This is a genomic window from Bombella favorum, from assembly GCF_014048475.1.
In the GTDB taxonomy this organism is placed as follows: Bacteria; Pseudomonadota; Alphaproteobacteria; order Acetobacterales; family Acetobacteraceae; genus Bombella; species Bombella favorum.
The window spans coordinates 921,386-1,152,071 of sequence record NZ_NWUS01000001.1; the positions used below are offsets into that span (position 1 = coordinate 921,386).

Sequence of the window (230,686 nt, forward strand, 5' to 3'; positions counted from 1 at the left end):
GCAGCATCCCGTTCTCTACCTGTTTTTGACGCCATAGCCACGGCATCCCGGCAGGCACGGACAGTGTATGAACTAAACGGGGAGCTGCTGCTGCATGGGCTAGGGCGGCGTTTTACCTTCACCAATGGCTGTCTGACAGATTATGACCCTGTTCCAGCAGGGGACACTACACTGGGCAACCGAAGTGTGAACATCACATGGGAAAATGTCCTCCCAGCGGGCCTATAAGGCGAACATACCATGAAGAGCATCGAATGGACCCCTCATGAAGGCCCGGATGCGGGCAAATGTTTTATCATTACCCGCATGTCAGCCTTCACAGCGGACCGCTGGGCACGGCATGTTGTCCGTGCCCTCGCCCGTGCTGGAGCCAACACACCACGGGAAGCCTTACAGAGCGGCATCGCTGGTCTCTCCGGCCAGAGCATGGCCCTGTTCGGCCATATGAGCGATGAAGACTGCGACCGAGCTTTCTCCGGCCTGCTGGACTGCGTGACAATTCGCCGGGACCCTAACAACCGGGCCATTGATCCTGCGCCGCTCATCGAGGCAGATATTACAGACCCCAACACATTACCCGCCCTGCGGACGGAGGCCTTTCGGCTGAATGTGGATTTTTTCAAGGCCGCAATTTACCAGATCTATCCTCTCATCGCCCTGCTGAGGGAGACACAGCCAGACGAGCCTCCCCCGCCTGCTGTGTGAACCTCTCCAGCCCGATGGCTTTTGTCATCAATGCAGGGTTAGCCACACTGCATGAGCTAAAGACCCTCTATGACAGTGAAGACATGTGGCTTCTCTGGGAAGTTGCGGCCGTGGAGCGCATAAATGGCCATTCTTGATACAATTATTGCCCAGTCATCACGGCTGGGCCTCCCAGCACAGCCCCGCCGGGAACAGGATGCTGCATCCTTCCGACAGGAGCTCATGGGGGCTTTAGCCCTTTTCACGGGAGGGCGCTCTCTAGCTCATTCGGGCCAGAGAGACACGAGCAAAGTAGGTCTCCATTTTACAGGCATGCCTCTACCCGCCCTCACAACAGCACCAGAACCTCCTCCCTTCTGGGAAGACCCCGAACATGCAGGGCAAAAGCAGGCCCTTCAAAAGCCTATTCCCCCGATAGAATCAGCCCCTGTGACACAGCCAGCGCAGGACTGGTCTACCCTGCTGGCACGCAAAGATCACCTCACCCGCCAAGCCTTGAAAGAAGTAGAACCGACTCTGCGTAATGCCGAACAGGCTCTAACACGTTTCTTTCATCTCCAGGCGAGAGAAGACGATAAAACTCCTCCTGGAGCAGACCCCACCACTCTCCTTCAAGGTTTTTCTGCCACGATGACAGCCCGCAGCATTTTGGGTCTTCATGCTCCGGGCAGGTCCTCTTCACCCCATGCCGATATCGACGGGCAGACATCCACACCGGGTCAGCCAATCATGCCCCATCTGTCTACCCTGCTGCCTCAATCCATTGATGTCACATCGGGAGAACGCAATACCGCCTCTGCACAACAGGAAAATCCGCTGAAACGCCTGTCACTAGTTCTAACCCATGCTGAGCAGACCTTATCCCATATACAGCTTGACCCTAGCCCGACTTCTTCCTCCTTCATCCCGAATAAATCAGCCCTTAGCCAGCCCATCGCCCAGCTTGTCAGGCATGTTGAGGCTACCCCTCGGTCACGCCATATCACGACCCATAATACGACCACCCATAGCCCAAACGTTCACATCACAGTGCAGGCAGGCCATAGCAGGCCGCAGGATATTGCCCGTGCAGTAGAGGCGAGCACTATCCATGCCCTTACCCGCCAGACACTCACCCAGACTGGATGAATTTTCCCACAGGAGTCGCCCATGTCCACCCTGACATCTCTTCGGGCTTCAGCTTCCGCCTTTGGTGGCGCAGCATTGGAAAACTGGGCCGTACAACGAGCTGCCCGCCAATGGGGCATATTCCGTCGCCCAACAGTAGAGCAATCCATCAGCACCACAGCATCGGGTTTCAGTCGCTCCTCTGACGGGCCATTCAGTAGTTTATTTGGCCAAGCTCCCAAACGAGTTCTCTCCGCTGCTCATGTTGAGTCCCTGCGGATGGATGAACAATCCGACATCTGCACCGCCCCGCAAGAAAACGGTACCTTTACGAGCTACAATAAGGTGTTTTCCCCCTACAAAGCTGTGATCCGTATGGTCTGTGATGGGTCAGAAACAGGCTCGCTAGGGGAAAACATGCTTCCGGGTTTCATCCGCAATGTTATCGGTCTGGGGCCGGACACAGTGCGCAAGGACTTTCTGGAAACACTCTCACGATTGGTGAAAGACACAAATCTTTACTTTGTTGCTACACCGGAAGGAATATACCCCAATGCCAATATCACCGGGTACAATTTTACCCGCACGGCCGGAAATGGTGTAGATGTCATCACCGCCAATATTACCATTCAGGAAGTCCGACAAAGCAGCATGTCCCGTTGGGCTGGAAGCCGGTACCCCCAAGGCGCACAAACCCGCAATACGGGCCCTGTCTCACTCCAGCCGAAGGGGGAACCATGATCTATACCGTCCCGCTCCGACCTACAGCAGCCCAGAGTTTGACCTGTCCAATCGCCGGACTGCAATGCCAGATATGGCTCCGACAACTTGCCACAGGGCTGTATCTGGACCTAACAGCCGATACCATACCCCTCCTGCGTGGCAGTATCTGCCAGAACGCAACCGATCTCATCCGTAATCCTGCGAGCCCATTACCCGGCCGCCTGTATTTCATCGATACACAGGGCCATGATGACCCTGTTTTTTCCGGTTTGGGTTCCCGTTTTCTGCTTCATTACGAAGATGATACATCATGACAGCCACCACGACACCGGGCTTTGCCCGTAAACAAATTAGCATTACCTTCTTCGTCCCCGGACCAGATGGCTCTTTCGAGAGTTTCACGGTGGGTCAGGGGCACGCCATACAGGCCATCATAAAACATGCAGGCTTCGCCACGGGCTCCGAAGCAGAGATCAACATTAAGGGGCTTTCCCACCACGACAGGGACCGTCTCTCCATCATTCCCGATCATCCTACATGGGACAATCTAAACACGACAACGGCAGGGAAAACCGTCATCACTATTCAGGCTGGTGACGAAGGTACCCCTCTGGCCGGCCTGTTCACTGGCACGATCGACAGGGCCTATACGGATTATGACGATCTGGACACTCCCTTTCATATCCACGCCATGACAAGCACCATTCCTGCTTCCATCCTGCCACAAGCGAAAGGCTATGATGGCCCTCGAGATGTCGCTACGCTACTGGCAGACATATGCCAAGATGCTGGGTTTCAGCTTCTAGACCATGGCGGGTGGGAACGCCATGCAAGCCTGACAAATCATTACAGATGGGGAACATCTCTAAACCAGATACAAACCATCCTGACAGCTACGAAGGGAATCTTCAGTTTTTCACCTTTTAGCCCTATAAAAGGTGAAAATCAGATCATGCCAATGGCTAGTTATCAAGAAGCCATCCCCTATAAAGGCCTTCTGGAAATATGGGGGCCGACATTCACTGGCCTTCCACAGGGTGGGCAAGAACAAACCGTGCCCATCATATCCTCTAAAACAGGTATGATCGGTTATCCCCGCTACAGCAGTTCTGGCATTTCCTTAACAACACTCTTACGGCCGGACATTACCTTCTGGCACCCTCTGGTACTGGATAGCACCTACCTGCCTATCTCCCCCACAACAACCAGCATGGCCGGCACTCCACCATGGAACGGTTTGTGGCTGGCGACATTTGTCTGGCACGACATAAGCACAGAGACCCCACATGGCCCCTGGCATACACATATGGACTGCATCCGCACCACCTTAGGCAGGCGGTAATAGTGTGCCCTCCCACAACCACGCCTAAATACGCCTCACAGGGAAGCTTTTATGCCCACTACAGCCAAGCCCTATCTCCTGCGCTCCAACACAGGGAAAAACAGCCTGAAAGGCGCATTGGATTCACTCATTGCCAGCCACATCAACCAGCTTGGCCCTTCCATGCTCGTTCAGGTAGAAGCCGTAACTGCCAGTGCGGCGTCCCTTACAGGCAAAGTCACCGTGCGCCCCATGGTGCAGCAACAAGATGCGCTCTCCCGTCCCCTACCGCATGACATCATCCATAATGTGCCCTATCTACGCATACAGGGTGGAAGCTCGGCTCTCATCATCGACCCCAAACCGGGGGATATCGGTTTCATCATTATATCAGGGCGGGACCATACACATGCTGTTACAACCCGTAAGCCCGCTCCGCCTGCCTCATTCCGGCAATTTTCTATGCAGGATTGCGTCTATGTGGGCGGGTTCCTCAATAACGGGCCCGACCAGTTCATTCAGGCTACGGACCACGGCTGGCGGATCGTGACACCAGGTACTGTCACCATAGAAGCCAGCCACATTGAAGCTAACTGCGACATTACTACGTCTGGCGATGTCCGCGCAGGTGGCATTTCATTAAAACAGCATGTCCATGGCGGCGTTCAGACTGGAGCGGGGGCTAGCGCACCCCCGCAATAAGACATCATTTCGGGAACGGCATATGCCCATGTGCGGCAGTCTGCTCCAGCTCATGCACGAACTCGCCGCCACGGTCATAATCAATATGACCAGCACCCCCTGCCCATGACATGCTCACGGAATCACTGGCTGACAGAGCATCAAACAAGGCACGGCCTTCCGTCTCGGAAATGTAACCGCCCCACTGTGAGCCACGATTGATAGTGCCGGTATAATGGAAGCCCTTCACCTCATACCCGTTGGAGAAATGCATGGTCAGCCCCGGCTGAGAGACTTCGTGCCCCTTAAGAACGAACATGATGAATACATCTCCACCCCGGCGTGGCGAAATGGAAAAGAGGATGTCTTTCTCTGCTAAAAGAGCTGTCAGCGTATTGTCCAATTCCAACGTCTGCCATTTGCCGGTCTGCCCCAGACGCTGGCCACCATTAGGAGAAACACCAACTGCCGCCACGCCATTGGTCGTCACTGTTCCATCCTGTGACACTTCCAACGGGGCTTGTGCCCATGCCGATTTCAGACCGACACCCAGCAGCATCAAGCTCAGGCCTGTCATGCATAATGTTTTCCGCATCATCACTTTCCTTTCCCTCATCCTGCCAGAACAGGAGGACAGGGTAACGAGCCACCCCTACCGGGTAAAGCCGCCAGCCAGATCTTACCGTTCACAGATTCCAGAATTCTCAACATAGACAACCAACCGCTGGTCACTCTGTAACAGAGCGGCTGAACTACCCTTCGCATCCGCTGTTAACTGGCGAATATACTGGGCACAAGGGGAATGGGGGCGATGAGCAACAGCCCACAGACCATCCCTTACCGTCTCGGCAGAAAGCCCGATACGACGCAGGTTCTCTTCATCCGTCAATTGTTCCTGATGGTTTGGTGCCTGATGGCTCTCCACTCTGGCACTATGCAAGGCCTGGGACAAAGTTCCTTTGACTTCCGGCATATGGCTTAGTTCATCTGCATTGGCCACTCCGACCCATACAGCAGCGGCTACAACTACAAAAAGAACATGTTTCATAAAGCAAGGTTCCCGCATTATGCCTCAAAGAATGGAGACGGTAGCGCATACTATCCCCCTCTCCAATCTGGCTCCAGCATGTAGGGCTGGCAGTCTGACAATTTTGTGGCTGAGTGTTGCCCTCAGGGCATTTTCATCCCCTCCGGGTGGTCAGTAATCGTATCATCACTAGCCAAATCCGGCTTGTAACAATATTTTGGCACGTTACCCGGCCCATCATCAAAATATCTCAACAAATGAATCACCGCATCATAGCAATTGCCCCGCCTTTTATTGATCAACACATCATAGGCGTTATCGGCAATCCGCTTGTTAGAATAGGCCTTATGCAAGAATTCATTAGCTTTGGGGGGATCAATGGTGAAGGACCCATCCTCATTCCTCAGATAGATAGCCTCGGCCCGTGCCACACCGGACAAAGCCAATGCAAAAACAGCAAACAGCACCAGATGTCTCATGCCCCTATTCCTATTCATTCCTGAAAAATGACGGCTCCCACCTCATCAGGAATGGGCCCCGAATCTAACAGCTAAACCTTGTACCATCAGGTTCTGTAATGAAAACCACACTCCACAGGCCTGCGGAAGAGCCTATCTCTCCTCCATCCTCGTTCCGTCAATTTTCTATGGAAGACTGTGTCTATGCAGATTGGTTTCTCAATAACGGGTCGGACCAGTTCATTCAGGCAACGGACTGCAGAGAATATATCGCTAAAACAGCCCACGCATTGTGGAGTTCAGATAAATGACGGGGAGACTGACCTGCCTTCTCAGTCGAGGTTCTTACGCTCGCAAGTGCCAGAGTGTTCGATAGAGATTACGAGTTTGTCGTCATAATCAGGGCGATCAAGTCCATTCTCATAATCAGCCGTAAGCTGGGCGACATAATGAGCACATGCGCTATATGGGCGATTCTGTGATGCCCATACCGCTTTGCGGGCGACATCGGGTGACATACCCATTCTGCGGAGTTGAATCTCAGTTTTTGCGCCCATTTGACTTCTTGTCGCCTCGATATCGCTTTCACTGGGCTGATAGCCGTAGCTGTAGTGCCCACTTTTTTTAGCATGTGCGATCGCCTCCGCCAAAGCCGGGTCATGCTTCGCTTGTTCTTCAAGCGCATCTGCCCAAGCCACGCCGGACAGCCCAATAAAGGCGGCTGTGAGAAGGAGGAAGTGTTTCATGGTCATCTCCCGTAATGTCTGCGTCCATCTAAGCCATCAGAGCAACTGAGGGGAAGCCCCATGACAGAAAACACCAACGCACCTTACTGGGACCGGTCCAGCCCCGACCTCGACATCGCCACGATCATGGACAGGAGGGTGCAGGACCATATCCGCAAGATCGGCCCCTCCATGCTGGTGCAGGTGAAGGCCGTGAAGGCTGGGGCCGCCTCCATCACTGGCATGGTGGATGTGCAGCCGATGGTCCACCAGCAGGACAAACAGGGCAAGCCCCACCCCCGCCAGATGATTCACAACGTGCCCTATCTCCGCATCCAAGGTGGCACGTCCGCTCTCATAATCGACCCGAAACCGGGGGACATCGGTTTCATCATCATATCCGGACGGGATCATACCCATGCCATCACCACACGGCAGCCCTCTCCCCCCGCTTCGTTCCGGCAGTTCGCCATGCAGGACTGTGTCTATGTGGGCGGATTCCTGAACAACGGACCGGACCAGTTCATTCAGGCAACGGATCAGGGCTGGAGGATCGTGACGCCGGGGACAGTGTCCATCGAAGCGGCGAAGGTCACAGCAAACTGCGACATCGAGACCAGCGGTGATGTGAAGGCGGGTGGCGTCTCGCTGAAACAGCACGTGCATGGCTGGGCGAGGTGCTCTACGGCACCGGGCCGTCATTGCATTTGCCCCTAACACTGGCTTATTCCATGGCGAGTTTCAAGTCCGACAGCCAGAGAAGAAACATACCCGTACTGTCGAGATGGTCGCTGCTCATGGCGTCAGTCGTAATCAGCTCATCAGGGACTCTCTGAGAAGAATAACAACCTAACCTTTCTTACTCTTCTCTCTGATAAAAGCCAGCGAGCCTGCCCCTCACGCTCTAATAGCATCTTCTTGCAAGATCTATTGAACTACTGTCAATATGCGCTATATGGGCGTACAGCATACCCCCTACCACAGTGTGAGCAGGGTATTTTTACATACCGCTCACCAAGGAGGAGATGAACTTATGGTCAGCGTCCAAACAGTTGCCAATCGGTTTCTCGAATTGGCGAGCGATCATGACATGCAATTAACCCCTATGAAATTACTTAAACTTGTCTACTTAGCCCATGGATGGATGCTAGGTACACATCGTGTTCCCCTTATAAGGAATCGCATTGAAGCATGGATGTACGGGCCCGTCGTGCCCGAACTTTACGAACAAATCAGGCATTACAAACGCAATCCTGTTACTACAACACTGCAAGCACCTACAGAAACTCTTTCACCCCAAATGAGAGAAGTTATTAATAGAGTTTTCGACACATACAAAGGAATGAGTGGCCCTGAGTTAAGTACCTTAACTCACCTACCCAATACTCCTTGGGAACAAATTTATAACTCCCAGGGTGCATGGGCACCTATTCCCGACTGGATGATTGAAAGGTACTATGTAGATAAAATAGAAAAATCAAAAAAAAATAAATGCTAGTTTTATTTTTCTAAGGTTTTATTGTGACAATTAAATGCAACAATAAGAGTCTTCCTGAGGATATAGATATATCTGACATCAGGGAGCATATGATTAATTATGATGCACGTATAGCAAACGACCGCTCTCAAAAAATTATTTCAGATGGACTTGAGGACGGCTTATCAGAAGATGAGCTAAAGAGAAAGAGTAGAGAAGATGACATAAAACATAATATATTAAAAAAAAGACTATTGAGGAAGATACAGAATTCAACTGTAAATGTAACCGTTTATACGGGAGCTTTTTCTGCGTTTCTTATATCTTCAACATGGGTACTGAATCTTATTTTACCTGAAAAATGGAAGTGGCTATCTCACGACAATCAGCAAGAATTAACCTCCATAGTCGCTATTATATTATCATATACAGCCGGTATATTTGCGAAAGCTGGTATAAAAAGAGATAGATAATATAAAAATCTTCCTTCCCTCCACACCCCTCCCCTCACCGGGAGGGTTTTTTTATGCCCGGAGTTCTCATGAAAACCCTATCCCTCACCTCTGACTGGGACCTGACACTGGACAGCACGGGCAATCTGGTCGTGCTGACGGACAAGGCGGCCATCCTGCAAGACGTATGCTCTGCCGCCCGTACATGGCTAGGCGAGGTGCTCTACGACACCGGGCAGGGCATCCCTTACGACACGGACATTCTCCGCTCGGACGTGGACCTCTCCTTCTATTCTTCGGAGATCGAGGATGCCGCCATGTCTGTTCCCGGCGTGGCGGCGGCAACCTGTCACCTTGCCAATCCCACCAAAGACCGCCAGCTCACCGGCGTCATTCTCGTAACCTTCAGCGATGGGAGCACGGACTATGCCCAGTTCTGACGCCACGACCAACGTCCCGGCCCCCTCCCTCACCGATGCGGGCTTCACCGCCCCCTCCGAGCAAGACATCCTTGCCGGGGTTCTGACCGACATGAACGCCGCTCTAGGTGGCGGGGCCAACACGTCCCTCTCCACTCCACAAGGGCAGATAGCCCTATCAGAAACCGCCATTCTGGGCGACTTTCTGGGGGAAATGATCGCCATCTTTAATGGTGTGGACCCGGCGTCATCCTCTGGCCGGATGCAGGAGGCCATCGGGCGCATCTACTTTATGGAACGCCGCCCCGCCACGGCAACGACTGTCACAGTGCAAGCCAGCGTGAACGCCCCCGGCCAGACCATCACGGCGGGCACAGTCGTGGCACAGGGAACAGATGGGAACCTTTATGCAGCCCCACAGGCCATCACGCTGCCACAGGCCAGCACGGCCAGCCTCGACCTAACATGCCAGACAGCCGGGGCCATCACCTGCCCTGCCAACAGCCTGACGCTCTATCAGGCGGGGCTGGGACTAGCATCCCTCACCAATGCGGCCCCCGGTGCCACAGGGACCGATGCCGAAACCCGTGCGGATTTTGAGGCCCGGCGTCAAGCCAGCGTGGCGGCCAACAGCATTGGGCAGAACGCTTCCCTCATGGGCGCACTTCTGGAACTTCCCGGCGTGACGGATGCCTTTGTGACGGACAATCCATCACAGGCAGACACCATCCAACAGGGTGTGACCATCCCGGCTGGGTCTCAATACATCCTTGTTGAGGGCGGCAAGCCGGCGGATATTGGGCGGGCAATCCTCAACAAAAAACCCCCCGGCATCCCCACCATCGGGACACAGATTGTCACAGTGCAGGACACCAACCCTGTTTATGTGGGCAACCAGCCGTCCTACTCCTTCCACTATGACCGCCCTACCCCGGTAGCTGTTTATGTAGTCATGGAGATTGCGGCCTCGGATGCCGTGCCTTCCAATGCGGCGCAGCTTATTCAGCAAGCCATCGTGGCGTATCTGACGACCGGGGAAAACCGCATCCGGCTGGGCAAGACCCTCTATGCCTCTCGTCTTTCGGCTGTGGTGGATGGGCTAGGCGATTGGGCAGAGGTGCTGACCCTGACCATCGGCACTGATCGGAACGCTGGACAGAACCGCATCACCCTGCCCATCAACCAGCTTCCCACCGTGACGGCTGATACAATCAGCGTGCAGGTGGTGGCATGATCGACATTCGGGAAACCATCCTTGCCCAATATGCCAACAGCCCTGCCCTCACCGGCATTATCGAACGCTTCAATGCGGCGGCGGACCCAAGGCGGCTTATTGAGGTCTTCCTTCATGACGTCTGGAACCCCCTTACCGCCACCGGATGGGGGCTGGATGTGTGGGGGCGCATCGTGGGGGTTGGCCGTGTCATCAAGGCAGAACTGCCCCAATTCATTGGCTTTGATGAAGCCGATGACGGGTCTGGATCAGCACGGCCCTTTAATGACGGGGTGTTCTATGCTGGCAAAAGCATCACCGAGAATTATGCCCTAACGGATGATGCTTTCCGTCAGCTTATCTTTGCCAAGGCAGCGGCGAACATCTCTTCCGGGTCCATCACCGACATAAACCGCATCCTCATGATCTTATTCGGCGGGGATGGGAAGGTCATTTATGTGGATGAAGGCACGGCGGCGGGGGATTATTTCGGCTTTTCAGAAGCACGTGCCGGAGCGGATAGCCCGCAGAGTTTTAACCACGGCATCTTTTTCGCAGCCTCATCCCTAGGCAGTGCGGGCGGGACAATGACCATCTGCCACAGCTGGGACCTTACCCCTCTGGATGTCACGCTTATTCAGCAAAGCGGTGCCCTGCCCCGCCCCGCCGGGGTCCATATTCTCTATCAGCGAGTATATCTATCGTGAAACAGTCTGACGTTAACCATCTGTTTGCCGTGCCGTGGGCAGCGCAGGCGGATAGCTCTACCATCGCCTCTATCCCAACAACAGCCACCGCCATCGGGCGGGCAAGCATGGCACTAGGCTTTCCCAAAAGCACCATGACGCCCATTGCGGCGGGTGGCGTGCCTCCCTATGGCGAGGATATGAACGGCATCTTGTCGATGCTATCCGTGGCCGCCAGAGCATCGGAAGCGGGGCTTCTTCGTCCGTTTTCCGCTGGCTTTGCCAACGCCATAGGCGGCTATCCGGCGGGGGCTACTGTGGCTCATCCGAGCGTCCCGGGGCGGTTCCTTGTCTGCACAATGGACAATAACAGCAACGACCCTAGCCAGAACATGGGAGGATGGACTGACCCCCTAGCGTCTTTCCAGCCAGCTGGTAATTACGCTTCCCCGTCTGATCTTGGGAAATATCTGCCTCTGACGGGGGGTATGACCACGGGCGACATTACCCTCTCCGGCAATACGTGGGGAAACAACCTCTACGGGCGCACCTTACACAGCAAGGCCGATAACAGCCAGATTGATGCTGCCCTCCAACTTGTTGGGACACGGGATAACCCCGTACTCTCGCTCCGTACCGTGAACGAGAGTGGCGGCTGGCAGCAATGGTCGTTCAATAGTGCAACGGGCAACGTTGTGTCCCCCGGTGGTGGTGTTCTGCCAGAGGTGTTGGGGATGAACGGCCGGGTGGTAATACAGAACTTTATTGCCACTGTGTCCGCTGAACAGGGCACTATCAATTTCCCCAATGCCTTCAAGCCGGGGACATCCCCTTTTGTGATCTGTGTTGCGACGACCGAGCCGGGAACAAACTTTCGTGGAATGACTGCAGTACGGCAGGACGCTAATAGAAATCTGCAAATCACAAATATAGGGTTCGATTATTTCATCTATAATGGAACTAATACGTCACGTTCGGTACCTGTTCTAGCCATAGGGATTATGTAATGACTGACGAAAATAACACTGTTGAAATGGCTGCTACATCTGCAAAATCCCCAGACCAGATTGCCTATCCTGACCGTTATTATGCGCAATACGACCCGAAGGGGGCGCAGCCTGCCCCGGTAATCGCATGGTGGGATATGTGGGGGCGTTCCTCGCTAGACGGACTGCCCTCCCTGTCGGACTTGCTGCCCATGACGGCGGATCAGTGGAATCAGCACATCTCCCAGCCTCAGGCATCCCAGGCGGTGCAGAATGGGAAAATCGTGCCATATACTCCACCTAAAACCCTTGCTGGCCAGCAGGGGATTTTGGTGTCCCTAACCGCACAGAAGAAGGCCCTTGGGGTATATTTCCAGCCGACATACGCTTCTGCCCCCGTGCTGTTCCCCTCTGATGATACGGCCTATGCCAATGCCCTCCAACAGGCCCAAGTGGCGCAGTTGGGAGCGTGGACCGATGGCACGGCGTGGACACTAGCAGATGGTTCCTCTGTCCCCATGACGAGCGATGACGTGACAGCATTGTTCAAGAAATTGGCGAAGTACCGGGGGGCCTGCCAGACTCATGCCGCCGCTTTAAACGCCACGCTACAGCACGATCTGAACGCCGACCTAACGGCGGGCTGGCCGGATAACCACTGAAAGAACGCCTCATGAACCCCTATTTTGCAGGTGGCTTCTTGCTCACAATGATGAGCTTTTGGGTCGGGTTGATCTGGTATGGCAACCGGGCGGGGCGTAATAGCGCCAATGTGGATACAAGCCAGCGTGACACAGCCAATGCCAATGCTGCCACACAGGCCACGCAGGCCATGCTGAATGCCCGCACCAATGGCATCCGTACCGATACTCAGCTGGATGATACGCTGGATAAAGGAAACTTCTGATGCCCAGATGCGATAAGAATACATCCGTTCTGATAGCAGGGGCACTGGCCACCGCCATTATGTGCGCCTTGCTCGGAGGTTGCACAACCCAGCCGACACTCAAACCCCTATGCCCGCCCCTTGTGGCCTATGGGCATGAGCAACAGACGGCCCTTGCACAGGAGTTGCGCACCCATCCAGACCTTAAAGAAGTGCCGCTCTTCCTCACTGATTACGCCAATGAGCGTAACGAATTGCGGGCTGCGTGCAGATCATAAGCGCTGCCTCTCGCAACAATCATGATGACCGCCCTCTGAGGCGGTTTTTTTATGCCCAGAGGATATAATGACTGACAAGTTTCTCGGGCCGCCGCCTCCATTTGTAACACTAAATGAACGTGTTGCAGCATTGGAGGCAGTGCAGGCCCGCCATGATGACGACATCGCCAAACTCAGTACTAAAATCGACAACCTGGCTTCTGAGTTCAGAACTGGCTTTACCGCCCTAAGCAATCAGATCAGAGAGTCCAGTTCTTCCAGGTCCAAAATCGTCACTGCTGCCATATCGGGTGGGGCGGCCATAGGGGGCGGTGTCGCTGTTGGCTTGTACCAAATAATCCACTCCCTCTATCCTCACTTTTTCGGAGGCTGACCATGCCCGTCCTACCTCGTGGCATCCGTAACAACAATCCGGGCAATCTCAATTTCGCTCATCAGGCCGGGGCCGTTCTGGAGCCCGGACCCAATGCCCGCTTTGCCCGCTTCCCCACCGCCGAGGCGGGACTTGAGGCCCTACGTGACCAGCTCACCCGATACATCGCACGGGACAAGCTCAGTACCGTAAATGCCATTATTGCGAAATGGGCCCCTCCCAACGAAAACAACACATCTGCCTACGCACAGTTTGTCGCTCGTAAAATTGGTGTGGAGGCCTCTGCCGATCTAGGACCTGTTACTCCACCCCTAATAGGGAAAATGATGATGGCCATCATTGAATATGAGAATGGCCAGACCCCTTATGGGGACCTAGTCGCACAGGTGGCCGCTGAAGTGCCGCAGACGCCACAGAAGACGCCAATAAAAACGGCCTGATCCCCGCCTATGAGCGGTTTTTCACCTTTGGAGATATTATTAATGGACCTCACCTCTTTCCTCACATCCATCCCTACCGGCCTGCAGACCTATGCGGCATCCATCATCATTATTTGTAATCTGGTGACGGTATTTATCCGCCCGCCTGTCGCCGGTTCTCGTTGGGTGCTGCCCTACCGCATCATCTCTGCTTTGGCCCTCAACATCGGCTGGGCCAGAAATCATCTCCAGCCGGGACAGCCGGAAAAGGAAACATCCCATACATCTTCTTAAGAAGAAAATGGCCGCTCTCTTACCGCGGGCGGCCCCTCCTCCCAGACCTTCTTATTTTATACAACATCCTGCTATAACCTGACTAAACTACCACATCAGGTCACCCTGCCATGCCGCCTCTTCTAGCCTCCTGCCTTCTTTGCGGCCTCGCAGCCCTTGCCGAAATTGCGGGCTGTTTTTCTGCGTGGGCTTGGTTACGGCTAGGCAGAACACCACTTTGGCTATTACCGGGCAGCCTGTGCCTTGGTCTGTTTGCCATCCTACTGACCTTTAGCCCTGCTGATCATGCTGGACGGGCTTATGCCCTTTATGGGGGAATCTATATTGCCATAAGCTTGTTATGGGGCTGGCTCATAGAGAAGACAGTACCGGATATGTGGGACATAACCGGAGCCACCTTATGCCTCAGTGGGGCGATGCTCATCCTTCTGGCACCCCATGGCCGCAGCTAAACCACACAGCCCCGTTAGGACCGATAGCTAAAACGTGGCAACGTCCAATTATACCGGATGGAAAGCAGCCGGAAGCTGATGCCAAAAACCATAGAAACAATCAGCTCTATGGTACTGTTATCCACGATATGGGAACAGCACAGAAAAACGCCCCCTGTACTGACAGAAACTGTCCCATACAACTCGGACCGGAACAGCAAGGGGATATCATTACAAAGTATATCCCGCAGCACCCCGCCCATACATCCTGTTATCATGCCGGAAATAATGACACAGACCACAGACAAATGTTCTGTCATGGCAACCTGACAGCCCATCACTGTAAAAACGACCAGACCGATCGCATCCAGAAACAGGAACAACTTACGCAGCCTGTGCATATGCTGCGCCACCATGATAGTGGCCAGCGCAGCAAAACCGGTAATCAACGGATAGCTGGGGTGCTTCACCCAGGAAAGGGGATAATGGTTAAGCAACACATCACGGATGGACCCACCCCCTAAAGCCGTAATCCACCCCAGCAGAAACACCCCGACGAGGTCCATCTCCAGCTTCCCTGCCAAAAGGGCGGCTGTCATGGCCTCAGCAATGATAGCAATAATATACAGCGTGGTATAAAGATCGAAGGTCATGCTGGGGTACCTGCCATGCGCCACTCTGCCAGAGAATAATGTATTCCTGTGGTTAGCGAACAACCAGCCGCTTATAATTGGCGAACAGGACATGCGCATCATCCTCCCCAAAAGGAGTGCCCTTCTTTAGGCAAAGAATGAAGCGATTCATAAACCGCATGGAAGCCAAAGTATCATTAGCTGCATCACCGTTGAACTTCACCATCAAACGGTTGAAATCACTATCAACCGCATAATAGCGTTCAGATGAAAAGCACTCACAGAGGGCATGGAACTCCTTCTCCATGGAGCTAACCATCTGCCTATAAAACTGATGAGAGGCTTCAATCTCAGCATAAAACGCTTCATGCCGGGGCTCTACTCGTGGATGAGCGGTGGGGAATGGGGTCAAGTCCTGTGAGAAGAGCTCATGCTTGGAAAGCCGCCCGATCTTCTTCCCCAGCTGGCGCACTTCCGCCTCATAGCCGAGCAGACTGTAAACTGAATCAACCATAAAAATAGCTTCCCTTCTGAGCCATCACATCCTCCCATCGACCAACGGATATGACACGGCAGACTATATAATATTGCAGAATGAGTAACATGTCTGCCTATCTGACAGAATGACTTTCCTACATCAGTTAGGGCGGTTCAACGACCAGCAACGGGATGTCACGACATTCTGGTCCGTTTCCGGGTCTGGCATCGTCAAAGCACAAAGAACTGTGCTGCCAACCGCAGCGTTCTTCCCTTCACGAGAGAGAACCAGCACCTCTTCTCCCCCTGCCTGATGGGCCGTGATGACATGGTAATGCTGGTTCAGCAGGGTTTCCAAAGAATCCACTAGCGGTACCATCCGGGTCGGCACAGCCAGAGGGCTATAGGGTGCCTTAATCCCTGAAGCAGGCAAAGCTAAATCAACCGCTCCGGCCCCAATAGGAGCCATCAGGCAGACAAACCAAGCCAAACCACATGTCCCGAACCAGCGCATACCCTGCTTCCCTTTGCCCTCAGAAAAGTTTCGCCGCAATGGCGTTAATCTGTAGCGTCCCCGTAAAATAACGGTTAGCCGGCAGGGCCCCTGCGGCCTGACCATTATGCAGCTTCAGAACACCCCGTACCCTTGTAAAGATGGATGCCGTATGGTCGTGGGACATCCGGCTCAGGCTAGCAGAGATCACGTAGCTTAGCGTCCCATTGTCGTACCCACCACCATTACCGTGGGATAGACGTACCCTCATCCGATACTGGCTGAGCTTGTACCCACCTTGCCCGATGGAAACTGTCTTCTGCTCCTGCTTCTGTCGGATATTCGGGCCGAGCTGAGTTTTCAGCACATCTGTCGCCGAGCTGTTACCTGCCACAAGTGCTGTCGGGGACAACTGCGCCTGCACCTCATATACACGATCCAGCTCTTCCGCCTGAGCAGCACCGACCATTGCACTCATAGCGAGAGCCATCATCCCACCATACAGGCCGACTTTTCTACATTGTGCGGTCATCAGTCTCATCTGCCATGCTCCCTCATGAACATCCGTCATTTTGTTTCCTACCCGAAACAGGAATCCACATTTGCACATCATACCATCCATGCAAATCAGGATTTTGAGAGAATATTAGGAATCACTCCGGGCTAAGGCGGTCATCCAAAAGAATCTGCATGAAAGTCAGATCCAACCAACGCCCGAACTTGCAGCCGACCTGTCTGCACTGCCCAGCAACCGAAAACCCCAACCGTTCGTGAAGGCGAATGGACCCAATATTGCCCGATTCAATCCCGGCAACCATGGCATGATACCCCCGCTGCCGGGCTTCCTCCAGCAATGTGACCATCAAGGCCCGCCCAATCCCGGCACGCTGTCTATCCTTATGAACATAGACAGAATGTTCCACCGTATGACGATAGCCATCCCAGGCACGCCACGGCCCAAAAGTGGCGTAACCAACTACCTGATGCGCCTCATCAACAGCCACCAACACAGGCAGATCGGCCTCTTCATGAGTTTTCAGCCATGCAGCCCGGTCAGCAACATCCACAACCCGCTCATTCCATATTGCCGTTGTCGTGCTAACAGCATGGTTGTATATCCCGGTGATAGCAACGAGGTCCCTCTCTTCTGCCGACCGAATTTTCATAATCACACTCTCTGTTTCCCTTGCACTGGCAACCAATGCAGCGCACTCCATATTTTTCACAGAGACCAAGAAAAAACCATTCCTTTATTACGGAAAATTAATTACTGATCATTGAAAATCAGTCTCCCATTACCCCGCCTTGGAGAACAAAACCATGTCGTCCTCCTACCACTTTCTTTTTCAGCTCACTGTCACGGCTTCCCTACTCATCGGCTTTGCAGCGGCGGGGCCGCTTAGTGGTTTGCGTAAACGCCGTCCATTCCGGCGGCAATAAGCCGAGCCTAACAGCACCCTAAGGTAGGGCGGCTCATTAGGGGCCCCCTATATTCTGTATAAATTATACATGTTTGACGCTTCTTTAATGCTTCCCGTAAAGTCGAGCCTGTAACTGGGGTAGTTCCGGTCGCCATGTGTCTTTTCTCGTAGAGAGAATCGGCAGGCTGGATACAGGCAAAGCAGGAGGGAGCATGAGACCGGAGGTCGTAACAGAGCCCGTCTTCTTCTGGGGTGGATTGCTGGCCGGGGCCATTTGGGCCGTGCTTCTATGGGTGCAGTTGCCCGGCCAGACCCCTCGCCCTGAAAGATTAAGCCGTTCAGCCGCCATAGTCGGCCTCATCTTGTCCGGCGGGATAGCGTGGATACTGTGGGCCCGTGTCTTCGGTGCCATCCCTGCTTTCTTCTGCCTTGGGGGATGGAGCATGGCTATGCTGTGTATTGTGCCTATTCTCTGGGCCATTCTTGTATCCAATCAGTCCCGCACCTCCTAATGCAGCGCCGCCCGGACAGAACAAGCCGTCCCTCTTCTCCTCCACGTCCGCACTCTCCCGCTACACTCTGGCTACGGCTGTTTATCGGCAGCGCAGCAGCAGCTCTCTTCATCATAGCGTCGTGTTGGGCTGACAGAGAATTCGCCTGTTTTCAGGCTTATGGTGTTACGGGCTTTTTTCTGCTGATAACGGGTGCCTGTCTGGCAGGGATTGTAGGGCTAACCCTGTCTATCGGTTTTGGAGACAGCCAAAAGCTCCAACATCTAGCCATCCGCTACCGCTCCCTACATGGGTGGATCGGCATTTTGACAGGTAGTATGCTGTCCATGAGTTTTCTGGCAGGCACGCTGACCTTGTTTGCTGCACCACTGCAGCAATGGAGCCAACCCTCCCTTCCAGCACATAGTACCATTCCACTAACGGACATACCCACCGTACTTGATGAACTACTCGGGCCAACATCCGGTAACACGTCTTTGCCTTCCTCTGGCCTCCATTACAGGTTGACACTTAAAACTCCAGACACCGCCAGCCTTAGCTTTCCTATGGGGCCAGACCTGCCACTCGGCCTACCAACACCCCACATTCTCGTTAGTCAATCCGGCACCCAAGGAGCTTCCCTTTATCGGCTCACCCCCTCTCCCGTTCCTGCTTTCATAGGGGGGCTTCATCGCCGTCTGGGGCTCCCTCTACCAGAAAATCAGGCCATGCCTTTTGTCGGCGTCGTCTGCCTCCTCTACGGGCTGGCTTTGTTCTCTGGCGTGATTCTGCTTCTACCGGGCATGTGGCGAACCCTCATGACCGTTCGCCTACAAGGGCATGCCCGCCGTCTCTGGCTGGACCTGCATAGTCTGCTTGGCCTCTGCTCCCTGCCTTTTCATCTCATCATCGCCCTGACAACGGCCCTATTTGCCTTCTCCCCGCTGCTCCATTCTTTTTCTACAGCAGCAAGGTCTGATGCCACACTTCAAAGAACTGCTGGAACAACGCCCATATCGTCTTTTCTACCACCGGACAGGGCCCTGACATACCTTCATGCGATGGCTCCAGAGTTTCATCCCCTCATGCTGGATTATGTCCTCTCTCCCCACGCTACAGACAGTCATGCGGAGCGTCTTGCTCTCCATGCCCCACTCTACAGCGCCAATGGCGAACAGAGCCTTCCTCCCACAGAACAACCCTACCTGCTGGCGGAAGGAACAGACCCCCACAACCCGCTCATCGGCCGAGATCGGGGAGCTGTCCTACTGGACCCTAAAACGGGCGAGCTGATCGATAGTCAGAACCTTCCCAGCCAGCAAACACCTACCCGCCGTATCCTGACATGGTGCCTTGCTCTCCATTTTGGCAGTTTTGGGGGTGAATTCGTCCGCTGGCTCTATGTCGCCCTAGGCCTATGTGGCGTTGGTTTTTTCCATACGGCCAATCAGCTCTGGCTCAATACCCATCGCCGCAAAATCCCGGGGGAAACAACCCCCATGGAGACACCGGCCACCTTTTGGTTGGGCCGTTTAAGCGAAGGAACCCTGCTAGGCTGTCTGCTGGGGCTGTGCAGTATCATAGCTATCAGCCCCCTTCTGACGGACCTGACTCCCATCGCCTATCTCCCTAGCCTTACACCACCCAACATGGAGCGTACCTACCAGCTGATCAGCCTGTCATATTACGGAATTATAGCCCTGACACTTACCAGCTATTGCCTGCTACCCAAGCAAATCTGCCGAGGAACCGTACTGGCTCTGGCTGCCCTGTGCCTTTCCGGGGCGGTCACTATCGTGGTCTGGCGTCATACAGCGTTGCAATCCCCCCTTTCCACAGAACTGACCATCGCTTTCAGCGTCGCCAGCTTAATCCTCTGGATGGGAGCCTTGCACACGTTCCAGCTCTGGAGACGTAATAGCCCCGTCGGCAGATAAAGCCTACCAGCGGGGCCATCCTATCTAATATCTCTTACTTGTCTGACAATTTAGCCCCAGTTGATGGCCCCTCTTCCTCTTCAGACGGCACTCCCGCCCATCCCCGGATCATCGTTTCCGTCAGATAAAGAAGGGTCGGACCAATAAAGACGCCAGCAAACCCAAGTGTTGCCAACCCACCAAAGGCCCCCACCATAATGACGATAACAGAAATCCGCACATAACGGCGAATAATGAGCGGCTGAAGAAAATTATCACCTGCTACCGCCACAAGAGCAAATAACAGCATAATGATGGCGTGCATCAACGGTGCTGTGAAATACAGCCATGCGGTACTAAGCAGCAGCACCCAAGCACCACCAAATTGCAGAACGCAGGAAATAAACATTACAGCCGCTACGACACTCCCCATCGGCATACCGGCGGCCATCAGCCCAACCCAACCGAACAGGGATTCGAGAATAGCCGTAAGCGTGACACCAAGCGCAACACCCCGTGTCGTGATCTCAGCCTGTTTAAGAAGGGCGCGTCCACTCCTTCCCCCCAGCTGGCTGCTTACCTTCTCCAAAAGAACAATGATGCTCTCTGCGCGGCTCAGAAGCAGCACCATAACAACCAATGTCAGGGCAAACTCCAGCAAAAGAGACCCAAAACTACCTGCTGATGCCAGAAGTACATGCAGTATCTTCTCAGGCGGTGGAATGACATGCCGCAGCAAACCCGGCAGGCTATTTTCTCGCAGATGATCCCAAAACGGAATGATATCTCCCCCCACGTAAGGGATGCGCCCCACCCATGCCGGGGCTGCTGGGAGCTGTAGGGAAGGCAAGATTGTGATGAAGTGTGAAACAGCATCCACATGCCGAGCGAAAATGATGATCACCAACACGGCAGGGAGGAAAAAGATGATTATAGCTGCCAGAATGGTAAAAAATACGGCGGCAGACCGACTACCAAAGCACGCAGCCTGCAAGCGCAGAACCAACGGCCAGAGTGTAACGGAAATGGTCGCACCCCAGAGAATGGGGGGCAAAAAAGGATGAATGATCCACACCGCCGCCAAAAGTAGCAACCCGGCCATCAGAGCCGTAAGGACCGGCCTTACCGGACTGACGGCGGCTCCGGCTGCAGCCTCAGCCGACGTAAAGAGGTTCCTGAAACGTGTTATCATGACCTGTCCTGAACAAGAGTGAACCTACTTATACCTCTCTCCCTGCGAGAGAACCGAAATTCACATAAAAAGCCTTCGAAGGCCACCGCAGGGCTCCCCATAAGTCGCCAGCCTCTCAACATACAAAAAGATAGGGACCATCCAACGATCGGATAGGATAGTTACGATCTTTTCACCCATACCTCGTGACCTGAACATCCAAAGGCTGCTAAAAGACTACACGAGAATGCCAGCATGATACCCCATCCGGCATTACCAATTCACCCCATGAAAGGATTTACCTGCATGTCTCAGAAAGAAAACATCGTCGCCCGCAACATGACCCGTGAAGACCTGATCTTCGCTCTGGTGCAGGATGTGGTCCGCATCGAAGGCCCGAACGCTAAGATCGACCGTGCTTACCTTCTCAAGCTCGTGACGGAAATTGCCCGTTCTGTCGACGGCAAATAAGATCAATCCGCACAGCGGTATAACAAAGGCCAGAGTGATTAATCACTCTGGCCTTTGTCGTATCTAGCAAGAGCTAAGACGCATTGTCAGGGGACGCTGTCAGCGTTACCTGCGGCACCATCAGGCTGATCCCTTCCTGACTGAACCTGTTCAGTACCTCAGAGACAACCACCGTACGTGTGGTATCGCTATTGGTGCCACGGGCTATACAGATCGCCAGCGTCGCCGCCACCGTATCCCCTATGCTGTCACCCAGCCAAACCTGCGGAGCTGGATCACGCAGAACATCCGGCTGATCAGCTGCAACAAGCATGAAGAGTGCCTTCACTTTCTCCACATTCACATTAGTTGGGACTGCGAAGACAAGCTTCATCTTCAGCGGGTTAGTACCTGCGCTGTAATTCTGCACATTTGCCGTGATGAACTGGGAGTTCGGCACAATCAGCGTCGTTCCGTCACTTAACCGGATATCCGTTGCACGGACATTCACACGCTGAATTACGCCAGTATTGCCACTAATGGTGATCTTATCACCCGCCTGTGCTGGCCGCTCGGCCAACAGAATAAGACCGGAAATAAAGTCCTTAACGATAGACTGCAGACCAAAGCCGACACCAACCGACAGCGCACTGACGACCCATGTCAGATTCTGGACAGAAATGCCGATCATAGCCAGCAGTTTCAATCCAGCAGCAATCCACAACATGTAGGTCAAAATACTGATGATGGATGTCTGCGCCCCATTATCCAGCGATGTGACCGGAAACAGGCGTGTCTGCAACCATTGCTGCAAGAAACGTATGGCGTAATACACGCCGACAAGCAGCAGGGCCGCACCCACTATCGTACGAGGTGAGAACGGTACGCCAAAGAAAATGCCACCGCCAAAGATCTGCTGTAGCTGCCGCCATGTGCCAATAAAGGAAACGCCGTTCCTACCCTGCAACAGGGCAACGAACACCATAACAAGGCTCAGCCCAACCAAAGCAGTTGTGATGACCTCCAACTGTGCAAGACGACGCGCACTCAGCTCCAGTTCGGTCCACAGCCTTCCGAGGCGACTCTGAGGCGAAAAGAGAAACTGGGAAAAATCCCTCCATGCCTGCATGAGCAACATGACAGCACCAAAGGCATAGAGCAGTGTCAGCACCCAGTCATTCATCAGAAAAGCGAACGAAATATACCCGCTTAGGACAGCAACAATCGTCACGCCCAGCAGCAGGGCAGAAACCCCATGCAAAGGTATATGCTGGATCAGCACGGCACCAATGTCCTGCCCCGTACCACTGCTACCCCCAACATCGCTAAGAGCAGCCCCATTCTGCTGCTCACGCTTGCTGGAACGGCACGTCAGATACAGCAAAACCGCCGTGGACAGAGCAAAGGCTCCTTCCAGCACCGCATCATTACCTGGGCTGACATCACGGCTGACCTCCGCCGTCCGCAAAGCACCATAAAAAAGAATGCCACCGCCAAGGAGAAGACTGCACGGCAGGCACGTCTTCCCCAAAAGCCAACGCTTGAGCGAAACACCAGCACCAATGATAAAGCCACACACAGGCAGAGCTTGTGTTAGGTACTGCCCTTGCGCAACGGGCACACCATCATTGCCAAAAGCCACAAGCTGCCAGCCCTGCCATAGCAGTTCTGCCAACAAGCCACACAGCACGCCAGCCAATACACTGCCTAAAGCCTGCTGGGTACGGATTACCCTCCCCCAACTTGCCTGTTCCTTAGCTGATGTAAGAACACGAACCGCTAGCTGCCGTAGCCCGAAGCCAAACAGCATGACCAAACAGCCAATGCCTAGAACACCAAACAGAACATTCAGTTCGGTCCGGCCTATATCGCGAAAGGTCGCATAACCATCAGATAGAGCACTCCGCCAGAAACCGACACTCAGTGGGGAATCGACGTGCCGAACCAAAGCACCCTGCTGCACTCTGCGACGCAAATCATCCAGCTGACCTTCAAGCTGGCGAGTCTGAAGGTCACAGACACGCATACGCACCTGTAAAGCGGCAATCCCCATAGATGTCTTACGGGCAATGACACGCTGCCGGGTTATGGACGCATCTTCTCCTTCTTCTGCCTTGTCACCCAGGACCTTCAGCAAGGAACTGATAGAGCTGTCATAAGCCTGAATCTGTGTCATCCCGCTGTTCACATGCTGGCGGACCGTCAGCACCTGCTGTGCGTAAGAATCCAGCACCCGACCAACCGGCAATCCCTTGAGGCCACCCAGCGCAGCACCGACATTCCGCAATGTGGTCTGATCCTGGTCCAGCTGCGTCCGCAGCGTGGTCGCTACCCCAGCCCAACCGAAATCACCTTCTGGCTGCCCCAGAACAAGAGGTGCTGTTGCATTACCTGCCGATGCCCCGCCAGAATCAGCTTTATCAACTTTTGGGGCGGGGTCAGAGGCCGCAAAGCCCTGCACAGGGGCTGCCAGCATGGCAGCCAGCCCTATGCCAGCCCCCACACCAGCCATGATCCGACGAACAGAATAACGCTTCATAAAACCTGCTTGTTTCCAATAACTGGATATGTGTCTGCTGAGTTACGCAAGCACGAGAATATGGTGGAGTTATGTTACCTTTCAAGGTCGGTCTGGCTGCTTCCGCCCTATCTCAATCCCCATCCGTATCGCAGCGGCGACATTTTCCGATGTTCGGCGAATATTTTCACGAGCCTGCGCCAGAACATCCGCCAACGCTTCGGGGCGAGGCACGGTATCAAAAAAGGCCCCTATGCCAACCCGATGCATCCTGTCCACTCCCTCCCCTGTAGAGCCAACAATGGCGATAACCGGCCGACCATGAGCTCTAGCAACCTGCGCAACACCCATAGGAGCTTTACCATGTGCGCTCTGCTCATCCATCCGGCCCTCCCCGGTAATGACAAGGTCCACATCCCTAAAACAAGCATCCAGCCGGAGCTGATCGGACACAATCTCCACACCGGGCCGCAACCGGGCACCCGTAAAGGCTAGAAGGCCCGCACCCAGTCCCCCAGCTGCACCAGCTCCGGGCACCGTCGCCACATCCTTTCCGCACTGCTTCGACAAGATACGAGCATAATGTGCCAATGCTTCATCCAGACAAGTCACATCCGCTGGAGTGGCTCCTTTCTGGGGACCAAAAACATAGGACGCACCCTGCGGCCCCGTCAGAGGGCTAGTTACATCACAAGCACCCTCCAACGTAACGTTCGCCAGCCGCCTATCCATGCCAGAAAGGTCCACATCGGCCAGGCGGGCCAAAGCGGCCCCGCCAGGTGGTAGCTCTTGACCGTTCTGATCCAAAAACCGTGCCCCTAGGGCTTGAGCAAAACCAGCACCTCCATCATTCGTTGCACTGCCACCCAGCCCCAGAATGATATGCGTGCATCCTCTGTCCAGAGCGGCACGGACCAGCTCCCCAACCCCATAGGTCGTTGTTCGTAGCGGGTCGTATTCCTCTGGCTTCAGCAATGGGAGGCCCGCTGCAGCGGCCATCTCTATAATGGCCGTCTGCCCATTCCCGCTGATCCCCCAAAACGCTGGCACTGGTGCCCCCAAAGGCCCCGTAACGGAACAACGCACAAGCTCGCCATCTGTACCTTGTACGAGAGCCTCCACAGTTCCTTCACCGCCATCAGCCATAGGTAGGCAGAGATAATCAGCTTCGGGGAAAACACGGGAGAAGCCTGCTTTTATCTCTTCAGCCACATCCAGCGGGGGCAGACTCCCCTTGAAGGAATCACAGACAATTGCAATTTTCATGCTGTCCTCCTTCCCGCAGGATGCGCTGCGAGTGGAGAAACGTCTAGTCTTCCTCGCCGTAAAACTCCTCTCCCAGCACAATAGCTGGACGGCCTTTGGAGCGACGAAAATTATTCGTATCCCGCAAGGAATAGGCACAGCCACAATATTCCTGCTTGTAAAACCGCTCCCGCTTGCTGATCTCAATCATACGGGCAGAGCCGCCGCCTTTGCGCCAGTTGAAGTCCCAGTAAGCTAGTCCTTCATAAGGGGCCACGGCCCGGGCCCCGCAATCATTGATCTGGGCCATATTCTTCCAACGAGAAATACCCAGAGAGCTAGTCATAACCGGGAAGCCATGCTCATGCGCATATAAGGCGGTACGCTCAAAGCGCATATCGAAGCACATTGTGCAGCGTATGCCACGTTCCGGCTCCCATTCCATACCCTTCGCCCGGGCGAACCAATCATCCTTATCGTAATCGGCATCCACAAAAGGAATATTATTTGCCTCAGCAAAGCGGACGTTCTCCTCCTTGCGTAGGAGATATTCCCGTTCTGGATGAATATTCGGATTATAGAAAAAGATGGTGTAGTCGATGCCGGATTCCGTCATCGCCTCCATCACCTCACCCGAGCAAGGAGCACAGCAGGAATGTAGCAGAACCTTCTTCTGCCCCCCCGGTGGCTCAAGAAACACTCTACCGGAAGGTGTCAACGGTGTTGACCTGCGGCGTTTCTTACGGGCCGCATAGCCCCGCTCCCTGCCGGAAGCCTCCACTGCTACGGGGCCCTGCACCTCATCACAGGCCGAATCATGAAGGGCTCCCTGCTGGTCTGTCCGCTCATGGCTCATTCGTGGTTTCCTCTGTCCGATCATCAGCGCAGAACCGGCCTCCGGCCGGAATACTTGCCCGCCATACAGGGCAGATGCGGGCCTGTCGAGAAAAACCCCTTTCCTCCTCCCCTAAACTGGTCGGAAACGCCGGACACCGGTCTTACAAAGCAGCTTGAGTTCCCAGCATAGTAAGCCCGAATAAAATCAACCTCTCACCAGACACCTCAGCCAACACCAGCCACAGGCAGCGGCAATGAGGGAGCCCACGAGAATACCAATCTTACTGGACACCAGCAGAATAGAAGCAGGAAAAGCCAGTGACGCCATGAAGAGACTAACTGTAAAGCCCAACCCACAAAGCAAACAGAGGCCAAATAGCATCCGCCATGATGTTCCTTCTGGAAGAAGGGCCAGACGACACCGTATGACTAGCCACGTCATGCCAAATATGCCGCCTGTTTTGCCAATCACCAATCCGGCAGCAACAGCACAAACCAAACGAAGGTTAAGAGCCGCAGCAGGAACATCAACCAACGGTATGCCCACCGTGACAAAACCAAACAGCGGCAGAATCAGCCATGTAACCCATGATGAAATGCCACGCTCCACAAGTTCCAAAGGGGAAAGAGCTGCGGGATCACCCTTCTGGCGGACTGTCGGCAGGCAGAGACCCACCACAACACCTGCCAACGTAGGGTGCAGCCCTGCTCCCATCATACAGCCCCACAACAAACACCCGCCGACACCATAAAGCCACAGGCACCCCACACCTCTCCACCCTGCAAATGCCATCACGCCCATAAGCACGATACTGCCTAGAAAAGGTATGACATGCAGAGCACCGCCATAGAACAGAGCAATGATGAGGATTCCCAACACATCATCAAAAATGGCCAGAGCCATCAGCCAGACTCGCCCACCCTCTGACACACGCCGCCCCAATGCCAGAATGATCGGCACTGTGAAGGCCGCATCCGTAGCAACAGGAATAGCCCATCCAGCTGAAAGCGCAGGATCAGGTGCGGCAATCAGCGTATAGAGGCAGGCAGGAACAGCCACACCTCCCAGCGCCGAAAGACAGGGAAGAAGAGCCTGCCGGAAACTTGCAAGGTGCCCTGTACTCAACTCCTTTTTCAATTCGAGCGTGATGCCGAGAAAAAACAACGTCATCGGGCCAATGGTAACGAGCTCAGCAAAGCTAGGTAGGCTGATCTCCAGCATACCGGTTACCGGAACCAACCGCCCCAAGGGATGGGCCAACAGCATATAAAAAGAACGCCATGGCGAATTAGCCAACGCCAACCCGAGCATCGCCATGAATAGAAGAAAACAGGGGCCAGCCGTTTCGGAGGGAAAAGACCAACGCCTATGCTTTATCGCCACCCTTACCCTGCTCCCCGACTATCCACATCATACCCCTGCAAGAGGCCTCCCGCAGGTGGAAAGACCGTCAATAGCGGGAAAACAGGGCTCCATCAAACCGATAAACCAGCTTAAAATAATAGGCATTAGTTTCCGAAATATAACGCCCATCCACTGAATGTGCATAGCGGGTCGTAATATCCAGTTTGGGATTAATTTTCCACATCAACCCCACGCCCAACGTAACCTCACGGCTACTACTATCCGCCACGTAACGGCCCAGCGTATTATCACGCCATCCGGCATTATTCTGCCAGTCCATAGAGAAAAAGGGCTCCCACATGCGGCTTGCCTTCCAACTAAACCGCAAATTGCTATGGAAAGCCGTCCCCGGATGATAGGAGTGTTCCCCCCGGACATGCTTGGTAGACGCTACTACAGCCCCGAGATCACCATCAAAGCTGAAATGCTTCCACTCATAATCAAACATGAAACTTGAAAGATTGGACCAATATTGAGGATTCAGATCCCGCCGGGTAGCACTTGGTGTCTGCATAAAGGTCTGAATACCGAAAGTACTATGTTGATTGGGCTTAAACCACACAGCAGGCCCCGTGATGGTTGGCCCTAGCCCCCCATAATTTGTCCCATTCGCTAGACGATAGCTTTCCGTCTGAATGACCTCATAAGCAAAACCGACATGAGGAATGGAGTCAAACGTCCAGAAATGGACATACTTGCTTAAGCCGGACCATGTGTGGCTCCCACCTTCCGGCCTCCGGGAGCCTTTCCCATTGTAGGAACTGCCAGCCGCATTACCGTCCCCATACTGCACGAACACATTAAAGGGTTTGAAATCCACTGGCAGGTCATATTCATGCGGACCAATAACAGCGAATGTAATATCAGAAGCCGCTACTAATGAGGAAGATAAAAGCCAGAACAGGGCCGCACCTACCGCCCCCAGCAACAACACACCCGGTGATCGCACTCTCCTCAGGCACAGCATGTGAAGCCTTCCCCACAGAGCCAGACGTAATACAGAACCTAGCCGCCACTAGAAGGCTGCATCACGCTCTCCACCATCCAACACGGATGGCCAGTTAAAGACGGCTTCTCTCTGTATAGAAGGAGAGGTTCTATTTTAACAAGTCAGATCAATATCAAATATAATAGTACCCTATCAGTACAAATTTCAGTGCCTCTCGTCAGGCTTTACCTCACGCAACATAGGGGAGGAATTATGCCCCCATCCTCTCACACCGCTTTGCCCAGACGCAATAAACCACACCCGTGACCAACAAGCTGACAACCCAAGAAATATCTACACCATGTAGGGAAGCAACAAGCGGCCCCGTATAAGGGCCTGTCTTCATAAAAGGCAGCTCCACCAAAACACCCGTGAGATAGATCAGCACAACCGGTGCATTAAAACGCCCATACTGCCCACCATCAGCCCTGAAAAACGCCATTACGTCATACTCACCATGCCGCAGCAGGTAATAATCACACAGATTGATCGCCGTCCACGGCACCAGCACAGCCATGAGAATATCCAGAAAGGACGTATAAGCCTTCAAGAAATCTCCCACCATGCCGAGGCTCATCACAAGGGCAGCCCCCAAAAGCAACACCGTCATAACAAGCCGCCCCCCCAGCCCAGACCGCCATGAAGGGCAGAAGGTCTGTACCAATGTCAGGCTACACAGGGCCCCACAATAAACACTCATGGCATTGGCCAGTGGAATAGCCAGTGCCAGTACCAGCAGGACAATATCCCCCATACGCCCACCCGTCAGGGAAAGCGCACCAGCCAGCGGCAGAGACGGATAGCTCAGTGCCAGCAGGCTACCCAGTACCATCGGCAGCACAGCCCCGATAACTGTTCCCCCATAGGTCGCCCAGAAAGCCTGACGGCCAGAGCCTGCCTCATCCGGCAGATACCGCGAAGAATCAGAGACATAAGGGGCATAGGCAATCTGCCAGAGAGCCGAAACGGAAAATGCCCCAAAAAAACCGGCCACAGTGCCGTGCATGTCCGCCAACAATGTGCGGGAGAACCCACCCAATCCACAACCAATGGCATAGATAACCGCCACAATGGAGACCCAGCTGGCCACACGGGAGCATACATGAATGGCCCTATACCCCATCATACAGGGCAGCAGTGTCAGCACAGCAATGAGCCAAACCCCCCTATTGCCGTGGAATACAGGAAGTACATGGGCTAGAGCCTCGCCCCCCACAACGCAGTTAGAGGCTGCGAAACCTATATACATGAGTACGACGAGAAGGATGATCGGTACCGACCCATAAATACCGAACTGCCCCCGGCTCTGCACCATTTGGGGAACGCCGAGACGTGGCCCCTGTGCGGCATGGAGGGCCATGAAAATCGCCCCCACTACATTGCCTAGCACCAGTGCCAAAATAGACCAGATAAGGGACAGACCAAACACGGCAGGCCCCAAAGCACCGGTGACAACTGTCAGCAATGTCATATTGGCACTGAACCAGACCGAAAACAGGTCCGTTACACGCCCGTGGCGATGCGCCTGCGGAACGGGATGGATAGTATGGGTTTCCATATGGGTACTCATGGCCCCGCTTTTCCCACACTCCCCAAGGCGTGAAAAGAGATTACTTTACGTTAATCATACCAACCCCGCCGGACCAATCCAAAAAATACCCGTGGCCAGAAGATAGACTTTGAAGTTTCATCAAAAATTCTTTAACAGATTCTGCAATATCATCTCCTTGTGGGAAAATACCGCACTACCAGGGTTCTTTTTGAAGAAATGGGGAATAAAATGTCTGCTCTTTCCTCCCACCCCATTCAGAATGAAAATCCCATAATCCTGAAATTATTTTTCCATTATTTCTCTGCTACCTTAAAAAAACTGGCAAAAAACTGGCGTGTTATACTCCCTATAGGCCTTTTCTTCTTTTCCTCCCCTCTCGCACATGGGCAGGTACTTGACGAAATTATCGGGAACGAGCCGCTGCTCCGGGTCGATACCCCCCTGCCCGCCCATGGTGGCTATACAACCTCCGTCCCACCTTTTGGCAGGCCGGAAGCCCTCTTCCCCCACGGCTTCGGCATGACAGACTGGTTGCGCAAACGGGGTATTGCCTTCCTGCTTGATAATACAAACGAATTTGCCGGTGCCATCACGCCCCCCAAAAAGAACTATCCCAACTCCCAGCATTTCGCTCCATACAAGCAAGGGGCCAGCAATGCCGGACAATATGCCGCTTCGCTTAACATCGACTGGGAGCAACTCATCGGGTTCCGTGGATTCTCCACGCACAGTATTATTGTTGGCCGCTACGGGACGACAGCAAACCGCATGTTCGGTGACTGGCTAAACCATGCTTCGGAAGATTATGGCGGTGGTGGGAACGTGGTTATCCATCTAGTCATGGCCTACGGGGAAGAAACCCTGTTCGGTGGCCGCCTCTCCATCGCTGCGGGCCGTATGGCGGAAATGTCAGATTTCCAAAATAGCCCCCTCTTCTGCAACTTCCAGAATGGTAGCATCTGCGGCCGCCCCAAGGCGGCAACGGACAGTAGCTTCGTCAGCGGTTATCCAGCTGCTGTCTGGGCTGGGCGTATCCGTGTCCGCCCGTCACGCTCACTTTATGTGCAGAGTGGACTCTATGCGGGCGAAAACGGCATCTACAAAAACGAACAGCACCGCACTGGCTTCAAGTTCAATGGTGGGAATATCAACGGATTCCGCCTCCCCTTAGAAATAGGATGGGAGCCGCTCTTTGGTAACAACCATCCCGGGCACTATAAAATCGGTGGCGTGATGATGACCGCTCCCAGCCCCGACAATTATTTCGATGAAGACGGTCAGCCCTATGCCCTAAGCAAAGGCAAACCTCGCATACGGCATGATGGCTATGGTGCCTGGTTCATGGCTGACCAGCATATATTGAATCATTATCACAGCAAAAAGCGTGGAATTACGCTGCTGGGGGGCTTCCTCTATAACGATAAGCGCATCGCCCTGCGGGAGTGGGAAGCCTACGGTGCCCTCATAGACCGTGGTATCTTCCGGTCCCGCCCCTTTGATACATTTGGCCTTTCCTTCACCTATGAGAAAATTGCCCCCGGCGTACAAGCAACCGAAGCCACAATGTTGGATACCCAGCAATTCAGCCGCCTCCCGAACCACGCGACTGGCGTACAGCGCCATGCTGCCGTGCTAGAGGTCAACTACGCCATCCATGTCTACCGAGGAGTTATCTTTCAGCCCCTACTAGAATATTTTTTCCGCCCCAATGGACAGGGTAATCTGCGTGATGCCGCCCTGCTTGGCTTTAAGAGTCATATTGAGATTTTCTAGGGCTTTTCACCGCACGTATAACGGTTGCACGTAAAGTGTTTTTAGGGTGTTATCACTATGTATCGGGATGAGCAGTCACTCAAAGAAGGGTCAGCTGCAGCTGCCTGTGTAAGCAGGCCATCCTCCATCATATGACTTAAGGATATTCCCATGCGCTTCACGACACTGCACAAGGGCCTTGCCCTCTCCATTTTTGGCTTGGGTACACTGGCTGCACCAGCTTTCGCTGATGACGCAGCGCCGACTGCCCACGACAAGGCATCTGCCACAACCAGCAAACATATAAAAAGCGAACGCAAAAAAGAACATCGCGCGTTTCATCACCTGTCCGAACATGGCCAGCAGGCCATGACGAGCATCCTGCAGGCTCAGCACATCCTCGCTGCTGGACAGAGCGAACAGGCCCTGCCGGCTCTTAATGCCGCTCTGGCCCATCTTCAGGCTGCATCCAAGGCTCGTGAGCAGTTCACCGCTGCCGAAGCTGATCTGCACCCCGCCCCTCAGCATCCTGTCTCCAGCGCCCATACCCCCCAGAGCGGCCCGACAGACTGGATCCCGGTTGGTGGTGAAGTTATTGCTACAGACACGCTGGAACCCAGCAAAAAAAGTGCCGTGGCAACAGCCAATGCCCAGCTAAAAGCAGGCCAGACCCAGCAGGCCGCCCAGACCCTACAGGTTGTCGGGCAGGACATCGACTTCATCGTCGCTCTGGCCCCTCTGGCCCAGCTTCAGGGTTTTGTGAACCGTGCCCTGATTTTTGCAGAAGGTCATCATCCTGATGCTGCTACTGTGGCTCTAAATGATGCGCTGAATACACTCGTCTTCGTTTCCGAGAATGTCGTGACCGAAGCAACAGCTGCCGCTCAGAAGCAGAAATAAGACGGCTTCTCCTCTTCCTCAGAAGGCGAGACCCTCATAAAGAAAACCGGCATGTCACCGTGCCGGTTTTCTTATATCTACCTGCCAGAGCCATCATAAACATGATCGGTCAACGCTCGGCGGACTCCATATCTTCCAAAAGCTGTGTGGATAATCACTCACATGACAGACTAAAGATGGCAATTTTCTGCGGCTCCACACCTGTGGAAAACTCTGTGAGTAATGATAACTTCCTATTGACAGCGATTCCTATGAGAGAGACCGGGGAGTCGCAAGGGGGCAGAAAGAAAACTGTTCACAGCCTCTCATCAAGGAGGCCTCGCATCATCCATTCCCTCCCCCCAACGCCCTTTATTACGGCGTAGCCTGTCGTGCGGCTTGGCTGACCTGCTCTTCATCAGGCAGCACCTCAGACCAACCGCCGCCCAGCGCATTGTAAAGGCGGGCCATATCTGTCGCAAAGGCACTGTCGCTCGCTGCCAAATCCAGCTGGGACTCCTGCAATTTTTCCTGCGCTTCCAGAACAGACAGATAAGTTGCCAACCCGGCCCGGTACTGGCTGGTTGCCAATGTCAGAGCCCGCTTCTCATCATCCACAGTCTTTGCCAGCCCCTCATGATGAATCTGCTCGTCATGATAGGCCTGCAAAGCGTTATCCACTTCATTCCATGCCTGAAGAACCGTCTGCCGGTATTCCACAGCCGCCGCACGCTGCTCGGCCTTCTTCAGCCGCAACTGCCCGTAAAGCCGCCCGCCTTGGAAAATAGGCAGAGAGATACTAGGGCCGACATTCCACGCACGGGCATTCCAGAAGCCAAGGTCACGGAAAGACAGGGTTTGAAAACCGAAATCTGCCGTCACTGTCACCTTAGGATAAAAATCCGCCGTGGCCTCACCGACTTCCGCCACAGTTTCCCTCAAATGCTCTTCTGCCTCCCTAATATCCGGGCGGCGATGGGCCAGCTCGGAAGGTAAGCCAGCGGGCACAAAAGGAGGCACAACCGGCACATCTGCTGTCCGGCCAAGTTCCTCATTCAGGCTCTGCGGCGGCATACCCAGAAGCAGAGCAATGGCATTCTGTTCCCGTGCTACCGTTTCATCAAGATTAGCCTGCTGCGCCTCGATGCCATGCAGGCGTGCCTTCATGCTGTCTACATCCAGCTCCGTCACCAACCCGCTCTTATAACGGCTCTGCGCTAATGATAGCAGATTCTGCACTGTAGCATGACTATCTGCCAGAATACGCTGACGCTTCTGGTCACCACGCAACTGGAGATAATCACGGGCCATATCAGCCTGACGAGCAATGAGGATGCTACGCCGCTCTTCCTCACTCATTTTCATCAGATATTTTGCTGCACGATACTGATAGGCCACACGCCCCCAAAGATCGATCTCATAAGTCGCATCAATCTTATCCTGCCATTGATTCAACAGCGGAACCTGCGCCTCCTGGGACCCCTGAAGGAAATTGGCCTCCTGTGCGGGCAGATCAGGAAAGCCCTTACCCACACGCTTAAAGATTTCCTGAAGCTGCTTGGAACTATGCTGCGACCTTACATAAGTTCCATAGGCTGACAGATTGGGAAAACGCTCCGCTCCCGCAATGATCATCTGAGCACGGCTCTGCGCCAGATTTTGCGTAGCCAGCAGGAAGGACAGGTTCTGTGTGGCGACACGATCTTCCAGAGAGGTCAGTTCAGCGTCATGGAATGTCTTCCACCACGCATCGGCCATAGGTAGCTCTGTCACGACAGAGGCGGGCGAAGCCTTTTCGTTTGTCTTGTCCTCTGGTGCCGCATTGGCACCATGCGGGCCATGGCCGCTCCCCTTCACAGCCTCTTTGGAATCCTGATTACTGCCATTATGCAGGTCATAATGTGGTGGAGCCCAATCCTTAGGGGGGTGATACTTCGGGCCGACCATGAGGCACCCACCCAACCCCAGCAAAGCCACCCCACACAGAAGCTGCCGGCTAAAACGGCGTGAAGACAGGGCCACCGCCCCCTTACGGACGGAGTGGAACAAATGAGCGTCTTTCACAGTGCAGCTCCTGAAGAATAATCAACATAAAACGGGCTAGAAACGATTTGCCCATATGGACCATACCGCTCGGGCGGCCTATCATGCTCCCCCATACGCAGGAGCAACCCTTCCACAGGACGATGACCCAGACCGAACAACCGGCCCAGCACCCTTCCCGTAACGGCAAAGGGACATCCAGCAAATGTGAGCAGATCCTCCAAAGTGCGGGACAGCTTTTCCTCCAACAGGGCTATGAACGGACATCCATGTCGCAGATCGCCCAGTTGGCGGGTGTCTCTAAGGGGTCGCTCTATAACCATTTCGAGAACAAGGCCGACCTGTTCACGGCTTTTTTTGAAGAACGCAGCCGCACACGCCTTAACACGCTGAAGTCCGTCTCTCAGGCACCGCAACCAGACCTGCGCACGGCCCTCAAGCAGGCAGCTGCAACTATCATCTCTCTGATGATCGACCCGGAAGCCATAGGCCTCTACCGCATCGTTGTGGCGGAGGCCAACGAATTCCCCAATCTGGCGGACACGCTCTGGCATTATGGCGTCTCCCGGACACTGACCGGTCTCTCCGAATGGTTTGCGGATAAACATGCCGCAGGCCAGCTCATCATCACAGATATCGACCTCGCTGCTGAACAGTTTCTTACGATGTGCCAAACCCGCATCATTCACCGGAGCCGCCTTTCCCTGCCTGTGGACACCAGTCAGGCCAGCATAGACGGCGTAGCCAGCATGGTAGCGGACAGCTTCCTCCGCATGTACGCTCCCTGAAAGAACCACCAGGCGGTCAGTCTTAACACTCAATGGCCGCCTCCTCCCCCATGACCGCCGCCCTTCATCGGGGACATGAGAAAACAGAATGGCACGACACAGAGGGCCATGATCCCCAAAACATTGAAGAGCTGGTTATAGGCCAGCATGGCTACCTGCCGCAGGAACTCCTGATACATATGGGCAATGGCAAAGGCATGGGCACGCAACGGGGCCAGGCCATGCGCTTCCGCCAGCTGCTGGACACGAAAAAGATAATCCCGAAACTCCGGCCGTGAGGCAATGGCATGAGCAGACACGTCCGTCTGCTGCACCTGCCGCATTTCCGTCAGGGCTGCCGTGGACAGTGAAATAGCCTGAGACCCAAAATAGTTCCGCACCATGCTGAACAGGGCGGATGCATCACCATTCAGCTCTCTCGGCAGGGTCGCATAGGCGATCGTGGAAATAGGCACGAACAGAAAAGCCAGAGGGGCCGTCTGTCTCATACGACAGAGCACCAGATACCAGAAATCCACACCAGAATAGAGCGTTGCCGCAAAAAAGCAGGACATCGCCATGAAGAAGAAACCCAACCCGATGAGATAGCGAACCTGCACATATTTCATCAGCATTCCCACAAAGGGAATCAGGACCATCACGGCCATACCTCCCGGCGCAAGAAGCTGCCCGGCAACCGTGGCCGTGTAGCCCTGCACCTGCTGGGCAAACTGCGGAACAATCACGGCAGAAGCGTAAAGCAGCACCCCCACAGCACCGATCATAAAGGTACCAATGGCAAAGTTGCGGTCTTTCAGCACACTCAATCGCAGAAGAGGATTTTTAGCCTTGAGCAGCCAGATAACAGCCCCCAACGTGCAGAGGCCACCTATAACCGCCATGGTCACAATGAAAGGTGAACCGAACCAATCATCATCCTCGCCACGATCAGCCATGATTTCAAGACAGCCAAGACCCAATGAAATCAAGCTGACACCAATGACATCGACCCGTTCTCGCACGACTTTCACCCACGGCGGGTCTTCCACAAGGGCGATCACAGCCATGACGGTCAGAATACCGAACGGTACATTGACGTAGAAAATCCACCGCCATGAATAGGTATCTGTCAGCCATCCACCCACCAGCGGCCCCAAAACCGGCCCCACCACGATGGCCAGAGCTGTCAGCCCAAAGGCAGCTCCACGCTTCTCTGGGGGGAAAATATCAAGAATGATCGCCTGCTGTACTGGTTGCAGTCCACCACCAAAAAACCCCTGCATTAGGCGAAAAACCACCAACATCGGCAGAGACGTGGACAGCCCACAGAGGAAGGAGGACAACGTAAACATCGCCACGCAGATGAGGAAATACCGCTTCCGCCCAAACCTCTTGGATAGCCAGCTAGAGATTGTCAGCACGATCCCATTGGCCACAAGGTACGATGTCAGCGCCCATGTAGCATCATCATAGGAACTACCGAGCGCCCCAGCGATATGCGGCAGAGCCACATTAACAATGGTGGTATCCAGCACCTCCATGAAGGCAGCCAGCGTCACCACGACGGCCACAAGCCATGGATTATGACGTGGCCGCCAATGCTGGTGGCTTTCTACTGATGAATCAGCCATATCCGGCCTCACTCACCCACATGGACGGTTGGCTCGACAGACATACCCAGTGAGAGGGGCAGCTTGTCATCAAGCCCGCTGTCGATCAGGATTTTGACAGGAATACGCTGCACGGTTTTCACAAAGTTCCCTGTGGCATTTTCCGGCGGGAAGGCACTAAAGGACTCACCAGACCCTCTCTGTATGGTATCCACATGGCCTTTCAGATGGAGCTGAGGATAAGCATCTACCTCAATCTCGGCCTTCTGGCCGGGGCGCATGTCAGAGAGCTGTGTTTCCTTATAATTAGCAACAATCCAGACATCCTTCGCCACGATAGAGAACATCTCCTGCCCTACCTGCACGAAATTACCCTGCTCCACCGTACGCTGTGAGACCCAGCCATCCCGCGGGGCCCGAATATCCATCCAATCCACATTCTGGCGGGCGAGTTCCAACTCTGCCTGTGCTGATTTCAACGTGGCTTGAGCCTGTGTGTAATGAGCATAGGCATTGCCAATATTCGCCTTTACCGGCTCAGCCTGTGTTAACTGGCCCTGCGCCTGCATGACAGAAGCCGTGGCTTCATCCAAGGCAGCACGGGCATAGTCAATATTCTGCTGGGTCGTAGCAGCACGCTCTACACGATGCTGCCGGACATAATCCGTCTGAGCCCGGAAAAGACGAGCCTTCGCCTCTTGAAGGGCTCCCTGAGCGGCCATTAACTGGCCGGGATAATTCTTCTGCGCCACAGCATAGGACAGATCGTAGGAGACCATATCTGCCTCAGCCTGCGCTACGGCAGCTTCGGCCCGATGCAATTGCGCCAGATAATCCCGGCCATCAATTTGCACCAAAAGATCACCCTTATGGACGAACTGGTTATCGTCTACCAGCAAACGAGACACATACCCGCTGACATGTGCTGCGATGGAAATCTTACGGCCTGTCACATAGGCGTCATCCGTTTCAACCTTGTTCCGGTTGAAAAAGAAATACAACCCGATACCCAGCACAACCATGACCAGAATAAGGATCAGAATAAGTTTCCTGGCGCCACGATCCTTGAAGGGCTTTTCTGTCTGGTCCGAGGCTGCCTGCTGCTCCTTGCCACCCTGTGCGGCTGAATGAGTATCAGACTGTGTATCGGACTGTGCCATGGTCACCTCTAGAATATGAAATTATCCGTCCTACACCCTGTCAGCGTGGCTATGACCTGCATGGCTGTGACTGGACCAACGATGATCTGAAAAGAAAAAATGACCGACCGGTCATTCTTTATACAAAAAGGAACTATCCCATTCATATGGAACAATCAAGCACTTGTTCCAGAATGGCCATTTTTATGAAGAATTCATAACCGTTACGGCTCCTACCACATAGCAGAAGCCCGCAACGACAAAACTGGAAGGAAGCCTCCCTCAGCCTTCTATAGAGGCTCTACGCCGACTCGCTGCCTGAAACGTGTTATACAGCAAACAGGCAATGGTCATCGGCCCGACACCTCCCGGCACCGGTGTGATATGCCCAGCGATCTTGCTGGCCTCTTCAAACACCACATCCCCGACCAGACGGCTCTTACCTTCCGGGGTCTGCACACGGGTGATGCCAACATCAATGACAGTCGCACCGGGCTTAATCCAGCTGCCCTTCACCAGCTCCGCCTTGCCAGTAGCCACAACGATGATATCAGCCTCCCGGGCCAATGCCTCGATATTACGGGTATAAATATGCGCTATGGTTACAGTGCAATTAGCCTTAAGCAGAAGCTGCGCCATCGGCTTGCCCACCAGATTAGAGGCCCCGATAACAATAGCCTTCATCCCTGTCATATCCGCATGGACGGACTGTAACAGCTTGAGACACCCCAACGGCGTACAGGGAACGATGCCATTCTCCATCCCCAAGGCCAAACGACCGGTGTTGACCTCACCCAGCCCGTCCACGTCCTTATCCGGATGGATAGCGTTAGTCACAGTAGCAGCATCAATCTGCGGCGGTAGCGGCAACTGAACAAGAATGCCATCTACCTTAGGGTTAGCGTTCAGCTCGCTAATCAGGGCCAGAAGCTCTTCCTGCGAGGTGCTTTCTGGCATCATATGCATGAAGGACTTCATCCCCGCCCGATGGGTCTGAATCGCCTTGTTTTTAACATACACTTCCGAGGCAGGATCATTACCGACAAGCACTACAGCCAGACCGGGCAGCTCGTGCCCCTTCTCGACCAGCTGCTCCACCTGACCACGGATTTCATCTGTCATTCTGGCCGCCATGGCCTTACCATCAATCAGTTCTGCCTTACCGCCTGCATGTACGGTGGATGATGCTGTCATGAACGTACTCTCCGCCAAAACCGGTGTTTCCCGCCTCTCTATGCCCATTGGACAAGACATGACAAGACCTGATCTTTACGCTAGAGACTAGGAACCAGAAATGGGCAGCCCCTCCAGCAAGGATGAAGGAACTCACCTCGTGCGTGATAATCTACGCAAGAATTTTGCCAGCGATAATGTAACCCCTGCCTGCCCGGCTGTCATGCAGGCCATCGCTGATGCCAATACAGGCAATGTTCCTTCCTATGGTCATGATGACCTCTCCCTAACGCTGAACCAGCGTTTCGGTGAGGTGTTCGAGGCAGAGGTGGCTGTCTTCCCCGTTGCGACAGGTACAGCAACCAACTCCCTCGCCCTCTCTGCCATGGTTCCCCCCTACGGGAGCGTGCTGTGCGACCAGAGTGCCCACATTAATAATGAAGAAGGTGGCGCCCCTGAATTCTTTACTCAAGGGGCAAAACTCATTGGCATCCCTTCGCCAGAAGGGCGGATGGACCCGGCAGGTCTAGCACCAACACTTCAGCAAAACCGCTCTAAGGGAGTTCTAGCTCCTCCATTCACTGCACTCTCCATCACGCAGGCCACTGAATGGGGCACGACCTATCCCTGCACCACCATTGCTGCCCTGTCTGAAGTTGCCCATGAGTATGGCTTGACCGTCCATATGGACGGCTCCCGTCTGGGTAATGCCATTGCTCATCTGAATTGCAGCCCCGCCGATACCACATGGAAAGCCGGCATAGATGTGCTGAGCTTCGGCGGTACAAAAGCCGGTGCTATGGCAGCAGAGGCCATTGTCTTCTTCCTCAATGACCGGACACGCCCCATGGTGGATAGCATGGCACGCCGTATCAAGCGGGGTGGGCATCTATGGTCCAAACAGCGTTTTATGGCAGCGCAGCTTCTTGCCCTGCTGAAAGATGATCTCTGGCTGGAAAACTGCCGTCACGCTAATGCGATGTGCCAGCGTCTGCGCCATGGTCTGTACAAACACCCTGCCGTTAATCTACCGTTCGCCACAGAAAGCAACGAGATTTTCGCTGTCCTACCGGAAGCACAGGTGGAACAACTCCACGCCGAAGGCTACCAGTTTTACACCTATCCCACCCCACAAGGTGTACCGGGCAAGCTGGTCCGCTTCGTCACCAGCTTCTACACCCGGCCCGAAGATGCTGATGCCCTGCTGGCGAGCCTCATTAGCTGACAGGCTGCCTCTTCATAAAACAACAGTAAACTGGAGCCCAAACACGGCAGCATCATGATAGGCTGTCGTGGCGCTGGGCCGCTGGATATACTGAAAATCCGGCTGAAGTGCCATCGCTCGGGCAACATGGGCACTATAAAACAGCTCATAAACATTTTCATGAGACTGCACACCATCCACAGCCCCCCACCGGTTAGGCAGGAAAGGACGGCCTAACAGCACTGATGCCTCTTGCTGATGCGTGGCTGATGAGCTGATCCCCAGGTGTTGCCACATCACCCCTACCGTATCGAGTGGCCGGTTCCAGAGACGCCCGGTCTCCAGCAGGCCCAACCATTCATGTTCATGAACGGATACAGTTTTGCCATCAGTATACATGGCACCACCCAACAGGATGAGCCCGTTACTTTCCCCCGGCCCATGCCGCAATAGCATCTGGTCCGCCATGAACCACGCACTATTCATACCCGCCCGATAACGTTGCGGGCGGCCTGTCAGGAGAAATGGCTGCCCGTAGGCATCACGGTACAGATCGGGATAGCGGGAGTTATCATAAGAATAACCGAGCTTGTAGTGGCCTGTCAGATGATGTCGGCCAAACTCTGGCAGCCAGCCTAGTTCTACCGGCGTAGAAAACTTGCCCAATCCATCCTGCGCCCATGACCAACCAGAAATACCGCCATTGTAGCCATGCGGGCTAACAGCAAACAGCCCACCCATGACATAAAACCCCCTAATGGGCATGACATGCACAACCATACCCAAATTACCGGAGGGCCAGTCCCTATTACCATTGGTATACTTGTTCGGCCCCGGGTTGCCGCAAATAGCAACGTTCATGAAGTCACAGAACAAAGGCGATGCCGCAAAAAATGACCCAACCGGCATCCACCCCACATTCAGATTTACCCGCTCCTTCCAAAAGGACCGTTCGCCATACATCGCCACAAGATGCGCCACCACATTGCCACGGGCCCCGTAAATCTCCTGCGAGGCTGCCAGCGTATCCCCGAATTCAGTCGATACGCTCCGCCCGTGCCCGTTGACGATGATGGTATGTGTCTTGAAATTTCGAAGCCCGGCAAGTTTCTGCCAATCAATGTCCAGCTCCAACCCAACCTGGCCCGCATTGCTATTGGCCCGTTTCTTACCACCTGTCAGGTTCCCGGCCAGTTCTTCATTAAGCGACACAAGCAGGCTGATGCCATGGTCGACCAGCCACGGCTGGATGCCGCCCCAGTCCCCAAAGAAATGCTGATCCTTTACGGAAGGAGGATTGTACCGTTTCCGTGTAAGGACCTCATCGGAGATAGCATCACTATGCACGGCATTAATGACATCTGGCAGAACGGTCGCTGTTTTCTTCCTATCATTCTGCCGTGCCACAATAGCCGCAGCAACGGCTGCCGCCTTGCGTTTTTCCTCTAACCGTTGGGCTTCACGCTGTTTGTAACGCTGCCAATCCGTGACAAACTGACGCCCATAAACCAGCTTATGACGGCGACCACTCCAACCCGGCTGGTGTCGCCGATGGTACACAACATGCAGCGGCACCTTTATGTCTGGTTTTGCACCCTGTGCGGCAGAAACCTCCGCCCCCTTCGCCTGCCCGCCTGACAGGCCAACAAGAAGGCAGACCAACACACCACACATAGTTGGAACGGACCAGAATATGTACGACCACTGGCCGAAGGACAGGCTGTCATTCTTCCCCAAAGCCGTCATCTCCCGGACTGACGGCAGCACCTGCTGCCATACCTCTCAATGTGATGGATAGTCCCTCACTACCGGGAATGGAGCGGACCGTAAACGGACCACACAGAAAATCCTGCTCCTCTGTTACAGAAAAGCAGGATTCTCATAGCCGATTAAACCTAAAACAAAGCGAGACGCTTACTGGCCGTCTTCGCCATCATCGTCACCATCGCTCGCTCCATCCGGGGAGACAGCCACAAAAAGCTGCTGGCCATCTCGCAGAATACGCAGCAACGGCGGCTGATGCTGCTTGAGCACCTTTTGCACCAGCATGACCACAGCGTGAGGATTGGCCGTCATCTGGTTGCCAACGGCAACAATAATATCCCCTGGTCGAATGCCGGCATGTTCTGCCGGGCTGCCCTGTGCCACATCGGCCACAATGCAACCCTGCACGCTGTCATCCAGCCCCATCTCCTGCCGTATCCGTGGTGTCAGCACACCCAGAGCCAGCCCAAGCTTGCCAGAAGGTGCATCAGCCGTGCTGCCATCTGTGCTGTTTCCTTCCTGCCCACTACGAGCCTGATTACCGACTGTAATGGCCAGTGGCATGGTCTTTCCATCCCGCAGCACCGTAAAGGTGCCTTTAGAACCCGGCGCCATGGACACAACCTTAACAGCAAGATCGTGAGCACTGCGGACATCATGACCATCCACGGACAGCACCACGTCCCCACTCTTCAGACCGGCCTTATCCGCCGGACCACCCTTGATGAGATTAGCAATCAACGCACCATGGGCCGGTGAACCGGGATGATTACTACTCACAAGGCCAAGAGCACGGGCCATAGTCGGGGTGATGTCCTGCGTCTCCACCCCAATGAAACCACGCACCACATGGCCAGTCGCCCGCAACTGGTCCACCACCGACCGCACCGTGGCAGAAGGAATGGCAAAGCCAATCCCGATGGAACCACCGCCATTAGGCGACATAATCATGGAATTAACGCCAATCACCTTGCCATCCAGCGTGATCAGCGGGCCACCAGAATTACCGTGGTTGATCGGCGCATCCACCTGTATGAAGTCGTTATAAGCACCGGAATGGAGGTCACGCCCCAGAGCGGAAATGATGCCCGCTGTTACCGTCCCGCCAAGGCCATAAGGGTTACCAACTGCTACGACCCACTGCCCCGGCTGGACATCATCAGAATTGCCCAGCTCGACATAAGGCAGGTGATCAGCCTTCACACGCAGCAGTGCAATATCCGTCTTGGCGTCGTGCCCGATGACCTTCGCAGGTATAGTCGTACCGTCATCCAGCTTCACGCTGACTTTGGTTGCCCCATTGATGACGTGGTTATTGGTAACAATGTACCCATCAGCCGAAATGATGAACCCCGACCCTCTGGCCTCCACCGTACGGTTGGAGGGCATCCCCGGCATCATCTGAAATGGGAATGGGAAAGGAAAGGAAAAGCCCTGCGGGCCACCATTACCATCAGACGGCCCATCCCCTCCGTCATCGGCTCCCTCACGGATATGCGCCGTGATGGATACCACCGCCGGTTTGACCTGTTTTACAATCTGCACGAAATCGGGAACTTGCCCACCCGACATCTGCGGGCGGATAGGAGCATTCTGAGCCACAGCGGGCACGGTGGCACCGGCCATACCCAACACAGGTACCATAGCCAGACATGCCAGAGAGAGACGGGAAGGCGGCTTCATCGCAAACATTTCCTGACACTAGATGTTAAACTCTTCTCAACCGGAGCTGCCCTACTAGATAGGGACAGGACTGCCCGCTCTGCAAGCATCCGCAGGCCAGTGTCACCTAAAAGAAATGTAAGGCATACCCGCATCATCCACTGCCCCCCGACAGCCATTTCCTCGCAGACTCTTGCTGACAAAGCGGCAGAATTTTAAAATAGGCACCATGCAAACTACATCCCCCACCAGCAGACAGGACGATTTCTGGCCGGATTTTCTCCGAGGTGTGAAAACATCCCTGCCATTGCTCATAGCCTTCGTCCCGTTCGGCCTATTACTGGGCAGTCAGGCGGTGCAGAAAGGCTTTTCCATTGTGGAAGTCCCACTGCTAACAGGTCTCAACTTTGCAGGTGGGTCAGAATTCGCCGCTGTTGGCTTGTGGTCCATTCCTCCGGCTATCCTGCTGTTGGCAGGGGTGACCTTCCTCATCAACAGCCGCCATATCCTCATGGGTGCCGCTCTGGCGCCACACCTGCGGCATCTACGCCGCTGGCAAATCTTTCTTCTACTCTTCTGCATGTGTGATGAAGTCTGGGCGCTGACCCTGACAGACCTGCACACCAAACCGGGCCGCCGCTTTAGCATAGGGTTCTATGCCGGTATTACAGTCTGCTTATATCTCTGCTGGGTTATCTTCACCTTCATAGGGGGATATTCAGGCAATATACTGGGGGACCTCACACGTTATGGTGTGGATATGGCCTTTCCAGCCGTGTTCATCATGCTGCTCAAAGGAATGTGGAAAGGTGCCCGCAATGCTCTGCCATGGTGTATCAGCCTTGGGGTGGCCGTGCTGGTCTATCACCTCTTGCCCGGTGCCTGGTACGTCCCGGCAGGAACACTGGCCGGAATCCTCACATCCTTGCTGGTAGTGAGGAGCATATGACACTCCATATCCCAGCCCTGCTGGCCATTCTTACCATGGCGCTGGTGACGTATCTAACACGCATCAGCGGCTATCTGCTTCTCGCTGGACGCAACCTGTCCCCCCGTATGAAGGCCATCATGGACATCGTGCCCGGATGTGTGCTGGTGGCCGTTATCGCTCCAAATTTTGCAACGGGTCATCCGGCCGATCTGCTGGGTTTAGCAGCGACCCTTCTAGCTGCCACACGTTTCTCTCTCCTACCCACCATGTTGTGTGGGGTCATCACAACCGGGATTCTCCGGGCTGTGCTGGGCTAGTCACGCCCGCGCCGTAGCCTACGAAAAAAATACCGCAACTGCGCCGCAGCCTCACGCTCCCGCACACCGCTAATGATCTCCTCAGGCCGGTGCAAACAGTTAGAACGTGCGAAAAGACGGGGCCCGTGATCCACTGCTCCCCCTTTAGGGTCATAAGCCCCATAAATCACACGCTGGAGGCGGAAATGCGTAACGGCTGCCGCACACATCGGGCAGGGCTCCAACGTTACAACCAGCGTACAATCTTCCAGCCGAACCGTCCCACGCCGATGCGCCGCCTGCCGCATAGCCAGTAGCTCAGCATGGGCACTGGCATCGTGATGCTCTTCTACATGATTGCGGGCCATAGACAGAACACGCCCCTGCCCATCCAGCACGACCGCCCCGACAGGCACTTCCCCCACACGGGCCGCCTCATCCGCCAGTAACAAAGCCTGTTGCATGGCCTGCTGCGTTGTCATGACGGTGGGAAAAGACATGCACCTGCACCCCTAAAACTGGAAATGGACCACAAATCCTTCCTCGACTGCTTTATAGAGCCGTAAATGGATTGCCAAGGAAAGGCAGGACGCTGTATGTCCGCAGATTATGAAAGATGTTGCATCCTCCTCTCCCGATACACAGCGTGGTGAACGTATTGCCAAGGCTCTAGCCCGCCGTGGGGTTGCCAGTCGCCGTGATATCGAACGGATGATCGCAGAAGGCCGCATCACCCTCGGGGGCAGCCCGGTCACCCACCCGGCCACCTTCATACAGCCGGGTGATATTGTCTGCGTAGATGGCAAGCCCGTAGACCCACCTCAGCGCACTCGCCTCTGGCGCTATCACAAACCAGCTGGCCTGGTCACAACCCATCACGACCCGGAAGAACGCCGCACAGTTTTCGACTCCCTGCCCGCCGCCATGCCTCGGGTCGTCAGTGTTGGTAGGTTGGATTTAAACTCCGAAGGGCTGCTGCTGCTGACTAATGATGGCAGTCTAGCCCGTGAACTGGAACTACCCTCCCGCCAGTGGATCCGCCGCTATCGTGTCCGTGTCTTTGGCCTTGTGGATGAAAAACGGCTGAAAGCCCTTGCAAAGGGCTGCGTTCTGGACGGCGTCCAATATGGCCCCATCGAGGCGACGCTGGATTCCTCCAAAGGTGACAACTCATGGCTGACGGTCAGCTTACGGGAAGGCAAGAACCGAGAAATCCGTAAGGTCATGATGGGTATGAACCTGCATGTCAGCCGTCTCATCCGCCTATCCTACGGGCCCTTCAGCCTCGGCACTCTCAAGCCTCATGAGCTGGAAGAAGTATCTTACAAAACCCTGATGGAGCAAATTCCGGGCCTGAAATCCGGCAAAACAAACAAGGCACAGTCGTAACACTATGAGGATCATTGCCGGTACAGCCCGTAACCGCCGCCTACAGGTTCCTGCCGGGATGACCACCCGCCCAACAGCGCAGCGTGCCCGCCAAACCCTGTTCGACATGCTCATGCATGCACCGTGGTTTGGCCGGGATCAGCTGGAAAATGCCGTGGTGCTGGATGCCTTCGCCGGTACGGGTGCTCTAGGGCTGGAAGCTCTCTCCCGTGGGGCAGGATTTGCCACTTTTATGGAGGGAAGCCGCCCTGGCATTGCTGCTCTTCAGACCAATCTACGCAGCTGTGGTATGGCAGACCGTGCCCGCCTACGCCATTGTGACGTGACGCACCCCCCCAAAGCGCCGCAGCCCCATACGCTCATTTTCCTTGATCCCCCCTACCATAAAGGTTTGGTGCAAAAGGGGCTGCGTGCCCTATGGCGGACCGGCTGGGTGGCTGATGGCGCCCTAATTGTTGCAGAAACGGAAACCACGCCTCTGCAAAATGACGCCAAAGAACCAGAAGAACCTTTCCAACCTTTCCATGCCCACCTCCTGCCCAGTCTCTCGGCAGAACCGCCAGAACTACTGGCACAGCGCAGTTTCGGTGCTGCCACACTTCATATTTGGCGGCATGATGTCAGCATCAAAGGGCACCGTCCCACTCTCTGATATACGGCAGGCGGGTGGTTCTGCTTTCCAGAATCAAACCGAACAGGCTATATTGCGGGTCGATCCCGCCTTCCTGACCAGCCAGAGGACCTGCCCCTGTGCTTTCCCGCTTTCGCCTTCCTGCCAAGCTGCGCTCTATCCTGCCTGCCACACGGCGTAGCCCTTCTGGTACTGTCGACCCGTTCCTCGGGCACGACATGGCAGAGGATGATGTGGATATTCCCACATGGCATGATTCCCCTATCTCCCGCATTCTCTCTGCTAGAATGATGGAAATACTGGCGATCATCCTCCTCATTATGGCACTGGCGATTGCCGCCTCTCTCTTCAGTTTCAACCCGCATGACCCGTCCTTCAACACCGCAACGGGAACCGAGCCAACCAACCTGCTCGGACGCTTCGGGGCCACCATTGCCGATGGACTGATGCAGTTACTCGGTCTAGCAGGGATCATACCCGTTCTTGTTCTACTGGCTTGGACATGGCAGCTCCTGCGCCATCATCACTTGAGCCTGCCTCTCCTGCGCCTCGTAGCGGCGGCATTGTTCTGCCCCGCAGCGGCCATGACGATTGGCCTCCTACAGCTAACAGTGCCCGGGCTGAGTGTGGCCTGGCCCACCAGTAGCGGGCTAGGGGGGGAAAGCGGTGTTTTCTTTGCCCAGAAACTTCTGAATCTCGTCTCGGGCGAAACAGGCAGCATGGGGGGTATTGTCTCCATTGCGCTCAGCCTCATTTTTCTGGCTGTGCTGTGCCCTATGTCCATGGGGCTACAGGGGCAGGAGTGGCGTTCCGTAGGTCGTGGCCTCAGTGCCCTGATCCGCCTACCTCTGCGGGCCCTGCTCCGCTCCCGTGGGGCACCACCTGAAATGGAACGTCAGGTCGCCTATCCTTCCAGTGCTGGCGGGCCGATCCGCCATGGACGCCCCGCCATGGGAAGTGGACCGCTTCCATCCGGTTTCATCATGCGCAACCTCAGCCGTCAGGCTGATCAACCCGCATCACCAGCTACCGGAAACACGCCTTGGTCCCCCATGCAGCAGGGAGCTGCCCCTTGGCAAAAACCCTCCTCCGCCCAACCTCAGCCGCCCACCCGACCTGATCCAGCTCCCCTTCAGGAAGAGGCATCCCATGTCACCCCTCCCGAAGAAGAGGCCGACAACCCCTATGCCCGTATGCTGGCCCATATCCGCCATGACCCTGGACGGACCAGTACAGCCCAACGTCGCCATGCTGAAGAGAATTATGAAGAACTCTCCAGCGTTCCTCTGTCCGTACAACCTCAGGAAGTTTCAGGCCCAGCACAACAGCCCGGCTTCCTGAAACGTTTCATGGCGGCTACCAGCTCCAGCTCAGCCCCCATGCCGGATGCCTCCGGCACTATAAGCGAAGCAGTACCCGGTAGCGTTCCTCCGGTTACCCCAGCCGCTGCGGCCACTCCAGTCACAACAGAACATTCCACTGGCATGGGCGGGATTGCGCCCCCCCATGAGGCCACCACACATACAGGCGGGGTTCCCATGCCGCCACGGCCTGTCCCACCACCCGGTATCGCCCAAGGGCCACTGCCCGGCATGGCAGCTCCATCCACATGGCTGCCACCCTCCATCAGCCTGCTCAACCCCCTGCCAGACCAAAGCGAAACTGGCCCTTCCGAAGAAGCTCTTCAGGCCAATGCCCAGATGCTGGAAAAGGTGTTGGATGATTACGGCGTACAAGGCACCATCACCGATTATCGGGCCGGGCCTGTCGTCACCCTTTATGAGCTGGAACCCGCCCCCGGTGTGCGTTCCTCCCGCGTGATCGGCCTAGCCGACGATATTGCCCGTACTCTCGCTGTGCTGAGCGTCCGCATCGCCACAGTACCGGGCCGTAATGTCATCGGTATTGAAGTCCCCAACAAAACTCGTGAAACCGTCTATTTCCCCGAACTTCTTCTCTCTCCAGCATGGAAGGAAAACCGTAGTAAGCTGCCTCTGGCACTGGGTAAGGATATTGCCGGGGAACCCATCATGGCAGACCTTGCCCGGATGCCGCATCTGCTCGTAGCGGGAACAACCGGTTCGGGTAAATCGGTTGGGATCAATGCCATGATCCTATCCCTGCTCTACCGGCTCAGCCCAGAAGATTGCCGGCTCATCATGATTGATCCGAAGATTCTGGAACTTTCTATCTATGATGGCATTCCACACCTGATGACCCCAGTGGTGACCGAGCCACCTAAGGCCGTCAGTGCCCTGAAATGGGCCGTGCAGGAGATGGACCGCCGCTACCGCCTGATGGCCGATCATGGTGTGCGTAATATCAGCAGCTATAATGACCGGATACGCCACCTCAAGACATCTGGTGAAACCCCGACCCGCCGCATCCAGACCGGCTATGACCCAGAAACAGGACGCCCCGTTTTTGACGAGCACCGCCTGCCGCTGGAACATCTACCCTATATCGTCATCGTCATTGACGAAATGGCCGACCTGATGATGGTTGCCGGTAAGGAAATTGAGGCTTCTGTGCTCCGCCTGGCCCAGAAGGCCCGTGCCGCTGGTGTGCATGTCATCATGGCCACGCAGCGTCCTTCCGTTGATGTCATTACCGGAACCATCAAGGCGAACTTCCCGACCCGCATCTCCTTTCAGGTCACCAACAAATATGACAGCCGTACCATTCTGGGTGAACAAGGTGCAGAGCAACTCCTTGGCCGAGGTGATATGCTCTTCATGCAGGGTGGTGCCCGCATCACTCGTGTGCATGGCCCCTTCATCAGTGATGAAGAAGTCGAAGCCGTGGTGAATGACCTACGTTCCAAGGGGGCCCCTGTTTATAATACCGAAGTTCTCGCTGATGAGCCGGAAGAAGACACATCCTCCAGCAGCAAGGGCAGTGGCAAAGGTGCAGATGAGGATCAGGACAGCGCCCTTTACGAACAAGCGACAGAGCTTGTCATCCGGGCTCAGAGGGCTTCAACCAGCTTTGTGCAGCGTCATCTTCGCATAGGCTATAACCGAGCTGCCAACATCATCGACCAGATGGAGCGGGAAGGCATCATCAGTGCCGCTAACCATGTAGGGAAACGTGACGTTCTTGCGACAAAAGCCTCCCTGGGGCTGGACCGGAACGATCATGATGATGACGAGGACTAACCTATGGCAGCTCCTCCCCTCTTCCTCCCAGGGAAGGAACTTCCCATCCTATGGGAAGACCGGCATTTTGTCGTCATCAACAAACCTGCCGGACTCGCTGCCCATCCCGGCCCCAGAACGCAAGATAGTGTCGAAGCCCGCCTCGTGCCTCAGAAACGAGGTGGGCCTTGGTTGGTCCATCGGCTAGATGCCGACACGGCTGGCTGTTTGCTCATAGCCCGCCGCAAATCTGCCCTTGTGGCCGCACAACACGCCTTTGCCGAGCATAAAACCGTCAAACGATACTGGGCTCTGGTTGATGGTCGCCCCACCGAGGAGAAAGGGACACTCACAACCCTGCTACGGCGTGTTTCCTCCGCCCAGCAGGGATGGAAAATGGTCTCCGAAGCAATACCGCAAACGGCTTCGACCAAAAAGGCAGCATCCCCGCAGGAAACACAGAACAAGCCAGCCCAAACCTCATGGCGTATTCTGGCAAGCAATGGAGCATCCAGCCTATTGGAACTAACCCTCCATACAGGGCGAACCCATCAGGCCCGTGTCCATTGCGCCATGCTAGGAACACCCATCTACGGCGACCAGCTCTATGGCAATCCCCGCAGAGTAGGCAAACTCCGCCTGCTAGCCCGCTCTTTGGAAGTGCCGGTCAAACTGGCTCCAATGGGGGGCGGTAAAGCGGCGGAGCGCAATTTAGAACCATATTGCATACAAGCCATAGCGGGAGATGTGGAACTGGAACAGTTCCTCCAATCTCACGCTATCACGACGAGCTCGTAACGCCCCTTATGCGGGACGGAACAATTCTGCCTCCAGCAGGTCAGGATTATCTTTATACCGCTCGGGGTCTGTCTGTTCTGTGATGGCGAAATAGGCCCCTCTTTTTATGAAGTCCATATAATTGCGCCCTGCCATCAGATAATACTGAACGCACAAGATCAGATTTTGGTTCTTCCTAAGAATAGAAAGCGCCTTCTCTTTCTCCTGGAAGGGAATATTTGTTTCTGGAACAAACGCATGGAATGTTTCTGGTTTCAGGAGCATATAATCATAGCCCTTCTCACCATTATTCTTGAACTCATCTGAGGCGAGAAAACTGACTGTTTCACCATAGGTAAGACCTGCCCCAATGAGTAGCTCCATGACATCGTTCCGGAAGGATGAATCCTCTTCCATAAACATGGCCTGAAGAGCATTAGACATAATATGCACCATGAATGGCGCATACATCGTTATATCGACGTTATATTTTGAGCAGATGTAGTACCAGCTATCTTTCCGAGGATAAAAATCGGAAAATGTAATGCCGAAGCCTATCATTATGTTCTTAATGAACCCATTAGCCTCTGGCAGACGTTCACTGATGCTTTCTCCACTCCGTTCCGCAGCAATCAGCTCCGTCAGAATGGTATTTTGCATCCCTATCAGGTCAAATCCGTTGGAATAATAAGGGTCCCATATACCGTAAGCGTCCCCTATCACAGCCCAGCGGCTCTGATCCACCCAGTGCTCACACTCACTTGCGAACCGCCTCAATACTTTAAAGTCAAGAATCGGGAAGTTCTTTTCTTCAAGATAACTGATCAGGACATTAACATTCTTCCGCAACCAGGAAGTTGTCTTTTCCCACGTCGCAAAATCTTGGAAATCATACATGTCTTCATCAAAGACAATACCGACGCTCGTCTTATCCTCCGAAAGACGCAGAATCCATATCCAGTACCCTACCCCTTCCAGATGAATGGAACTCCACGAGCGTCTATCTGATGTAAACGGATTGTCCTCAGTCCGTGGCAGGAACTCGTCTACGTTAACGCCACCGCCCACCCGGAACCAGACTGAGGAATGATTAATGTCCAGCCTGTGCGTAATCCCAAATTTACGAGCCAGCAGTTTTTTCATACCGGCGGCATCAACAAGCCATGCCGCCCGCAATGATACAGGGCTATTATCGGCACGGTTCAGAACATGGATCTTCTTTTCATCCCCATCTTCTTCAAAGTCGATGTATTTATGGTTGAGATAAAAATCCACTTCATCTTTTACGAGGCCGTATAGGTCATTCTCCAATTTCCCACGCTCAAAATGAAACGAAGTCGTTGGGAAGGGGCTGTTTATTCCCATCTCCTGATAGGAGGTGTCGTTAATCTTGAAAAAACGCATCCCCATTTTGCGGGGATAACGCTCTTTCATAAACTCTTTAAGGCCGAGCATCTGATCGACATAGATAGCGGCTAATTCGTTAAACGATTCACCCACCTTGTTTGAGATGTCATCACCGGGAAATGAAGAATCATGCACAATGGCAATGTGGAGATCTTTTTTCTTTTTCTTTAACTGATAGGCTAGTGTCAGTCCGGCAAAACCAGCACCAATAATGACGACATCATATGTCATAATGCACCCTATACATGGCTCACGATGTGGCTATCAGCTTCTACAAGCTGGCAAAAAGATATAGCGAGCCATTTCAGTAGAATGGAGATTACCCGACACCACTCGGGAAAAGGCATCTTCCCATACCGAAATCACCCTTGCGGCCACTATCACAGCAAAAAGCCACGACAGGCAAGCGGTTTTAGAAACAAAAACTAAACCTTTGCCTCACCTCTCATTAATAAAAGAAAGGTGGCTACACAGGGTCCATCAGCATCCGTGTGACGGCCTTTTTGAACGGGGCAAGACGATTAGCCAGCATCAACCCAGCCCGACGAGCGAGCGGAAACGGGCCATCATCACGAGTATAAGCCACAGCAATCGCATTGGTCGCTGTAAAGAGCGGGAAGGTTGCCCGGCGATGCCGCCGCTCGAACCGCTGGAGGGACACCGCATCCCCCGGGTCACCCGGCCCTGCGCTCAGCTCCTGCACCAGTGTCTCCTGCCCACGGATGCCGAAATTAAAGCCGTGCGCCGTTATCGGGTGCATCCCCACTGCTGCATCACCGATCAGGGCCACACGGGGTGCGTGGAAACGATGAGCATAAACGGCTTTAAGAGGATAAGTGATACGATCGCTCATGACACGAAGCAGGCCAAGCCGCTCATCCGTGCGACGGGTGATCTCGGCATTGAAGTCATCATCCTCTGCCACACGCAGGCGCGCAATATCATCTGGCGGGAGGGTAAGCACTAAGGAGGAAATATCCCCTATCCCTCCATCAGAAGCTACCGGCAGAAGGGCAATGGTCTGGCGTTCATCAAACCATTGCAGAGCGGTGTTATCATGCGGGGTGAGGTGCCTCATCCGGCAGACGAGAATACTCATGCCAAAATCATGCACGATGGACCCAATTCCGGCCATCTCCCGTATCCGAGAAAAACGGCCATCCGCCCCGACAAGCAGCCGAGCCCGCATTGTCCGTCCGTCCGAGAGCTGCACCTGCACATCATTCCGGCTGGCCTGATACCCCGTTACGCCCGTCTGGCAGAACAGGGTAATGCCCTCCGTCCGGCTCACAACCCGGTAAAGAGCCCGCCGGATGAGATGATTGGCAACTAGATACCCCAGGGGCTCACCTTCTGGCGCATCATCGGAAGGTCCTTCTCCTGCGCCGCCCGGCGCATGAAAGATCAGAGGCGGGCCGCCAAGACGGCCACTCTCCACTCGGGCTACATCCAGAGGGCACACGGCTTCAGCCGGGATTTCATCCCATACGCCATGCTGTTTCAACCAATGTACCGTGTGATGGGTCAAGGCGATTTCCCGCCCATCAAAAGCGGGAGCCTCCAGCACGCTGCGGGGAGCTTTCTCCACCACACTCACCGGCCAGCCCTCCCGGGCAAAAGACAGAGCCGCCGCCAAGCCAGCAGGGCCACCCCCGGCAATCACAATATCACTGCATACAAAATCCGCCTGCTGCGGCCCTGCCTGATGAACGTCACCGTGCTGTGGCTGTTTCATGATGCGGCCCTGCCTTCCTCAACTCATACGCTCATCGCTTTAACGCAACCGGCACACCCCGGCAACCAACCACCCCGGATGGAAGACTACCGCTCCTTCCGCCTGTCATCAGCCCCAAAGGCAATAGGGCTCTGGCCATCCCAAAACGCCATGTAATCCCCAATATCCGGCCGGGTGTGGCAGCGGTCAGACTTCTCCGGCGTACCCACAAGCAAGAACCCCGCAAGCCGATGCGGTGCCTCCAACCCCAGTTGGCTGAGCAACGACCGGTCCTCACAAAAAGCACCGCTGATCCAAACGCCGCCGAACCCCTCCATATGCAGGGCATTAAGAACATTCATAGTACCCGCCGCCACGGCCATTTCCTGCTCCATGACAGGCACCTTATGGTCCGGCCGGAGATGCATACCCAGCGCAATGATCATTGGCGTCTCTGAGAAACGCTTACGCCGTTTCTCTCGTTTTTTCTCCGGAGCCTCCGGCTCCTGTCGTGCCACAGCCGCTACGACGTGCTCGGCAAAAGCCGGGCGAGCCTCCCCCGTGATCACCACATACCGCCACGGGCAGAGATGCCCATGATCGGGCGCACGCAAGCCAGCAGAAAGGATACGGGCCAGCACATCCCCGTGCGGAGCTGGAGCAACAAGATCCCCCGTTGAGGACCGGTCCAGCAGCATATTAAGCGGTGAAACGGATGAAACCTGCGCCATGTTGACGCCCCTCCTGAAAATCTTGTCATGGTCAATTAACTAGACAGTCTCACCCACACGGTCACAATAAGCAAGTTTGGAAAGCAGCGCATATTAGTATAGCAGAAAGACATGACCACTCAGACATCACGCACCGCTACACTGAATCGCCAAACAGGCGAAACCGACATCACCCTTTCCCTCGCCATTGATGGGCACGGAAAAAGCAACATTCAGACAGGCATTGGTTTCTTCGACCACATGCTGGATGCTCTGGCCCGACATGGTGGGCTGGACTTGGATATCCAGGTCAAAGGCGACCTGCATATCGATGACCATCATACTATCGAGGATGTGGGAATCACACTGGGCGAAGCCCTCCACCGGGCCATTGGCGACAAACGGGGAATCGAACGTTTCGGTTCCGCTCTGGTCCCGCTGGATGAAGCCCTCTGCGAAGCAGTCGTAGATATTTCAGGCCGTCCTTTCCTTGCATGGAATATTTCTTTCCCCCGTGAGATGATCGGCAACATGGCTACGGAGATGGTAGAAGAATTCTTCCGCGCTCTCTGCATGTCCGCCCGCATCACCGTGCATATGAACTGTCGCGCCGGGACCAACGCCCATCATATTGCTGAAAGTGCCTTCAAATCTTTCGCTCGTGCTCTGCGTATGGCTCTTTCCCGCGACCCACGTAGTGCAGGACGGATTCCTTCCACCAAAGGGGTGCTGTAAGCACCCTCACGATTTTTTCTTGATTTGTCTTCCCCTCCTGCCTGAAACAGGATCGGGCAGCTTGCGGTATGGAGAGAGTTTATGCGTGTTGTCGTAATCGACTACAATGGCGGCAACCTGGCCTCTGCCGCACAAGCAACCCAACGGGCGGCAACCCTGAAGGGGCTAGATGCCGATGTCATCATCTCCCGTAATGAGGCTGACATCCTCTCGGCTGACCGGCTAATTCTTCCCGGGCAGGGAGCTTTTGCCGACTGCGCCAAAGGGCTGGATGAAGGCGACCTCCGCCCTCTTCTAGAAAAAGCCACAACGGAGGGCACGCCCTTTCTTGGCATCTGCGTGGGCATGCAACTCATGGCACAATACGGGCTGGAACATGGCCGCACGGAAGGGCTAGGCTGGATTGGCGGCCATATTGCCCCTATGGATGAAAGTTCCCGACAAGGCCTTCGGCTACCCCATATGGGCTGGAACACGCTGTCCTTCACCCCCGGGGCCCACCCGCTGACAGAGGGGCTGGAGCCGGGCAACCACGGTTATTTTGTCCATTCCTACGCTCTGGTTGATGCCCCTACGGATGAAACCATCGCTACGGCGGATTATGGCATGACGGTTCCCGCCATCGTGGCGAAGGGCAACCGATGCGGCACACAGTTTCACGTGGAAAAAAGCCAGGATGTGGGGCTAATCATCCTTGGCAACTTCCTGACATGGCAGCCCTGACGGATACAGACCCGGCCATGATCCATCGCCCTAGAAGCTACCGTGCTGAACGGCTGGGCCAGACCATCAGTGCGGACGATCTGGAAAGCCTGCTGGAAAGTACCGTAGCGGCCATTCTGGCAGAAGGCGTATTCGACTGGCACACACCGCCTGAAAGCAACGTCCTACGGCGTTTCTTGCAAGGTCTGTTACTCGTGCCGGAACGTGATGTCTTCATCGTCCGAGCACCAGATGACAGCATCTGCGGGGCAGCCGTTCTCGCCCATGCCACCACCCGGTCCGAGACATACAGCACCAGTGCCACCATAACGGCCTTCTTCATCGTTCCTTACGAGCGAGGAAAAGGGCTGGGCAATCTGCTCATGGAGGCTATTATCAGCCGGGCACAGGCTATTGGCGCCAAGGTGCTGGACTGCCGTGTGCGTGAAACATTACCTGACGCAGCAGCTCTTCTTACCTCACTTGGCTTCACCCACTGGGGTACTCACCCCTATTTTGCACGAATCGGAGACCGGACAGTGCGCGGATTATTCTTCTCAAAACTCCTTGTCCCTGAAGAAAAAGCCATGCAGTGGCAGCCTGCCGATACTCCTCTCTCCACCCCTCATCATACCTCCGAGCGAAATACCCTCGCCCAGAAGCCGCTGACCCTTTATCCAGCCATCGATCTCAAGGGCGGGGCTTGCGTACGGCTACGACAGGGGGAAATGAGTGAAGCCACTCATTATTCCGACAATCCGCCTGCTCAAGCCAAACTGTTTGAGGAAGCAGGATGTCGTCACCTCCACATCGTTGATTTGGACGGAGCCTTTGCAGGCCAGTCCGCCAATGTGAAGGCTGTAGAAGGCATCATCGCCAACACCTCCCTCCCCATCCAGCTTGGGGGTGGCCTGCGGGACATGAAGACTATCGAACGCTGGTTGGAAGCTGGCGTAAGCCGCGTCATTCTCGGCTCGGCCGCTGTAAAAGACCCCGGCCTTGTCCGGCAGGCTGCCCATGCATGGCCAGGCCGTGTGATCGCTGGAATTGACGCCCGGCAGGGCCGGGTCGCCACTGAAGGCTGGGCTGAAGTCTCCGAACTAACCGCAACCGATCTCGCCCGCCGGATGGAAGATGCCGGTGTAGCAGGCATCATCTTTACCGAGATCACCCGTGACGGGATGCTGGAAGGGCTGGATATTGACCAAACAGTCACACTAGCCCGCCATGTGTCCATTCCCGTCATTGCGAGCGGTGGTGTGGGCACGCTGGAGCATCTCCGTGCCCTGCGTCAGGCAGCAGATAGCACCCCCGGCATCACCGGCGTGATCGTGGGCCGTGCCCTGTATGATGGCCGCATCAACCTGCCTGAAGCCCTGAATATTCTGGAGGGGTCATGCTAAAACTGCGTGTCATCCCCTGCCTTGATGTATGTAACGGACGAGTTGTCAAAGGGGTCAATTTTGTTTCCCTGCGAGATGCAGGCGACCCAGTGGAGCAAGCCCGCCTCTATGACACTGCTGGAGCGGACGAGCTGACTTTTCTGGACATCACGGCAAGCTCGGATAACCGAGAAACTATCTTTGATGTTATAGAAAGAACCGCTGCCGAGGTCCGCCTACCTCTCACCGTGGGTGGTGGGGTGCGAAGCTGCGCAGACATCCGCAAACTCCTGCTGAGCGGTGCCGATAAATGCGCCATCAACTCCGCTGCCATCCGCACGCCAGAACTCATCAATGAGGCGGCAGAACGGTTCGGCAGCCAATGCATTGTAGTGGCTATAGATGCCCGCTCCAATGGTCGTGGCGGATGGGAAGTTTACGCCAAAGGTGGGCGGGAACCGACGGGACTGGACGCTGTTGCATGGGCTGAGCAAATGGCCGCCCGAGGTGCTGGGGAAATCCTGCTCACCAGCATGGACCGTGACGGCACCCGCTCTGGTTTCGACCTTGATCTGCTAAAAACCGTCTGTAACCGTGTCTCCGTGCCTGTCATTGCGTCTGGCGGGGTGGGAGAGCTGTCGCACTTCGTAGAAGGCACACAGGCGGGGGCCAGTGGGCTTCTGGCAGCCAGTGTGTTCCATTTTGGCCAGTTCAAAATTGGCGAGGTCAAACAGGCCCTGCATGAGGCTCAACTACCCGTCAGGCTGGGCCTCTAAAAAACAGCATAAACTAAAGACAGGAAAGATAATGCCTCAGAATAACGCCTCCTCACCTACAACCCGCAAGGATGTTCTGGAACGGCTCTATCATACGGTCATGGCCCGTAAGGGTGCGTCTCCCTCTGTCAGCCACTCGGCCCGCCTCATGGCCAGAGGGCGGAGCAAAATTGCACAGAAATTCGGCGAGGAAGCCGTAGAATGTGTCATTGAGGCCATAAAGGGGGATCGTAACGGCCTCATCAGCGAAAGTGCGGATGTTCTCTACCATCTGATTGTCATGTGGGTTGATGCGGGCATTGATCCAGCAGATGTTTGGGAAGAGCTGGAACGCCGTGAAGGCACCAGCGGCATTGAGGAAAAGGCATCCCGCCCGAAACCGTCTTTCTAAAAATGGTTCATAGGTGGGTTGTTACCCTCCGCCCTTGACTTCCCCCTACCCCACTCCCCAATCATTAGAGGAACGAGGAGGAACCCATCTTATGCCGACACCTACCCCCGCCTACGATCCCAACAATGTTTTCGCCAAGATCCTGCGGGGAGAAATCCCTGCCGAACGTGTCTGCGATAGCAAACATTCCTTTGCTTTCTACGACATTTCTCCTCTGGCCCCCATCCATGTTCTGGTGATCCCCCGCGGGGCCTATACGGACCTGCACGATTTCCTCTCTCGTGCCAGCGATGAGGAGATTCTGGATTTTTGGAAGCTCGTGGATAAAATTTCTGCCGAGCAATCACTCATCCCCAGCGGCTTCCGTCTCGTCAGCAATCTTGGCCCCGATGGAGGGCAGGAGGTTCCACACTTCCATGTCCATCTGCTGGGTGGCCGCCCACTCGGGCCTGTTCTGCCCTCCAGCCGGTAAAAACCAGCCCAACTGAAAAAAGCCTCCTTTCATGGAGGCTTTTTTTACAAAAGACCCGCTTTTCCTCTTGCGCTGCTGCAACATTCCCTCTAGGAAAGCCTCACGCCTTTAGTCCCGTTCGTCTAGAGGCCTAGGACACCGCCCTCTCACGGCGGCAACACGGGTTCGAATCCCGTACGGGACGCCAGACACTTCATGAAAAATCTGAGCTATCTGGCCTAACGGGCATCTACCGCACATCATCTTACCGTGCTGTCCTTCCCCTTAGTGGGCAGACACAAAGTGCGCCTGCCCACCCGATTTCAGAGTGCGATCTTACTGCATCTCGCCCAGAGCTTCGCCATAGCGGGGGCATCATAGCGAGGTGCGGCGACCTCCAGATAGGTACCCTGCCCCGGCCATAGGCTTGGTTACCCCTCCAAGAAGGCCAATACGTCACGAGACGACAAGACACTGCCCAGCTTGGGGAAGAATGTTTCCGTCAAAAAGGCATGTGCTGTTTCATCACCATCGGCGCAAGCATCGTGAATGACTGTAAGGTCATAATCGAGATCGAACGCCTGATTTAATGTCGTCAAAACAACATGTGACGTAGCAACACCGGCTAGAAAAATCTTCTCGACGCCTTGTGCCCGTAGGATCATGTCGAGGTCGGTCCCACCAAAAGCACCAACACGCCGTTTCTGCACAACGGGTTCTTCCGGTTTCGGTGCCATTCTATCGGCAAAGGCAATCCCACGGCTACCAGGGTCTGCCATGCCACTATCCCGTATCCATGAGAACATCTTGTTACGCCCGTTGATTTCCGGATAACCCGGCCGGAAGCACACCGCTACATGGATGATGAAACATCCAGCCTTCCGAGCTGCTGCAAGAACAGTTTCAGCCTGCTTTACGACCTGTTCAGCCCTTTCAGGCGGCAGAAAATTTTCCAGAATATAATTCTGAAAATCCATGAAGATGAAAACCGTTCCAGCTTTTCCACGATTGATAGCAGCCACAGGCCCCTCCCATCAGGGTTAAATATTCCAATAGGTGAGAAACATACATCAAACCGGACACTCAGAAGCAACTGAAGATTGCTACGGAAAAATAGAACATTTTTCACCTTCTATTTAAAATAAGTCATAATAAAAATATATTTTATACAGTAAAAATTGTAAAAATAAGTATAAAAAACTACAGAATTGTTAATTTTATCAATCAATCAATTTAGAGATAACTTATTTATTTTTTATAAAATTTAGATGATTTCATAAATATATAAAATAAATACCACCACGCAAAAAGTTGATCGGATTTACCTGAACTACATCTTGATTACTTTTGATCTTTTTATTAATGAACGGTAAATTAGCGTCTTCAGGCACGATGTCCCCTCTTATTTCCCTGTCGGCTTCATCATTCGCTCCGGGCGACCGGCAAGCAACGTATGTGAAAGGTGCACCCACAATGACACAACACAACTCCTCATATAAAAAACCAGCATCTTTCACACAGGCAGGTTCTGATTCAATTCTGGCTTATAGAAGCAGAACCGCTTCGCCCCTCAAGCTATCAGCCCGGATTGCGCTGCTTCTGGCGGGCGTCTCGTCCTTTTCTATCATCAGCACACCTGCACGCTCGGAGAGCACATCCTCGTCCCAGCAGGGCAGCCTTGTGCGAACATTCTCTCCTGCTGCTGGCGTAACAAGCGACCCAATTACAGACCCCATTACAAACGGCAAGAATAATACCCCCCTTTCCGTAGAGCAGGCGGGCCAAGGGACGACACTTCTTTCCGCCATCAATAGCTATACAGGGGCAACACTCATCAAACAGGGCACTTTGGCCCTCTCTGGTGATGGCAGCATCGCCAGCTCCAGCGGTATTTCCATAGAACAAAATGCTAATTTCGACATAAGCAAAGCCAATTCTGGTGTCACTGTTCAGGATATTTCTGGCGCAGGTAATACCGCCCTCGGGACCAATGGCCTTACCCTGTCTTCAGCCCAATCTGGCACCCCTTATTCTGGTGTCATGTCTGGTACGGGGGGACTGACCATCGCTGATGGAGTAAAAACCCTTAGCGGCCAGAATAACTATACAGGCGATACAACCGTTGCTCAAAAGGCCGGTCTAGACCTCACCGGCTCCATCGCTGGTAATGTCACCAATAATGGCACACTCAATGCCTCTAACGCCACGCTCAGCAATGCTCTGAACAACAATGGTCAGGCCACGTTCACAAGCAGCAAGGCTGGTAATGTCACCAACGCTGAGGGGGCAACCTTCAATGCCACGGGTGGCTCTCAGGCCTCCGCTGCAAACAGCGGCACCATGACCCTCACCGGTGGAAACACAACAAACGGTGATGTCACAAATACAAACAAGGGAGCCCTGACACTTGATGGCAGCACCATCGCCGGGGTTCTGAACAATGGTGGGCTGTCCACCCTTCAGAATGGCTCCTCCATTGTTGGCGTAGTGACCAATGGCGGCACACTCAATGCCTCTAACGCCACGCTCAGCAACGCTCTGAACAACAGTGGTCAGGCAACACTCACAAGCAGCAAGACCGGTGATGTCACCAACGCTGAAGGAGCAACCTTCAACGCCGCGGGTGGCTCTCAGGCCTCCGCTGCAAACAGCGGCACCATGACCCTCACCGGTGGAAACACAACAAACGGTCAGATCATCAATAAGGATCAGGGAACCCTGAAGCTTGATGGCAGCACTATCTCCGGGGTTCTGAACAATAGTGGGCTGTCCACCCTTCAGAATGGTTCCTCCGTTGTTGGCGTAGTGACCAATAGCGGCACACTCAATGCCTCTAACACCACACTCAGCAATGCCCTGAACAATACGGGCTCGACCACTCTCACAAACAGCAAGACTGGTGGTGATGTCACCAACACAAAAAGAGGAACCCTGACGCTTGATGGCAGCACCATCGCCGGGGCTCTGAATAATCGTGGGCTATCCACCCTTCAAAATGGTTCCTCCGTCACTGGCGTAGTGGCCAATAGCGGCACACTCAATGCCTCTAACACCACGCTCAACAATGCCTTGAACAATACGGGCTCGGCCACTCTCACAAACAGCAAGACTGGTGATGTCACCAATATAAACCAGGGAACCCTGAAGCTTGATGGCAGCACCATCAACGGTACCCTTACCCACAACGGCGCAGGTCTAACCGTTACCAGCAACAGTGCCAATGCTAACTCCCTCGCCGGGAGCAGTAACGGTACGCTGAATGGCACACTGTCTCTCAACAATGCCCAAGACACCTACAGTGGTATCCTCTCGGGCAATGGTGGCCTGACCGTCAATGGTGGAACGGAAACCCTAACAGGGGCACAGACTTACACCGGCAACACGGCAATCAATAACGGCGCCACTCTTGCACTGGCTGGAAACGGTAATCTCGAAAAAAGCACCATTCTGCTGAACGTTGGGAACGTAACAGGCCAATCAACGCTTGATATTTCCAAAGCTACCCATGAGGTCTCTATTGCCAACATGGGGTGGGGTAATAATAACGCCACTGTCAATCTCGGTGGGAACACACTCAACATCGCCAGTGCCATTGGTTCAAATGGGGCGATCTTTCAGGGCGATGGTGGGACTCTTATCATTTCGGGCACTTCCCAAGCCCTGAATGGTACCATCCGACAGACCCCTGTCGACAGCGAGACAAATTCTGACGGTACGACTAGCGGCGGTACGACCACGAGCAAAGACACCACTAAAGGCGTCAATCTTGTAGCTAACGCCACAGATGTTACCCTAAATAGCGGTAAGAGCTTCAGCTATACAGGTAGCACAACTGTCAACAGTGGTAGCAACCTGCATGTCAACGGTAATAACTACGGCACAAGCAGCGTTGTTGTGCACGATGACGGCAAGCTGGACGGTACGGGTAATATTGGTTCTACCAGCAGCACAACAACTATTGAACAAAACGGAACCATCACCCCTGGCACGTCCGACCTCCACCGTGGAACGCTGGGCATAGGCGGTAACCTCATCGTCAATGGGACGTCCGACTTCAGCGGGGTTCAGGACAATGGCTCTGGCAAGCTCTCCAATGGCACCGTTTTTGTCGGGAGCGAGACCAACGGCAATCTTACACTGGGCGGAACAGTCAAGGCTGTAGACCTCTCCTTCCAGCAGGGGTCCGGCGTCCAGACGCTCTACCGTTATACACAGCAGCTGACGTTAGACAATCCTACCCTCAAAATGTACCAGACCACAGGTGCTGAGGACCCCAATAATAAAAGCGTCCTCCAGGCGGGTAACCATCAGGTCAATCTGGTTGCGGCCAATACTGGGGACAATCTAACCTTCTGGAACGGCAGCACAACAACCGCCAATGGCCAGGTCAATGGCGGTGATGGTACATGGACGCAGGGACAGACGAACTGGACCACATCCAATGGCGACAAGAGTGCAGCATGGCAGAAAAATGCCTATGCCATTTTCGGTCAGGCTTCCGACAGTGCAATCCAGCAGAACCCAGAGCACGCCTTTAAGGTAACGGTCGCTGGCAACGTCGATGTTGGTGGCATGCAGTTCAGCCAGACGACCCGCCCGTCCTCCTATTCCGTTATCCCCCAGGATGAAAACAGCTCCATCACGCTGCATGGCAACCGCTATACAGACAGAGATCATCCGGACCAGCTTAACCATTACTTCTCTGTTACGGACAACACTGGGCAGTCTGGCACGCCGAGTGATGCCGACATAAAACAGTACGAACAGAATAACGGTATCCTAGTCAACAAATCCGGGCTTGTTTCTATAGTCCGTGTGGGGGATGGCACAGGCTATGGTGACACCAATCTGGCTGTCATCAATACATCTATCAAAGATGATCCGAGCAACCCGACAACCCTCGTAAAGACGGATACAGGCACCCTCATCCTGAACGGTACCAACAGCTATACTGGTGGTACAGTCATTACCAATGGTACGCTCGGTATTACCTCTGACGCTAGTCTGGGGGACCAGAAGGGTGCTCTGAATATCAACGGAGGCACGCTGCGGATCGAGCAAGATCAGGTTAGCACCAACGCAAACCGCAACACTATTCTGGGCTTTAACGGTGCCACCATTGATCTCAATGGATACGAATACAGCAATAATGGGTCAATTGTTGGGCCCAAAGGTGCCGATCTAAAGATTGTAAGCCCGATCCTGGATCACTCCACCTACGATCAGACAACTAAAACTCCCGCCAACCCTACAATCACGCAACTCTTTAATACAGCTCAACAGAACGCCGGTATTTCCTTGGGTGGGGACAAGCCTGTCCTCAACCTCAATGGCAACAATACCTACCTCGGCAATACGGACATTGAGGGCAACCATACGAGCGGGGGAAGCAATATTGTTGTCAATGCCAACAGCACAACACCCTTTGGCTACTCTAACAGCACAACAAAAGGCGGGGACCTGAACATAACGGGCGGTGCCACCGTCAATATGAATGGTGGGCAGGATCAGTCTGCCTCCATGGGCAACCGTAATGTCACCGTCGGCGAGAGTTCTTCCACCTACCCGCAGGACCACAGCGTCCTAAACTTCAATAATAAAAGTGTTGCCGACACGGCCCACATCACAAACAATGGTAACGCTAGCGTTGTCTTCAAAGATTCCAGCTCGGCCTCACAATCCACTATCCAAAATGCCGGGGGCGTCGTCTTTGCAGGTCATGCAACCGCCGATGCTGCTACCATCCAGAATAACAGCGATAGCGCCAATGTTGACATCTCCGGAACAGCAAACGGGGTCTCCATCGGCTCCCTGTCTGGCAATGGTAGTATCTCTCTGGGCAAGCAGACACTAACAATCGGGGCTCTCAACAAGAACGATACCCTCTCTGCCACCATACAGGATGGCGGGGCCGGAGGCTCCCTCATTAAAGCAGGAAGTGGCACCCAAACGCTGACAGGCGCCAACAACTATACCGGCTCGACCACCGTGCAGAACGGCACGCTTGCTCTGGCCGGTAATGGCACCATTGCCCCGTCTTCCTTCGTGGATATCAAGCAAGGGGCCAATCTGGACCTTAGCCAGTCTTCTAATAACCAGAATCTATCCGATATCCGGGGTGGCGGTAATGTCGCTCTCGGTAGTCACTCCCTTTCTCTGACGAAGGCTAATGCAGACTATAGTTATGATGGTATCATCTCCGGGACGGGTGGCTTAACGATCCAGAGCGGAACAAAAACACTTACGAATAAGCAGGCTTATACGGGTGACACAACCGTTGCTCAGGCTGGCGGCCTGAACCTTGCGGGCTCCCTCGCTGGGGCACTTGCCAACAGTGGTAAGGCTACCCTTCAGAATGGCTCTTCCGTTGCTGGTGATGTCACCAATAGTGGCACGCTCAATGCCACGAACGCCACGCTCGGCAGCGCTCTGAACAACAGTGGTAAGGCCACCCTTCAGGATGGCTCCTCCGTTGCTGGTGATGTCACCAATAGCGGCACCGGTAATCTGACAGCTACCAATGCCAAGCTGAATAATGTCACAACAGATGGGACATTGCTGCTCGACAAGGGAACAACTGTTGCCAACAAGCTCGCTGCTAATGGTGGGACATTCACCATTGGGGAAGGTGGTGCCTCTGTCGGCTCCCTCGCTGGAAACGGCACAAGCCAAGGTATCCTCAACGACACCCTCACCCTCACCAAGGCCAAGGACAGCTATGCTGGGTCCCTCTCCGGCAATGGTGGCCTGACAGTCGCTGGTGGGATCGCAACTCTCAGCGGCACCAACACTTATAAAGGTGACACACATGTAACCAGTGCCGAAGGCGCTGGACTAAACCTCACAGGCTCCATCGCTGGCAAGCTAATCAATGATCAGTATGCTCAGATCACAGGTCCAAATGCACGGGTCGAGCAGGAAACCGTCAATAACAAGACGCTGGACGTCTCCAACGGCGCTACACTGGCCGCCCTCTCTAACAACGGTTCCGCTACTTTCACAGGCAGCAAGGCCGGTGATGTCACCAACGCTGCAGGAGCAACCTTCAACGCCACGGGTGGCTCTCAGGCCTCCGCTACAAATAGCGGCACCATGACCCTCACAGGTGGAAATACAACAAACGGTGACGTCACCAATAACGATAAGGGAACCCTGACGCTTGATGGCAGCACCATCGCCAACGCTCTGAACAATAGCGGTAAGGCCACCCTCACAAACAGCAAGGCCGGTGATGTCACCAATAAGGATCAGGGAACCCTGACACTTGATGGTAGCACCATCAACGGTACCCTCACCCATGACGGCGCAGGCCTGACCGTGACCAGCAACAATGCCACCGCCGGCTCCCTCGCCGGAAGCAGTAATGGCACGCTGGATGGTACGCTGCACCTCAACAATGCCACCGGCACCTACAATGGCAGCCTCTCCGGTCATGGCGGCCTCGCCATCGATAAGGGCACAGAGACCCTTACAGGCAAGCAGGCTTATACGGGTGACACAACCGTTGCTCAGGCTGGCGGCCTGAACCTTGCGGGCTCCCTCGCTGGGGCACTTGCCAACAGTGGTAAGGCTACCCTTCAGAATGGCTCTTCCGTTGCTGGTGATGTCACCAATAGTGGCACGCTCAATGCCACGAACGCCACGCTCGGCAGCGCTCTGAACAACAGTGGTAAGGCCACCCTTCAGGATGGCTCCTCCGTTGCTGGTGATGTCACCAATAGCGGCACCGGTAATCTGACAGCTACCAATGCCAAGCTGAATAATGTCACAACAGATGGGACATTGCTGCTCGACAAGGGAACAACTGTTGCCAACAAGCTCGCTGCTAATGGTGGGACATTCACCATTGGGGAAGGTGGTGCCTCTGTCGGCTCCCTCGCTGGAAACGGCACAAGCCAAGGTATCCTCAACGACACCCTCACCCTCACCAAGGCCAAGGACAGCTATGCTGGGTCCCTCTCCGGCAATGGTGGCCTGACAGTCGCTGGTGGGATCGCAACTCTCAGCGGCACCAACACTTATAAAGGTGACACACATGTAACCAGTGCCGAAGGCGCTGGACTAAACCTCACAGGCTCCATCGCTGGCAAGCTAATCAATGATCAGTATGCTCAGATCACAGGTCCAAATGCACGGGTCGAGCAGGAAACCGTCAATAACAAGACGCTGGACGTCTCCAACGGCGCTACACTGGCCGCCCTCTCTAACAACGGTTCCGCTACTTTCACAGGCAGCAAGGCCGGTGATGTCACCAACGCTGCAGGAGCAACCTTCAACGCCACGGGTGGCTCTCAGGCCTCCGCTACAAATAGCGGCACCATGACTCTCACAGGTGGAAACACAACAAACGGTGATGTCACCAATAGCGGCACACTCCAGGCCACGAACGCTACGCTCAACAGCGCTCTGAACAACAGTGGGAAGGCCACCCTCACAAACAGCAAGGCCGGTGACGTCACCAATAAGGATCAGGGAACCCTGACACTTGATGGTAGCACCATCAACGGTACCCTCACCCATGACGGCGCAGGCCTGACCGTGACCAGCAACAATGCCACCGCCGGCTCCCTCGCCGGAAGCAGTAATGGCACGCTGGATGGTACGCTGCACCTCAACAATGCCACCGGCACCTACAATGGCAGCCTCTCCGGCAATGGCGGTCTCGCTATCGATAAGGGCACAGAGACCCTTACAGGCAAGCAGGCTTATACGGGTGACACAACCGTTGCTCAGGCTGGCGGCCTGAACCTTGCGGGCTCCCTCGCTGGGGCACTTGCCAACAGTGGTAAGGCCACCCTTCAGGATGGCTCTTCCGTTGCTGGTGATGTCACCAATAGTGGCACCGGTAATCTTACAGCTACCAACGCCAAGCTGAACAATGTCACAACAGATGGGACATTGCTGCTCGACAAGGGAACAACTGTTGCCAACAAGCTCGCTGCTAATGGTGGGACATTCACCATTGGGGAAGGTGGTGCCTCTGTCGGCTCCCTCGCTGGGAACGGCACAAGCCAAGGTATCCTCAACGACACCCTCACCCTCACCAAGGCCAAGGACAGCTATGCTGGGTCCCTCTCCGGCAATGGCGGCCTGACAGTCGCTGGTGGAACAGAAATACTGACAGGCAACAGCACCTATTCTGGTCCTACGATGCTCCAGAATCAGGCGACGTTGGAAGTAGACGGCAATAACGGTCTTGCAAGTGGTCTGGTTACCGTCGGGAACGGTGCAACCCTGCGTGGTATAGGCACCGTCGGGTCCACGCAGGTTGCCTCTGAGGGTGTGATTGCACCGGGTACTATCGGTTCTAATACGCCGTCGACCCTGCATATCAATGGTGATCTAACCATGGCGCAGGGCTCTATTCTGCGTATTCGTGGTACGAGCGACACAACAGGTCAGACCATCGACACAGCCAAGGGCACTGGGTACCAGGAGGCCGCTTCCGACCGTCTGGCCGTTACTGGGAAGGCAAACCTGCAAGGTGGGACGCTGGACCTCCAGCTGAAAAATGCAGGGCTTGGCCTGACATATAACCAGGCTTATCGAATCCTGACAGCTACAGGCGGGATCAGTGGTCAGTTTGACTCCAAACTTTCCAGCAATCTGGCACCGCAATATGCATATCTGGACCCGACCTTCGCCTACAGTGCTGATGCCGTTGACATCGTTATGCGCCGCAAGCCTAACTCCTTCAGCATAGTCGGTGAAACACGCAACCAGATCACCGCAGGCCGTGGGCTGGATCGCCTTGACCAGACCTCAGCACTAAGCCAGGCCATGACAGGTCTGACCAAGACGCAGGCACGTCAGGCACTGGATAATCTTTCTGGCGAGCTGCATGCTTCTATTCGCACAGCCCTGATTCAGGACAGCTTCTACATCCACAATGCGGCGATGAACCGTCTAGCAAACAGCGACTGCGACTATGGCCGCAACGGTCAGAGCCTTTATGACCTGAAGACACATCAAAAGAATGGTGCTTGCTATTCCGACCATGCCGTTCTTTGGGGGCAGGCTTATGGGGGGCTTGGCCATAATGGTGGAGATGGCAATGCTGCCCTCATGCACCACAACACGGCCGGGTTCATCATGGGGGCTGATGCTCCGATCAACCACAGCAACTGGCGTGTCGGCGGGCTACTCTCTTACGGGCATTCTCAGTTCAACGTCCAGCGAGGGCATTCTTCCTCCGGCAACAGCAACAACATCTCCGTTGGGGCCTATGCCGGAACACATTGGGGCCGCCTGAACCTGCGCCTAGGTGCTGCCTATAGCTGGAATGTCATTAACACTCGGCGTCAGATCTCCGTTGGGGATTATGGCGGGCGTGTCAACAGTGGCTATCTAGGTGGAACAGCACAGACCTTCGCCGAGCTGGGCTACAAAATGCGTGGTGAGCATGGCGTGTTCGAGCCGTTCATGAACGTGTCCTATGTGAACATGCAGACCAACAGCTATCGTGAGCATGGCAATGAAGCCGCTCTGCGCAGCCGTGGGACAGATGCTGGTGTTACCTTCTCTACCTTTGGCTTCCGTGCTGCTACGAGGCTGAACATTGGTCGGACGATCTTCACACCGCACCTCACGGCAGCTTATCGCCGCGGGTTTGGCCGTCTGGGTTCGCGCCAGCATGAGTCCTTTGCCATGACTGGGGGAAGCAGCAGCATGGATGTCGCCGGTGTGCTGCTCTCCGACAATGCCGCTATTATCGACACTGGCGTGACAGCCAGCCTGAACGACCATGTCGATCTGGACCTGTCCTATATCGGCCAGTATGGCAACCAGTCCACCGAGAGCGGTGCGACAGGCTCCTTCAAGATGAAGTTCTGATCCTAACGCACATCTCTACTTACAAACAAAGAAGGGCGGGTCATTATGGCCCGCCCTTCTTCAATTTAGGGCATTCCCCACTAGCCTGCGGCACTGGGACAATACCCCCTCACCATTTCCTATCACCTGTCTGACAGGACGTTAGACAAGACGACCTAGAAGGTCGGCAAAGTCCCGAATACCTGCGCTGATATGTCCAGCAGCGTCGTGCGTTAGCGCTTCCAAAAAGCTTGCGCCATTCTGCAGGAAGCTATCAAGACCCGGTCTGACACGACGCGGAAGAGGTGTTCCGTGCTCTGCCATGTCAGCCTGTGCGCCAGCAAGACTCTGGCTCATTGACGAATCGCCGTTGCCCGTCAAGGACGTTCCGGATGAAGCCTGACCAATCAGCTTCCGCTCGGAACTCAACAACCCGTTCAACAGAACACCGCCCAGCGTTATGGCAGCCCCCAACAGCAGGCACCCACCAGATACTTCATTCAACTCATGTTCATTAAGAGTTCTCATGACGAGTCTCCAAAACTTTCATCATAGGAAGTTGGAGAATTAACACCGATTCTCCAAGAATATGGAGCAACATATTCTCTATTGGAGTCAATATTATTTTTATTACATTATAATTGTTAACTATATATCAATTTAAAAATAACAATTAATTATTATATTTACTTTGATAGACTCTCAAAGTCATTGCGTTAACTCCCCTATTTCGTTGAGTTTTTCTCTTCCCTTCATCCCCGAAAGACATTTCGGAGCATCTGGATATAAAAAGTAAATAAATAAAATCTATTCTAAAAAATCAAAAGGAATGAATTAATCTTCAATAAGTAAAAATGACCTACCCTCTCTTCGTATCAGGAAAAAATCTAAAAATAGAGCCGAAGATAGTAGTTCATGATCGTCCCATCTGGCCAAGCCGTTAATTATATTCCACAGACCCATGAAGCTCTTATCAAAGCTGCGCTTTTCATGCCTGATAACCTTCCTTCATTGTCTGAAGGTCGTCTTTTCACATTTCAGGGGGGGACGCTGGTTATTGCCCCAGCATCATGGTCGGGGCTTGTTAGTTCTTCTGTCATAGCCGCCCCACACTCCCTCATCATAGACCCTGGAACGGGCGGTCAGCTCGTCATTGATTATGCAGGGTTAGACAGCACAACACTCCAGACCAACCTGTCTCTGGAGCTGCAACTCGTCAGCCCACCCCCGCCCAGTTTTAAGCTCCAGTTTATCTTTTCCACCACACAGGCTTTAACACAGACAATAACTCGACAACGTTACGATGTCCCAACAAACCAAACCATCATCCAACTGAATGAAAATTACAGCCTCTACAACACAGCCCATACGGACATCTTCATTCCCGGCAATCCCTACCAAATACCGCAGGACGGGCAATGGTACCCACTCAACGCTCCAGCAACTGGACAATCCACACAACAGAATGGCTCAACTGTTGTCTGTTATCTCGCTGGGACCCTAATTGATACGCCTCAGGGCCCACAAGCCATTGAAAAGCTACGCCCCGGTGATGCCATTCATGTTTTCCAGAACGGACAGAAATCTGTCGAATATCTTCGCTGGACCGGGCAAAAAACCGTCGTTCCCACTTCATCTGATGATTGGCCAATACGCATACGACGCCATGCATTCGCAGAGAACTGCCCCTTCTGCGATCTCTACGTTACAGAAGAACATTGCCTACTTCTAAAAGGTGCCTTCGTTCCTGCCCGTATGCTCGTCAATGGTCGGACAATCCTGCGGGAAAAGCGGGACCGTTACGATATTTACCATATCGAAACATATGAGCATCGTATCATCAGTGCCAATGGTGCCCTCTCTGAAACCTATTTAGATACCGGGAACCGCCCCAGCTTCACCACGCCCGAAGAGACATTGTCTATTACCTCCCGAGCAGCCCTTCATTCCCGCATAAAGAGCTGGCAGCATGATGCCGCCGCCCCCCTGAAGGTAGAACGAGATTTCGTAGAACCTCTCCATGCCGCACTGGCAGCCCGAGCTACCAAACTGGGCTTCCCGGAAGATGCGGCTCCTCATACCCTGACAAATGACCCAGCCTTGACCTTACTGGACCCACGAGGAACAGAACTATCTCTCTATCAACGCACTAATGGACATTACCTATTCCGGCTGAAAGATGATCCGCCTTTCCTCATCATCAAATCCCGGACAGCACGTCTGGACAGGGCTATCGGCCCCTTCGTGGATGATAGACGGATGCTAGGAGTTCTCGTTGGCGAGGTAATGTTGGTCCAACCCGATGGGACGGACCTACCTCTGACATCCCATCTAACAGCCCCGGAAGGCACCGGCTGGGATGTCATGGAGACTGCACACTGCCGCTGGACCAATGGCAAAGCCCGCCTGCCACTTCCCGATGTCGAGAAACAGGAGGGCTGCCTTCTGAAAATCGAAATACTTAGTGCTGGCCCGTATATCCTGTCCTGACGCAACAGCCAGAACGACGTAAGGGGATGGCCATACAGACCATCCCCCATCACAGAGAGCCCGCCCTTGGTCGGACAGAAACCCCACATACACACCCTATTTTAGGGATGGTACGGCTTAGATCAGACGTGTAACGAAGTTCACAGCCTGCTGGATGCCTTCACCAATCAGGGAAATGATGCTGGTAAGCGGGTGCTGCAGGAAGTTAGTGAAAGCCTGAACAGGCCCAAGCAGCTGCCCCAGGCCACCGAAGCCACCAAGGTTGACGCTAGGGGTATTGGCAGCAGCCGGATAACCAGCCGGTGCATAGTTGGCGGACGGGATCGTGTTGGTGTTAGCAGCCGGAGCCAGTGCGCTCTGAGCATTGTTACCAAAACCACCAAACAGACCACCAAGCAGGTTGCCTAGCAGACCTGCACCACCGGAAACACTGTCCAGCTCACGGCTATTAAGAGCTCTCATCTCAAGTCTCCACACAATTTTCTATTAAGAGATCGGAAGTCTTCACACACCTTCCGAGAGCGATAAACTCACATAGTTTGACTACAGTCAACAATAAAATGATATATTATTTTGCATTAACTTTGTAATAATATTAGATATACCATTACAATACATTGTGTTATTTCGTATTTATGTTAATAATTTAATCACAAATAGGAAATTCTACATATTTTCTTTTTCATGCATGAATATACCAACAAATCGATGCCAAGTTCCATAATATGGTCATCCTCTATCATGCGATTAATGCCACCAATAACATGATGACCTTCATTAAACATTCCACATACACAACTAACATCATGACTACCGTCAGACAGTTCCCCAGGGGGAGCTAACTCCCTTAAAACATTACCTGATCCATCTTTTTTCTCTGCACACATAGCTTGACCATCCCACCAAAAGTCCTCTAGAAGACGCCCACGCCTTTAGTCCCGTTCGTCTAGAGGCCTAGGACACCGCCCTTTCACGGCGGCAACACGGGTTCGAATCCCGTACGGGACGCCAGCATCTGATGTTTCAGAGCAGATAAATCCCCGCTGTTTCATCCAACGCTCTGCCAGAATAGGCCACTGTTCTGTTGGCCCACCTTTGCGTCCCAGACCAAAACGCAGCATATGTAGAGCTTGTCTGGCATCCGCCAGCGGCGATGATAATAGCTGCCCCATTCGGGCGAACAGGCCGCATGATATGCAGACCCGGCGCATAAATGCCGCCCCCCTGCCTATAGCCGCTCACCATGCAGAAACATGAAATATTCATGACATCTCCGTAAAATACGAAGAAACACCCCCGCAAAAGCAGCCAAAACACCCCTTTTCTGCTTCCTCTAGCACTATTATGTGGTGCTGTTTCCGCTCCTGATAAATTGCAGTAGAGTGAGCCGCCTGAAAGGGGACAGAAACGTGATGCACCAGAAGCAGCATATTGTGCAGCGTTATGAAGATGAGCTACTCCATTTACGATCCCTGATGGAACAGATGGGCGGGTTGGTGGAACACCAACTTTCTCTCGTGCTGGCAGCCATTACCGAAAATGATGGACAGGCTGCCCTTCTGGCCGCACAGCAAGATAGTGACGTAGATGCGCTAGAACACAAAGTGGAGACACTGGCCATTCGCCTTCTGGCCCTGCGTGGCCCCATGGCTGCAGACCTGCGGGAGATCGTTGCCTGTATTCCCATGGCTGGCGCATTGGAGCGCATGGGCGACTATGCCAGCTCCATTGCCCGCCGTCTCAGCCAAATGGAACAGCCCATCCCCCGGCCCGCTCGCCTTGCCCTAAGTGAAATGGGCCGACTGGTACTGGAACATCTCCGCCGCATCATGGATGCCCTAGAACATAAGGATGCCGACGCCGCCCATGCCATTTGGGCTGCCGACCAGCTAGTGGACCAATATTGCGAGGCCATGACGGCTGATTCACTGGAGCAGATGACCCGTCACCCTCATACCATCCGCCTCCATATTGCCCTGCTCTTCATCATTAGAAATCTGGAACGGATCGGCGATCACACAACCAATATAGCCGAGCGTGTGGTCTTCATGGTCACGGGGTCCATGCTGCCCCCATCCCGCCCGCATGGCCATGACAGCCAACACAGCCCTCCCAGACAGGAACCGCCTCGCTCATGACAGCCCCAATATCTCACAAAGGCTCTATTCTCGTTGTAGAAGATGAACCCGCCCTGCGGGTCCTACTGGAACATAGCCTGCGTCAACGTGGCTATCAGGTCAGTACTGCCGTGGATGGCGAACAGGCCTTATCCTTTCTTGAAGAGACGCGGCCCGACCTTGCCCTGCTAGACTGGATGATGCCCGGTCTCTCCGGGCTAGAACTATGCCGCATCATCCGGCAAAAACCGGGCCTGAAGGACCTTCCCGTCCTTTTCCTCACCGCCCGAACGGACGAGCAGGATGTCATAGCTGGGCTGGATAATGGTGCTGACGACTATCTGACCAAACCATGCAGTGCCGATAAACTAGATGCCCGCCTGCGTGCACTGCTGCGCCGTACACGCCCCGTGCAAGACATCATAACCTTCGGCCCCCTCACTCTGGAGCCAGAAAACCATCAGGTTACCCGGTCCGGGCGTGCTATCGCTCTAGGACCAACCGAATACCGCCTGCTAGAACTTTTCATCCGCAACCCCCGCAAGGTCTTCTCCCGAGAAGACCTGCTAAAACGGCTATGGGGGCCTAATGTCCATGTGGAGCTCCGCACCGTGGATGTGCATATCCGCCGTCTCCGCAAAGCTCTGAATGAAGGGGACGAGAAAGACCTCATACGAACAGTGCGAGCGGCCGGCTATGCCTTGGATGACAGCGTAATCAACCGAACCGCCAGCTAAATCTCTCGTGGCTGCATCCTCCCTTCTTCTACCGGACCTCATTGCGGTGGTCTGTACCTGTCTGGCCCTGGCAGGCTGGGGAATGGTCTGGCATCTGTCCCGCCGTGTCCATCTCTCGGAGCATGAGCCCCATCACCGCAGCCCGGACCGCAAACCCACTCCGAATAGCAGCACCATGCTCGCCGATGCGGCCCCATTGCTGGTAGAGGCCATCCCCGGCATGGCTCTCATCCTCGGCTCCATGGGCCAGATTCTCGCCTGCAACGAGGATGCCCGGACCCATTATGGGAAGAGTCTCGGGGCACTGCTTCGTCACCCTAATGCACGGGACACGCTGAAAACGGCCCTCCATGCGCCTTCAGCGACCGATATGGCTCTCCCTGCGGCCTGCTCGACCACCGTCCGTCTAGATGTCCCCGTAAAATGTTCCGTCCATCTTGCCATGCGCCGGGTAGGAGGAGCATCAGAACGGGATAGTCTTGTTCTTGTCCTGTTGCATGATCGTAGCATCATGCAAGCCGTAGACCGTATGCGGGCCGATTTCGTGGCCCATGCCAGCCACGAACTTCGCACGCCTTTAGCCTCCCTAAGTGGCTTCATCGACCTAATGCGGGAGGAAGGCGACACGACAGACCCATCCTCCCGTACCCTGTATCTGGACATCATGAACCAGCAAGCCACACGGATGCAGCGTCTGATCGATCGGCTGCTCTATCTCTCCCAGCTGGAACTAAAGGGGCACCATCGCCCTCATGAAAGACTGGATGTAGATGACCTGTTCGCCCTTGTTCTTGGTGAAGTCACACCACGATTCCACGACTCCAACCGCACACTGACTGTCGATCATGAAGAAAACCTCGCCCTGCTGGCAGACAGGGATGAAATGGTGCAACTTCTCCTAAATCTCATCGAAAATGCCATCCGATACGGCACAAAGCCAGACCATCCCCTGCATGTCCGCCTTCATGCCAGACAGGCCACCCCTGCCGAAGGGCCATCTCCCGCTACGCCTGGAGTCCTGATTATGGTTGAGGATAATGGCCCCGGCATTGCCGCCCATCACATCCCCCGACTAACAGAACGCTTCTACCGCATCACGGACCAGCCAGAGGGTAGCACCGGGGGCGAGCAGGGCACAGGGCTAGGACTAGCCATAGTCCGCCAGATTTTAGAAAGACATGGTGGGCAGATACGCTTTACCAGCACACCGGGACAAGGCACAGCCTGCCTTGTCTGGCTCCCAACAGCCCCCGCTCCACAGGGCCACCGTTAAAAACGGCACGAAAATTCAGCAGCACATGGGGGGCGCTGCCAGTCGTAAATCGTAGCTTTTCCGTACAAAGGACAGACCGGGCAGCATCCTGCATAACAGGGCTTTCACTTTGTTTCATAATCAGAATAATTTATTTTTTAAGGCTTATAACAGGGTCAGTTTTAGCCCATAAAAGAGGAAGAGATTCATTCAACAAGGGCCTTATATTTTCCATGCTCAGCCTGTTTGATCTGTTCAAGATAGGGATTGGCCCTTCCTCCTCCCATACTGTTGGCCCCATGCGGGCTGCTCAGCGTTTTGCCGATGTACTGGCAGACCTACCCGATGGCCCGCTGGAGAAAGACCCCGCACGCATTGTTGTTACTCTCTACGGGTCACTAGCCCTAACAGCCGAAGGCCATGGCACCATAAAAGCCGTCCTCCTCGGGCTAGCGGGAGAAACACCTGAGCATGTCGACCCGGAAACTGCTAAAAAACTGGTTCATCATATTGAAAGCACCCATCTGCTGAACCTCAACGGGACGAGTTTCTCCTTCGACTATCAAAACGACATCTGTCTGGACACAGGCACCATTCCCCCCATTCATCCCAACACCATGCAGTTCGAAGCCTTCGCCCGGGATGGAACCCTCATTACACGCCAGCGTTTCTGTTCCGTTGGCGGGGGGTTTATCACACCGGAAGACCAGGCACGGACAATGTCCTACTCCCTGCCCGAAGTACCCTTCCCCTTCCGCAGTGGTGCCGCATTGCTGGCCCATACCAGACAGCAAAATACCAGCATTGCCAGCATCATGATGGCCAACGAAACCGCTACCCGCCCTCTCTGGGATGTTGAGCGGGGCATGGACCGCATCACCGAGACGATGCTGTCCTGCATCGAAGCCGGGTTACGCAATACGGATACACTCCCCGGCCCGCTAAAAGTGCAGAGACGAGCCGCAAAACTCTATGCACGCCTTCAGGCTAAAACCAATACGGCCCCTTCCCCTCATGGTGTGATGAACTGGATCAGCCTCTTCGCCATTGCCGTGAATGAGGAAAATGCAGCCGGTGGGCGAGTCGTAACCGCCCCTACAAACGGAGCAGCGGGCGTCATTCCAGCTGTCATGCGTTATTATCGAGACTTCTGCCCCGAATATTCAAAAGACGGCCTACGGACCTTCCTGCTAACCGCCGCCGCCATCGGGGGGCTCTTCAAACTCAATGCCTCCATCTCTGGGGCAGAAGTGGGATGCCAGGGAGAGGTTGGTGTGGCGTCCTCCATGGCCGCAGCAGGGCTGACAGCCGCACTGGGCGGCACACCAGAACAATGCGAACATGCCGCAGAGATCGCCATGGAGCACCACCTAGGCATGACCTGCGACCCGGTGGCTGGCCTTGTGCAGATCCCTTGCATCGAGCGGAATGCCTTTGGGGCTGTTAAAGCCATCAATGCCTCTTCGCTGGCGATGAGCGATGATAGCGGGGCGCATTATGTCTCGCTGGATCACGTCATCAAGACAATGGCCGAAACAGGCCGAGACATGAATCATCGTTATAAAGAAACGGCACTAGGGGGATTGGCCGTCAACGTACCGGCTTGCTGATGGCTTACTCCAGCCATCAAGATCGCTTGCCTGAAACTGCCGCAGCCCATACGATATTGTGAATCCTTTTTCCCCCTGTGCTGCGGTACGTTCACCCCATGACACGCCATCCTTTGCCTGTTTTTCTGCTCGCTGCCTCTATGCTGGCTGCCGTCTCCACCGCCCGGGCGGAGCCGGGGGATCCCCTCCCGACCAGTGCCCGCCCCGCCGCACCGGCCCTTCTCATCCCCACCCTGCCTTGCCAGAAACTGGCCAGCACCCCCCTCACCTATGCCTCCACCGGCAGTGATGATTCGCTGCATGTCCATGTGCAATGCGCTATGGAGAAGGGGCCGGACGATCTCTGGCGGGCTAAGTCCTGCACATACGCCTCCAAATGGAACGGGTTTTACATGCCCCGTCACCATAAGGCGCACCCCTACCGGGAAGCTGTAGCGGCCTATATGAACCATGCCTGCTTTGCGGACAGCCAGCTAACGCCCTACTTCTCGGACGAGCAGACTGATCAACCTGATGCTGTCTCTAGTGAAGATGCGTGGTCTTCCCGTCTGATCGCCCCGTGGCGTGGAACACAGCCTGCACGTGGAATCAGCCGAGCACAGGATGAAACAGTTGGTACCGTTTTCCTCCACAACAAGGCCGTCACGTTGAAGCTGAGCTTTACCCATGTCCCACCCGTAACAGCGGCAGAAAACAATTTGGACAAAGCCGCCCATTCTCCCAACCGCTTCCAGCCTGCCATCAGCCTAATCAATCTGGATGATGTATCCGCCTCAAAATAACGAGGCGGGGGTCAGTCCACCACTCGGAAGGTGAGATTATAGCGGCACTCCAATCCTGTTCCGGTCTGGGCGGAGCGAACGGGTAGGACACCATGAAAATGACTCCGGCTTGGGCCACCCCACACCACGACATCACCATGATGTAACAGCACCTTGCGGCAGGTATCCTGCCGCTGTGCCCCGCCCCACTGGAAAAAAGCTGAAAGCCCCAGCGAGACCGACACGACCGGGGCCTCCATAATACGTTCATCACGATCCTGATGAAGCCCCATCCCAGCACCGGGTGCATAACGGTTAATCAGCCCGCATTGTGGAACGAACCCCTCATAACCAGCCGCCCGCGCCGCCCGGCCAGCCAGTGCCAGAAATAGGGACGGCAAAGCGGGCCATGGCCTGCCTGTCAGCGGGTCAGTCCGCACATAGCGATACCCTTGCCCGTCACTCACCCAACCATAATCACCACATGCTGTCATGGCAGCAGCCATCCGGCCACCACCGGCCACTCTGTAATGACGAAAAGGGGCCTGCTGCGTAATAATCTCGACAGCATGAAGCAACGCCTGCGCTTCTGCTCGCGCAAAACCACCTAGCAATACCGCACCCGAGGACAGGCTAAGCCGCTCTCTGGTCTCCGGAAACAGATCATCCATCAAGAACGATTACCGCCTTTACTGCCGCTGGAAAAAGCGTATCTGCCTCGTAGTGATCTTCAGGTCCTTCAACGCCTTGGAAAATACAGCGAAATGTGGTGCGGCCTCATGCGCCTGAAAAGCGGCACGGCCCGCATAGACCTCATGCAGAACGACAAGTCCCGGCTCATCCTCACTGCACTGTATGGTAAATTCCAGACAGCCCGGCTCATCAGCCTTCGAATGAACGGCATCATATCGGCAGACCTCAAGGAACGCCTCCAGCGTGTCCTTCTGAGCCTCAAACTCGGCCAAAACAACCAGTGGTTTGGACATGGGACTCCTCCCTGCATGACAAACGATGACGGCTTATCCGCCTCCCCAACAGGATGGACCCACAACCGCGTTCAACGCAACTGCTCTGCCATGCAATAACAGCAAGGCACCGCCCCCCTTGCCAGAGAGAAACGAGCAAGGTCTGATGTTGGGCGAGCTTTTTTACCCCCTATGAGGCAACAGGGATTCCCCATGACTGACCAGCAGAATACCGCCGCCACCCGTTTTCTCGACAGTACGGGCATTTCTTACAAAACCTGCCAGTATGATTACGCTCCACAGAAAGGCCATATCGGCGAACAGGCGGCCAGTGCCATCGGGGCAAAGCCTTCAGCCGTTTTCAAGACACTCGCCGTGAAAATCGACCGTAAACAGCCTGCCTTTGCGGTTATTCCCGTAGATAAACGGGTCAATTTCAAAGCACTCGCCATCGCTCTTGGCGGCCGGAATGCCAAAATGATGCAGCCAGATGAAGCCCATGACCGCACAGGGTTCGTCTCTGGCGGGACAACACCTTTTGGCTCTCGCCAAACTCTCCCTACAGTCATCGACCGCAGCGCCCAGAAGCACAAGACCATATGGATTAATGCCGGGGCCCGGGGTTTTCTAGCCTGTCTGACACCACAGGACGTACAGGCAGTAACGCAGGGCCTCTTTGCCAATATTGCCGAGTAACCGGATAAAGAACGACCTAGCCCCAGCGAAGATGACCGTTTCGTAACACTGATTTCACTAACATTTGCAGAGCCACCTCCTGTATTCTGCCTTTGCGATGCCCCCATATGGAAGGGGCCAGTCGGGCAACAGCCTGACAGAACTGGAACAAGGAAAACCAAGATGATCCATGTCCCCAGAATACTGAAGCAAGTGGCCACAGGCCTCGCCCTAGCCACGCTAACCTGCGGGCTAACAGCCACCCAAGCAGAAGCACATCATCACCACAGTTTCGGCCACAGCTTTGCCAGAGGGCTGGGTTTTGGTGTTGGGTCTGGTGTTGGTTACAATACGATCGACCGCGTATTTAACGGGTTCGGCGGTAGTTACGGCGGCTATGGTGGCGGCTACAACATGCCTTATATGGCACCCAGCTACACCCCGCCGCCGCCCAGTACAAATGTCATCGTCGTCCAGCCGCCAGCAGCCCCGCCGCCTATGCCCGGCTATCCTTACCCCGTGCCCGGCTATACCCATTATCAGCCCGGTCAGGGGTATGTTTCCCAAACAGTCACCTATGTTCAGGGATATGGCTACGTCCCCTCACCTCCCCAACCAATGACCCCATAAACTAGATGGCGAAGACGGTTTTAACCTTTTATTCGGAAACCGATATTACTTGAACAACCAGTAAAAACAGGTTGATCTAGGTGGGATAATATCTTTATGGAGGCAGAGCTTCTACAATAACACGGTAAGAAAGAGTTAATAGCCAGGGATGGTCTTCTGCCGCCTCTTCATTGACCGCCCTGTGGCGACAACATTGTTGGCGCTCGCCATCTTTCTGTCCGGGCTGATTGCTCTGCCGTTCCTCCCCATATCCACCATGCCGGATATGACGGCCACCTCCATCATGGTCATCGCCAATCAGCCGGGGGCGGACCCGCAACAAATGGCAACCTCTGTCTCTACCCCTCTAGAGCGGCGGCTGGCAGCCATTGCGGACATCCAGACACTGGAATCCGTCACCAATAGCGGGCAGACCTCTATCTTTCTGGACTTCTCTTCTTCCCGGGATATCAATGGTGCCTTACGGGACGTTCAGGCAGCCTTACATGCTGCCCGGAGCGACCTACCAACCAGCACGCTGGCCGCCGATCCACAGGCCTTCAAGCTGGATGGCGACAAGCCGATCTATCTGCTCCATCTAACATCAGACCAACTTCCTAGAGCGCAGCTTTATGACCTTGCCACCATCAGGGTCCGCCCTGTTCTCGCCCAGATAGCCGGTGTGGGACGGGTCGAGCTGTTCGGTGCCTCCAACCCCGCTGTCCGAGTCGAGCTGAACCCTTACCCGCTCTACCGCTGGGGCCTAAACCCCGAAGATATCCGCTCTGCTCTGGCCTCGGCTAATGCCTTCACACCCAAAGGGTTTATTAACTCGGGCAATCAGCGCATCCAGCTACAGACCAATGATCAGGCTATTGATGCGGCTCATTATAAGGACCTCATTGTCGCCTATCGTAATGGGCAAAACCCCATCTACCTAAAAGACATCTCCACCGTGCGAGATGATGTGCAAGATGTCTACCAAAACAGCACATTAAACGGGAAAACGGCCATTACTATTGCTGTCATTCCACAGCCACATGCCAATGCGGTGGAAATCGTGAATGACATCGTAAAGCGTATTCCCCGGCTCCAGCAGGCCCTCCCCGCCAGTGCGGAACTCCGTACAGGGCTGGACTTGTCCCTGACCATTCGGGCCTCCCTGATAGATGCTAAACAGACTCTAGTCATTTCCATCTTTCTGGTCGTGCTGGTCATTGCCCTATTCTTCCGCCATCCAGCCAGCACACTCATCCCGGCCATTACAATCCCCATCGCCCTTGCCGGGACGCTGACAGTTATGGCGTGGTTCAGTTTCTCGCTGGATATCCTCTCTCTCATGGCCCTGACCATTGCGGTTGGCTTTGTCATTGATGATGCCATCGTCGTGCTGGAAAACATCGCCCGGCATATGGAAAATGGCATGGACCGCTATCAGGCCAGTATTCACGGCACCTCGGAGATTGCCTTCACTATCGTCTCCATCAGCCTATCCCTCATCGCCGTTTTTATACCCCTGCTCAGCATTCCCGGCACGCTTGGTTCCGCCCTGCATGAATTCGCCCTGACGATGGCCGCAACCATCACCATCTCCATGGTTCTATCCCTCACCCTGACACCCATGCTCTGCGCCCACTTCCTTACGATAGAACCAGCAGGCAGCACCCCAAGAGCCCCACACAGGCCCTGCTATTCTCTTTTGGAAGACCCTGTCGCATGGGCTCTCTACGGAGGGAGGCGAACCATCCAGGCTGTGGAAGCAGGCCTTGCCCGCCTTACCTCACTCTACGACCATTCAATGCATTGGAGCCTGCGCCACCCTCGGCTTATCGGGCTAACCCTACCAGGCAGCTTCCTGCTTATGGTCGGCATAATCGCCATCATGCCCAAAACTGCCATTCCCCGCATGGACCTTGCCATTCTTCAGGGCAGTATTAATGGCGAGCCAAGCCTCTCCTTCAAAGCCCTGACCCGCAGGATGCATCAGGTAGAATCCATCATCCAAAAGGACCCAGCCGTCCAGACAGTCGTGACCTTCAACCGCACCAGCTATACAGGCCGCATCTTCGTCACCCTCAAGGATAAAAGCCTGCGTGACAGCATCCCCGTTGTACTGGCACGGCTGCGAAAAGCCATTCCCCAACAGGCGGGAGCGGAGGCCTTTTTTTGGGCACTGAACAATGGTCGGCAAGGTGGGGGGGACAGTAATACCACCGGCAATTACCGTTATGTCCTCCAGAGCGACAGCAACGGCCCCCTTTATGCCACCATCCCCCCCCTAGTGGCACAGCTGCGGGCTAGCGGAAAATTCCGCAACCTCTCCACCGATGCGGAGGATTTGAGCTTTTTTGCCAATATTCTCATCCATCGCGACCTCGAGGCTCGCTACAGCATCACACCCCAACTTGTGCAAAATGCTCTCTTTGACGCCTATGGGCAGAGCATTGTCTCCACCATCCACCTCCCTCTAACCAATCACCGGGTCGTCATGGTGGTCGCTGAGCCATTCCGTGAATATCCCAACATGTTACATCATCTCTGGCTTTCTACCTCTGCTGGAACGGCAGCAGGAGGTATTGCCTCCAACCTCATCCGTGTTCGGTCCAAGGGGACACTCAGCACGCAAGCATCCCTTGCACGGGATTCCGTCACCAACTCACTCGCCAACAAACTATCGGGCAATAGCTCAAACGGTGCCGCCGTGTCCTCGGCACGAGAAACGATGATCCCGCTGGATAATGTCGCCAGCATTGTCAAAACACCTATGCCCCTGAGCATTACCCACCATAACGGCTATTACGCTACAACACTCTCCTTCGATCTGGCGGAAGGCACCAGCTATGACGATGCCATTACGCTGATACACAGGGCCTTGGTCAATCTGCACGCATCAGACCAAATTCATGGGGAATTCACAGGGACAACCGGCGAGACAACCGACCTGATGCTCAACGCACTGCTCGCCTTTCTGGCGGCTGTTGCCATTATGTACATCACTCTCGGCATCCTCTATGAAAGCCTCCTCCACCCGCTCACCATTCTTTCCACACTGCCATCCGCTGGTGTCGGTGGCGTGCTGGGCCTCTGGATTTCTGGAGAGCAATTCAGCCTTGTGGCCATCATCGGCGTCATCCTGCTGACAGGGCTGGTCAAGAAAAATGCCATTCTGGTGATCGACTTCGCCCTATACATCCGTCAGCATCACCCGGACATGACAGCAGAAGAAACCATCCGCCATGCCTCCGTCACACGCTTCCGCCCTATCCTAATGACAACACTGGCCGCAGCCCTCGGCGGCATCCCACTGCTGATGAGCCAAGGCTATGGCTGCGAATTGCGCCACCCGCTCGGCGTGGCCATTCTGGGCGGGATGGCTGTCAGCCAGCTCCTTACTTTCTACACCACACCAACAGTCTATCTCCTGCTGGAAGGGCTGAAACACCGCAGCCTAACACTAATAGGCAGAATGCGGGCTGCTCTATAAGCCGCCTCTTATAAGCTCAACAGGGGAAAACGGTCAGACAGGCTATGATGGGGCCGATTGCACCGCCCTGCTGCTCTTCCTATAAATGGAGGCCCTGAGGAGGAGGCCCGCCCATGACCCAGAAACACGATGCCAACCCGGCCCATTCATCCCTTGATGATGGAGATTCCCTGCTGCCCCGTCCGACCCGCCGTACGGTTCTGACAGCCGGTTCTCTTGCTCTGGGTGGTGCTGGTGCCTGCACATTGGCTGTGCCATTTCTGGACAGTCTCCGCCGCACACAAGCAAGCTCTGCTGCCAGCACGCACGAACAGACCGTCATGGATGTTTCCGTGCAAGACCTAGAGCCCGGCGCACATAAGGTCGTTGTCTGGCAGGGGATGCCTGTAGCCATCCAACACCGCACGCCGGAAATGATTCGTGCGCTGGAGGACCCCGCCCTCCTTGCCCAGCTACTGGACCCGCAATCCCGCATACGGCAGCAACCCCGTGAGGCCGAAAATACCCACCGGTCCCTCCGGCCAGACTATGGCGTGTATGTTACCATCTGCACCCATCTGGGCTGCGTGCCAGACTACCAGAACATCGCCAGCCTGCCCGCTTCTGGCGGGTTCTTTTGCCCCTGCCACGGGTCGCAATTTGATGGAGCGGGCCGTGTCCTTCGCAACATGCCTGCCCCCTACAACCTGCCGGTCCCTCCGCTCCATTTCGTGGATGACCATACGATCCGACTGGGTGAGAGCCCACTCTCACCCCATTATAGCATGAACAGCATCCAGCAGCTCTAAGGGACAGTCCGCACCATGAAAGACAGCACACCCCCGACCGGCCACTGGCTCGACTCTCGCCTGCCCTTCCTGCGGCCTTTCTGCCAGCATATGGCCCGCTTCCCCATGCCACCGGTCAATCTGCTTTGGACGATTGGTGCCTGCCTAATGGTCGCCTTCGGGCTGATGTTCGTTAGCGGGCTGTTCCTGTCCCTACATTATCAGCCTGATCTCTCTCTGGCCTTTGACAGTGTAGAAGCCATAGAACGGCGGGTTCCCTCCGGCTGGCTCATCCGCAGCATCCATACAGGCGGTGTCAGCCTGTTGTTTGCTGCGCTCTATATCCATGTCGGACGGGGCCTCTGGTACGGATCTTACAAAGCCCCACGAGAAATAGTCTGGCTCTCCGGCTTGTTCCTGATGCTTCTATTCATGACAACCGCCTTTGCAGGCTATGTGCTGCCATGGGGGCAAATGTCCTATTGGGGGGCTACCGTCATCACCCATGCCGTGGAGGCCATACCGGGCATCGGGCACGGGCTGCTCGTCTATCTGCTGGGAGAAGATACTCTGGGCGGGGTGGCTCTGCACCGCTTCTTCATCCTGCATTTCACGCTTGGCTTCATCATCGCTGCGATAGTCGGTCTCCATATACTCTGCCTACATGGTACAGGCTCCAGCAATCCTACGCTGGACAGTCCCCATCCGGATCGCACGACCCGCCCCTTTGCCCCGTTTTATGTGACGAAGGATTGTTTAGCTGTCTGCGTATTCCTAGCTATTTTTACCGTGCTAATTTTCTTCCTGCCGGGGCTGCTCAGCAAGCTGGATAACATCATCCCAGCCAACCCTCTCAAAACACCAGCGGACATAACACCAGAATGGTATCTAGCCCCGTGGTTTGCCATGCTGCGGGCTATTCCCTCCCGCCTCGGGGGGCTGATTGCGGCGGCCTCCAGCCTTCTGGTCCTCTTCCTCCTACCGTGGTTGGACCGGTCCCCCCGCCATAATGCAACCTACCGTCCGCTCGTCCGGCTCGGTATGGGGTTCTTCTTTATCGCCTTCATCACCCTCATTCTGGCAGGGATGCACGGGGCCACACCTCTCTGGGTCTGGCTCAGCCGAGGGGCCATGTTGGTGTGGTTTCTCACTTTTCTGGTACTGCTCCCTCTGGTTGCCTACAGGGAACGACAGGCCGCCGGTAACGCCCCCACACAGGGAGAGACACCATGATGCGCTCGTGCTTCCACCCAACGGGCATGGTCTTTCTAGCCGCCCTATCCCTAACCAGCATCTCCACCACGGCCAGAGCGAACAGCCCTGCCCCAGTGCAGGCACCCGCTACACAGGCGGCGGCTCCCACAGCGGACCCTCTGCCTACCATGCGCCCAGAAGAACGAGGGTTGATGATCTTCCAGCAGGTATGCAGCTCCTGCCACAGCATGGAACGAGCCCATTATGGAGACATGATTGGCCTTCAACCCTCCGTTACGGCTCTACAGCACTGGGCACAGCAGCGTCATGCAGGGCTGGAAAGCCCTATCGCCTCTCCCTATCCCAGCGTCGCCGTGGGCAAGGCCAATAATGGCGGAGACTATCCGCCAGACCTCTCCCACATTGCCCGGACCATCCGGGGTGGGCCGAATTATATCCGCCAGATGCTGGCAGGCTACCGCCCTACCCCACCCGGCGTAACACTCGCCCCGAACACCTATTACAATCCCATAGCCTTAACACATCACCACAAATTCAAGATGCGCCCACCGTTGCATGAAGGAATGATCACCTTTCCCGATGGGACACAGGCCACCATTCCCCAGATGGCCAGCGATGTAACGGCCTTCCTCCAATGGGCAGATGATTCCCATCGCCGTACCCGCCAGTTCATCGGCACGGCAGTGCTGCTCTATCTTACCCTGCTTGGCGGGGTGCTTCTCGCCCTATGGCGGCTTCTAAAACGGACTGCCTGAAACAGAAGAAACCCCGCCGGGAACTCCTCAGGCGGGGTTTCTTTAAATTTCAAGGGAAATAGTTTTCTTATATCAACCTATAGGCGCCTCCCCAGCCCGAATGCGAAAAAACGCCTAACCCAGCCTGCGCCGGACGACCAAGGACGGGTGAAAAAAACATACTCAAAACCAGAATGACCACATTTTTTACACCGTATCACTTTGGGCATAAGCACATCTGACGGCTGATGTGACACATAAACAGCCCCACAGGATGTGCAGACCTGCTTCATGTACCTGTCAGGCGTATAAACCACCATACGAGCGTCTCCCTCCACAACAGACCATGCCCTCATGAAGAAAACATGGTCTGTCCTGCTTCACTGAATGACCTAGTACCAGCCTGGTATGTCAGTTCCGGTCATAGGCCATCAGAAAGCACATTCAGGGAGCTGGATTAGCATTCAGCTGATGGATGGCGTTGATCTTCTCTTCCAGCTCTGGCGTGATCTCCACTTGAATAGAGGTCAGTGCCGTCTCAAGCTGTTCCATCGTTGTGGCCCCAATGATGTTGGATGTCACGAAGGGGCGGGATGTAACAAAGGCTATGGCCATCTGGGCAAAATCAAGCCCGAATTCCTTCGCCAGAGCCTGATAGGCCCGGATGGCATCATCCACACCCGGCTTTTCATACCGCTGACCACGGTTGAAGAGAGTCGTGCGGGCTCCTGGTGGGCGGGCACCATCCAGATATTTGCCGGTCAGATAGCCCTGCGCCAGAGGCGAATAAGCCAGCAGGCCGACATCTTCCCGCAACCCCATCTCGGCCAGACCAATCTCATAGGTCCGGTTCAACAGATTGTAGGCGTTCTGAATAGAGGCAATGCGAGGCTGCTTTTCCTCCCGTGAGACACGCAGGAACTCGGACACACCCCAAGCGGTCTCGTTGGACAAGCCAACGTGACGGACCTTTCCTTCCTTTACCAGCTCACCTAAAGCCCCCAGTGTTTCGGCAATCGGCACTTCATCAGCATCGGAGAGCGTGCGGAAGGTCGTACCACCCTCACCAAAGATGTTGATCTCACGATCCGGCCAGTGAAGCTGGTAAAGGTCCAAATAGTCGGTATTCAGCCTCTTCAGGGATTCATCAATGGCATAGCGTATCTGCTGCGGGGTCAGGCGGGGCTTTTCCCCACCGGGCCGGAACCAGTCATTTTGACTACGCCCGACCACCTTGCTGGCCAGAATGACCTTATCCCGGTTACCACGAGCCTTCAGCCAGCTTCCCACGATCCGCTCGGTCGAGCCCTGCGTTTCTGCCCGTGGAGGAATGGAATAAAGCTCTGCCGTGTCGATGAAATTTACGCCATGTTCGAGGGCCTTATCAAGCTGGGCGTGGCCCTCAGCTTCCGTATTCTGCTGGCCGAATGTCATAGTCCCAAGGCATAGTTCACTTACCTTAAGGCCAGTCCGCCCCAGTGTTCTGTACTGCATGGCCGTTTCTCCCTATCTGTGATCAAAGCATATCGAGATCAGGCATCCTGACATGCCCGTAATGTAAGGCGATGCGACCGGGAACAGGCATACTTCCCTTTTGCCCCGGCTTGCCGCTATCCTGCCCTCATAGAAATGCACAATGTAGCATATCAGGAAAACAGGCAGGGCCAATGCGTATTCTACTGGTTGAGGATGATCCGACTGTCCGCTCCTTTGTTCTCAAAGGGCTAAAGGAGGCAGGCCACAATGTGGATCAAGCTGATAATGGCAAAGATGGACTCTATCTCGCCATCGGGGAGAAATACGACATCATCATCCTCGACAGGATGCTCCCCGGCGGTATTGATGGGCTGAATATCCTTGAGACCATACGAGGCCAGAAAAACAACACCCCTGTGCTGCTGCTTTCTGCCCTTTCCGACGTGGATGACAGAGTGGACGGGCTGCGGGCTGGCGGGGATGATTATGTAACGAAACCCTTTGCTTTTTCCGAACTACTGGCCCGTGTGGAAGCATTGGGCCGCCGAGGGCACAATGAGTCCGCCCCCGAAACATCCCTAACCGTGGGGGACCTAACGCTAGACCTTCTCTCCCGCGAGGTTCGCCGCAATGGGCAGAAGATCGACCTCCAGCCCCGTGAATTCCGCCTGCTGGAATTCCTCGTCCGCCATGCCGGGCAGGTCGTCACCCGGACAATGCTGCTAGAAAAGGTCTGGGACTATCACTTCGACCCACAGACGAACGTTATCGACGTCCATGTCTCCCGTTTGCGCCAGAAGGTGGACAAGCCGTTCGAGACGGCCATCATCCACACAGTCCGCAATGCAGGCTACATCCTCCGCCCCGCTCAGGACTGACAAGACCGGACACTATGGCAAAGGACAGAACACCCCCCCGCCACCGCCGATGGTTCTACCGCTTTGCTATCCGCAATGGGACCGGAAAGCGGCGTTGGCCTATCCGCTCGGCAGGGATCAACTTCGCGCTGGGCTATGGTGTCCTGTTCCTCATTTCGGCAACGCTGTTCCTATCTTTCATCTGGTGGAGCAGCACAAGCCTGCTAAATGACCATGTCCGGGCTTTCATAGAGACCGATGCGCAAGAGCTTCGACACCGCTGGAACCACGGGGGGGCCGAAGCTCTTGGGGATGCCATCACCGACAGGCTGGAACAGAACATTGATGACGATGCCCTCTATCTGCTCATGGACCGCCACGGCAGACGACTAGCCGGAAATCTGCCGGGTTGGCCTGTCGCCATCAAGAAGATGAATCATTTCTATGAACTGACCATCCGTCGCTACACCTTCACCACACCAGCCCAGTTTAAGGCCTATGCTCTGCCTCATGGGTTCAGATTGATTGTCGGACACGACATACGGGGCCGTACCCTCCTCAGCACCGTCATCACCCGTACGGTCATCTGGTGTGCAGTTATGATCTCCCTGCTGGCTGTAGGGGGTGCGCTGGTGGTACGGGACCTCTTCCGCCGCATGGTCGGTTCCATCGCCCGCACAGCTTCCGCCGTTGCCAATGGCGACCTCAACCACCGCATCACTCTGACAGGCAGCGAAACAGATCTTGTCGCCGAGACAGTCAACACCATGCTGGACAGGATAAACCGGCTAATGGAGGGTGTCCGGCAAGTCTCCAACGCCATTGCGCATGACCTGCGAACCCCCATAACGCGAGCCCGCAACCAGCTGGAAGAAGCCCTCTTCTCCGCCTCATCACCCGATGAGCTGCGTGTGGCGGTCGATAAAGCCATTGGAGACCTGGACCACATAACCGGCATTTTTGAGGCCCTCCTCCGCATCGCCCAGATCGAGGCCGGCGCCCGACGCTCGGCCTTTACAATCGTCGATCTCAACCAGCTTCTCGCCAATATGGCCGAGCTGTACGAAGCTTCCGCTGAAGATGCCGGATTGAAGCTAAAGCTAAATATCACGACACTACCTGCCTTGTTCGGCGATGAGCGCATGCTCCAACAAGCACTGGCCAATCTGCTAGACAATGCCATCAAATTTTCCCCACCTGACAGCACACTAACCCTCAGTGCTCATCCTGTTATGGCTGCGGCAACCTCCAGCAATACCAACGAGCGACAGCGTCCCCTAGGGCTCGAGATCAGCGTGCAAGATCAGGGCCCCGGTATGAATGATGCGGACATACTCCGTGCCCATGAACGTTTCTTCCGTGCCGAGAGCGCCCGCAATACACCCGGCTCCGGCCTTGGGCTTTCTCTGGTACAAGCTGTCACCAGCCTGCATCATGGCCGTCTGATCCTCACTCAGGCCAACCCGGGCCTGAAGGTCACCCTCTTCCTCCCCCTGACACCAGAGGCCGAGCAGACTGGCAGAAGCACCACGCCGACGCAAAATACATCATGAACCCCCACAACCCGCCATATCTGTTACTGAATATTCATGCCCTGCCCATCTTTAGGGCATATAAGCTGTGATAGTCCTATGTTCATGCGTACCGTCTTCTTCCTTACCGTCATTCTCTTGCTGGTCCAGATGCCGCTCCGACCGGGACACGCCTGGGGGTCGCTGCTACATGATGAAGAAGCCCCCCCCCCAGCGCAGGATCTCGTCATTACCAGCGATAGTCAGGCATATTGCGCTCAACTAAACGAGCATCTGGCAGCAAAGATGCGTCTGCCCCACGATGTCCCCGTTGGCGCAATGGATGATGCACGGCATCTTCAGGAAGAAGGGCAAGAACTCTGCCAGCAAAACCACATACGGGCAGGTATAGGCCGCCTGCGGCGCGCACTTGTTATACTAAAAAATCAAGAAAGGCCCCACCCATGAGCCTCCATCGTGCCCTGTCATGCTCTGGTCTGAAAGCCTTAACTGCCGGATGCCTACTCGGTAGCGTCGCCCTCTCTACCCCCCATGCGCTCGCTACACCGGATGGTGGGCCAGTTGTTACAACCCCCGCAGAACCACCCCCTCACCCTCGCCCACATGGTACGCTACTGTCCTTCTCCGTCTCCGACGAGGCACAGGCCAAAGCCGATACGCTCTCCATCCATTTTGCTGCCAGAGCAGAAGGCAGCTCCCCCATCATCGCCCAGCAGCATCTCAACCAGCTTGTCAGCAATGCCATGTCCATTCTGAAAGACCAGCCGGATATAAAGAGCACGGCAGAAAGCTACGCTGTCGGACAAGACTATGCCCCCCATGACAAGCGAAGCTGGGTTGCCCGTCAGGCCCTAGTGCTAAGCAGCCAGAACCGTGATAGCCTGCTTGCTCTGGCTGAAAAACTCCAGAAACTGGGGCTCAGCATTGAAGATATGCAATGGAGCCTCAACCCCGAGGTTCGTGCAAAGTTAGAGCAGCAAGCCCGCCTTGGTGCCCTGAAAAAACTCCGCCAGCAGGCTGAGGAAGATGCAGCAGCTCTCGGGCAGACCCTGCTTGGTCTGGAGCGTGTACATATCGGCAGCCAAGGCATGGATGACCTCGCACCGCCCCCCCACATGGGCCCTATGCTCATGATGGCCGAGGCCCGCAGTGCCGCAACACCACCGCCTGAAAGCACAGCAGAGATGCAGACTGTCCGTGTAACGGTCAGTGCGCAGGCTCGTTTAGCACAGGCACAAGACCCCGCTTCACCTTGAAGCCTTAAAAGGCCGCTGTAGGCCGCTTACCCAGCGCAACCGGGAGGGTAATAACCTTACCCTCCCGCCTTATGGTAAAATTGAAGATGGTCCCGGGATGAGCAGCAGCTACGCTACGCAGCACCGTGCGGGCATCATGAACCGGGACATTCCCAATTGCCAGAATGGCGTCTTTTTTCCGCAAGCCACCCTGCCAAGCCGCCCCGTGCGGGTCCACATCCTCTACCCACATAGGGAAGCTGGCATCATTGAGCGTTACACCCAGCCAGCCATGTTCCACATGGCCGGTCTTGCGGATGGATTCCACAACCGGGGCTACAATCTCCGAAGGGATACCAAAACCAATCCCCACTGACCCATCGCTAGGGGATGCAATCGCCGCATTCATCGCTACGACCTGCCCTTGAAGATTGAACGCAGGCCCACCGGAATTACCCGGATTGATAGGCGCATCAAGCTGCATAAAATCATCCAGCGCACCACTGCCTAAATCACGCCCGACAGCCGACACGATCCCCGCCGTTACTGACGAACCAAACCCGAACGGATTACCGGCTACCAATATCCAGTCCCCGATTTCCACCTGCCGACTATCCCCCCACGACACACAGGGCAGCGGCGTTGGGCTGTCCACCTTGATGACAGCAATATCCGTCATAGGGTCATCACCCAGACTATGAGCTGATAAAGACCGACCATCGGAGAGGGACACCATGATGCGCGTAGCCTGCCCGATAACGTGCCGGTTCGTCACAATAATACCGGAGGCATCCACCACGAAGCCAGAACCAGCACCCGTCAGCTCATCATCTGCGGGATGCAACACACGATGCGCCTTAGCTGCCCCATGATGCCGGGAGTGCCGCTTTTTTCTGGGAGTGGCAGGTGCCGGATGTCGCTGCTCATGGCTAGTGGACTGGGATGCCGCATCAGAATCATCATCCTCATCATCGGCAGAGGATGAAGCATGAGAGATGGAGATATTCACCACCGCCGGGATAACCTGATGCACCAGCGGAGCAAAACTAGGCAGATTCAGGGCTTCCCGTACAGCCGGAGCCTCATGTGCAGGTCCCGCTGGAAGAGGCGTCCCTACCGATGTTGCAGCAGGTGGCAACACCAAAGGAGAGGAGACCGGCACAGGTGGATGATGAACCGCCTTATACAGGCTGGTATTTTTTATCGGCTCAGGAACCTTTTCCCCACCGGGAACCCACCATAGGCATACGCCTGCAGCCGCCATACTCCCAACGGCGGCCGGCAGCAGGACGGACCAGATCAAGTGCCTCATAACAGGCTGCATGAAGAACGACGCCCCCCTCACTGCGGCAAGCCCGCCGCAATGTGTTTTTACGTCCTCCCTCCCTACCACACTCCATCTCTTTTGAAAGCACCTTCCCCACCCTCGGGCCGCACACTTGCAAAAAACTATTCATCATGGCAGTTTACCGTTCCGTAACTTTCAAGGCAGTTCTGTGGCGTCTTCCATCGATTGAAATGGGCTCATAGCTGTCGTGTGGGCATTACAAAATCAATATTTTCACTGGATTCTCCTAAAGGACGAATGCGATGCATCATTACAATGAAAGTAATATCATCACCCTGCCTTGCCCAATTTTTCTAACATATTTCTTTACAGTTCTTATAATTAAAGATGGTGAAATTAAGCAGATTGATTTTTGCGACATTCAAGAATACCTGAACGATCTTCCTACGGATGAGCAGCTAAAAGCGCATGGCATCTCCGTACTGAACCCATCTGATGATACGTTCCTACTGTTACAGCATAATCATTTTCTGTCCGCTCGACCTAACGGTACGTTCGACCTAACTAACAAAGCACATGGATGGGAAGAATTTAGAAGAATATCGAATATTCCGTTCCGATTCGTTCCAGAAAAACCCTATTCACCACGCATCCCCCACATCATTCACCAGACTGATAACCCCCTTCAACCTCAGGATATTTACCTTGAGAACATTGCATCCTTAAAAACCCTCAATGAAGGTTGGGATTATAGATATTATTCAGAAAAAGATCGTATTGACTTCATCTATACCCACTATGGTTGGGAGATGTTGAATATCTACCTGCGGCTGAACCGCCTTTATGGGGCAGCACAGGCTGATTTCTTTAGATACCTCTGCGTGTACCAACATGGTGGCGTTTATCTAGATATGAAATCAGGAGGGACTAAACCCATTTCATCAATCCTTCATGAGGATGACCAGTTCATCATTTCTCAGTGGGATTGGAATATTCCCCGGTATTTTGAATGGGGTAAAAAAGCGGAACTCTCCCATATTAAGGGAGGGGAATTTCCCATTTGGTGCCTCATCTGCTCACCGGGCCATCCTCTCATGGCCAAGGTCATCAACCAGATGATTGCCAATATCTTTTTCTACACACCCGCCCTGCATGGCACAGGTAGCGTAGCAACATTGAAGGTCACTGGCCCTATCATGTTTACACGGGTCGTCTTCAACAACCTCCATAAATATGATGTGAGGAAAGAGGATATACTACACAAAGGGCTTAACCCCCACATGGTGGAGAATATCGTCCGTAAGAACCAGTATCACGGGCAAGTCCTGCCGCTCGTTATACAGTCCTTTCATGTCGGGGATACAGTATAATCACCGGTTGCAGATAACCCGTACTGTCCGGGTATCAAACTCGGCCTCATGATTCATGAGCGGGATTTTCGGGCCAATTATGCTTGGGGTAACGCCCCCTCATGTCCCGCCGCATATCCAGCCAACCGGACGTCCAAAACCGTGCAAGGTCTGCCGTCACAGCCTGCGGGCGACCAGCTGGGGAAAGTAACGTAGCATGTAACGGCACCTTGCCCCCCGCCAACTGCGGCAACGCCATTGTACCGTAAAAATCCTGTGCTCGGGCAGAAAGAGACGGCACAACCGTTGTATAATCAATGCGCCTGCGCCCTGCCTTCAACGTAGCATGAGCAGGTAACTGACGGTCCAGCTCCTGCTTATCCTCATAGGTCAACAGGCTGGTTAAGATAGCGACAAGGTCCAGCTCCTTAAGCTGGGTCAGCCTATCCAGCCCAGCAAGCCACGGCTCCAGCCAATCCATAGATTGTATCAGTGCCTCATCAGACAAATCAGGCAGATGAGGGGCGTAATGCGTCCTAGCCAAGGCCACACGGGCCTGAAACTGCCGAGCTGGAACAGACCATTCCAAATATCGGGAGAGATCAGACTGCACCTTTGCCAACAAAGCTGCCGTAACATCTTCGGGCTCAGCCGGTACGTTCCGATCCTTTAGTACCAGATTACCCAGCCGTAGCCTCTGCCGAACAATTACCTTACCCGATGTACCATCAAGGGCCGATTCCCGCTGCTCCTTAAGGCTAGCCTGCACGGCGTCAGGCAGGGTCTCCAACGTTACCGGTGCGGCAAGAGTCATGTCTGTTCCCTTGCGGATATGAAAAGCCGCCCCCGCTAAGAGCCCCTCCTGCACGAGCGGGTCTGTCGCCCCTATGCGGGCACTGCCCCCACCCGCTAGGCGATAACGCCCATCCGCACTCGTCCGCTGCGCCAGACGATCAGAAAATCCCGCTGCAACAAGCCGACCAGCGGCGTAACCGACCAGCCCCTCACTTACGAGATCAGCCAAATCATCCTGCTTCACAGCCTGACCAGCCCGACGAAGAAAACGCATTGCGGCCTGGCGAAGCTGCCGCACTACATAACGAGGCACACGGGCATCATCCTGCACGAAAAGCTTCAGGCGTAACCGGAGATCAGCCGATGCCTCCCCCCCCTTGCCACCCCTCCCGCCCAGCGGGTCACGTTCTTCCAAAAGAGCAGCAAGGCAAGCTGCAACGGCTAATTCTTCTGCTGTTCGGGCTGCACAGAGCATCGCCGCCAACCGGGGATGCGTGCCAAAACCCACCATCTGCTGCCCCAGAGCCGTCAACCCCTGCTCACTGTCCAGTGCTCCCAGACACTGAAGAAGGGCCTGTGCCACTGCTAGCCCACCCTCTGGGGCGGGTTCGATCAGAGGGAGAGCTGCGGGGGCTGTTCCTACCGCCTTCTGCCATGCCGCCGTGACAAGAGCAAAATCGCATAGATCCGCCTCCCGAATGGCCGGAACCTCCTGCACGATCAAGCTACGTTGAGTCATCTCCGACCAGAGGCGAATAGCAATACCGGGTGCCTGCCGCCCTGCACGACCGGCTCGCTGCTCCGCCGTAGCCCGAGAAATACGCCGTGTATGTAAGCGTGGCAGGCCCGTACTGGCATCACGCTGAGGGAGACGCCGCCAGCCACCATCCACCACCACCCGGACACCCGGCACTGTCACGGATGTCTCGGCAATAGAGGTCGCCAGCACAATACGCCGCCCAGAAGCCGGGTCTAACGCACGGGCCTGATCCTCAACTGACTGTTCCCCATAAAGCGGATAGAGAGGCGTCTGTTCACCAAGAAGAGCCTGGAGACTCGCCTGTGCCCTCCGAATTTCTCCCACACCGGGTAGAAATGCCAGAATGGACCCTTCCTCCTCCCGCCATGCCTGCGCCACAGCCTGGGCGCAGCTCTCTGGCAGATCACGCAGATGGGCAATATCCCGCCTGTAACGGACCTCTACCGGATACTGACGGCCATCACTCTCAATTAGCGGAGCCTGCAAAGCGGTCGTAAAAATCCCAGCGTCTAGCGTGGCGGACATGGCAACAAGCCGTAGCTCGGGCCGCAGGCTCTGTTGCACGTCACGGCAAAACCCTAGGGCTGTATCCCCATCAAGAGACCGCTCATGCACTTCATCAAATAAGACGGCAGACACGCCCTCCAGTAGCGGGTCGGCAAGTAAACGGCGGACAAGTAACCCTTCCGTCACGACCTCAATGCGGGTGTAGGCTGAAACGGCACTATCAAGACGGGTGCGATAACCAATCACACCGCCGGGTTTTTCTCCCCTCAAAGCCGCCATGCGCTGCGCTGCAGCCCGCACTGCTACACGCCTAGGCTCCACCAGGAGGATACGACCGTCCCCTAGCCAATCCGGAGCCGCAGCCAGAAGAGACGGGGGGACAGCTGTCGTCTTCCCCGCACCCGGCGGGGCTACCAGAACAACATTCGGCCCCGTAGCTAGGGCCTCATGAAGGGCAGGCAGAACAGCCGTTACAGGAAGGGATTCTACCGTCATGCCGCCCCTATACCCCGTGTCAGTTTCAGTCTTCGTAAGTCAGCAAAGAGGTAACGGGAACATCGACCTTCTTACGGCCACCCAGAGCCAGAAGTTCAATCATCACTGAAGCCCCGACAACCTCGGCACCAGCCTTACGCAGAAGGTCGATGGATGCTGCCAACGTGCCGCCTGTTGCCAGAAGGTCATCCAACACCACTACACGCTGCCCGGGGGTCACGGCATCGGCCTGTATCTGCAATTCATCCTCGCCATATTCGAGGCTGTATTTATGAGAGATGGTCTTGCCAGGCAGCTTGCCCGGCTTACGCAACATGGTAAAGCCACAGCCCAGACGAGTCGCCAGCGGAGCAGCTGTCAGAAAGCCACGGCTTTCAATTCCTGCCAGAATATCCGGCTGAAAACGGGCCACCGCCTGCGCCAAACGCCCCGTTGCCACCTGCCACGCCTCCGGGTTACGGATCAGGGTAGAGATATCGTAAAACAGGATACCCGGCTTCGGGAAATCGGGAACCTCACGGATATACTGTTTCAGATCCAGCGGGGCAGGGTCTTTAAAGGACATAACAAGCCTTCATATCGGGTCATGATTCACACAAGAGCCCCTTATAGGCCCTTATGCATCTGTTTTAAAAGAGAGCCTCACGGGGCCATGCGGGCAAAAACGGCCATGACAAGGAAAGCCACCAGAAGCATCCCCCCCATTGGGATGGCCGTGCCAACCGGCAACCATGAGAACATGACGCTAGCCAGAATCCCAAACACATATTGCCCTGTTCCGGCCAAAGCCGTTGCCACACCAGCATTACGCCCCTGTGTCAACAAGGCACCGGCCATAGCATTTGGGCCGATACATCCCCCCGGCCCCAATGCACAGAGCATCGCCCCAAAGAGCGGCCAGAGATAAAGATGCTTGAGATGCCCGGCGGCATCGACATCCAAAGCAGACCAGACAGCCAGCCCCAGAAGAATGGTGGCCCCTAAACAACTTATGGCCAACCCAGCCCGCAGCAGGGTCCGGCTGTGATAATAGTTCAACAGCCAAGCATTAATCTGGGAAGACCCAATCATGCACACCGCCATCACCCCGAACAGCACACCATATTGAAATGGTGTGAAGGCATAGACACTCTCAAACAAGAACGGTGCCGCTGTCAGATAGGTGAACACGGCAAAACCCTGCACCATCCAAATAAGTGCATTGAAGCGGTAATTCCTGTCCTGCAATGTCTGCCCATAGCGGGTCATGATAGCCCAAAGCCGCATGGGGTGGCGGTCCCCATCATCCAACGTTTCTGGCAGGAAAAGGAAAACAAGTAACAGGCCGACCACGCCATAAAGAGAGGTAGCCCAGAAAATATCCCGCCATGTGATGAACTGAAGGGCAAACCCACCCAAGGCAGGTGCCAGAATCGGCACCACACCCTGAATCAGAATCAACCGGGACATCATCTTTGCGGTGGCATCACCGACCGTCACATCGCGAACGCACGCATTAGGCACGACGAGACTGGCAGCCCCCATGAGCGCTGCAAACGCACGGAAGAAACACAGCATGGGCATGGAGGTAGACAGCGCACACCCCGCCGCTGCCAACGCATAGAACAAAGTACCCACAAGCAGAGGACGGCGGCGACCGAAGCGGTCTGTCAGTGGCCCGACCATAATCTGCCCTATGGCCAGACCAGCAACCCATGCCGCCATCGTCAGGCTACCCGTCCCCGGAGCAGAACCGAGCTGATGTTCCATCTCTGGCAAGGCAGGTAGGTAAATATCTGTCGAAACAGGGCCAACGGCTGTTAGCGTCCCCAAAAGAAGCGGCAACCAGAAAGGCATCTTCCCGCCCTTGATCAGAGGTTTGCCGATCAGAGCCTGCTCAAAAAAGCCACGCTGTGACGTCGTCATGCTACGTTACTTTGCCTTTCCCATCTCTTTACGGAAACCCCGCAAGACCCAAACTCCAAGCCCTGCTGAAAGCAGTGCCAGCACGGCAGCAGCTAGCAAAGCCCATCCGTGGCGGAGTTCTACACCTCTACCTGCCAGAAGAAAAACCAGATTCTGGGGCAGCCCTCCCAGCATGGTAGCCAGTATGAACCGACCAACCGCCAAACCCGCCATGCCCGACGAAACCGAAACCAACAAAGCCGACCCTACTGGCAACAGCCTTGCACACAGCACCATACGAAAAGGCGCCTGCTGCCCAGCCCGAATGAACCACGGTACCGCCTCTGTCTGCAATGGCCGTTTCCATCGCCAAAGCCAACCCCAACCATACCCCATAAGGGCACCAGCACCGTAAGCCAGACTGGCCTCAACAAGCCCGATACCAACCCCGAACCCCGCCCCCAACACAAAGCAGAGTGCTTGCCGGGGCAGGCCGAAGGCACAATACAGAATGGCCAACGGCAAAACATACAAAGCCGCATAAGGCTGGCCTGCCCAGTGCTGCATAAGCACCAGCCCATGTTGAATGACCGGACTCTGCCACAACAGCACCGGGCCACCTACCAGCAATAGAATCAGAAGAGCTGGACGACGTACCGCCCGTAGCCAGACTGAACTCCTCAGAGCAGACCCCGTGCCCGTATCTGCGCATAGGCAGCCAAAGTGACCATGCAGGTCATCTCACCATCAACGATCATACGGTCAAATTCAGCGCGCGAAATGTCTTTCACTTTCATGTCGGCCTCCGAGGCCTCCCGCTCGGCCTCGCCACGGACAAGATTCCGGGCAAGGAAGACATGGCCCATCTGGGTAGAATAGCCCGCCCCCTGATAAAGCGTGCCTGCGTGGATCAACTCCCCAGCTCGGAGACCGGTTTCCTCCCGCAGCTCGCCCAGGGCCAGCTCTCTGGCATCAGCATCAGGGCGTGTTTCCCACATGCCCATAGGGAACTCCCAAAGCCGTTCACCCACCGGATAGCGGAACTGCTGAACCAGTGTAATGCGCCCATCCTCATGCACAGGCATGATAACGGAAAAGGTTCCTCGCTCTACGACACCATACAAGCCCTTACTGCCACCGGGATGGATGATCCTATCCTCCCGTACGGCTGTCCAAGGGTTTTCATACACCATCTTGGAAGAGAGAATCTGATAACCCGCTTCCTCACAGGCTTTTCTAACGTTGTCATCCATCATCAGCTTACTCCCCCCGCAATAAATGGCTGGCGGTCATCATAGTCATATTTGCGTCTGCGTATCATGGAAGATGGTGGAAAGTGAAACGCTTTGCCCTGCCTGCCTGATAGCAAACCTACTGACACTGCTGCATGGCAGCCATTCACAACTATGCAAGCTAAGCAAATCATTGCCCCGTGACGGAAAAGGCTTTCTCACCTATGGTCGATAACCAAGAAAGGCTGTGCCAGTTACAGCGAGTTGGATGGGCACGGCTTGCGGAAAACTGCAAAGGGGACGCTCCATGTCTGATGAAGACGCAACCTACACATGCTCGCCAACCATGCGGGTCATGCCTGTGGTCCTGTTCAACCTTCTTGTCTATTTTGTCATCGGGCTGCCTAATGCTGTCATCGGTGCCCAGTTCGTTCATAACACGCTGGGTTTCACAACGGCTGTCGCAGCGAGCACCATCTCCCTGCAGTATATCGGCACAGCCATGGGCCGCATGGTCGTCGGGCACCGCATTGACGTATATGGCCCTAAAGCCGTTCTGCGTTACGGCCTCATTTTCTGCGTCATTTCTGGTCTGCTTGTATGTCTGGCAGCCCTGATCCCTACCTTCCTGGGCTTGAATGACACATCCCGTTATATTGCTCTGGGCATCGCCCTTATCAGCCGTCTCTTCATCGGTTGGTCAGAGAGCTGCACATCCACATCCGTAACGGCATGGAACCTGCGTCGGGTCGGTCAGGCGCACTCCTCTGTAGCTATTTCATGGAATGGCGTCACATCCTACGGTGGTATCGCCGTTGGTGTGACCATCGGTCAGCTCCTCAGCTCCCTTCTGCCGACTATCCCGCTTCTGCCTGTCGGTTTTCTGGAAGTGGTTCTGGGTATCGGCGGTGTCATCCTGCTTACCTTCTATACAGCCATCAAGCCACTGGCTGGCAAAGGCAAGCCAATGTCCTTCGGTCGTGCTGTCAAAAAGGTTCTGCCTTACGGTGCAGGTCTGGCTGCTGGTTCTGTCGGCTTTGGTACGGTCAACAGCTTCCTTGCCCTGTATTACACGGAAAATCACTGGACGGGTCTGGGCGTTGCTTTTGGCGTCTTCGCTGCCTGCTTCATCTTCATGCGTATCTTTGTTTCCGGTCAGATCGACAAGCACGGCGGTGTGCCGATCGCCTACATGTCTCTGGTAACGGAAGCTATAGCTATGCTCGTCTTCTGCCTGGTGCATAACAACATGGGCGGTCTCATCGGTGCAGCTCTGACAGGTACTGGCTTCTCACTGCTCTTCCCCGCTATGGGCACCATGGCCGTCAAAACCGATGGGCCGGAATATAATGGTATCCTGATTGCTGCCTATTCCATCTTCACGGACCTGACCATTGTGGTGTCCAGCTGGTTCATGGGTGGCCTGCGTGACCATATGGGTTGGCCCACCATGTTTGCCGTTGCTGGTATCCTCTGCGTCAGCGGTATCGCCTTCAGCGCCATCTTCTCCCGTATCCCGGGCTGCGGTGTGCCAAAAGAAGCGAAATAACGAACAAATCTCATCGCAGGGGTGAGGACACCGCTCCCACTCCTGTGAGACTGTTCTTTCTTTGAAATGCCGGGCATGATCTGCCCGGCATTTTTCTGTTCAGAGGAGATAATCCGCCATGATCCCCCGTTCCTGCTCTGTTTTCTGTGGCTCCCGCCCCGGGCACAACCCAGCACATATGCAAACAGCCCGGGCCCTCGGCACAGCTTTGGGAGAAGCAGGCATTATGCTGGTCTATGGTGGTGGTAAGGCTGGATTGATGGGGGCCGTAGCCGATGCCACTCTACGGGCGGGCGGTACGGTGAAGGGCATCATCCCCCGCTTTCTGGAGGCACGAGAAACCCTGCATGAAGGGGTCACGGACCTTGAAGTGACAGAAGACATGCCTAGCCGCAAGGCCAGACTCTTTGAGGAAGCCGATGCCTATATCATTCTGCCCGGCGGCTTCGGCACCTTTGATGAATTCATGGAGGTTCTCGTAAACCGCCAGCTTGGGCTAAGCCAGCGGCCCATCATCATCCTCAACACGGACGGTTGGGCCGGGCCCCTCCTCGCCCTGCTGGCAGCCACGCAAGAACAAGGCTTTGCAGATAAAGGAGCACAAGCTCTCTATGAGGTCGTAAATGATGTCAAAGACGTCATACTGCGCCTGAAGGCACCTTCACACGTCTGATCGTTGCCCCGCAGGCAGAAAGTTTCTTTTCCACATGCTCATAGCCACGGTCGAGATGATAGACACGGCTAAGCTCGGTCTCTCCCTCGGCCACAAGGCCTGCCAGAATCAGTGAGAAAGACGCTCTCAAATCCGTTGCCATCACTTTGGCACCAGAAAGACGCTCCACACCACGGATCACGGCTGAGCGTCCCTGAATGGCGATATTCGCCCCCATACGGTTCAGCTCGGGCACATGCATAAAACGGTTTTCGAAGATCGTTTCCGTAATCATGGAGGCTCCCTCCGCTACGGAAAGCATAGCCATGAACTGCGCCTGCATATCTGTCGGAAAGCCCGGATAAGGCTCTGTCGTCAGGTCAATCCCACGCAGCTTACCATCACTCCGGACACGCAGACCATCGGTCTCCTCCTCAACCTCTACACCTGCCTGCCGCAAAGCATAAATGACAGCCTCCTGATCGGCCATCCGTCCACCTTCAAGCAGGACATCCCCACCAGCCATGCCCACAGCACAAGCATATGTGCCACATTCGATCCGATCCGGCATGACGGAATAGGTAGCACCATGAAGCTGATCGACACCCTCCACCGTTATGGTGCCAGAATGGGCACCACGAATCTGTGCCCCCATGGCATTTAGGCAGTTGGCAAGGTCCAGAATCTCCGGCTCCCGAGCCGCATTGACGATCTCTGTCGTGCCGTGGGCCAGTGTTGCAGCCATGAGGACATTCTCGGTAGCTCCGACACTCGGGAATGGCAGCACGACCCGCCCCCCCTTCAGGCCATTAGGGGCACGAGCATTGATATAACCGGCCTCCAGCGTGATCTCGGCCCCCAAAGCCTCCAGCCCTTTGAGGTGGAGGTCCACCGGGCGAGTCCCGATAGCGCAGCCACCCGGCAGAGAAACACGAGCTTCCCCCATACGAGCCAACAATGGCCCTAGAACCAGAATAGACGCCCTCATGCGTGACACAATGTCATAAGGAGCTTCTATAGAGCTGATGGTCCCGCCGAGGCTAAGCTGTTGGGGGCCATCCAGCTCTTTCACGTCATAACCTAGCTGCCCGAGCAGGGTCCGCATGGTACGGATATCGGCAATATCAGGAACGTTGGAGAGAATAAGCGGCCCTTCGGAAAGCAGGGCAGCGACCATCAGTTTCAGTCCCGAGTTCTTGGCCCCACCAACAGAAATGCGCCCCTCAAGACGGCGGCCACCTTCGATCAGGAAATAATCCATCTGCTTCTCTCCATCCTCATCCCGCCATCCCAGACCGGATAGAACTTTCTGATTTTCTGAAACTTAAAGCCGTGGTGGTGTCACACCGGACTGACGCATATATTTCCCGGCACGATCGGCATAGCTAACCTCGCAAGGGCTAGCCCCTTGGAAAAACAAGAACTGGCAAATTCCCTCATTAGCGTAGATACGCGCTGGCAGAGGGGTGGTGTTACTGATCTCGATCGTCACCTGCCCCTCCCATTCTGGTTCCAGCGGTGTGACATTAACGATGATGCCACAGCGGGCGTAGGTAGATTTGCCAAGGCACACGACCAACGTATCACGAGGAATACGGAAATATTCCACCGTATGAGCCAACGCAAAGCTATTAGGAGGGATGATAATGTCCCCACGGCGGGTCACAAAACTGTCGGCGGAGAAATTCTTGGGGTCCACCACAGCGCTGTCCACATCCGTGAAAATGTGAAACTCATCAGCGACACGGGCATCATACCCATAAGAAGAAAGCCCGTAAGAAATAACCTTCTCACGCTTCTGTGCCTCGACAAACGGCTCTATCATGCCGTGTTCCTGCGCCATATGGCGTATCCAGTGGTCAGGCATGATCGACATAGCCGCTCTCCCTTATGGATGATGGTCTCTCTAAAACCGATAAAAACCGCCAAAAACAAGCCCGCCCCAAAGGGCAGGCCATATCATTGGGTCTGCCCTGTCATACCATCTGTCTGCGTTAGAGCAAAGCAGGGGCAGGCTGGGCCGCTATCAGTCCTCCGATGAACTACGAATAACCAGATCGGACATGCTGGGCCGGCGGCGACGCTTCCGTTCCAAAGGCGTCTCACGCACGGCACCACCACGCAGAGTACGGCGGAAACGAGGCCAACGGGGCTTCACCTCACTAGCCAGCACGCCAGCCACGATAAAGCCAGCCCCAACCAGTGTGCACGTCGTCAGCACATCACCCGTGCACCAACCAACCAGCCCACCCCATATAGGTTCACTGGAATAAATAATGGTCGCCTTAGTGGGGGAAACTGTCTTCTGCGCCCAATTGAGCACCAGCTGAGTAGCGGCACTCACCACACCCATCACCAGCGCACAGCTCAGCCAGCCCCAACTAAATGGCGGAATGTGCTCCCCCATAACCGGCATAGCGCAAAAAGCGAAAAGACCACCGGCCACAAGCTGCACAAACGCCATACGGCGACTATCCGTCTGGAGAGCGAATAGCCCAACACATATAATCTCGAACGCATAAGAGAATGTACCCAACAGAGTCAGGCCATCCCCTGTACTCATGGTTAGGCCGCTCTTCCACGGTTCGGCCAAAAGAACCAGCCCCACAAAAGCAAGAAAAATACCGGCAATCCCACTCTTACTAGGGGCCTTACGCAGGATGATCCACTGAAGCAGCGGAACCAGCGGCACGTAAAGGGCCGTCAAAAAAGCGGAACGGCTGCTGGTAATCGTCAGCAACCCAATTGTCTGGCAGATATAGCCGAAAGCCAGCACAACGCCGATCAGCCCGCCACGCCATATCTCCGCACGGGGAATCCCCTCCATAATGCGCTTGCGCCCAACGAAGCAGACCACAAACAGGGCAGCGATGAGAAAACGCACCCCAATGAAAAACAGAGGGCCACTAGTCTTCAGCGCCATTTGGATGATGTAATAAGTTCCCCCCCACAGCACCGTAATGATGCCGAGGGCGATTTCCTGCCGCGATGGCAGAGGCAGACGTGGTCTGGTCACTCAGCGATCCTCTTGGCTGGCGGCGGATGCCATTGTGCGATCATTCCCTGCCGGGCGGCTGCGCTGCTGCTGTTTGCGCCGCAGAAGATTAGCCCGTAAGGCCTGCGCCTCCCGCAGCTGACGTTCCTGCCGTGCCGTCATGGGGGTTTCGCCGGTTTTCTGCTTCTGTCCAGACTTCATGAGCCTGCATCCCTTTCCTCATGAAAGCGCACAAACATATCCCGCAATCCGGTGGAAAGCAGTTCATCATAAACACCCAATGTCGCCCGCTGCATGTGCTGCTTGGTATAGCGGGCAAGGGCATGGGCACGTATCTCGTCTTGCCGCTCTGCCATAAGTTCCGGTGGCACGTCCAGCACTTCCCTCAAAGCACCAGCCAAGGCCCTGCCATCACCCGCTGGAACAAGCGTTCCGCTTTCACCATGCTGTATGGTTTCCTTCAACCCGCCACGAGCTGAACCAATCACCCAACAGCCCATCATCTGGGCCTCCACCGGTACCCGCCCGAACGGTTCAGGGCGCAGGGAGGGGACCGTTACGACATGGGCCAGCCTGTAGGCAGCCGCCATATCCGTGCAGACCCCAGCAAAACGCAGACGATTCGCGATGCCACGCTCCTCAGCCATCCTATGCAGCATCTGGGTGTAACTATTATCCTCACCCGGCCCGACCATCACACAGACCCAGTCCAAATCCGGATGATGGACAGCCAGATAGCCCAAAGCCTCGATCAGACATTCCTGCCCTTTCCAACGGGTCATACGGCCGGGCATAAGAATGATGCGGCTTTCCTCGCCGATCCGCCACCGCTCCAACAGGGTTTGCATCTGGAGGCCCCTTACCGCCTCGGGAGAAAACACCTCTGGGTCGCTTCCACGAGGGATGATACGCAGCCGGTCTTCCCCGACCCGATATTCCTGCCGCAGCCGCTCCCCGATATGCTCAGAAACAGCGATAACACGCTGCCCCCGCACCAACCCGGAATTATAGAGCTTCTTGAGCCAGAAATTCGTCTTATGGTCCCCGTGCCATGTCGTCACCAACGGCACCTTTTCCCGGCGGCACGCTACAGAGGCCACAAGGGCTGGGTAGCGGGACCGCGCATGAACAAGGCTGACACCTTCCTGCCGGATCAACCGCTGCAAAGCTTTCACGCGGCTAAAAAAATACCAAGGCGATACCTTTTTACGGAATTCTAGCTCCACATGCTCGCCACCGACATAACGCAGGCGGGATACCAAAGCGCCACTCTCTGCCGCCACCAAGGCCCGCCCGCCGGCCTGATGAATGGCCTCGGCCATGTCGATCGCCCCACGCTCCAGCCCGCCAATACCCAGTGCTGGCAGAATCTGGAGGATTACCGGTTTCTGCTTCATCGCCATTTTTCCGCTATATCCACACCATAATCCAGCGATCGGTCATCCTGCCGGGATTGTCACGACGGCCCCGCCACTATGGCTGGTTGCCGCAAGATTACTCAGTACCTGAACCATGGTAAAAGCTTCCTTGCTGCGGAAGTCCGTATCGGAAATCCAGTACCAGCATTTCTTGTAGAAGACAGAAACATAACTACCATCTGGCGCACTCGCACCAGAGTGAATGGCTACCTCTGGTCGGCTCTCGATACCGACCTGCCCAATGGTTGGCAGTGTCCGACCAGAACGGACATCCCTCTCCGGTACATCCATTTCATAGGAAAGCTGAGTCAACATCGCCAACATGGAACGAGTGAGAATAGCAACCTGCCCCTGTTTCTTAGGGTAAGGCCCATAAACAATCTCTGCCTCTGTCGCATTGGGGTCCAGATGCAGGAGGCGGCGCACCTCCCCCTGAATGGCCTGAAGATTACTATCGGCCGTCGTCGTCAACACAAGATAGATATGTTCACCGGAGCTCCCTCCAGAACCATTTCCATTCGCACCGCCCCCAGAATTGCCACTGCCCTGACCATTACTACCGCTGCCCGATTTGCCCCCTCTGCCTGAAGCGGATGGATCGTCCGTAGAAATACGAACCGTCATCGCCCCGGCAAGCTGGAGCTGACGGAGGTCATGCAGCAAAAGGTAGAAGCGTACAGACCCGCCCCCAAAAGGCCCCACCCCCCGCACATTAGAAAGGCCATCAATGGACTGAGCCGTTAGTCGCAACAGGGTATCAATGGCCATGCCACCCAAGCTGAGCGGCATAATGGCCGTAGGAGAAATGGGGCGCACCACATTTTCCGCATATTGCTCGCCTGTCATCGGCTGGTAAGTGATGGTCGGGTTCTCCGCCTGCGACACTGTACCGCTACCAAAGAGATAATTGCTTACGGCAGATGCTGGATAGCCATAATACCCACCCGAAAAACTACGAGAGACATTATAACCAGCAATGACCTGCGTCGTGTCCAAAAAGGCCGGTGGCTCACCATAACGCAGGCGCACAATATTTAGCAGCATCTCACGCTTCTGCACTTCCCCCAACGCCCGAGAATAGGCGAGCTGGTCGTTCTGGAGATGCTCCGGCCCTATGGGCTGACACCCTCCCAGCAGCAGAAAACTACCAGACAACAAAACAAAAGCCGGAAGCCGGAACAGGGAAAAAAGACAGGACAGAAGACGGGCTCCCACGAAAAAAGCCGGTTGCAAAATGATGGAAAGACCTTACCTCAAAAAGGATGTCCTGACCAAAAATAAACTCCTCTATGGTACGGGCAAAAATTAGTAAATCTTTTCCCCTATTCCCTTGAAACCGTAAGTTCCTCTCCCCAAATCGGGGAACAAGGGGCACAGCATACCCTGCTCCCCAAACATGATAACGTCACACATAGGGTTTCCCTACGATGCCTTGAGGGGGTCGTGAGAAACCGCTGAAAAGGGACAGATATCCATGGGTAAGATTATCGGTATTGACCTCGGGACGACCAACTCCTGCGTTGCAGTCCGCGAAGGCAACGAAAACAAGGTCATCGAGAACAGCGAAGGTGCCCGTACCACGCCGTCCGTTGTCGCCTTTACAGAAAGCGGTGAGCGTCTGGTCGGTCAGGCTGCTAAGCGTCAGGCCGTCACCAACCCCACAAACACGCTCTATGCCGTCAAGCGTCTGATCGGCCGTCGTTATGACGACCCGACCGTCGCCAAGGACCAGAAGACCGTCCCCTACGAAATCGTGAAGGGCGATAACGGCGACGCTTGGGTGCGTGCTCGTGGCGAGAACTACGCTCCGTCCCAGATCTCTGCCTTCGTGCTGGGCAAGATGAAGGAGACGGCAGAGGCCTATCTGGGCGAGAAAGTGACCGAAGCCGTCATCACCGTTCCGGCCTACTTCAACGATGCACAGCGTCAGGCAACCCGTGATGCCGGCCGCATTGCTGGTCTGGACGTCAAGCGCATCATCAACGAGCCGACCGCCGCTGCACTCGCCTACGGGCTGGAGAAAGGTGATTCCGGCAACGTGGCCGTGTATGACCTTGGTGGTGGTACGTTCGACATCTCCATCCTCGAGATCTCCGATGGCGTGATCGAAGTGAAGTCCACCAACGGTGACACCTTCCTCGGTGGTGAAGATTTCGACAACAAGCTGATCGACTATCTGGCTGATGAGTTCAAGCGTGAGCAGGGCCTGGACCTGCGCACGGACAAGATGGCTCTCCAGCGTCTGAAGGAAGCCGCCGAGAAGGCTAAGATTGAGCTCTCCTCCGCTAAGGAAACAGAAGTTAACCTGCCCTTTATCACGGCAGATGCCTCCGGTCCGAAGCATCTGGTCGTCAAGGTGACCCGTGCGAAGCTGGAAAGCCTCGTGGAAGACCTCATCAAGCGGTCTCTGGAACCTTGCCGCAAGGCCCTGAAGGATGCTGAGCTGACACCAGCCGACATCAAGGAAGTCATCCTTGTTGGTGGTCAGACCCGTATGCCGAAGGTTGTGGAAAGCGTGAAGGAGTTCTTCGGCAAGGAACCCGCCCGCAACGTGAACCCGGATGAAGTGGTCGCCATCGGTGCTGCCGTGCAGGGTGGTGTGCTTCAGGGTGACGTGAAGGACGTGCTGCTGCTGGACGTGACCCCGCTTTCCCTCGGTATCGAGACGCTGGGCGGTGTCTTCACACGTCTGATCGACCGTAACACGACGATCCCGACCAAGAAGAGCCAGACCTTCTCCACAGCTGAAGACAACCAGCCTGCCGTGACCATCAAGGTCTTCCAGGGTGAGCGTGAGATGGCTGCGGACAACAAGCTGCTCGGCAACTTCGACCTGACAGGCATTGCTCCGGCTCCCCGTGGCGTGCCGCAGATTGAAGTGACCTTCGACATCGATGCCAACGGTATCGTGAACGTCTCCGCCAAGGACAAGGCTACCGGCAAGGAGCAGAACATCTCCATCAAAAGCGATGGCGGTCTCTCCGATGCGGACATTGATCGCATGGTCAAGGAAGCTGAAGAAAACGCTTCTGCCGATAAGGCCCGTCGCGAGCTGGTAGACCTGCGCAACAACACCGAAGCCATGATTCATCAGACGGAGAAGACCCTCTCCGAGAATGGTGACAAGGTTCCGGCCGCTGATAAGACCGAAGCCGAAGACGCCATCAAGAAGGCCCGTGAAGCTCTGGGTGGTGAGGATGCCGAAGCCATCAAGAGTGCCAGCGAGCATCTAACACAGGTTGCCATGAAGGTCGGTCAGGCTGTCCATCAGGGTGGCGGTGCCGCTGCTGGTGAAGAGCATCAGGCCGGTGGTAAGGCTGACGAAGATGTCGTCGACGCCGAGTTTGAAGAGGTTGACGACAAGAAGAAGAAATAATCGCTAAAAGGAATGGGGTCCGGCATCTCTATGCCGGGCTCTTTTTCTTGCGATTGGCGCCTGTTTTCCCCCTCCTCTGGGGATACTGGCGCCCTTTTTACATTGAGGGCCCTATATCTGCCTACTGGCAGGTCACACCCCGCACGCCTTGTCCGGGTGTCCGCTCTCCTGCGTGACTGAGGATCATTATGGCTACACAGATAGATTATTACGAGACACTGAGTGTCTCACGCTCTGCCAGCGGTGAAGAGATCAAAAAAGCCTACCGCAAGCTGGCCATGCGCTATCACCCCGATCGCAACCCGGGTGATGAAGAAGCTGAACAGAAGTTCAAAGAAGTCAACGCCGCCTATGAGGTGCTGAAAGACGACCAAAAACGGGCTGCCTATGACCGCTTCGGCCATGATGCCTTTCAAAATGGCATGGGCGGCGGTGGCGGCGCTGGTGGCTTCGGTGGCGGCTTTGGCGGGTTCGATGCTGGTGGGCTTGGCGACATTTTCGAACAGATGTTCAATATGGGTGGACGCCGTGGCCGCCAGCAGCGTCAAGCCGAGGACGTGCAAGTCCAGATCGACATCAGCCTGACAGAAGCGTTCTCCGGTGTCAGCAAAGAAGTCGAAATCGCCACCCGCAAGGCTTGCTCAAGCTGCCAGGGCTCTGGCTCTGCCGACCCCAATGCCAGCAAGCAAACGTGCCAGACCTGCCATGGCCAAGGGGCTGTACGAGTCCAGCAGGGCTTCTTCGTGGTGGAACGCCCTTGCCCAACCTGTAACGGTGCTGGCCAGACCGTCAGCAACCCATGCCGCAGCTGCCACGGCACCGGTACCGAGGCCGCTAGAGAAACCATCAAGATCGACGTTCCGGCTGGTATCGAAGATGGCACACGTATTCGTGTTGCGGGCAAAGGCGAGGCCGGTGGTGAAGGCGTCCAGCCGGGTGACCTGTATGTGCTAGTCACTGTGGACAGTCACAGCCTCTTTGAGCGTGATGGTGCCAACATCCACTGCCGTGTGCCCCTACGCATGACACAAGCCGCTCTGGGTGATGAAATTGAAGTGCCGCTGATTGATGGTGGTCGGACAACCGTCAAGATTCCTGCTGGAACACAGACAGGCGACAATTTCCGCCTGCGTGGCAAGGGGTTCTCCGTCCTACACTCCAAGGCACGGGGAGATATGTACATCCGCATCACCGTGGAAACACCCAGCCATCTGACCAAACGCCAGCGGGAACTGTTGAAGGAGTTCGAGGCAGAAAGTGGCGACCACAGCAAGGGCAGCCCGGAGCATAATGGCTTCCTTGCCCATGTTAAAAAATTCCTCGATCGGTAAAGGACACCAGAGATGAGCAGCACCTCTCCCCGTATCGGCATTGCAGGCATCACGGGCCGCCTCGGCCATCTCTGCGCCGAGGAAGCCGGACCTCTTCTGGTCGGGGGGCTATCCCGCACAGCCGACCCGGCCCGCAACATCGTTACAGATGCGGCCGAGCTAGCGGGCACATGTGATGTCATCATTGATGTCAGCCATGCCAGCCTTGTTCCTGCCCACGCCAAAGCCTTCGCAAAAGCAGGGTGCGCATGGGTATTGGGGACAACAGGGCTGGACAGCACCGCCCAGCAGGCCGTGCAGGACGCTGCCGCACAAGTCGCCGTACTACAGGCGGCTAATTTCTCCCCAGCCCTGACGATGCTGCTCTCTCTGGCTCGTCAGCTTGGTGCTGCCCTGCCAGATTACGACGCCGAAATTCTGGAGGTCCATCACCGCCAGAAGCTAGATGCTCCTTCTGGCACCGCTCTAGCCATTGGGCGGGCTGTTGCCGCTGGGCGGGATGATGAGTTCGAAGCCGTCAAACGGCTGGACCAAAACGGAAAGCGACCTGACGGAGCCATCGGCTTTGCCTCCCTACGTGGGGGGCAGGTCGTAGGCGAGCATGATCTGCGCTTCTTTGCGGCTGATGAAGAGATATCTCTCTCTCACCGGGCGCTAGATCGCCGGGTCTTTGCTCGTGGAGCTCTGAAGGCCGCTCTCTGGCTGGCCGATGCCCACCGCACACCCGGTCTTTATGGCATGCAGGATGTACTCAATACACCCTGAGCCATCTTACAGCAGGCGAGCGCATCTAGATCATGCTCTCGCCTGTCACTGGAACAAATAGTACGGTCAATTTCCTCTTAAATTGAAGCTCAATTTTTCATAGAGGGATGCGGCATAATAAATAATAATTTGATAATATTTATATATGAACAATTATATAATTTAATAATTCCGTTCATGCTAGCAAAATTACTTACGAAGTTTAACGGATATTACATTTTATCAACCAGATACAAATTTTCTGTCACATATCTTTCTCTATCAGAAAGGTTACGGCACCCTCGGAATGTATTATACCGTTTATCCATAATGCTTACGTCACCCAGTGAAGACAGCTCCGACATGAAACGATCCTGTTTTATGAATCCTTCCGAATTATAGGAAATAAGCACAAAATCAGCCTTCACCTTTTCAATGGCATCAAACAGGCTCTTTTCTGCATAACGTTCCTTGTTATAGGAAGAACGGTTCCATGATTTGGGAATGCCGGAAACTCTACTGATATCGTGTGGTTCTTTATAGTCACAGAGAAGATTCAGCATGAAATAGTTCGACCCGTAAGGGTGCTGATTATAAGGTGGGTCGAAATAAGCAATGTCTACCTTTTCCAACCCATCCACGATGTCATTTGCATCTGATTTATAGACAAAAGGCTCACAATTAAAATTACTCAGAACAGGTTCAACCACTTCGATATTCCGCATGATCCGAGAAAGAGCATTGCGTGAATTACCGCCAAACTGCCCTACCCCATCCCGATTCTTGTAAAACCCCTTAAAAACCCCGGACGTATTTGTATGCACCGAGGCCTGAGCAATGACAGGTGCCAAGATATAAGGTCTCAGATGATCAGGCGTCTGGGTTAATGCTCGACAGAAACTATCCAGAAATATGGCATTGCGCCTCGTATAGAAGGCCCGTTCCCCATATTTGATATTATTGTCATCCCGGGGAGCATATAAAGCAGCAATGAACCCCGGAGAAAAAGCTTCTTCAATAGCCGCTCTGACCCGCTTTATCTCATGGTTTAATTCACGAAAATTGATATCAGCCCTATTAGTCTGATAACAACTATTCGTTACAAAACTATAGTCTTCAAGATCATTGCAATGGATAGACCGAGCATGGCGCCTAGCCATACGGGCCACAACGCCCGTGCCAGAAAACAAGTCTAAAAAATCGATGCGTTCCTTCCCCAGCCTTGCCTTCACGTCAACAATGGCTGCTTCAATAAACCCCAGAAGCGCCCGCTTGTTTCCCAGATAGGTAATCAGCTGAGTTTTGAGAAAATCCGCTTCTTCCTGGAGAGGGCTTCCCTGCCCTCCCATACATTCGGCCATCTAAAAACACACCCTCCATATCCGTAGCCTTCCCCCATACAACACATTACAAACAATGCTAACTCTGGATGTTTTCAGCCATTCATTGCTCCCACCCAACCCAGCCATCTGGTAACCTGCTCTTGACCTCGAGGGTATTTTCAGCCAAGCGGTAAGACTCTTAATTCCTGTCACTTGTGCCTTTCGGGGGGCAGGGGCAGCCTCTTTTCACCACTCATTCCCTGCGAGGTCCCTGAGTGCGCAATCACGGCGATTTTCTCTTTACGTCTGAATCCGTTTCCGAAGGTCATCCTGACAAGGTGGCAGACCGTATCTCCGATACCGTCCTGGACGCCTATCTTGAAGCCGACCCAGAAGCCCGTGTAGCCTGTGAAACGCTGGTTACCACCAATCGGGTCATTCTCGCTGGTGAGGTCCGTGGCCCCAAGGCCGTGGAAGACACCCTGATTGACCGTGCCCGTCAGGCCATCAAGGACATTGGCTACGACCAGGAAGGCTTCTCCTGGAAGAAGGCTGAAATCACCTCCTTCCTCCATGCCCAGTCCGCCGATATTGCTGTCGGTGTGGACAGTGCCGGCGATAAGGATGAAGGCGCAGGCGACCAGGGTATCATGTTCGGTTTTGCTACACGTGAAACCGAAGAGCTCATGCCCGCTCCCCTCTTCTACGCTCAGAGCATTCTGGAGCGCATCCGTGACTACCGTAAGCAGGGCGATGCCCGTGGCGTTGGGCTGCTGCCGGATGCTAAGAGCCAGGTCACACTGCGCTATGTGGATGGCAAGCCGATTGGAGCAACCTCCATCGTTGTCTCCACCCAGCATGCCGAAGGTATGCGGCAGAATACCATCCGTGAAATGGTGCGTGAGACCGTGCGTGAGGTCCTGCCAGAGGGCTGGATGTGCCCAGAGCATGAATTCTACGTCAACCCGACTGGCAACTTCGTCATCGGCGGGCCGGATGGTGACGCCGGTCTGACAGGTCGTAAGATCATCGTGGACACTTACGGTGGTGCTGCTCCTCATGGTGGTGGTGCTTTCTCCGGTAAAGACCCAACCAAAGTGGATCGTTCCGCTGCTTATGCCGCACGCTACCTTGCCAAGAACGTGGTAGCCGCTGGTCTGGCAGACCGCTGCACCATCCAGCTCAGCTACGCCATCGGCGTATCCCGCCCGCTGTCCGTCTATGTCGATCTGGATGGCTCCGGCAAGGATGTGGATGAAGTCCGCCTCGGTTCCCTGCTGAACGAGATGGTCGATCTCTCCCCTCGTGGCATCCGTGAGCGCCTGCGCCTGAACCGCCCGATCTACACCAAGACGTCCGCCTACGGGCATTTTGGCCGTATTCCGGACCCGGCTCTGGACAACTTCACATGGGAGAACACCGACCTGGCCGAGCAGCTTAAGAGCGCGCTCAACCGCTAAGTCCTTCTCCGTGGAGGGGGGGGGGAGTTCTACCCCCTCCCACCTGTAAGCCCCTTCCCTGCCCGCATGATCATGCGCCAAGGGCGGGGCTTTTTGCCATTTTCAGACTGTGTATCGACCATTGCCTGACGACATCAAACCCCAACCCGAACGTCTCTATGGCCGCCAGCGTGGCCATCCTCTTCGCCCCCGCCAGCAGCGTCTTCTAGATGAAGCCTTGCCCCGTGTGCATTTCCGGAATATCGCCGAGCCGCTGAAAGGCTTTGGTAAGCCCGTTTCCAAACTATTTCTGGAAATCGGCTTCGGCGGTGGCGAGCATGCGTTCGATCAAGCCGCCCGGAACCCCGAGACCGGCTATATCGCCGCTGAAGTGTTCGACAACGGCGTCTGCTCCCTCCTCTCCCGCATCATTCCAGAAGGTGAAGAAGCCACCGCCCTAGGGCCGGACAATCTGCGCCTCTGGGCAGAAGATGGCCGCCAATTGCTGAAGGGCCTGCCTGATAGCTGCTTAGACCGGGCCTATCTTATGTTTCCAGACCCATGGCCAAAAGCCCGCCATGCCAAGCGGCGTTTCATCCACCCCGAAAATATCCGGCAAATGGCTCGACTCCTCAAACCCGGTGCCCATTGGCGTGTCGCCAGCGACCATCCTGTCTATCAAGAATGGGTAACAGAAGTGATGGGCCAGCAGGACCTCTTCGAGGCCCCAGCCCCCGCACTGGAGCGACCAGAAGGCTGGTCCCCCACCCGTTACGAGGCCAAGGCCTTCCGTGAAGGGCGACAGCCTTTTTACTGGACCTTCACACGGAAAGAGTGAGATACCTCACCCCCGTACACCCCTTCATGTTTCAGGTAACCCGCAGGAGAGTACCCCATGACACAGCCACAGAGCGATAATTCCGCCATCGAACGGGAAGAAATGGCCTTTGATATCGTCATCGTGGGTGGGGGCCCTGCGGGCCTTACCGCTGCCATCCGACTGCGCCAGGAAAACCCGGAACTCTCCGTCTGCCTGCTGGAAAAAGGCAGTGAGGTTGGTGCTCATATCGTCTCCGGTGCCGTGCTGGAACCCACAACACTGGCCGAACTCTTCCCGGACTGGAAAGAACGGGGGGCACCGCTGGATACACCCGTCAGCGATGAAAAACTGCTCTTCCTGACCGAAAAATCCGCTCTCCCTGTTCCCGCTCTGCATCTGCTCATGCCGCAGATGGACAACCGGGGCAATTATGTCATTTCCCTCGGAGCCTTCTGCCGCTGGCTGGGCGAGCAGGCCGAAGCTCTGGGCGTGGAAATCTACCCCGGTTTCGCCGGGGCAGACCTGTTCATGGAAGGTGGCAAAGTCTGCGGTGTCATCACCGGTGACATGGGCGTGAACCGCAAAGGCGAGGAAAAGCCGGATTACATGCCGGGCATGATCCTGCGGGCAAAACAAACCATTCTGGCCGAAGGTGCACGAGGCTCCCTGAGCAAAAAGGCCATGGCAGCTTTTGACCTCCGCAAGGATGCCGACCCGCAAACATTCGGCCTTGGCATCAAGGAAGTCTGGGAAATCCCTGCAGAGAAGCACCGCCCCGGCTTCGTACAGCACAGCTTCGGCTGGCCGCTGGATACACAGACCTATGGCGGGGCCTTCCTCTATCATTTCGGCAAGAATCTCGTTTCATACGGCTTCATTACCGCTCTGGATTACCGCAATCCGTGGCTGTCCCCTTTTGAGGAAATGCAGCGCACCAAGCAACATCCAGCTTTCCGGGAGCATTTTGAAGGCGGACGACGTATCATTTACGGGGCACGGGCCATCTCCGAAGGTGGCGTACAGTCCCTTCCTCACCCCGTCTTCCCCGGTGGGGTCCTAACGGGTGACTGTGCTGGCTTCCTCAACATGCCCAAGATCAAGGGCATCCATACTTCCATGAAATCCGGCATTATCGCTGCCGAGGCCGTGGTAGACGCCATCCAGAACGGACAGAGTGAAGCGACCTCCTACATGGAACGCCTCAAAAATTCGTGGCTCTGGAAAGAACTGCACGCTGCACGCAACATCCGTCCTGCGTTCTCCCACTGGGGTATGCTGGGCGGTGCCCTCTACAGCGGGATCGACAGCATGATCTTTCGTGGAAAAGCCCCGTGGACACTGCGTCACCGCCATGCCGACAACGAGACCCTGCTCCCCGCCGAGCAAGCCCCGAAGATCAACTACCCGAAGGCTGACGGCAAACTGACATTCAACCGGGCCGAGTCCGTCTTCCTCAGCAATCTCAGCCATGATGAAGACCAGCCCGTGCATCTGCAAGTGCAGGACATGGCCACGTGGAAGGCCACCAACCTCGCCCGCTTTGCCGCACCGGAGAGCCGCTACTGCCCTGCGGGTGTCTATGAAACCAGCGAAACGGAAGAACTGGTCATCAACGCCCAGAACTGCGTGCATTGCAAGAGTTGCGACATTAAAGACCCTACACAGAACATCAACTGGTGTACGCCAGAAGGCAGTAGCGGGCCCAACTATCCTTCCGGGATGTGACTTTTGAAAGAAAAGCGGATAGTCTGACTACAGTTTTACGTTGAGCTGCGACAGCAACGAAGGATGACCATGAAGGTTCTTGTCCCCGTCAAACGGGTTGTTGATTACAACATCAAGCCGCGTGTTGCGGCTGATGGTAGTGGTGTCGAAACGCAGGGCGTGAAAATGTCCATGAATCCGTTCGACGAAATTGCTCTGGAAGAAGCCCTGCGCCTCCGTGAAAAAGGTCAGGCGGACGAAGTGATTGCTGTTTCCATCGGCCCGCAAGTAGCTCAGGATGTTCTGCGTACGGCCATGGCCATGGGGGCCGATCGAGCCATCCTCGTCCAGACCGAGGCCGAGATCGAACCCCGTGTCGTCTCCAGCCTTCTCAAGGCTGTGGTGGAGAAAGAGCAGCCAGGCCTTATCTCCATGGGCAAACAGGCCATTGATGATGACATGAACGCCACCGGCCAGATGCTAGCCGCTCGTCTGGGTTGGCCGCAGGGAACCTTCGCCAGCAAGGTGGAGATTACGGACGGTAAGGTCAGTGTCGCCCGTGAGGTTGATGGAGGGACGGAGACCGTTGCCCTCACCCTCCCGGCTGTCATCACGGCAGACCTGCGCCTGAACGAACCACGCTATGCGTCCCTGCCCAACATTATGAAGGCCCGCAAGAAGCCGCTGGAGACGATCGCAGCCGACTCCCTCGGTGTGGATCTGACCCCACATCTGAAAATCATCAGCGTGGCTGAGCCACCGGAACGCAAGGCCGGTGTCATTGTCGAAACAGTGGAAGAGCTGGTCGAAAAGCTCAAGACGGAAGCGAAGGTGATCTGATGACCGCACTTGTTCTGATTGAAGCCGAAAACGGCGTAATCCGTCAGGCCTCCCGGTCCGCCATTGCAGCGGCTTCCCGCTTTGGCGATGTCGATGCCCTGCTTCTGGGGGAAACCGGTGCAGAGGCAGCCAGCAAGCTGCCCGGCATCCGCAAGGTACTGCACGTGCCCGCCCTAAAGCACGCTCTGGCTGAACCTGCTGCTGCTCTACTGGCTGGTCTTGCCAGCTCCTACAGCCATATCCTGTCTGCAACATCATCCACCGGCAAGAACATCCTACCCCGTTTAGCCGGTCTGCTCGATGCGCAGCCGATCTCCGATGTTGTGGCCATTCAGGATGATGCCACCTTCGTGCGGCCCATCTATGCAGGCAATGCGCTGGCTACTGTACAGTCCAGCGACAGCGTCAAGATCATGACCATCCGCTCCTCCAGCTTCGACCCCGTGAACGAAGATGGCGGCAGTGCCTCAATCGAAGTTCTTGATGCCCCCGCCGATGATGGGAAAAGCAACTTCGTAAAGCTGGAGCAGAGCCAGTCAGACCGTCCTGAGCTCGAAGTGGCCCGCGTAGTCATTTCTGGTGGTAAAGGCCTGAAGGATGCCAGCAACTTCCATACCCTGCTGGAGCCCATTGCTGACAAGCTGGGTGCTGCCATCGGGGCCTCCCGTGCGGCTGTCGATTCCGGCTTCGCACCAAATGAGATGCAAGTTGGGCAGACCGGCAAAGTTGTGGCGCCTGAGCTTTACATCGCTACCGGCCTTTCCGGTGCTATCCAGCATCTCGCCGGGATGAAGGATAGCCGTGTGATCGTAGCCATCAACATCGACCCAGAAGCACCAATCTTCAAAGTGGCCGATTATGGCATGGTGGGCGATCTCTTCGAGCTTCTCCCCGCTCTGGCCAAAGCCCTCTAAAAAATCAAGGAACAGGAAGGGCTTTCCTGCTTATTCCACCTCTTCAAAAACCCGCCCCTACCTTCCCAGGGGCGGGTTTTCTGTATGAAATGCAGCGAACCTGTAAAGAAGGCTTCATTTTTTCTATAAAAACAACCCGTTTACCCCTTGCACCTTTACCTGAGGAAGGGTAGGAATAGCCCCACAAAGTCGGAGTGTAGCTCAGCCTGGTAGAGCACTGTGTTCGGGACGCAGGGGCCGGAGGTTCGAATCCTCTCACTCCGACCATTATTTTCCCCCAGACAAGTTCATCTGTTAAGCTGTATGTAAGGTAGGCGTAACCTGTGCTAGCCTTTCGCGCAGTGCGCTCCTCTATGCAAATGATGTGATCATATTCTTAAAGTAAAAATTATACCCCACGGGTGTTCTGTCTTTCGTCTATTCACCATATCGTAAGGGCGATGGACGCCCCCTCCTTTATAGGCAATAAGGGGGCGTGCTTTTTCCATGATAGAGTGGAATACCGACCTCCTCTTTTATGGAAAAAAACCGGTTATATTTTTCTGCAAGGATCATAACATGACCCGCAAGATCTACTCCCTCATTGCTGCTGCCGTGCTGGCTGGCTCTGTTGCTCCGGCCATGGCAGAACCAGGCGGTTGCTTGAAGTATGGTGCTGCTGGTGCCGTTGCTGGCCATGTGGCCAATAAGCATAGCGTGATGGGTGCCGTTGGCGGTTGTGCCGTTGGTATGTATCAGCGTCACAAATACCGCAAAAGCATCGCTGAGAAAGCAGCTCAGTGGGATAAGGAACACCCTGTCGACAGCAAGCAGACTGGTTCCGGCTGGTGGCAGAACAACCATTCCGCTGCTGCTCTTAACCAGAAGGCTCAGTGGTATGATGCTGAGCACCCCAACAGCGATGCCCCAGCAGCTCACTAACACTTGAGCCTGCCTACATGAAAAACCCGGCCATCTCTGGCCGGGTTTTTTATTATTACGCCAGATTCCAGCGTTTATCAGAACTGAAACCCCTTCATCGCCTGCCGAGACAATGCTTCCAAAAGGGTGACGGCCTCCGGTGCATCATTCAAGCACGGAATGAAGGCGAACTCCTCACCACCAGCCTCCATAAACTCTTCCCGAACTTCACGGCCGATCTCATCCAGCGTTTCGATGCAGTCCGCCATGAAACCGGGCATGATAACGGCAATCTTCGTGATTCCCTGCTTCGGCAGAGCCGAGATATAGGGGGCCGTATAAGGCTGCAACCATTCCATCGGGCCAAAGCGGGATTGAAAGGTCAGAGGAACCTCTTCCTCGCTCATACCCAATGCCGTGGCCAGTGCCTTGGTCGTACGGACACACTCATCCCGATAGGAATCACCTTTCTCCACAAACTCCTTCGGCAAGCCGTGATAGGACGCTACAAGACGCTGCGGTGTAAAGGATAGCGTGTCATAAACCCGGCGCACAGAAGCCGCTAGGGCCTCAATAAACTGTGGGTGATCAGGGAAGGAAGGAACTGTCAGCACCGAAGGCTGCCGCCGCAGGCGCATCAGCGCACGGAAGAGCTGGTCATTGGCTGTGGCGGTCGTCGTCGCTGAATATTGCGGATAGAGCGGAATGCTGACGATACGATCACACCCCTGATCCATCAGCTCCGTTAAAGCCTGCTTTACGGAGGGCTGGCCATAGCGCATCCCCCAGGCCACCGGGATTCCATCCGGTGCTAAACGCTCTGCCAAGCCTTCCGCCTGCTTACGGGTGAAGACACGCAGAGGAGACGCATTCTCTTCCTTGTCCCAAATGCGGGCATAATTCGCCCCACTGGCAAAAGGTCTGCGGGCCAACACCAGCGTGTTGAGGATTGGCTGCCAAATAAGCGGATGTGCTTCAATCACCCGGCGATCTGAAAGGAATTCCCTCAGATAACGGCGAACGGAAAAATAGCCCGTATCATCTGGTGTACCAAGATTAACGAGCAAAACACCAACCCGCCCCCCAGAGGGAACGGGCGTGCGAGGAGGCGTGTAAGTGAAATAAGACATAGCTCCTCCACTATGGAGACAGCACCACCTTTTGGGAAGAGGGTTTCACTTACACTCTTTTACAAGCATAACTTATGTAAAGGCTCCGCACAGAAGGCGGAACCTTTACAAACCGTAACGTCTCTTATGCCGGCTCTTCCGGGCGGGGCACCGGCTGCCAGAGCGGCGACTCCTTGCCGATCAAATGCTGCTCATCGAGGCTCTCGGCAATCTGCACGGCATTCAGTGCCGCACCCTTGCGAAGGTTGTCCGACACGCACCAGAAGGCCAAACCGTTCTCCACAGTCGGGTCGATACGCAGACGGGACACATAAGTGTCATCCTCACCCACACACTCAATCGGCGTGACATAACCACCATCTTCCCGCTCATCACGCAGGATAACACCCGGTGCCTTACGCAAAGCAGCACGGGCTTTCTCCAGATCAACCGGCTTCTCACACTCAATGCTGATAGCTTCGGAATGACCGATGAAAACCGGCACACGCACACAGGTAGCCAGCACCTTGATGTCCGGGTCCAGAATTTTACGAGTCTCGACCGCCATCTTCCATTCTTCCTTGGTGGAGCCATCTTCCATGAAACGGTCGATATGCGGAATCAGGTTAAAAGCAATCTGCTTGGTGAACTGGGCAACGGTCGGCGCATCATTCACGAAGCTGCCCTTCGTCTGGCTGAACAATTCATCCATGCCAGACTTCCCAGCACCAGACACGGCCTGATAAGTGGACACCACCACACGCTTAATGCGGAACAGATCATGCAGCGGCTTCAGAGCCACCATCATTTGGGCTGTAGAGCAGTTGGGATTAGCGATGATGCCTTTACGGGCCTTCTTCAGGGCAGCGGCATTAACCTCCGGCACCACGAGCGGCACACCCGGCTCCATGCGGAAATGAGACGTATTATCCACGACCAGACACTTCGCTGCCGCAGCCTTAGGCGCATATTTGGCAGACACAGCCCCACCGGGAGAGAACAGCGCAATATCCCAGCCTGTGAAATCGAACGTCTCCAGATTCTGAACCTTCAGAACCTTCTTATCCCCGAAGGACACCTCACGGCCGGCAGACCGGGCAGACGCCAACGCCACGATTTCATCCACTGGGAACTGACGTTCTGCCAGCGTCTTCAGAATTTCACGCCCGACAGCCCCTGTCGCACCAACAACGGCAACCCTGTAACCCATTCTCTCATTCTCCCTCAGGCGGGGCCCAGCCTCGCCCTGTTTCATTCAGAAACCCATCCGGGCCTCATTATAAGGATTGTCTCTACCCGATGAAGGGCAACCGCTTGAAAAAGGCGGAAAAACGATGGCGTTGCAACTCACGGCGTGCACGAACATCCTGCGCCATGTAATTGAGCTGGACCGTATAACGTGGCCCCACATAAGGGCGATGCCCATGCCATGTATCCGGCCCGTTCGGGAAAATGACCAAGGTCCCCCCTATAGGTGGAATCTCGCTGGCATAGTCCTCCACATCATCCGGCCCATTAAGAAAACGCAGGCAGCCTCCCTTATGGCCCCAATCCTTTGCCGGATCATTCAGATAAAGCAGGATAGTCACACGCTTGGAGGCACTGTCCCTATGTATCCGCCCATCTTTTGCCCGTGTCTGGCCCCGCATAGTCACCATGCTAGGAGCAGAACGTACATCCAGCCCAAATTTTTCCGAAACGATCTCTTTCAGCTGCGGTCCGGCGAATTCCTCCATCATGGCTTTTAGCTCTGGATGCAGCTTCAAAGCACCGAGAGGGAAAGACCCGCCTGCCCGTATCTCCGGCAGTAGAGAAACCGCCCGGGCAAGGGGCGGCCCCGCAAGAAAATCCGGCACTACAATGTGAGGGCATGGTGCCTGACTGACCGTGGCTTGCCTTACGGCTTCATAATTGGGAGAAATCGCACTCATAACGGCTACCACGCTACCGCCCCCCGGCAGGGCAAGCAAGCCATCCCAGTATTGTCGGCTGACATAATGAGGGAAGATTTTGCCTTCACGCCATGATCGGTTAAAAATACGGCCCCAACGAGGCAAAAAGGAAAGAGGCCAGCATGACGGGCTCACCGCACCATCAGAATGCGATCAACGGCGAGAATATTGCCTATCTCGGTGAGCTATACACCCAGTGGCTGGAAGACCCTGCCGCCGTCCATCCCGAATATGATGCACTATTCACCACCATGGGCGACCCCGCGGAAGCTGAAACAGGCACACACACATCCGCTTCAGAAGCAAGCCTACGGGATGAACGGCTGAAGGAAGCCTTCCGCCTCTGTGGTCATCTTCAGGCAGAACTGGACCCTCTGGGCCTGCGCCCTACCCACCAGATTGATGCCCTCACCCCCGACAGCCGGACAGACCCTGCCCTTCTGGCCCGCCTGAAGCGCACTTATTGCGGGCCGATCGGGGCCGAGTTCATGCATCTTCAGGACAGCCAACAGCGGCAATGGTGGATCGACCGGCTGGAGGAAAAACCAGCAACAGCACTCCCCCTCTCGCAGGAGCGCATCCTCAGCCTGTTAACCCATGCAGAAGGCTTCGAGACCTTCTGCCAGCAACGCTTCACCGGTATGCGCCGTTTCGGACTGGAAGGTGGGGAGAGCCTGATTGTCGCCCTTCAAGCCCTGCTGAATGAAGCGGCACGAGATGGCGTGCAATCCGTCTCGCTCGGTATGCCTCATCGGGGGCGGCTGAATGTCATGGCCAACATCCTGCGCAAGCCTTATGCGGCCATCTTCAGCGAATTTGCAGGCAAGGCCTTCTACCCGGAAGGAATCCGGGTATCTGGCGATGTGAAATATCATCTCGGCACCACGACAACTATCCGTCAGGGCCGCCACGAAATCCGCATCTCCCTCCTGCCCAACCCCTCCCATCTGGAGGCTGTAGACCCGGTCGTGCTGGGCCGTGTCCGGGCTGATCAGGACAAAAATAAGGACGAGGAACGCCAGAAGCATCTAGGGATTCTCGTGCATGGTGATGCCGCCTTTGCTGGGCAGGGCGTAGTGTATGAAACGCTCCAGCTATCCAAACTGGAAGGCTACCGCACAGGTGGGACAATCCATCTCATCATCAATAATCAGGTCGGTTTCACCACCAGCCCGGACGCCGCTCATTCCGGCATCTGGAACACCGATGTCGCCAAAACAGTGCAGGCCCCCGTCCTGCATGTAAATGGCGACAACCCGGAAGCCGTAGCCCGCTGTGCCGCCCTCGCCCATGAATGGCGGAAGACCTTCGCCAGCGACATCGTAGTAGATATCATCAGCTACCGCCGCCACGGCCATAATGAGACGGATGATCCCGCTTTCACACAGCCTGCGATGGTGCAAACCATCAGCCAGCATCCGACATTACGGACCCTCTACGCAAAGAAAATTCTGGCCGAGACAGACATCCACCCTGCTGAAGTGGATGCGCTCTGGGATGATGTACAATCCCAACTGCACCGCGCTTTTGAAGACGCCAACACCTACCAGCCCGACCCGACCGATTGGCTGGATTACAGCCCGCAGGACCCCACCCGCCTGCTGGATACACCAGAGCGCATCCAACCTATGACGGGCGTGCCCCTCCCCCGGCTCCAACAGGTTGGCGAAGCCATGACGGCCATTCCAGCGGATTTCTCTGTTCATCCCCGTCTGGCACGGCTGCTCAAGGCCAAGCAGGCCACGTTAGCCGCTGGTGGCCCTGTGGACTGGGCCACGGCAGAGGCTCTCGCCTTTGGCACATTGGCCCTTGATGGCCACGCCATCCGCCTCTCCGGGCAGGATTGTGGCCGGGGTACTTTCAGCCAGCGTCATGCCGTGCTGACAGACCAGCATACGGGCCATCATTATACACCGTTGGCCCATATCGCCCCCCGACAGGCCCCTGTGAATGTATGGAACTCCCCCCTCTCCGAATATGGCGTGATGGGGTTTGAATATGGCTACTCGCTGGGCAATCCGGATGCGCTGGTGCTGTGGGAAGGGCAGTTCGGTGACTTCGCCAATGGAGCGCAGATCATCATTGACCAGTTCCTCGCCGCTGGGGAAACAAAATGGCTACGGACATCCGGCCTAACCCTGCTCCTGCCCCACGGCTATGAAGGAGCCGGGCCAGAACATTCCTCTGCACGGCCGGAACGCTTCCTCCAGCTCTGTGCCGAGAACAACATGCGGGTTTGTATGCCTTCCAGCCCGGCGAGTTTCTTCCATCTGCTCCGGCGGCAGATCGCCCGCCGCTGCCGCAAACCGCTGGTCGTCTTCAGCCCCAAATCACTCCTGCGGCATAAGCAGGCTGTGTCCCTGCTTGGCGAGATGGGGCCACAGACACGCTTCGTACCCGTCATTGCTGATGCCACTTGCGGTGGTGGGGCAAAGCGGGTCGTACTGTGCAGTGGCAAGGTCTATTACGACCTCCTCCAGCAGCGGGAGGAAGCCGGGCTGAAACACTGCGCCATCATCCGGCTGGAGCAACTCTACCCCTTCCCTCATCACGCTCTTGCCGAAGAGCTGGGCCACCACCCGCAGGCAGAAGAAATCATCTGGTGCCAAGAAGAGCCAGAAAATGGCGGGGCATGGCAATTTGTGGATCGCCGCATTGAGGCCTGCCTGCGCGAGGCTGGGCACGCCTGCGCCCGCCCACATTATGCCGGACGCAAAGCCTCTGCCTCCCCGGCGACCGGTCTACCCAGCATCCATCAGGCCGAACAAGACGCACTCGTCCGGCAGGCTCTGGGGCTGGAGGCGACACCCACAACCATCGACTGATCCTTCATTCAAGACGTAAAGACACACATCATGCCAGCAGATACATCCATCACCAGCCAGCTCAATTCTCTCCGCACCGGGCCGGATGAACGGGGACATTTTGGGATTCACGGGGGGCGCTTCGTGGCCGAGACCCTCATGCCCCTGATGCTGGAGCTGGAACAATCCTATAACCACGCCAAAACTGACCCGCAGTTTCAGGAGGAGTTAGATTATTACCTCCGCCATTATGTGGGCCGCCCTAGCCCGCTCTGGCACGCTAAGCGGCTGAGTGAAACGCTCGGCGGGGCGCAGATTTACCTCAAGCGGGAGGAACTGAATCATACAGGCTCCCACAAGCTAAACAACGTGATGGGCCAGATTCTGCTGGCTCGCCGCATGGGCAAAACCCGCATCGTCGCCGAGACCGGGGCAGGGCAGCACGGTGTCGCCACTGCTACTGTCTGCGCCCTCTTCGGGCTGGACTGTGAAATCTACATGGGTGCCACCGATGTGGAACGGCAGAAGCCAAATGTCTTCCGCATGCACCTGCTGGGGGCTAAGGTCCATCCCGTCACGGCGGGGGCTGGCACCCTGAAAGACGCCATGAATGAGGCCATGCGGGACTGGGTAGCCAATGTGGAGAACACCTATTTCCTTGTCGGTACAGTAGCGGGGCCACATCCCTATCCGACCATGGTGAGGGACTTCCAGTCCGTCATCGGGACGGAGGCCCGTGAGCAGATACAAGAACAGACAGGACGCCTGCCAGATGCCGTTATCGCCGCCATTGGGGGCGGGTCTAACGCCATGGGGATTTTTCATCCCTTCCTTGATGATGTCGATGTCCCACTTTACGGCGTAGAGGCAGCCGGGCTGGGACTGGATAGCGGCAAGACGGCGGCCTCTATTGCTCGTGGCAAGCCCGGCGTCCTGCATGGCAACCGCACCTATCTGCTTCAGGATGAACACGGCCAGATCACAGAAGCCCATTCCATCAGTGCGGGGCTGGATTATCCCGGCATCGGGCCAGAACATTCATGGCTCAAGGACATTGGCCGGGTGAATTACGTCAGTGCCACGGATAATCAAGCCCTCGAGGCTTTCCAGACCCTCACGAAGCTGGAGGGCATCATCCCGGCACTGGAAAGTGCCCATGCCGTGGCCCATGCTATCGTGATGGCCCCGACCATGACAAAGGATCAGACCATCATCGTTAATCTGTCTGGCCGGGGGGACAAGGATGTCCCCACCGTTGCGGCCCATCTGGGCGTGAAACTGTAAGGAGACCCATCATGAGCCGCATTAAAGCCTGTTTCGACCGCCTGAAAAAAGAAGGCCGTGGTGCCCTGCTGCCTTATCTGGAAGCCTTCGACCCGGACCGGGAAACCTCCCTTGCCCTGCTACGCCAGATGCCCGAAGCCGGGGCCGATCTCATTGAAGTCGGTGTGCCCTTCTCCGACCCCTCCGCCGATGGTCCAACCATCCAGCTCGCCGCCCGGCGTGGCCTAAAGGCCGGTGCCACCCTAAAGGGAACGCTGGAGCTTATCGGTGAGTTCCGCAAAGGGAATGACCACACACCAATCATCCTGATGGGCTATTACAACCCGATCGACCGTTACGGTGTGGAACGATTCTGCCAGGATGCCCGCTCCGCCGGTGTGGATGGGCTCATCGTTGTGGACCTACCACCTGAGGAATCCGAGGAGCTGGCTCCTTATGCCAAGGCGGCAGGGCTGGACATCATTACCCTCACAGCCCCAACCACACCCGATGACCGGCTAAAAACAATCCTAAAAAATGCCAGCGGCTTCGTCTATTATGTGAGCATCACGGGCATCACAGGCACACGCAGTGCTACGGAAGACCAGCTAAAAGCTGCCATGGCCCGCCTAAAGGCCGCAACGGACCTCCCCGTTGTGACAGGCTTTGGCATCAGCACGCCAGAGCAAGCCCGCATCGCCTCCCGCATCAGCGATGGTGCGGTGGTGGCTTCCGCCATCATCAAGGAGATGGCGGCCACCTACGATGAACACGGCCACGCTACCGAGAGAAGCATCCCCACAGCACTGGAGAAAATCCACTCCCTAGCCAAGGCCGTGCAGGGCTAAAAAAGCGAGGTACAGCGAAAAACCCCCGGCCTTCCGACCGGGGGTTTTTCAGTGCATCTTTTTGTAGAGCTCGCCTTAAAGGCTTACTTCTTCAGCCAACGGCCGATGGCGCAGAGGCCTGCCAGAGCAGCGACAACAACGCCACCCCACAGCAGTGTATGACCAACACACTGGCAACGGCTCTTCGGCTCTTTCAGCTCCCCACTGACAGACTGCAACGTCTCCTGAGCGCGTTTAGCATACTGCTCAGCCTTGGCTTTGAGCTCATCGGTGTTGATAGCTTCCTCAGCTTTAGACTTGAGCTCATCAATATTGATAGCGTCTGCCATGGTCATTCCTCCCTAAACCCGCCACAACCTATCATTACATTGAATGACTGGTCAGGCAGATTGAATATTAAGTTTTCGTCAGAAAAATACTGACTATCAGTAAGTATATCACTGATTATTTTACCAATCAGCAAATTTCTTTCATGGGTGCATCATCTTTTCTGCATATGTCGGCCTCACGCCGTGGCAAAAACATTTTTTCTTCTTCCGTGCCCGGCAAATGCTATCTTCTTCCTGCACTCTGCTCCACAGCGCATTCGCCCAATCCATCAAGACACAGGGGACCTCTTATGCCTGCTTCATCACCCTCCCAGACATTCCCTGTTGAAGGGATGAGCTGCGCCTCCTGCTCCGCACGGGTGGAAAAAGCCCTCCGCAATGTTCCAGGTGTCGAGGCAGCCAGCGTCAATCTGACCACCGGCATGGCACAGGCCACGGGCACGGCCTCCCGCACGGACCTCATCCTCGCTGTGGAGCAAGCCGGGTACACCGTGCCAACACCACCGATCAAACTCCGTATTGAGGGAATGAGCTGCGCTTCCTGCTCCACACGGATAGAAAAAACCCTGCAAGATGTTATCGGCGTGAGGGAGGCCAACGTCAATCTAGCCAGCGGCACAGCGCAGATTACAGGCACGACCACACATCAGGTGTTGATTAGTGCCATCAAGGACATGGGCTTTGCAGCCTCACTGCTGGAAAATGAGAACCTACAGGACGCTGCCAAAGAACGGCAACAGCGGATCAAACAAGCCACAAAAAGCCAATGGCGTAACCTGATAGCCTCTGCCCTCCTCTGGCTGCTTATCATGCTTATGACGATGGGCCACGGATTGGGCATTATTCCGGCTGGTATTCAACCTTTGTTGCAATGGACGTTGGCCAGTGTTGCCCTGCTCGGGCCAGGGCGGCGATTCTACCAAACGGGCATCCCGGCTCTGCTCCGCCGGGCACCGAACATGAATTCACTTGTCGCACTGGGGACCGGGGCTGCTTACTTATATTCCAGCCTTGTGGTTTTCTACCCCATGCTGCTGCCAGAGGGAACGCAGCATCTCTATTTTGATACCGTGCTGGGTATTCTGACACTCGTTCTGCTAGGCCGTGTGATGGAGGCCAGAGCAAAGGGCCGCACATCCGCAGCACTGGAAAAACTGACCCATCTACAACCGCAGAAAGCCCATCTTCTGACAGATGGCCAATGCAATGTCGTCCCCATTGCCCAGATACAGCTAGGGGACCATCTCCTCGTCCGGCCCGGCGAACGGGTGCCGCTAGACGGCCTAATTCTGGAAGGAAAGAGCCATCTGGATGAATCCCTACTTACGGGGGAGCCTATGCCCTCATTCCATCAGGTGGGGGATAGTGTCATCGGGGGTACCATCAATCAGGAAGGAACCCTGACCATTCAGGCCACAGCAACAGGGGCCGATACCGTGCTTGCCCGCATCATCGACATGGTGGCACAGGCACAAGGCGGCAAACTGCCCATCCAATCCCTTGTGGACAAGGTGACGCTATGGTTTGTCCCGGCAATCATTCTGCTGGCCGTGCTGACATTCATCATCTGGCTGGTTCTGGGGCCATCCCCCGCACTGGGCTATGCGGTCGTAAATGCCATTGCCGTACTGATTGCCGCCTGCCCCTGCGCTATGGGCCTCGCCACACCAACGGCCATTATGGTCGGTACGGGCACAGCGGCAGAAATGGGCATCCTTTTCCGCAAAGGGGAAGCCCTGCAAACACTGGAAAGCACACGGCTAATTGCCTTTGATAAAACCGGAACCCTGACATCCGGCCAACCTCAACTAACAGAATTCTATCTGCTGGATAAGGAAGCCTCCCGCGATCCCGAACAAGCTGAAAAAACCCTTCTGGCTCTTGCTGCCTCTGTGGAGAAGCAGTCTGACCACCCTGTCAGCCGGGCCATTGTCGCAGCAGCACAAGAACGCAAGCTACCCGCTGCAAAAACAAGCCATGCCCACATCATCGCCGGACTAGGCATTACAGCCCAAGATGAAGACGGACAGGACATCCACCTTGGCAGCCAGTCCTTCATGAAAACACTAGGCTTCTATAATGCAGAGGCCAACCGGCTTGTTGATGGTCTAAGCCAGAAAGGCACATCCCCTCTCTTCATGGCGCACAAGGGGCAGATCGTCGCTCTCATGGGCGTTGCTGACCCTGTCCGCCCCTCCGCCCAAAAGGCCATTGCCGCCCTAAGAGCGCAAGATATCCGAACGGTCATGATTACCGGTGATATCGAGCCTACGGCCCGCCATATCGCCCATCTAGTCGGAATCGAAGATGTCATCGCACAGGTGATGCCACATGAGAAAAGTCAGACCGTCCAGAATCTTCAGAAGATTCACGGCTCTGTGGCCTTTGTGGGGGATGGCATCAATGATGCGCCCGCTCTGGCTCAGGCGGATACGGGGCTGGCCATCAGCCACGGGACGGACATCGCCATAGAGGCTGCAGACCTCATTCTGACAGGCGAAAACCTGATGGCCGTCCCTCATGCCATTGCCCTATCCCGGGCAAGCATGACTATCATCAGGCAAAATCTCTTCTGGGCCTTCGCCTATAATATCGTGCTGATCCCAATTGCCGCTGGCATCCTCTATCCCTTTACCGGGACCCTGCTTTCCCCCGCCTTTGCGGCGGGGGCCATGGCTCTTTCCAGCATCTTTGTGCTGAGCAATACACTCAGGTTGCGGCGACTGCGCACCGTGGTAGAGACTGAAACAGCCACGGCCTCCTAAAACAAACCCGGGGTAGGCCAACAAACACCCTACCCCCGGCTTTATCAGGCCCTCACATCATGCTGAAGCCAGAACAGCAGCCAATGCCTCCACCACAGGGGGCAGGTTGCGTTCATTCAGCCCTGCCATACAGACCCGGCCACTCCGCAGAACATAAACACCATGCTCCTCCCGCAGTCGGTCTACCTGGGCAGGAGAGAGCTTCATCATGCTGAACATGCCCCGCTGTTCCAGCAGGTAGCGGAAATCCTGACCCGGCAAGCAAGCTGCAAGCTGCTCATGCAGCTTTTTCCGCATCTCCCGGATGCGGGCCCCCATGGCCGCTACCTCACCCTGCCAGAGACGTGACAAAGCCTGATCACCCAAAACAGCATCCACAAGCTGCGCCCCACGGACCGGCGGGCTAGAATAGTTCCGCCGTACCGTCACCTTAAGCTGGCTCAACACCCGTTCTGCTATGCCCTCATCCGGACAGACCACCGAGAGTGCCCCGATACGATCCCCATAGAGGGAAAATACCTTGGAGAAAGAATTACTGAGCAAGAACTCAAGCCCTGCCGCCACCATCGCCCGGACGGCATAAACATCCTCTTCCAGACTACGCCCCAACCCCTGATAGGCGAGGTCCAAAAACGGAATCAGCTTCCTCTCTTTAAGGACAGGCACCAGCATATCCCATTGTTCATCTGTCAGGTCAGCCCCTGTCGGATTGTGGCAGCAAGGATGAAGCAAAACGACATGCCCTGCTGGAATCTGGCGTATACAGGCCATCATAGCCTCAAAATCCACACCACCCGTTTCCGGGTCGAAGTAAGGGTACGTGTGAGTTTTGAAACCAGCTCCCTCAAAAATGGAAATGTGATTTTCCCATGTCGGGTTGCTGACCCACAATTCAGCTTGTGGGAAATAGCGATGCAAGAAGTCGGCACCGACCTTCAACGCCCCGGACCCACCAAGAGTCTGCACCGTGGCGATGCGGCCGGTCTGCACCGGCTCACTCCCACGGCCAAAAAGCAGATGCTGGACGGCCTGCCTATAGGAGGCTAGCCCTTCCATCGGCAGGTACAGGTCCGGCCTATCCTGCTGGCTGGCTAGCCTCTCATATGCCCTGCGAATGCAGGCAAGCTGCGGGACATGGCCTGCTTCATCATAATACAGGCCGATGCTGAGATTGACCTTCTGTACCCGGTCATCCCGCTTGAAATCCTCTACCAGTGACAGGATGGGATCCCCTGGAGACAGTTCAACAGACTGGAACATGGACTTCTTCATCCTTTTTTCATGCTCGCATTGCGTGGGCCCTGCGGACCGTAATCATAATCCGCCACGACCATGCCGAATTTCTTCAGAGCATCTGGAGCATCCATCTCTGGCAGAAGGAGCTCAATAAACACGGCCCGGTCAGCCTGTTCCGCCTGCTTCAAAGCGTCCTCCAGCTCACTAACCGTCTCCACCACGAGGGACAGAGCCTTATCGTCACGGTCAAACGCACGGGGCAAGTCCGCATACCGCCAGTTAGCAATATCATTATACTGGGACCGTTCCCCCAAAATCAGACGCTCGATCGTGTAGCCCTTGTTATTAAGCAGGAAAATGATGGGCTTCTGGTCATACCGCAGGATGGTAGACAGCTCCTGCACTGTCAGCTGGAAAGAACCATCGCCGATGAAGAGCAAATGCCGCCGCTCTGGACTGCCACACTGAGACCCGAACAGAGCAGGCAACGTATACCCGATTGCCCCCCAGATCGGCTGAGAAATGTAATGTGTGTTCTTGGGGAAAGGCGTGCCCAGCAGGGCCGTGTTACTCGTCCCAGCCTCACCGACCACGACATCCCCTTCCTTCAGGAAACGGGCTACACGGGGCCAGAGAGCCGCATGGGTCAACCGGTCTCCAGCTTCACCGAGCAGAGACGGTGCAGACACAGCCGGACGGGACGGCAACGTACGGGAAGACGGCTTCACCTGCGCCAAAAGGGCCTTCAATACCGCCCCGACAGGAGCAGCCGGAATTGACCGCCCCGCAATGCTCACATCATAGGCCTGAAGATTGATGAACGAATCGGGCCGGATCTCATGTGTAAAGAATCCCGTATTGATCTCCGTAAAACGTAGACCGACCCCGATTACACAATCAGACTGGCTGACCAGCTCCTTGATGTCCGGGCGGCTCGCCCCACCCACATAACCACCCAGATAGTAGGGGGCCGTCTCATCCAACACGGCCTTGGCCGGAGCCGCCGCCACACAGGGAAGCACACAACGTTCTGCCAGCGCAGCGATCTGCCCCGCCACGCCAAAACGGTCAGCGTCGGAATCGAGAATCATCACCGGCGAGCGAGCAGCAGCCAAACGTGCGGCAATATGCTCGGCTGCTAGTGCCACCTGTTCGGCATCACCCTGCGCATTTGCAAAGGCAAACGGTTCATCAGGCACGGTAATGCTCAGATGTGTGATGTCAGAAGGCAGTTGAAGATGAACAGGCCGCCGCTCCCGCCAGCAAGCCTGGAGGACACGGTCGATTTCCTCCACGGCATTTTCCGGCGTCAGGCGGGCCTGAGCGACCGTATATTCCGCCATGCACCGCCCGATGTTACCATACCCGCCATCACCCAGCGTATGATGCAACAGAGCACGTCCCTCAACCGCATGAAGTGGTGGAATCCCAGTGATGTGCACAAACGGAACACGCTCGGCATAGGCCCCCGCAATGCCGCTGATAGCCCCGAGGTCCCCCACGCCAAAGGTCGTCACCAAACCGCACAGGCCAGAAGTACGGGCGTAGCCATCGGCGGCATAGGCAGCATTCAACTCGTTGCAGTTCCCCACGAAGGTCAGGGATGTATCCGCCTCCACCTGCTCCAGAAAAGAAAGGTTGAAATCCCCCGGAACACCGAAAAGATGGCTAATTCCTGCCTCGACAAGGCGGCGGGCCAAATAGGCCCCAATCTGCATACGCATAAACAAATTCCTAAAACATATGGAGAGTATATGCTCCGGGACAGGCGGAACTGCCTGATTGCCCGAAATCCTTTTTTCAGTTTCCAAGCATACCGCAACATGCATGCAGCCTGTGTGCAAATATGATCTAATATGCCCCTTTCTACGCACAGATCACGCATGGATACGCACATCATGGATCATCTTGACTGGAAAATCCTTTCTGCCCTGCACCGCAACGGACGTCTGACCAACCGGGAGCTGGGCGAGACGGTCGGCCTCTCACCGTCCCAATGCTCCCGCCGCCGACTCCTGTTAGAGAAGGCCGGTGTTATCCGGGGGTATGGTGCCACACTGGACCAGCAAGCCATGGGGCTCGGCGTGATGGCCTTCGTCCAAATCATCATGAAGGGCCACGCTGCCGGGGCCTTCGAACGCTTTCAGGCTCTCATAAACGGCACCCCTATGATTCAGGAGGCCCACGCCGTTAGCGGCGATGCGGATTACATCCTTAAAGTCGTGACGAAAGACCTACCCAGCCTCTCCGCCTTTGTTACAGACCAATTACTAGCGCATGACACAATCGGCCATGTGAAGTCATACATTGCCCTCCGCCCCCTGAAGACAGACAGCCCTTTACCGCCATTTATGCCCTAAAAACGGATCTCTCAGCCGGGTTACGCCCTTCGATAAAAGAGAAAGCTGGCATCTTCAGGCAAGCCCGGATAAAGTCCCCCCCACCTGTGATACCCTTCCGGTTCCCGTGCTACGGTGCCCCCGCTTTTGGAGGCTCCATATTCCCCATGACGGACCGGCAGGCATAGGACCACCTGATGATGCACCACTGCTGGAGAGTGAACAGAACACCATGAGCTGGCTGACCGAACATGTCCGTCCCAAATTGCGGAGCCTACTGCAGAGGGATGTGCCAGATAATCTCTGGACCAACTGTGAATCCTGCTCGCAGATGATGCTTACTAAGGAGCTAGTCCGCAAAAAGAAGGTCTGCCCCCATTGTGGGCACCATATGCGTGCCTCGGCCCATGAGCGGATGCAGTGGACCTTTGATGATGGAAAATACACCACCATCAACCTGCCCACCGTCCCAACAGACCCGCTGCATTTCCGGGACTCCAAACGTTACACGGACCGGCTGAAGGCTGCCCGTTCCAAATCCAGCCTTGATGATTCCCTGCTCGTTGCCCACGGCACGATCGCTGGCAGGGAGACAGTTGTGGCTGTCATGGCTTTTGAGTTCATGGCCGGGACAATGGGCAGTGCCTTGGGTGAGGCCTTTTTGGCCGCCTGCCAGGAAGCTATCCGCCGTAAGGCTCCCCTCGTCATCTTCACAGCTTCTGGCGGTGCCCGTATGCAGGAAGGTGTTGTCAGCCTGATGCAGATGCCCCGCACGACCATCGGCGTGGAAATGCTGCGGGACGCAGGCTTGCCCTATCTGGTGGTTTTCACCAACCCGACCACGGGCGGCGTCTCTGCCTCCTTCGCCATGCTAGGCGACATCCATATCGCCGAACCCAATGCACTGATCGCCTTCGCTGGCCCCCGTGTCATCCGTGATACCGTGCGTGAGGAACTGCCAGAGGGCTTCCAGCGTTCTGAGTATCTGAAAGAGCACGGTATGGTGGATATCATCGCCAGCCGTAACGAGCTTCCCGCTCTTCTGGGCCGTCTAGTTGGAATGCTGTCTCCCGCCGCCGCCACAAGTGCGAATGCCGGGCCAGCACCCAGCCACACATCCTAAGAGGCCCACCCTATCCTGCCCTACCCACCTAACGGGGCAGGGTAGGCGACCTCCTTCTTTTTGCCGCTCCCTTCGAGACAACCGGATTTATAATCATGGCAACAGGCCAGCATACTAGCGCCCCGCAAAGTGAATTCCACGGGCGGACGGGGGCGATAGTGCGCCGCCTGCAAGAGCTGCACCCCAAACTGATCGACCTTTCTCTGGACAGGCTGGAAATCCTGCTTGCCCGCCTAGGTCACCCTGAGCGAGCCCTGCCCCCCACCATTCATGTGGCAGGAACCAACGGCAAAGGCAGCACCTGCGCCAACCTGCGGGCCATCGGCGAAGCCGCGGGGCTCAGAGTCCATGTCATGACTAGCCCGCATCTTCTGGATGTAACAGAACGCTTCCGCCTCGCAGGGCAACTTGTTAGCGAGGACCAGTTTGTCGCCACTTTGGAAGAGATTGAACGGGTCAATGATGGGGCTCCCATCACCGTTTTTGAGGTCCTGACAGCAGCGGGCTTCCTCCTCTTTTCCCGCATCCCGGCTGACCTGCTGATTCTGGAGGTCGGGCTTGGCGGGCGGTTTGATGCCACCAATGTGATTCCCACCGCACGGGCCTGCATCATCACCTCTATTAGTCTGGATCATCAAGGCTTTCTGGGGGATGATCTAGCAGGCATCGCACGGGAAAAAGCAGGCATCATCAAACAGAACGTGCCGGTTTTTGTAGCCCCCCAGCCTGCCGACGTCATGGTGGCGATCACGGAGGTTGCCAACACCCATGCCGCACCTCTCCATAGGCTCGGCCATGAATTTACCATTACCCCACAAGGTAATGGGCTACTCTATCAGGACGAGGCTGGAAGCCTAACCCTGCCCGCCCCGTCCCTGCATGGTCCCCATCAGGCACAGAACTCCGCCCTCGCTGTGGCAGCCCTGCGCCACGCCGGGCTTAGCCTTCCAGACAGTGCTTTTGCCGGTATTGCCAAAACACACTGGCCCGCACGCCTCCAAACACTACATGGCATTCTTACCCAGGATATCCCCGCCAACTGGGAGCTGCTGCTTGATGGTGGTCATAATCCCGGTGCAGGCACTGTTCTGGCCGATGTTCTCAAAACGTGGCAGGATCAGCCCCTGCACCTCATTGTCGGGCTGAAGGACAGCAAGGACGTGCAAGGCTTCCTTCGCCCGCTGATCCCCTATGCCACCACCATACAGGCCGTAGCCGAAGAGGGGCAGCATCTGGCCATGCCGGTTCAAACCATTCTAGAAGCCGCCAAAACAGCCGGTGGAACAGCCCAACCCGGGCCGGACATTCGCACAGCCATAAAACGCTTGCGTGATGAGGCCGGAGCCACCCCCAAACCGGCACGAATTCTGATCTGCGGTAGCCTCTATCTGGCAGGCTGCGCCTTAGCGCTAGATGGCGCCTCCCCTCACTGATCAGGCCAACATACCCACCCGGTCCCTCTCTACACTCTGCCCCGGTGCGGACCGCCCACCCCCATAATGGAGCGAAACAGACCAGCATGAGCGACCAGACACCTACCCCCCAGCCCGCCCCCACGACAGATAATAGCGGGAACCTGCAGGAACTGCTCCAGCGTGTTCCGCCTGCCAACCTTCGGGCAGAGCAGGCACTGCTTGGGGCCATCCTGACCAACAACAAGGCTTATGAGAGCGTCTCGGACTTCCTGCACCCCTCCCATTTTGCCGATGCCGTCAACGCTCACCTCTATGAGATGATCACCAGACGCATCGAACGCAGCGGCGGTAAGGGCAGTGTCGATATCATCACAATGCAGGGTGACTTCGAGGCCAGCCCCATACTGGCCGCCGCCGGAGGAGCCGAGTATGTGGCCAAGCTGCTCAATGCCATGGTGGGCATTGTCAATGCCCGTGATTATGGCAAGGTCATCCATGACTGCTGGGTCCGCCGCCAGCTGATCGGCATCGGCACGGACATCGTCAATAACGCTCACGGTGCCCGACCCGATCTGGACGGACCGGAACAGATTTCCGCTTCGGAAGAAGCCCTCTTCAACCTGGCAACGGACAAGGGACAGGAAGGCGGCTTTCTCGTATTTTTCCATGCCCTGAAGAAGGCTCTCGACATTGCCGACCAGGCCTACCAGCATACGGGCGACATTGTCGGGCTGACCTCTGGCCTGCGGGATTTCGACAAGAAAACCGGTGGCCTGCACCCGTCCGACCTGCTGATCCTCGCTGGCCGTCCTGCCATGGGGAAGACCGCCCTTGCTACGAAAATCGCCTTCTCCGCAGCGCAGTCCCTCTTGCGGGAGGCAGAAGAAAAAGGTGAGCCACCCCGTGGCAGCGTGGCCATCTTCTCGCTAGAAATGTCCGCCGAGCAGCTTGCCACCCGTATTCTCTCCGAACAGGCCGAAGTCTCCGGCGAACGCATCCGCCGGGGTGATATCGGACCGAAGGAGTTCGACCGGTTCGTCCGTGTTGCCACGGAGCTGCAACGCCTGCCCCTGCATATTGACGACACACCAGCCATCTCCCTCTCCGCCATGCGGACACGCTGCCGTCGGCTGGCTCGCACACATGGGCTGAGCCTTGTGGTGGTGGACTATCTCCAGCTCATGCGCCCCGCCGTTGGTACCAGACCGGACAGCCGTGTGCAGGAAATCTCAATGATCACACAGGGGCTCAAGGCCATCGCTAAGGAGCTGGATGTGCCTGTCATTGCACTTTCCCAGCTCTCCCGTCAGGTCGAGTCCCGTGACGATAAACGCCCGATGCTCTCCGACCTTCGTGAATCCGGCTCCATTGAGCAGGACGCCGACGCCGTTATGTTCGTCTATCGTGACGAATATTACCTGCAACAGCGCAAACCTAAGGAAGCCTCCTTCCCAGGTGCGGACAAATACCAGATCGCCCTTGAAGAATGGCAGCGGAAAATGTCGCTCGTCCATAATAAGGCCGAGCTAATTCTGGAGAAACAACGTCACGGGCCAACAGGCACCATTCATCTCTACTTTGAAGGCGAATTCACCCGCTTCGGCGATCTGGATACCTTCCACGAGTAATCAAGCCAATGGGGGCCTTTAACAGCCCCCTCCCCCTCACTCGTGGGGCTTTTCCTCAAGCGGAGGGGTGATAACAGCGGCTGGGGTCGCCGCAATAACCTCCGGTGTAGGCTTGCGCCGCCACCACCAGCCACGATGCAGCATCTTCTCGAAGCGGATCTTCTGCCGCAGCCAGTTCAACATCCCGGAGAGGGTGACAACTGCAATCCCAATGCCATCCCACATATCCACGGGCTGGTTAAAGATGAAGTAGCTGAAGGCTACAATCCAAACCATCTGGCTATATTGCGGCAGGGCCACACGGTTTGCCGGGGCAATAGACGCTGCCAGCATGAGCAGAAGTTGCCCCGCCGCTGCCAGAAACCCATACCCGAACAGCAAAAACCACTCGCCTGCACCATGCGGCATGACAAAATGCTGCACCATCAGGATACCGTCACCCACCAGCGGCCCGAACAGGCTGGAGCCGTACAGCGTCAGGCGGGATGTTTCCTTGCCTGCAAACCGGTAGGCGATCACGCTCACAGCAGAGGCCATAGCCACCACAATGGCACAGAGATGCCCAAACTGAAGGGCCTTCACACCGGGGCGCAGCACGATCATCACACCGGCAAATCCCATCAGAACGGACAGCCATGCCCAACCCGTCACTTGTTCCTTGAGGAACAGCACGGAAACGATGGTGACAAAGAACGGCATCAAAAACATCAGGGAGAGGGCTTCTGGCATGGGTAGAAGCATGAAAGCTTCCACACTCCCCGCTGTGGCGACGAACACCGCTGCGGCCCGCACGAGCCAAAGCCATGGATGGCTGGAAAGCACGAGTATTTTGTAAGACTCATTTGGCCGCTTCAACAGCGGGACGATCAGCAGCCCGAACACCCCCCCGAAGAAGGCGACCTCAAAGGGGTCCAGCCGCCCGGCCAGCCCCTTGGAACAGGCATCACTAATGGAAAAGAACGCATAGCCCATGAAGGCAAGCACAATGCCCGATGTAAAAAGTATCTTCCTCATGTGTTCCCTGTCCCTGATACATTATCGCTACTGCGCTACCCAAGGGTAAGGGTTAACCCACCAAAAAGAAACCGATCAACCACATCTCTACAGGATGACAGCCCTGTGATGATGCTCCATCATCACAGAGACAGGGACACACCGCCCATCACGCTGCGCCGTAGGCCATATTGTGGAGCTCCGACACCAATGCCGCTGCCATCACGCAACATATAACGCCGGTCAAACAGGTTGAGGACATCAAGCCGCAGCTGCATAGTGTGCCCGCCCAACCATGCCTCATGCTTCAAAGTCTGTACCAGTCCTAGATTGAAGGTGACATATTGCGGCACATGTGTCCCATTGGGGATAGTCTCATCCCCCATTTGCTTATCCTTACGCAGGCCACTGCCATAAACCATGGTGCCAGATAGCTGAAGTGGATGGTGTGTTCTGTAGAAGAACGCATAGGACCCGCCAGCCGACGCCGTTATCAGCTGATCATGATCCAGATGCACCCAATGATTCCGCATATAGTGGAGGTCATCCGTATCAAAATTCCACTGCGCCGAATTAATATCTTTCCCCATAGCTTTTGAAACAGCCAGATTACCATAAAGGGTCAACGGCCCTGTGCTGTAATCGGTCGTCAACTCCACACCACGGACATGGCCCCGGCGATAGTTATAGGCTGTCAGAATAACAGGAGCCCCGAACTGCCCTTCGTCAATCAGGTTCTTTGCCTGCTTCCAATAGGCATCCAACCCGACATGCCAGTTCCGGGTGATCTGCTGCATGAAACCAATATCATAATAATTGTCCCGCTCTGCTTTCACACGGTCATTCTGATAATTGGCTGGGGCAGCGGATGTGCCTGCAAAACGATTCAACGATGTTGTACCGACCGTCTCGAAAGGCGGGGGGGTCAGATACCGTGCATACCCGACATGGAACCGCCCGCCATGCCATGGTGTCCAGACCAGCGACACACGGGGGCTGAGCTGATGCGCATGAACGTATTCCTCCACACCATCAAACCGTACCCCACCATTAAGGACCAAAGACCGGGTCAGATGCCATTCATCCTGAAGATAGGCCCCGTATAACGCCCCTGTTTTGCCGGATGAATCATGCACTGTCATGGGATGAAGGTTGATATTCCCTTCCTCATCCACCGGATAGACCTGTGAATTGCTCTTGCTCACAGCCCGCTCGCTATAGGCCTGCACACCACCCCGCACAGTATGCGCCCGACTGACACGCCACGTCACATCACTCTGCACACCGCTGGAAAAAACCGACCTGGCTGCCTGCTGGGCAATACCATTATAAACGAGATCGCCTAGCCAATCGGGCGAATAGCGCATAGAGCTATAACGTAAAATGGCCGATGTCTGGGCACTGACCTTTTCATGATCCTCTTGCCAAGAGAGGATGGCAAAGTCCGTGATCTGCTGCTGATGTTCATCCAGATGGGCACTGTCGGGCGCATCTTCCTGCACGGGCCGGTTATCCGCCTTAAAAAGCGGCGTGGCAAACTGATGCTGCTGGCCGGGATTATTAGGCAGCTGATACCACGCATTAGAAAGGCCCGCTGTCAGGCTGAAACGTGTCTCCGGCCGGAGCGTATACCGCAGATGCCCCAACACATGATACTGATTGGATAGGTCATGGATGGCATCATAACTAGGCGTTGTATTCTCGATACCCACCCGGTTATGGATGGCATCCGCCGTGATGAACCCATCCCACTTCCCCCAATGTCCGCCATACTGAATGGAAGGCTGCACATAATCCCGCACACCACCGTAGCCGGAGAGTGTTCCCCCCTCGTCGGACACGCCATTTTTAGTCTGAATATCGATCACACCAGCTTGCCGAAACCCATATTCTGCGGGCAGAACACCGGTTGTCAGGCTCATAGAATGGGCAAAGCGGGTCATCAGGGCCTGCCCGAACACATTCACCCCTTCCGGCAGGGCCACGCCATCCAACCGGAATTGAACGTTATTATGGTCCCCCCGAATGTGAATCTGCCCGTAACTATCCTGCGTCACACCAGGAGCCTGCAACAAGATGCTGTTCAGTGAGGCATTGTCAGCACCGGGATTCGCCTCAATAGCTTTACGAGAAAAGTTCGTCTGCGTAGCCCCAATGGCAGGCTGGAGAGCCGCACGGGCCTGATCCAATCGCCGGGCCGTAACATGGATATGCTCTTCCTTGCGGTCCTCATGGCGGACAGTATCATCGCCACTAGCCTGATCCTCTGGGGAGAGAACCGGCGTGTTCCCGCCTGCGGCATCATCAGCCCGTGCGGCCTGAACCAGTCCCCCGGATGCCAGTGCCAGACATACACAAACGACCCTGCCCCGCCCCTTCACCGCCATGCCGCTCTCTCTGTCCCTTATAGGCTGTTCTGATACCACATAGGTTGTTACATTATAACATAACAATTTTTAAAAATAGCCCCCCTCTTCATCTTAAAATGGGGGACTATTAAATAAATAAAAATTATCACTCTAGTAATGCTCCTAAAAGAATTTCTCTTATCTCCAACTGACTCCTTGTATTCTTAAAAGTAGTAGCCGGAAAACCAAAGTCCCCCTCTTCATTATAGATACGAATAAGCTCAAAAGAGACCTCTCTTACAATCCTACATACTTCAGTATCATTTGAAAAATTTATACCTTTCTCATGTATTATTCTAAAAACACAATGGCATATAAATTTATCACCATGAGAGAGTATTGACAAGTCATCTCTGGCAGCATTACTTTTAATCTCCTTTAAAACCCCCAAACATAGTTTATATACTTTCCATTTACCAATTATTTCATCCCCTGAAATATCTTCAGGGAATATCCTTGTATAAGGCTCTCCCTTAAGATTACTCCATAATCCTGATACATATCTCTTAGCTTGAACAGAAATTCCGATATCTCCACTTGCACATGCCAACGCAACTGCCGCATCCTTAACCTCTATTTGTTCTAATCCCTCGCTTGTCTTCGAGCCTCTCTTAACAACATAATCATAACCTTTAGATGCTAAATCAGTTTTAATTAAATCCTGCCTCGGATCCAAAGAAACAAAATCTAGTGCATTCAGTTCATTTTGGGTATTATTCGCTCTTGTGACATCTTCATCAAACCCTGGGGCCGTCCCTTCCAGAGAAATTACTCTAAAACTAACTCTTACTTGTGATAAATCAATGCCTTCCTCCAGCGCCCTCGCAAGCATTCCGGCTGTCTGGGCCCCATTAATAATGTTAATACCTTCTGCATGTATTTTCTTTGGATTTGTTTCACTGGGTGGGTACTTTACATGAGAGGCAATAGCTGTAATCCCATTGTTTAAATACCAAAAATTTTCTGGATCTTCACGAATAGTTTTTAATATTCCCTCATTAACATCTGAATTACATAATGTAAAACGTACATTTTGTTCAAACAATCTAGTTCCATGTTGACAAACCCATGTTGCCACATCCTCTCCTGCCACATGTCCATAATAAGCTCTATGAGGATCCCTCAATATACCCATCCCATATAAATTAATATCTATGCTATTAGAATCAGTCTTAGTAAAAAATCTAGCGCTCTGATACAATCTATTGAAATTTACATATTCCCAAGAAAAAGATTCGTCTGTATCATTTTGTCTACTACAAAATTCATCCAAAATATCTTTACAATTTGGTTCAATGTCCACCTTACTTGTCGTAACAATACACATTTTAATCCTTGTGTTAATATCTTCTAAAGAACCACTTATTTCATTATAAATATTTTTTAATCTTTTACCTGCTCCAGAAACATTCGCCCTAATTATCTTCTCTATTCCATTCTTAAACTTTAAAACATCTCCTTGACCTATAGACTTGTCCTGTGCAGTTCTAAATTTTGTCTGTACAAAATAAAATACTTTTGTTACTTCATTGTAAAAAATACCATCAATACCAAAATCTTCACTTCCATCAACAATATATTTATTCGCATATTCTAATGGCATCCCCGCAGCAGATGCCAAAAACAATCCTGTTAAAGCTAATGAGTTTCTTTTTTCTTCTGAAGAGAAATTTCCTTCTAAATAAGGAACAATATCCTGCTCAAGTTTTTTCACAAAACGACGCAAAGACAAATTAGCAGCTAGACCCATTTCATATCTCCCTAAATAAAAGCTCAATAAATGCTAAATCATCTTCACACCAATTAGCAACAGCAGACTACCCAAAATAAGCCGCTGCCAGCGTTCCGGGCATCGCCCAGCGCAATGGGTGCCAAGCCAGATACCCGGCAGCGAACCGCTCAACAAAAGCAACAAGATTGGCACCATCACATCGCCTTCCACCCAATGCCCTGCCCCGGCAATCAATGTCAGGGGGATAGCATGGGCGATATCGATAGCCACAAGCTCCCGCAGCGGAAGGGTCGGATACAGCATCACCAACACAGCCATGCCAATCGCCCCTGCCCCAACAGAGGACAAGCTGACCATGCAGCCCAGCACGAAGCCCAGCACGACCGTCAACACCCGTGAGCGTACCGGCCCACCCAACTGGTGACGCAGAACCCATTCTTTAAGTGTCGGACGGAACAGGATAGCCGGGGCAGTTACCAGCAGGCAGATACCCAGCGACAAACGGATGACATGGGCCATCTCCTGCGGGGACCCTAGATGACGCAGCCAAAGCAGAGCCACCGCTACACCGGGAAGGCTACCCGCCATCATCCACAGCACGATGGACCAACGCACCGGCCCGCACCGCCGGTGCAGAAACGTGCCGAACAGCTTCGTCACAGCGGCATAGACGAGGTCCGTCCCCACAGCGGCCTTAGGATGAATCCCACAAAGCAGGATAAGAAGCGGCGTCATAAGTGACCCACCGCCTACACCCGTCATCCCTACCAGAAACCCGACCAGTGCGCCGGAGATGACATAAGCCAGATGCCCCATCATCTTATCCTTCTCCTAGAACGGGCAGGGCCTTTTCCAGACAAAGCTCCCCCCACCGGCATTTCCCTGCTGGAAAAACCGGGTTCCTGTTCCATTCTCTTGCAGAAACTGATGCCCGCCGGGTCTCACCTTAATGGAGGAAGACCCGGCAAAGCAGGCTCTTAGTGTACGGCCTTATGCACGGCATCAATCAGGTGCTGCACACTCCGGGCCACGTCCCCATCGCCGGGGACAACAACATCTGGCCGTTCCGGCACCTCATAAGCCGAGGACACACCGGTGAACTCGGCTATCCGGCCCTCTTCTGCCTGTGCGTACAACCCTTTCGGGTCACGGCTACGGCATAACTCAGGGGCTGTATCCACAAAGACCTCGTGCCAGTCTTCCCCGATGATCGTCTTAGCCAATGCACGATCTCTAACCAGCGGTGAGACCAAAGCCACCAGCACGATCTGCCCAGCATCCGCCAGAATACGGGCCACATGAGCCACACGGCGGATATTCTCCCGCCGGTCTTCTGGAGAGAAGCCGAGGTCGCTGCACAGGCCAGAGCGGACTGTATCGCCATCCAGCACGGTGACATTCAGCCCTTCACGGCTGAGGGCCTCCTCGGCATGGCGGGCAATGGTGCTTTTGCCAGCACCGGGCAAACCGGTCATCCAGAACACGGCCCGACCATGCCCACGCAGGCCAGCCCGTACGGCATCGCTCACGCCGCTGGCTGTTGGATGAATGGCATGTGCCCCTTCAGGCAGAGCCGCCGGACCAATCAGCGGAGCACCACCAACGATCTTCTGATGACGATCCACCAGCACGCCACGCCCGTCCGGCATACCAGGCGCAAAGGGGTCGAACAGAATGTTACGGGCTACAGCAAGGGTGATCTCGGCAAAGCCATCCGGTGGTACTTCATCCGCTGGGCTCAAGCTGAGGTCGTCAAGGTCCACCACGGCATCAATAGCCGCCACAGTGACATCATATTCCGCCGTTGCAAGACGCAGCCGAAAGCTCTCACCCACACGCAGCGGCTCACCACGCAACCAGAACAGCCGTGTTTTGAGGCGGGCAGCTTTCAATGGAGCCGCAGCCTCATCCCCAGCAGGGAACAGCAGATCGCCACGATCGGGCACCAGATCAGGCTCCAGACGTAGGGCGATGGATTCACCAGCGCCGGCAACAGGGTAATGGGGGGCGTGCCAGCGGCAGACTTCGGCCACGGTGGCCTCCTGCCCCTGCCCACCAATCACCAGCCGGTCACCCTCCCGCACCGTGCCACGCTCGACACGGCCTGCCACATAACGGATACCTTCAAAACGGTACACATCCTGCACCGGCATACGGAACGGCAGGGCATGGCGAGATGCCGGTGGCTGAATGAGAGACAGGGCCTCCAACAAGGTTGGCCCCGTGTACCAATCAGCCTTTTCAGAACGTGTAGCGATATTATCGCCATCCCGAGCTGAAGCGGGGATAACCTGATTGACGTTAATCTCCAGCCGCCCCAGCAGCTGGCGAATATCGCCTTCCACCTGCTTCAATCTGGCTTCATCAAATCCGATGCTATCTGCCTTATTCAGTAGGACGATCACATGATTAATGCCGATGAGCCGCAGCAGCATGGCATGGCGGCGGGTCTGCTCCCGTACACCCTCGGCAGCATCTACCACCAACACAGCGGCTTCGGCATCAGCGGCACCGGTAATCATATTACGCAGGAACTGCCGATGACCCGGCGCATCCACAATGACGAAATCCCGGCCATCCAGCTGGAAAGGGATGCGGGTGGAGTCCACCGTCACACCCTGATCCCGCTCAATCTGGAGGGAATCGAGCAGGAAGCTCCATTCCACGGCCAGACCACGCTTACGGCTGCTTTCCACGATCTGAACGAGGCGACCATCCGGCAGGCTGTCCGTATCGTACAAAAGGCGGCCAATCAGGGTAGATTTACCGTGATCCACATGGCCTACGATCACGATCGGCGTGCTGACGCCATGACGGACCTGCGATGATGGTGAATAAGTCTGTGTCATCGAAATAGGTCCCCTCACAGATAACCGGCAACACGAAGACGCTCGAACGCATCTTCTGATTCATGGTCCATGGCACGGCCTGCACGCTCGGAAGTGCGGCTCGTTTCCAGCTCGGCAATCACTTCGGCCACGGTGGAAGCATTGCTCTCAATCGGGCTGGTGATGTCCTGATCGCCCAGCGAGCGATAACGCTTGCCATCCTTGGCAAAATAGAGGTCCACAAGTGGGATATTTTCACGCTCGATATACCGCCAGATATCCAGCTCCCGCCATGCCAACAGCGGATGGACACGGACATGCATTCCATCCTCATAAGGTGTGGCGTACTGGTCCCAGAATTCGGGTGGCTGGTTGCGGACATCCCACTGATGGCTTGCCCCACGGGGGCTGAAGACGCGCTCCTTGGCACGGGTGGCCTGCTCATCACGCCGGATACCAGCGACAATACCGCGGAATTTGTGCTTGTCGATCAGGTTCGCCAACCCAACCGTCTTACGAGCTGCGGAGCGGGCTGCCGGTGGCAGGGAGGGGTCCATCTCCTCCACGGGCGGACAGTCACCAAGAACGAGGTCTAGATTCCACTTCTTGGTGTATTCATCCCGGAACTCATACATCTCCGGGAATTTCTTACCCGTATCCACATGCATGACAGGAAAAGGCACATGCCCCATGAAGGCCTTGCGGGCCAGCCAGACCATCACGTTACTATCCTTGCCCAATGACCAGAGTAGAGCCATGGGCTTCAGCTTGCGATAAGCCTCCCGCAGGATGAAAATGCTCTGGGCCTCCAGCTGGTCCAAACCATCCATGGTACGTGCTTCTTCCAGAGCCATGACTGCTCCCTTTCCTTACATGGTGGGCCGTGCGGCCCGGTCTTACCGTGCGGGCCGCTCTGCAATCAGGGCAGCGGCTGAAACTTCTTCGGCATTAGCATCGGGTGGGGCCGGAACGGGTCGGTGCAACCCACATTCTGTCTTTGTCAGCCCGGCCCAGCGTCCAGCCCGGCTATCCTCACCTTCACCAACCGGCCGTGTGCAGGGGGCGCAACCAATAGAACGATACCCTTTTGCCACCAGTGGATGCGGCGGCAGGGCTTTGTCCTTCATAAAACGGGCAATCTGCTCTTCGCTCCAGCCTGCCAGAGGGTTCAGCTTCACGCTGCCATCCTCCTGCCGCTCCGCTACGGGCAAAGCGGCCCGGGTCGCCGCTTGCATCCGCTTACGCCCCGTCACCCAAATGTCGAACTCTGGCAGCACCACTTCCAGCGGTTCCACCTTCCGCAAGGCACAGCAGGCATCAGGGTCGAAAGCTACAAGCTGCCCCTCCGGGTCCCGATAGGCTACTTCGGCAGGGGCTGGGTGCAGAGTGCGGACATCCTCCAACCCTAGGTGGCGGCTCAGCTCATCCCGATAGGCCAGCGTTTCCGGGAAATGCCGCCCAGTATCGAGAAAGAAAACCGGTACGGCTTTATCCTGTGCGGCAACTTGCGCCAACAACACCGCTGATTCTGCACCGAATGAAGAGATCACCGCCACACGCCCCGGGAAACGAGCCAACACGGAAGACAGCACACGGCCTGTTTCCTCCTCCGAAGCAGCGGCATCCCCCTGATGGGGCAGGGCTTGGAACTCGCTGTCCGATATCGCCATGTGATCTGCTCCCCAACGGAAAAATACGATGCGTTGTAAAGTAATTACATATTTAACTGGCTTCAATGTTCATTTTTGAAAAATCATCAATTTTTCAGGATATAAGAATATCCTTATACTCTAAAACGACAACCACATGCGATCATAACCCACGAAAAACAGGGGAAAATCCATAAGTCACAACCAAGAAAACACCCCTAAATTAAACTTATTAAAATAGTTATTTATGCAGCACACTCTTCAGAAATGGAGCGTAATGGTCGAAAGCATATAGGTTGCATTCTGCCCTCCTGCCCGTCTCATACGGTGTGTTAACAGAGTCGCCCCGCCATCAATCTGCCAATTGACATGCTGCTGAAGCTGGAACTGCACCTGCCCTTGTGGCTGCAGCCCCACGGCCCGCCCTACCCGCCGTAGCTTAGCCCCGGACAGAAAAGTGAAGGGGGAGGATGAGTTATAAAGCCCATCATTCATGCTCTCCCGCCAGAGATAAGGCACCCGGATGCGAATATTCATAAAGGGCCGAGGCGCAATACTCACGAGCGGCCCAGCACTAATGATGTTTGCCCGTGTGATTGTGCGGGTTAGGTCAAATGTCCCATTACGGGGAGAAAAGGGGGCCGAGAATGTCCCGACTGTGCCTTCACTGCGGCGATTATCGCCCCCGCTATAAGCCTCGGCCTGCACACCCAAAAACGGATGCAGAGAAGAGGATGAATGACGCCACCCCAGCACACCCCGCACCGCCCACGCACTCACAGGGCGGCTAGCAACGGCAGAACTACCGGGATGGAAGCGTCCTCCCTGATACACACCCCCCAACTCATACTCGAAGGAAGGTGCCGAGCCATACCAGCGAAAACCGCCATTCTGGCGTGTCTGCGTGCCCGCTTCGGACCCTTTGTAACGGGCCACAGCAGCGGATTTCCCACCGTAATGAAAGCCCATCCAGAAGAGATCGAGAAAAGAATGAACCTGTTCCCCAACAATGGAAAAAGGTTGCAGGGCAATACCGATATTTCCTCCATAAAGGCGGGTGTCGTCATCAAAACCACCCCCCATGATGGTATCTCTCGTCACCTGCGTGCCCACGAAATTATAGAGGTCCAGCCGCACCCGGTTCCACATGGCGTAGCCACGGACACCATTCCATGACAGCGGAACATTGGGTGTCTCCCGCATATAAACGAGCCATGACGGGGCATCGAGAAACTGCTGCCGCCCTACCAAAATACCGGTTTTCGCACCCAAAAGCTTACGCTCATAACCGACAAAAAGCTGCTGCACACCCAGCCTACGCCGCCATGTGGCGTTATAGCCATAATAATTCCAGCCTGCGGCCTCACCATTATTCAGCTGGCCGAATATCCGCCAATGCTGCCCTAAATGAAGGTCCACCCCCAACAGGTTACGCACCGTAAAACGCCCGGAATGTCGCTTACCCGCCGTCCCAAGCTGGGGGTTGGACTCATACCAATTGCGGATACGGGATTCACCGGAAAAAGACAGCCATATACTGCCAGATTCATTCAGGCGAATAGCCTTCAATGGATCGAGAAAATCCGTATAGTTTTTGGGGTCTTTTTTACTGCTCCAATCCTCAGCCCACGGTGCCACCCCGTAAGTACCAACCGGCCCAAACCCGGCGAACTCGCCATTCCCCCAGTTGAAAGCTCCCCAGTCGCCCTGATGCCGCTTGCGGGACCGATTTTCTGCTGGTGTGACACGGCGGGGCTGGCCGATCACCCCTGCCCCCGGCATTATCTCCACAGCAGGCGGTACTTTATCAGCAACCTGAGCGTCCGCCCGCTTCTGCCCCACCAGAAAAACCGAGGCCATCAAAGCGACAGAAACCCACGGAATCCGCTTTCTTTTCCCAAGCGATACAGCACCGCATCCCAAAAAGACCGGGGAGTATCCCTTCTGCTTCATCACACGCCATGATTGCCCACCTGTCTGCATGAAGCATCCAATTACAACTTTTACTAATCGTGCTTTTTATTAAATACTCTTTTATTTCACCTGTGAAGTCGTGATTTGTTTTTATCAAAAAACTGTCACACACCTTACCCATCTCTTGATGGGCCGGCAGACGCAGCACAACACTGCGCCTGCCTACTCCTTCAGCTTACGCACTCTTTCAGGAACTGCTCCATCGCCTGCCCACGGTGGCTGAAACGATTCTTCTCCGTCTCGGCCATCTCGGCAAACGTGCGGCTTTCCCCTTCAGGAAGGAACATCGGGTCATAACCATGCCCATGCTCTCCTCGTGGCGGCCATGTAACCTGCCCCCGGCACTCTCCCCGCACGAAGCGATAGGCTCCGTCCGGCCATGCCAGACACAACACCACCACAAAGGACGCCGTTTTATCGACTGATCCGCTGGCCTGCATTTCCTCATGAACACGGTTCATCGCCAGTGCCATATCCCGTTGCGGACCTGCCCAGCGAGCTGAATAGACGCCCGGCCTGCCGCCCAGTGCAGCCACGCAAAAGCCGGAATCATCGGCCAATGCGGGCAGGCCGGTTGCCTTCGCAGCAGCTTCCGCTTTGATGAACGCATTGCCCTCAAAGTCAGTTGCCGTTTCTTCCGGCTCTGGCAGGTTCAGTTCGGCAGCAGAGCGGACCGTAATGCCGCTCTCTGCCAGCAGAAGGGAAAATTCCCGCAACTTGCCTTTATTATGGCTCGCCAGAACAATCTCGCTGCCACGTTCCAGACGGCGGGTGCAATCCTGTCCGCTCATTCAGCCATTCCTTCTTTCATCTCGCTGATACTCAGCCCTTCTTGCGGGCTAGAGCTTCCTTCTGCACGGCGAACAGCTCCTTCGTACCCTTCTGGGCTAGATCGAACAGAATCTGAAACTCTTCAGGCCGGAAGGGGCGGTCTTCTGCCGTGCCCTGAATTTCCACAATGCCGCCATCGGCTGTCAGGACGAAATTAGTATCAGCCTGTGCGCTGCTATCCTCTGCATAATCAAGGTCCAGCACCGGGCCAGCTGCTGTCAGCCCGCAAGATACAGCAGCGACCTGCCCCGTCAGGGCCTTGGACTTGCCCATGCCTTCCAGAGCGATGGCCAAGGCCACCCACGCCCCAGTGATGGAGGCACAACGTGTTCCACCATCAGCATTCAGCACGTCACAATCCAACGTGATCATGCACTCACCCAGAGCCTTAAGGTCCACACAGGCCCGCAAGGAACGGCCAATAAGACGCTGAATCTCCTGCGTGCGGCCGGACTGCTTACCTCGGGCCGCCTCACGAGAGCCACGAGTGTGGGTAGCACGGGGCAGCATCCCATATTCCGCCGTGACCCAACCCTGCCCCTGCCCCCGCAGGAACGGCGGTACCCGTGTCTCGACAGAAGCCGTGCAGAGAACCTCCGTCCCCCCAACACGAATCAGCGCAGAACCTTCCGCATGAGTAGAAAAACCGGTCTCGATCGTAACTGGGCGAAGGGCATTATCAGTACGGCCAGAAGGGCGTTCAGACATGAAACATAATCCTTAAAATCTCTTCAGAAAATCTACACGGGGCGGGCTAAAAACCCCCCTCATGACAGAACACCACCATAGGCACCCCCTGCCCTGCCGGCCATACCCACCCACAAAAAACAGGCAACACTCTGCTTCTTCCCGTTCTTTTGCAGGCCATGTTATAGGAAGGGCATGAAGCGTTCCCCCATGCTGCCAGACAGCCCGCCATCACCATCCCAGAAGCCCCGTTTCCGCCGTTGGCGGTTTCTGCTGGGGGCTGCCCTTGGCATTGGTACGTTCGGCTTTTCTGCCGTCATTCTCACAGGGGTGGGGCTCTATGCCCATCTCAGTGCCAATCTGCCCAGCGTGGATGCTCTCCAGCATTACAAGCCGCCCGTGGTCAGCCGCCTTTACACGTCCGATGACCAACTCATGGCTGAACTCTCCCATGAGCGGCGCATCTATGTGCCTATCCGAGCCATCCCGCCACTCGTCCGCAACGCTTTCATCGCTGCTGAGGACCAGAACTTCTATTCACACGGCGGTGTGGACCCTCTGGCCATGCTACGGGCGGGTGTGACGGATATTGTCAGCATCCTCACCCATCAGGGGAAACGGCCATTGGGGGCCTCGACCATCACCCAGCAGGTGGCCAAGGTCATGCTGCTGAACAATAACAGCCTGACGATCGAACGAAAGGTTCGGGAAGCCCTGCTCGCCATGCGGATCGAGCATACGCTCTCCAAAGATCGTATTCTGGAAATCTATCTGAATGGCATCTATCTAGGTAATGGGGCTTATGGGGTCGAGGCAGCGGCACAAACCTACTTCAACAAAACGCTGGACCAGCTAAGCGATGCGGAAGCCGCCATGCTTGCCAGCATGCCCAAATCGCCCAGCAACTATAACCCTTTCCTTCACCCTAAAGCGGCCATGTGGCGGCGCAACTGGGTGCTGGACCGGATGGGCGAGACCCATGCCATCCCCGCTGACGAAGCCCAACAGGCCAAGCAGGACCCGCTCGTACCGCAGGGACAGGTGCGCTTCGGACCTCTTGCCAACTCCGAATGGTTCGCTGCTGAGGTTCGCCGTCAGCTAACATCCCTCTATAGTGAGGAACAGACGACCGAGGGCGGGCTGGATGTCCATACCAGTCTGGACCCACACCTCCAGCAGGTCAGCACGAAGCTGCTGCGGGAAGGGTTGATGTCCTATGCACGCACTCATGAAGGCTGGCACGGTGCTGTCGGCCATCTGGACAGTGACGCTCTGGCAGACTGGCAAAGCAGCATAACCAAACAGAAAAAACCGGCCGGGATGCTGTCCACGTGGCGGCTGGCTGTTGTGCTGTCCACCACCCCGGCGGTCCGTGTCGGTTGGGTAAAGGCTCATGACACCCACACAGCCATACTCCACAAAGCCGATGAGGTATGGAGCCACCGGAGCCATCCACTTCAAACGGGCGACCTCGTGATGGTCGAACCACAGGATGACGGGTCAGCCGCTCTGGAACAGATTCCCCAAGTGGAAGGAGCGACTGTCACGCTGGATGCCCATACGGGGCGTGTTCTTGCCCTCGTGGGTGGCTGGTCTTTCCAGCAGAGCCAGTTCAACCGTGTGACACAAGCACAGCGTCAACCGGGGTCGTCCTTCAAACCGCTGGTCTATCTGGCAGCGATGGAACGGGATATTTCCCCTTCCGAGACATTCGATGATTCTCCCATCAGCTTCGGGGACTGGAAGCCGCAGAATTACGAACATGACAACTGGGGCCCCACCACTCTGCATGATGCCCTGCGGGAGAGCCGCAACCTCGTGACCATTCGTGTGGCAGCCCATCTGGGTATGAAGGCCGTCAGCGATATGGCCGTGCGCTCTGGCATGGTCGATAACATGCCGCCCTACCTCCCGGCTGCCCTCGGTGCTGTAGAAACCACCGTTCTGCGGGAAGCTGGGGCCTATGCCGCCATTGCCAATGGGGGACACAGCATTACACCCAGCCTGATTGATTACATCCAGAATCCGGATGGCACCATCATCTGGCGCAATCAGGCCAATCAGCGCACCGTAACGACCGAAAACGGCCTGCCCGTAATCCGTGATGGCCGCCCGATTCTGGCCTCACCACAAAGCACCTTCCAGATCACCACTATGATGCGGGATGTCATCGCCCGTGGGACGGGTGTCCGGGCCGGGGTAGGAATCGACCGCCCCATCGCTGGTAAAACTGGCACTAGTCAGGATTATCATGACGCATGGTTTGCCGGCTTCTCCCCTGATACCGTCACGGTGGTGTGGATCGGCTATGATGCGCCCCGCAGCCTAGGTAAGAACGAGACAGGTGGCCATCTGGCCGGACCAATCTGGAATGGCATCATGAAGGCCGTCTTCGCCACGCACCCCCGGTTGGACTTCCCCGTGCCGGAGGGTGTCACGCTGGCCGAATATGATACGGGGCGCATCCGGGCCATTGATGCCTTCAAGACCGGTCAGATTCCGGGGGCCTCCGTCCCACTGCATGGATTTGGTGCCGGAACACAGGCCCTCACCGCTGCCGATACAGGCGCAGACATGATTCCTGATTCCGAAACGGATATGCCTAGCTCCAACCCAGCCAGCACCAATCCTACCAAGGATAATGCGCTGGATGGAAACGTGCCCCCGCCACCCTCTTCCGCCCCACCTGTGGAGGCCCCTCAGGAGAAAGCAAACCCTGCGGAGGGAGGTGACATTGGCGTCGGTGGTCTGTACTAAAGCAACAACACTAACCTGAAGGAAACAGGAGAACGCCTGATGTCGGCTGAGACCGAAGCCCTCTCCGAACAGATCAAGCAGTCGGTGGCACTGCTGAGGAGGCATCTTTGACTGGGATGTCGCCAAAACACGCCTTGCCGAACTGAACCACCTCTCCGAAGACCCGGACCTCTGGAACAACCCAGATGCCGCCCAAAAACTGATGCGTGAGCGCACCATGCTCGCCAATCAGATTGAGGGGGTCGAAGCCTTGGAGGCCGACGTGCAAGACACGTTGGACCTTGTCGAGCTGGCCGAGATGGAGAATGACGACGCCGTAGTGCAGGAAGGACTTGCCACCCTGCGGAGCCTCGCTGCTCAGGCCCAGCAACGTGAGACAGAAAGCCTTCTCTCCGGTGAGGCTGATAGCAATGACTGCTATCTTGAGGTCAATGCCGGTGCTGGTGGTACGGAGGCGCAGGACTGGGCAGAGATGCTTCTGCGCATGTACACGCGCTGGTCCGAGAAGCACGGCTATAAAGTATCTCTGATGGAAAGCAGCGAAGGAGAACAGGCTGGACTGAAATCCGCCACCATCCTCGTCAGCGGTCCTAACGCCTATGGCTGGCTGAAGACAGAAGCCGGGGTGCATCGCCTTGTGCGCATCTCCCCCTTCGATTCTGCTGCACGGCGGCAGACCTCTTTTGCCTCCATCTATATCTCGCCCGTCGTGGATGATTCCATCGAGATTGAGATCATCGATTCCGACCTGCGGGTGGATACATTCCGGGCCTCCGGGGCTGGTGGGCAGCACGTCAATAAGACGGACTCCGCCATCCGTATCACCCATATCCCGACCGGCATCGTTGTGGCCTGTCAGACAGACCGTTCCCAGCATCGCAACCGGGCCACGGCCATGGAAATGCTGAAGGCCCGCCTCTATGAGGCTGAACTTCAGAAGCGGGAAGCTGAAGCCTCCGCTGCCGAAGCAGCCAAGACGGATATTGGCTGGGGTCATCAGATCCGTTCCTACGTTCTGGCACCGTATCAGCTCGTCAAGGACCTGCGGACCAACATTGAGAAAGGCAACCCTGATGCCGTTCTTGATGGTGATTTGGATGAGTTCATGGCTGCTTCTCTTGCACAGCGTGTCAGTACCACACGCTCCGAGGCAAGTGCGACAGCCCAATAAGCCATCCGGGTATAAGGCTGTTTCGCCTGTCCCTACATGAAAAGAGGGGCGGACCCTACGAGGTCATGCCCCTTTTTTACGTTATTTATTATATAAACCTATTTAAAATAGTTTTATATGAGGCAATTCCCAACATTATCTGTTTTTTCCATAAGACTAACCAACCAAAACAATTCACAGAACGATCCATTTTCTCCCCATAAGAAAACCCTACAAACCCCTTGAAAAACCTACAGATATTTAAACATCCTAGCAGATATCCACATGGATACCCCTTTTTATGCACAGATGGTCCTGCGAAAGAGTCGCATAACAGCCCTTGCATCACAGGGGCCGCTTAGGCCATTGGTAAAGAGGACCGGTGCGGGAGTGATCCCACGCCAGTGCGCTGGCAATCTTCTGGAGGGGATAGTCCCCTAACGTGGGGCGTTGGCACGGCGCACATACCGCAACGAGCAAGCGTCTTTACAGGGAACGCCGAACCTACGGCGTAGAAAAGGGTAAAAGGGTTTTGAAATGAGAAGCTATGCCGCCCAGCAACGCAAGCCGACCGATTACATCGTCGCTGTTGTCGTGGCTTTTCTGGCCATCGGTCTGGTGGTCTATGCCCTGACTCTCAACAGAGTAGAAAAGCAAGAACCCTCACACCCGCCTATCCAGACGCGCGTCATTACGGAGGCTCCACCGCCGCCGCCACCGCCGCCGCCGCCACAGCCGGTGATGGTCCAGCCTCCACCACCTTATATTCCACCGCCGAAGATCAAGGTGGCACCGCCGCCCAAACCGCCGATCCAACATAGCCACCAAAAAGCACCGAAGCCGAAGGCCGCCGCTCCTCAGCCTGCGCCTTCTGCTCCGGCCCAGTCCTCGGCAACGGCCTCATCATCGACAAGCACCAGCACCAGCTCGTCCGATAGCGACCATTCCGCCGGGGCTATGCCCATCAACAACGTACGGCCGGAATATCCAGAGGAAGCGCAGGAAGAAAACCGCGAAGGTTCCGTTACGGCCTCCTGCGATATTCTTACCAACGGTAAACCCGCCAACTGTAAATTGCTGAGCGTAAAAGGAGGGCACGACTTTGCTGAAAGTGCGCTGGACTTCCTGGAACACTCACCCGTCCGCTACCAGCCTGCCATATCCGGCGGCCAGCCGGTCGTAGAACATAACCACGTCCTGCATGTGGACTTTACTCTTGGTGATGAATGATGAGAACGCATTGATCCATCACAAGCCAGCATGACGCTGCCCTGCCCCCCCCAAACAGGCAGAACCTTGACAGGGGTAGGGTAGCAAACGTTTTCACATTGTCCCGACCTGCCATGAATGGCAGGAATGACAGGGAGACCGATACGGGAGGTTTCTCCCACCGGTGCACCACTTTCAGACTGGTGCTTTTTTAGACAAGGATATGGGATTCATGACCAGACTGTTCCGCCTCCCCGTAACTGTTGCTGCGCCAAAAGCGCGCGCTGTCTATGGCACGGCCCTGGCCCTGACTCTGGCTGCCATGCCGTTGGCCTCTGCTGCCCTCGCACAGGAAGCCACACCGGCCGCCCCACCTGCCGGTACTACAATGAGCGCCCAGCCGCCTGTTGGCACCACACCGGCCGCGCCTCCAGCAGGAACCACACCAGCCGCACCGCCCGCCGGTACCGAGGGTGGCACCCCGGTGACAGCCACACCGGTAAGTGACAAACCTGCCGAAGACGCCCCCAAAGAAAACCCCTACGGGCTGGGTGCGCTCTGGAAAAACGGGGACATCATCGCCCGTGGCGTTCTGCTCATCATGGCCTTTATGTCCCTAGGGACATGGATCATCATGATCAGCAAATTCATCGAGCAGGCTCGCCTTTTCCGGGCTTCCAAGGCTGTGAACCAGACTTTCTGGACACAGAAGACCATTCAGGAAGGTGCCCAGACGCTGAAAGCGGATTCTCCTTTCCGTTACATTGCTGAGACCGGCATCGTGGCAGCACGCCATCATGAAGGCTCCATGCGGGATTCCATCGACCTCCAGTCATGGACGAGCATGTCCATCCAGCGAGCTCTGGAGACCATCAATACACGCCTTCAGGGTGGGTTGGCTTTTCTTGGTACGGTTGGATCCACCTCTCCCTTTATCGGGCTGTTCGGCACGGTCTGGGGTATCTACCACGCCCTAACAGCCATCGGCATTGCTGGTCAGGCTTCCATTGATAAAGTGGCCGGTCCGGTTGGTGAATCCCTCATCATGACAGCCATCGGTCTGGCAACGGCTGTCCCGGCCGTGCTGGGTTACAACCTGCTCGTCCGCCGCAATAAAGGGGCGATGGACCGTGTGCGCAACTTCGGGTCTGACCTGCATTCTGTCCTGATCGGCGGGTATCGTCACGATGCCACGTTCACCAGCGATGCAAAGGATAACAGCCCGACCACGACAACCACCAACGAGCGGATCTGATATCATGGCATTCAACACCGGAGACACAGGTGATGATGGCGAGGTGGTATCGGCCATCAACACGACACCGCTCGTTGACGTCATGCTGGTGCTGCTTATCATCTTCCTCATCACCATTCCGGTGGCCACCCATACCGTGAAGGTCAAGCTGCCGGTGGATCGTAACCAGCCGACCCAGACCAAACCGGGTAATATTGTGCTGGCCGTAACGGCAGATGGGCAGACCTACTGGAATACCCTTCCCGTCAGCGACCATAAGGACCTCGTCAACCGCCTTATGGAGGCAGCACGCCAGCAACCCCAACCGCAGATACAGATCCGCGGTGATGGCTCGGCACAATATATGCCGATCGGCAAGATCGTGGCGGCCTGTCAGGAAGCGGGCATCCAGCATGTTGACTTCATCACAGAGCAGCCACACGACTGACCTGTGGTCTACCTACCCCCGCCCGCCACAAGGTAGCGGGGGTGTCTACTCCTCACCGGCTCCCCCGGTCCGGTTTACCGGGGCGTGCCGTCTGAGACAGACAGTTTTTGGAGATTCCTCATGGCCATGAACGTTGGCACGGGCAGCACACACGAAGATGAAGCCATTGTCGACATCAACACGACACCGTTGATCGACGTGATGCTGGTGCTGCTCATCATGCTCATCATCACCATTCCTCTACAAACCCATTCCGTAGCGATTGACCTGCCGCAGGGTAACCCGCCACCCTCTACAGTGCAGCCACAGGTCGTTACCATCGGCATTAATTACGACAACACACTAAGCTGGAATGACACCCCCATCACCTCCGAGGAGGACCTCCAGTCCCGTCTGAATGGTGCTGTGCACCCCATGACAGGCGAACAGCCAGAAATACATATCCGTCCCGACCGTCTTGCCACTTACAAGACTGTTGCCCATGTCATGGCCGATGCCCAGCGTCTCGGTGTAACGAAAATGGGCATTGTCGGTCTGGACCAGTATGTAGAAGGACAGTGATCATGAGCCTGCCGCACCTGAAACACCCGCAAAGATGGCTTCTGGCCGGTATGCTTGGCTTTTCCGCTATGGCCTGTGTTCCTGCCATGGCCGGCCTGGGCCCTGTTCGGCTGCTGGTCAGTGCCGCTCAGGCGGATGATGAGCTGGGGGCAGATGTCGGCAGGCAGCTCCAGCAGGCACAGTCGGCACTTGCTAGCCATCAGGCTGGCAAAGCGTTGGAGTTCGTCAATGCTGCCGATGCAGTAGCGAATAAAAACGACTACGAAAGCTATGTCATCAACCAGATGCGAGCTGCGGCGGCCAGTCAGGCAGGCAATGTTCCGGTCGCCTTGAAGGCCTATGAGGCCCTCATCAAAAATAGCCGCACCGCACCAGCGGCCCGACAGCAAATGCTCATGGCGCAAGCCAGTCTGGCCTACAGCACCCGTGATTACGCCACCGCTGCCAATGCCGCCAGCCGTTACCTGAAAGAGGCCGGCCCCAGCCAGCAAATGCAGACGCTTCTCCTCCAGTGCCATTACCTCCAGCAAGACTGGAAGGGCACAATCGAGGCCGGGCAGGCCATTCTAACTGCTGACCAAAAGGCAGGGCAGGTCCCTGCGGAAAATCAGCTTCAGATGCTCGCCACCGCTTATGACCAGCTGCATGATTCCGCTGGCAAAGTCAGCGTCTATGTCAAGCTGGTGAAGTATCATGCCCGCCCACAATACTGGCAGATGCTGATTCATGATCTAACGGCCGACCAGTCCCTCACCCCACGTATGGTCTTCAACCTTCAAAGGCTGCGTCTGGCCACTGGCCTGCTGACCAACCCAGCTGAGTTTCAGGATATGGCCGAACGGGCCGTGCAGATGAATCTGCCTCAACTGGCCTTGAACCTGCTGGATGAAGGCTATGCCCGCCATCTTCTGGGTACGGGTACCAATGCGGCAGCTCAGGCCCATTTCCGGGCCTTTGTGGCCCAACGTGCCGCCGAGGCCCGTACCAACCTGCCCACCGCTGTGGAGAAAGCCAAAACCTCCCCAGACGCTGGCCCCTCCCTCACAACTGGGTATAACCTTGTCCTTAACGGGCAGGTGGATCAGGGGCTTGCACTCATGCAGCAGGGTATGGAAAAACACCCCCATCAGCCGGAGCTAGCCCGCCTCACGCTTGGCATGGCCATGATGGATGGTGGCCGCCGTGCTGAAGCTCTCCAGCTCCTCAACAGCATGGATGGCAATGGTACCGCTAACAACCTGGCCCAGCTATGGGCCGTGCAGCTCGCCTCGCATCAAGTCCATTAAACAGGCTTGCATCGGCCTTGATACTCTGGCAGCCGGCCTCTATTCCGGGACGGGCTGCCGGAGCCTGGTGTGCATCATGACCTTTCCCCGGGGAATGAACCGGGGAATTCAAGAAAATTAACGATCCTTTCAGAGGATCATGTCTTAAAATCTCACTGCCTGCGCAGAAACGGCCACACCATGGCCACATCCATCACTTAATTAAAAAAGGAGATGCGTATCTACATGGCTGACAGAATACCGCACCCCACCAGGGGGCCCGCTTCTTACCGGCGTTTTGCCGGTCTGTTCATACGCCGCATGTTGCCAGCCCTGCTACTGGCCTGCCTCACTTTATTCGCCCCTTCTCCTGTCCACGCTGCTGAAGGCGCACAAGCAGCACCAGCTGCCACAACCACCCTCTCGGCTGAGCAAGCCCAGGAGCTTATCTCTGTTCTGAGCAATGATGCCCAGCGTCAGCAGTTTCTGACCACCCTTCAGAATCTGACACAGGCGAAGGCACAGACAAAGCACACCTCTATCATTGATCTAGCCCGTGAGAATATCACCCTTTTTGGTAATCGGGCACTCCAGCAACTGCGTATCCTGCATCAGAACATCATTGATTTTGGCGCTATCGCCCCTTGGGTCCATGCGCTTATTTATGATGCAGCTTTACAAACCAGCATCGCCCATATCGCCCTGCGTGTGATCATCATGCTGGTCTGCAGCTATTTGCTGTTCTTTGGTGTGCGTATTGTCCTACGCCCCCTTTACCAGCGCATCAGCAACATGGCGAAGCGGCATGACCATATGGTCTTCCAGCGGGAGGCTGAGAAGCTGCGCCATGCCCGCACCGAGGCGACAGAAGCAGTCGCCGACACCGCCCGCACAGCTGCAACTCACCACGATGAACACATAAAAGAGGATACGGCCGCCGCACAGGCTAGCCTGCAGGATAGTCTCCGCCATCAAGGAGCACTGACCCAGCTCATGCTCTGCCTGCGCCGTGCCCCCTACACATTGACCTGCGCCCTGCTGGAGCTGGTCACGATCTTCACCTTCCCGCTGATCGCCCTGCTAATGGGGATTCTGGACCCGACCACATCCCCACAGGCAGGCCATGCTATATGGAGCATTTCCTGGCTGATCGGTATTGGGCTGGGTGTGTGGACACTGGTCCTGCGCATTTTCCTTGCTCCGCAGACGCCGTGGCTACGACTAAGCATTCTACGGGATAGCTCTTCTACCTTCATCTTCCGCTATTTCCGCCAGATCGGCGTAATTTTGGCATGGGGCTTCTCCCTGCTTGCCGTGCTGCATAGCATGGCGATGCCTTCTGCCGTTTCCAACGGTCTCCAGAAACTCCTGCTGCTGGTGGTTCACCTCTTCCTGGCGATCATGATCATCCGCTCCCGCAAGCGGGTACAACATGCCTGCCAGCATATTGGTGCCAATAACCGCCGCCTACAGTCAATCATGGCACTGTTTGCTGGCAGCTGGTGGGTTGTTGCCCTCTTCTTCGACCTCGCCCTGTGGCTTGTCTGGGCAGCCGACATCAGTGGTGGGTATCAGCTCATCCTCCAGATTTTCGTGCGTACTCTGGTTGCGTTGGTGGCTGTCCGTGTCATCAGCATCCTGTTCTATGGAGGGCTGGAACGCTTCATGCGGGCTCTGGATAACTGGAACCTCAATGAAGAAACGCTGTTCCGCATCCGCCGTTATTATCCGGCCGCTACAACGGTCATCCGCATTATCGTGGCTGTCCTGACGGTTCTGGCCCTTGCTCTGGCATGGGGGGCTCCCGTCTATATCCTCTTTGGCCATGGTACGCTCGGCCCCCGTATCTTCCAGGCAGCTGTAACCATTCTGCTGGCCCTGATCATCGGGATTCTGGCGTGGGAAGTGGCCAATGTGACCATTGAACACCATATCCGTCGCCTTGGTGAGCAGGACAATAAGGATGTAAAAATCCGCATCGCCCGCCTCCAGACACTGACCCCGATGTTCCGCATCCTGTTCCTGCTGGTTCTGGCTGTCATCATCGGGTTGACGGTCCTATCCCAACTGGGGATTGATACTGGCCCACTGATTGCCAGCGCATCCATCTTCGGTGTGGCTCTGGGTTTCGGTTCCCAGAAACTGGTTCAGGACTTTATCAGCGGTATTTTCCTACTGTTGGAAAATGCTCTGACCGTTGGTGATTCCGTAACGCTAAACGGCACCTATGGTGTGATTGAACGACTCTCCCTGCGCTCTGTCCATGTTCGGGCCAATGATGGGTCGATGAACATCTTCTCCTTCAGCTCCCTCAACCAGGTTACCAACTATAACCGGGACTTCTCCCGTGCGATGATCCTCGCTACGGTCGATATTGATAGCGACACGGATCAGGTAGCCGATATTCTGGTAGAAATTGGCAAAGAAATGCGCCATGAGGCCCCCTATAAGGACCTCATCCTTGCTGACTTTGACCTGTGGGGCGTCTCTGCCATTGGGGAATCTTCTGTCTCCGTAAAGGGTGTCTACCCCACAACCAATGCCGGACGTTGGACGGTGGAATGGGAGTTCAACCGCCGTATGAAGAAACGTTTCGAAAAGGCGGGCATCCAGTATCCTCGTGATGTAGTGGATATTCAGGGCCCAGCGTTGGAACGCTTCATCAACAACAAAGGAGCTGCTCAGGCAGCGGCTGAACAGGGCAAAGCCTAATCTACACGCCCATAACGCCCTCTTCCCGGTACGACCGGAAGGGGGCTGATACAAAAAACCCCTGCCCTTTCAGGCAGGGGTTTTTTTCATGCCTGACTGGAAAGATCAGCGGGCAGATTCATCATAGGAGCGCAGAGCCAGAAGCGCCCAAATGCTTGCCGGAACCCAGCCCAGGATGGTGATCTGAAGCAGCAGACAGATAATGCCTGCAATCGGACGGCCGATGGTGAAAAAGGTCAGCCAGGGAATGAAAAAAGCGATCAGAATACGAATCATGGTTATTCCTCCATGCAATCAAGAACGACTGCAAAAACAGTGGGCTTCCGGTACGGAAAGCCACCCCTCTCATCCTTAAAAAAAATGCCATTATTATGAAAGTGTTATTCTGAATGCTGGCTGTTTCTTCCCAAATCACGCTACTGGAGAGATAGGGTAACCTGAACCCTACCAGGCCTGACTGTGCCATATAAGGAGAGATTTTCTGTCATGATCATTGCTGAAGTATCCTACCTCGCCTCCCCGGACGACGTGCAAGCCCAGCGTCCTGCACATAGGGCTTTCCTGGCAACGCTTTTCACGCAGCGCATCCTGCTAGCCTCTGGCCCCAAGATCTCGGGAGATGGGGGTGTTCTCATCGTTCGTGATGGCATCACAAAAGAAGAGATCGAAACCCTTCTTGCAGAAGACCCTTTCGTCACCTCCGGTGTAGGGCAGTATACATTCACCGAATTCAAAACCGCACAGCTTGCACCAGAACTGACTAAAAACCACTAAAGCCAGATCTATATAACATCCCGCGGATACTGTCTGATTGGGCAGTATCCCATGTCACCTGAGCGTGATCAGGATAATTCTTCTGTAATGTTAAGGTTAATATCAGCGAGTTTATAATAGACTGAAAGCCCGAGGCTGGATGACCTCTGGCCCGTCATCAAAGGAAAATGCCATGGCAGATTTTCTAAAAGAAAAAGCATCAAAACGCCCCACCACTGTTCTGGGAGCTGGGACAATGGGGTCCCGCATTGCCCTGATGCTGGCAACACGTGGCGGCACGGTCCGCCTTTTCGACAAACAAACAGCAAGCACCCAAAAGGCCCTCGCCTATGTCGAAAAGAACCTGCCTGGTGTCGTTGCCTCTGTCCAAGGAGGGCAGAATGGCCATGTAGTGGCAGCCGCTACAATGGAGGAAGCACTGGACGATAGCTGGCTCGTCATCGAGGCACTGCCAGAGAAACGAGACCTCAAAACAGACATTTGCGGCCAGCTGGACCAAATCGCTCCTGCGGATGCCATTCTTGCAACCAACTCTTCCTCATTTCCATCTAGCCAGATCATCGGCAAGGTGAAGAAAAAGAATCGGGTTCTCAATACCCACTTCATGATGCCCCCCGAAAAACGAGCCGTGGAGCTGATGTCTTGTGGGGCGACTAACCCGGACATCATAGAAGACCTGGCCTGCTATTTCCGGGACGTGGGACTGTCCCCCTATATCGCCCGAAAGGAAAGTCTAGGCTTCATCGAAAACCGCATCTGGGCCGCTATCAAGCGTGAAGCCCTCTGCGTCGCTGCGGAGGGTGTGTCTGACCCCGAAACAATCGACCGGCTCTATTGCGAGACACAAGGGACAGCGGCAGGCCCGTTCCGGATGATGGACCAAGTCGGGCTTGATATCGTCCTCCAGATTGAAGAGCATTATGCCGAGGCCTTCCCCCATCTCCCCGAGGCTCCGCGTGTGCTGCTCCGCAAAATGATCGCCGAGAACAGGCTGGGCGTGAAAAGCGGACGGGGCTTCTATGATTACAGCGAGACAGCACCATGACCCAGCGTATGACACTTTATTCCCTTGAGATCGAACCGGCCCGGGTCACGGCCCTTTCCACACAGGATGGCCGCCCGATGTCCCATATCAACATCGGCTGGGGCACACCGGACGGCATATGGATCGACACGACAGAGGGCCGGGTTTACTGGACTAACATGGGCGCTGATGCCAGTGCGGCCGATGGCAGCATCGAGACGGCTCTGCTAGATGGCAGCGATCATAAAGTCCTCGTTGCGAACGGGCTGGTCGTCACCCCCAAGCAGCTGACCTCCACACCGGGAGGCGAACATCTCTACTGGTGCGACCGTGAGGGTATGCGCATCATGCGCTGTCGGCGTGATGGCTCCGATGTAGAAGTCCTCTTACAAACCGGCACCTATCCGGCAGACGTAAAAGATGCCACCCGCCATTGTGTCGGCATTGCTCTCGATACGCAGAATGGCCATATCTACTGGTCCCAGAAAGGCCCACCAAAAGCAGGGCGAGGCCGTATCTTCCGTATGCCGCTGGCCCTCCCCGCCGGTACGGACCCCGCCAATCGTAACGACATCGAATTGCTGGCCGACCGGCTGCCAGAACCCATCGACCTGCATGTTTCGCCTACCCTAGGCAAGCTCTGGTGGACAGACCGAGGGGCCCCGCCCGATGGCAATAGTCTGAATGTCGCCCGGATAGATGCACATGGCCTGCACGACCGCCAGGTCATCCTGCGGGAACTGAATGAGGCGATTGGTCTGGCTGTCGATGCTAAGGGAACATTAGCCTTTGTCAGCGACCTTGGCGGCTCCATTCGGGAGGTCATTCTTGAGAGCGGACAGGCCAGACTCATCACAAAGCAGGCTGCTACGACAGGCCTCTGCCTAGTCGTTCAGGATAACTAAATCTCCCTTTACGGAGGAAACCGATCGCCCGCTGGTAGAGCAAAACCAGCGAGGCGATCTTCTATAACCAGTATATATGCGCTAGCCTTTATATTCCTCTATCATTAACTGTTCATATGGTCATCTCTTTACCTTGACAGAACAGAGTGACCCGCTAAAAACTCTTCCCACGCACGGCCTTCTCGGCCAGAGAGAGCATTTCGTCCAAACGGAATACAGTGGTGCGGCCCAGACGGTGCTTTTCCACCCTCGTGGAACTGTTTATGATACCGTACTTATCCACTCCTGAATGTTGAAAGGTACTATCATGTCCCGGTCTTCCTTCCTTTCCCGGCGCCATTTTCTTGGCCTTTCAACAGGGTTGGCTGGTGCCGCTGCCCTTGGCCTCGCCCTGCCAGGGATCGCCCATGCCGAAAACCGTACGCTGAAAATCGGTATCATGTCCGGTGAGGATGAAGATATCTGGCGGCTTGTCAGCCAAAATGCTGCACAGCGTGGCCTGACGCTAAAGATCGTCCCTTTCTCCGACTATAACACGCCTAATGAGGCCCTATCGGAGCATGATGTGGACGCCAATGCTTTCCAGCATCGTCCTTTCCTTGATGCCCAGATAAAGGCTCATGGTTATAAGATCATCCCGGTTGGTGATACGTACTTCCAGCCGATCGGCCTGTATTCTCACAAATGGCATTCCGTTGCTGATATTCCGAAGAATGCCCGCATCGGTATCCCCAACGACCCCAGCAATGAGGGCCGTGCCCTGCATGTGCTGGAAACATTGGGGCTGATCCGCCTGCCTGCCGATTCTGGCCTCTTCCCCACAGCGCTGGATGTCACCGAAAACCCCCGCAACATCTCTATCGAAGAGCTGGATGCCGGTGTGGTTGGCCGCTCCCTGCCTGATCTGGACGCTGCCGTTGTTAATATGGACTGGGCACGCAAGGCTGGCATTTCCGAGCAAGAGCGCATTGGCGTCGAAGGGCTAAAGAACAATCCTTACGTCAACTTTATCTCTGTCAATGAGAGTGACGCCAACGCAGAATGGGTCAAGCCGCTGGTAGAAAGCTACCATCAGCCGAATGTTCATCAGCTCATTCTGGACATCTATCACGGCACAGTCACACCTGCGTGGCCATGAACCCTATCCTCGACATACAGCACGTTACCCACAGTTTCGGCCAACATACGGCCCTACAGGATATTTCCTTCTCGGTGAAACAGGGGGAAGTCGTAGGGCTGATCGGTCGCTCCGGGGCAGGGAAATCCACCCTGCTCCGTTGCCTGTGTGCGTTGGAACGCCCTCAGCAAGGCCATATCCTGCTTGATGGCGTGGACCTCACCACCCAGCCAGAGCGTCAACTTGTCCGCATCCGCCGCCGGATTGGTCTGGTCTTCCAACATTTCAACCTGCTGACATCCCGCACCGTGGCAGGTAACATCGCCCTGCCCCTCCAGATCGCTGGATGCCCCCGTAAGGAGCAGGCCGCACGTATTGCGGAACTGCTGGACCTTGTCGGGCTGAAGGGTTTTGAGAAGAAATATCCCTCCCAGCTTTCTGGCGGGCAGAAGCAGCGTGTCGGCATCGCCCGGGCACTGGCTGCCAACCCAACATTGCTTCTCTGCGACGAGGCCACATCTGCGCTGGACCCGGAATCCACCAATTCCATTCTCAATCTGCTGGCTGACATCAACCGGAAGCTAGGATTAACCATCGTCCTCATTACGCATGAAATGGATGTAGTCCGCCGCTTTGCGCAGAGGATTTTGGTCCTTGACCATGGCCGCCTTGTTGAAGACGGTACCCTGCTGGACTTCCTCCGGGATGGTCAAAACAACCGGACTCTCCAGACCCTTCTGGCCGATATCCGCCCTTCCCTGCCCACCTTCCTTACTGGAACACTGGCTGACACCCCGCAGCAAGGCCCCCATAAGACCATCATTCGGTTAGTCCTGAGCGGTGACAGTGCCAGCGCACCACTCTTCAGCGAACTATCCGCACAATTTGGCGTGCAGGCGGCTCTACTTCAGGGTGGTGTGACGACTGTTGGCGAACATCTGAGTGGCGACATGATCCTCAGTCTGAAAGGGGATAGAACGGAACAGGCCCTGAGCCATCTGAAAATGGCAGCGCAGAACATGGAGATTCTGGGATATGTCCCCTCTCATTCTTAAGCTGATTCTCCATTCCACATGGCAGACGCTAGAAATGGTCGTGGCCTCCACGGCCCTTTCTGTCATCCTCGGGCTGCCTCTGGCCCTGTTTATGATCGCCACTGGCCCACAAGGGCTTTACCGCCTGCCCTTTGCAGCCCGGCTGATGGGTATGGTGGTAGATGCTGTCCGGGCTGTGCCTTTCATCATCCTGCTGGTGCTGCTCATCCCCGTTACACGTTTTATTGCGGGGACATCACTGGGAACAGAAGCCGCCATCGTACCGCTTTCCATTGCTGGGATCCCCTATTTTGCCCGCATTGCGGAAATGGCGTTACGTGAGGTGGATTCTGGCCTTGTGGATGCTGTTCGGGCCATGGGTGGTACACGCATGACCATTATTCGCTCCGTCCTAATCGCTGAAGCCCTGCCAGGGCTGGTCACCGGTGTGACAGTCACGCTCATCACCATGGTGGGGGCCTCGGCTATGGCAGGCGTCATCGGTGCTGGCGGGCTGGGTGATCTGGCTATCCGCTACGGCTATCAGCGTTTCAACACGACCGTTATGTTTGGGGTTGTGGTGGTCCTTATCATCATGGTCAGCCTGATGCAGGTCCTTGGCAACAGTCTAGCCCGTTGGCTGAAGCACTGAGCTCCAACCCATCGAACATCAAAAAAAGCCCGTCTCCTGTTTAGAAGACGGGCTTTTTTCATTAACTCAGACCATCCTGTATTAGGCGGCGTCCAGAGCCTGTTTTACATCCACCAGAAGGTCCTCAATGTGCTCCACACCGATGGAAAGGCGCACGGTGGAGGACGTAACACCAAAACGTTCCCGCACCTCTTTCGGCACACCAGAATGGGTCATCGTGGCTGGATGACTGGCCAGAGACTCCGTACCGCCCAGACTGACAGCCAGTTTCATGATCTTCAGTGCATTGAGGAAACGGAAAGCGGCTGGCTCCCCCCCTTCAATATCAAAGGAGAAGGTCGAACCGGCACCGCTGCATTGGCGGGCATAGACTTTTCCTTCAGCTGAATCAGCCTGATAGAAAGGAGGGAAATGCACCTTGTTGACTTTGGCATGGTCACGCAGCAGCTCTGCCACACGCTGCGCATTGAGCGTAGCCCGTTCCATACGCAGTCCCAACGTCTCCAAAGAACGCCCCAGCATCCAGCAGCTATGCGGATCCAGATGGGTGCCAATAGCCCCACGAAGCTGGCGCACCGGGCGGGTCATGGCCTCGCTACCCAGCACAGCCCCGGCCACAAGGTCGGAATGACCACCGACATATTTGGTCAGGGAGTACAGGGAGAGATCAGCCCCATGTTTCAACGGGTGCTGATAGAGCGGACCAAGCAGCGTATTATCACAGACAATGACAGGGCGGCTGCCCTGCTTCGTCTCAATTTCCTCGGCAATGCGGCGTACCAGAGTTAGATCCACAAGCCCATTAGTCGGGTTGGCTGGGGTCTCAATCAGGATAAGAGCGACACGGCCTTCCGCAGTGGCCAGCTCTGCGGCCTCACGCATGGTGGCCTCATCCACACCACAGTTTCCCAACCCTACGGACTTGATACCCAAAGACGCCATCGTCTTGGTCAAAAGCGTTTCCGTACCACCATAAAGCGGCTGGGAGTGGAGAATCACATCGCCGGGGCGGGCATAGGCCAGCAACGTAGTCGCAATAGCGGACATGCCAGAAGAAAACAGCACCCCACGCTCGGCCTCTTCATAAACAGCCAGACGGTCTTCTACAATCTCACTATTGGGGTGGTTAAAGCGGGAATAAACAAGCCCCTGCCCTTTGCCCTCGGGCGGCTCTTTCCTGCCAGAAACATAATCGAAGAAATCCCGTCCATCTTCCGCTGTAGGAAAAACGAAGGTTGATGTCAGGAACACGGGCGGCTTAACCGCTCCCTCCGAAAGGGCCGGGTCGTAGCCGTAATTGAGCATCTGTGTCTCGGGGTGCAGTTTATGACTGCCGATATGGGTCTTTTTGTGATCTGACACCATTGGAAATTTTCCTTCAGAAGGTACCTAGCCTGTATGTGATCCATCTACCCAGCCTCATAGCTGCCAGATGGTGCCCACTCCAGCACTACGGCAGCCAGTCTGGAAAGCAAGATTAGGATATGTTGTTTCCCTTATATCCTTCCTAGCTTCGTTGTTTGATACCACATCCCCCAAAACGGATAAAGAAATATGAAACCGCCCTCTGCCGCCATAAAAAAACACCCCCATCTCACGACAGGGGTGCGTATTAATCAGCCTACCAGAAATCTGAACAGCCTTACCGCCCAGCACCGTGCCGCGGCAAAATACGGTCCACAATCTGATCCTTCTTAATGAAACGATGATACAGAGCGGCCAGTACATGCAGGGCGATAAAGCCCCCAAAAACCCAAGCGAGCCAATTATGGATATCCGGCATGACTTCAGCCAAGGTTCCGCTATCCATCACACTTTGCGGCAGAGGGATCAGCGGCCATGACACCAAACCGAACAACACAATCGGCATAGCCATGGAGGAGACCATCAACCAGCCTGTTGCTGGCAGGAAAATCTGAAAGAGATAAAGAATCCCCTCCATCCCACCAATTGCCATGCGCTGAGCTGGCAACATATCCTTCGGCAGCGATGGAGCCTTATGCGTCAAACGCCAGATGACACGCACTACGATCAGCAGCATGGTCACAATGCCGACAGACTTGTGGAGCTGATGCAGAGGCACCGGGTCGTTGACGGGGATGTGGTCCATGTACAAGCCAAGACCGATCATAAAGAGAACCAGCAGGGCAATCACCCAATGCAGGAAGATAGTCACCGCATCGTAACGTGCTGGCTGGCCAGCCCCTATTTCCACTTGCTCTGACACGCATTGCCTCCATAGATCATGGAATAAAAAAATCGGCCCCTCTGCCTCCACGAAACGGAACAAAGGAGCCGACCCGACAATAAGCAGTCTCCGACCTTCAGGCCAGACCTCTCTTACTTGCCCTTCTTGCTGTCCACATCCTGGAACAGCTCATTAAAACGCTGCTTAGCCCTCCCATAAAACGTAACTTTACGGGCTTGGGCTTCATTATTCGCATTATCAACAACAACCAGGCCGACCATACCCAGGGAAGCATGCGGCAGGCACTTGTACCCGTACAGGCCGGATTTGGTAAACTGGACAGTCTTTTCCTGACTGAAAGGAACATTGATGGGCTCGGCCCCATCAGGTGTCATGCCCGGAATGGACTGGACATTGTGGCCCTTATCCGTCGGCACGAAATGCACGCTATCGCCAGAATGAATATAAACGACAGCCGGCTCGAAAGAATAACCATGTGTGCCATGGCTCAGCATCTGCACATCAACCGTGGCCGCCGTGGCGGACAGGGCTGTTGCCATAAACAGGGCGAAAGCACCACCAGCAAATTTCAACATACTATCCTCCACTTCTTAACAAACCGCCGGGGACGAACCCCGGCGGAATGCGTTCTGATTCTTCTTTTATTAGAAGAAACAGATCTTAGCGCTGCAGGTCAAAGCGGTCGAGGTTCATCACCTTCGTCCAAGCCTTCACGAAGTCGTTGTAGAACTTCGCCTTACCGTCGTTGGAGGCATAAACCTCAGCAACGGCACGCAGCTCAGGGTTAGCACCGAAGACCAGATCCACGTCGGTGGCTGTCCACTGCTTCTGGCCGGAGGCACGGTCAAAGCCCTCATAGAGGTCTTCCTGACCAGCAACCTTCTCCCAGCGTGTGTCCATCGTCAGCACGTTGGTGAAGAAGTCCGTGCTCAGAGCACCCGGGTTCTTCGTCAGCACACCGTTAGCGGAGTGACCCGTGTTGATGTCCAGAGTACGCAGGCCACCCAGCAGGACTGTCATCTCAGGGATGGTCAGACCCAGTGTATCAGCCTTGTCCACCATAGCGTTCAGAGGCGGTGTGTTGTCCGCATCTGCACGATAGTAGTTACGGAAGGCGTCAGCTGTCGGCTCCAGCAGGTTGAAGGAGTTGACGTCTGTCTGGTCCTGTGTGGCATCGCCACGGCCCGGAGCAAACGGCACCTGGATCTTCACACCAGCCTTCTTGGCAGCATCCTCGATACCGACGCTACCGCCGAGAACGATGATATCAGCCAGAGCAACCTTGCGGGCGCTGTGAGCATTGAAGCTGTCACGAACCTTCTCGAGCTTCGGCAGGATGGTCTTCAGCTCTTCCGGATCGTTCACGGCCCAGCCGTTCTGCGGCATCAGAGCCAGACGGCCACCGTTAGCACCACCGCGGTGGTCGGTCACACGATGAGAAGAAGCAGCAGCCCATGCCGTCTTGATCAGCTCACGATCGGACAGACCGGTTGCAGCGATCAGCTTGCGCAGCTCACGAACGTCAGCCTGGTTGATCGGCTTGGCCGGCATGTTGACCGGATCCTGCCACACGAATGTTTCCTTCGGGACTTCGCTACCGAAGTAGCGGCTCTTCGGACCCATGTCGCGGACAACCAGCTTGAACCATGCACGAGCGAAGGCATCAGCGAACTCATTCGGATGCTCAGCCCAACGGGCAAGGATCTTGTGGTAGACCGGATCATTCTTCAGGGCGATGTCCGTGGTGAACATCATGATCGGACGCATCTTGGACGGATCATTCGGGTTGGCCGGATCCGGCGCAATCTTGTCATCCGTCTTGGTGTGCCACTGATGAGCACCGGTCGGGCTTGTGCCCAGCACCCAGTCATTGTTCAGCAGGTTGTCAATGTACTGCGTGGTGAAGTGGATCGGATCGGCAGACCAGGAGCCTTCCAGACCACTGGTGGAGGCATCGTCAGCTGTCTGCTTGCCCTTAATGCAGTGATCGGCCCAGCCCAGACCCTGATGCTCAACACCGTTGGCAACCGGCGGACCACTCAGGCAGGAGTTCGGATGAGCACCGTGAGCCTTACCGAAGGTATGACCACCAGCGATCAGCGCCACAGTCTCTTCGTCATTCATAGCCATACGGCCGAATGCCAGACGGATCATCTGGGCAGACTTGGCAGGATCAGGATCGCCGTTCGGGCCTTCCGGGTTCACATAGATCAGACCCATGTGTGTAGCAGCCAGCGGGTGCTTCAGAGTACCATTCTGACCGACCTGGAAGGAGCTCTTGTTCGGGAAGAACGTGGTGCCCGGACCCCAGTAGATCAGCTCGGACTGCCAGTCATCCGGACGACCACCGACGAAGCCGAGTGTCTTGAAGCCCATCTGGTTCAGCGCAACGTCACCAGTCAGAACGATAAGGTCACCCCAGGAGAGCTTCTCACCGTACTTCTTCTTGACGGGCCACAGAAGACGCTTAGCCTTATCGAGGCTGGCGTTATCCGGCCAGTCATTCAGCTGAGCGAAACGCTGCTGAGCACCTTCTTCACCACCACGGCCGTCGATGGCACGGTACGTACCAGCATTGTGCCAAGCCATACGGATGAAGAACGGACCATAGTTGCCGTAGTCAGCCGGCCACCAAGGCTGAGAGGTCAGCATGACCTTCTCAATGTCCTTGCGGACTTCCTGCAGGTTCAGCTGCTCGAACTTCTTGTGATAGTTCGTGTAATAATCTGCACCGTACGGATCAGACTCTGCATCGTGAGCACGCAGCTTGGCCAGATTCATGCCCTTCGGCCAGTAATACTGGTTCGGGCTCGGAACATCGGCAGCCATAGCTGCAGAGGCGAAAGATGTCAGGGTCGTGCTGGCAATCAGCAGAGCTGCCCCGAAATTCTTCAATTTCATCCTGATCAGTTCCCTATTCATGGATAAGATCTCGACAGATTGCATAGCAACAACGAGCCAAGCACGATCTGATCAGAACCGTACCCCACGCCACTACTATACATCGCAGGATTTATATTATCGGTAGGGGATGAAACAAGTAAATCGTTATTTTTAATAACTCTTATAGGTCAACTCGTTTCAAAATAACCCTTTCTCATATATGAAAGTTAACACATATACAAGAGGAACTACTGATATAAAGCTCTCATATTAAATTTATTGTTCATTTTATGAAGGTTTTCCGCCATTCCATGGTTGCGCTTTCCATCCAAAATATGACCCGCACACCCCCGCCATCTGGCGTTAATATACCCTCTTCCAGCCCACTCACCCCGTAAAATAGAAGGGCCGCTTTTATCAGCTATTAAATATTCATCCAGCAACGAAGGCAGTATTACCAGCCTAACCGAACTGCTTTGATGTAAATCATTTTTTCTTCGGGAAAAATATTGGTGCCCAGAAGAAGACTCGAACTTCCACGTCCTTGCGGACACAGGCACCTGAAGCCTGCGCGTCTACCAATTCCGCCATCTGGGCACACACTCTTACGAGTATGGTGAACCGGCTGGGACTCGAACCCAGGACCATTCGATTAAAAGTCGAATGCTCTACCAACTGAGCTACCGGTTCACTTGAGGAGGCTATCTACCTGCTCACTGGGGGAGCGTCAACCCCGATAGGGTCAGAAAACGTCCCCCTTACGATTTTCTTTATCCGCACGGACAATGACACTCCATGCGGATAAGAATCGTCACCTTTTCAAGCGATTACATCAGTTTTCGATATAAGCCTTGATGATGTGATCCGGGTTCTGAACCATACCGGAAGAACCAGAGCCACGCTTGATCTTATCTACATGCTCCATGCCCTCAATCACCTGACCAGCAATGGTGTACTGGCCATCCAGGGACGGCACACGGTCGAACATGATGAAGAACTGGCTGTTAGCGGAGTTCGGGTCCATCGTACGGGCCATACCCAGCGTACCACGGTCAAATGTAGCCGTCTGGCTGAACTCGGCCGGCAGGTCCGGATAGCTGCTACCACCTGTGCCTGTACCTGTCGGGTCACCGCTCTGAGCCATGAAGCCTTCAATCACACGGTGAAATTTCACACCGTTATAGAAGCCATCATTAGCCAGCGTCTCCAGACGCTCCACAGCCTTAGGGGCCAAATCGGGACGCAGAGCGATGACCACTCTGCCATCCTTCAGCTCCAGAACCAGCTTCTTGCCTGTTGTTGTATCTGTCATTGTCGTGCTCTCCCTGAGCTGATCATTACCATCCTGATCACCAGCCTGTGCCTGTGTCAGGGTTCCACCGGTCATGGCAGAGACTGCTACAAGACCAGCAATAAAATGCCGCCGTCTCATCTCTGTTCTCCTGTCAATTTTGCCCGTACGAGACGGGCCGTCATGGGGCTGACAAATGGGGAAATATCCCCCCCAAGACGGGCAATTTCCTTCACGATCCGGCTCGCCGTCGTGCGGTGGCTCTCGGATGCCAGAAGGAAAACTGTTTCAATCTCCGGGGCCAGACGCCGCAGCGCACCGGAAAGCTGGGTCTCGAAGTCAAAATCCCCAGCGGAGCGCAGCCCTCGGATCACCGTCCCCGCCCCGGCCCGCCTTACGGCATCCACCAGCAGCGTATCAAACCCGACGACGGAGATGCGATCATTATGCGGAAGAGTGGCCACTTCCTGCTCTATCAGCTCCCGCCGCTCCTCAAAGCCCAGCAAAGGCCCTTTGGCATCATTCACGGCGACCCCAACCACGACATGATCGAACAGGGCCGCCGCCCGGTCTATCACGTCCAGATGACCGAAGGTGATCGGGTCAAACGTACCAGGATAGAAACCGATGCGCCGGTCAGTCATCCGCCTTATCACCATCCGCTGAAGGAGCAGACGCCGTCTCGCCGCCTTCTGTGCTGGCAGTGCCCTCGGCCTCCGCACCGTCTTCCGTCTCCGTGTCATCTTCCATCACGGGGAACACGCTGATGATGCGCTCATCACCATCCACACGGAAGAGCGTCACACCCCCCGCCTGACGGGACATAACACGCACCTGCTCGACCGGCAGACGGATGAGGCGGCCTGTATCGGTCACCATCATCACATCCGTGCCATCCAGCGTCACGAGCGTGCCCACCACCTCACGCCCACGGCGGGCATTGGAGAAGGTCATGTTGTTTATGCCCTGCCCACCACGGCCGGAAACACGGTAATCATAGGCCGAAGAACGCCGCCCGAAGCCTGTATCCGTCACAGTAAGTAGAATCTGCTCCTGTGCCTCCAGCTCAGCATAACGGTCTTCGCTCAGCGGGCTGTCGGCCAGAATCTCCTCCAGCCCTTCCTCATCAGAAGCCAGCTCGCTATTGTCCTCGATCTCTTCTTCCAGCCCGTCATCCCCGGACTGAGCGGCAAGAACACGGCGATGAGCATTGGCAGCCCGGAGGTAGGCCGCCCGCTCCTCCACGCTGGCTTCAACGTGATTCAGAACGGCAAGGGACACGACACGGTCGCCATCAGCAAGACGGATGCCACGCACGCCAGTGCTGCCACGGCCTGCGAAGACACGCAGCACATCATCTGTAATCTGGAAGCGAATGGCTCGAGCATTACGGGTGGCAAGGAACACATCCTGCCCCTCACGGCACGTTGCCACGCCGATCAAAAGATCATTCTCATCCAGCTTCATGGCAATCAAGCCAGAAGAACGGATATTGCGGAAATCGCTGAGACGGTTACGCCGCACGTTCCCGCTTGCCGTAGCGAAGACGAGGTGCAGGTCCTCCCACAGCTCTTCATCCTGCGGGAGAGGCAGAACGGCTGTAATGGTGTCTTCACCCAGCTCTGGCAGCAGATTGACCAGTGCCCGCCCTTTGGCTGTCGGGGCTGCTTCCGGCAGGTGCCAGACCTTCATCCGATAGGCCTTTCCGCCAGAGGAGAAGAACAGCACCCACTGATGCGTATGGGCATTAAAGCTGCGAATAACGATGTCATCACCACGCCGCCCCGCTGCCGTACGGCCACGGCCACCACGGTTCTGCGAGCGGAACAGTTCCAACGGCGTACGCTTGATGAAGCCATCCCGTGTGATGGTCACCACCATCTGGCCCGGCTCGATCAGGCTCTCGTCAGACTGATCGCCCAGCGCATCGGAGATTTCCGTGCAGCGTGGGTCAGCCAAGGCAGCACGGGCGGCCTGAAGCTCGTCCCGCATGACCTCCATACGGCGCACATGGCTGCCAATGATCTCCAGAAGCTCCGTGATGCGAGCACTGACTTCTGCCAATTCGCCCTGAATCTTCTCACGCTCCAAACCAGTCAAACGCTGGAGGCGCAGTTCCAGAATGCCACGGGCCTGCGCTTCTGTCAGATGCACACGGCCATCAACAATCACATTGCCTTCATCGTGGATCAACTCCAGCAGCGGCTCCACATCGGCAGCAGGCCATGTGCGGGTCATCAGCTGTTCACGGGCCGTGGCAGCATCCGGGGCGGAACGGATGAGGGCAATGACCTCATCAATATTGGCGACAGCCAACACCAGACCAACCAGCAAATGCCCCCGGTCCCTCGCCTTGTTCAGGTCGAACCGGGCACGGCGGAGAATCACATCCTCACGAAAGCGGATAAAGGCATCCAGCACATCCCGCAGCCCCATCGTACGGGGGCGGCCTTCATCCAACGCCAACATGTTGACGCTGAAGCTCGTCTGTAGCTGGGTGAAACGGTAAAGCTGATTCAGCACCACTTCTGGCGTAGCATCACGCTTCAGCTCGATCACCACCCGCATGCCAGAACGGTCGCTTTCGTCCCGAATATCGGAAATACCTTCAATGTCCTTGGAGCGGACGAGATCGGCAATCTTCTCCTGCAGGGTGGCTTTGTTAACCTGATAAGGAATCTCCGTCACCACAATGGCGAAGCGGTCCTTGCGGATCTCCTCAATCTCGGCACGAGCACGGACAGGGATAGAGCCACGGCCTGTCTCATAAGCCTGCCGGATGCCCCGACGGCCCATGATGATTCCCCCGGTCGGGAAGTCCGGCCCCGGAACAATCTGCATCAATTCTTCCAGCGTCATATCCGGATTAGCGATCAGGGCCAGAACGGCATCAATCACCTCACCCGGATTATGAGGCGGAATATTGGTGGCCATACCCACCGCAATACCGGATGCCCCATTAACCAGAAGATTAGGAAAAGCAGCTGGAAGAACCTGCGGCTCCTGCTCGCTTTCATCATAGTTGGGCTGGAAAGCAACCGTATCCCGGTCAATATCATCCAACAGGAAAGAGGAGGACTTTGCCAGTCGGGCCTCGGTATAACGCATGGCCGCCGGACTATCGCCATCGACAGACCCGAAGTTACCTTGACCATCCACCAGCCGCACACGCATGGACCAAGACTGCGCCATACGAACCATAGCGTCGTAAATGGAGCTATCACCATGAGGGTGATATTTACCCATTACGTCACCGACCGCGCGGGCCGATTTACGGTAAGGCTTGTCCGCCGTGAAGCCACTCTCCCGCATGGCGTACAAAATACGCCGATGCACAGGTTTGAGGCCATCACGCACATCTGGCAGCGCACGGGAAACAATCACCGACATCGCATAGGCCAGATAGGAGGAACGCATTTCCTCCTCAATCGTCACCGGGAGGCGGTCGGAAGGCAAAATATCGTGCGGCTCGCTCAAGACAGGTCCACCCGTTTTCTGTAATGGTTAGTCATTAAGCATAACCCATTCTGCATCAGGTGCCTAGTTTGTTCCTGTCCGCCCCTTCTTCTGTCCCCCACATCACCGAACTACCGTGGCAGCCACCAGAACGGCTTTTTCCTCTCTGCCGGGATGAAGACAGTTCCGTCTTTCTCGATAGTGGCGGGCCAGCAGAGCAGGAGCGACACCGCTGGAGCTTCCTTTGCCCCCAGCCAGCCGGGCAGGTCACACTTCCGTTAACAGAGATGCACCTTTTTCCCCGGCATCTTCGGGAATTTCTGGCTGCTCATGCACCAAACAGCGAGCTCTCCTCTCCCTCTTCCCCCGACCTTCCCTTCACCGGTGGGGTGATCGGTCTGCTCAGTTATGAGGCTGGCATGGCCTGTGAGGGACTAACATCCCGCCATGAAACGGACTGCCCCGCCTTCACAGCTCTAGCCTGCCGGGACCTGTTCATTATTGATAGGCTGGAGCAGAAACTCTGGTGGGCCAGCATAGACGGCCTCCCCCCGCCAGAAGTGCCTGCCGTCCTCCCTCCACCCCATAGCTACCCTGCCATCACAGCCATGCCGGAGCAGAGTGCCGGCACATGGCAGGCCGCCGTCCGCACTGTGCGGGATTATATTGCGGCAGGGGATATTTTTCAGGCCAACCTGACCATGCGCTGGGTTGCCTCCCGCCCGGCAGGACTGAACCTGCCCCACCTGTATGAACAGCTCCGCACAGCCTGCCCGGCACCTTTCGGAGCATGGTTCCATACGCCGGACTTCACGTTGCTCAGTGCCTCGGTCGAGCGGTTCCTCTCATTAGACCATCAAGGACAGATCGAAACACGGCCCATCAAGGGAACCTGCCCTATCAGCACCGACCCACAGCAGAATGACACCCTGAAAGACGCTCTCCGCCATGACGAGAAAGAACTCGCCGAGAATCTGATGATCACCGACCTGATGCGCCACGACATCGGGCGAGTCTGCCAGCTAGGTAGCGTGGACGTCCCCCAGCTTTTTGCCGTGGAACGCTTTGCCCATGTTCATCATCTCGTCTCCAGTGTGACAGGGCAGCTACGAGCCGGATATGACGCAGCCGACCTGCTAGCAGCTACGATCCCTCCCGGGTCCGTCACAGGGGCTCCGAAATATCGGGCCTTAGAAATCATCGATGAGGTCGAGACCTCCGCCAGAGGCGCTTATTGTGGCACGCTCTTCCGGCTGGGATGGGATGGAGCATTGGATAGTGCCGTCATCATCCGCAGCATTAGTGCGACAACGGATCATCTAAAAATAGGTGCAGGCGGGGGCATTACCTATCCCTCCCATCCAGAACGGGAATATGAAGAAATGTGCCTCAAGGCGGCCCCGTTGCTGAATGTGTTGCACACTCACGGACGCTAACCCATGCCCGCATCCCCCTGCCCTTATCTCTGGCTAAACAATGATCTTTTCCCAGCGGATAGCCCAACCATTACGGCGCAGGACCGGGGCCTGCTGCTAGGTGATGGGCTTTTTGAAACCATGCAACTCCGCAATGGGCAGATTCCCTTTTTGGCAGCCCACCTCACCCGACTAGAAGAGGGCTGCCGCATCCTGCACCTCCCGCCCCCTAAACGGGACATCATCCAAACCGCCCTAGGCCGTTTAATCGCCGCCAATGGCCTAACAGATGGCTCCGCCCGCCTAACCCTTACACGGGGCCCCGGCCCTCGGGGGCTGGCACCGCCCGCCACACCTCATACTACGCTGCTCATCACCACAGCCCCACCGCCCAACCATGCCCCGCATCCCGTCCGGCTGCATATCAGCACGCAACGGAGGGACCGACAGGCCGTGCTGAACCGGGTAAAGTCCATCAGTGCCCTGCCCGCCATCCTCGCCCGCATGGAAGCTCAGGAACTAGGAGCCGATGACGCCCTCTGGCTTACCCACGAGGGCGAGATTGCCGAAGCGACCGCCGCCAGTTTTCTAGCCCTAATGGACGACGGACAGATCATCACGCCGCCCCTCTCCGCCGGGATTCTGCCCGGTATCTCCCGTGCTCGCTTACTCTCTGCCACCCTCTGCACAGACCGCCCCCTGCTGGAAGCCGACATTCCCCAGTTTCGGGGCGCATGGCTCGTCACAGCTCTAAGCCTAACGCCCGTCACCGCCATAGGGGCGCATAAGCTACCACTCCAACCAGAACAAACAGCCCGGTTAAGCCATTTTCTCTATGACACCCCATGACGATCCTTCCCAGCCATTGAATCCCTCCTGCTCAACCGCCACATCTCTCTCCATGACTGCTGATAAACACACCACCACCTCCCTGCCTAAGGCCCCCGTAGCCCGGCGCAACCCCATCGTGCTGGAACAGCTTGGCCGTACCCGCACAGATTCCTACGCATGGATGAAAGATGAAAACTGGCAAAAGGTCCTGCGCGACCCGGCTGTTCTGCAGGAAGATATCCGCTCCCACCTGACGCAGGAAAATGCCTATACGGATGCCGTGCTAGCCGAGACGGTGCCGCTTCAGGAAGAACTCTTCAAAGAAATGGTCGGCCGCATCCCGCCCGCAGAGGAATCCGTGCCCCTGCCGAGTGGCCCGTGGCTCTACAGCCTGCGCTTTGAAAAAGACGCCCAATATCCGCTCCATGTCCGCCGCCCCCGCAAAGCCGATACCAATGAAGCTGATGGACCAGAAGAAATCCTGCTGGATGTAAACAAACTGGCCGCTCAACACAGCTTCTATAGCCTCGCACAGGCTGCTCACACGGAAGACCACCGCTACTACGTCTATGCCGAAGACGTGCAAGGCTCGGAAGTGTACCGGATTCAGGTCAAAGACCTCTCCACTGGCACGCTCTGCGCCCCCGCCGTGGAAAGCAGCACAGGCAGCTTCACCCTCTCACCGGATAGCCAGTATCTGTTCTGGATCTACCGGGACGATAATGGCCGCCCCTCCCGCATCTATCGCCGCCCACTTCTGGGTGGGGAAGACACACTCATTTTTGACGAGACAGACCCCGGCTTCTTCCTCAGCATTGGCGTCAGTGCCTCCCGAAAGTGGATCGCCATTGAGCGGGGCGACCACGACACAAACGAGACTCTGCTCATCCCAGCCTCTAACCCGACAGCCCCCCCAAAAGTCGCTGCCCCGCTGGTGCGAGGGGAACGCTACAGCCTAACCCATTGGAATGACCGCTTCATCATCCTCACCAATGCGGGCGGTGCTGTGGACTTCAAACTGATGACAGCCCCAGAAGCCACACCAGACCGTGGCCACTGGCAGGAGTTCCTCCCTTATGAGGATGGGCACTTCCTGCTTGGTGTCAGCACTGGAAAGGACCATCTGGCATGGATGGAACGGCGCAACGGCAATACGGAAATCTTCACCCTCAGCCGTAAGGATGCTGACAAGGGCGACATCCGCCATCACGCCCGTCATATCAGCATGGATGAGCCCGCTTATACGCTCAGCCTGCTAGGTGTTCTGGAATATGAACAGCCTATCCTGCGCTATATCTACCAGTCCCCCACCACACCGGCGCACTGGTATGATTACGATATGCAAACCGGCGAGAAGATGCTCCGCAAAATCCGGGAGGTTCCTTCCGGGCATGATCCCGCCGCTTATGAGACACGCCGCCTCTTTGCACAGGCCGATGATGGGGCCATGGTGCCCATCACCATTCTGATGAAGAAGGGTACGGAGCTGAACGGGAAAAACCCCATGTTGCTCTACGGCTATGGCTCTTACGGCATCTCCATGGAAGCTAACTTCTCCACCACGGCCCTCAGCCTCGTGGATCGTGGCGTGATTTACGCTACGGCCCATGTACGAGGCGGCAGTGAAAAGGGCTGGAACTGGTTCCTTAAAGGACGGGCCACTAAAAAAACCAACAGCTTTACCGACTTCATCAGCTGCGCCCGGCATTTGATTGCCAAAGGCTACACCGCCCCCCGCCGCATCGTGGCGCATGGTGGCTCTGCTGGTGGGTTGTTGATGGGTGCCATTGCCAACATGGCCCCAGAGTTGTTTGCCGGTATCGCCGCGCAGGTGCCGTTCGTAGATATGCTCAACACCATGTCGGACGTCTCCCTGCCGCTCACCCCGCCGGAATGGCCAGAATGGGGGAACCCGCTGACAGACCCGGAGGCCTACGATCTCATCGCCAGCTACTCCCCTTATGACAATATTCGTCCGGTTACTTATCCGGCGATTCTGGCAATGGGGGGGCTATCTGACCCACGGGTGACTTACTGGGAGCCTGCAAAATGGATTGCCCGCTTGCGTGAAGAAGCTCGGGGCGGCCCTTTCCTCTGTCAGATCAATATGGAGGCAGGACATGGCGGGTCTTCAGGACGCTTTGCTCGCCTGAAAGAAGTCGCCCTCGTGCAGGCTTTTGCCCTCTGGAGCCTCAAACGGGCTGAAGGCTGATACTCCATTATGAAAAAGCCCCCTGCTCACCTCATGGAGCAGGGGGCTTTTTCAGAACCGCCTCATCAGTTCACTGAAGATCGTCGCTCTGCTCATCCGAATCGAGGTCGGAAAGCTGGGAACATATTTTGCTTACCCGTGCATTCTGCCCAGCAGCCCCTCCCTCGCAGGCCGTACGAGCATCTTTACCGCAGCTGGCGATGACGCTCTCCATGTCCGATTCCAGCACATCCCGTACCAGACCAATATCAACACTGCGCTGGGCTGTTTCTTCTACATCAAGCTGCTTCTGCACCTTGTGCATCTCATCCAGATTCTTCAGGCAGGACTGGCCGGCTGAGTTTGGACTAACCCGCAGAACAGCGAGGATATTGTTCACGACAACACCTTTAGCGTTCACAGACGGGTCATCATCATCCGTCCGGGCAGAACCACCCGCCCATGCCGGGCTGGCGAGACAAACACCCCCCAACACCAGAACAGACACAAAGCAACGAAAAGACGAAAGAGAAAAGGATGGACACTGGGTCATGCCCGCTACCATAATCCGAAAAGGATCAGGAAGAAAATGGGGTTTTAGCCCACATAACCTTGACTCGCCCCCTTCTGACAGGGTATGCGGACCCCAAGTTTCGCGGGCGTTTTAGCCCTGCACTGTAAGAGCCGCCAACCGCAAGGCTGGCTGGCCTGTCTTTTCTGTCGGGGAGCCTGAACATCATGAAGATCCGTAACAGCCTGAAATCCGCCAAGGTTCGTGACAAAAACTGCCGTGTCGTGCGTCGCCGTGGCCGCGTGTACGTCATCAATAAGCAGAACCCACGTATGAAGGCCCGTCAGGGCTGAGCTGGCAGACTGATGGGATGGTGCGGCATGTCCACGGCTCCGCTGCACCGCTCTGTCTGTAACGCTCTGCAGCGTATAGCCTCTTTTAGGAGGCTGAAGCCTCCTGCCCTACGGCTGGGGGCTTTTTTTATGGCTCTGGCGAGCATAGCCCCTAGGGTCACAGCTGCCTCCCCAACACACGGGCCGACAAAAAACCATGTGACGCCCCACGCTACTTCTACTCCCCCTAAACCGCACAGTCTGACCCTACAAGAAAAGCTTGAACAGACTGAACAGGCCATCGCCAGCGAGCAAGATGACCAGAAAGCGCAAAGCCTGATGAAAAAGGCTGATACTCTGCGACTCTATAGCGTGAAAAACAGTGGCCGCATCCTGCTCAACGAGGCACAGGACAGCCTAAAACAAGGCCATATAACTGAAGCTGAGACGACCCTCTCTGCTGCCCTGACACTTCAACCAGATAATGCGTTTCTCCGCCGCCAACGGGCCGCCATACGTTTTCTCGGTAACGACCTGACAGGAGCCGTGCAGGACCTACAGGTTGCTCTAGTCCATGATCCCGGCGATGCCCAAAGCTGGGATATACTGGCCCACACGCAAGAGCATCTCCACCACCCCCATCAGGCTCTCCACGCCTATACCGAGGCCCTAACACACGCCCCTCTGCTCCCTAACGGGCAAAAACGCTACAGACAGCTAGAACAACAGGCCAACGGCACCCCGGACTGATCGATCCATCCTCATTTACATGAAGGATACCGGGTCCACATCCACATCAATGCGAGCATCATTCTTACGGGGTGCACCATCCAGCCAACGCCGTAACAGAGGCTGCAAGGCAATGTCGCGCCGGGTTCGCAGTAAGAGGCGGAAACGGTAGCGGTCCCGCAGCAGGGCCAACGGAGCAGGAGCTGGCCCCAGAACCTGAATCCCCTCTCCCCGTGGGGCGTGCATGGCCAGCAAACGGGCTAATTCCTCGGCCTGCCGCTCCTTCGGGGCACTGACAATCACCGCAGCCAGCCGCCCATAAGGTGGCCAAAAACCAGGGCGACGCTGAGCAGCCTCCTGCTCCATGAAGCTGATAAAGTCGTTAGCCAAAAGCGCCTTCATCACCGGGTGATCCCCTGCATAACTTTGCAACATGACCTGCCCCGGCTTTGTGCCACGCCCCGCACGCCCCGCCACCTGATGCAACAGCTGCATGGTCCGTTCCGCCGCCCGTAGATCACCCCCACCCAGCCCAAGGTCAGCATCCACCACACCGACAAGGGTCAAATCTGGGAAATGCCACCCCTTAGCCACAACCTGCGTACCGATGATCAGGTCCACCTCCTTGTTGGAGATTTTCCGTACCGCTTCTTCCATCGCCGTGGGAGAGGTGAGCGTATCAGATGCCATGCTCAGCAACCGGGCATCTGGGAAGCGGGCCTGCGCCTCCTCGTGGATCCGCTCCACACCCGGCCCAATCGGCACCAAACTGTCCTGCGCACCACAGGCTGAACAAGAGCTAATGAGCGGCTGGGTATATTCACAATGATGACAGGCCAGAATCCGCCGCCGCCTGTGTTCCACCATCCATGCCGAACAATGAGGACATTGCAAACGATGCCCGCACGCCCGGCATATCGTCATCGGCGCATAACCACGCCGGTTGAGGAACAGCATACTCTGCTCCCCGGCCTTCATCCGCTCTTCGATACTTTCACACAGCAAAGGGGACAGAAACTGCCCCCGCTCCGGGCCATTCTCCTTCATGTCAATCAGGCTGATCTCCGGCATTTGAGCCGTCCCGTGCCGGGCCTCCAGCACTTCGTGACGGAAGCGGCCTTTCTGCACATTAACCAGCGTTTCCATAGAGGGCGTTGCGGAAGCGAGAATCACCGCCCCCTGCACCAGACGGGCCCGCACAATGGCCATATCCCGCCCGTGATAGAGGACACCCTCTTCCTGCTTATAGGTGTTCTCATGCTCCTCATCGACTACCACAAGCCCAAGGTGAGCAAAGGGAAGAAACAAAGCAGAGCGTGCCCCTACAACGACCTGCTGCCGCCCCTCTGCAATGGCGCACCATGTTTCACGCCGTGTCTTCTGCCCTAGCTCGGAATGCCAGATAGCAGGCCGGATGCCAAACCGCCGCTCGAACCGGTCTGTCCACTGGGCTGTCAAAACAATCTCCGGCAAAAGCACCAACACTTGCCGCCCTTGTTTCAGACACGCCGCCACAGCCTCGAAATAGACTTCCGTTTTGCCAGAGCCTGTCACCCCCTCTAGCAGCGTGACATTAAAGGCCCGTTCTTCCACCCCGGCTACCAAAGCCTCGGCAGCTTCGGCCTGCTCATCGGACAGAATCGGGGGGGCATGGTCTGGGTCGGCCCGCTCGGTAAAGGATGAAGCCTCCATGAGACATTCTTCCAGAATCCCCGCATTAGCCAGACCACGAATCACCGCTGCACTGGCCCCACTCTCCTCACTCAACATCGCCGTACTGCTGGGGCTTCGGCTCTCCAGAGCCGCCAGCACTGCCTTACGGGCTGGCGTTAAACGCAATGAATCTGGCAGGGGGCCGGCTTTTCGTACCCACCCCATAGCGGGCTTCATGTTGCCTGCTTGTGCTGGGGCCCGCAGGGCAATTGCCAGAACCATGCCCGGCGCACTCAGCCCATAAGCCGCCACCCAGTCGATGAACCGACGCAAATCTTCCGGCAAGGGCGGTACATGCTCCAGCACTCCCGTAATGAAACGCAGTTTCTCAAAGGCAATCACTCGCCCTTTGGAAGGGGGCCTGAAATCCACAGGGAGGTGAGAAGGCTGGCTATCCCAGACACAGCCCGTCAGCTCCTGCCGCCCCAACGGCACACGCACCAACGTGCCCGGTGCTAGAGGCCTATCGGACCGGTAATCCAGCGGACCATCAAAAGGGCGAGGCACCAGAACGGAAAGACGATGACCGGCTCCCATTCTCCTGCTATGGGGAGGAAGGCTATTTTCTGCCATATCCTCATCCTAACCTCTCCGGCAGGGAAATACCATGAGCCTTCCATCAGGGAGCCCCTCCTCCCGCTCTATGACCGTTCATGCAGCCCATGATGCCCTTATGGCCTGGCAAGATTGGCTGACCTACGAGAAACGGGCCAGCAAGGCCACACGAGCAGCCTATCTGCATGATGTCTCACTCGCTCTTGGTTTCTTCAGCCGTCATTTTGGGGGGGACCTACCACTGGAATCACTCGGCAGCCTGACCTTGTCTGATTTCCGCTCATGGTTGGCCTATGAGACAAACCGAGCCGAGCAAGAGGCCCGCCTCCACCCCGGCAGCCGCCATACACCCGATGGCCACGCCCGTAGCCGTGCCCGCCGCATCTCCGCCTTACGAGCCTTTTACCGTTATCTGGAAAAAGAACACCATATCACGAATCCGGCTCTTACCCTCCTCCGCAGCCCCCGCCTGAAAACCCGGCTCCCCCGCCCCCTAACACCGGAAACAGCCCAGATGGCACCGGATGGCATTGCTGACCAGACGATCAATAACGGCTTTGCCTTGCGGGATGCTGCCCTCTTCACACTGCTTTACGGGGCTGGCCTTCGCATCAGCGAAGGGCTGGCCCTCAATGTCGGGGATATCGAGCGCATCAGCGATGATATTCTGTTCGTCACCGGGAAGGGCGGAAAAGAGCGGGCCGTGCCTGTTCTGCCGCAAGTCCGACAAGCTTTAGAAAGCTGGCTGGCCGTCCATCCATCACCTCATGCCAGTGCGCCGCTTTTCTGCGGTGTACGGGGGGGACGTCTCAACCCGGCAGTAGCCCAGCGGGCGATGAGGCAATGGCGCATGTCCGAAGGGCTGCCCGACTCCGCCACACCCCACGCCCTGCGCCATGCCTTTGCGTCCCATCTACTACAAAATGGGGCAGACCTTCGTACAATTCAGGAACTTCTGGGCCATGCCAGCCTCTCCAGCACGCAGATCTACACGCTGGCAGACGAACATCACCTCATGGAGGTCTGGCAAAAGGCGCATCCCCGTGCCAACCGATGACGGCCCCTTCCCGACCCAACCCGCTACATCTTCAGTCCCCGCCAGCTCTAGGCAGCTCCATCATCATACCATGACGACTTCTTTCCCCCGCTTTCTCCCGCTTCTCGTGAGCCTCGTACTGGCAGCAAGCAGTTCTGCCATACCTACGGCCCGAGCCTCCAGGACAGAAACGACCTGCCGCCAGACGCACATCACCACGCTACCCCTCAAGGAAACAGGCTATTACCTGACCACCGTGGCACAGATTCATGGCCGCTCCCTTTCCATGATTGTCGATACAGGTTCGGAAGGCAGCCTGCTGACACCTGATGCTATCGGCCGACTCCACCTCACCCCCAATGAGGAAGATGCCACCATCATCTCCGGGCCAGACGGGCGGGGGCATGTCGTACCGACCATCCAGCTAGCGGCCATCACGCTTGGCCAGCTCACCTACCGTCACCCTGTCCTGCCACTCGGTGCCCTACCGGGGTTCCCCGCTATACAGCCCCCCGTGCTGGGGCTGATCGGTATGGACCTACTCGGTCATTATGATCTGGACCTCGACCTGCCCCATCATAAACTCAGCCTGTGGGACATCCGTAGCTCTTCCATCCTCTGCCGTCACCCGCCCTTCTGGTCCACACCGGGGCAGCGTCTCACCTCCCAGCGCATCCGTAATCGCTTCTTCATCCCCTTCACGCTGGATGGCCAGAAAGGACTTGCGCTGATCGACAGTGGTGCCCGGTCCCACATTATAAGCCGGGATTTTGTTCATAAGCTCGGCATTACTAAGGAAGAACTGGACCGAGACCCCGGCGGAACCAGCGCAGGCATTGGCGACAGGGAACACCGCTACCACTGGCACCGTTTTAACCGCCTCACCCTTGGTGGTCAGACCCAACTTCACCCTGTACTGACCGTAACCTCCCTGCATGAACAAGCCGACATGCTGCTGGGGGCTGATTGGCTGATCCACCATCAACTCTGGCTCTCGGCAGGGCCGGAAGGAGCTGTTTTCATACAGAAACCCTAAAAAATGATCTTCATGAAGAAAAACGTAAAAAAGTGATATTTCTCTATTGCCAATGCCCCCGTATCCCGCTAGATAGACGCCATCCCAAGGGAACAAAGCTTTTTCAGAAAAGCGAAAGACTGCGGGTGTAGCTCAGTTGGTTAGAGCGCCGGCCTGTCACGCCGGAGGTCGCGGGTTCGAGCCCCGTCACTCGCGCCACTCCTTCTTTAGAAGGGTGGCGTTTTTTTTATCCCTTATCCCCCAAATTACAATCTGCACCTACTCGCAGGTGAGTGTTTCCGCTTCTTCACGCAAGAAAACCCTTGCATCCTGAACGAAGCTGCCCGACATCTCTGCCCATGCCTTATATCGTCAAGGAACTATTCGCCACATTACAAGGTGAAGGTGCTCACTCCGGCCGTGCCGCCATATTCTGCCGATTCACCGGCTGCAATCTATGGTCCGGCCGGGAAGAAGACCGCCACAAAGCCCAATGCACCTTCTGCGATACGGACTTCATCGGGACAGACGGCCCCGGCGGAGGCCGTTTTGCCACGCCCGAAGCTCTAGCCGCTGCGCTGGATGACTGCTGGCAAGCCCACACCGCAGAGGGGACGCATCGTTATGTGGTCTTCACCGGTGGGGAACCGCTGCTCCAGCTTGATGCAGCACTGATCGCCGCTGTAAAGGCCCGTGGCTTTACCATCGCCGTGGAAACCAATGGCAGCCTCCTCGCCCCAGAAGGAATCGACTGGGTCTGCGTCAGCCCCAAACCCGGACAGCCGCTAAAACAGACACATGGCCATGAGCTGAAGCTCGTCTACCCTCAACAGACCCTATCACCGGAACAATTCGCTGCGCTCGATTTCCAGCATTTCTGGCTCCAGCCCATGGATGGGCCAGAACGCCTTGCCAATACAGAAAAAGCCGTGCGCTATTGCCAGAGCCATCCACAATGGCGGCTAAGCCTGCAAACCCATAAACTGATCGGGATTCCCTGATGACGACATCCTCCACCCCTTCCGCCAGCCATCAGGCCGCCCAGAATCGCCGTGCGCTTGTCCTGTTCTCCGGGGGGCAGGATTCCGCCACTTGTCTGGCGTGGGCCCTGCATCATTTCGACCATGTGGAAACGGTTGGCTTTGCCTATGGGCAACGCCACGCTGTGGAACTGGACTGCCGCACCACCCTCCGGCAGAGCATCAGTGCCCAGAATCTCCACTGGGCCAAAAAACTGGGTGAGGATCATACAATCGACCTTGCCAGCCTTGGTGCCCTCTCCGACACCGCCCTAACACGGGATGCAGAAATCAGCATGGGGGAGAACGGCCTACCCAACACCTTCGTGCCCGGCCGGAATCTGATCTTCCTGACATTTGCCGCTGCCCTCGCCTTCCGCCGCAGCATACGTCACATCATCACCGGCGTATGTGAAACGGATTACTCCGGCTACCCCGACTGCCGGGATGATACCATCAAGGCCCTTCAGGTGGCCCTGAATCTGGGCATGGAGCAGCGTTTTGTGCTTCACACGCCGCTCATGTGGATCAACAAAGCACAGACATGGCAGCTTTGCCACGATCTGGGAGGCAATGCGCTGACAGAAACCATCCGCCATGAAAGCCATTCCTGTTATAAGGGAGACCGCACCCATGAACATGCGTGGGGATTCGGCTGTGGAGATTGTCCCGCCTGTACCCTGCGTGCCGAGGGGTGGCGACAGTACCAGGAGGGGGCATGAGCGACATCACCCGGACAGAACTGATTTTCACACGGCGTTTCTGCATGGGGCATAGGCTCATTTCGGGCTGTAGCGAGCGTTGTGCGATTCCACATGGGCATAATGAATATGTCACCGTTACACTGGTTCCCGGCCCCAATGCGCCGCAGCAGAACCAACGGCTGGATGGGCACAGCAACATGCTGCTGCCTTTTGCCGAAGCCAAAGGCCGCTGGCACCGCTTTATTGACGAGCGGATGGATCACAGTTTTCAGCTCTCCGAGTCCGACCCGTTACTGAGTTGGTTTGCCGAGCATGAGCCCCAGCGGCTGGACCGCCTTGTCGTCACGCCCGGCGACCCGACAACGGAACTGCTCGCTGCCCTGCTGATGAGCAAACTTCAGGCCTTTCTAACCGCACAGGGCGGGCTGTTAGCTCCTGCCTCGCTCGAGATCAAGGAAACACCCACCAACACAGTGCGCCTACATGGCGATCCGACCCTCTATCTCCCGCTCGTGGGTCGTCCGGCAGATCAATGCTGGTGGCACCGAGCAGACGATACCACCCGGGACTGATACCAAAATCAGTCCCGCATCAGGGCCATGATTTCCTGACGGGCCTGTGCATCCTCAGCCCAAAGGCCGTAAGACCCCGTTGTTACGGTCGTGGCACCGGGACTACGCACACCCCGCAGGCTCATACACATATGTTCGGCTTCCACCACGACCAAAACGGCCTTAGGGGCTAGCACTTCTACCATCGCCTGCACGATCTGGTCTGTCAGACGCTCCTGAAGCTGCGGACGGCGGGCATAACCCTCCACAACACGGGCCAGTTTGCTTAGCCCTGTCAGGCGGCCACCTTCAGGTAGATAAGCAACATGAGCCCGCCCCATAACCGGCAAAAGATGATGCTCACAGGTGGACTGAAAGCGAATGTCCTTCACCAGCACCATGCCGCCATGCTGGTCGGCACTGAACTGCTTTTTCAGATGATCCCGTGGGTCTTCATACAAGCCGGAGAAAATCTCCAGATACATCTTGGCCACACGCTCCGGCGTGTCCCGCAGTCCCTCACGGGATGGGTCTTCCCCTATGGCCAGCAAAAGCTCCCGCACACCGCTGGCAATGCGGCTGATGGCATTCTCTGGCCGGGTTATGGCACCTGCGGCTCCCTCCGGTGTTGGAGCCTGTGCCTCTGGAATCCCTGTTTTACTGGCTGACATTCAGCATCCCCTCAACTTCATCCACCCTGCCCCGGCATACGCCGTGTGACATCCCCAGCTATACGATCCAACTCTGCTAACGCTTCCGTAACGGAACGTCCAGCGATCTCAAGGTCCGGCTCCAGCTCAGCAAGTGGCTCCAACACGAAGGCCCGATCAAAAAGATGGGCATGAGGAAGAGTCAGGAGCGGATGTTTCACTGGTCTCTCCCCATGAAAGAGCAGGTCAATATCTACAGCCCGCTCCCCCCAACGCCGCCCCGGTACACGGCCCAACGACCGTTCAATATCCTTGCAGAGACCCAGTACAGCTTGTGGGGGCAGGATCGTCTGCCCGAGAGCAGCGATATTCACAAAAGGTGGCTGATCTTCCACACCCCACGGGGCACTATCATAGAAGGAAGATACCGCATCAATCTCCAAACCCGGTTGATGGCCCAGAGCCTCCACAGCGGCCCGCAGAACGGCCTCACGCTCACCCAGATTTGCCCCTAGTGAGAACCCAACCCGATGCACCCGCTGCTGCGTCACCGTGACAGACACATCCTCCACCACATGCGGCACAGGTGCTGCAGGTTTACGCACCGTAACGGACACATCCTGCACAGCGGGACAGTCCACCAACACAGCCGCACAAATCCGCCCGGCCAATGTTTCAATCAGCTTGCAGGGTTCAGCCTGAAAGACCCGTTCAGCACTCTGGCAGAGCTGCCCATAACAGACGGCCTGCGTGTAATCATCTCCAACAATCGCCGCCGAAAGGTCAGCCCGCACCTCCAGCGAAATATAAAAACGCTGGCCGAGGCGGGTTTCCTCCTCATGCACGCCATGATGGCCGAACAGGCAGAGATCATGCACCCGCACATGCGTCAGAGCTGGCGTTATCACTCTGTTTCTCCCCTCAGCATCCCATTCACGGATAACAGGGCTGTCATATCCATCATATCCCGGTGTGCCTGCACGTCATGCACCCGTATCATGCAGACACCCTGCGTGGCCCCATAAAGATTGACGGCAAGGGTTGCAGGTAGACGGTCACCCACTTCCCGCCCCAGAAGCCTTCCGAACATGGATTTCCGGGAAGCCCCAAGCAGAACAGGCAGGCCGTAATAAGCCTCCAGGCGGCGCATATTCTGCACAGCCCAAAGATTTTGCATCACCGTCTTACCAAACCCGATGCCGGGGTCCAGCAGAATGGCCTCCCGGGCAATACCGGCCCGATCAGCAATCTTCAGGGAGCGGTCAAAAAAACGCCGCCAATCATCCCATAGGTCAAGACTGACATCGACCACTTCCCGATTATGCATCACCGCCACAACAGCCCCAGCAGACGCCACGACAGAGGCCATATCAGGGTCGGCTTGTAGCCCCCATACATCATTGACCATCTGCACCCCGGCCACCAGTGCCCGCCGGGCTACGGAAGCCTTTGTTGTATCCACAGATAAGGCCACCCCTTCCCGGGCCAGAGGTATGAGGACCGGCTCTAAACGGTGCCATTCCTCATCAGCCTCCACGGGGGTAAATCCCGGCCTTGTGGATTCTGCACCAATATCTAGCAGGTCCGCCCCTTCAGCCAGAAGGGTGTGTGCCTGCTTCAAGGCGGCTTCCTGCGTGAAGAATTGCCCACCATCCGAAAAAGAATCCGGCGTGACGTTAACAATCCCCATTAAGAGGGGATGTCTCCATTCTGGAGACGGGTGCGCCGTCTGCCAGACAGCCAGCTGCTCTGCAAGGGTCTTCATGTCAATCCTCCACCCGCAGGTGAGGGTCAGCCTTTCCGGGCTGCCTCAAGAAACTGCTCCATCTGCTCCATACCCAACGCACCCGGAGCAACAGCAGCCTGACCAAACAGGAAGGTCGGCGTACCCTGCACACCCACGCTCTGCGCCTGACCAAGATTGGCTGTCAGAAGGGCCATAACGGCCGGTCCCTTCATATCCTTCTCAAAGCGAGCAACATCCAGCTTCAGGCTCTTTGCAACATCACGGAGATGCGCCATGTTGGGTTGAGCTGTCTCTTCCATCAGGCGGCGGCGCATGGCGTCATACTGTCCCTGAAACGCCGCCGCATAGATGGCTTGGGCATCCAGCAGGCTGGCATCTCCCAGAACAGGAATGACCTTCTCCACCAAACGGACATCCGTATGCTTGGCAAGGAACTGATCCACCACCGGAGCCATATGACGGCAATACGTGCAGCGGGGGTCTAAAAATTCCACGACCGTAACCTGCCCCTGCGGATTACCACGCACCGCATAGGATGGTGCCGTGGATAGTGCCTGCCAGTTAGCCCGTACAGCAGCCTTTACATGAGCCTCCTGCTGGGAGCTGGCCTGCTGACGAATGGACTGGATGGCATCGGACAGGATGCTCGGGTCTGTCTTCAATGCATTACGGACGATCTGCACGATCGCTGCCCGCTGTTTCTCATTAAAAACGGCCTCATCTGCTGCATGAGACGTCCCCACGAAGGACAACCCCATGACAGGAAGGCCGGCCAGCACCGCCAGAGAAAATGACTTTACACGCTGTTTCATGGTCGTGCCCTCCGTGGGATCGAGATTATGGTGGCAAAACTGCCTGTGTTTAAAGAGTCCGGAAAGCCCTCTCTCCCGCATTACCCATGCAGAAAGACGACCCCATGACCAGCACCGTTAAACAGCAAACCAGTCTTTTTTTGAAGCCCCGCCACCCCAGGCAGGGGAGCAATAGCCCGCTCTCAGGCTTACAGCCCCAGCATGAAGGAGCCGTTAAAACCACCAGATGCAGACTTGCCCTCCCATCCCCGGCAGTTTAACGCTATGATGCTTCATTATGGGGCATATTTACGGCATAACGCCACCCCTATCATGTCGCCTTGTTGTGACCCGAAACACTGGAGAGCTGCCACCGTGGTAAAGCATGACAGCCGGACCCCTCATACCCCCTGCCTGTCTGACAGACCCGCCCCCCGGTGGGCACGCAGGCTCTGCCTGCTGGTTTCTCTTAGCCTTCTGGGGAGCAATCTTGCTGCATGTTCTGGTGGCAGAAGCCTCAAGCATCACCTGTTCGGCCACACAACGCCAACCGCTAAGGCAAATACAGGCATTGTCGTAGCAGACGAACCACAGGCCGCCCTGATTGGTCGTGACGTTCTGGCCCGTGGGGGCAATGCTGCGGATGCCGCCACGGCAACAGCCTTTGCCCTGTCTGTTACGTTGCCTTCCCGTGCGTCTCTGGGGGGTGGTGGTGCCTGTCTGGTATACCGCCCCGGCCAGCCCGCTGAAAGCATCTCTTTCTTACCTGTCGATGGGACCGGCCCCAGTGGAGACCGGCCTGCCACCGTGCCTATGGTGGCCCGTGGGCTGTTCCTGCTCAATCTCCGTTACGGCTCTGTCCAGCTTGGCGATACGATCGACCCGGCCATCACTCTTGGGCAGCAAGGCATTACCGTCAGCCGTCAGTTGGCTGAGGATATCGCCGCTGTTCAAGGGCCGCTTCTCTCCAATGAAGGCATGAGGTCTCTCTTCAGCAAGGGAGATTCCAATGTGGCTGTCCGGGAGGGTGACCAGCTAACCCAACCCCGCCTAACCTCCTTCCTCTCCCGCCTGAAGCTTGTCGGGGTGGGAGACCTCTATACTGGTGCCTTGTCTGATGTTTTCGTCACGCAGGCCAATAAGGCTGGTGCTGCCCTAACACGGGATGACCTGCGCCGCTCCCTGCCCGGCGAGACATCCGCCCTGCACTTTACCAGTGGCCCGTACCAGCTCAACTTCCTTGCCCCGCCTGCCGATGGCGGGCTGGGTAGTGCTGTAGCCTTCCGCCAGAACCTGCGGGCTGAAAATGTCGTCAGCGCATGGCGGCGCACGGGTCGGACGACCCTTCAGGAAGGTCAGATCTTCATGGCTTCTGGCCAGAGCGATGCCACTGGGCTACCCCCTCTGCCCGCCTCTACCTCCTTTGTCGTGCGGGATGGCCGTGGCCTAAGCGTGGCTTGCACTCTGACAGAGAACAACCTATTCGGCACCGGGCGGCTGGCAGGCAGCACAGGCGTCATTCTGGCAGGGTCTTCCCGCTACTACCCCCGCCCGCTCCTCAGCGCTGCCATTCTGGATGCACCGCACAAACGGATGCAGGCTGTACTTGCCGCCTCCGGGCAGAATGATGCGGCACAGGCTGTTGCCGATGCGCTGCGCCAGCTCACACAGGGACAAGACATCCCCGCTACTACGGGCACGGGGCAGCTCAACAGCATTATTTGCTCTGGTAACGCCTGTACTGGTCGCGCCGCCCCTAATGGCAAAGGGCTGAGTGCCCAAACAACCGCTACACGATAACCGGCATAAAAAACCCCGGACAGGTCATAAGGGCTTGTCCGAGGTCTTTCTGAACGCCATCTGACGGGGCAGGCACATGCCCCGCACGTCTTCTCTGCCCCGAGGTCCGGGGCCTGTCAGTCACGAGGTTTTCATGTCAGCAGACAAGAACGCAGAAAAAAGCAAAGCACTAGATGGCGCACTCAGCCAGATTGAGCGTTCCTTCGGTAAAGGGTCCATCATGCGCCTGGGCCAGCGGCCTAAGGAACAGGTAGATGTCATTTCCACCGGGTCACTGGGGTTGGATATCGGACTGGGCATCGGTGGGTTGCCACGGGGCCGCATCATTGAGATTTACGGGCCGGAAAGTTCCGGTAAGACCACGCTGGCCCTCCATGCCGTAGCAGAAGCGCAAAAGAAGGGAGGCACAGCCGCCTTTATTGATGCCGAACATGCGCTAGACCCCATCTATGCCCGCAAGCTGGGTGTAGACATCGACAATCTGCTACTCAGCCAGCCAGATGCTGGGGAGCAGGCTCTGGAGATCGCCGATACACTCGTCCGCTCCGGGGCGATCGACATTCTGGTCGTGGACTCTGTCGCCGCCCTTGTGCCTAAGGCCGAGCTAGAAGGGGAAATGGGCGACAGCCACGTCGGCCTTCATGCCCGCCTGATGAGCCAAGCCCTACGCAAGCTGACGGGCTCTGTTTCCCGCTCCAACACCACCATCATCTTCCTAAACCAGATTCGCATGAAGATCGGTGTGATGTTCGGCAACCCGGAAACCACGACAGGCGGTAACGCCCTGAAGTTCTATGCCTCCGTCCGCATGGATATACGCCGCATCGGCTCCGTGAAGGACAAGGATGAAGTTGTGGGCAACCAGACACGGGTGAAGGTTGTTAAAAACAAGATGGCCCCGCCCTTCCGGCAGGTTGAGTTCGACATCATGTATGGCGAAGGTGTCAGCAAGATGGGCGAGCTGCTGGACCTTGGTGTAAAGGCCAATGTGGTGGAGAAATCCGGTGCATGGTTCTCCTACGATAGCACCCGCATTGGTCAGGGCCGGGAAAATGCCAAGCAGTATCTACGCGAACATCCGGAAATGGCCGCCGAGATTGAAAAGCGGGTCCGGCAGGGTGCAGGCATCATTGCTGAGGACATGATGGTTGGTGAATCCTCAGAGAATGGTGCTGATTCAGACAGTGAACTACCGTTGGATAACAACCCCACCCCCGCTAACAGCGGCGGCAGCCGACGCAACAAAGATAAGAGCTAAAAGAGCTCTCTCCCCTTTCTCCTGTAGTGGGGAAAGGGGAAGGTCATAGAAAAAACCCGCTCCGGTTTCCCGAGAGCGGGTTTTTTCATATCAAGCCAGCAGCCGAAAAGAGGCCTCAAGCGGCCTGCTGTGCATCGGTACCTTTCTGACCACGCAGGCGACGCCAGAGCTTGACACCACGCAACGCCATACGGGCTGCAAACGGGGCCATCTGCGGACGCAGCAAGCGAGGATCGTACCCGGCAAAGCGGCGTTCATTCTCCTTCAGGCACAGCTCCATCAGTTCAACAAAATCGACCTGCTTGTCCGTCATGCTCTGCGCACCGGTCACAGTGAAGTTGTTGTCCTGCGTATGTTCCACGCCATTATCATCAAAGCTGCGCACAAGGCTCAGACGTTCATAAAGCAGGAAGAACAGCACGCCGACTACACGCAGCTCGAACCACGGACGACGCCAGAGCGGCATGACAGCACGATGATAGGCCAGCCAGTTAGCGAACAGCAGAATGTGACGACATTCTTCCTGCATCACCGGCTCGAATGTTTCGATCAACTCCATCGGGAACAGACCGGCCTTCTCTGCAAGAGAGAACAGCCCAAATGCAAAGAAGCTATCCCAACACTCGGAGAAACCCGTCACCAGATAGGCCCATTCCGTATCCCGTGGCTCGATATACGGGTCTTCTGGGGCCAGCGGAATACCATAATGCTCCACCATGCGGGCCAGAACTTCCTTATGGCGGTTCTCTTCCCACGCATTACGAGCGATGGCATCCTTCACATCCGGGTCGTCCAGCATGTCGGCATAAGCAGCCATACGCAGGCGCGCTTTACCCTCGGTCTGCACGGCAATATCCCAGATTGGCAAGGATGTGATGCGGTGCAGTGTCTCTGGGTCCAGCTCCGGCCAGGGGATAACAGATGGCTTATACGGGTTGAACGTCTCCCGGAACATATCGGCCATAGCCTTCTTATGTTCCGGTGTGCCCGGCTTCAGCGGTCCTTTTACGGGGCTGCTCCAGTGGCGGGCATCATAGTCCACCTGCTCCAGAGTTTTCTCTGATGGGCTATCCGGCAGATGAGAATAAATATCCGCCAGAGAGCTCTTCCCGGCTGCTTTATATGCCTCGCTCACGACAAAGCTCCTTTCCTTGCTGGGCCTCAGGCCTGTTCGAGATCGGCTGCCGAAGAAATGATACGGCCAACAAGCCCGTACTCAACCGCTTCCTTCGCCGACATCCAGTAGTTGCGGTCCGTATCCCGGGCCACTTTCTCGTAAGGCTGCCCTGTTTCACGCGCGAAAAGTCTGTTTAGACGTTCACGCATTTTGATGATCTCGCGGGCTTCGATATCAATATCAGTCGCCGGTCCGCGCACGCCGCCCATCGGCTGGTGCAACAAAAACCGGGTATTGGGAAGACACAGGCGCCGCTCCGGGCGTCCCGCTGCAAAGATCAGCGCACCAGCAGAGGCTACCCAGCCCGTACCGATGATGTTGACCGGAGCAACGGAATCCACAAAGCGGATCATATCGTGGATGGTGTCGCCACTTTCCACATGGCCACCGGGAGAATTGACGTAAATATCAATCGGCTTGTCCGATTCCCCAGCGAGAGCCAGCAGCCTGCCCGTTATGTCCCGGGCCATGCGGTCATTCACCCCACCGAAGATCAGCACCTTGCGCTGCTCAAAAAGGTGGCGTTCCACCTCTGGCGCAGCACCGGCCTTTTTCTCTTCTTCCGTGGTTTCTTCCGGCTCATCCTCCATGACGGGGTGCATCATAGCGGCATCATGCCGGACATCCTCTCCAGTAGAGGCAGAAGCCCGCAGGCGGGCAGCATTATGGGTGTGGCGTTCATCATGTGTCATCATGGACGCTATCCTGCCCCTCCCTGCACGCTCTGCCAAGCCTTAAAAAGACGCTTTCGGGCAGCTTTTTCATCGTTTTTCATGATCAAATCAGGACCTTTTTTCTCCCTTTCTCTGCTTGTGAGGAATTGCGTCTGAAGAAAGAGACACATATTCTGCCCCTCATCCTTCCATTCTGGGGCTTTCCTGTTTTGGCCCTGCCCCTCCCCGCTCTGTTGCACGCCGGACCATGACACCCAGCCTTTTCATCCGTTCCTTCCGTTCTGTTTCCACCGCCATCATGCGTGGTAGCAGCCTGTTCCACCTTGGGGCCTGCCTATTGGCCCTCCCTGCCCTGACAGCAGGCTGCCAGCACCGTGATGCCATCGACACCACACGAGATGTTACACACGACATCATGGGCGGTGAGATCAAACGGCTGCGCCCACCAACCCCGGGCTATGATCAGCCTGCCCCTAATATTGCCCTCATCCCCACTACCAAACCCGAATTCCCAAGCAGTGATGCCCGGGCGATGATCACGAGTCGGTTAGAGCAGGACCGTAACTACTCCCAGCGTGTTGCCGCTGCTGGAGGAGCGCTACCCATTGGCATGATGAATCCTCCACCACCCCAGCCACAAAATGGCGGGGCTATGACATTGGGCAGCCAAAGTAGTGGACCAGCCACCGACAGCCACCCGGCAATCATCAGGCAGGAACATAACCCCGGCTCGACAGGTAACAACAGCCTGATCTACCAGCCCATTGCCCATACGCTACCCGTCCATCTGCCGGACCCCGGCCAGCCGCCGCAGCCTCTGTTCTTCCCCGGCTTTAGCCTCCCAAGCACGGCTCTGCCCATCATCCCGGATTTCGACACACGCACACCGATGGGAGCGTTAATCCGCTTCCAAGCTGATACTGACCATCTGGATGGGGACCAGGAAGACACATTCAACCAGATTGTCGCCCAGCGTCACCGCCACCTCCTGCTCATCCGGGGGTTTGGCACGACCTTGAGTGCCCAAAGCGGCCTCTCTCCTGATGAGCAGACGCATGAAATCGGTCTGGCCCTGCTCCGAGCCCGCGCCACGGCCCAGCGTCTGGCCCGCCTTGGTGTCCCGCAAGAAGATATGCGTCTAACGGGTGAGGCCATTGGTGATGGTGTACGTGTCACCTACGAGAAAAATATCGGAGCCAAGACGGCACCGTCCCGCTAAGACCGAGGTCTGTCCACTGGCTCTGCTCCGCACCAATGGAAAGGGGGTATTAGGAAAAGATAGGTAAAATTTCTGTCTTTATCTCCCAAACCCCCTTGTCGGACCGACCTGCCTCATGAAACATGGGCTGCCCCTTTTCCGGGGAGCCCTGCAAGGCTCCTCTCCTATTGATTGATTGAGTGTCATGACTGAAGAGTTCCACAAGATTCGCCGCCTGCCGCCTTATGTCTTTGCAGAAGTCAATAAAGCCAAGGCCGCCGCACGAGCTGCGGGAGAGGATATTGTGGACCTCGGCATGGGCAACCCAGACAGCCCCCCGCCGCAGCATGTCATCGACAAGCTGGCTGAGACACTGCGCAACCCCCGTGTGCATGGCTATTCCGTCAGCCGAGGGATTCCCGGCCTCCGCAAGGCACAGGCTGCCTATTATGAACGCCGCTTCGGCGTGAAGCTGGACCCAGAAACAGAAATCATCGCTACGCTTGGCTCTAAAGAAGGGCTGGCCAATCTGGCCTCAGCCATTACAAGCCCCGGCGATACTATTCTGGTACCAAACCCCTCCTACCCCATCCATCAGTTCGGCTTTATTATTGCAGGGGCCTCTGTCCGCTCTGTCCCGGCTGCGCCAGATGACACCATGCTGGAGGCCCTGTACCGGGCCGTGCGTCATTCCGTCCCCAAGCCGACAGCCCTCATCATCAATTTCCCGTCCAATCCGACTGCCTATCTGGCCTCGAAGGAATTCTATAAGGAAATTGTCAAATTCGCCCGGAAGGAAAATATCTGGGTTCTGTCCGACCTTGCCTATTCGGAAATCTATTTCGGTGATGAACCACCTCCCTCCATCCTCTCCATCGAAGGGGCGAAGGATATTGCGGTGGAGTTCACCTCCATGTCCAAGACCTACTCCATGGCGGGGTGGCGCATCGGCTTTGCAGCAGGGAACCCTCGTCTCATTCAGGCCCTGACACGCATCAAATCCTATCTGGATTACGGGGCCTTCACCCCGGTGCAGGTCGCTGCCACCGCCGCCCTGAACGGCCCGCAGGATTATGTCGAGAACATGCGCCTACTCTATAAGGACCGGCGCGATGTTCTCATCCGTGGGCTGCATGCAGCCGGGTGGGATGTACCTACGCCGGAAGGCTCCATGTTCGCATGGGCACCTATTCCACCTCAATTTGCCCATCTGGGCAGTGTCGGCTTCTCCAAGCTCTTGCTGAAGGAAGCCAAGGTCGCCGTGGCACCGGGGTTAGGCTTCGGTGAGCATGGGGACGGGTTTGTCCGTATCGGCCTCGTGGAGAACAACCAGCGTCTCCGGCAGGCCACACGCTCTATCAAAACCTTCATGAACCAGCATACCGCCTCCAAACCGTAATGACCCCCGGCCCCATCCCTATGGGGCCTTCAGCCTGACAGGAAACAACTTCATCATGACCTCCGTGCATCACAACACTGTATCATCCTCCGCCACATCCCCGCTCCGGCTGGGCATTGCCGGCCTCGGGACAGTGGGCACGGGGGTTATTCGGCTCATCCGCCAACATGACGATCTGCTACGCAACCGCACGGGCCGCGGTATCGAGGTTGTGGCTGTCAGTGCCCGTAACCGCACACGGGACCGTGGGATAGACCTTTCCGGCCTTCGCTGGCATGACAACCCCACCGCCTTGGCGAATGACCCGGATGTGGATGTTGTGGTGGAACTGATGGGCGGTGCTGAAGGTGCTGCCCGCACGCTGGTGACTGAAGCGCTAAAAGCAGGCAAGGCAGTCGTGACAGCGAACAAGGCTCTGGTGGCCCGCCATGCTCAGGAGCTTGCCCATCTCAGCCATGAACATAAGGCCCCCTTGTTGTTTGAGGCAGCCGTGGCTGGGGGCATCCCCGCCATCAAGATGGTTCGGGAAGGCGTAGCTGCTGATGCTCTCACCCGTCTAGGCGGCATCCTCAATGGGACCAGCAACTTTATCCTCACGGAAATGGCCGAGACGGGCCGTGCCTTTGAGGACGTATTGAAAGAAGCACAAGACAAAGGCTATGCCGAAGCCGACCCCTCCGCCGATATTGATGGATGGGACGCTGCCCACAAGCTCAGCATTCTGACAGCCATTGCCTTCCGTCCGATCGTGTTTGACAGTCTAGCCGTAAGCGGGATGCGCCGCATCACGACCGATGACATCCATCAGGCTCGCAAACTGGGCTATGCCATCAAAATGCTGGGCGTAGCCCGCCGCCTGCCAGAAGACCGTGTGGAAGCATGGGTGCAGCCGTGCCTCATCCCGGCCCGCTCCGGTCTGGCGCAGGTGAATGGCGTCTATAATGCCCTGACGACCGAAGGCCCCTTCAGCGGTCCCATCACCATCTCCGGCCAGGGTGCTGGGGAAGGCCCCACGGCTGATGCTGTCATGGCCGATGTGATCGACCTAGCCCGTGGCCACGGTCTGCCCCTCTGGGGCCGGGGGGATGAGCAAGCCCCTATCCCCTGCGAACCAGTGGGCAATCTGGCCAGCCGCTTCTATCTCCGCATCACACTCGCAAACAGCGTGAATGCAGACACATCCCTAAGCGAACTCCGTACCATCCTGGGCAATGAAGATATCGCCGTGGAGCAAGGTCATCACCACACTTCACAAGGCGGGGCCACACAGATCATCCTGCTGACCAAGCCTGTTACCCTGAACAACATCGACCGTATCCTACCCATCCTTGAGGAAATGCCTATTGTACAGGGCACGCCGCTGGCCCTGAAAGTAGAAGACCTGCCATGACAGCGAAACAGACCCACCATGTCCCCCATGAGTACCGTGTCACGGGCCGCAATCTGGGGCTGGACCTTGCCCGTGTGACTGAGGCTGCCGCCATCGCCTCCGCCCGCTGGACGGGCCGGGGCGACAAGAACGCCGCAGACGGTGCCGCCGTCGAAGCCATGCGCAAAGCCTTTGATACGGTGGCCATCAATGGCACCGTCACCATTGGCGAGGGGGAAATGGATGAAGCCCCCATGCTCTATATTGGCGAAAAAGTAGGCTGCGGCGGGCCGGACATGGATATCGCCGTAGACCCGCTGGAAGGCACCAACCTCTGCGCCCGCAGCCTGCCCAATGCCATCACAGTTGTGGCCTTGGCACAAAAAGGCTGTTTCCTCCACGCTCCTGACATCTACATGCAAAAAATTGCCGTAGGCCCTGGTTTGCCGGAAGGTGTGGTGGATATTGATGCCTCCATAGGCCAGAATCTGGCCAGTCTCGCACAAGCCAAAAAATGTGACGTCAGCGACCTGACCCTCTGCGCACTAGAGAGGGAACGCCATAATGAACTTGTCGCCAAGGCACGGGAGGCCGGGGCCCGTGTCCGGTTGCTCAGCGATGGTGATGTGGCTGCTGTAATTGCTACCTGCCTTCCCGGTAGTGGTGTCGACATTTATGCCGGGAGTGGCGGCGCCCCGGAAGGCGTGCTGGCCGCTGCTGCCATACGCTGCATGAACGGGCAGATGCAAGGACGCCTTCTTTTTGAAAATGAAGAGCAAATCGCCCGGACCCGCAGCATGATCCGCCCCGACCTCGACCCAACGCAGGCCCTCAGTCTGACAGACATGGCCGCTGGGCCAGTTTTCTTCTGCGCTACCGGCGTAACGACAGGGGACCTACTACGGGGGATTGAATATCCCTCCAGCAATTATATCCGCACCCATTCCGTCATGATGCGCTCAGAAAGTGGTACTATCCGCTATATGGAGACCTATCACCTCCTCGACCCCCACGCAGCCTGACCTCACCAACTCCGATGCATCCAGCCACGCCCTCACAGCCCCTTCCTGCCCTTGTTCTGAATGTCCAACATAGTGCGGGACTGCGGCGATGGGTCTGGCGGCATCCCATTTTGGCAGAAACAGATAACCGGCTCGCACTGGCCCTTGCCCAGAAGATGGACATATCCGAGCTAGCGGCCCGTATTCTAGCCGGGCGGGGTATTTCTGCCGAAACGGTAGAAACCTACCTTCAACCCCGGCTACGGGATGCCCTTCCTAACCCCTCCACACTGAAGGACATGGACGCTACGGCACTACGACTGGCGGCTGCCGTAAAGACCGGCGAAACAGTTGGGATTCTCGGGGATTATGACGTGGATGGAGCCTGCGGTACGGCTCTGCTCAGCTCTACCCTCACCGCTCTGGGCTGCACAGTTCTCACCCATATTCCTGACCGCTTAGCGGAAGGGTATGGCCCCAATATCCCCGCTCTGGACGCTATGCTCAACAAAGGAGCCACTCTGCTTGTATGTGTCGATTGCGGCACAGCAGCCATTGAGATTCTGGATCATTTTGAGGGGCGTGCGGACCGGATCGTTTTAGACCACCACAAGCCAGATGGTGTACGTCTACCCAAAGGGCTGGTCGTGAATCCCAACCGGCTGGACTGTGAGTCCGGTCTTGGGCATCTTTGTGCGACGGCTGTTGCATTTCTGACGGTCATAGCCTTGCAACGGACCCTTCGCCAACAAGGCTGGTTCGACACACACCCCGCACCAGACCCTTTAGCCCTGCTCGACCTAACCGCTCTGGCTACCATTTGTGACGTCATGCCGCTACGAGGCCTCAACCGCGCCCTTGTAGCGCAGGGGCTAAAGGTTATGAATCGTCGCCAGAGGATTGGTCTCGCAGCACTGGCTAATGTTGCTGGTGTCAAAGCCAACGCTAGTGCCATGAGCTGCGGCTTTGCCCTTGGGCCCCGCATCAATGCCGGAGGGCGCATTGCCAAGGCGGGACAGGGCTTACAACTCCTTCTTAGCCAGTCCGAACATGAAGCGCAGACCATTGCTGAAGAGCTGGATGCCGTTAACAAAAAACGTCAGACAGTGGAAAGCCATATTCTGGATACCGCCATGGAGCTAGCCCAGAAACAGATAGACGCTGGCCATGCTGTCATTTTTCTACATGACAGCAACTGGCACTCCGGCGTGGTTGGCATTGTAGCCGGACGACTGAAGGAACGCTTCAATCGTCCCGCTCTGGTTGGTGCCCTACAAGATGGTGTGGTAAAAGGCTCTGCCCGGTCTGTCACGGGGCTGGATATTGGGGCGGCCATCATTCATGCCCACCAGTCCGGCCTATTGCTGACAGGGGGAGGCCATGCCATGGCCGCTGGCTTCTCTGTAAAAGAAGAAAATTGCGCCGCCCTCCATGCCCAACTAGATGAAGACCTCAAGGAAGCCCTAAGCCTTCCCCCGCAAGATGATTTGCTGCTGGATGGTGTTATCACCGTCAAAGGGGCCACGCCGACACTAGCAAAGCAGATCGCCCTACTGGCTCCATTCGGGCCAGGCAATGAAGAGCCTCTATTAGCCATACGGGATGTTCGCTGCGTAAAGGCTGACCGAATTGGGCAGGACGGTAATACATTACGGGTCATTCTACAGGATGCTGACGGCTATAGCCGGATCAAGGGGCTTGTCTTCCGTGTTGGAGATAAACATTTCACCGACTTGCTGGAAGATCGTAATCGCCCGCTACTGCATGTGGCCGGACAGCTACGTCTTGAAACATGGCAAGAACGAGAAAATCTCACTTTCTTCATTTTTGACGCCGCAAGGGCTTGACCTTTCCCCCTTTCCTGCCTATTAACCCCCTCACGCCTTTAGTCCCGTTCGTCTAGAGGCCTAGGACACCGCCCTTTCACGGCGGCAACACGGGTTCGAATCCCGTACGGGACGCCAGATCATATTCTGTGGCTATTCACAAACTACCCCTCCTAAATTGCTTATCGGATTTCCGTTTCACTTAGGTGAAGGTTTGCTGCATTGCTATTGTGGCTCTAGGCAACTTAGTCCGACGCTATCTATTTTTAGGCAAGGCAATAGAGGAAGTAGAATATTATCTACATCCTCAATAACCATTATCCCACAAACACCCCTTCAACCTCCAGCAGCAACTCTGCCCGGCAGATGTCAGCGATGAAAAGCGGAGCCTGATCTGGTGGGCAAGGGAAGGCCTGTGCAATGGCCGTTCGTACTGTCGAAGCATCTTCGGGGTGCCGGACATAAAGCTTCATACTCTCGAAGCGACCATTGCCAAGACGGGAGAAGCGTTTTCCAGCGGCATCAAGTAAGGAATTGATTGTCTCAATCGTGACAGAAAGCTGATCTTCTACAGTCTGCCCTACAGATTCGTGCCCCCGAATGCTTGCCGTACCGGAAAGATACAAAACCGTCCGCTCTGCTCCCTCCATCACAGTTGCACGGGCAAAAGATGGTGAACGCCGCCCATAACGGGGCGGATAATGATAAGCGGGAAGCTGGCTGGGGTTCTCCAGATTCACGCCGCTCACCTGCCGGTGGGCAATCAGAAATACGGCTACACCGCCCGAGGAAAGGCCGATACCTGTCGCTGCGGGCAGCTCGTCAAGACCGACATTCATGGCCTCAAAAGCTTGAGAGCGGCCACTACAAAAGTCCCGGTAACGCTCTTCTCCCCGGACATTATCCCGATTAATAGCCCCCAAATAATTCCACATCCGATATATATGGCCAAACCCTTTGGTGCGCGCCAAAGTGATCAGACGTTCGTAATGGGACTGCACCGCATCACACAATTCCGGCTGGTCCTGCACCCAGAAAGCCGCAAAGAACAGATCACCTTCACTGCTCCAACCAATGCCGTCTTCTATCCCAGCCCGCCGCTCTCCTGCAGCGTTTTCTCCTAAGGGCATCTCCGACAAGGAGGCCGGGCACCAATGCTCGTATACCGCCGGCATGGGGCCAGGCAATGTCATGCAGACACGGCCATTCCTTACATCCAGATCGGCCCCGGAACCCCCATAGCAAAGAGTGGCCAGAGGAGACGTCTCTGTCTTTTCTTGTCCGAAATGATAAACGGGCAACAATACCATCATGCTTCATGCCACTCCATGAAAACGAACCACAGCAGCCTACCTCTTATGCGAAAGCCTTGCTGAAGGCCAAACGCTAATACCAACAAAGCAAGGCCCGCCTCACTTTAAATCTTTCCTCATGAATACGGCACGACCCGCCATGAAATTTTGTTTCAAACTGGAATGATCATAATTCCGAATGACAAGACGCCGTATTGCCATTTCCACAGCAAAGCAGACAAAGGTAGCCAGAATAGTTCCACCCTCAAGCGGTATGCGCCACAAATCTCCCCGCATCGCACACAGCCACAATATAAGCGGGGCTAGAAGGGCGAGAATAAAGAACAGGCACCATGCCCATGTCAGCCTCACCGTATAACGCTGCACATCTGGTCGCAGGGGGGTACCATGCACAGCCTCGGCCAGACATGTCACCAACGGGACCCGCCCCTGCCTGAGAGAACACGCAAAAACTCTCAGCATCCCCAACAACATCAGCTCATAAATGGCAATCTGATCATACAGCCGGAAACAGGCTGGGAAATACCACCCTAATACCCCCATAACCGGTACCAACAATAACCAGACCAGATGCCTGCCACAGAGAAGGCCCACTAGCTGCATCATGACCCCAAGGCTGATGCAACCAGCAAATACGCCCCAACTAGACGGCACCAGACCAACCAGCCCTATCCCCCCAAATAGTAGAGCAAACCGCCACAATCGCCCGGCCCTCCCCTTGCTGGATAGTAAACCCGCTGCTAAATTGTGATAGACCTTACCTATCATCAATGGATAAACCTCTTAGTGACGACAGTTCCCTCTTCTCACGATCAGACAGCTCTGGAACGTGAATTGGCTGCCCATTTAACAGAGGCCGTCCAGCTGGATATGGATCCCCTCGATATTGATCCCAACATGCCCCTCTTTGGGGAAGGGCTGGGGCTGGATTCCATCGATGTGCTAGAAATAGCCCTCATGGTCAACACGCAATACGGGATCAAGCTGGAATCGCACGATGATAATAACCGCGAGATATTCCACTCCCTCCGCTCTCTCGCACATTATATCAGTACACACCGTCCAGGCTGATGCCTGCCCCGCCTGACCTATCCCTCATCACCGCACCAGAGCGTCCTGTCTTCCATACGGCCACGGGGCCCCTGTACGGCACACAGCTACTATCCCACGCTTGGGCACTGGCGAAACGACTACCGGCTCGCCCGGTCATCAACCTTCATACTAATCCGCTACAATTCACTCTCGTCTTTCTTGCCACCCTCATGAAGGGGCAATATTGCCTGCTCTCCAGCAATCATGCCCTCTCCCAGCTTGCCACCCTTCAGAAAGACCATGACGCCCTCTGTACAGGCCCTTCCCTACCTGCCCCCCTAACCGGCTTTTCTCTCCCGCCACTTTCCGATCTCACATCGGCCCGTCAGGACAATATCCGCCTACCTACCACCTACGAAGCGGCCCATGTCTTCACATCCGGGAGCACGGGGCAGGCCCGAGTTCACAAGAAATGCTGGGGAGAGCTGGTAGCACGTAGCCATGCCGCCCTCCCGCTACTGGCCCCCTCATCTCCAAAAGATACAACTCTACTGGGAACGGTGCCGCCCTATCACATGTATGGCTTTGAGACACTTATCCTGCAAAGCCTGCACACCCCCACAGCTACGGCCAGCGGCCCCAGCTTTTTCCCCGGCGATGTAGAGAAACTATTGGGCAGCACACCGGGCCACCATACCCTCATCACCACCCCAATCCATCTACGATCCCTTACGACAGCACAGGCTATATTACCGGGACTAGAACGCATCATCTCCGCTTCCGCCCCACTGCCCCGAGAGCTGGCACTGGAAGCAGAAAAACGTTTTCATGCCCCTGTCATGGAGATTTATGGCTCAACAGAGACCGGGTCCGTTGCTAGCCGCCGGACAATCAGCACCGATCCGTGGCAGCTCTATGATGGCATCACCCTAACGGACATACCGGATGACGGGCAGGGCCAAACCCATATCTGCCACGCTCCCCATGCCACATCCTACCCGCTAAACGATATCATCACCATGGAAGGCCCACGCCATTTCCATCTGATCGACCGCAAAGGTGACCTGCTTAAAATAGCCGGCAAGCGCACGTCCTACGGGGCTCTCAACAAAGCACTACTTCAGACTAAAGGAATCATTGATGGCTGTTTCGCTCCCCTTTTCAGTGAGGAAGAACTAAAAGAGGTAGGAGCCGAGCCGACACGTCTACAGGCCTTTATTGTCACCGGAGCAGATGAGACCACCACCATCATGAGAGCTCTCCGTCAGCATATTGATCCGGCCTTCATGCCACGGCGGCTTGTCCGCCTGCCCGGCCTGCCTCGCAACCCGGTGGGCAAACTGACACGCCAGGCATTGGAAACGCTCGTCCGGGACTATGCGGAAAAACGTTCCCATCCCCCTTTCTCTATTCCAGCCGGCCACCCAGCCCTACCCGGCCATTTCCCCGGGGATCCCACCGTTCCGGGCATCATTCTTCTGGAACGTATCTTCGCCTTGCTGGGGGTGCCTGTTCGTACCATCAGCAGCGTGAAGTTCCTCTCCATCGTCAGGCCTGATGAGCCCCTCCAACTACTCTCCAGTGCGCTGGGTGGCGGGCAGATACGCTTTAGCCTCCATCATCTTTCCGGCCCTCTGAAAGGAACCGTCATTCTCCGGGGGCAGATCGGAAGTCCATCCTGATGCAGCGCAATACGTGGCTTCGCCCGGAAAAAGGCAACAGCCTGAGCATCCGGCTACTAATATGGGTTGCCCTGAATCTGGGATACCGCTTCACCGCCCTTCTGCGCTGGCCGGCAACACTCTATTACGCCGCCGCCTATCCCACGGTCCGGCGTGCCTCATGGCACTATCTGACCCATCTGCACCGAGCCGGAAAGCTGCGCTCCCCCCGCTGGACCATGGTGCTGGCCCATATCCATGCCTACAGCACAAATGTTCTGGACCGCATCTATCTGCTCAGCGGACGTTTCCCCCCACAGAACATTCACATCACCGGGCAGGACCTCCTGCATGAGGCACTCCAGCAGAAAACGGGCTGCATCATCATGGGGGCTCATATCGGGTCGTTCGATGCCTTGCGCCAGTTCGGCCTCAATGCCTCTGTACGGTTCCGCATGCTGATGTATCGCCGTTTTATCGGGGCGGCATCCCGCTTCATCGAAGCCCTTGCACCGGGGTTCCATAAAGACATCATAGAGCTGGGCGAACCCCATAGTATGCTGACAACCCTCAAGGCACTGCAAAATGGGGAATTCATCGGTATCCTGGCCGACAGAGCCCATGATGATGGCCGGTCCATTCCCATCAATTTCCTAGGGCAGGATGCCCCCATCCCGGCAGGTCCGTTCCATCTAGCCCAACTGACGGGAGCACCGGTTATTCTCGTCTCGGCGATACGACAGAAAAATGGCACCTACCATATTGCCTGCAAACGTCTGGCTGATACCCTTCCCTCGGGAACAGAAGCAGCGTCCGCACAAACAACGCTGGTACCATACATGCAGGCCTATGCCCGCTGGATGGAAACACTGTGTCAGGATCATCCTTATGCGTGGTTCAATTTCTTTGATTTCTGGGAAGAAGGCCTCTGAGCTCATGAAACGCCTGCCCCTCATTCTTCTTACCCTAGCGACTTTCTGGCCGATGGCACACGCAGCAGCCCCTACTGTCGCACCAGCTGGTACTCCCCCTACTGCTACACCCTCGGGCGGGGAGGCTCTGGCGGTTGATATCCTGCATCGTATTGGTCTGGTCTCGCAGAGAGAAAACCACTTTACCGAAACCCGGCAGCTACATGCCCTCCGGGCACCACTCCATAGCGAAGGACAGCTTCGCTTCATTCCGCCCGATTATGTGGAAAAACTCACCCTTACCCCTGTGCGAGACAGTTTCATTATGCAGGGCGATGCAGTGCGGCTCCAGCATGGGCAGAGCCCGGAGCGGACCGTCTCGCTACATGTAAGCCCAGCCCTACAGGTGATGGCTGCAACGATCAGAGGGCCTTTGCAGGGCGATGTCGCCCTACTCCAGCGTTATTATGCACTCTCCGCTACAGGGGATGCCGGCCGCTGGACACTGACATTGACCCCCCGTACGGCGGAAACGGCTCATATTATCCGGCTTGTCCAAATAGAAGGCCGCCATAACACGCTAGACAGTACGCACCTTGTTCAGGCTAACGGCGATGTAACCGATACAACCATCACCTCACCATGAAACGCCGCCTTCCCCTTCTACTGGCTCTGCTCTGTGCCGTTATTGTAGCTGCGGTAACATTCTCGGCCATTCCCCTCCGCATGGGGATGCAGGCTTTCCTACCCCGCCCGCATGATGAAAGCTCTCAATTCCTGCTGGATGAGCTAAATCACGGGCCAACCCAATCTATCCTGATCGCCTCCATCAGAGGTAATGATACGGAAAGCCTGCTCCAAACTGGGCGCCGGTTTCATCAAGCTCTAGAAGCAACAGGACAGTTCAGTCTTATTCTGGATGGTCCGGCGTCCCTCTCTTGGCAAAAAGACCAGCCGCTCTTTTTCGACCACCGGTACGGGCTGGCTCCCCATGACCGGACACGCCTTTTCTCACCGGACGCACTGAAAGCCGATACGACCCGGCTTTATGATCTTCTCCAGTCCATGGCGGCCCCGCTGGTAGAAGAGATCGGACTAAAAGACCCAACCGGCGCCTATACCGATTATCTGGCTAGTCTGGAGAGCAGCACACCCCCCACAAGCATGAACGGCCTCTGGCTGACAGCAGACCATCACGCCACGCTCATGCTACTCCAGCTCCACCAACCGAGCCTCGACCCAGCACAACTGGGGCGGCTTCATCAAACCATTCAGAAGGCTTTTGAGAATAGCCGCCCCCATAATGCAGACTGCCAACTTTTACTAACAGGCTCGCCTGCTTTTTCCTTCTTCGCTGCCCAATCCCTCCGGCATGACATGGACCGCCTCGCCCTGCTGTCCCTTCTTGTCGTGGTCGGCATATTATATTGGCGTTTTCGTTCTCTGTGGGTTCTGGCGACGCTGGCTGTGCCTTTCCTGCTCTCGCTATCTGTCTCCATGCTCGTGGTCAGGCTCTGTTTTGGCTGGGTTCATGGCATTGCTGTCGGGTTCGGCATGACCATGCTGGGTGTCTCACTGGACTATCCCGTCCTACTGCTAGGGCATCGGGATAAAGGCGAGAGCATTCCTGTTGTGCTGGGTCGTATTGGTACCAGCCTGAAACTAGCTACACTCACGGCTATTGTCGGACTTTTGAGCATGATCTTCTGTGGGTTACCCGGCCTCATGGAACTTGGCTTATTCTCCGCCACGGGTATTCTAACTGCAGCCTGCATTACCATCTGGGTTCTGCCTCATCTCGTCACGCAGGCCGATCTTGCCGCCCATCATCAAGGTGTGTCGCCTTCCCTACTGCGCTGGGAGACCCTCCGCCGTTATCGTGGGCTCTGCCTACTGGTGGCCCCGCCGGCTCTGGCCCTGCTCCTGCTGCATCCCTTCCATATTGAAAAACAGGGGGAAATCCTCAACCCCATTCCTCCTGCCCTGCTGGAAACAGACCGGCAGCTGCATCAACAACTTGGTTCTCCACAACCCAACCTAGTGGCTGTTATCCATGCGCCTGACAGTGAACACGTCCTACAGCAGGAAGAAGCCCTCCTCGGCCAACTCCCTTTCAATCAAGACATGGACCATGCAGCCCGCCTCCTGCCCAGCAAGGCCCTCCAGCAACAGCGGCTGGCTATGTTGCCAACAGCAGACAGCATAAGCACCAGTCTTCACGTGGCACTACAGGCCTCTCCCTTCCAGCCAGATGCCTTTGCTAGCTTGCCCGGTGATGTGGAACGTGCCCGGCACCTCCCCCCCCTAGGGTTGGACGATATCGCCGGTACTGCTCTTGCTCACCGTATGGACCTCCTCCTTATGGCACAGCATGGCCTCTGGTATGGTCTCATCCTACCTCGCTCGCCCCAAGCCATAGCGACATTGGAGCACCTACACCGGCAGCGGCCTGACCTTTTGCTCGTCAATATGAAAACGGCCGTAGGGGACCTGCTACACCCTTATGTTCAAAAGGCCGCTTTCTGGTTGGCTGCGGGGATCGTCCTTGCCCTGCTTACCCTCTTGATCTGCCAGAAAAACCCGGCCCGTACAGGGCGGCTCGCCCTGACTCTGGGCCTGACAGGCCTAAGCGTGCTGGCCCTCCTGCGCCTTCATGGCCCTGTTTTTTCCATCATCCATATCGTGGCTCTGGCCTTTGTACTGGGTGTTAGCATAGATTACGCTCTCTTCTTCAGTCGGCCCCAGCTTGATGCAGCCGAAAGAACCCGAACCCTCCGCACCCTGCTGACCTGTAACCTGATGACCATTCTTTCCTTTGTCATTCTAGCGAGCTGTCAGACGCCACTCCTGCGGGAACTGGGCCTTACCATTTCTTCTGGAGCGTTATTTGCCATGATGTTCAGCTTCCTGCTGATGGGCACCATCCCAACCTCCTCCCAGCAGGGAGACCATCCATGACCGACCTAATCATCACCGCTGGAACAGCCATAAGTGCTATGGGGCGTGGTGTGGATTCCACCCGGGCCTGCATATTAGAGCAACATCAGACCCTCCAGCCTGATACATTTCAATCCCCAGGGCATGGCTATATCGGGCGTGTTGCGGGCGTAGAGGCCCATCCTTTTCCGGCCGCACTGTCCCAGTTTGACTGCCGCAACAACAGGCTGGCCGACATGGCCTTAACGACTGATGGCTTCATGGAGGCCACCCTAGAGGCCAAGGCCCATTATGGTCATCATCGCATTGCCGTCATCATGGGCACCAGCACATCCGGCATTCTAACAACGGAAGAGGCCTACGCGGCCCGGCCCTACGAAGATGCTCCACTCCCTCCCGGTGTCCCCTATGAGAACACGCAGGACCTCTCCTCTCTGCCACGCTATGTGGCTGCCCGACTGAATATTACCGGGCCCACGCTGACCATCTCCAATGCCTGCGCCTCCTCCACCCGCGCCTTTGTAGATGCAGCCCATCTCATTGCCTCTGGCCTCTGCGATGCGGCTATTGTTGGAGGAGCGGACAGCCTTTGCCGCATGACACTACAAGGCTTTGCCTCTCTTGGGCTGGTTTCAGCCTCGCCTACCAGACCCTGCGATGCGGAACGCAGCGGTATTTCCATCGGAGAAGCGGCTGGCTTTGTCCTGCTGGAACGCAGCAATGGCCGCCCTCGCTCTGCAAAGCCCGCTGGTTATGGTCTTCGCCTTCTAGGTTATGGTGCCAGCAGTGACGGCCATCATATGTCTTCTCCTGACCCAACAGGCAGCGGAGCCGCCCACGCCATGAAGAAAGCTCTAGACCGGGCAGGCCTAGCACCAGAGGCCATAGACTACATCAATATGCATGGCACGGGGACACAGGCTAACGACCAGATGGAAGACAGGGCCATGGCGTCCCTCTTTGGCAGTTCTGTACCCTGTTCCTCCACCAAAGGCTGGTCTGGGCACACATTGGGGGCCTCTGGAATTCTGGAAAGCATGATCTGCGCCATCGCCATACAGGACCAGTATCTGCCCCATTGCATGAACAGTCGGATGGTTGATCCTCTCTTCCAGAGTGATATTCTTCTTGAGCCCCGCCATGGCACGCTGAATTATGTCATGAACAATTCTTTTGGCTTTGGCGGTACGAATAGCAGCCTCATCTTCGGACCTCTGACATGATCATTTCCATAAACGGTATCGGATGTTGGGGTGAAGGGCTGCATGGCTGGAGGGAGACAAAAGCGATTTTACAGGGGGAGGCCCAGCATGACCGGACCAGCCTAAAACTGCCACCACCGGAAAGCCTACCCGCCAATGAACGCCGCCGGGCCAGTCAGGTTATCCGTCTGGCCATACTCTGCGCAGAGGAAGCCTGCCAACAGGCTGGGTGCCATGCCGGGGAGCTGCCTGCCATTTTTGCTAGCTCCAATGGTGATGGCTATATCATCAACCGTATTCTGAACTCTCTCGCAAGCCCGGCGGGTGCTGTATCGCCCTCATTGTTTCACAATTCCGTCCATAATGCCCCTGCCGGCTACTGGATGATAAGCCACAAAAGCCATCAGCCCGCTGTCTCGCTAGGGTTGTATGATGAAACACTTTCTGCTGCCCTTCTGAAGGCCGCTGCCGAGGCCTATGCAGAAGAAAAACCTGTCCTCTTCTGCATCTATGATGCGCCCATTCCCGGCTCACTGGGGGCAATCCGTCGGACTGGATCATCCTTTGGCTGTGCTTTCATCCTGACCCCAGCCCCGGGACCGATGTGCCAGCTAGCACTCTCCCTGAAAGAGGGCCAGTGCGCTGATGATCCATTCACGTCCCTGCCCGAGAGCTTGGCAGATATGGCCCGCCACAATCCCGCTGCCCAGATTCTTCCCCTGTTACAGGCCATTGCCCAAGGGCAAGACCATTCCTTCTCCCTGCCCTACGGGGCCAATCATCTGACAATTGATCTGACCCATGCTCACCCGTGATGCCATCCTCCGCCATATTCCCCATCAGGGAGCAAGCTGCCTGCTAGATGCTGCAACACGCTGGGATGAAACATCGCTTGAGGCTACAACCCGGCTCCATAACGATCCCGCCAACCCCTATAGGGTTGCCGACCATCTTCCACCGATCACAGGGATAGAAATGGCCATGCAGGCTGCAGCCCTACATGGTGCTCTAACAGCCCATGAAACACGGCAGGGATGGCTGACCAGCGTCCGGGATGTCCTGATCCATTGCGACAGGCTGGATAACCCAGCATGGGACAGCCTCACCATCATCGTGACACGGAAACACCAGGCCCATAGTGGCATGATCTATGATTTCACCCTGACCGCTCCCTCTGCCAGGCTTCTTCTTGGCGGGACAGGCACCGTCATGCTTCCAACGGATAAACCATCATGACCCAATCTCCTACTCCCTGTGATGTCCTGATCATTGGCGGCGGCCCTGCTGGCAGTACAGCGGCGACAGTTCTGGCCCGGCGTGGGCTGGATGTCATCATGTTGGAGAAAGACCAGCACCCCCGCTTCCATATCGGCGAGTCCCTGCTGGCTTGTAATCTCCCTATTCTGGAGCAGATCGGCGTACTGGATGAGGTCGCCGCTATGGGGGTTTACAAACCCGGTGCCGAGTTCGTGACCGATACCGGTGAAGGGCGGCTGTCTTTCCCTTTCCGCTACGCCATAGCCCCTAAGGCTGACCATGCCTATCAGGTCCGCCGCTCCGAGTTTGACGAGCTACTCTTCCGCAATGCAGCCAAGGCCGGGGCAAAAACCTTTGAGAAAACCCGCGTCATAAAAGTTTCTTTCCCCATCCCGGATGCCCCTCTTGTCGAGGCGAAAACGGAAGGCGAAAGACCCCACTTTTTCGCCCCCCGTTTCATTCTTGATGCCTCGGGCCGGGATACGCTCATGCTCCGCCAGCATGGGAAGAAATATAGCGACCTCCGCAACAACAAGGCCGCCATCTTTAGCCATTTCCGCAATGTTCCCCGCGCAAAAGGCGAAGGGATGGAGGGATATATCTCCGTTCATCTAGTCCAAGGCGGTTGGTTCTGGATGATTCCCCTGCCTGATGACATCATGAGCGTTGGCTTTGTAGGCGACCATGACAGCTTCAAAAATCATGGCGGCTCTCTGGACACCCTCTTCTGGAAGACTGTGCAATCCAGCCCGAGCGTACGGGAACGCATGGCCAATGCCGAAGCTCTGGCACCGCTTACGACAACCGGGAACTACTCATACAAAGGGGACAAAGCCTGGGGCGAACGTTATTTCATCATCGGGGATGCCTTCGGCTTTCTGGACCCTGTTTTCTCATCAGGTATCATGCTGGCCATGCAGGGGGCTCTTCGTGGTGCCGATGTTGCCAGTGCGTGGCTGGCCAACCCGGCACAAGGGCGCAAAGCTGCCCGCAAAGCGGAACGCCAGACAAGACGGGAGATGCGACTCATCGGCTGGCTTGTCTATCGCATCAATGACCCGTTGCTGCGTTATTTCTTCATGCGGCCAAAGAATAGTCCGCTCCGAATGCGGGATGCCATCATTTCACTTCTGGCTGGCAATTTCTCACCATCATGGAGGATCATGCTTCCCTTCCGGGTCTTTACAGTCATTTTTGGCCTGACAAAGCGTTTTGGAAAACACAAAAGACCCAACACCTGAGCAGACTATCCCGATATACCTGTTTCCATGCCGGACCACATATTACGGTATGGAAACAGAGAGCCAGAAAAACTGCCTGCATCCTCTCTCAAACAAACGAAATATTACCTTTCCATATTCATTAGATACCTTCACTAAAATCTACCCTATCTACTGATCATCAACTCAAAAGGATCTGACACGATGATCATTCAAAGACAGAGAGATACCCTTCTTCTCGCCGCCCGTACCCTTCTGGCTGCCCTCTTCATCATTATGGGGTGGGAGAAAGTAACGGGCTTCGACGTGGCTGTCGCCTTCCTGAAAAGCCTCCATATTCCCATGCCTGCCTTTGCAACCATCATTGCCATCATCGCCGAAATCGGCGGTGGGTTGGCTCTCCTGCTCGGCATCCTCACCGCACCAGTTGCACTACTTCTCGCCATCTACACGATCATTTGCGGGCTAATCGGCCATCATTACTGGACAATGCCGGCTGGCTTCCCAGAATATGATGCACATATCCACTTCTACAAGAATATCAGCATCGCTGGGGGGCTGGTCGCCCTTGCCGTGGCAGGTGCTGGGAGATACGCCCTTACAGGCCGCAGCAAAACATAACAAAAAGCCTGTCAGACCATCTCTCTGGCAGGCTTTTTTCATCAGGGAAACAATATCATGCTGTCTCCAGCCAGTCTGCCGCTACTCGCTGGACATTCTGGCTAAGCCGACTCAGTGCCGACCCGTACAGTCTCGGCACTGACCAGAATAAGGGTACGGAAGGACGATGCCCCGGGCTAATTTCAACAAGCTCCCCCCGTTGCAAATACTCTTCCACCAAGGGCAAGGGGTGCAGAGCCCACCCTAAACCATACAGACATAAATCCAGAAACGCCTTGGAAGAACCCACCCAACAGGCCGGGGCCCCCAACGTGACACCATGCACGGCCTCGGCCCAACGAGCCTGAAACAGATCGCTCCTATCAAACCGTAAATAAGGTGCCTCCTGTAACGCTTCGGCAGTTACACCCTGCGAGAAATGCGCTGCAATTAAACTCGGGCTGGCACAGGCCACATACGCCATACTGCCCAGCGACACCGTTCTGCACCAGGGCACGGGGTCGGATGAAGCCGTCACAGCGGCCATGACATCGCCCGACCGCAAACGTTCTGCCGTATGCTGTTCATCATCAATAGAAATATCCAGCGTAATGGTAGGCTCCTGCTCGGCAAAAGCCATCATGGCACGGGAGAACCATGTGGTAATACTATCCGCATTCACAGCAATCTTTACCGTTGCTGGGAGTGTCGCTGCCCTATCCTGCCAAGCCAGACGGGATGCTAAATCACTCTCCAGCACCCTGACACAATCAAAATGGCGACACAGCATTGTCCCCAACTCGGTCAGTCGACAGGGCTGCCCCCGAATGACCAAAACACCGCCCAAACGTTCCTCAAACCCTCGTACACGCTGAGAAACAGCAGAAGGTGTCAGCCCAAGTGACGCCGCTGCTCGCTCGAAACTGCCTTCCCGCACGACAGCACTGATAGCCGCCAGAGCGGCGTAGTCGAACATAATGAAGTTTTCCTTCATTTGGTGAAATAAAATAAGCTGTTCTGTATATAGTCCACCTGTCATAGACAGGCCATGCACACAATCATCACCCCCATCATCACTGGTTTCTGCCTTGGTGCCTCCGCCATTATCGCTGTTGGAGCGCAGAATCTTTTTATTCTACGTCAAGGCCTGAAGAAGGAGCATGTGCTGCCCATCCTCCTTCTCTGTGCCAGTGTGGATGCCATCTTCATTACCGCCTCGGTGCACGGAGTTGGAAAAATTGTCAGGGCTATGCCGTTTGTTACGGATATTCTGACCTACGCCGGGGCAGCCTTTCTCATCTGGCAAGGGATTTCCGCCCTACGCCACATGGCAACAAACAGTCAGATCTCTCTGGAAGCCCAACCCCCGCAAAGCCTAAAGAAAGTCATGGCGATGACTTGCGGCTTCACCCTACTAAATCCCCATCTCTATTTAGATACAGTCCTGCTTATGGGGTCAGTCAGCCTATCCCAGCCTGAAGAAAGCCGGTCATGGTTCGGGTTTGGTGCCGTACTAGCTAGCTTCGTCTGGTTCCCTCTACTGGGTTATGGAGCACGATTACTACGCCCCTTTTTCAGCAATCCGCTCTCATGGCGTATTCTGGACGGACTAACAGCAGCCATCATGCTCACTCTGGCAGGCACACTGCTCCACCACGCCGCACTATCTGGCTAAAAGTTGGATCACCCAACCAGCCGAATACAGAAAAGGCCGCCCATATGGCGGCCTTTCCTTTTGTAATGATCTGGCTCTGGCCTTGGATTAGAAGGCGACCTTAACGGAGCCGGTTGCCCCGCTATCCATGGAGTGCTCACCATACTGCCCGGTGTAGGACAGATCGAGGTCCACAGAGTCGGTAACCTTAGCAGACAGACCAGCCTTAACCACGGCAGCATCACGAGACAGCAACACGCCGCTAACCCGCATATCGCTACCATCATTGAGGAAGCGTTCTGTTCTGCTGGAGCCGAGGCTACCATAGGCCCGGCGGTAAGCCCCCATGGCATGGGCACGCAGCCACATGTCACCAATCTGGAAGCTACGTGCCACACGGAAACCAAAGCTCGTGAAGCCTACGCTCCGGTCTTTGGACTGACCATAAAGAGCAGCCACACCACGCTCACTGAAGCGCCCAGCATACTGGTTGACGTAGGACCCTTCGAGGAAGGGTTCAAACTGAAGCTTACCAAAGTCAAACTTGTAGCTCAGCTCCGTAAAGGCACGGGCTGTGCCGCTACGATAGTTACTGGTCTGACGGCCGCCGAAGTCAGCCACCTGCACATGCCGGCGCATGTTCATCAGGTTCCAGGTATAGAACGCACCCAGACGCAGATTGAACCGCCCCCAATGGGACCCTGCATAGCTACCCAGACTGATATTGTTGCTATTACCAGAAGAGTTGCTGGAACCATTAGTATTGAACATGGAATGCCCATAGGCAATCATGCCACCCACACGCCAGCGGTCATCAATCGGCGTATCCACACCCATGACAAACCCAGCTGTCTGATGATGCAACGAACTTACGTTGCCACCACCATTGCTCCCCAGGCTCCCATAAGCCTGACCCCACATGATGGTGTGGTTGCTATCGCACCGTGCTCCCCGACGCCGGGTGTGGAGATCATAATGTCCCCGCGCTGACAGGATACCGTCGCCATCGCTGTTACCATCACAGCTTGCATCACCCAGACGATCCAGCACAGCCTGCTCAAGCAGGTAACTGTCCTGAATCATAGCCGTGCGAGCAGAAGCATGAATGTCACCAGACAGATTGTTCAGTGCATGACGTGCCTCACCTGCGGATGTAAGGCCTGTCATAGCCTGAATCACAGGGCTGCTATCACCCATACGGTCCAGCGCCTTACCGACTGTACGCTCGTTCCCGCTCTGGGCAACACCGCTGAATGCCGCAGCATTACGTGTGTAAATCACATCCACAGCCTGGTTTTCGAACACCAGATAAGGCGAAACGAAAAGACCTGTCGGCATGTTGCCTGTCACAGTCAGAGCATTGTCATGGTTAGCACTGACTGTCCCTGTGGCCGTAAGGATACGATAACCATCCCCAGCATAGACACGCCCGTTATCACTCTTCACGATATTAAGAGTTGCGCTGTTCAACTGGGCATCGCCATTCACATGGACCAAACCGCTGTTAAGCTGACGGTAGGAACCTGTCAGAGAACGACCTGTCGTATCGAGCGACCCGTTACCACGGTTATAACCCTGGGCATCGTTAAGCGTAATGTAAGAATTGGACGCAGTCGGTGTGGAGTTAACCCCTACAGAAAGAACAGACTGATGGCCTGCGCTACCATTCATCGTAAGGGCCGTACCCTTATACCCGGCCGCACCGATGTTCAGCGTACCATTGCTCTGGTTCCAGTTAGACTCAACCGTACCACCGCCATCAACTGTCGTAACAGCAGCCGCACCATTGTCTGTCGTGTTACCAGTCAGAATGGCACCATCCTCAACCTTGATTCCGGACGAGGAAGTATTGTTGCTGTCGGAAGCCTGACCATAACCAGAAGCCAGAGCCAATGTCGTATTCTTACCAGAAACAACCGTCTGACCCTGATAGCTGTTATCATGGTTGGCAACATACAGCGTACCGCCACCCGTTGCGGTCATACCGCCGGTGCCTGTCAGCTTACCTGTAAGATAGGTATTCTGGTTGTTTGTATCGAAAGTGCCATGACGGACAGGCTCACCAGAGGGTGTGCCATCAGACAGGGCGACATTGGAATCCACATGCAGGTCGCTGCCCTGGCGGTTACGGATAATACCGTTGCCATACAGCACAAGACCGCCATTCCCCTTAGGAGAATTCTGGTTCGTCTGGCTAGCATCGCTGCTGATACCACTGCTACCGTTCGTATCACCAACCACAAGAGTACCGGTCCCCGCACCCTTGGTGGACTGATCCGCACCACCAACGTTCAGCTGACCATCACTCTTGATCTTAATATTGCCAGCACTGTTGATGACACCACCAGCCGTGACGCCAGCAGAATAGAGCGGGGCTGTCCCCTTACCCGTACCGACAGTCATACCACCCTGACCAACGTTCAGCTGACCACCAGCCTGAGTTCCCCCAGCCCCAGCAGCCCCAACATTGACAGAGCTATTAGACGCCAGACCACCAGCGTTCTGCTGCCCACCGACAGTTACGCCGTAAGCATTTACCACACCGCCCTTCTGGACATTCAGCTGGCCAGTGCCCTGATTACCAACAATCAGGTTACCCGTCTGGCTGCTGCCCGTCAGATTCATTGTGGACTGCGTATTGGCACCAGCAGTCTGATCGTTACCAACAGTTACAGTACCGACAGACCCGGCCTTATTCCCAATAGTGACATCACCAGCGCTGGTAAACGTGCCACCATTCTGAACATTAAGCGACCCCTGGCCATCATTACCAACAACCGTCTGTACGCTTAGACCCGCATCATTCTTGACCGTCAGAGACGAACCTGAGCCATCAACTGTCACACTACCCTGAGAGCCAGCATTAGCACCAACGAGCACATTACCGCCCACAACGCCTTTACCACCCTGCTTGATAGCAAGGCTACCCTCACCGCTTGCCCCAACGAGCACACCACCAGCACCAACAGTCATGGCACTGCCATCACCGGTAACGGACACATCGCCCTTACCATCGGCCTGGTTCCCGACAGCAACAGTCATCACACCGACCTGACCGCCATTCTGAACGATCAGATGGTTTGCCTGTTTTGTGCTGCTGGCCCCATAATGTGAGTCACCGTTACCGACGATCAGCTGACCATAAGGCTGGATGGGCTTTTTATTAGAATCGGTCTGGTTAAACAGCAGCAGAACACCATTCTTATCGACCGTCAGTGTTGCAGAATCATTGGCGGCAAGACCAACAATCATTGCACCACCGTTCACACGGTTGGAAACGATACCGCCCAGCTTGTTCCCATTACCTGTCAGGGTCAGGGAACCATTGCCACGGATAATTGTACGCCCGTTATAAGAATTCTGCCCTGTGAACGTCACATTATTGGGCTGTGTCTGCTGTGTCGTATTGATAGAATCGCCCGTGTTGATATCAACACCGCCGGCTTGATCAATAGAAGTCGTGTTCCCCGAAGTGACAAAGATAGACCCTGAAAAAACCTGATTCGTCCCATCACCCGTAATACGGTGAACGGAATTATCCGTAATGACGTTACCCAGGCTCGACAAATTGGATACGTTCGTAACGTTAGCATAAGGAGGGCCCTGATCGTCACCCACCACCGGCAAAGCCGCTGGGGCCTCATCCGCAGCATTAGCGGGCGTAAAAACAGGCCCGAACGGCGTCACGTCCACACAGAACAAAGCAGCCGTAAACAAAAGTTTATTCCGCATGATTTTCTCCAACGCCGAACACACCACTCCCCCTTCCACTTTTGCAGGCACCATCACCTAGAGAGCACTCGTCTCTAAGGGGGATCACTCAATTACTTAACGAGATATAACAACATATTAAAAAATTCAAATAATTTTATACTTAATTAAGCACCTTTCCGGGGAAACAGCGTGTCGATTCGCCATAACTGACGACACCACCCCAACACATTTCTGGATGAAAATGAGGACTTGCCAGAGCACACAAAAGACATGCTCTAGTAAATCTATCTCGTTCCAAAATATATCAAATGGTAAATGAAATAGGGGCCTGCCTTGGACGCTCCAACCCTGAACGTTCAGCCTGCTGTAGAAGATCAGCTAAAGTAATTCCCGAGAGACGCTCTTTAATACCGTCGTTAAGCTCTGCCCATAAAGGGGCAATTACCAAAGACTGAAGTGGATTATTTCCTTTTCCTTGAAAAGCAGCCACCTGATCCCGAATGCCAACAGCGCAAACAATTTCATGCAGGCTCACCACCCGCGGGGACCGCCCCAACCGGTATCCCCCTTTCGGGCCACGTACGCTATCCAGCAGGCCCGCTCGGGACAACGCCTGCAGTACTGGCTCAATCCCTCGCCGAAGCAGGCCGCTACGCTTTGCTATGTCTGCCCCGCTTACAACACCGGACCGCCCAGCATAAAAAGCCACATCGAGCATAATGGACAGTGCCGTTAGGATACGGTCATTTTTCAGATACATCACTCACTCTTCAGCCATCAAAGCCTATCAGGCTCTTTTAACTTATCTCACAACATAAGAAAGAAAATTATGCGAACGATTCGCGGTACCTTGATGTTTCTATGACCAACCCACCAAAGCAGCATGACGGATACCGGATAGACCTGCTAGTCTTCTAGCAATGTCCATCCATGGCAAGGAGTACCACCGATGACAGAATCACGCTCATCAGATTTTCCTTTCCCTCTTTCCGAAGCGGCCTTCGCACCTCCCCGCGGGTATGTCTATCCTTCCTTTCTGGAAGTCGTAGGCGGTACGCCTCTGGTCGCTGTTCCCCACCTGACAGAGAAAGAAAAGCTGAAAGCTCACCTGCTGCTCAAGCTCGAATTCTTCAATCCTATGGCCTCCGTTAAGGACCGGATCGGCGTTGCCATGCTGCGGGAAGCACAGGACAAGGGGCTCATTACACCGGGCGAATCTATCCTTGTGGAACCAACATCCGGCAATACCGGCATTGGCCTCGCTTTTGCGGCGGTATCACTAGGGTACAAGATGATCGTTACCATGCCGGAAAGTGCCTCTATGGAACGGCGGAAAATGCTGGCCCTGCTGGGCGTAACGCTAGAGCTGACCCCCGCCCGGCAAGGCATGAAAGGGGCCATAAGCCGGGCTCAGGAAATTCTCAAAGAAACCAAGAATGCATGGATGCCCAGCCAGTTTACGAATCCGGCCAATCCAAAAGTCCATGCTGAAACGACCGCTGAAGAAATCTGGACAGATACCGCCGGTGCTGTGGATGCCGTGGTAGCCGGACTCGGCACAGGTGGGACAGCCTCTGGCATTGCCCATGCCCTCAAGCCACGCAAGGAAGGGCTGAAGGTCTTCGGACTGGAGCCCTCTGAAAGTGCGGTCCTCAATGGTGATGATCCCGGCCCGCATGGCATTCAGGGGCTTGGACCGGGCTTCAAACCGGATACTCTGGACATTCGGGCTTTGGATAAGGTGATTCCTGTCACCGAACATGATGCTCTGACAACGGCCCGCCTCTGCGCCCGCACGGAAGGTCTGCCGATTGGTATTTCCGCCGGTGCTGCACTGTTTGCCGCTATGGAGCTTGCCAAAAAGGACGAATGGGCCGGTAAGACCATCGTTGCCATCGTCCCTGACTTTGCTGAACGTTACCTTTCCACGCCCCTTTTTGCTGGTCTTTAAGGACCACACATAAGAAAGCCTCCGTTCCCCAAAAAGGAACGGAGGCTTTTTCTTTTCTAAAGGGGGCTACCCAGCCCCCTCCTCAAATATTCCACCTTATTCAGAGGTGTAACCACCATCAATCACCAGTTCGGTTGCCGTAACGAACTTGGACTCGTCAGAAGCCAGATACAGAACGCCATAGGCCACATCTTCCGGTGTACCCAGATGACCAACCGGATGGATGTCCACCAGATGCTGATAAGCAGCCTTATCAGTGTGGGTCAGCTCATCAACCAGCGGTGTCTGGATATAACCGGGGCAGACGCTGTTGATGCGAATCTTGTAACCATTACGGGCACAATGCAGGGCGGCAGACTTGGTGAGCATCTTCACGCCACCTTTGGAAGACCCGTAAGCAGCCAGATTCGGAATACCAACCAGCGCAGAGCTAGAACACATATTGACGATGGAGCCACCTTCACCGCCATTCAGCTCACGCATGCTCTCGACGGCATATTTCGTACCGAGGAACACGCCATCCAGATTGATGGACTGCACACGACGCCACTCTTCCAGAGAGGTGCTTTCAATGGTGCCATCAAAGGCGATGCCAGCGTTGTTGACGACGATGTCCAGACGGCCATCATGCTCCTTGATGGCAGCCATCGTCTTCTTCCACTCATCTTCTTTCGCCACATTCAGCGGCAGGAAGCAGGCCTTACCACCGGCCTTGCGGATCTCTTCTACGACCTCTTCACCACCCTTCGGGTTGAGGTCTGCCACGATGACCTTGGCGCCTTCCTTGGCCAGAACCTTAGCAATCCCCTTGCCAATTCCACTGCCAGCACCAGTCACGAGTGCGATCTTCCCAGAAATCCGTCCCATCTGTCATCTCCTCAGATAAAGGGTCTGTTTTCACGCTACTCTTTTCACACAAAATCACCTTGATTTATATCAAATTAACGGGGAGACCGATCTCACTCATTACTGTTTCCAGTCATGCCTTTCGCCCGGCTCCGCAGTCTACAGCACTTTTTATATTCACTTTTCATTCATGCATATCATCCATGCCCATAAAGCATTTCCTGCCTGACCACCCACTAACGAACACCCTTCTCTAGTCTGCCTTTGTAGGGCCAATTATTTTATACGAAATAGAATAGTTATTTTAAAATCCTTATAATCTCGCCCACAGCCTCCCGCCCGACATTCTAACTTTTCCAATAAAAACATATAAAAACAGCATGTTATGAAAAAATTGGCTCGGAGAGCATTTTTTCACTTTTCAAATGTAGAGAATACTCCATTATGACGATGAAATCTGTTGATTTAATAAACAACGATCAGACAAAGTTCTATGGAGTTCCCATCATGGCTTCCACCGCTACAGCTTTTGCGCCGGCCTTCTCACCCGTCGCTACACTGAAGGCCACACCTCTCAGCCCAGCCATCGGGGCCATTGTGGAAGGCGTGGACCTTTCCGTCCCCCTCACTCCAGCCCAGAAAGAGGACATCCATCAGCTGCTCCTCCGCCATCAGGTTCTCTTCTTCCGTAAGCAGAAGATCACACCGGCCCAGCAGCGAGATTTTGCACGTCATTTCGGCAAGTTACATCTCCACCCCATCTTCCCCACAGTACCAGATGTGCCGGAAGCCATCGTGTTGGATACCGCCAAAAATGACCTGCGGGACAATGCCCTCTGGCATACGGATGTCACCTTCCAGCAGGAACCACCAATGGGGGCCGTGCTGACCAGCCGGCTTCTGCCAGAAACAGGTGGTGGGGACACGCTCTGGGCGAGTGGCACAGCCGCCTATGATGCCCTCTCTGAAGGCATGAAACAGCGTATTGATACGTTGACAGCCCAGCACGATTTTCTCCGCTCCTTCCCTGTCTCCCGCTATGGCCGGACAGAGGAAGAGCTGAAAAAATGGGCCGAGACACGCAACAACTTCCCACCGGTGACGCACCCTGTTGTCCGCATCCACCCGGAGACGGGAGCGAAGGGGCTGTTTGTTAGTGAGGGTTTCACAACAGAAATCAACGATGTGGACCCAGAAGAAGGCGCCGCCCTGTTGGCTTATCTGATCCGCCATGCCACAAAACCAGAATTCTCCATCCGCTGGCGGTGGGAAGAAGGTGATGTCGCTTTCTGGGACAACCGCATTACACAACATTACGCTGTGAATGACTACCTCCCTGCCCGGCGCATCATGAACCGCATCACCATCATCGGGGACCGCCCCTATGGCCCCGGTCAGAAAGGCTAACAGACCCGATGAGCCAGCCCCCTGCTTCTTCGTCATCCTCTCCCGATAGTCCCACCGCAAGCCGTTTTAAAGGACTGCATGTAGCGATGATCTCCATTGGTGGGATCATCGGTGCTGGGCTATTTGTTGGGACATCCGCTACCATCGCTGCAGCCGGCCCTGCTGTCCTGCTCTCTTATTTGGCAGCGGGGATTGTCGTCTGGCTTGTCATGCGGCTGCTCGGCGGCTTAGCCATCAGCGCACGGGGGCAGGGCTCCTTCATCACCCATATCGCTACCCACAACGGCCCGAAAGCTGCCTTCATCACTGGCTGGAGCTACGCCTTCCTCTGGGCCGTAACAGCCGGGGCACAGGCTGTAGCGGGTGGGATGATTATTGGCAGGCTGGCGAATATTGCCCCACTTTGGGGGGCTCTTGTTCTTGTTGCCATAGCCTGGACCATAAACCGTCTTTCCCTTCGCCATTACGGTCAGGCTGAAACAGGTCTTTCCATCTTCAAGCTGCTCTTTCTAGGGGGATTCATTGCGCTTGGTCTGGGCTGGTTGGCTCTCTCCGGCCATCCCTTCGCCATAGCACTCAACAACATCACCTTGCATGGCGGAATCTTCCCTAAAGGCAGCTGGGCCGTCATCGGGGCTGTGCCCATGATCGTGCAAACCTTCACAGGTTGCGAAATTGCCATCATCGCCGCAACGGATAGTGACCGCCCTCTGCGGGCCATCGCCAATACCATGCGGCGGCTCCCTTTACAGGTACTCTTCTTCTATGCCGGGTCGGTGCTAGTCATCATTTCCCTGCTACCGTGGAACGGCGTGCATGTTGGGCAGTCTCCCTTCCTAAGCGTGCTGGAATATCTCAAAGTTCCATTGGCTCGCTATGCTGCCATCGCTGTGACGCTAGTTGCTGTCCTCTCCTGCCTCAACTCAGCTGTTTATGTCGTCTCCCGTACATTACGAGAGCTGGCCGACCTTCGCCTTGCCCCACAGAAACTGACAGAGGAAACCGCCCAGCAGGTTCCCATCTGGTCCCTACGGCTGACCACGCTGCTGGAGCTGGCTGTCATCGCTGCGGCCATTGGCTCACCGGAGACACTCTACCCCGTTCTTCTAGGGGCTTCTGGCGGGCTTATCCTGTTCATCTACTTCATGATCGCCATCGCCTACTGGCTTTGGGCACGACAGTCCCAAACAGCCACTGCCCTCCCACTCGCCAAGACGCTGACCGTTCTTATTCCCGTTCTGGGTGCCATTCTTCTCGTTCTACCATCAGCACGAGGGGATACCCTTCTTTCTCTCGCTGTTATTCTACTGCTGACACTGGCCAGTGTGGTCTTTGTCTCCCAACGATGTTTGAGCAGGGCCTGATACACTTTTTGAGCCGGGACAGGACGTTCGCCTAGCAGCACAGTCCCGGTGACCTGTGTTTCCCATCACCTGACCGGATTTATCATGAAAACGTATCGCCACCTGCTCTGGGTGGGCCTTACCGGCCTATCCGTGCCCTTCGTCGTGCCTGCTGCAGCTCAGACCATTGGTCTCCATGAACCTTCAGAAACGGATGATCATGCCCACTAT

Annotated in this window: 206 protein-coding genes, 7 tRNA genes and 1 pseudogene (2 of these 214 cut by a window edge); 128 read left to right on the forward strand and 86 right to left on the reverse strand. The window is 55.7% G+C overall.

Annotation, left to right across the window (positions count from 1 at the left end):
* From CPA57_RS04150 to CPA57_RS04180, 7 genes are all read left to right on the forward strand, one after another.
* Positions 1-228, forward strand: the 3' portion of a protein-coding gene (locus CPA57_RS04150; protein ID WP_077396419.1) for a phage tail fiber protein. Its footprint begins 216 nt before the window's first position; 228 of the gene's 444 nt are visible here — the last part of the coding sequence; the start codon falls outside the window, past its left edge; its stop codon occupies positions 226-228.
* Between the two features lie 12 nt (positions 229-240).
* Entirely contained in the window at positions 241-705 is a 465-nt protein-coding gene (locus tag CPA57_RS04155; RefSeq protein WP_182081547.1) for a phage tail assembly chaperone, read from the forward strand.
* A 123-nt stretch (positions 706-828) separates the two neighbouring features.
* Positions 829-1,833: a hypothetical protein gene (locus tag CPA57_RS04160; RefSeq protein WP_182081548.1), complete on the forward strand. Its 1,005-nt coding sequence runs from the start codon at positions 829-831 to the stop codon at positions 1,831-1,833.
* A 21-nt stretch (positions 1,834-1,854) separates the two neighbouring features.
* Positions 1,855-2,553, forward strand: a complete 699-nt coding sequence (locus tag CPA57_RS04165) for a hypothetical protein (RefSeq protein WP_182081549.1) — start codon at positions 1,855-1,857, stop codon at positions 2,551-2,553.
* Complete coding sequence (locus CPA57_RS04170; protein ID WP_182081550.1) at positions 2,550-2,849, forward strand: phage baseplate plug family protein; 300 nt, start codon at positions 2,550-2,552, stop codon at positions 2,847-2,849. The genes CPA57_RS04165 and CPA57_RS04170 overlap by 4 nt, the downstream gene beginning before the upstream one ends.
* Positions 2,846-3,877: a hypothetical protein gene (locus CPA57_RS04175; RefSeq protein WP_182081551.1), complete on the forward strand. Its 1,032-nt coding sequence runs from the start codon at positions 2,846-2,848 to the stop codon at positions 3,875-3,877. The genes CPA57_RS04170 and CPA57_RS04175 overlap by 4 nt, the downstream gene beginning before the upstream one ends.
* A 51-nt stretch (positions 3,878-3,928) precedes the next feature.
* Entirely contained in the window at positions 3,929-4,558 is a 630-nt protein-coding gene (locus CPA57_RS04180; RefSeq protein ID WP_182081552.1) for a Gp138 family membrane-puncturing spike protein, read from the forward strand.
* Positions 4,559-4,562: 4 nt separating this feature from the next.
* On the opposite strand, the gene CPA57_RS04185 is transcribed toward CPA57_RS04180, so the two are convergent.
* From CPA57_RS04185 to CPA57_RS04200, 4 genes are all read right to left on the reverse strand, one after another.
* The gene (locus CPA57_RS04185; protein WP_182081553.1) at positions 4,563-5,114 is read right to left on the reverse strand and encodes a hypothetical protein; all 552 of its coding nucleotides are present in this window, start codon (positions 5,112-5,114) and stop codon (positions 4,563-4,565) included.
* A gap of 102 nt (positions 5,115-5,216) precedes the next feature.
* Positions 5,217-5,585, reverse strand: coding sequence for a hypothetical protein (locus CPA57_RS04190; protein ID WP_182081554.1), 369 nt, complete (start codon positions 5,583-5,585; stop codon positions 5,217-5,219).
* Between the two features lie 122 nt (positions 5,586-5,707).
* On the reverse strand, positions 5,708-6,043 hold the full coding sequence (locus CPA57_RS04195; RefSeq protein WP_182081555.1) for a hypothetical protein: 336 nt from the start codon (positions 6,041-6,043) through the stop codon (positions 5,708-5,710).
* A gap of 311 nt (positions 6,044-6,354) precedes the next feature.
* Positions 6,355-6,768: a hypothetical protein gene (locus CPA57_RS04200; RefSeq protein WP_182081556.1), complete on the reverse strand. Its 414-nt coding sequence runs from the start codon at positions 6,766-6,768 to the stop codon at positions 6,355-6,357.
* 60 nt (positions 6,769-6,828) lie between these two features.
* On the opposite strand from CPA57_RS04200, the gene CPA57_RS04205 reads away from it, so the two are divergent.
* From CPA57_RS04205 to CPA57_RS04270, 14 genes are all read left to right on the forward strand, one after another.
* A complete protein-coding gene (locus tag CPA57_RS04205; protein WP_182081557.1) occupies positions 6,829-7,464 on the forward strand; it encodes a Gp138 family membrane-puncturing spike protein in 636 nt (211 codons plus the stop codon).
* A 316-nt stretch (positions 7,465-7,780) separates the two neighbouring features.
* A complete protein-coding gene (locus CPA57_RS04210) occupies positions 7,781-8,245 on the forward strand; it encodes a Panacea domain-containing protein (RefSeq protein WP_182081558.1) in 465 nt (154 codons plus the stop codon).
* A gap of 89 nt (positions 8,246-8,334) precedes the next feature.
* Positions 8,335-8,697, forward strand: coding sequence for a hypothetical protein (locus tag CPA57_RS04215; RefSeq protein ID WP_182081559.1), 363 nt, complete (start codon positions 8,335-8,337; stop codon positions 8,695-8,697).
* A 53-nt stretch (positions 8,698-8,750) separates the two neighbouring features.
* Positions 8,751-9,116 (forward strand): hypothetical protein, encoded by a 366-nt coding sequence (locus tag CPA57_RS04220; protein ID WP_182081560.1) that lies wholly within the window; start codon positions 8,751-8,753, stop codon positions 9,114-9,116.
* On the forward strand, positions 9,103-10,329 hold the full coding sequence (locus CPA57_RS04225) for a baseplate J/gp47 family protein (protein WP_182081561.1): 1,227 nt from the start codon (positions 9,103-9,105) through the stop codon (positions 10,327-10,329). Before CPA57_RS04220 ends, CPA57_RS04225 begins: the two co-directional genes overlap by 14 nt.
* Positions 10,326-11,015, forward strand: a complete 690-nt coding sequence (locus tag CPA57_RS04230; RefSeq protein ID WP_182081562.1) for a DUF2612 domain-containing protein — start codon at positions 10,326-10,328, stop codon at positions 11,013-11,015. Before CPA57_RS04225 ends, CPA57_RS04230 begins: the two co-directional genes overlap by 4 nt.
* Positions 11,012-12,001: a hypothetical protein gene (locus tag CPA57_RS04235; RefSeq protein ID WP_182081563.1), complete on the forward strand. Its 990-nt coding sequence runs from the start codon at positions 11,012-11,014 to the stop codon at positions 11,999-12,001. Before CPA57_RS04230 ends, CPA57_RS04235 begins: the two co-directional genes overlap by 4 nt.
* Positions 12,001-12,642 (forward strand): DUF4376 domain-containing protein, encoded by a 642-nt coding sequence (locus CPA57_RS04240; RefSeq protein WP_182081564.1) that lies wholly within the window; start codon positions 12,001-12,003, stop codon positions 12,640-12,642. Before CPA57_RS04235 ends, CPA57_RS04240 begins: the two co-directional genes overlap by 1 nt.
* An 11-nt stretch (positions 12,643-12,653) precedes the next feature.
* Complete coding sequence (locus tag CPA57_RS04245) at positions 12,654-12,887, forward strand: hypothetical protein (protein ID WP_182081565.1); 234 nt, start codon at positions 12,654-12,656, stop codon at positions 12,885-12,887.
* Complete coding sequence (locus CPA57_RS04250; protein ID WP_229709220.1) at positions 12,887-13,144, forward strand: hypothetical protein; 258 nt, start codon at positions 12,887-12,889, stop codon at positions 13,142-13,144. Before CPA57_RS04245 ends, CPA57_RS04250 begins: the two co-directional genes overlap by 1 nt.
* Positions 13,145-13,211: 67 nt before the next feature.
* The gene (locus CPA57_RS04255) at positions 13,212-13,517 is read left to right on the forward strand and encodes a hypothetical protein (protein WP_182081566.1); all 306 of its coding nucleotides are present in this window, start codon (positions 13,212-13,214) and stop codon (positions 13,515-13,517) included.
* A 2-nt stretch (positions 13,518-13,519) separates the two neighbouring features.
* Complete coding sequence (locus CPA57_RS04260) at positions 13,520-13,957, forward strand: structural protein P5 (RefSeq protein ID WP_182081567.1); 438 nt, start codon at positions 13,520-13,522, stop codon at positions 13,955-13,957.
* A gap of 42 nt (positions 13,958-13,999) precedes the next feature.
* On the forward strand, positions 14,000-14,230 hold the full coding sequence (locus CPA57_RS04265; protein WP_182081568.1) for a hypothetical protein: 231 nt from the start codon (positions 14,000-14,002) through the stop codon (positions 14,228-14,230).
* Positions 14,231-14,340: 110 nt separating this feature from the next.
* Positions 14,341-14,682, forward strand: coding sequence for a YnfA family protein (locus CPA57_RS04270; protein WP_182081569.1), 342 nt, complete (start codon positions 14,341-14,343; stop codon positions 14,680-14,682).
* 14 nt (positions 14,683-14,696) lie between these two features.
* On the opposite strand, the gene CPA57_RS04275 is transcribed toward CPA57_RS04270, so the two are convergent.
* The 5 genes from CPA57_RS04275 to CPA57_RS04295 all read right to left on the reverse strand — a co-directional run bounded on the left by CPA57_RS04275 (position 14,697) and on the right by CPA57_RS04295 (position 17,429).
* Positions 14,697-15,314: a trimeric intracellular cation channel family protein gene (locus CPA57_RS04275; RefSeq protein WP_182081570.1), complete on the reverse strand. Its 618-nt coding sequence runs from the start codon at positions 15,312-15,314 to the stop codon at positions 14,697-14,699.
* A 52-nt stretch (positions 15,315-15,366) separates the two neighbouring features.
* A complete protein-coding gene (locus CPA57_RS04280) occupies positions 15,367-15,807 on the reverse strand; it encodes a hypothetical protein (RefSeq protein WP_182081571.1) in 441 nt (146 codons plus the stop codon).
* Between the two features lie 123 nt (positions 15,808-15,930).
* Positions 15,931-16,284: a hypothetical protein gene (locus CPA57_RS04285; protein ID WP_182081572.1), complete on the reverse strand. Its 354-nt coding sequence runs from the start codon at positions 16,282-16,284 to the stop codon at positions 15,931-15,933.
* Between the two features lie 19 nt (positions 16,285-16,303).
* The gene (locus tag CPA57_RS04290) at positions 16,304-16,804 is read right to left on the reverse strand and encodes a hypothetical protein (RefSeq protein ID WP_182081573.1); all 501 of its coding nucleotides are present in this window, start codon (positions 16,802-16,804) and stop codon (positions 16,304-16,306) included.
* A 112-nt stretch (positions 16,805-16,916) separates the two neighbouring features.
* On the reverse strand, positions 16,917-17,429 hold the full coding sequence (locus tag CPA57_RS04295) for a GNAT family N-acetyltransferase (RefSeq protein ID WP_182081574.1): 513 nt from the start codon (positions 17,427-17,429) through the stop codon (positions 16,917-16,919).
* A gap of 467 nt (positions 17,430-17,896) precedes the next feature.
* Here CPA57_RS04295 and CPA57_RS04300 point away from each other — a divergent pair, with 467 nt between their 5' ends.
* Complete coding sequence (locus CPA57_RS04300) at positions 17,897-18,196, forward strand: hypothetical protein (protein ID WP_182081575.1); 300 nt, start codon at positions 17,897-17,899, stop codon at positions 18,194-18,196.
* Complete coding sequence (locus CPA57_RS04305; protein WP_182081576.1) at positions 18,196-20,112, forward strand: PepSY-associated TM helix domain-containing protein; 1,917 nt, start codon at positions 18,196-18,198, stop codon at positions 20,110-20,112. Before CPA57_RS04300 ends, CPA57_RS04305 begins: the two co-directional genes overlap by 1 nt.
* A gap of 34 nt (positions 20,113-20,146) precedes the next feature.
* Here the strand turns inward: CPA57_RS04305 and CPA57_RS04310 are convergent, their stop codons facing one another.
* On the reverse strand, positions 20,147-21,283 hold the full coding sequence (locus CPA57_RS04310) for an AI-2E family transporter (protein ID WP_182081577.1): 1,137 nt from the start codon (positions 21,281-21,283) through the stop codon (positions 20,147-20,149).
* Between the two features lie 285 nt (positions 21,284-21,568).
* Here CPA57_RS04310 and CPA57_RS04315 point away from each other — a divergent pair, with 285 nt between their 5' ends.
* Positions 21,569-21,733: a hypothetical protein gene (locus CPA57_RS04315; RefSeq protein ID WP_182081578.1), complete on the forward strand. Its 165-nt coding sequence runs from the start codon at positions 21,569-21,571 to the stop codon at positions 21,731-21,733.
* A 73-nt stretch (positions 21,734-21,806) separates the two neighbouring features.
* Here the strand turns inward: CPA57_RS04315 and CPA57_RS04320 are convergent, their stop codons facing one another.
* From CPA57_RS04320 to CPA57_RS04345, 6 genes are all read right to left on the reverse strand, one after another.
* Positions 21,807-24,251: a DUF3772 domain-containing protein gene (locus tag CPA57_RS04320; protein ID WP_182081579.1), complete on the reverse strand. Its 2,445-nt coding sequence runs from the start codon at positions 24,249-24,251 to the stop codon at positions 21,807-21,809.
* An 81-nt stretch (positions 24,252-24,332) separates the two neighbouring features.
* Positions 24,333-25,496 carry a glycerate kinase gene (locus CPA57_RS04325; protein WP_182081580.1) on the reverse strand — a complete coding sequence of 388 codons (1,164 nt, stop codon included), beginning with the start codon at positions 25,494-25,496 and terminating at the stop codon, positions 24,333-24,335.
* A 43-nt stretch (positions 25,497-25,539) separates the two neighbouring features.
* Positions 25,540-26,331, reverse strand: a complete 792-nt coding sequence (locus tag CPA57_RS04330) for an epoxyqueuosine reductase QueH (RefSeq protein ID WP_182081581.1) — start codon at positions 26,329-26,331, stop codon at positions 25,540-25,542.
* Positions 26,332-26,517: 186 nt separating this feature from the next.
* A complete protein-coding gene (gene nhaA, locus CPA57_RS04335) occupies positions 26,518-27,696 on the reverse strand; it encodes a Na+/H+ antiporter NhaA (protein WP_326831342.1) in 1,179 nt (392 codons plus the stop codon).
* Between the two features lie 67 nt (positions 27,697-27,763).
* Positions 27,764-28,684, reverse strand: a complete 921-nt coding sequence (locus CPA57_RS04340; protein ID WP_182081582.1) for a transporter — start codon at positions 28,682-28,684, stop codon at positions 27,764-27,766.
* 232 nt (positions 28,685-28,916) lie between these two features.
* Positions 28,917-30,275, reverse strand: a complete 1,359-nt coding sequence (locus CPA57_RS04345) for a purine-cytosine permease family protein (RefSeq protein ID WP_182081583.1) — start codon at positions 30,273-30,275, stop codon at positions 28,917-28,919.
* A gap of 210 nt (positions 30,276-30,485) precedes the next feature.
* On the opposite strand from CPA57_RS04345, the gene CPA57_RS04350 reads away from it, so the two are divergent.
* A complete protein-coding gene (locus CPA57_RS04350) occupies positions 30,486-32,030 on the forward strand; it encodes a carbohydrate porin (RefSeq protein WP_182081584.1) in 1,545 nt (514 codons plus the stop codon).
* A gap of 150 nt (positions 32,031-32,180) precedes the next feature.
* Positions 32,181-32,909 carry a YfdX family protein gene (locus CPA57_RS04355; RefSeq protein ID WP_182081585.1) on the forward strand — a complete coding sequence of 243 codons (729 nt, stop codon included), beginning with the start codon at positions 32,181-32,183 and terminating at the stop codon, positions 32,907-32,909.
* Between the two features lie 354 nt (positions 32,910-33,263).
* On the opposite strand, the gene CPA57_RS04360 is transcribed toward CPA57_RS04355, so the two are convergent.
* A complete protein-coding gene (locus CPA57_RS04360) occupies positions 33,264-34,952 on the reverse strand; it encodes an efflux transporter outer membrane subunit (RefSeq protein WP_326831343.1) in 1,689 nt (562 codons plus the stop codon).
* 83 nt (positions 34,953-35,035) lie between these two features.
* Between CPA57_RS04360 and CPA57_RS04365 the strand changes: the two genes are divergently transcribed.
* Positions 35,036-35,719 (forward strand): TetR/AcrR family transcriptional regulator C-terminal domain-containing protein, encoded by a 684-nt coding sequence (locus tag CPA57_RS04365; protein WP_182081586.1) that lies wholly within the window; start codon positions 35,036-35,038, stop codon positions 35,717-35,719.
* A gap of 29 nt (positions 35,720-35,748) precedes the next feature.
* On the opposite strand, the gene CPA57_RS04370 is transcribed toward CPA57_RS04365, so the two are convergent.
* The 3 genes from CPA57_RS04370 to folD all read right to left on the reverse strand — a co-directional run bounded on the left by CPA57_RS04370 (position 35,749) and on the right by folD (position 39,641).
* Positions 35,749-37,329, reverse strand: a complete 1,581-nt coding sequence (locus CPA57_RS04370) for a DHA2 family efflux MFS transporter permease subunit (protein WP_182081587.1) — start codon at positions 37,327-37,329, stop codon at positions 35,749-35,751.
* 8 nt (positions 37,330-37,337) lie between these two features.
* Positions 37,338-38,468 (reverse strand): HlyD family secretion protein, encoded by a 1,131-nt coding sequence (locus CPA57_RS04375; protein ID WP_182081588.1) that lies wholly within the window; start codon positions 38,466-38,468, stop codon positions 37,338-37,340.
* A 261-nt stretch (positions 38,469-38,729) separates the two neighbouring features.
* On the reverse strand, positions 38,730-39,641 hold the full coding sequence (gene folD / locus CPA57_RS04380) for a bifunctional methylenetetrahydrofolate dehydrogenase/methenyltetrahydrofolate cyclohydrolase FolD (protein ID WP_182081589.1): 912 nt from the start codon (positions 39,639-39,641) through the stop codon (positions 38,730-38,732).
* 100 nt (positions 39,642-39,741) lie between these two features.
* Here folD and CPA57_RS04385 point away from each other — a divergent pair, with 100 nt between their 5' ends.
* Positions 39,742-40,845, forward strand: coding sequence for a threonine aldolase family protein (locus CPA57_RS04385; RefSeq protein WP_182081590.1), 1,104 nt, complete (start codon positions 39,742-39,744; stop codon positions 40,843-40,845).
* Between the two features lie 12 nt (positions 40,846-40,857).
* Here the strand turns inward: CPA57_RS04385 and CPA57_RS04390 are convergent, their stop codons facing one another.
* Both CPA57_RS04390 and CPA57_RS04395 read right to left on the reverse strand, forming a co-directional pair.
* Complete coding sequence (locus CPA57_RS04390; RefSeq protein ID WP_326831344.1) at positions 40,858-42,591, reverse strand: carbohydrate porin; 1,734 nt, start codon at positions 42,589-42,591, stop codon at positions 40,858-40,860.
* 147 nt (positions 42,592-42,738) lie between these two features.
* Positions 42,739-44,232: a Do family serine endopeptidase gene (locus tag CPA57_RS04395; RefSeq protein ID WP_229709272.1), complete on the reverse strand. Its 1,494-nt coding sequence runs from the start codon at positions 44,230-44,232 to the stop codon at positions 42,739-42,741.
* 247 nt (positions 44,233-44,479) lie between these two features.
* On the opposite strand from CPA57_RS04395, the gene CPA57_RS04400 reads away from it, so the two are divergent.
* Together CPA57_RS04400 and CPA57_RS04405 are read left to right on the forward strand one after the other, a co-directional pair.
* A complete protein-coding gene (locus CPA57_RS04400) occupies positions 44,480-45,199 on the forward strand; it encodes an AzlC family ABC transporter permease (RefSeq protein WP_182081592.1) in 720 nt (239 codons plus the stop codon).
* Positions 45,196-45,498 carry an AzlD family protein gene (locus CPA57_RS04405; protein ID WP_182081593.1) on the forward strand — a complete coding sequence of 101 codons (303 nt, stop codon included), beginning with the start codon at positions 45,196-45,198 and terminating at the stop codon, positions 45,496-45,498. Before CPA57_RS04400 ends, CPA57_RS04405 begins: the two co-directional genes overlap by 4 nt.
* Here the strand turns inward: CPA57_RS04405 and CPA57_RS04410 are convergent.
* A complete protein-coding gene (locus CPA57_RS04410) occupies positions 45,495-45,977 on the reverse strand; it encodes a nucleoside deaminase (protein WP_229709221.1) in 483 nt (160 codons plus the stop codon). The genes CPA57_RS04405 and CPA57_RS04410 overlap by 4 nt on opposite strands.
* A 109-nt stretch (positions 45,978-46,086) precedes the next feature.
* Between CPA57_RS04410 and CPA57_RS04415 the strand changes: the two genes are divergently transcribed.
* The 4 genes from CPA57_RS04415 (at position 46,087) to CPA57_RS04430 (ending at position 51,432) form a co-directional block, all read left to right on the forward strand.
* On the forward strand, positions 46,087-46,866 hold the full coding sequence (locus tag CPA57_RS04415; protein ID WP_182081594.1) for a pseudouridine synthase: 780 nt from the start codon (positions 46,087-46,089) through the stop codon (positions 46,864-46,866).
* Between the two features lie 4 nt (positions 46,867-46,870).
* On the forward strand, positions 46,871-47,518 hold the full coding sequence (locus tag CPA57_RS04420; protein WP_182081595.1) for an RsmD family RNA methyltransferase: 648 nt from the start codon (positions 46,871-46,873) through the stop codon (positions 47,516-47,518).
* Positions 47,519-47,616: 98 nt separating this feature from the next.
* The gene (locus CPA57_RS04425) at positions 47,617-50,655 is read left to right on the forward strand and encodes a DNA translocase FtsK (RefSeq protein WP_326831345.1); all 3,039 of its coding nucleotides are present in this window, start codon (positions 47,617-47,619) and stop codon (positions 50,653-50,655) included.
* 3 nt (positions 50,656-50,658) lie between these two features.
* Positions 50,659-51,432: an RluA family pseudouridine synthase gene (locus tag CPA57_RS04430; RefSeq protein WP_182081596.1), complete on the forward strand. Its 774-nt coding sequence runs from the start codon at positions 50,659-50,661 to the stop codon at positions 51,430-51,432.
* 6 nt (positions 51,433-51,438) lie between these two features.
* Here CPA57_RS04430 and CPA57_RS04435 read toward each other — a convergent pair whose 3' ends face one another.
* The 3 genes from CPA57_RS04435 to CPA57_RS04445 all read right to left on the reverse strand — a co-directional run bounded on the left by CPA57_RS04435 (position 51,439) and on the right by CPA57_RS04445 (position 55,263).
* On the reverse strand, positions 51,439-53,049 hold the full coding sequence (locus CPA57_RS04435; protein ID WP_182081597.1) for an NAD(P)/FAD-dependent oxidoreductase: 1,611 nt from the start codon (positions 53,047-53,049) through the stop codon (positions 51,439-51,441).
* Positions 53,050-53,284: 235 nt separating this feature from the next.
* Positions 53,285-54,553, reverse strand: a complete 1,269-nt coding sequence (gene ubiM / locus CPA57_RS04440; protein ID WP_182081598.1) for a 5-demethoxyubiquinol-8 5-hydroxylase UbiM — start codon at positions 54,551-54,553, stop codon at positions 53,285-53,287.
* 86 nt (positions 54,554-54,639) lie between these two features.
* Positions 54,640-55,263 (reverse strand): nitroreductase family protein, encoded by a 624-nt coding sequence (locus CPA57_RS04445; protein WP_182081599.1) that lies wholly within the window; start codon positions 55,261-55,263, stop codon positions 54,640-54,642.
* Positions 55,264-55,374: 111 nt separating this feature from the next.
* Here CPA57_RS04445 and hisB point away from each other — a divergent pair, with 111 nt between their 5' ends.
* The 7 genes from hisB to CPA57_RS04480 all read left to right on the forward strand — a co-directional run bounded on the left by hisB (position 55,375) and on the right by CPA57_RS04480 (position 59,887).
* Complete coding sequence (gene hisB / locus CPA57_RS04450; RefSeq protein ID WP_182081600.1) at positions 55,375-55,977, forward strand: imidazoleglycerol-phosphate dehydratase HisB; 603 nt, start codon at positions 55,375-55,377, stop codon at positions 55,975-55,977.
* Between the two features lie 81 nt (positions 55,978-56,058).
* Complete coding sequence (hisH, locus tag CPA57_RS04455; protein ID WP_182081601.1) at positions 56,059-56,700, forward strand: imidazole glycerol phosphate synthase subunit HisH; 642 nt, start codon at positions 56,059-56,061, stop codon at positions 56,698-56,700.
* On the forward strand, positions 56,688-58,082 hold the full coding sequence (gene hisA / locus CPA57_RS04460) for a 1-(5-phosphoribosyl)-5-[(5-phosphoribosylamino)methylideneamino]imidazole-4-carboxamide isomerase (protein ID WP_229709222.1): 1,395 nt from the start codon (positions 56,688-56,690) through the stop codon (positions 58,080-58,082). Before hisH ends, hisA begins: the two co-directional genes overlap by 13 nt.
* Positions 58,076-58,837 carry an imidazole glycerol phosphate synthase subunit HisF gene (hisF, locus tag CPA57_RS04465; protein WP_182081602.1) on the forward strand — a complete coding sequence of 254 codons (762 nt, stop codon included), beginning with the start codon at positions 58,076-58,078 and terminating at the stop codon, positions 58,835-58,837. The genes hisA and hisF overlap by 7 nt, the downstream gene beginning before the upstream one ends.
* Positions 58,838-58,868: 31 nt before the next feature.
* Positions 58,869-59,228 (forward strand): phosphoribosyl-ATP diphosphatase, encoded by a 360-nt coding sequence (locus tag CPA57_RS04470; RefSeq protein WP_182081603.1) that lies wholly within the window; start codon positions 58,869-58,871, stop codon positions 59,226-59,228.
* A gap of 91 nt (positions 59,229-59,319) precedes the next feature.
* Positions 59,320-59,700: an HIT domain-containing protein gene (locus CPA57_RS04475; RefSeq protein WP_182081604.1), complete on the forward strand. Its 381-nt coding sequence runs from the start codon at positions 59,320-59,322 to the stop codon at positions 59,698-59,700.
* 111 nt (positions 59,701-59,811) lie between these two features.
* A tRNA-Glu gene (locus CPA57_RS04480) sits at positions 59,812-59,887 on the forward strand.
* Positions 59,888-60,110: 223 nt separating this feature from the next.
* Here the strand turns inward: CPA57_RS04480 and CPA57_RS04485 are convergent.
* Positions 60,111-60,701 (reverse strand): cysteine hydrolase family protein, encoded by a 591-nt coding sequence (locus tag CPA57_RS04485; protein WP_326831346.1) that lies wholly within the window; start codon positions 60,699-60,701, stop codon positions 60,111-60,113.
* A gap of 451 nt (positions 60,702-61,152) precedes the next feature.
* On the opposite strand from CPA57_RS04485, the gene CPA57_RS04490 reads away from it, so the two are divergent.
* Positions 61,153-70,512: an autotransporter-associated beta strand repeat-containing protein gene (locus tag CPA57_RS04490; RefSeq protein ID WP_182081605.1), complete on the forward strand. Its 9,360-nt coding sequence runs from the start codon at positions 61,153-61,155 to the stop codon at positions 70,510-70,512.
* Positions 70,513-70,653: 141 nt separating this feature from the next.
* Here CPA57_RS04490 and CPA57_RS04495 read toward each other — a convergent pair whose 3' ends face one another.
* A complete protein-coding gene (locus tag CPA57_RS04495) occupies positions 70,654-71,019 on the reverse strand; it encodes a class IIb bacteriocin, lactobin A/cerein 7B family (RefSeq protein ID WP_182081606.1) in 366 nt (121 codons plus the stop codon).
* 387 nt (positions 71,020-71,406) lie between these two features.
* Here CPA57_RS04495 and CPA57_RS04500 point away from each other — a divergent pair, with 387 nt between their 5' ends.
* Positions 71,407-72,981 carry a Hint domain-containing protein gene (locus CPA57_RS04500; RefSeq protein WP_182081607.1) on the forward strand — a complete coding sequence of 525 codons (1,575 nt, stop codon included), beginning with the start codon at positions 71,407-71,409 and terminating at the stop codon, positions 72,979-72,981.
* Positions 72,982-73,098: 117 nt separating this feature from the next.
* Here the strand turns inward: CPA57_RS04500 and CPA57_RS04505 are convergent, their stop codons facing one another.
* Entirely contained in the window at positions 73,099-73,443 is a 345-nt protein-coding gene (locus tag CPA57_RS04505) for a hypothetical protein (RefSeq protein ID WP_182081608.1), read from the reverse strand.
* Positions 73,444-73,916: 473 nt separating this feature from the next.
* On the opposite strand from CPA57_RS04505, the gene CPA57_RS04510 reads away from it, so the two are divergent.
* A tRNA-Glu gene (locus CPA57_RS04510) sits at positions 73,917-73,992 on the forward strand.
* Between the two features lie 12 nt (positions 73,993-74,004).
* Here CPA57_RS04510 and CPA57_RS04515 read toward each other — a convergent pair.
* On the reverse strand, positions 74,005-74,247 hold the full coding sequence (locus CPA57_RS04515) for a hypothetical protein (RefSeq protein ID WP_182081609.1): 243 nt from the start codon (positions 74,245-74,247) through the stop codon (positions 74,005-74,007).
* 146 nt (positions 74,248-74,393) lie between these two features.
* Between CPA57_RS04515 and phoU the strand changes: the two genes are divergently transcribed.
* From phoU to CPA57_RS04540, 5 genes are all read left to right on the forward strand, one after another.
* Positions 74,394-75,119 carry a phosphate signaling complex protein PhoU gene (gene phoU / locus CPA57_RS04520; protein WP_182081837.1) on the forward strand — a complete coding sequence of 242 codons (726 nt, stop codon included), beginning with the start codon at positions 74,394-74,396 and terminating at the stop codon, positions 75,117-75,119.
* Entirely contained in the window at positions 75,116-75,835 is a 720-nt protein-coding gene (locus CPA57_RS04525; RefSeq protein WP_182081610.1) for a response regulator, read from the forward strand. The genes phoU and CPA57_RS04525 overlap by 4 nt, the downstream gene beginning before the upstream one ends.
* 7 nt (positions 75,836-75,842) lie before the next feature.
* Positions 75,843-77,108, forward strand: a complete 1,266-nt coding sequence (locus CPA57_RS04530; protein ID WP_326831347.1) for an ATP-binding protein — start codon at positions 75,843-75,845, stop codon at positions 77,106-77,108.
* Between the two features lie 212 nt (positions 77,109-77,320).
* Positions 77,321-78,697: an L-serine ammonia-lyase gene (locus CPA57_RS04535; RefSeq protein WP_182081611.1), complete on the forward strand. Its 1,377-nt coding sequence runs from the start codon at positions 77,321-77,323 to the stop codon at positions 78,695-78,697.
* A 98-nt stretch (positions 78,698-78,795) separates the two neighbouring features.
* Positions 78,796-79,479, forward strand: a complete 684-nt coding sequence (locus CPA57_RS04540; RefSeq protein WP_182081612.1) for a hypothetical protein — start codon at positions 78,796-78,798, stop codon at positions 79,477-79,479.
* Positions 79,480-79,490: 11 nt separating this feature from the next.
* On the opposite strand, the gene alkB is transcribed toward CPA57_RS04540, so the two are convergent.
* Together alkB and CPA57_RS04550 are read right to left on the reverse strand one after the other, a co-directional pair.
* Positions 79,491-80,129, reverse strand: a complete 639-nt coding sequence (gene alkB / locus CPA57_RS04545; protein ID WP_182081613.1) for a DNA oxidative demethylase AlkB — start codon at positions 80,127-80,129, stop codon at positions 79,491-79,493.
* Between the two features lie 18 nt (positions 80,130-80,147).
* Positions 80,148-80,444 (reverse strand): putative quinol monooxygenase, encoded by a 297-nt coding sequence (locus CPA57_RS04550; RefSeq protein WP_182081614.1) that lies wholly within the window; start codon positions 80,442-80,444, stop codon positions 80,148-80,150.
* 192 nt (positions 80,445-80,636) lie between these two features.
* On the opposite strand from CPA57_RS04550, the gene ybaK reads away from it, so the two are divergent.
* The 6 genes from ybaK (at position 80,637) to CPA57_RS04580 (ending at position 87,928) form a co-directional block, all read left to right on the forward strand.
* Positions 80,637-81,119 carry a Cys-tRNA(Pro) deacylase gene (gene ybaK / locus CPA57_RS04555; protein WP_182081615.1) on the forward strand — a complete coding sequence of 161 codons (483 nt, stop codon included), beginning with the start codon at positions 80,637-80,639 and terminating at the stop codon, positions 81,117-81,119.
* 162 nt (positions 81,120-81,281) lie between these two features.
* Complete coding sequence (locus tag CPA57_RS04560) at positions 81,282-81,728, forward strand: hypothetical protein (protein ID WP_182081616.1); 447 nt, start codon at positions 81,282-81,284, stop codon at positions 81,726-81,728.
* A 148-nt stretch (positions 81,729-81,876) separates the two neighbouring features.
* Positions 81,877-85,191 (forward strand): efflux RND transporter permease subunit, encoded by a 3,315-nt coding sequence (locus tag CPA57_RS04565; protein WP_182081617.1) that lies wholly within the window; start codon positions 81,877-81,879, stop codon positions 85,189-85,191.
* A 113-nt stretch (positions 85,192-85,304) separates the two neighbouring features.
* Entirely contained in the window at positions 85,305-85,979 is a 675-nt protein-coding gene (gene petA, locus CPA57_RS04570) for a ubiquinol-cytochrome c reductase iron-sulfur subunit (RefSeq protein WP_182081618.1), read from the forward strand.
* A 15-nt stretch (positions 85,980-85,994) separates the two neighbouring features.
* The gene (locus CPA57_RS04575; protein WP_182081619.1) at positions 85,995-87,191 is read left to right on the forward strand and encodes a cytochrome b; all 1,197 of its coding nucleotides are present in this window, start codon (positions 85,995-85,997) and stop codon (positions 87,189-87,191) included.
* Positions 87,188-87,928 carry a cytochrome c1 gene (locus tag CPA57_RS04580; RefSeq protein ID WP_182081620.1) on the forward strand — a complete coding sequence of 247 codons (741 nt, stop codon included), beginning with the start codon at positions 87,188-87,190 and terminating at the stop codon, positions 87,926-87,928. The genes CPA57_RS04575 and CPA57_RS04580 overlap by 4 nt, the downstream gene beginning before the upstream one ends.
* A 423-nt stretch (positions 87,929-88,351) precedes the next feature.
* On the opposite strand, the gene CPA57_RS04585 is transcribed toward CPA57_RS04580, so the two are convergent.
* Entirely contained in the window at positions 88,352-89,401 is a 1,050-nt protein-coding gene (locus CPA57_RS04585) for an NADP(H)-dependent aldo-keto reductase (RefSeq protein WP_182081621.1), read from the reverse strand.
* Between the two features lie 173 nt (positions 89,402-89,574).
* On the opposite strand from CPA57_RS04585, the gene CPA57_RS04590 reads away from it, so the two are divergent.
* The 4 genes from CPA57_RS04590 to CPA57_RS04605 all read left to right on the forward strand — a co-directional run bounded on the left by CPA57_RS04590 (position 89,575) and on the right by CPA57_RS04605 (position 93,028).
* Entirely contained in the window at positions 89,575-90,261 is a 687-nt protein-coding gene (locus CPA57_RS04590; RefSeq protein ID WP_077397016.1) for a response regulator transcription factor, read from the forward strand.
* Between the two features lie 14 nt (positions 90,262-90,275).
* A complete protein-coding gene (locus CPA57_RS04595; protein ID WP_182081622.1) occupies positions 90,276-91,793 on the forward strand; it encodes a sensor histidine kinase in 1,518 nt (505 codons plus the stop codon).
* A 78-nt stretch (positions 91,794-91,871) separates the two neighbouring features.
* Complete coding sequence (locus tag CPA57_RS04600) at positions 91,872-92,219, forward strand: hypothetical protein (RefSeq protein WP_182081623.1); 348 nt, start codon at positions 91,872-91,874, stop codon at positions 92,217-92,219.
* Positions 92,216-93,028, forward strand: coding sequence for an SIMPL domain-containing protein (locus CPA57_RS04605; RefSeq protein WP_182081624.1), 813 nt, complete (start codon positions 92,216-92,218; stop codon positions 93,026-93,028). The genes CPA57_RS04600 and CPA57_RS04605 overlap by 4 nt, the downstream gene beginning before the upstream one ends.
* A 4-nt stretch (positions 93,029-93,032) precedes the next feature.
* Here the strand turns inward: CPA57_RS04605 and CPA57_RS04610 are convergent, their stop codons facing one another.
* Positions 93,033-94,169 (reverse strand): S1C family serine protease, encoded by a 1,137-nt coding sequence (locus CPA57_RS04610; protein ID WP_326831348.1) that lies wholly within the window; start codon positions 94,167-94,169, stop codon positions 93,033-93,035.
* A 428-nt stretch (positions 94,170-94,597) separates the two neighbouring features.
* On the opposite strand from CPA57_RS04610, the gene CPA57_RS04615 reads away from it, so the two are divergent.
* Entirely contained in the window at positions 94,598-95,665 is a 1,068-nt protein-coding gene (locus tag CPA57_RS04615; protein WP_182081626.1) for a glycosyltransferase family 32 protein, read from the forward strand.
* Positions 95,666-95,711: 46 nt separating this feature from the next.
* Here the strand turns inward: CPA57_RS04615 and hrpB are convergent, their stop codons facing one another.
* The 5 genes from hrpB to CPA57_RS04640 form a co-directional block, all read right to left on the reverse strand.
* Positions 95,712-98,201: an ATP-dependent helicase HrpB gene (hrpB, locus tag CPA57_RS04620; protein ID WP_182081627.1), complete on the reverse strand. Its 2,490-nt coding sequence runs from the start codon at positions 98,199-98,201 to the stop codon at positions 95,712-95,714.
* A gap of 25 nt (positions 98,202-98,226) precedes the next feature.
* Positions 98,227-98,766 carry an adenine phosphoribosyltransferase gene (locus CPA57_RS04625; RefSeq protein WP_077397023.1) on the reverse strand — a complete coding sequence of 180 codons (540 nt, stop codon included), beginning with the start codon at positions 98,764-98,766 and terminating at the stop codon, positions 98,227-98,229.
* A 77-nt stretch (positions 98,767-98,843) separates the two neighbouring features.
* Complete coding sequence (locus CPA57_RS04630) at positions 98,844-100,106, reverse strand: multidrug effflux MFS transporter (RefSeq protein ID WP_182081628.1); 1,263 nt, start codon at positions 100,104-100,106, stop codon at positions 98,844-98,846.
* A gap of 6 nt (positions 100,107-100,112) precedes the next feature.
* The gene (locus tag CPA57_RS04635; protein ID WP_182081629.1) at positions 100,113-100,697 is read right to left on the reverse strand and encodes a VTT domain-containing protein; all 585 of its coding nucleotides are present in this window, start codon (positions 100,695-100,697) and stop codon (positions 100,113-100,115) included.
* A gap of 68 nt (positions 100,698-100,765) precedes the next feature.
* A complete protein-coding gene (locus tag CPA57_RS04640) occupies positions 100,766-101,341 on the reverse strand; it encodes an NUDIX domain-containing protein (RefSeq protein ID WP_182081630.1) in 576 nt (191 codons plus the stop codon).
* A gap of 283 nt (positions 101,342-101,624) precedes the next feature.
* On the opposite strand from CPA57_RS04640, the gene CPA57_RS04645 reads away from it, so the two are divergent.
* Entirely contained in the window at positions 101,625-102,866 is a 1,242-nt protein-coding gene (locus tag CPA57_RS04645; RefSeq protein WP_182081631.1) for an MFS transporter, read from the forward strand.
* A gap of 118 nt (positions 102,867-102,984) precedes the next feature.
* The gene (locus CPA57_RS04650) at positions 102,985-103,539 is read left to right on the forward strand and encodes an LOG family protein (protein WP_182081632.1); all 555 of its coding nucleotides are present in this window, start codon (positions 102,985-102,987) and stop codon (positions 103,537-103,539) included.
* On the opposite strand, the gene murA is transcribed toward CPA57_RS04650, so the two are convergent.
* The 6 genes from murA to CPA57_RS04680 all read right to left on the reverse strand — a co-directional run bounded on the left by murA (position 103,505) and on the right by CPA57_RS04680 (position 108,975).
* Positions 103,505-104,779, reverse strand: a complete 1,275-nt coding sequence (gene murA, locus CPA57_RS04655; protein ID WP_182081633.1) for a UDP-N-acetylglucosamine 1-carboxyvinyltransferase — start codon at positions 104,777-104,779, stop codon at positions 103,505-103,507. The genes CPA57_RS04650 and murA overlap by 35 nt on opposite strands.
* Positions 104,780-104,842: 63 nt before the next feature.
* The gene (gene dcd / locus CPA57_RS04660; RefSeq protein ID WP_043558674.1) at positions 104,843-105,394 is read right to left on the reverse strand and encodes a dCTP deaminase; all 552 of its coding nucleotides are present in this window, start codon (positions 105,392-105,394) and stop codon (positions 104,843-104,845) included.
* 150 nt (positions 105,395-105,544) lie between these two features.
* Positions 105,545-106,534 carry a DMT family transporter gene (locus tag CPA57_RS04665; protein ID WP_326831349.1) on the reverse strand — a complete coding sequence of 330 codons (990 nt, stop codon included), beginning with the start codon at positions 106,532-106,534 and terminating at the stop codon, positions 105,545-105,547.
* Entirely contained in the window at positions 106,535-106,714 is a 180-nt protein-coding gene (locus CPA57_RS04670; RefSeq protein WP_182081634.1) for a hypothetical protein, read from the reverse strand.
* Positions 106,711-107,916, reverse strand: a complete 1,206-nt coding sequence (locus tag CPA57_RS04675) for a glycosyltransferase family 4 protein (RefSeq protein WP_229709223.1) — start codon at positions 107,914-107,916, stop codon at positions 106,711-106,713. Before CPA57_RS04675 ends, CPA57_RS04670 begins: the two co-directional genes overlap by 4 nt.
* A gap of 36 nt (positions 107,917-107,952) precedes the next feature.
* On the reverse strand, positions 107,953-108,975 hold the full coding sequence (locus CPA57_RS04680) for a hypothetical protein (protein ID WP_229709277.1): 1,023 nt from the start codon (positions 108,973-108,975) through the stop codon (positions 107,953-107,955).
* A 430-nt stretch (positions 108,976-109,405) separates the two neighbouring features.
* Between CPA57_RS04680 and dnaK the strand changes: the two genes are divergently transcribed.
* From dnaK to dapB, 3 genes are all read left to right on the forward strand, one after another.
* Positions 109,406-111,307: a molecular chaperone DnaK gene (gene dnaK / locus CPA57_RS04685; RefSeq protein ID WP_182081635.1), complete on the forward strand. Its 1,902-nt coding sequence runs from the start codon at positions 109,406-109,408 to the stop codon at positions 111,305-111,307.
* Between the two features lie 188 nt (positions 111,308-111,495).
* Positions 111,496-112,638, forward strand: coding sequence for a molecular chaperone DnaJ (gene dnaJ / locus CPA57_RS04690; RefSeq protein WP_182081636.1), 1,143 nt, complete (start codon positions 111,496-111,498; stop codon positions 112,636-112,638).
* 12 nt (positions 112,639-112,650) lie between these two features.
* Positions 112,651-113,403: a 4-hydroxy-tetrahydrodipicolinate reductase gene (dapB, locus tag CPA57_RS04695; protein WP_182081637.1), complete on the forward strand. Its 753-nt coding sequence runs from the start codon at positions 112,651-112,653 to the stop codon at positions 113,401-113,403.
* Between the two features lie 212 nt (positions 113,404-113,615).
* Here the strand turns inward: dapB and CPA57_RS04700 are convergent, their stop codons facing one another.
* Positions 113,616-114,743: a DNA adenine methylase gene (locus CPA57_RS04700; RefSeq protein WP_229709224.1), complete on the reverse strand. Its 1,128-nt coding sequence runs from the start codon at positions 114,741-114,743 to the stop codon at positions 113,616-113,618.
* Between the two features lie 236 nt (positions 114,744-114,979).
* On the opposite strand from CPA57_RS04700, the gene metK reads away from it, so the two are divergent.
* The 7 genes from metK (at position 114,980) to CPA57_RS04735 (ending at position 121,342) form a co-directional block, all read left to right on the forward strand.
* On the forward strand, positions 114,980-116,164 hold the full coding sequence (metK, locus tag CPA57_RS04705) for a methionine adenosyltransferase (protein WP_182081638.1): 1,185 nt from the start codon (positions 114,980-114,982) through the stop codon (positions 116,162-116,164).
* 121 nt (positions 116,165-116,285) lie between these two features.
* Positions 116,286-116,981 (forward strand): tRNA (guanine(46)-N(7))-methyltransferase TrmB, encoded by a 696-nt coding sequence (trmB, locus tag CPA57_RS04710; protein WP_182081639.1) that lies wholly within the window; start codon positions 116,286-116,288, stop codon positions 116,979-116,981.
* Between the two features lie 57 nt (positions 116,982-117,038).
* Complete coding sequence (locus tag CPA57_RS04715) at positions 117,039-118,688, forward strand: electron transfer flavoprotein-ubiquinone oxidoreductase (protein WP_229709225.1); 1,650 nt, start codon at positions 117,039-117,041, stop codon at positions 118,686-118,688.
* A gap of 69 nt (positions 118,689-118,757) precedes the next feature.
* On the forward strand, positions 118,758-119,507 hold the full coding sequence (locus tag CPA57_RS04720; protein ID WP_182081640.1) for an electron transfer flavoprotein subunit beta/FixA family protein: 750 nt from the start codon (positions 118,758-118,760) through the stop codon (positions 119,505-119,507).
* The gene (locus CPA57_RS04725) at positions 119,507-120,421 is read left to right on the forward strand and encodes an electron transfer flavoprotein subunit alpha/FixB family protein (RefSeq protein WP_182081641.1); all 915 of its coding nucleotides are present in this window, start codon (positions 119,507-119,509) and stop codon (positions 120,419-120,421) included. The genes CPA57_RS04720 and CPA57_RS04725 overlap by 1 nt, the downstream gene beginning before the upstream one ends.
* 190 nt (positions 120,422-120,611) lie before the next feature.
* Positions 120,612-120,688 (forward strand) — tRNA-Pro (locus CPA57_RS04730).
* Positions 120,689-120,979: 291 nt separating this feature from the next.
* A complete protein-coding gene (locus tag CPA57_RS04735) occupies positions 120,980-121,342 on the forward strand; it encodes a hypothetical protein (protein ID WP_182081642.1) in 363 nt (120 codons plus the stop codon).
* Between the two features lie 77 nt (positions 121,343-121,419).
* Here CPA57_RS04735 and hemH read toward each other — a convergent pair whose 3' ends face one another.
* The 3 genes from hemH to CPA57_RS04750 all read right to left on the reverse strand — a co-directional run bounded on the left by hemH (position 121,420) and on the right by CPA57_RS04750 (position 124,361).
* Positions 121,420-122,451, reverse strand: a complete 1,032-nt coding sequence (hemH, locus tag CPA57_RS04740; RefSeq protein WP_182081643.1) for a ferrochelatase — start codon at positions 122,449-122,451, stop codon at positions 121,420-121,422.
* A gap of 124 nt (positions 122,452-122,575) precedes the next feature.
* On the reverse strand, positions 122,576-123,640 hold the full coding sequence (locus tag CPA57_RS04745; protein ID WP_182081644.1) for an aspartate-semialdehyde dehydrogenase: 1,065 nt from the start codon (positions 123,638-123,640) through the stop codon (positions 122,576-122,578).
* An 82-nt stretch (positions 123,641-123,722) separates the two neighbouring features.
* Complete coding sequence (locus CPA57_RS04750) at positions 123,723-124,361, reverse strand: 2OG-Fe(II) oxygenase (RefSeq protein WP_182081844.1); 639 nt, start codon at positions 124,359-124,361, stop codon at positions 123,723-123,725.
* Positions 124,362-124,504: 143 nt separating this feature from the next.
* On the opposite strand from CPA57_RS04750, the gene CPA57_RS04755 reads away from it, so the two are divergent.
* From CPA57_RS04755 to trpA, 3 genes are read left to right on the forward strand one after another with little or no spacing between them, the layout of a single operon-like run.
* Positions 124,505-127,207: a 2-oxoglutarate dehydrogenase E1 component gene (locus CPA57_RS04755; RefSeq protein WP_182081645.1), complete on the forward strand. Its 2,703-nt coding sequence runs from the start codon at positions 124,505-124,507 to the stop codon at positions 127,205-127,207.
* A 30-nt stretch (positions 127,208-127,237) separates the two neighbouring features.
* Positions 127,238-128,470, forward strand: coding sequence for a tryptophan synthase subunit beta (gene trpB / locus CPA57_RS04760; RefSeq protein ID WP_182081646.1), 1,233 nt, complete (start codon positions 127,238-127,240; stop codon positions 128,468-128,470).
* Positions 128,471-128,481: 11 nt separating this feature from the next.
* On the forward strand, positions 128,482-129,297 hold the full coding sequence (gene trpA / locus CPA57_RS04765; protein WP_182081647.1) for a tryptophan synthase subunit alpha: 816 nt from the start codon (positions 128,482-128,484) through the stop codon (positions 129,295-129,297).
* An 83-nt stretch (positions 129,298-129,380) separates the two neighbouring features.
* Here trpA and CPA57_RS04770 read toward each other — a convergent pair whose 3' ends face one another.
* Positions 129,381-129,626 carry a hypothetical protein gene (locus CPA57_RS04770; protein ID WP_182081648.1) on the reverse strand — a complete coding sequence of 82 codons (246 nt, stop codon included), beginning with the start codon at positions 129,624-129,626 and terminating at the stop codon, positions 129,381-129,383.
* Positions 129,627-129,916: 290 nt separating this feature from the next.
* On the opposite strand from CPA57_RS04770, the gene CPA57_RS04775 reads away from it, so the two are divergent.
* Positions 129,917-132,391, forward strand: coding sequence for a heavy metal translocating P-type ATPase (locus tag CPA57_RS04775; RefSeq protein WP_182081649.1), 2,475 nt, complete (start codon positions 129,917-129,919; stop codon positions 132,389-132,391).
* Positions 132,392-132,448: 57 nt separating this feature from the next.
* Here CPA57_RS04775 and CPA57_RS04780 read toward each other — a convergent pair whose 3' ends face one another.
* On the reverse strand, positions 132,449-133,651 hold the full coding sequence (locus CPA57_RS04780; protein ID WP_182081650.1) for an amino acid aminotransferase: 1,203 nt from the start codon (positions 133,649-133,651) through the stop codon (positions 132,449-132,451).
* Between the two features lie 8 nt (positions 133,652-133,659).
* Positions 133,660-135,351 (reverse strand): alpha-keto acid decarboxylase family protein, encoded by a 1,692-nt coding sequence (locus tag CPA57_RS04785; protein WP_182081651.1) that lies wholly within the window; start codon positions 135,349-135,351, stop codon positions 133,660-133,662.
* Between the two features lie 174 nt (positions 135,352-135,525).
* Between CPA57_RS04785 and CPA57_RS04790 the strand changes: the two genes are divergently transcribed.
* From CPA57_RS04790 to CPA57_RS04805, 4 genes are all read left to right on the forward strand, one after another.
* A complete protein-coding gene (locus tag CPA57_RS04790) occupies positions 135,526-135,987 on the forward strand; it encodes an Lrp/AsnC family transcriptional regulator (RefSeq protein WP_182081652.1) in 462 nt (153 codons plus the stop codon).
* Between the two features lie 211 nt (positions 135,988-136,198).
* Positions 136,199-137,089 carry an acetyl-CoA carboxylase, carboxyltransferase subunit beta gene (gene accD, locus CPA57_RS04795; protein WP_182081653.1) on the forward strand — a complete coding sequence of 297 codons (891 nt, stop codon included), beginning with the start codon at positions 136,199-136,201 and terminating at the stop codon, positions 137,087-137,089.
* A 95-nt stretch (positions 137,090-137,184) separates the two neighbouring features.
* Entirely contained in the window at positions 137,185-138,522 is a 1,338-nt protein-coding gene (locus tag CPA57_RS04800; RefSeq protein ID WP_182081654.1) for a bifunctional folylpolyglutamate synthase/dihydrofolate synthase, read from the forward strand.
* Positions 138,523-138,608: 86 nt separating this feature from the next.
* On the forward strand, positions 138,609-140,132 hold the full coding sequence (locus CPA57_RS04805) for a replicative DNA helicase (RefSeq protein WP_182081655.1): 1,524 nt from the start codon (positions 138,609-138,611) through the stop codon (positions 140,130-140,132).
* 36 nt (positions 140,133-140,168) lie between these two features.
* On the opposite strand, the gene CPA57_RS04810 is transcribed toward CPA57_RS04805, so the two are convergent.
* From CPA57_RS04810 to rph, 10 genes are all read right to left on the reverse strand, one after another.
* Complete coding sequence (locus CPA57_RS04810) at positions 140,169-141,146, reverse strand: DMT family transporter (RefSeq protein WP_182081656.1); 978 nt, start codon at positions 141,144-141,146, stop codon at positions 140,169-140,171.
* A gap of 122 nt (positions 141,147-141,268) precedes the next feature.
* Entirely contained in the window at positions 141,269-143,512 is a 2,244-nt protein-coding gene (locus CPA57_RS04815; protein WP_182081657.1) for a TonB-dependent receptor, read from the reverse strand.
* A 127-nt stretch (positions 143,513-143,639) separates the two neighbouring features.
* On the reverse strand, positions 143,640-145,283 hold the full coding sequence (locus tag CPA57_RS04820; protein WP_182081658.1) for an AIPR family protein: 1,644 nt from the start codon (positions 145,281-145,283) through the stop codon (positions 143,640-143,642).
* A gap of 33 nt (positions 145,284-145,316) precedes the next feature.
* A complete protein-coding gene (locus tag CPA57_RS04825; protein WP_182081659.1) occupies positions 145,317-146,084 on the reverse strand; it encodes a sulfite exporter TauE/SafE family protein in 768 nt (255 codons plus the stop codon).
* Between the two features lie 158 nt (positions 146,085-146,242).
* Positions 146,243-148,114: an adenylyl-sulfate kinase gene (cysC, locus tag CPA57_RS04830; protein ID WP_182081660.1), complete on the reverse strand. Its 1,872-nt coding sequence runs from the start codon at positions 148,112-148,114 to the stop codon at positions 146,243-146,245.
* A 14-nt stretch (positions 148,115-148,128) separates the two neighbouring features.
* Positions 148,129-148,923: a sulfate adenylyltransferase subunit CysD gene (gene cysD / locus CPA57_RS04835; RefSeq protein ID WP_077397136.1), complete on the reverse strand. Its 795-nt coding sequence runs from the start codon at positions 148,921-148,923 to the stop codon at positions 148,129-148,131.
* Between the two features lie 66 nt (positions 148,924-148,989).
* Positions 148,990-149,763, reverse strand: coding sequence for a phosphoadenylyl-sulfate reductase (locus CPA57_RS04840; protein ID WP_182081661.1), 774 nt, complete (start codon positions 149,761-149,763; stop codon positions 148,990-148,992).
* Positions 149,764-150,003: 240 nt separating this feature from the next.
* Positions 150,004-151,725 carry an alginate export family protein gene (locus tag CPA57_RS04845; RefSeq protein WP_182081662.1) on the reverse strand — a complete coding sequence of 574 codons (1,722 nt, stop codon included), beginning with the start codon at positions 151,723-151,725 and terminating at the stop codon, positions 150,004-150,006.
* A gap of 161 nt (positions 151,726-151,886) precedes the next feature.
* On the reverse strand, positions 151,887-152,507 hold the full coding sequence (gene rdgB, locus CPA57_RS04850) for an RdgB/HAM1 family non-canonical purine NTP pyrophosphatase (protein ID WP_182081663.1): 621 nt from the start codon (positions 152,505-152,507) through the stop codon (positions 151,887-151,889).
* 31 nt (positions 152,508-152,538) lie between these two features.
* Entirely contained in the window at positions 152,539-153,255 is a 717-nt protein-coding gene (gene rph / locus CPA57_RS04855) for a ribonuclease PH (protein WP_077397059.1), read from the reverse strand.
* Positions 153,256-153,429: 174 nt separating this feature from the next.
* Here rph and CPA57_RS04860 point away from each other — a divergent pair, with 174 nt between their 5' ends.
* From CPA57_RS04860 to CPA57_RS04895, 8 genes are all read left to right on the forward strand, one after another.
* Positions 153,430-155,991 carry a penicillin-binding protein 1A gene (locus CPA57_RS04860; RefSeq protein WP_182081664.1) on the forward strand — a complete coding sequence of 854 codons (2,562 nt, stop codon included), beginning with the start codon at positions 153,430-153,432 and terminating at the stop codon, positions 155,989-155,991.
* Between the two features lie 39 nt (positions 155,992-156,030).
* Positions 156,031-157,162, forward strand: a protein-coding gene (gene prfB, locus CPA57_RS04865; protein WP_143280743.1) for a peptide chain release factor 2 whose coding sequence is annotated in 2 segments (ribosomal slippage) — positions 156,031-156,099 and positions 156,101-157,162 — 1,131 coding nt in all. Because the reading frame shifts where the segments join, the coding sequence is not laid out codon by codon here.
* A gap of 516 nt (positions 157,163-157,678) precedes the next feature.
* On the forward strand, positions 157,679-158,371 hold the full coding sequence (locus tag CPA57_RS04870; protein WP_182081665.1) for an energy transducer TonB: 693 nt from the start codon (positions 157,679-157,681) through the stop codon (positions 158,369-158,371).
* Positions 158,372-158,582: 211 nt separating this feature from the next.
* Positions 158,583-159,605 carry a MotA/TolQ/ExbB proton channel family protein gene (locus CPA57_RS04875; RefSeq protein ID WP_182081666.1) on the forward strand — a complete coding sequence of 341 codons (1,023 nt, stop codon included), beginning with the start codon at positions 158,583-158,585 and terminating at the stop codon, positions 159,603-159,605.
* A gap of 4 nt (positions 159,606-159,609) precedes the next feature.
* A complete protein-coding gene (locus CPA57_RS04880; protein WP_182081667.1) occupies positions 159,610-160,032 on the forward strand; it encodes an ExbD/TolR family protein in 423 nt (140 codons plus the stop codon).
* A gap of 120 nt (positions 160,033-160,152) precedes the next feature.
* A complete protein-coding gene (locus tag CPA57_RS04885; RefSeq protein ID WP_182081668.1) occupies positions 160,153-160,593 on the forward strand; it encodes an ExbD/TolR family protein in 441 nt (146 codons plus the stop codon).
* Positions 160,594-160,595: 2 nt separating this feature from the next.
* A complete protein-coding gene (locus tag CPA57_RS04890; RefSeq protein WP_182081669.1) occupies positions 160,596-161,879 on the forward strand; it encodes an outer membrane protein assembly factor BamD in 1,284 nt (427 codons plus the stop codon).
* A 225-nt stretch (positions 161,880-162,104) separates the two neighbouring features.
* A complete protein-coding gene (locus tag CPA57_RS04895) occupies positions 162,105-164,570 on the forward strand; it encodes a mechanosensitive ion channel family protein (RefSeq protein WP_182081670.1) in 2,466 nt (821 codons plus the stop codon).
* A 105-nt stretch (positions 164,571-164,675) separates the two neighbouring features.
* Here the strand turns inward: CPA57_RS04895 and CPA57_RS04900 are convergent, their stop codons facing one another.
* Complete coding sequence (locus CPA57_RS04900; RefSeq protein WP_143280748.1) at positions 164,676-164,843, reverse strand: YqaE/Pmp3 family membrane protein; 168 nt, start codon at positions 164,841-164,843, stop codon at positions 164,676-164,678.
* 213 nt (positions 164,844-165,056) lie between these two features.
* Between CPA57_RS04900 and CPA57_RS04905 the strand changes: the two genes are divergently transcribed.
* From CPA57_RS04905 to CPA57_RS04930, 6 genes are all read left to right on the forward strand, one after another.
* Positions 165,057-165,344 carry a YciI family protein gene (locus CPA57_RS04905; RefSeq protein WP_182081671.1) on the forward strand — a complete coding sequence of 96 codons (288 nt, stop codon included), beginning with the start codon at positions 165,057-165,059 and terminating at the stop codon, positions 165,342-165,344.
* A gap of 172 nt (positions 165,345-165,516) precedes the next feature.
* Positions 165,517-166,389 (forward strand): 3-hydroxyacyl-CoA dehydrogenase family protein, encoded by an 873-nt coding sequence (locus tag CPA57_RS04910; RefSeq protein WP_182081672.1) that lies wholly within the window; start codon positions 165,517-165,519, stop codon positions 166,387-166,389.
* Complete coding sequence (locus tag CPA57_RS04915) at positions 166,386-167,273, forward strand: SMP-30/gluconolactonase/LRE family protein (RefSeq protein WP_182081673.1); 888 nt, start codon at positions 166,386-166,388, stop codon at positions 167,271-167,273. The genes CPA57_RS04910 and CPA57_RS04915 overlap by 4 nt, the downstream gene beginning before the upstream one ends.
* A 307-nt stretch (positions 167,274-167,580) precedes the next feature.
* Positions 167,581-168,411, forward strand: a complete 831-nt coding sequence (locus CPA57_RS04920; RefSeq protein WP_182081674.1) for a MetQ/NlpA family ABC transporter substrate-binding protein — start codon at positions 167,581-167,583, stop codon at positions 168,409-168,411.
* Positions 168,408-169,445, forward strand: a complete 1,038-nt coding sequence (locus CPA57_RS04925) for a methionine ABC transporter ATP-binding protein (protein ID WP_182081845.1) — start codon at positions 168,408-168,410, stop codon at positions 169,443-169,445. The genes CPA57_RS04920 and CPA57_RS04925 overlap by 4 nt, the downstream gene beginning before the upstream one ends.
* Complete coding sequence (locus CPA57_RS04930; RefSeq protein WP_077397071.1) at positions 169,426-170,076, forward strand: methionine ABC transporter permease; 651 nt, start codon at positions 169,426-169,428, stop codon at positions 170,074-170,076. The genes CPA57_RS04925 and CPA57_RS04930 overlap by 20 nt, the downstream gene beginning before the upstream one ends.
* An 81-nt stretch (positions 170,077-170,157) precedes the next feature.
* Here the strand turns inward: CPA57_RS04930 and CPA57_RS04935 are convergent, their stop codons facing one another.
* The 9 genes from CPA57_RS04935 to gyrA form a co-directional block, all read right to left on the reverse strand.
* Complete coding sequence (locus CPA57_RS04935) at positions 170,158-171,441, reverse strand: cystathionine gamma-synthase family protein (protein ID WP_182081675.1); 1,284 nt, start codon at positions 171,439-171,441, stop codon at positions 170,158-170,160.
* 277 nt (positions 171,442-171,718) lie between these two features.
* Positions 171,719-172,303 (reverse strand): cytochrome b, encoded by a 585-nt coding sequence (locus CPA57_RS04940; RefSeq protein WP_182081676.1) that lies wholly within the window; start codon positions 172,301-172,303, stop codon positions 171,719-171,721.
* Positions 172,304-172,416: 113 nt separating this feature from the next.
* Positions 172,417-172,860: a pseudoazurin gene (locus CPA57_RS04945; protein WP_195805393.1), complete on the reverse strand. Its 444-nt coding sequence runs from the start codon at positions 172,858-172,860 to the stop codon at positions 172,417-172,419.
* An 85-nt stretch (positions 172,861-172,945) separates the two neighbouring features.
* Positions 172,946-175,186 carry a catalase/peroxidase HPI gene (gene katG, locus CPA57_RS04950; RefSeq protein WP_182081678.1) on the reverse strand — a complete coding sequence of 747 codons (2,241 nt, stop codon included), beginning with the start codon at positions 175,184-175,186 and terminating at the stop codon, positions 172,946-172,948.
* A gap of 492 nt (positions 175,187-175,678) precedes the next feature.
* Positions 175,679-175,765, reverse strand: a tRNA-Leu gene (locus CPA57_RS04955).
* A 17-nt stretch (positions 175,766-175,782) separates the two neighbouring features.
* Positions 175,783-175,858 (reverse strand) — tRNA-Lys (locus CPA57_RS04960).
* Positions 175,859-176,000: 142 nt separating this feature from the next.
* Entirely contained in the window at positions 176,001-176,480 is a 480-nt protein-coding gene (locus tag CPA57_RS04965) for a peptidylprolyl isomerase (protein ID WP_182081846.1), read from the reverse strand.
* 116 nt (positions 176,481-176,596) lie between these two features.
* On the reverse strand, positions 176,597-177,103 hold the full coding sequence (gene coaD / locus CPA57_RS04970; RefSeq protein ID WP_182081679.1) for a pantetheine-phosphate adenylyltransferase: 507 nt from the start codon (positions 177,101-177,103) through the stop codon (positions 176,597-176,599).
* The gene (gene gyrA / locus CPA57_RS04975) at positions 177,096-179,876 is read right to left on the reverse strand and encodes a DNA gyrase subunit A (RefSeq protein WP_182081847.1); all 2,781 of its coding nucleotides are present in this window, start codon (positions 179,874-179,876) and stop codon (positions 177,096-177,098) included. The genes coaD and gyrA overlap by 8 nt, the downstream gene beginning before the upstream one ends.
* 128 nt (positions 179,877-180,004) lie before the next feature.
* On the opposite strand from gyrA, the gene CPA57_RS04980 reads away from it, so the two are divergent.
* Genes CPA57_RS04980 through CPA57_RS04990 form a run of 3 tightly spaced genes read left to right on the forward strand, consistent with a single transcriptional unit; the run spans position 180,005 to position 184,373 of the window.
* Positions 180,005-181,351: an anthranilate synthase component I family protein gene (locus CPA57_RS04980; protein ID WP_229709226.1), complete on the forward strand. Its 1,347-nt coding sequence runs from the start codon at positions 180,005-180,007 to the stop codon at positions 181,349-181,351.
* A gap of 3 nt (positions 181,352-181,354) precedes the next feature.
* Entirely contained in the window at positions 181,355-182,179 is an 825-nt protein-coding gene (locus CPA57_RS04985; RefSeq protein WP_182081680.1) for an aminotransferase class IV, read from the forward strand.
* Positions 182,180-182,231: 52 nt separating this feature from the next.
* The gene (locus CPA57_RS04990; RefSeq protein ID WP_182081681.1) at positions 182,232-184,373 is read left to right on the forward strand and encodes a S9 family peptidase; all 2,142 of its coding nucleotides are present in this window, start codon (positions 182,232-182,234) and stop codon (positions 184,371-184,373) included.
* 70 nt (positions 184,374-184,443) lie between these two features.
* Here CPA57_RS04990 and CPA57_RS04995 read toward each other — a convergent pair whose 3' ends face one another.
* Positions 184,444-184,905 carry a hypothetical protein gene (locus tag CPA57_RS04995; protein ID WP_182081682.1) on the reverse strand — a complete coding sequence of 154 codons (462 nt, stop codon included), beginning with the start codon at positions 184,903-184,905 and terminating at the stop codon, positions 184,444-184,446.
* A 185-nt stretch (positions 184,906-185,090) separates the two neighbouring features.
* On the opposite strand from CPA57_RS04995, the gene ykgO reads away from it, so the two are divergent.
* Positions 185,091-185,216 carry a type B 50S ribosomal protein L36 gene (gene ykgO, locus CPA57_RS05000; RefSeq protein ID WP_043561915.1) on the forward strand — a complete coding sequence of 42 codons (126 nt, stop codon included), beginning with the start codon at positions 185,091-185,093 and terminating at the stop codon, positions 185,214-185,216.
* A gap of 27 nt (positions 185,217-185,243) precedes the next feature.
* Positions 185,244-185,945, forward strand: coding sequence for a tetratricopeptide repeat protein (locus CPA57_RS05005; protein ID WP_182081683.1), 702 nt, complete (start codon positions 185,244-185,246; stop codon positions 185,943-185,945).
* A 15-nt stretch (positions 185,946-185,960) separates the two neighbouring features.
* Here the strand turns inward: CPA57_RS05005 and CPA57_RS05010 are convergent, their stop codons facing one another.
* Positions 185,961-188,210, reverse strand: a complete 2,250-nt coding sequence (locus tag CPA57_RS05010; protein ID WP_182081684.1) for a primosomal protein N' — start codon at positions 188,208-188,210, stop codon at positions 185,961-185,963.
* Positions 188,211-188,244: 34 nt separating this feature from the next.
* Here CPA57_RS05010 and CPA57_RS05015 point away from each other — a divergent pair, with 34 nt between their 5' ends.
* From CPA57_RS05015 to CPA57_RS05040, 6 genes are all read left to right on the forward strand, one after another.
* The gene (locus CPA57_RS05015) at positions 188,245-189,249 is read left to right on the forward strand and encodes a tyrosine recombinase XerC (RefSeq protein ID WP_229709227.1); all 1,005 of its coding nucleotides are present in this window, start codon (positions 188,245-188,247) and stop codon (positions 189,247-189,249) included.
* A 70-nt stretch (positions 189,250-189,319) separates the two neighbouring features.
* On the forward strand, positions 189,320-190,264 hold the full coding sequence (locus CPA57_RS05020; RefSeq protein WP_182081685.1) for a retroviral-like aspartic protease family protein: 945 nt from the start codon (positions 189,320-189,322) through the stop codon (positions 190,262-190,264).
* A gap of 121 nt (positions 190,265-190,385) precedes the next feature.
* Positions 190,386-190,462 (forward strand) — tRNA-Asp (locus tag CPA57_RS05025).
* Positions 190,463-190,602: 140 nt separating this feature from the next.
* On the forward strand, positions 190,603-191,244 hold the full coding sequence (gene queE, locus CPA57_RS05030) for a 7-carboxy-7-deazaguanine synthase (protein WP_182081686.1): 642 nt from the start codon (positions 190,603-190,605) through the stop codon (positions 191,242-191,244).
* A complete protein-coding gene (queC, locus tag CPA57_RS05035; RefSeq protein ID WP_182081687.1) occupies positions 191,244-191,984 on the forward strand; it encodes a 7-cyano-7-deazaguanine synthase QueC in 741 nt (246 codons plus the stop codon). The genes queE and queC overlap by 1 nt, the downstream gene beginning before the upstream one ends.
* Entirely contained in the window at positions 191,981-192,538 is a 558-nt protein-coding gene (locus CPA57_RS05040; protein ID WP_182081688.1) for a 6-pyruvoyl trahydropterin synthase family protein, read from the forward strand. Before queC ends, CPA57_RS05040 begins: the two co-directional genes overlap by 4 nt.
* Before the next feature lie 8 nt (positions 192,539-192,546).
* On the opposite strand, the gene folE is transcribed toward CPA57_RS05040, so the two are convergent.
* From folE to CPA57_RS05060, 4 genes are read right to left on the reverse strand one after another with little or no spacing between them, the layout of a single operon-like run.
* The gene (gene folE / locus CPA57_RS05045; RefSeq protein WP_182081689.1) at positions 192,547-193,188 is read right to left on the reverse strand and encodes a GTP cyclohydrolase I FolE; all 642 of its coding nucleotides are present in this window, start codon (positions 193,186-193,188) and stop codon (positions 192,547-192,549) included.
* 17 nt (positions 193,189-193,205) lie between these two features.
* Complete coding sequence (folK, locus tag CPA57_RS05050; protein ID WP_182081690.1) at positions 193,206-194,075, reverse strand: 2-amino-4-hydroxy-6-hydroxymethyldihydropteridine diphosphokinase; 870 nt, start codon at positions 194,073-194,075, stop codon at positions 193,206-193,208.
* Positions 194,072-194,932, reverse strand: coding sequence for a dihydropteroate synthase (gene folP, locus CPA57_RS05055; protein WP_182081691.1), 861 nt, complete (start codon positions 194,930-194,932; stop codon positions 194,072-194,074). Before folP ends, folK begins: the two co-directional genes overlap by 4 nt.
* 26 nt (positions 194,933-194,958) lie before the next feature.
* A complete protein-coding gene (locus tag CPA57_RS05060) occupies positions 194,959-195,726 on the reverse strand; it encodes a DsbA family protein (RefSeq protein ID WP_182081692.1) in 768 nt (255 codons plus the stop codon).
* A 354-nt stretch (positions 195,727-196,080) separates the two neighbouring features.
* Between CPA57_RS05060 and CPA57_RS05065 the strand changes: the two genes are divergently transcribed.
* Positions 196,081-197,505 (forward strand): gamma-glutamyltransferase, encoded by a 1,425-nt coding sequence (locus tag CPA57_RS05065; protein WP_326831351.1) that lies wholly within the window; start codon positions 196,081-196,083, stop codon positions 197,503-197,505.
* Positions 197,506-197,638: 133 nt separating this feature from the next.
* Positions 197,639-198,682, forward strand: a pseudogene (gene recA / locus CPA57_RS05070) (recombinase RecA); the annotation flags it as partial.
* 196 nt (positions 198,683-198,878) lie between these two features.
* Here recA and CPA57_RS05075 read toward each other — a convergent pair.
* Both CPA57_RS05075 and CPA57_RS05080 read right to left on the reverse strand, forming a co-directional pair.
* On the reverse strand, positions 198,879-199,898 hold the full coding sequence (locus CPA57_RS05075; RefSeq protein ID WP_182081694.1) for a ferritin-like domain-containing protein: 1,020 nt from the start codon (positions 199,896-199,898) through the stop codon (positions 198,879-198,881).
* Positions 199,899-199,924: 26 nt separating this feature from the next.
* Positions 199,925-200,545, reverse strand: a complete 621-nt coding sequence (locus CPA57_RS05080; protein ID WP_182081851.1) for an ATP-dependent Clp protease proteolytic subunit — start codon at positions 200,543-200,545, stop codon at positions 199,925-199,927.
* A 316-nt stretch (positions 200,546-200,861) separates the two neighbouring features.
* Between CPA57_RS05080 and CPA57_RS05085 the strand changes: the two genes are divergently transcribed.
* The 6 genes from CPA57_RS05085 to CPA57_RS05110 all read left to right on the forward strand — a co-directional run bounded on the left by CPA57_RS05085 (position 200,862) and on the right by CPA57_RS05110 (position 207,545).
* A complete protein-coding gene (locus CPA57_RS05085; protein WP_182081695.1) occupies positions 200,862-201,833 on the forward strand; it encodes a hypothetical protein in 972 nt (323 codons plus the stop codon).
* A gap of 184 nt (positions 201,834-202,017) precedes the next feature.
* Positions 202,018-203,211, forward strand: coding sequence for an LL-diaminopimelate aminotransferase (locus CPA57_RS05090; RefSeq protein ID WP_182081696.1), 1,194 nt, complete (start codon positions 202,018-202,020; stop codon positions 203,209-203,211).
* Positions 203,212-203,266: 55 nt separating this feature from the next.
* Complete coding sequence (locus CPA57_RS05095; protein WP_182081697.1) at positions 203,267-204,601, forward strand: homoserine dehydrogenase; 1,335 nt, start codon at positions 203,267-203,269, stop codon at positions 204,599-204,601.
* Positions 204,598-205,602, forward strand: coding sequence for a class II fructose-bisphosphatase (gene glpX / locus CPA57_RS05100; RefSeq protein WP_182081698.1), 1,005 nt, complete (start codon positions 204,598-204,600; stop codon positions 205,600-205,602). Before CPA57_RS05095 ends, glpX begins: the two co-directional genes overlap by 4 nt.
* A gap of 14 nt (positions 205,603-205,616) precedes the next feature.
* Positions 205,617-207,428 carry a single-stranded-DNA-specific exonuclease RecJ gene (recJ, locus tag CPA57_RS05105; RefSeq protein ID WP_182081699.1) on the forward strand — a complete coding sequence of 604 codons (1,812 nt, stop codon included), beginning with the start codon at positions 205,617-205,619 and terminating at the stop codon, positions 207,426-207,428.
* Between the two features lie 41 nt (positions 207,429-207,469).
* Positions 207,470-207,545 (forward strand) — tRNA-Glu (locus tag CPA57_RS05110).
* Between the two features lie 179 nt (positions 207,546-207,724).
* Here the strand turns inward: CPA57_RS05110 and CPA57_RS05115 are convergent.
* Both CPA57_RS05115 and CPA57_RS05120 read right to left on the reverse strand, forming a co-directional pair.
* A complete protein-coding gene (locus tag CPA57_RS05115) occupies positions 207,725-208,720 on the reverse strand; it encodes a chorismate transformation enzyme, FkbO/Hyg5 family (RefSeq protein ID WP_182081700.1) in 996 nt (331 codons plus the stop codon).
* Between the two features lie 99 nt (positions 208,721-208,819).
* Positions 208,820-209,491: a COG4648 family protein gene (locus CPA57_RS05120; protein WP_182081701.1), complete on the reverse strand. Its 672-nt coding sequence runs from the start codon at positions 209,489-209,491 to the stop codon at positions 208,820-208,822.
* A 15-nt stretch (positions 209,492-209,506) separates the two neighbouring features.
* Here CPA57_RS05120 and CPA57_RS05125 point away from each other — a divergent pair, with 15 nt between their 5' ends.
* From CPA57_RS05125 to CPA57_RS05170, 10 genes are all read left to right on the forward strand, one after another.
* Complete coding sequence (locus CPA57_RS05125; protein ID WP_077397101.1) at positions 209,507-209,791, forward strand: phosphopantetheine-binding protein; 285 nt, start codon at positions 209,507-209,509, stop codon at positions 209,789-209,791.
* Positions 209,791-211,434 (forward strand): AMP-binding protein, encoded by a 1,644-nt coding sequence (locus tag CPA57_RS05130; protein ID WP_182081702.1) that lies wholly within the window; start codon positions 209,791-209,793, stop codon positions 211,432-211,434. The genes CPA57_RS05125 and CPA57_RS05130 overlap by 1 nt, the downstream gene beginning before the upstream one ends.
* Positions 211,434-212,345: an LpxL/LpxP family acyltransferase gene (locus CPA57_RS05135; RefSeq protein WP_182081703.1), complete on the forward strand. Its 912-nt coding sequence runs from the start codon at positions 211,434-211,436 to the stop codon at positions 212,343-212,345. The genes CPA57_RS05130 and CPA57_RS05135 overlap by 1 nt, the downstream gene beginning before the upstream one ends.
* 4 nt (positions 212,346-212,349) lie before the next feature.
* On the forward strand, positions 212,350-212,970 hold the full coding sequence (locus tag CPA57_RS05140) for a LolA-related protein (RefSeq protein ID WP_182081704.1): 621 nt from the start codon (positions 212,350-212,352) through the stop codon (positions 212,968-212,970).
* The gene (locus CPA57_RS05145; protein WP_182081705.1) at positions 212,967-215,282 is read left to right on the forward strand and encodes an MMPL family transporter; all 2,316 of its coding nucleotides are present in this window, start codon (positions 212,967-212,969) and stop codon (positions 215,280-215,282) included. Before CPA57_RS05140 ends, CPA57_RS05145 begins: the two co-directional genes overlap by 4 nt.
* A complete protein-coding gene (locus CPA57_RS05150; protein ID WP_182081706.1) occupies positions 215,279-216,484 on the forward strand; it encodes a beta-ketoacyl-[acyl-carrier-protein] synthase family protein in 1,206 nt (401 codons plus the stop codon). Before CPA57_RS05145 ends, CPA57_RS05150 begins: the two co-directional genes overlap by 4 nt.
* A complete protein-coding gene (locus tag CPA57_RS05155) occupies positions 216,481-217,278 on the forward strand; it encodes a beta-ketoacyl synthase chain length factor (RefSeq protein WP_182081707.1) in 798 nt (265 codons plus the stop codon). The genes CPA57_RS05150 and CPA57_RS05155 overlap by 4 nt, the downstream gene beginning before the upstream one ends.
* Complete coding sequence (locus tag CPA57_RS05160) at positions 217,265-217,699, forward strand: phosphotransferase (protein ID WP_182081708.1); 435 nt, start codon at positions 217,265-217,267, stop codon at positions 217,697-217,699. The genes CPA57_RS05155 and CPA57_RS05160 overlap by 14 nt, the downstream gene beginning before the upstream one ends.
* Entirely contained in the window at positions 217,696-218,961 is a 1,266-nt protein-coding gene (locus tag CPA57_RS05165) for an NAD(P)/FAD-dependent oxidoreductase (protein ID WP_182081709.1), read from the forward strand. The genes CPA57_RS05160 and CPA57_RS05165 overlap by 4 nt, the downstream gene beginning before the upstream one ends.
* A gap of 183 nt (positions 218,962-219,144) precedes the next feature.
* Entirely contained in the window at positions 219,145-219,561 is a 417-nt protein-coding gene (locus tag CPA57_RS05170; RefSeq protein ID WP_182081710.1) for a DoxX family protein, read from the forward strand.
* A 55-nt stretch (positions 219,562-219,616) separates the two neighbouring features.
* On the opposite strand, the gene CPA57_RS05175 is transcribed toward CPA57_RS05170, so the two are convergent.
* Positions 219,617-220,516, reverse strand: coding sequence for a LysR family transcriptional regulator ArgP (locus CPA57_RS05175; protein ID WP_182081711.1), 900 nt, complete (start codon positions 220,514-220,516; stop codon positions 219,617-219,619).
* A 72-nt stretch (positions 220,517-220,588) separates the two neighbouring features.
* Here CPA57_RS05175 and CPA57_RS05180 point away from each other — a divergent pair, with 72 nt between their 5' ends.
* Complete coding sequence (locus CPA57_RS05180) at positions 220,589-221,215, forward strand: LysE/ArgO family amino acid transporter (protein WP_182081712.1); 627 nt, start codon at positions 220,589-220,591, stop codon at positions 221,213-221,215.
* A gap of 87 nt (positions 221,216-221,302) precedes the next feature.
* On the opposite strand, the gene CPA57_RS05185 is transcribed toward CPA57_RS05180, so the two are convergent.
* Positions 221,303-224,926: an autotransporter outer membrane beta-barrel domain-containing protein gene (locus CPA57_RS05185; protein WP_182081713.1), complete on the reverse strand. Its 3,624-nt coding sequence runs from the start codon at positions 224,924-224,926 to the stop codon at positions 221,303-221,305.
* Positions 224,927-225,212: 286 nt separating this feature from the next.
* A complete protein-coding gene (locus CPA57_RS05190; protein WP_077397112.1) occupies positions 225,213-225,668 on the reverse strand; it encodes an RrF2 family transcriptional regulator in 456 nt (151 codons plus the stop codon).
* A 189-nt stretch (positions 225,669-225,857) separates the two neighbouring features.
* Between CPA57_RS05190 and cysK the strand changes: the two genes are divergently transcribed.
* A complete protein-coding gene (gene cysK, locus CPA57_RS05195; protein WP_182081714.1) occupies positions 225,858-226,859 on the forward strand; it encodes a cysteine synthase A in 1,002 nt (333 codons plus the stop codon).
* Positions 226,860-226,955: 96 nt separating this feature from the next.
* On the opposite strand, the gene CPA57_RS05200 is transcribed toward cysK, so the two are convergent.
* Positions 226,956-227,726 (reverse strand): SDR family NAD(P)-dependent oxidoreductase, encoded by a 771-nt coding sequence (locus CPA57_RS05200; protein WP_077397114.1) that lies wholly within the window; start codon positions 227,724-227,726, stop codon positions 226,956-226,958.
* Between the two features lie 486 nt (positions 227,727-228,212).
* On the opposite strand from CPA57_RS05200, the gene tauD reads away from it, so the two are divergent.
* The 3 genes from tauD to CPA57_RS05215 all read left to right on the forward strand — a co-directional run.
* Positions 228,213-229,112 (forward strand): taurine dioxygenase, encoded by a 900-nt coding sequence (gene tauD / locus CPA57_RS05205; RefSeq protein WP_182081715.1) that lies wholly within the window; start codon positions 228,213-228,215, stop codon positions 229,110-229,112.
* An 8-nt stretch (positions 229,113-229,120) separates the two neighbouring features.
* On the forward strand, positions 229,121-230,476 hold the full coding sequence (locus CPA57_RS05210) for an amino acid permease (RefSeq protein WP_182081716.1): 1,356 nt from the start codon (positions 229,121-229,123) through the stop codon (positions 230,474-230,476).
* Positions 230,477-230,560: 84 nt separating this feature from the next.
* Positions 230,561-230,686, forward strand: the 5' portion of a protein-coding gene (locus tag CPA57_RS05215) for a TonB-dependent receptor (RefSeq protein ID WP_182081717.1). 2,406 nt of this gene lie beyond the right edge of the window; only the first 126 of its 2,532 coding nucleotides appear in the window; the start codon lies at positions 230,561-230,563; its stop codon lies beyond the right edge, outside the window.

What these genes read in the sequence shown, in the direction of transcription:
- CPA57_RS04155 (WP_182081547.1), top strand. Translation starts at nt 241, where the DNA reads ATGAAGAGCATCGAATGGACCCCTCATGAAGGCCCGGATGCGGGCAAA.
- CPA57_RS04160 (WP_182081548.1), top strand. Translation starts at nt 829, where the DNA reads ATGGCCATTCTTGATACAATTATTGCCCAGTCATCACGGCTGGGCCTC.
- CPA57_RS04165 (WP_182081549.1), top strand. Translation starts at nt 1,855, where the DNA reads ATGTCCACCCTGACATCTCTTCGGGCTTCAGCTTCCGCCTTTGGTGGC.
- CPA57_RS04170 (WP_182081550.1), top strand. Translation starts at nt 2,550, where the DNA reads ATGATCTATACCGTCCCGCTCCGACCTACAGCAGCCCAGAGTTTGACC.
- CPA57_RS04175 (WP_182081551.1), top strand. Translation starts at nt 2,846, where the DNA reads ATGACAGCCACCACGACACCGGGCTTTGCCCGTAAACAAATTAGCATT.
- CPA57_RS04180 (WP_182081552.1), top strand. Translation starts at nt 3,929, where the DNA reads ATGCCCACTACAGCCAAGCCCTATCTCCTGCGCTCCAACACAGGGAAA.
- CPA57_RS04185 (WP_182081553.1), bottom strand. Translation starts at nt 5,114, where the DNA reads ATGACAGGCCTGAGCTTGATGCTGCTGGGTGTCGGTCTGAAATCGGCA.
- CPA57_RS04190 (WP_182081554.1), bottom strand. Translation starts at nt 5,585, where the DNA reads ATGAAACATGTTCTTTTTGTAGTTGTAGCCGCTGCTGTATGGGTCGGA.
- CPA57_RS04195 (WP_182081555.1), bottom strand. Translation starts at nt 6,043, where the DNA reads ATGAGACATCTGGTGCTGTTTGCTGTTTTTGCATTGGCTTTGTCCGGT.
- CPA57_RS04200 (WP_182081556.1), bottom strand. Translation starts at nt 6,768, where the DNA reads ATGAAACACTTCCTCCTTCTCACAGCCGCCTTTATTGGGCTGTCCGGC.
- CPA57_RS04205 (WP_182081557.1), top strand. Translation starts at nt 6,829, where the DNA reads ATGACAGAAAACACCAACGCACCTTACTGGGACCGGTCCAGCCCCGAC.
- CPA57_RS04210 (WP_182081558.1), top strand. Translation starts at nt 7,781, where the DNA reads ATGGTCAGCGTCCAAACAGTTGCCAATCGGTTTCTCGAATTGGCGAGC.
- CPA57_RS04215 (WP_182081559.1), top strand. Translation starts at nt 8,335, where the DNA reads ATGATTAATTATGATGCACGTATAGCAAACGACCGCTCTCAAAAAATT.
- CPA57_RS04220 (WP_182081560.1), top strand. Translation starts at nt 8,751, where the DNA reads ATGCCCGGAGTTCTCATGAAAACCCTATCCCTCACCTCTGACTGGGAC.
- CPA57_RS04225 (WP_182081561.1), top strand. Translation starts at nt 9,103, where the DNA reads ATGCCCAGTTCTGACGCCACGACCAACGTCCCGGCCCCCTCCCTCACC.
- CPA57_RS04230 (WP_182081562.1), top strand. Translation starts at nt 10,326, where the DNA reads ATGATCGACATTCGGGAAACCATCCTTGCCCAATATGCCAACAGCCCT.
- CPA57_RS04240 (WP_182081564.1), top strand. Translation starts at nt 12,001, where the DNA reads ATGACTGACGAAAATAACACTGTTGAAATGGCTGCTACATCTGCAAAA.
- CPA57_RS04245 (WP_182081565.1), top strand. Translation starts at nt 12,654, where the DNA reads ATGAACCCCTATTTTGCAGGTGGCTTCTTGCTCACAATGATGAGCTTT.
- CPA57_RS04250 (WP_229709220.1), top strand. Translation starts at nt 12,887, where the DNA reads ATGCCCAGATGCGATAAGAATACATCCGTTCTGATAGCAGGGGCACTG.
- CPA57_RS04255 (WP_182081566.1), top strand. Translation starts at nt 13,212, where the DNA reads ATGACTGACAAGTTTCTCGGGCCGCCGCCTCCATTTGTAACACTAAAT.
- CPA57_RS04260 (WP_182081567.1), top strand. Translation starts at nt 13,520, where the DNA reads ATGCCCGTCCTACCTCGTGGCATCCGTAACAACAATCCGGGCAATCTC.
- CPA57_RS04265 (WP_182081568.1), top strand. Translation starts at nt 14,000, where the DNA reads ATGGACCTCACCTCTTTCCTCACATCCATCCCTACCGGCCTGCAGACC.
- CPA57_RS04270 (WP_182081569.1), top strand. Translation starts at nt 14,341, where the DNA reads ATGCCGCCTCTTCTAGCCTCCTGCCTTCTTTGCGGCCTCGCAGCCCTT.
- CPA57_RS04275 (WP_182081570.1), bottom strand. Translation starts at nt 15,314, where the DNA reads ATGACCTTCGATCTTTATACCACGCTGTATATTATTGCTATCATTGCT.
- CPA57_RS04280 (WP_182081571.1), bottom strand. Translation starts at nt 15,807, where the DNA reads ATGGTTGATTCAGTTTACAGTCTGCTCGGCTATGAGGCGGAAGTGCGC.
- CPA57_RS04285 (WP_182081572.1), bottom strand. Translation starts at nt 16,284, where the DNA reads ATGCGCTGGTTCGGGACATGTGGTTTGGCTTGGTTTGTCTGCCTGATG.
- CPA57_RS04290 (WP_182081573.1), bottom strand. Translation starts at nt 16,804, where the DNA reads ATGAGACTGATGACCGCACAATGTAGAAAAGTCGGCCTGTATGGTGGG.
- CPA57_RS04295 (WP_182081574.1), bottom strand. Translation starts at nt 17,429, where the DNA reads ATGAAAATTCGGTCGGCAGAAGAGAGGGACCTCGTTGCTATCACCGGG.
- CPA57_RS04300 (WP_182081575.1), top strand. Translation starts at nt 17,897, where the DNA reads ATGAGACCGGAGGTCGTAACAGAGCCCGTCTTCTTCTGGGGTGGATTG.
- CPA57_RS04305 (WP_182081576.1), top strand. Translation starts at nt 18,196, where the DNA reads ATGCAGCGCCGCCCGGACAGAACAAGCCGTCCCTCTTCTCCTCCACGT.
- CPA57_RS04310 (WP_182081577.1), bottom strand. Translation starts at nt 21,283, where the DNA reads ATGATAACACGTTTCAGGAACCTCTTTACGTCGGCTGAGGCTGCAGCC.
- CPA57_RS04315 (WP_182081578.1), top strand. Translation starts at nt 21,569, where the DNA reads ATGTCTCAGAAAGAAAACATCGTCGCCCGCAACATGACCCGTGAAGAC.
- CPA57_RS04320 (WP_182081579.1), bottom strand. Translation starts at nt 24,251, where the DNA reads ATGAAGCGTTATTCTGTTCGTCGGATCATGGCTGGTGTGGGGGCTGGC.
- CPA57_RS04325 (WP_182081580.1), bottom strand. Translation starts at nt 25,496, where the DNA reads ATGAAAATTGCAATTGTCTGTGATTCCTTCAAGGGGAGTCTGCCCCCG.
- CPA57_RS04330 (WP_182081581.1), bottom strand. Translation starts at nt 26,331, where the DNA reads ATGAGCCATGAGCGGACAGACCAGCAGGGAGCCCTTCATGATTCGGCC.
- CPA57_RS04340 (WP_182081582.1), bottom strand. Translation starts at nt 28,684, where the DNA reads ATGCTGTGCCTGAGGAGAGTGCGATCACCGGGTGTGTTGTTGCTGGGG.
- CPA57_RS04345 (WP_182081583.1), bottom strand. Translation starts at nt 30,275, where the DNA reads ATGAGTACCCATATGGAAACCCATACTATCCATCCCGTTCCGCAGGCG.
- CPA57_RS04350 (WP_182081584.1), top strand. Translation starts at nt 30,486, where the DNA reads ATGTCTGCTCTTTCCTCCCACCCCATTCAGAATGAAAATCCCATAATC.
- CPA57_RS04355 (WP_182081585.1), top strand. Translation starts at nt 32,181, where the DNA reads ATGCGCTTCACGACACTGCACAAGGGCCTTGCCCTCTCCATTTTTGGC.
- CPA57_RS04365 (WP_182081586.1), top strand. Translation starts at nt 35,036, where the DNA reads ATGCTCCCCCATACGCAGGAGCAACCCTTCCACAGGACGATGACCCAG.
- CPA57_RS04370 (WP_182081587.1), bottom strand. Translation starts at nt 37,329, where the DNA reads ATGGCTGATTCATCAGTAGAAAGCCACCAGCATTGGCGGCCACGTCAT.
- CPA57_RS04375 (WP_182081588.1), bottom strand. Translation starts at nt 38,468, where the DNA reads ATGGCACAGTCCGATACACAGTCTGATACTCATTCAGCCGCACAGGGT.
- folD (WP_182081589.1), bottom strand. Translation starts at nt 39,641, where the DNA reads ATGACAGCATCATCCACCGTACATGCAGGCGGTAAGGCAGAACTGATT.
- CPA57_RS04385 (WP_182081590.1), top strand. Translation starts at nt 39,742, where the DNA reads ATGGGCAGCCCCTCCAGCAAGGATGAAGGAACTCACCTCGTGCGTGAT.
- CPA57_RS04395 (WP_229709272.1), bottom strand. Translation starts at nt 44,232, where the DNA reads ATGGTACCTGTGTTGGGTATGGCCGGTGCCACCGTGCCCGCTGTGGCT.
- CPA57_RS04400 (WP_182081592.1), top strand. Translation starts at nt 44,480, where the DNA reads ATGCAAACTACATCCCCCACCAGCAGACAGGACGATTTCTGGCCGGAT.
- CPA57_RS04405 (WP_182081593.1), top strand. Translation starts at nt 45,196, where the DNA reads ATGACACTCCATATCCCAGCCCTGCTGGCCATTCTTACCATGGCGCTG.
- CPA57_RS04410 (WP_229709221.1), bottom strand. Translation starts at nt 45,977, where the DNA reads ATGTCTTTTCCCACCGTCATGACAACGCAGCAGGCCATGCAACAGGCT.
- CPA57_RS04415 (WP_182081594.1), top strand. Translation starts at nt 46,087, where the DNA reads ATGAAAGATGTTGCATCCTCCTCTCCCGATACACAGCGTGGTGAACGT.
- CPA57_RS04420 (WP_182081595.1), top strand. Translation starts at nt 46,871, where the DNA reads ATGAGGATCATTGCCGGTACAGCCCGTAACCGCCGCCTACAGGTTCCT.
- CPA57_RS04430 (WP_182081596.1), top strand. Translation starts at nt 50,659, where the DNA reads ATGGCAGCTCCTCCCCTCTTCCTCCCAGGGAAGGAACTTCCCATCCTA.
- CPA57_RS04435 (WP_182081597.1), bottom strand. Translation starts at nt 53,049, where the DNA reads ATGACATATGATGTCGTCATTATTGGTGCTGGTTTTGCCGGACTGACA.
- ubiM (WP_182081598.1), bottom strand. Translation starts at nt 54,553, where the DNA reads ATGAAACAGCCACAGCACGGTGACGTTCATCAGGCAGGGCCGCAGCAG.
- CPA57_RS04445 (WP_182081599.1), bottom strand. Translation starts at nt 55,263, where the DNA reads ATGGCGCAGGTTTCATCCGTTTCACCGCTTAATATGCTGCTGGACCGG.
- hisB (WP_182081600.1), top strand. Translation starts at nt 55,375, where the DNA reads ATGACCACTCAGACATCACGCACCGCTACACTGAATCGCCAAACAGGC.
- hisH (WP_182081601.1), top strand. Translation starts at nt 56,059, where the DNA reads ATGCGTGTTGTCGTAATCGACTACAATGGCGGCAACCTGGCCTCTGCC.
- hisA (WP_229709222.1), top strand. Translation starts at nt 56,688, where the DNA reads ATGGCAGCCCTGACGGATACAGACCCGGCCATGATCCATCGCCCTAGA.
- hisF (WP_182081602.1), top strand. Translation starts at nt 58,076, where the DNA reads ATGCTAAAACTGCGTGTCATCCCCTGCCTTGATGTATGTAACGGACGA.
- CPA57_RS04470 (WP_182081603.1), top strand. Translation starts at nt 58,869, where the DNA reads ATGCCTCAGAATAACGCCTCCTCACCTACAACCCGCAAGGATGTTCTG.
- CPA57_RS04475 (WP_182081604.1), top strand. Translation starts at nt 59,320, where the DNA reads ATGCCGACACCTACCCCCGCCTACGATCCCAACAATGTTTTCGCCAAG.
- CPA57_RS04490 (WP_182081605.1), top strand. Translation starts at nt 61,153, where the DNA reads ATGACACAACACAACTCCTCATATAAAAAACCAGCATCTTTCACACAG.
- CPA57_RS04495 (WP_182081606.1), bottom strand. Translation starts at nt 71,019, where the DNA reads ATGAGAACTCTTAATGAACATGAGTTGAATGAAGTATCTGGTGGGTGC.
- CPA57_RS04500 (WP_182081607.1), top strand. Translation starts at nt 71,407, where the DNA reads ATGATCGTCCCATCTGGCCAAGCCGTTAATTATATTCCACAGACCCAT.
- CPA57_RS04505 (WP_182081608.1), bottom strand. Translation starts at nt 73,443, where the DNA reads ATGAGAGCTCTTAATAGCCGTGAGCTGGACAGTGTTTCCGGTGGTGCA.
- CPA57_RS04515 (WP_182081609.1), bottom strand. Translation starts at nt 74,247, where the DNA reads ATGAATATTTCATGTTTCTGCATGGTGAGCGGCTATAGGCAGGGGGGC.
- phoU (WP_182081837.1), top strand. Translation starts at nt 74,394, where the DNA reads ATGCACCAGAAGCAGCATATTGTGCAGCGTTATGAAGATGAGCTACTC.
- CPA57_RS04525 (WP_182081610.1), top strand. Translation starts at nt 75,116, where the DNA reads ATGACAGCCCCAATATCTCACAAAGGCTCTATTCTCGTTGTAGAAGAT.
- CPA57_RS04535 (WP_182081611.1), top strand. Translation starts at nt 77,321, where the DNA reads ATGCTCAGCCTGTTTGATCTGTTCAAGATAGGGATTGGCCCTTCCTCC.
- CPA57_RS04540 (WP_182081612.1), top strand. Translation starts at nt 78,796, where the DNA reads ATGACACGCCATCCTTTGCCTGTTTTTCTGCTCGCTGCCTCTATGCTG.
- alkB (WP_182081613.1), bottom strand. Translation starts at nt 80,129, where the DNA reads ATGGATGATCTGTTTCCGGAGACCAGAGAGCGGCTTAGCCTGTCCTCG.
- CPA57_RS04550 (WP_182081614.1), bottom strand. Translation starts at nt 80,444, where the DNA reads ATGTCCAAACCACTGGTTGTTTTGGCCGAGTTTGAGGCTCAGAAGGAC.
- ybaK (WP_182081615.1), top strand. Translation starts at nt 80,637, where the DNA reads ATGACTGACCAGCAGAATACCGCCGCCACCCGTTTTCTCGACAGTACG.
- CPA57_RS04560 (WP_182081616.1), top strand. Translation starts at nt 81,282, where the DNA reads ATGATCCATGTCCCCAGAATACTGAAGCAAGTGGCCACAGGCCTCGCC.
- CPA57_RS04565 (WP_182081617.1), top strand. Translation starts at nt 81,877, where the DNA reads ATGGTCTTCTGCCGCCTCTTCATTGACCGCCCTGTGGCGACAACATTG.
- petA (WP_182081618.1), top strand. Translation starts at nt 85,305, where the DNA reads ATGACCCAGAAACACGATGCCAACCCGGCCCATTCATCCCTTGATGAT.
- CPA57_RS04575 (WP_182081619.1), top strand. Translation starts at nt 85,995, where the DNA reads ATGAAAGACAGCACACCCCCGACCGGCCACTGGCTCGACTCTCGCCTG.
- CPA57_RS04580 (WP_182081620.1), top strand. Translation starts at nt 87,188, where the DNA reads ATGATGCGCTCGTGCTTCCACCCAACGGGCATGGTCTTTCTAGCCGCC.
- CPA57_RS04585 (WP_182081621.1), bottom strand. Translation starts at nt 89,401, where the DNA reads ATGCAGTACAGAACACTGGGGCGGACTGGCCTTAAGGTAAGTGAACTA.
- CPA57_RS04590 (WP_077397016.1), top strand. Translation starts at nt 89,575, where the DNA reads ATGCGTATTCTACTGGTTGAGGATGATCCGACTGTCCGCTCCTTTGTT.
- CPA57_RS04595 (WP_182081622.1), top strand. Translation starts at nt 90,276, where the DNA reads ATGGCAAAGGACAGAACACCCCCCCGCCACCGCCGATGGTTCTACCGC.
- CPA57_RS04600 (WP_182081623.1), top strand. Translation starts at nt 91,872, where the DNA reads ATGTTCATGCGTACCGTCTTCTTCCTTACCGTCATTCTCTTGCTGGTC.
- CPA57_RS04605 (WP_182081624.1), top strand. Translation starts at nt 92,216, where the DNA reads ATGAGCCTCCATCGTGCCCTGTCATGCTCTGGTCTGAAAGCCTTAACT.
- CPA57_RS04615 (WP_182081626.1), top strand. Translation starts at nt 94,598, where the DNA reads ATGCATCATTACAATGAAAGTAATATCATCACCCTGCCTTGCCCAATT.
- hrpB (WP_182081627.1), bottom strand. Translation starts at nt 98,201, where the DNA reads ATGACGGTAGAATCCCTTCCTGTAACGGCTGTTCTGCCTGCCCTTCAT.
- CPA57_RS04625 (WP_077397023.1), bottom strand. Translation starts at nt 98,766, where the DNA reads ATGTCCTTTAAAGACCCTGCCCCGCTGGATCTGAAACAGTATATCCGT.
- CPA57_RS04630 (WP_182081628.1), bottom strand. Translation starts at nt 100,106, where the DNA reads ATGACGACGTCACAGCGTGGCTTTTTTGAGCAGGCTCTGATCGGCAAA.
- CPA57_RS04640 (WP_182081630.1), bottom strand. Translation starts at nt 101,341, where the DNA reads ATGATGGATGACAACGTTAGAAAAGCCTGTGAGGAAGCGGGTTATCAG.
- CPA57_RS04645 (WP_182081631.1), top strand. Translation starts at nt 101,625, where the DNA reads ATGTCTGATGAAGACGCAACCTACACATGCTCGCCAACCATGCGGGTC.
- CPA57_RS04650 (WP_182081632.1), top strand. Translation starts at nt 102,985, where the DNA reads ATGATCCCCCGTTCCTGCTCTGTTTTCTGTGGCTCCCGCCCCGGGCAC.
- murA (WP_182081633.1), bottom strand. Translation starts at nt 104,779, where the DNA reads ATGGATTATTTCCTGATCGAAGGTGGCCGCCGTCTTGAGGGGCGCATT.
- dcd (WP_043558674.1), bottom strand. Translation starts at nt 105,394, where the DNA reads ATGTCGATCATGCCTGACCACTGGATACGCCATATGGCGCAGGAACAC.
- CPA57_RS04670 (WP_182081634.1), bottom strand. Translation starts at nt 106,714, where the DNA reads ATGAAGTCTGGACAGAAGCAGAAAACCGGCGAAACCCCCATGACGGCA.
- CPA57_RS04675 (WP_229709223.1), bottom strand. Translation starts at nt 107,916, where the DNA reads ATGGCGATGAAGCAGAAACCGGTAATCCTCCAGATTCTGCCAGCACTG.
- CPA57_RS04680 (WP_229709277.1), bottom strand. Translation starts at nt 108,975, where the DNA reads ATGCTGCTAAATATTGTGCGCCTGCGTTATGGTGAGCCACCGGCCTTT.
- dnaK (WP_182081635.1), top strand. Translation starts at nt 109,406, where the DNA reads ATGGGTAAGATTATCGGTATTGACCTCGGGACGACCAACTCCTGCGTT.
- dnaJ (WP_182081636.1), top strand. Translation starts at nt 111,496, where the DNA reads ATGGCTACACAGATAGATTATTACGAGACACTGAGTGTCTCACGCTCT.
- dapB (WP_182081637.1), top strand. Translation starts at nt 112,651, where the DNA reads ATGAGCAGCACCTCTCCCCGTATCGGCATTGCAGGCATCACGGGCCGC.
- CPA57_RS04700 (WP_229709224.1), bottom strand. Translation starts at nt 114,743, where the DNA reads ATGGCCGAATGTATGGGAGGGCAGGGAAGCCCTCTCCAGGAAGAAGCG.
- CPA57_RS04715 (WP_229709225.1), top strand. Translation starts at nt 117,039, where the DNA reads ATGACACAGCCACAGAGCGATAATTCCGCCATCGAACGGGAAGAAATG.
- CPA57_RS04720 (WP_182081640.1), top strand. Translation starts at nt 118,758, where the DNA reads ATGAAGGTTCTTGTCCCCGTCAAACGGGTTGTTGATTACAACATCAAG.
- CPA57_RS04725 (WP_182081641.1), top strand. Translation starts at nt 119,507, where the DNA reads ATGACCGCACTTGTTCTGATTGAAGCCGAAAACGGCGTAATCCGTCAG.
- CPA57_RS04735 (WP_182081642.1), top strand. Translation starts at nt 120,980, where the DNA reads ATGACCCGCAAGATCTACTCCCTCATTGCTGCTGCCGTGCTGGCTGGC.
- hemH (WP_182081643.1), bottom strand. Translation starts at nt 122,451, where the DNA reads ATGTCTTATTTCACTTACACGCCTCCTCGCACGCCCGTTCCCTCTGGG.
- CPA57_RS04745 (WP_182081644.1), bottom strand. Translation starts at nt 123,640, where the DNA reads ATGGGTTACAGGGTTGCCGTTGTTGGTGCGACAGGGGCTGTCGGGCGT.
- CPA57_RS04750 (WP_182081844.1), bottom strand. Translation starts at nt 124,361, where the DNA reads ATGAGTGCGATTTCTCCCAATTATGAAGCCGTAAGGCAAGCCACGGTC.
- CPA57_RS04755 (WP_182081645.1), top strand. Translation starts at nt 124,505, where the DNA reads ATGACGGGCTCACCGCACCATCAGAATGCGATCAACGGCGAGAATATT.
- trpB (WP_182081646.1), top strand. Translation starts at nt 127,238, where the DNA reads ATGCCAGCAGATACATCCATCACCAGCCAGCTCAATTCTCTCCGCACC.
- trpA (WP_182081647.1), top strand. Translation starts at nt 128,482, where the DNA reads ATGAGCCGCATTAAAGCCTGTTTCGACCGCCTGAAAAAAGAAGGCCGT.
- CPA57_RS04770 (WP_182081648.1), bottom strand. Translation starts at nt 129,626, where the DNA reads ATGGCAGACGCTATCAATATTGATGAGCTCAAGTCTAAAGCTGAGGAA.
- CPA57_RS04775 (WP_182081649.1), top strand. Translation starts at nt 129,917, where the DNA reads ATGCCTGCTTCATCACCCTCCCAGACATTCCCTGTTGAAGGGATGAGC.
- CPA57_RS04780 (WP_182081650.1), bottom strand. Translation starts at nt 133,651, where the DNA reads ATGTTCCAGTCTGTTGAACTGTCTCCAGGGGATCCCATCCTGTCACTG.
- CPA57_RS04785 (WP_182081651.1), bottom strand. Translation starts at nt 135,351, where the DNA reads ATGCGTATGCAGATTGGGGCCTATTTGGCCCGCCGCCTTGTCGAGGCA.
- CPA57_RS04790 (WP_182081652.1), top strand. Translation starts at nt 135,526, where the DNA reads ATGGATCATCTTGACTGGAAAATCCTTTCTGCCCTGCACCGCAACGGA.
- accD (WP_182081653.1), top strand. Translation starts at nt 136,199, where the DNA reads ATGAGCTGGCTGACCGAACATGTCCGTCCCAAATTGCGGAGCCTACTG.
- CPA57_RS04800 (WP_182081654.1), top strand. Translation starts at nt 137,185, where the DNA reads ATGGCAACAGGCCAGCATACTAGCGCCCCGCAAAGTGAATTCCACGGG.
- CPA57_RS04805 (WP_182081655.1), top strand. Translation starts at nt 138,609, where the DNA reads ATGAGCGACCAGACACCTACCCCCCAGCCCGCCCCCACGACAGATAAT.
- CPA57_RS04810 (WP_182081656.1), bottom strand. Translation starts at nt 141,146, where the DNA reads ATGAGGAAGATACTTTTTACATCGGGCATTGTGCTTGCCTTCATGGGC.
- CPA57_RS04815 (WP_182081657.1), bottom strand. Translation starts at nt 143,512, where the DNA reads ATGGCGGTGAAGGGGCGGGGCAGGGTCGTTTGTGTATGTCTGGCACTG.
- CPA57_RS04820 (WP_182081658.1), bottom strand. Translation starts at nt 145,283, where the DNA reads ATGGGTCTAGCTGCTAATTTGTCTTTGCGTCGTTTTGTGAAAAAACTT.
- CPA57_RS04825 (WP_182081659.1), bottom strand. Translation starts at nt 146,084, where the DNA reads ATGATGGGGCATCTGGCTTATGTCATCTCCGGCGCACTGGTCGGGTTT.
- cysC (WP_182081660.1), bottom strand. Translation starts at nt 148,114, where the DNA reads ATGACACAGACTTATTCACCATCATCGCAGGTCCGTCATGGCGTCAGC.
- cysD (WP_077397136.1), bottom strand. Translation starts at nt 148,923, where the DNA reads ATGGATGGTTTGGACCAGCTGGAGGCCCAGAGCATTTTCATCCTGCGG.
- CPA57_RS04840 (WP_182081661.1), bottom strand. Translation starts at nt 149,763, where the DNA reads ATGGCGATATCGGACAGCGAGTTCCAAGCCCTGCCCCATCAGGGGGAT.
- CPA57_RS04845 (WP_182081662.1), bottom strand. Translation starts at nt 151,725, where the DNA reads ATGCAGACAGGTGGGCAATCATGGCGTGTGATGAAGCAGAAGGGATAC.
- rdgB (WP_182081663.1), bottom strand. Translation starts at nt 152,507, where the DNA reads ATGAGCGGACAGGATTGCACCCGCCGTCTGGAACGTGGCAGCGAGATT.
- rph (WP_077397059.1), bottom strand. Translation starts at nt 153,255, where the DNA reads ATGTCTGAACGCCCTTCTGGCCGTACTGATAATGCCCTTCGCCCAGTT.
- CPA57_RS04860 (WP_182081664.1), top strand. Translation starts at nt 153,430, where the DNA reads ATGAAGCGTTCCCCCATGCTGCCAGACAGCCCGCCATCACCATCCCAG.
- CPA57_RS04870 (WP_182081665.1), top strand. Translation starts at nt 157,679, where the DNA reads ATGAGAAGCTATGCCGCCCAGCAACGCAAGCCGACCGATTACATCGTC.
- CPA57_RS04875 (WP_182081666.1), top strand. Translation starts at nt 158,583, where the DNA reads ATGACCAGACTGTTCCGCCTCCCCGTAACTGTTGCTGCGCCAAAAGCG.
- CPA57_RS04880 (WP_182081667.1), top strand. Translation starts at nt 159,610, where the DNA reads ATGGCATTCAACACCGGAGACACAGGTGATGATGGCGAGGTGGTATCG.
- CPA57_RS04885 (WP_182081668.1), top strand. Translation starts at nt 160,153, where the DNA reads ATGGCCATGAACGTTGGCACGGGCAGCACACACGAAGATGAAGCCATT.
- CPA57_RS04890 (WP_182081669.1), top strand. Translation starts at nt 160,596, where the DNA reads ATGAGCCTGCCGCACCTGAAACACCCGCAAAGATGGCTTCTGGCCGGT.
- CPA57_RS04895 (WP_182081670.1), top strand. Translation starts at nt 162,105, where the DNA reads ATGGCTGACAGAATACCGCACCCCACCAGGGGGCCCGCTTCTTACCGG.
- CPA57_RS04905 (WP_182081671.1), top strand. Translation starts at nt 165,057, where the DNA reads ATGATCATTGCTGAAGTATCCTACCTCGCCTCCCCGGACGACGTGCAA.
- CPA57_RS04910 (WP_182081672.1), top strand. Translation starts at nt 165,517, where the DNA reads ATGGCAGATTTTCTAAAAGAAAAAGCATCAAAACGCCCCACCACTGTT.
- CPA57_RS04915 (WP_182081673.1), top strand. Translation starts at nt 166,386, where the DNA reads ATGACCCAGCGTATGACACTTTATTCCCTTGAGATCGAACCGGCCCGG.
- CPA57_RS04920 (WP_182081674.1), top strand. Translation starts at nt 167,581, where the DNA reads ATGTCCCGGTCTTCCTTCCTTTCCCGGCGCCATTTTCTTGGCCTTTCA.
- CPA57_RS04925 (WP_182081845.1), top strand. Translation starts at nt 168,408, where the DNA reads ATGAACCCTATCCTCGACATACAGCACGTTACCCACAGTTTCGGCCAA.
- CPA57_RS04930 (WP_077397071.1), top strand. Translation starts at nt 169,426, where the DNA reads ATGTCCCCTCTCATTCTTAAGCTGATTCTCCATTCCACATGGCAGACG.
- CPA57_RS04935 (WP_182081675.1), bottom strand. Translation starts at nt 171,441, where the DNA reads ATGGTGTCAGATCACAAAAAGACCCATATCGGCAGTCATAAACTGCAC.
- CPA57_RS04945 (WP_195805393.1), bottom strand. Translation starts at nt 172,860, where the DNA reads ATGTTGAAATTTGCTGGTGGTGCTTTCGCCCTGTTTATGGCAACAGCC.
- katG (WP_182081678.1), bottom strand. Translation starts at nt 175,186, where the DNA reads ATGAAATTGAAGAATTTCGGGGCAGCTCTGCTGATTGCCAGCACGACC.
- CPA57_RS04965 (WP_182081846.1), bottom strand. Translation starts at nt 176,480, where the DNA reads ATGACAGATACAACAACAGGCAAGAAGCTGGTTCTGGAGCTGAAGGAT.
- coaD (WP_182081679.1), bottom strand. Translation starts at nt 177,103, where the DNA reads ATGACTGACCGGCGCATCGGTTTCTATCCTGGTACGTTTGACCCGATC.
- gyrA (WP_182081847.1), bottom strand. Translation starts at nt 179,876, where the DNA reads ATGCGTTCCTCCTATCTGGCCTATGCGATGTCGGTGATTGTTTCCCGT.
- CPA57_RS04985 (WP_182081680.1), top strand. Translation starts at nt 181,355, where the DNA reads ATGCCCGCATCCCCCTGCCCTTATCTCTGGCTAAACAATGATCTTTTC.
- CPA57_RS04990 (WP_182081681.1), top strand. Translation starts at nt 182,232, where the DNA reads ATGACTGCTGATAAACACACCACCACCTCCCTGCCTAAGGCCCCCGTA.
- CPA57_RS04995 (WP_182081682.1), bottom strand. Translation starts at nt 184,905, where the DNA reads ATGACCCAGTGTCCATCCTTTTCTCTTTCGTCTTTTCGTTGCTTTGTG.
- ykgO (WP_043561915.1), top strand. Translation starts at nt 185,091, where the DNA reads ATGAAGATCCGTAACAGCCTGAAATCCGCCAAGGTTCGTGACAAAAAC.
- CPA57_RS05005 (WP_182081683.1), top strand. Translation starts at nt 185,244, where the DNA reads ATGTCCACGGCTCCGCTGCACCGCTCTGTCTGTAACGCTCTGCAGCGT.
- CPA57_RS05010 (WP_182081684.1), bottom strand. Translation starts at nt 188,210, where the DNA reads ATGGCAGAAAATAGCCTTCCTCCCCATAGCAGGAGAATGGGAGCCGGT.
- CPA57_RS05015 (WP_229709227.1), top strand. Translation starts at nt 188,245, where the DNA reads ATGAGCCTTCCATCAGGGAGCCCCTCCTCCCGCTCTATGACCGTTCAT.
- CPA57_RS05020 (WP_182081685.1), top strand. Translation starts at nt 189,320, where the DNA reads ATGACGACTTCTTTCCCCCGCTTTCTCCCGCTTCTCGTGAGCCTCGTA.
- queE (WP_182081686.1), top strand. Translation starts at nt 190,603, where the DNA reads ATGCCTTATATCGTCAAGGAACTATTCGCCACATTACAAGGTGAAGGT.
- queC (WP_182081687.1), top strand. Translation starts at nt 191,244, where the DNA reads ATGACGACATCCTCCACCCCTTCCGCCAGCCATCAGGCCGCCCAGAAT.
- CPA57_RS05040 (WP_182081688.1), top strand. Translation starts at nt 191,981, where the DNA reads ATGAGCGACATCACCCGGACAGAACTGATTTTCACACGGCGTTTCTGC.
- folE (WP_182081689.1), bottom strand. Translation starts at nt 193,188, where the DNA reads ATGTCAGCCAGTAAAACAGGGATTCCAGAGGCACAGGCTCCAACACCG.
- folP (WP_182081691.1), bottom strand. Translation starts at nt 194,932, where the DNA reads ATGAAGACCCTTGCAGAGCAGCTGGCTGTCTGGCAGACGGCGCACCCG.
- CPA57_RS05060 (WP_182081692.1), bottom strand. Translation starts at nt 195,726, where the DNA reads ATGAAACAGCGTGTAAAGTCATTTTCTCTGGCGGTGCTGGCCGGCCTT.
- CPA57_RS05080 (WP_182081851.1), bottom strand. Translation starts at nt 200,545, where the DNA reads ATGATGCACCCCGTCATGGAGGATGAGCCGGAAGAAACCACGGAAGAA.
- CPA57_RS05085 (WP_182081695.1), top strand. Translation starts at nt 200,862, where the DNA reads ATGACACCCAGCCTTTTCATCCGTTCCTTCCGTTCTGTTTCCACCGCC.
- CPA57_RS05090 (WP_182081696.1), top strand. Translation starts at nt 202,018, where the DNA reads ATGACTGAAGAGTTCCACAAGATTCGCCGCCTGCCGCCTTATGTCTTT.
- CPA57_RS05095 (WP_182081697.1), top strand. Translation starts at nt 203,267, where the DNA reads ATGACCTCCGTGCATCACAACACTGTATCATCCTCCGCCACATCCCCG.
- glpX (WP_182081698.1), top strand. Translation starts at nt 204,598, where the DNA reads ATGACAGCGAAACAGACCCACCATGTCCCCCATGAGTACCGTGTCACG.
- recJ (WP_182081699.1), top strand. Translation starts at nt 205,617, where the DNA reads ATGCATCCAGCCACGCCCTCACAGCCCCTTCCTGCCCTTGTTCTGAAT.
- CPA57_RS05115 (WP_182081700.1), bottom strand. Translation starts at nt 208,720, where the DNA reads ATGATGGTATTGTTGCCCGTTTATCATTTCGGACAAGAAAAGACAGAG.
- CPA57_RS05130 (WP_182081702.1), top strand. Translation starts at nt 209,791, where the DNA reads ATGCCTGCCCCGCCTGACCTATCCCTCATCACCGCACCAGAGCGTCCT.
- CPA57_RS05135 (WP_182081703.1), top strand. Translation starts at nt 211,434, where the DNA reads ATGCAGCGCAATACGTGGCTTCGCCCGGAAAAAGGCAACAGCCTGAGC.
- CPA57_RS05140 (WP_182081704.1), top strand. Translation starts at nt 212,350, where the DNA reads ATGAAACGCCTGCCCCTCATTCTTCTTACCCTAGCGACTTTCTGGCCG.
- CPA57_RS05145 (WP_182081705.1), top strand. Translation starts at nt 212,967, where the DNA reads ATGAAACGCCGCCTTCCCCTTCTACTGGCTCTGCTCTGTGCCGTTATT.
- CPA57_RS05150 (WP_182081706.1), top strand. Translation starts at nt 215,279, where the DNA reads ATGACCGACCTAATCATCACCGCTGGAACAGCCATAAGTGCTATGGGG.
- CPA57_RS05155 (WP_182081707.1), top strand. Translation starts at nt 216,481, where the DNA reads ATGATCATTTCCATAAACGGTATCGGATGTTGGGGTGAAGGGCTGCAT.
- CPA57_RS05160 (WP_182081708.1), top strand. Translation starts at nt 217,265, where the DNA reads ATGCTCACCCGTGATGCCATCCTCCGCCATATTCCCCATCAGGGAGCA.
- CPA57_RS05165 (WP_182081709.1), top strand. Translation starts at nt 217,696, where the DNA reads ATGACCCAATCTCCTACTCCCTGTGATGTCCTGATCATTGGCGGCGGC.
- CPA57_RS05170 (WP_182081710.1), top strand. Translation starts at nt 219,145, where the DNA reads ATGATCATTCAAAGACAGAGAGATACCCTTCTTCTCGCCGCCCGTACC.
- CPA57_RS05175 (WP_182081711.1), bottom strand. Translation starts at nt 220,516, where the DNA reads ATGTTCGACTACGCCGCTCTGGCGGCTATCAGTGCTGTCGTGCGGGAA.
- CPA57_RS05180 (WP_182081712.1), top strand. Translation starts at nt 220,589, where the DNA reads ATGCACACAATCATCACCCCCATCATCACTGGTTTCTGCCTTGGTGCC.
- CPA57_RS05185 (WP_182081713.1), bottom strand. Translation starts at nt 224,926, where the DNA reads ATGCGGAATAAACTTTTGTTTACGGCTGCTTTGTTCTGTGTGGACGTG.
- CPA57_RS05190 (WP_077397112.1), bottom strand. Translation starts at nt 225,668, where the DNA reads ATGTATCTGAAAAATGACCGTATCCTAACGGCACTGTCCATTATGCTC.
- cysK (WP_182081714.1), top strand. Translation starts at nt 225,858, where the DNA reads ATGACAGAATCACGCTCATCAGATTTTCCTTTCCCTCTTTCCGAAGCG.
- CPA57_RS05200 (WP_077397114.1), bottom strand. Translation starts at nt 227,726, where the DNA reads ATGGGACGGATTTCTGGGAAGATCGCACTCGTGACTGGTGCTGGCAGT.
- tauD (WP_182081715.1), top strand. Translation starts at nt 228,213, where the DNA reads ATGGCTTCCACCGCTACAGCTTTTGCGCCGGCCTTCTCACCCGTCGCT.
- CPA57_RS05210 (WP_182081716.1), top strand. Translation starts at nt 229,121, where the DNA reads ATGAGCCAGCCCCCTGCTTCTTCGTCATCCTCTCCCGATAGTCCCACC.